Genomic DNA, 230686 nt, shown 5'->3' with positions numbered 1-230686 from the left:
CAGCGCCGCAACCTGCTGTCGCCACGCTTCTGGGGCATGCTGGCCGACCTGCGCCGCTTCTACCGCGACGCGCCGCTGCTGTTGGCGGAAGACCAGGGTCCGACGCTCGGTCAGTACCTGCGCGACCAGCGCTATGGCGAGGCTTTCATCGAAGAGCACCTGCTGCCTATGGCCTCGGCACTGTGGTCTTCGCCAACCGCTACCGTGATGGACTTCCCGGCCCGCTATCTGGCCCAGTTCATGGCCAATCACCAGATGCTGCAGATGACCGGGCGTTCGACGTGGCGGGTGGTCAAAGGCGGCTCAGCGCGCTATGTCGAAGCCTTGCGCGCCCGTTGGCAGGTGCGCGAACGACTGGAGTGCCCGGTGCATTCGGTCGAGCGCACGCCCTGGGGCGCGCGGGTGCACAGTGCGGCCGGCGTGGAAGGCTTCGACGAGGTGATCCTGGCCTGCCATAGCGACCAGGCACTGGCGCTGCTGGGTGACGCCGATGCCATCGAGCGCGAGGTGCTTGGTGCCATCCGCTACCAACCCAACGAAGCCGTGCTGCACACCGATGCATCGCTGCTGCCACGCGATCGCAAGGCCTGGGCCGCCTGGAACGCGCACGTGCCGCGCGACCCCGCGGCGCCGTGCACGGTCAGTTACTGCATGAACCTGCTGCAGGGCCTGCCCGGTGACACTCCGCTGGTAGTGACCCTCAACCGCAGCGAGGCGATCGAACCGGCCAAGGTGCTGCGTACGCTGCGTTACGCGCACCCGGTGCATGACCATGCCGCAGTACGCGCGCAGCAGCGCTGGGGCGAACTACAGGGCCGGCGCCATACATGGTTCGCCGGCGCCTATTGGGGCTGGGGCTTCCATGAGGACGGCATCCGCAGTGCCCACCGCGTGGTCGACGCACTGCGTGCCTGCGAGCCGCATCGATTGGCACCGGCGTTCGGCGAGGTCGCCGCGTGAGCGCCAGCGCACTCTATTTCGGGCAGGTGGTGCATCGGCGCCACCACCCGCATCCGCATGCCTTCCGCTATCCGGTCGCACAGCTGCTGCTGGATCTTGATGAGCTGGAGACCGTGTTCGCACGACGCTGGCTGTGGTCGGTCAACCGGCGCAACCTGGCCGAGTTCCGCCGCAGCGACTACTTCGGTGATCCCGCGCAACCACTCGCCGATGCCGTGCGCGACCACGCCGCCAACACCCTCGGCCACCGCCCCTGCGGGCCCGTGCGCCTGCTGACCCATCTGCGCTTTGCCGGCCACGTTTTCAACCCGGTCAGCTTCTACTACTGCTACCAGGCTGACGGCAGCACGCTGGACTGCATTGTCGCCGACATCACCAATACCCCGTGGAAGGAACGCCACGCATACGTGCTGCCGGCATCGACCGCGCTCCATGAGGGCGCGTCACTACGCTGGCAGTTCGACAAATGCTTCCACGTCTCGCCATTCATGGCGATGGATTGCCGCTATGACTGGCGGTTCAACGCGCCCGGCGAGGACCTGCGCGTGCACATGCAGGTGTGGCGTGACGGCGTGCGACAGTTCGATGCCACTCAGTCCATGCAGCGGCGCCCGCTGGACGGACGCGGCCTTGCGCGCGTCCTCGCCTGTTATCCGCTGATGACCACCCAGGTGGTGGCCGCCATCCATTGGCATGCGCTGCGCCTGTGGCTGAAGCGTAACCCGGTCCACGACCACCCCTCCCTTGCCGAGAAACCACGATGAACGAGATGAATCCCTCGGTAGCCCTGCCACAGCCGGGCACGCTCGACGTTTTCCTGCGTAGGCGCCTGCTGGCGCAGCTGGCGCCCCTGCGCGACGGCCGTCTGTGCGTGCGCGATGCGCTGGGTGAGGTCTGGCTGGGTGAAGCCCGCGGCGAGCTGCAGGTCACGGTCACCATCGACGATCCCGCGTTCTATCGAAAAGTGGCTGCACAGGGCAGCGTCGGCGCTGGCGAGAGCTACATCCACGGCGACTGGCACTGCGATGATCTGGTGGCCCTGGTGCGGCTACTGGTACGCAACCGCGATCTGCTTGACAGCATGGAGCACGGCCCCGCCCGCGTGGGCGGCTGGCTGCTGCGCGGCTGGAATCGCCTGCGCCGCAACAGCCGCGAAGGCAGTCGTCGCAACATCGCGGCGCACTACGACCTCGGCAACGATTTCTTCGCGTTGTTCCTGTCGCCGGACCTGATGTACTCCTCGGCACTCTTCGGCGATGACAGTGAATCGCTGGAGACGGCATCGCGACGCAAGCTGGACCGTATCTGCCAGCAGCTGCGGCTCAAGCCCGGCGACCACGTGGTCGAGATCGGCACCGGCTGGGGCGGTTTCGCCGTGCATGCAGCCCAGCACTATGGCTGTCACGTCACCACCACCACCATTTCCGCCGAGCAGCACGCACTGGCCACCGAGCGTGTAAAGGCCGACGGCCCCGCCCGCGTGGGCGGCTGGCTGCTGCGCGGCTGGAATCGCCTGCGCCGCAACAGCCGCGAAGGCAGTCGTCGCAACATCGCGGCGCACTACGACCTCGGCAACGATTTCTTCGCGTTGTTCCTGTCGCCGGACCTGATGTACTCCTCGGCACTCTTCGGCGATGACAGTGAATCGCTGGAGACGGCATCGCGACGCAAGCTGGACCGTATCTGCCAGCAGCTGCGGCTCAAGCCCGGCGACCACGTGGTCGAGATCGGCACCGGCTGGGGCGGTTTCGCCGTGCATGCAGCCCAGCACTATGGCTGTCACGTCACCACCACCACCATTTCCGCCGAGCAGCACGCACTGGCCACCGAGCGTGTAAAGGCCGCCGGCCTGCAGGGGCGCGTCACCCTGTTGATGCAGGACTACCGGGACCTGCAGGGCCGCTACGACAAGCTGGTGTCGATCGAGATGATCGAAGCCATTGGTGCCGAGTACCTGGACACCTACATGGCCACTCTGCAGCGCCTGCTGAAGCCGGACGGCGTGGCGCTGCTGCAGGCCATCACCATCGAGGACCAGCGCTACGAACAGGCGCGGCGCAGCGTTGATTACATCAAGCGCTACGTATTCCCGGGCAGCTTCATTCCCTCGATCAACGCGATCATGGCGGCCAAGACCCGGGTCAGCGACCTGCAGCTGATCGCACAGCAGGATTTCGGCCATTCCTACGCGCTGACCCTGCGTGCATGGCGTCATCGCTTCCTCGCCCAGCTGCCTGCGGTGCATGCGCAGGGCTTCGACGCGCGCTTCTGCCGTATGTGGGAGTTCTATCTGGCGTACTGCGAGGGGGGCTTCCTGGAGCGTTCGATCGGCGTGTCGCATCTGTTGCTGGCGCGTCCGGGCCATCGGCTTATTGCGGCGGCGAGCGATGGCCACTGAAATGCGCCGATTCTGGGCCAACCTCATCGGCAACCAGCTGGTCTGGCTGTGCGCGGTGACCGGTGCCGGGCGCGGCTGGCAGTGGCCAGCGCTGTTGGCGGCCAGCCTCTACGTGGCCAGCCAGTTGCTGACATCCCCCAGGCCGATCGTGGACCTTCGCCTGTTGCTGGTTGCGCTGGCCTGCGCCTGGCTGGTGGATGCCAGCGCAGCGGCCAGCGGCATGGTGCGCTATGCGGCGGCATCGCACGGCTGCGCACCGCCGCCGTGGATCATGGCGCTGTGGGCCGCGTTCGCGATGACGCTGACCACCTCGATGCGCTTCCTGCTGCGGCACCCCGCACTGCCGATCCTGTTCGGCCTGCTGCTCGCGCCACTGGCCTATCTCTCGGCCTCCCGGGGTTTCGAGGCGGTGCAGTTCCGGGCGCCCGCCTGGCAGGGGCTGCTGGTGCTCGGCATGGGCTGGAGCATTGCTCTGTCGCTCCTGTGTGCCGCGGCCCGGCGCTGGTCCCGGCCTTCAGATCATCCACCACTTGCCGGAGCATCGTCATGATCAATCCAGGGTGGGTGCTGCTGTACGCAGTAGTGGTGATGAGCTGGGGCTGGGCCTGGCAGCGTCGCCACACCAACATCGGCGTGGTTGATGTGCTCTGGGCCAAAGGCGTGGGTGCATCGGCGCTGCTGCTGGCACTGCTGGGCGATGGCGCGTTGATGCCCCGGCTCGCGCTGGGGCTGCTGGGTGGGCTGTGGGGCAGCCGCCTGGCCTTGCATCTCTGGCACCGGGTCCGTCACGAACAAGAGGACGGTCGCTACCGTTATCTGCGGGAACACTGGCACGGCCACCAGGGGAAGATCTTCGGCTTCTTCATGGCGCAGGCGCTGCTGATCGTTCTGTTCGCCCTGCCCTTCGTCGCGGTGGCGGCCAATCCACGGCCGGGGCTGTCGCTGTGGGTGGTTGCCGCCGCAGGCGTCTGGCTGATCAGCGTCGGCGGCGAGGCGCTGGCCGACCGGCAGCTGGCCCGGTTCCGGGCCGACCCGGCGAACAAGGGCTTGACCTGCCGCCAAGGACTCTGGCGTTACTCGCGCCACCCCAACTACTTCTTCGAATGGCTGCACTGGTTCAGCTACGTGCTGCTGGCGGCGGGCTCACCACTGTGGTGGCTGGCGTGGTCCGGCCCGCTGCTGATGTATGTATTCCTGCGCTATCTGAGCGGCATTCCGTTCACCGAGAAGCAGGCTCTGCGTAGCCGCGGCGAAGACTACCGCGAGTACCAGCGCAGCACGTCGATGTTCTTTCCCTGGTTCCCCCGTTCTTCCAAGGAGCATTCCGCATGAGCGCGATCCCGTCACTGAATCCGGCCGAAGATGCGGAAACCGGGCTGATCGCCTGGGCCGAACGCGGACTGGTGCCCGATGCGGCGCTGCGTGCGGGCATCCGCCGCTTGTGCGCGCAACGCCTGCATGAGGAAAGCGAGGGCGGCATCGAAGGCCAATCGGCACGCTTCAGCCGGCGCATCGCCGAGCTGGCCGACAGCCCACTCGCGCTGCATACCGAAGTGGCCAACCGTCAGCACTACGAAGTTCCCGCGGCCTTCTTCCAGGCCTGCCTGGGCAAGCGCCTGAAGTACAGCAGCTGCTACTACCCCACTGGCCGCGAAACGCTGGACCAGGCCGAAGACGCCATGCTGGCGCTGTACGGCCAACGCGCCGGCCTGGCCAACGGCCAGCAGATCCTTGAACTCGGCTGCGGCTGGGGCTCACTGACGCTGTGGATGGCCGAACGCTTTCCGCAGGCGCATATCACCGCCGTCTCCAACTCGCACAGCCAGCGCAGGCACATCATGGCGCAGTGCCAGGCACGCGGCCTGGGCAACGTCGAGGTGCTGACCTGCGACGTCAACGAGCTTGAACTGCCAACGGCACAGTTCGACCGCTGCGTGTCGGTGGAGATGTTCGAACACGTACGCAACTATGAGCGGTTGCTGGCAGGCATCGCACGGTGGCTGAAACCGGAGGGCGCGCTGTTCGTGCACATTTTCGCCCACCGCACGCTGATGTATCCGTTCGAGACCAGCGGCGGCGATAACTGGATGGGCCGCCACTTCTTCACGGGTGGGCTGATGCCCGCCGCCGACACCCTGCTGCATTTCCAGCGCGACCTGCAGCTGGAACAGCGCTGGCTGCTGGATGGCAGCCACTACCAGCGCACCGCTGATCATTGGCTGGCCAACCAGGACGCCGCCCGCGAAGAGGTCATGCCTGTACTGGTCGCCACTTACGGCCAGGCCGCAGCAAAGATCTGGTGGCAGCGCTGGCGGATGTTCTGGATGGCCTGTGCCGAGCTGTTCGGCTACGACAACGGCCAGCAGTGGCTGGTGGCCCATTACCTGTTCCGCCCACGCTGAGGTGTGACATGCGCATTTTCCCGCTGCTTCCTCTGCTCGCAGCCGGCCTGTTCAGTGCAGGCTGCAGCTCCAGCGACACCCGGCCCCTGCCGCGGCCACCATCGGTGGATGTGCCGCGATTCATGGGCGACTGGTATGTGATCGCACACATTCCATCGCGCCCGGAACGCGAGGTCTTCGATGCGGTGGAAAGTTACGCGCTACGGCCGGATGGACGCATCCAGACTACCTTCACCTATCGCAAGGGCAGCTTCGATGCCCCACAGAAGTCGATGCATCCGATCGGCCGGGTGGAGAAAGAAGGAAACGGTGCGATCTGGGGCATGCAGTTCATCTGGCCGATCCAGGCCGAATACATCATCGCCTGGCTCGATGATGGCTACCGCCAGACCATTGTGGCCCGCAGCAAGCGCGACTACGTCTGGTACATGGCGCGTACGCCACAGGTCTCGGAAAGCGACTACCGGCAGGCGGTGCAGCGCATTGCAGCGATGGGTTACGACACTGCCAGGTTGAGGCGGGTGCCGCAGTCGGTCCGCTGATCCGGTGTCGATGAGTTCCATCCACTACATCAATGACGTTCGCGGAACCGATGCGCGCAGCACATCGATTCTTAGGAATAATCGCAAAAATCCCGGAAATCCGATGCCCGGCGTGACAGTGACGCCAAAATGATGACCACGCCCATGGGGCGCTGATCACCTCCCTGCGCATGAATGGACATCCTGCACCGCGCCGGCTGCGCTTGGCGCTTCTGGACGACCATGAGGTCGTCCGTCGCGGCATCGCCCTGCACCTCAACCGCGACCGCCGCTTCAGCATCGTCGCCAGCCACTCCCTCAGCGAAGACCTCATCACCACCCTGCATATGCTGCACGTCGATGTGGCGATCATCGACCTGAGCCTGGCCCCCGGCGACCGCGCTAGCGCCGAGCTGATCCCCCTGCTGCGCGATACCTTCCCCAGCATTCCGCTGCTCGTTTTCGCCACGCTCTCACCCGCGACCAACCTCAGCCACCTGATCAACGCCGGCGTCAGCGGCATCGTCGGCAAGGCCGAACCACTGCCGATGCTGTCAGAGGCAATTGTGCGCGTGCATCAGGGGCTCGGCCGCCTGCCACCTGACTTCATCCTGCCTGCCGACTGCAGTGAACTCAGCCGCAATGAACGCGAGGTACTGGAACTGCTGCTCACCGGGCTCACCGTGTCCGAGATCGCGCTGCGCCGGCACCGGAGCGTCAAGACCGTCAGCACCCAGAAGGTTGCCGCGCTGCGCAAGCTTGGCCTGCGCAACGACGCCGAGATCTACGCCATGCGCCCACACGCGAGTCCGTCATGAGCAGGCCGGACCGCTCGCGCCTGCGCACCTCCTTGGCCCTGCTGCTGGTTCTTCTGCTGCTGCCGGCGGCATCTGCGGAAGATGTCCTATCACAACGCTGGGGGCCGGGCAGCGAGGTACGGGTTGCAACGGCCCCTTCCCTTCGCCCGGTACCCGCCCCACTTGCAGAAACAACGCCCTTGCCCACGCTCGCCCACGGCTATGCAGCCCTGGTGGCGCGGCATGCCCAACTGCGTTTCCGCGACCTGCCCCACCCCACCACTACAGAATCTGTGGCTGCCGTGTGTCGCCGCGATGCCGATCTGGTGCTGGTGGTGGGTGGCGCCGCACATCTGCAGCTGCCCTGCCCGGATCTGATTGCCTCCGCCCCCTTTCGTGGCGGCAGGACGGTGCTTGCCGGGCGTTCCGGCCAATGGCTGCCACGCAGCCTGGCGGAGCTGGATGGACGGACCCTGGCCGTGGTTGAGGGCGGCCCCTACGCCGGCTGGCTGGGCGCGCATCATCCACAGATTCGCCTGCATTCCCTTTCCAATCGGCACGCGACACTTGAAGCGGTCATTGCCGGCACAGCGGATGCGGCGATCGGCATGGATACGACGCTGCGGCCAATGATCCGCCGCTACTTCAGCGGCGATCTGCTGCTGCAGCCGATCAGCAGCGATTTCTCCACCGACCTGCACCTGCTCGCTCGTCGGGAGGACAGGCACCTGCTTGAGCGCATCGACCGGGGCCTGCGCGACATCACGCTGGAAGAACACGCTGGCCTGCTGCATCTCTGGGCGCAGCAGACGCTGCCAGCATCGGTGGAGCAAGCGCTGGACCGGGTGCGGTCGCCGCCGCCGGCCTGGCTGTTGGCATTGATCGCCGCGCTGGCCGGTCTCCCGCTTCTCTGGAATCCGCTACGGCACCGCTTCCGCCGCAGCGAACGCGACCGTGCACGCGCGTTCGGCATGATCAGCCATGAGGTACGCAATGCCGCGCAGACGCTGTTGAGCTCGATCACCCCGCTGCACCAGGCGCATTCTGCGGAGGGCCGCCGCGAACTACTCGCGGCGATGGCTGCAGCAGGACGCTCACTGCGCGGGCTACTGGATCGCTCGCTGGATTTTTCGCGTCTCGCCAGTGGTGGCTTCGCGCCGCAGCCAAAAGCCTGCGACGTCGCACTGCTGTGCAACCAGTCGCTGGATGCGATCCGCCCGCCCGCACGCAGGAAGGGCCTGGAGCTCAGGCTGGACTGCGATGCAGCGCCGGCGCCGCTGGTCCTGCTGGATCCCGATGCGCTGCGCCAGATTGTCGACAACCTGCTCTGCAATGCACTGAAGTTCACCGATGTCGGCGGCATCGACCTGCGCGTGCAGCTGCGACCACCAACGCGACCGCATGAGCTGCTGCTGGATGTAATCGACAGCGGCATTGGTATCTCTGCTGCGCAGGCAACATCCCTGTTCCACCCATTCCAGCAGGGCGAGAACGGGCTGCAGCGCGGCGGCAGCGGGCTGGGATTGGTGATCGCACGTGAACTGGCCCGCTCGATGGGCGGCGATCTGACTGTCCACAGCGTCCACGGACGCGGCAGCCGCTTCACCCTGCGCCTGCCGGTGCGGATCGCCAGGGACCGCCCGCCGACTACAAGCGTGGCCGCTAGTGAGCAGCCGCTCGCCGGCCTGGATCTGCTGCTGGTCGAAGACCATGGCCTCAACCGCCGCCTCATGGCCGCCCAGCTGCGGCGCCTGGGCGCGGATGTGCATGCGCTTGCCGATGCCAGCGGTGCAATGGAAGAACAGGCGCGACGGCCGCGCGGCACGGTGCTGCTCGACATCGAGCTCCACGACATGGATGGCTATGCGCTCGCGCGCCGGCTGCGTGCGCAGGCGCACACGCCCTTGCTGCTGATCGCGCTGTCGGCACGCACGGGCCATCGCCATGCAGCGCGTTGTCGCTCAGCAGGATTCGACGCGGCGCTGACCAAGCCGCTGCAGATCGCCAAGCTGCTGCAGGTACTGGCGTTGCCAGCGCTGGGGAGCCACGTTGCACCTGCCAGCACGGCTCACATCGACTCCGTCTATGTGGCCGACATCAGCATGGAACTGGCTGCCATCGAGCGCGCCGTTACCGGCGCCGCTCCGGATGCGCTGCGCCATCACGCGCATCGCCTGCAGGGTACGCTGCAGATCTGCGGCGCAACCATGCAAGCCGGCATCGCGGCCGACCTGTGGGAGCTGGGGCGTAAGGCCGCGCCTGACTGGGTCAAGGCGCGGCGACTGCTGCAGGGATTGCAGCAGTGGCACGGCTCCCGCAGGACGGAAGCCGCACCATCGGCCTGATCAGGCCGCCAGGCGCTCGACCTGGCGACGGGTCAGGTCGTTGAAGCGACCCAGCGACATCAGATGCTGGTGGATCAACGCCAGCCAGCCGCTGCGGTGCCATTCGACCACAGTGGCTTCCGGCAGTGCGACGAATTTCTCGACATCGACCACCTGGAAGCCGTTGAGGTTGAACTCGCGACCGTCCGGAGTACGCACGGTGGCGTTGCGTTCGACCAGCAGGCCGTTCTCGATCAGCGCCTTGGAGAAGGCCTGGGTCTGTTCGTGCTCGCGGGTGAACTGGCCGCAGAACTCCAGCGCCTGCTGCACCATCTCGGTGGCCTTGCCATCGACGAACAGCGGCTGGCCTTCGTCACCACCCTTGACCACGCGGGGGTTCTCTTCATCGATGCCCAGCAGGAAATCGTTGTCCGCGCCGGTGTCGATGAAGATGAAGGGATGGCGACGCAGGTAAGCCGGGATGTAGGCCTCGTCTTCCCACAGGCCGTCCTTGATGAACAGGTTCTCTTCCGACACGCCGACGGCCGCCATCGGCACCGCGGTCGGGCCGGCGAACAGGATCGGGAAGTGATGCAGGGCCAGCGAGAACTCGCCAAGCACCAGCGGAATGGCGTTGTTGCCAGCGGCAAACTCGAGCCTGCCCGGCAGGATGCGCAGGTCGGCGTGCACATCGGCCTGCAGCGGCACCGGACGGGTGTAGAACAGGGGGGTGCCGGCGGGCGCCGCTTCGGTGGTGGTGTCGCTGGTGGTGGTCATCTTGGGAACCGTTCGATCATGCGCGCCTGCCATCCCGGGCGCGCCAGCGGGAACAACCTGAATCCCGCATTATCAACAAGCTCGATGACAACGGCCACCCCACCGGCGGCCTATTTCAACTGCAGCGGGTAGCGTTGCCAGAGAACGTGGACCAGAAAGCCGGCCAGCTCGGTGTCGCGGGCGCTGACCGCAGCGCGGATCTTGTCCAGCAACACCATGTCGCTGCAGGCGCGCACATCGGCGTGGTTGGCCTGCCCTGCCCGGCGCGCCCGGTAGCGCGCGGCCCGCTGTGCGTCGCTCATTGCGTACCCGAACTTGGGCGGACGGCCGCGTTTGCGCGGCAGGGTCAGCTCCAGGGTTCCGGGGTCTTTGTCATCACGCATGAGAGGGGTGCGGGCGGCGGCGAGCAACGGGGGGTGCGCAATTTATCGTGAGGCATCACTTTAATCCAGCTTTTTCTGCAGTTTTGTTGCAATGCAGTGCAAATACTCGCGTGCTGATGCGGATTCATCCACGCCAGCGTGGTTACGGAACGCCATCAACCCCCACAAAAAAAGGGAGCCCGCTTACGGGCTCCCCTCACCTTTCCTCACGCAGCGCGTACCGGCTCGTAGCCGTGCAGGTGCGCCTCGCTGCTCGCCCGACCCTGGCTGAGCGAACGCAGCGAAGTGGTGTAGCCCACCAGCTGCGCCAGCGGCGCAAAGCCGCTGACTTCGGCGCGACCCTCCTGGTCTTCGATGCGGGCAATACGGCCATGGCGACGGTTGAGGTCGCCCACCACATCTCCCACCGACGCCGACGGCGAATGCACTGTCACTGCCATCACCGGCTCCAGCAGTTGCGTGCCACCTTCGGCCAGCGCCGCCTTGATCGCCTCGGCACCGGCGCGATGGAACGCCATTTCCGAAGAGTCCTTGGCGTGGGTCTGGCCATCGACAAGACTGACCTCGATACCGACCACCGGATGACCCTGAGGGCCTTCCGACAGCGCAGCACGCACGCCCTTCTCCACGGCGCTGATGAAGCTGCGGGGCACCACGCCACCAACGATGCGATCGTTGAACACCACCTGGCCGTCTTCGCGCGGCGACACATCCAGCACCACGTGCGCGAACTGGCCCTGACCGCCGGTCTGCTTGACCAGCCGGCCCACAACCCCGGCCATCGCACGCATCGGCGTCTCCTGGTAGGCCACACGCGGCGCACCTACGCCTACGTCTACCTTCCATTCGCTGCGCAGGCGCTCGACCATCACCTCCAGGTGCAGCTCGCCCATGCCCCAGACCAGGGTCTCCGCCGTGTCGCGATCGGTTTCGACACGGAACGACGGATCTTCCTGGGCCAGGCTGGCCAGGCCCTGCGCCATCCGGATCAGGTCGGCCGCGCGTGCCGGTTCCAGCCGCCAGGCCAGCACCGGTGCCTGTGCCTGAATGCTTTCCAGGCGCAGCGGCTGCGCGCGGTCGCTCAGCGTTTCGCCGCTGACCGCATCCTTCCAGCCCAGCACCGCGACGATGTCACCGGCCACGGCCTGTTCAATGTCGTGGGTCTGGTCGGCCTGCACCCGCACCAGGCGGGTGACACGCCGCCCCTGCGGATGCTGCGAACTGGCCACCGCATCGCCGACCTTCAAGGTGCCCGAGTACAGCCGCACGAAGCTCAGCGCGCCGTGCTGCTGGTGGGTGATCTTGAACAGCAGGCCGGCCAGTGGACCGTCCGGATCCGGCGGCAGCACCACGTCGCCGTCTTCGCTCTCGGCGGTCACGGCAGGACGATCCAGCGGCGACGGCAGGTAATCGACCACCGCATCCAGCAGGGTTTCGATGCCCTTGTCCTTGAACGCGGCACCGGCCAGCACCGGCACGCCTGCACCGGCCAGCGTCGCCCGTCGGATCGCCGCACGCAGCAGTTCCGCATCGATCGCGCGACCTTCCAGCCAGGCATCAGCCAGCAGTTCGTCGTGGTCGGCCACGGCCTCAACCAGCGCGTCGCGCTGCGGCTGCCACAGGGTGCGCGCCGCGTCGTCCCACGGGGTCACCGTGGTTACGGCACCATCCTGCCAGTGCAGCACGCGCTCATCGACCAGGTCGACCCAGCCGTTGAAATCGCTTTCGCTGCCCAGTGGCATACCGAGCGCCCACGGCCGCGCCTGCAGCTTGTCCTGCAGCTGCTCCAGCACACGCTCGAACGAAGCGCCTACGCGGTCCATCTTGTTGACGAACGCGATCAGCGGCACACGATGGCGACGCGCCTGGCGCCACACCGTCTCTGACTGCGGCTGCACGCCGTCCACGGCCGAGAACACGGCCACGGCACCGTCGAGCACGCGCAGCGAACGCTCGACTTCAATGGCGAAGTCGATGTGGCCGGGCGTGTCGATCAGGGTCAGCCGATGCGGCGGCAGGTCGCGCGGCGCCCACTGCGCCTGCACGGCGGCCGCGCCGATGGTGATGCCACGCTCGCGCTCGATCGCCGAGAAATCGGTGGTCGCATTGCCGTCGTGCACTTCGCCGACGCGATGGATTTCGCCGCTTTTCCACAGCAGGCGTTCGGTCAGCGTGGTCTTGCCGGCGTCGATGTGGGCAATGATGCCAAGGTTGCGACGGCGGGAAAGGACTTGGGTGTTCATGAGAAAGGTTCCTGCAAAGCCAACTTCGAGGGCCGCGCACCCCGGTTGGCGACAGGGCGCGCGGCTAGCGTTCGGTCTCGGCGATCTGGTGCATGGCACGTTCTCCTTGCGGTACAGCGGGTGATGGGTGAAACGAAAAGAGCGCCCCGGAGGGCGCTCTGTCGAAGGTCCAGCGATGGCCGTCTCAACGGCCTCGTGGGGCTCCAGGCAGATACGCCCGTTCCGCGCTTGCGCGGGTCAGGGTGAAAAACTTCAGGAGCGGCATCCGGTTCATGGGGCGCATTCTAGACCTGCCAATCTGGCGCGCAAGTGAATATTGAGCACATAAATGGAACGATGAGGCCGACAATGAAAGGGGTCAGATCCCTTTGCCACAGCAAAGGGCTCTGACCCCTACCCTGCCTTACTTGCACTCATGCAGCTTGCGGGCCTCAGCCACGGTCGCAGCCTGGTCGTCCCCCATCGAGATCCATCCCTTCAACGACATCGCCGGATCCACCTGCGCCTGGCGCGGGCCGCCATGGACCACCACCTCGGTCCAGCTGCCGACCGGCGCCAGCTCCGACAATCTTGCAGCCTGGTCGTCTTCGGTACTGAACATGTCGTCTGGCTCCGCAGGCTTGGCCTTGTTCACGGTCTCGGTCTTGCGCGCCCGGATCCGCAGCGCGCCATCGGCCATGCGCTGGGTAGTGACGTCATGGCGTTCCACCCCATAGGCCCAGCTGCTCTCACCTGCGCGACGGGTCTCGCTACCGTCGTCTGCCACCACTACGGAATCACCTGCCGCTTCGGCCACGGTCGCAAGCGAACCCATTCCCGACATCAGCGCCTGGTAGGCAATCATCTGCCGCTGTTCGGTGGCCAGCGCAACGTTACCTGCCTTGCCGGCAGGAATCTGCAGGTACACCGCCTCCCTGCACAACATCAGCACCTGCTGGTCATCCCAGCTGATGAGCACTTCATCATTGGCGAAATAGCGGGTCGTCACCGGAACCACCGGAGCGCTCCCGCCGGTGGAATACCGGCTCTCGATCCGCGAGGCCTGCTCGGCGGCCTTCATCAGGGAGACCGAGGATGCGGACGCGGTGCTGACGGCGCATACGGAGGCGACCATTGCCGAGAGCAGCACGCCATGTGAAACAGTACGGATCATTGCATCAGTCCTTTGAAGAGAACGAACCGCACATGATACGTCGCCTGGCAGAGCAGTTTGATGCTCAGGTCACCACGACCAACGGCACTCCGCGCCGCGGATGCTCCAACACCACCACATCCTGCTGGTAGACCCGCTGCAGGTTGTCTTCGGTCAGCACCTGCAACGGCGTGCCATCTGCCGCCACCCTGCCCTGCTCCAGCAGCACGATGCGGTCGGCATAACCGGCGGCCAGATTCAGGTCGTGCAGCACCACGATCACGCACGCACCGCCCTCGGCGCAGGCGCGCACGCTGCGCAGGGTGCGCTCCTGGTGGCGCAGGTCCAGCGCTGCGGTCGGCTCATCCAGCAGCAGCAGTGGCGTGTCCTGCGCCAGCACGCGTGCGAACGTGGTCCGTGCCGACTCACCGCCGGACAGCTGCTGCACTTCACGCAGGCGCAATGCCTGCAGTTCCGCGGCATCGATGGCGGCTTCCACCTGGGCGTCATCCACCACCGGATCCGGCGGATGCGGCAGCCGCCCCATCGCCACCACTTCTTCCACGCTGAAGGCGAAGCGCACGCCGTGCTCCTGTGGCATCACCGCACGCTCGCGCGCCAGTGGCCCGGCCTTGTAACCGGCCAACGGCTTGCCGAGCAGGCTTACTTCGCCAGCGTCGGCACGCAGGTCACCGGCGGCGACCGCCAACAACGTGGACTTGCCCGCGCCGTTCGGGCCCACCAGTGCGGTCACCGTACCCGGCTCGAACGCCAGTGAGATGCCGTGCAGGATCTCGCGCTGCTGGCGACGCACCACCACCTCGTGCAGTTTCAACAACACGCTCATGGCGCGGCCTTGCGGCGCTGCTGCAGCACCAGCCAGAGGAAGAACGGTGCACCCAGTGCAGCCGAGAACAGGCCCAGAGGAATCTCCGCCGGCGGATCCAGCGTGCGAGCCGCGGTGTCGGCCACCACGATCAGCAGCGCACCGAGCAGGCCGGACAACGGCAGCAACCAGCGATGACCAGGGCCGACCAGCAGGCGCGCCACGTGCGGCACCACCAGGCCAACGAAACTGATCGAACCGGCAAACGCCACCGCAGCCCCCACCAGCAGCGCACTGAACGCCACCAGGCGACGCCGCGTGCGGGTGACATCCAGCCCGAGGTGCTGCGCCTGGCGCTCACCCAGCGCCAGCATGTCCAGCGGCGTGGCCAATCGCTGCAGCGCGAACACACCGATGGCGAACAACGGCACCACGGCCGCCACATCGGCCCAGTTGGCGCGCGCCAGCGAGCCCATCTGCCAGAACACCAGCGACTGCAGCTCGCTTTCGCTGGCGATGTACGTGAGGAAACCGATCAGTGCCGAGCAGAACGCGGCCATCGCGATACCGACCAGCAGCAGCGTGGCGTTGCCCGTGCCCTTGCCGGGCCGGGCCAATGCGTAGGTCAGGCCGATTGCCAGTGCGCCGCCAGCGAACGCGGCCACCGGCACCAGCCAGCCGGCCGCACCGGCAGCGCCGAGTACGATGGCGGCCACCGCACCCAGCGCAGCGCCCTGGCTGACACCGACAATGCCAGGGTCGGCCAGCGGGTTGCCGAACAGGCCCTGCAGGCTGGCACCGGCCATCGCCAGCGACGCGCCGACCATTGCGCCCAACAGGGCACGCGGAATACGCAACTGCCAGACCACGGCGAGGTCGCGGCTGCTGACCGCCTGCGGATCGAGCAGGCCCAGCTTCACCGCCAGCGCCTGCATCACTTCCAGCGGCGGCAACCGCAGCGGGCCCACGGCGAACGAGGCCAGCACCGCTCCCAGCAGTGCCAGCAACGCCACCAGCAACATCGTCCGCCCGCGACGGCGGCGCCGATCCGCCGGACTCATGCCTTCGGCAACGCCGCCAGCGCCTTGGCCAGCGCCAGCGCGCCAGCACCGGAACCGACACTGGTGTACTTCAGCTGCACATCCGGCATCACCCAGACCCGATTGGCCTGCCCGGCCGGGGTCTGCTTCAGCGTCGGGTACGCCTTCCACAGGCCCTCGGCACCACCGAACAGCTGCAGGTCATGCTCGGTCACCAGGATCACCTCCGGTGCCGCCGCGACCACGCCTTCATTGCTCAGCTGCGAGTAGTTCTTCACCCCTGCCTCGGTGCCGATGTTGATGCCGCCAGCCAGTGCGATCAGCTGCGCCGATGCGCTGTCGGCACCCGCAACAGTCGGCGAGCCTCCGGCGCCGGTGGCCGATACATGGATCAGTCGTGGCGCATGGCCCAGGCCCTTGCCAATCGCTGCAGCCTCATCGAGCTGGCGCTGCACCTGCGTGGCAAGTGCCTGTCCTGCTTCGGCCAGCCCTAGTGCGGCGGCGACCTTGCGCACCTTGTCCGGCGCCGGCTGCAGATCGTCGATGACCACCGCCGGTTCGCCCACCTCACGCAGCTTCTTCGCCAGCTCGGTGTGCCGACGCAGGCTGTTGCCGAGGAACAGCGAGCCCTGCAGGCTCAGCACGCCCTCCACGCCAGTGGTGCGGTTGAACAGGAACTGGTGCGGGGCAGCCAGGCCAGCCTGGGTGGTGGTATTGGTCGGCGCGGCGAACACCTGCTTGTCCAGTCCCAGCGCCTCGATCACCGCGATCACGTCGTCACCACCGGCGATGATGCGGCTGGTATCGGCCACCTCGACGTCGGCGCCGTCATCGGAATGCACCTTGGCCGGCAGCACAGCCTTCTGGTCGCGCACGACCGGCATATCGGTGCCGGCCACGCGCTGCCAGCCAGCCGGCAACGCAACTTCGCCAGGCGCGGTTGCGGCGGCGGGCTCAACCGGCTTGCCGCTGTCCGAGGGCGTCGATGAACCGCCACAGGCAGCCAGTGCCAGCGAGACAGCCAACGGAAGCGCACAGAGGCGCAGGCGGGACGCGATGTTCATGCTCGTTCTCCTTGCTGGCAGGGCGACGCGCACGCCGCCCTGCCGTGTGACTTACTGCTTCGGGGTGATGCGGGTGATGCGGTCACCCTTCGGGTCTTCGGCGCCGCGCGACTTGTTCACCGCGAACACGTTGCCCTTTCCATCGGCACGGACGTGGTTCGGCAGCGTACCGCCGTCGAGGTTGGCGACCACCTTGCCGTCACCGTTCACCACGGTGACCGTGCCAGCGCCACGGTTGCTGACGTAGGCCAGGCCGGAGGCATCATCGAAGGCGACGTTCAGCGCACCGGCGCCCACCGGCACGTCATGCAGCACCTTGCCGGCGGCCACATCGACGATCAGCAGGTTGTCAGTGCCCTGCGAGGCCACGTACAGGCGGTTGCGCGCTGCGTCGAAGGCCACGCCCGAGGCGCTGATCGAATTGCCCAGGTCGATGACCTTCTCGACCTTGCCGCTGGCCACGTCGATCACTGCCGCTTCCGGGGTGCCGATGCTGACGGTGAACAGCTTGCCGCCCTTCTCGTCCAGCACCAGGCTCATCGGGGTGAACTTGCCGTCGTCCACGCCGGACTCCAGCGTCACCGCCGGCAGCTCCTTGAGGGTCTTGGCGTCGAACACCGACAGATGGTCCTCACCCGTGGCCGAGGCAAACACCTTGCCGTGGGTGCCATCAACCACCACGTCGCGCGCATGCGGCACGGCATCGACCGGGAACTGGTGGACCAGCGACAGGTCCTTCTGGCGGTAGACCGCGATGGAGTTCTGGCGGGTGTTGGTGACCCAGACATTGCCGTTGGTGTCATCCACGCCGACACCGTAGACCGCGTAGACCGCGCCATTGGTGCTGCCCGGCACCTGCGCCGGGGTGATCGCCTTGGTCACCTTCAGCGACTTCGGGTCCAGCTTCAGCAGCTGCGACTGGGTCACCGGCGGGCGGCCCACGGCCGAGGTCACAAACACCGCGTTGCTGGCGGCGCTGTAGGCGGACTGGTACAGGCCCGGCACCAGCTTGTTGGACTGGGTGGCGAACTGCGCCTGGCCGGACAGCGGCAACTGCGGCGAGACGCGCAGCTTCAGCACGGTGGCTGCAGCCGGCTGGCTGGCGCGCACCACCACAGGATGGGTGCCCGGCACCGCATCGGCCGGAATGCTCAGCTGGGTCTTGAAGTTGCCATCAGCATCGACCACCAGCGGCTGCGTGTTCAGCACGCTGTCGCCACGCAGCAGGCTGACTTTCTGGCCCGGCGCGAAACCGCGACCCACCACGTCGGCAGTGCTGCCGGGAACCACGTTCTCACCGCGCGAGACAACCTCGCCCTTGAAGGTGGCGTTGGCCGGCTGATCGAACACCGGCTGTGCGGTGGCGGTCACGGCCAGCAACAGGCCAGCGGCGAGAGAGGTAAGACGGAAAGACGGACGGAACGACATGGAAGGCTCCTTGCACACGTAGGCCGCGCCACGTGACGCGGGATTCATCGGTTGCCTGGGCCGCTGCACATCGGCAGCCTCGCCTGGGTAGTGGGGTCGCATGCCTTGGCATGCGAAGGGATTCATTCGGCGGCGTTGTCACCGCCGTTGGGCGCGCCGTCACCGGCACTGCGGTCGGACACGCCATACAGTTCATGGAGCGCAGCGTGGAACGACGCGGGCAGCATCGGACCATGGCCGAGGCCGGGGAACTCGCGGTACTGCACGCGCATGCCCGGCACCTTGCCCAAGCGCTCGGACAGCTGCATGGCAGCATCCGGGGTGGCCCCACCGATACGGCGCAGGTGCGCGACCACGCGCGGATTGTTCATGTCGCGCTTGCCACGATCACCGACGCGCTCGGCGCCACCCAGCATCAGCCAGAGCTTCGCCGGCTGGCCATGCGCGTTCTGCACGAACTGCTGTTCCGGATCACCCAGTGCCGCACCCTGGCTCCACCATAGCGACGGACTGGCCGCCAGGTAGGACTGGAAGGAGGCGGGACGGGTGTACAGCGCATTGAGCACGAACAACCCGCCAAGTGAGTGGCCCCACAGCGCTTGCTGCTGCGCGTCGATGCGTGCGCGACGCTCGACTTCGGGCTTGATGCGGCGCTCGATCACATCGAGGAACGCCGCAGCGCCACCGCCGACCGCCTGGGTGCTGCCGCTCTCGTCGTCTGCGCGATCGATCCACGCGGTGTAGTCGCGTGTGCGCGCCTTGGAATCGATGCGTAGGTCGTTGTCGTAGCCGATCAGTACCAGTACCGGTGGCGTCTTGCGCGCGGCCAGCTCGGCCAGCAGCGGCTGGTCCAGCACCATCGCCACCGCATTGCCGTCCAGCGCGTACAGCACCGGCAACGGCGTCCTGCCGGCCTTGGCCGGAATCGCCAGATTCACCCGCCAACGGCGCTGCTGGTCGGGGCTGTCCACCACGAAATGTTCGAAGCGATAGCTGGCCGCCGGCTCGTCGAGCACGGTGTGGCCGATCTTCTGCAGCGGAATGCGCTGCTGGGCGTGGGCGTACGGGGTGGCCAGGAGCAGACCCATCATCAAGGCGGCCAGTCCGCGGGCCAGCGGACCACGGCGCGAAGGCAGGACGAAATGCTTCATCAGCGGCGGCAGAAGCGGCCCAGGGCCGCCGGTTCACAAGGGACCGCAGTCTACCTTAAACGCGAATGATTATCACATCGATCGAACGTCACGCTGTGTATCACGCGCGCGATGACCCGGTTGCGCTGGGCACGGCTGTAAGCGGACAGTCCCTCTGCGAAATTGGGACACGGGGTTTGCAGAATCCCCAGCTCCGGGGCGGCAGGCCTGAATCGGCCCTGTAAACCCCCTTTCTCCGACCGTTCGACAGCCCCTCAAACGGGGTTAGAACCCCACCTCAAGCGGGGCTCAAATCGGGGGGAGCTCATCGGCGACCCACCCGCCGCTGCGGAACTGGTTGCCACCAGCATGCCCAGCGGACCCGGCCACCACCGTGCCATACAGCGCCGTCCGATGGAGCTCCTCAACGTCCAGGGCGCCATCCTTGCCCCAGCGCGGCACAAGCGATATCCGGGCTCCACCGGCAGCCGCCATCGCCAGTCGTTCCCAATCCATGCCGCCTCCCAGGCCGCCCTGGCGGGCAACCTGCAGACGGTCGGCCTGAGGGGTGAAGCGGAGGCGCCGGTAGGTGCGCCGAGCCACCACGTTGACGCCCGCGCCCAGGGTGCGTTCCACAATGCTCGGGTCGATCCGCTCCGCCTCTGAGCCGGGCTCAATGGGTAGATCCACTGCCTGATGGGCAAACAGCTCGCCCACGTCCAGGCCTGCCGCCCCAACCTCAACCTGGACGCCCACCAGGGCCACGGTGCCCGCTGGAAGCACCCACCACGCCGCCCGGCTTCCATCCACCAGCTCGACCACCTTTTGCGTGATCGAGGCCCCACCGAGGGCCTGGCCATAGGTGGCATCGCCAGCCTTGCGCCCCGTGAGCTTGAGGGATGTGCCAACCGGGCAGGACAAACCGAGCATGCCAACGACACGGACGCCAGCGGCCGCTGGCCAGGTCAACCGCAGTCGGACGGCCGACGCACCACCGCTGAGTCGAGTGATGCTGGTGGGCCGCCCATCGACCAGGGCGGCGATGTTTGCGGCAGTGGCGCCGTCAGCGGCAGCGGTGACACCCGCAGGGGAGAATCCGATAAGCATGTGGCAGTCCTTATGCGCCCCAAAATTTCAGGGTCTGTTCGCCAGTGATGGGGTTGCTGGTCACCGCCGTGACGATCACCTTTCGACCGGCGCCGAGCCCATAGCGCGGGTAGCGGATGCGCCCGACCTGGCCGGGCCGCAGCTGGAGGTCGGGCCGCGCCGTCATCCGGCCGGCATAGAAGTTGCGGGGCACTGCGTAGAGCTTCACGACGCGATCAATCTCCGCCTGAGCGTCAGCGCGGCTATCGAAACAAGACTCCACCGCTGGCGCGGCCCCCGCGTGCTGGTAGCAGGCAGGAAGATCCCCGGTGGCGTAGACCTGGCCACGGTGGCTGGCGGACAGTTCCTTGCGGATGCTGGGCGGCACCTGGTCCAGGCCCGTGGCCATATCGCCGTCAGCCAGGACTACCGCGTTGGGCCGATAGCCCATGCGTCGGGTAAGGCCTGGGGCAAGATCCGGCATCACAACCAGCGGAGCGGCGAGCTCGACCAGGTCGAGCTCGAATGCCAGGTTCGCATCGGCAACGCTCTCGGGGTCGATCAATCGCGCCAGGCGCAGCACGCCATCCCCGTCCTGCCACCAGTCGGCGCAGTAGCTGCCCAGGATCGCAGCCAAGGCCTCACGCGGCGTGCTGCTGCCGTCTGCAAAGTAGCCCACCCCTGCATAGCCCGTAGCCTGGTCGATGGCCAGCGCGTCGGCGCTCTGCCATGCAGCTTTCCCAATACGGCCAAACACGTCGGAAAGCGCCTGTTGAAGCGTTGCCGGTCGGTCGGCTCCGATGGTCGAAACGTCAGCCGTCAGCGGCCCGAGAGGCGGCGACTGCAGGGAGAGCTGCTGTCCACCAGCAACCAGGCTGTACGCGGTGCCGGCAACTAGTTCCACTGCGCGGTCACGGACACTCATCACTGATTGCAACCGCGAATCGCAGATCCATTGCAGCGAACCATCACTGTTTACCGCAGTGGCCGGCACGCTTCGCACCAGTCCGATCACCACGGGCTGCGACTGCCAGGCAATGCTGTCGCCGTGGGTCGGGAGAAATACGGCCCTGCTCAGCGGCTCATCCAGGTCACTGTGCGCGTCCTTGAACGTAAGGCGCTTGTAGCTGTCGTCTTCGACCTCGATTCGATCCAGAACATACCGGCCGACGGGCACTGCACCGGCCATCGACTGTCCCTGCTCGACCTGGCGCACCGTAACTGGCACGTCACGAATAGCGGACAGCGCAGCGGCATCCAGCATCCCTGCGGCGTCCTGCACGCGCACCTGGGCGCTGCCGGCACGCGACTCATTGCCCCACATCCAGAACGAAACTGCGCTGATCGTGCTCAGGCCCTCGGTGGCGATGACTCCAGCGAACGCAGTGTTCGCTGGCGAGTCGCTGGCACCGCTCATGTAGTCCTCACTTGCGACCCGGATTGTGGGGATCGGATCGGCAGCTTGGGCCCATCCCGCCAGTGCGGCCGGACTGAGCCCTTGCCACTGACCAGCGTTCACGACACAGCGCAGGCCGCGCGCTTTCGTAGCGGCGATGGACACGGCGAAGTAATACGGGCCACCCGCTGAGACATCAACGCTGGCTACTTGCTGGCCGTCACGATAGAACTGAGCCTGAGCGGGCGTGCCAGGCAGCACTCGCACGCCCAGGGCCTCTCCCTTGAGGGGGATTGGCAGGCCGCTGGCAATCACAGCGCCGTTGCGAAGCACCTGGCCGGTGTGCAGCTTCCAGCCTACTCCATTGGATGCGCCCAGCTCGGAAGATAGCGGGGCAGCGGCGTTGCAGAGACCGATGATCGCAGTGAGAGGATCATCGCCCCACAGCATGAACTCAGCGCCGGCCGGACCGGCAAGCGGAAACGTGCTCCTGGCTATGCGAGCAAGAACAACCGCCCCCGGTGAGGCCACGGTCAATCCGCCGTCCTCTACCAGTAGACCAGCACCGAGCGGAGACGCCGCCCAACGGCCAAAGGTGCGCACGACGGATCAACCCTCCTGGGGGATTTCAGTTGCCTCAAAGCGGTAGACAGCACCGACCTTGAGAGTGGCTGCATCGGCCGGATCGACCGTGAGATTGATCTGCGGCATGTTCGGCTGACTGACTGGACGGAACTGCAGAGTCACGCCGGGCTGGTCAGCAGACTCGGTGCGAAGGTACAGGCGAGCATCAAAGCGCATGGGTGTTTCCTCTTGATGGATGAGCGGCATTGCCCGGCCGTTCTAACGGGTCACTCTTCAATGGAAACCAGCGAAAGGCTGGCGGAGATGTCCTGGCCAGTGAAACTTCCGGACTCATGGCGCACCTCTTGTTCGCTGAAACCCACAATCTCCGCGCGGTATGTGCGGTCCTGCGTGCCTTCGCTGTCATTGAGGGTTACCGATCCCGACCAGCGGGAGGTGGCAGTGTCAGGCCCGTCAAACTCGTTCAAGATCATCACGCCGCCGCTCGCTTCAAAGCTGGTCCAGAACTGCTCAGCGTTGTTGCCGAGCTTGCGATAGACATTCACTGCGCAGGCGTTCCGACCACCGCCAGCAACGAATCCGGAGGAATCCATGCTTCTGTGTGTGCGCGTAACCGTCCGTTGATAGCTGACTACGACGTTCTTATTGCGTCCGCTGGTGCTGAATGGACCAACGACGATTGAAACTCCGATTGTCTGCGTTGTAGTGGATTGCATTGCGTTGCGACGGATGCCGGCAGCGATGGCACCGCCCCAGTACGCGCCGCCATACACGTCCATCCACACAGTTGCATTTCGCTTGGTGGCACCAGCAGCTCCCACGTTGGGACCAAAGTAGTCAATCAGCCCATCAGGCCCGAAGCCATTGCCGATGATGCGTTGCACGTTGCCGCGCCAGACCCGCAGGTAGCCGTCCTGGATCTCCATGCCGTCCGGCGTGCCTGGACTGATGAGGCGCAGGATCTTGGAGAGAATTTTCAGCTCGCTCTTTGCCCCAGTTGCTTCCATCTCCATACCGGAAACATTGCCATCCACGTCGAGCGCAAAGCCCCACTTGGCACTGCTCTCCGAGCCGCCAGCGTTCCACGGCGGCGCCTGCGTCGCATCTGGCTCAACCCGCGAGAACATTGGGCGAAACATCCAGAAATATGGCCACGCCTCACCGTTGGGTTTGACGATGACCCTGAACCGGGCGAGAGCAGCTCTAGGAGGTGCAACGGTCTTGATGCTTGGGCGCGGCATCTCGGAAAGCAGTGGCGAGCCATTGTTTCCCGTATGCCCTGTTTCCGGCGAGCCCCATTGCGCAAGCCAGTTCCCTGTCTTGTCCCAGTAGCTGGTCTCGATATAGCAAGAGCAGCGGTGAGTGTTGAACCAGGCGGACGCCATGTAGGTTTGGCCGGCTTCGACAGGGATGCCGTACTCAGTTCCCCACCAGACAATCTGCGTCGAAGTAGTGCCACCGGAGGTCGAGCCGACTCCATAGATGCCAGGCGGGTGGAAGCTGTCGTTACCGGGAGTCGGATCGCCAAGCTCTACCCATGCTGCACCAGGATTCGAGCCCCAACCCCAGCCGTTGCGCTGATAGTTCGGGAACGTGGAGTTGATGAGCAGGTTCCCGCCGCTGCCTTGGTTGCTAACCTTTGCCTCAAGCGTCTGAACGGCGGAGGAGCTGGCCTTTCCTTTTACCTCAGCCTGAACGCCGGTTACCGACTGGCCCAGCGACGTGATCTGCTGACCTTGCTGAGTCACCGTCGCAGTAAGGCCTGCCGTTGCCGCAGCGTTCGCCGCACCTACCGCCGCTGCCTCCGCACCGCTTGGGGCGTACTCCGTGGCCACCAGGCCCCGCTGGAACTGCACGTGGTCGATCTCCAGCCAGTAGGCGCCTGGGACGTCCGCGAACTGGCGGCCCACGTACACGCGAGCGCGGGCTGCCGTGGCGCTTGACCGTGCGGGCAGGATGATCCGCTGCCAATTACCAGTGGCCCCCACCACCGGAGACGTGATGGTGCCCAACCCCTGAGCCCCGGCCTCATCCATCCACACCACGTAAAGGTACAACTGCGTTCCCTGTGTCGCTCGGATCCAACTGGACAGCACGTAATCCGTGAGCGGCGCGACACGCGAGTAACCTGCACCAGGCCCCGCCCGGTTCAAGCCACACCAATCCCGAGAGTTGATTGCCTTCCAATCTAGGCGCACGGCCTTGCCGCCACCTGGTAGTGGGGAATCGACGTATGAGAACGTGCCTCCCACGTCGCTTCGGATGCGCTCCAGGTTCCAGCCAGTTGGCGCAGCGGTAGCCACCGGGGCGTCTTCCATGCTGCTGTTCCACAGCAGGTTGTCGCCACCGATCGCATCGATCTTGGCATTGACGCTGGTGAGCGACTGACCCAACGAGGTAACACTGCTCTCGTTGGCCAGGGTGCGTGCTTCAAGGCTGGAGTTTGCCGCAGCGTTGGCCTGCGTAGCCCGCTCCAGTGCGGATACGTCCAGGCTGCCCTGCGGGCGCCCGTTGACGAATTCCACGATGAGCTCAACCCACTGGTCGGCGCGGGCGGTTGACGGTCGGGGCGACAGACGCTGCAAGCCTGCCGCTTCGCCAGCACGCTTGCGCCCGATTAGGACGAACATGCGGATTCCGTCCAGGGCCTCCACATTGCGACGCGAGGCCCCAGCATCAACGAGGCGGTCCCTGGCCCCAGCGATGTCCGTGCCGACGCCATTGCTCAGCGGCCCAGTGTGATCGCTGGTGAACAGGATGAAATACTGATTGTCGGCCAGGGCGTTGTCGTACCAATCGTTGAAGCTGGCGCAGGCAGATGAACCATTACCGTAGGTGTCAAAGGTCTGCCGAGCTCCCAAAGTGCTATCGGCGTTCACCACCTGAACATTGAGGCCGCGTCCGGCGCCGCCCATGGCTCCACCCGCTGCATTTCGTGTTCCGGACGAGCGCGGGCCTCCAGTGGGCTGACTGGTGATGATTGCGTTGGCTGTGACTTCGTAGACCGTGGCGTTGCCAATGCCGGCACGAACGGCAGTTAGTGCCGTGCCCTGGGACAGCAGCTGTCCCTCCGCGTTGGTGACGCGCGTGTTGAGGGCGCTGTTCGCCTCCGCGTTTGCATTGGACTGCGCGGCTGTCTCCTCCAGGGAGGGCGCGTAGCCCGTGGCGGCGGCGCCGGTCTGCAGCTGCGCATTGTCGATCTCAACCCACTGGTCTGCCGATCCGTCGCCGTACACACGGAGGTAGAGCGCCGCGCCGACAGCGTTGGCGAGGATCTGCGACGCCGGGAACGTGTAGGTCTTACGCTCCCATGCTTCCGCGACGACCATGCCCGTGCCAGCAGCTGGTCCGCCAGGCCAGCCGACAGACACACCGGCCGCATCCTTCAGTCCGAGCTGGAAGAAGAACCGCGCCCCCGGCCTACCACGCACGTTGCAGGACACGGTGACGGGCTGTTGGGGGTCGATGCGGTAGACCGACGAGTAGCACTCTGCATAGGCGGTGGCAGGGATGCCCGCCATTTCCCAGCGCCAGGCCTTGCTGCTACCCGGCAGTACGGAGTCCACCAGCTTGCGAGTAGTCTTGTTCGTCGCGTCGGTGGATGACGATGAGGGCGCCCAATACTGAGGCACACCGTTGGGCAGCAGCACCTCAAAGCTGCTGTTACGCAGGCGATTGTCACCGCCCAGGTTGTTGATGGCGGCCTGGACGCTAGTCATCGCTCCACCCTGGCTGGTGATCGTGTTCCCCTGGAGCGTTACCTGGGACTGCAGAGCCTGGAGGGCGCTGTTGGTTGCCTTGCCGTCCACGTCGGTGCGCAAGGCGCTGATGAGGCCAGACTGTGCATTGATGAGGCCAGCCTGCTGGGTGACGGTTCCGCTCAGCGAGCTGAGGCCATCGGCGACAGCGAGGATCTCGGTCACCTCTTCAACTGCAACGTCGTCCACCCATAGCGTACCTGCGGTGTTATTGCATGCCACAGAGAGACGCAGGCCTAGAACGTTGGCCGCCGGGACGGTATAGACGAACTCCAGGTACGTCCAATCGGCCTTGTTCGCAAGGAACGGTCGGTCTGCAAGCCAGGCGGATGCCTGGTCAGCAAGCCTGAGCTTGGAGTCGCCTGGGGTGCCGTTGAACGTAGCGCTGGTCTTGTACCAGCAACTTATGCGGTGCTTCTTTGCAGGCGCGGTGGCCATGGTCATGCCTGCGTTCGCAAGCGCGACAGTTGTACGGGCGGAGCCCGTGCCATCGATGCGCAGCGCTGCGCTGCCGCTTCGGCCCTCTGCAGCCGGCCACGAGACACCGGCCAGCTGCGAGCCGCCCTGATACGTCCAACCCACGTCCTTGCCGGCGTTCCAGCCGCCGTTAAGGATCATGTTGGCGCCCTGGGAAATCATCGCGGGCAACATTGCATTGACCTGGTCAATACGTTGGCCGATGGCTTCGTCGCGAGTGAGGCTGGCCTGCTCGACGGAGTTGACCTTGGCCTCAGACGCGAGCGCACCTGTTCCTGCAGGCAGGCGAACCTCCACGGCCGACTGGCGCTGGCTGAGCGCTTCGTCCGCGCCGACACGCGCCCTCATTTCGTTGTAGGCCAGGCCGCCCGTCAGCTTCTCCGGATCGTTGCCGGGATAGTCGCCGCGCATCTGCACTGCCAGCGTGTTGCGCTGGCCGGCCTCGGCTGCCAGCGCAGTGGTGAGTGCCTCGCTCTCCTGTTGAACCATGGCAACGGATGCGCCAGGCGACGGACGGCCCACGGCAATCCAGTCGTACTCGATGTAGGCGGTGGCGGTCTGCGCACCCGTCAGCGCCAGGCGAATGGCGCGAAGTGGAGACGCGCCGTTCCAGGGCAGACGGTCAACATCCAGGACGGCGATGCCATTGGCGTCGAATGCCGGCACAGGGATGGACAGCGATTTTGCTTCGTTCCACTCCTGGTCGGCGGCGGTAATCCAGCGAATCAGCCCCATCCAGGCGGGGTTGCCCACCTTGCGCATGCGCAGCTTGATGAAGCGATAGGCGGCGCCGTCGATGTTGAGCGGCGCCGGGGACTGGATGCCGGAATTGTTGGTGGTGTTGATCGGCCGCAGCATTCCGTCCGCGATAGTCGGGGCGCCATACACACCCGTCCAGCCTTCCAGCCCGGCGTTGAAGTGCCAGATGCCGGCAGAGTCGAACTGGGTGCCGCTACCTGCGGCGACCTCGGCCAAAGAGCGCGCCATCGAATCCAGGCCGTTTTGGACTTTCGTGTTGACGGCACTGATGTCTGCGGTGCGCTCGGTCTTTTCGTTGAGCGCGCTCTGGATTCGGGCACGCTCCTCATTGGCCAGGTTGTTGGCCAGATCCTCGGCGCGCTTGGCCACTTCGCCCACGGCGGCCGCACTCTTCTGACTCTCTACCAGGATCTGCGCCTGTGCAGCCTGGAAGTCCGCCATACGCTGCTGTGCCTCGGCAGCATCTGCCAGCGCCAGGTCACGCAGGCCCTGGTCCACCTTGCCCTGCAGCTGGACCAGCTCCGCCGTGGTCGGCGGCACCACGGGGGCCTGAGCCTTGGGCGTGGAGTCTGCAGACGACACGCCGTTGACCTGGACAGTGACCTTCCACCAGCTCACAGCACCGCTGGCCTCGGTGTAGGTGTAGCGCGTGTCTGAGGTTTTGGTGACGTACTTCCATTCGCCCGGCTTACCGCCTGCGTCGGCCGCGCGCCAGAGGACATAGACAGCCCCAGCCAGCGGCGAAGCGTTCCAGGTAATGGTCACGCTATCTGCTGCCGGCTTTGTCTCCACACCTTCGGCCGGAGGAACCACGACAGCGGGCTTGGCCGACGCCACCCAGTTGGAGGGCTGCCAGGTCACAGGCGTGACTGCAGGCAGGCCCTGGCCACCGATTTCAACGAGCAGTACTTTCCGGTTCATAGCGTCATCAAAGCGTTGTGTTCACCCTGGCGAGCCAGGGACTGGATGCCGTCGCGGACCTGCAGCAGCACCTCATAGGAGGGATCGGCGTAGCCACGCCCTGGCGCGACCGGCGCTGCTGGCGCTGCCATCGAGCTGCCACCGCCCGGTGCTGCCGCTGCCGGGGTTGGAACGCGGTTGTCGGCCAGCACCGTGACCATCTCCTGGGCGATGCGCTTGGGCAGGTCGAACAGGATCTCAGCCAGGTCGGTGATGTCGGTCTGTTGGTTCTGCAGGTACTTGGCCAGCTCATCGGTGGTCAGGCCGAGATCCTTGGCCAGCGCCTCAGCGCTGATGCCAGTGACGTTACGCAGGATCTCCAACGGGTCACCGCCACGGGCGCCAGCCAAATCGGCCACGCCCTGGGCGATGCGCTGAGCGCGCTCCAGGCGGGCAGCGGCTTCCTGCTGCTGCTCCAGGGCAGCCTTTTGCGCGTACAGCTGCTGCAGCGAGGCGGCCGTTCCATCGCCGCCAAAGCGTTTGGCCAACTCCAGCACCTGGGCATAGTCCATCTGGTAGCCCTGGCCACTGGCGTTGAGCTTGCGGCTGACTTCCAGGAACTGCTGGGCGTACTGGGTGAAGCTCTCCAGGTTGCCGGCGGTGGCAGCGCTCTGCATCAGATCCGATGCCGTGGAGCGCTTCTGCGTATCAGTATCCGGCGACAGGGTGCTGCTCAGCTTGAGCGAGTTGATGAAGTCCTGAAGCTTGCTGCTGGTGCCGTCAATCGAACCGCCCAAGCGTTGGATTTCATCGTTAACGCGATTGAGCGCCAGGCCTACTAGCTCGGCTTCCAGCGACTTGGCCAGCGCGTCGGCCTTGATCTGCGCGGATTGACGAACAGCTGCCAGATCCTGCTCGCGTGCCGATAGGCCGCTCAGGGCCTTGGCCTGCTGCTGCAGTGTGCGGATGCGATCCTGCTCCTCTTGGCGAACGGCGAAAAGGGACTTGGCAAAGCTTGAGAAACCGGCCGTAGCCACTTCCTGGTATGCAACGGCCGCAGTCTGGCCATACGCGTTGGCCGCCGCGCTCAGGCGCTCATAGGACTGAACCATTGTTTCTTCACCCTGGCGCAGTGCTTGCACCAGGTCGGTTAGTCGAGAGAGCCCGCCCTGGGACAGCAAGCCTGCGCCCGTGTTCATATCCGCCGCTGCGGAAAGCAGGAACTGAGATCCATCAAGCAGGGTGGTCGCGCTGTGCCGCCAGCGCTCTGCGACAGCAGATGCGGTCGAATCCAGCTGACCGATCTGCGCGATGACGTTCTCTGCCGTCAGGCGCTTCTGGAAGTCCTCGGCCGATTCCGCAAACGTCCGCCCAAGCACAGTGGAAAGCTCGCTCTTGAGATTCCCCCTTGAGTCATAAACCTGTTTGAAGCTGCCGCTGATGATCTGGACCGTCGCCAGGCCGAGCGCTTCGCTCGCCTTCTTTGCAGAGCCGGTGATCTGCTTGTATATCTCGCTGGCGGCGTCTATCGATTCCTGGCTGGGATCAAGCTCAACCGTGCGCCGCTTGGTGCCACGGAAAAGAGACTTCTTCCGGCTTTGTTCCGCGTAGGCATTTACCTGTGCGCCATCGGGCCCAATCGAGATCGTCTGGCCAGTCTCATTGGTCTTGAACTTCGTGCCGAACAGGCCACCACCAGTGAGCTTGTCGGCCACGATGGCGGCCATGGCAACCCAGCCAGCTACAGGGATCGCTCCCAACGCGGCGGTACTTGCAGCGGCGGCACCGCTCGCGCCTGCTGCTGCTGCGCCTGCACCGATAGTTCCCAGGGCCGTGGCGCCGTAGTAGCCGGCGATGCCATAGGCGCCCGCGCCCAGTACCTTGCCTGCCGTATCACCACCCTTGTTCCAGCCATAGAGCGCGCCCAGGCCACCGGCTGCGTAGCTGGCGCCAGCGATCATGCCGCCGCTGATGCCCTTGGCTGGCATGAGCTTGTAGAGCATGCCTCCGACGTTGACCAGGTTCCCGAGGTTTGCGCCGCCGCTGCCATTTGCACCAGCAACCCCAGCAGCGCCGGTCATCAGATCCACCGTGTTGCCAAAGCCCATCATCGAGCTTGCGCCAGCGACGCCATTGATCCAGCTGCCGCTGGCAGCCATGCTGCCGGTCGCCGTAAGGCCACGTCCCCCGCCAATCAGTGAGGTCAAGTCGCTGAGCCAGTTGCCGCCAGCGCGCATGCCGGACAGAGCGCCACTGAGCAAACCGCTCAGAGCATTCTGGATCGGGCGCACCATATTCTGTTCCAGGAGCGTGCGCAGCACGTCGCGCCAGCCTCGGCGGAACAGATCCTTCATGCTTTTCCAGAAGCTCTCTGACTTGTCCAGGCCACCGCTGAACATATCGGCAAGCAAATCGGCTACGTCCGCCACGCCTCGCGTGCCAACGTTGACCCAGTCTTCAAGGTCAGCCGTTTGCTGCTCGATCTGAATTGAGGCATCTGCCCAAGCTCGCGATTGTGCGAGCAGGCCAGCGGTCATTTCCGCATTGATGCCCGCGCCGGCCTTGTTGGCCTCATTGATCGCCTGGAGCATGTCCTGCTCGTTGCGCAGCTGCCGGGTGCGGCGCTCGCGCTCGATGCCGATAACCCCCAGCAGCTGCATCTCGCCCCGCATGGTGTCCAGCAGCGCCGTCGGCGCTTGCTGCTGCTTGGTCAGCTCGGCGGTGCTTTTGGCCAGTTCTGCTGCCGACGACTTCACCAGGCCGTCATAGGCCTGCTGGGTGATGAGGTGCTTGGACAGCTCGCGGTCGAGCTCCGCGATCCGCTGTTTGTGCTGCTCCTGGGCGGCTGCCATCGGGCCGGAGAGCTCGGCAGCGGCCAGCGCTGCCTGGCGGGTGTACTTGGCCTGAGAGTCTGCCTGCTGCTCTGCCAGACGGGCTGCTTGCTCGCCTGTGCGCTTTGCCTCGGTCTGGGTACGGGTCAGGTCACGGGTGACGGCGTTCTGCTTTTCCAGCGTCAGGGTGAGCTGGATCAGCTGCTCGTTCTTGGACCGCGCCAGCTGATAATCGGCGCTGGTCGGGTCCAGACCCTTTTGCGCGCTTTCCGTGATGAACTGCGCGCGCATGCGCGCGGCCTTGCCCTGGGTCTTCTCGATCAGGTCCAGCTGGACACTCTGAATCTGCTTGTCCAGGCCTTCGTTGACCGACTGGAGGGCAGCCTTGATCGCGGCGCCAGAGCTGCGCGCAGCTGACGCCACGGAATCGAAGCTGGCAGCGGCGATGCGGTTGGCGCTTTCGACGCCGACCTGGCCCTTGGCCCACTGCTCCAGCAGTGGCCGGGTTTGCTCCAGTGTCTGACCCTGGTTGGCCTGGCGCTTGAGCAGCTCTTCCAGAGAGCGGCGCTGGGCGTCGGTAGCGTCTGTGACGTTGGCAGTGCGCAGCACAACGCCAGCCGAAACCGAGATGGCCCTGTCATAGCCCTTGGTCAGGTTGTCCAGGCGAAGGCGCGCCGACTCCATGGCCGCCGAGGCGCTTTCCAGTTCCTTGTCGAGTCCAAAAGGCAGGGCGCGGTCACGCGCCTGAAACGCGCGGCGCTTCGCTGCCAGACGTTCATATTCATCGCCAAAATTCTTGAGCTCTTGCCGTGCCGTATCAATGGTTTCAACGGTGTTTGCGAGCTCCGCGAATGACGTGTTCGCAGTCTCCTGATTGAACTCCTGCAGCACCCGCATGGCCGGCTGGAACCCAGCAGTGACTGCCTTCGACAGCTCCTGCGCCTTCTGGCTGCTGTTCATCGCCCAGGCGACGAACAGCGACAGTGCGGTGATAGCAAGCCCCGCAGGTCCACCAAACGCGCCCATTGCCATGTTGAGGCCTCGCATGGCGGCAGCCTTTGCGGTGAGCGCAACGGATGCGGCCTGGGCAGCAGCGGCGGTGCGCAGCTGTGCGGTGGCCACGGCCTGCTCAGCCGCGGCTACGCCACCAGCCACGCTCATGCCGGCGCGAGCGGCCGACAGACGGCCTGCCGCCTGCTGCTCGGCAGTACGGGCTGCAGCCAGCTCCTCGCGGGCCAGCGCTCGCGAGGCAGCGGCGGCCGTGATCTTCTCGGCGGTCGCTCTGGCCAGGCTGACCACCAGGCGGCTTCCCAGGGCGACAGCCAGGACGCCGGCAATCTGGTCCAGGTGCTGCATGTTGTTGGCCAGGAACGCGATGCCCTGGGCGATCCCGCCGCTGGCGCCCAGCTCCTGGGAGGACTCGCCGACAAACTTCGTGACGCTGTTGCGCAGCAGCTCCATGGCGCGCCCGACCGTGAGCGGGATCTGCTCAAACTCGGCGGCGATGACGGAGGACTGGTTCTCAAGCGCGGCCACCATCTGATCGACGGTCACCTTGCCGTCGTTGACGTGCTTGCGCAGCTCGCCCATCGACAGGCCCATACCGTCGGCCAGCGCTTTGGCCAGACGCGGCGAGTTTTCCACGACAGAGTTGAATTCCTCTGCGCGCAGCACGCCCCCAGCCAGGGCCTGGCTGAGCTGGACAATGGTGTTGGCGGTGGCGACGTTGCTGGCGCCTGAGATAGCGAACGTCTTGTTGATGGACTCGGTGAGCGCCAGCTGCCGTTGCTGGGTGATCCCATACTCGGCGGTGGACTGCGACAAGCGCGCGTAGAGGGTGGCGGTACTGTCGAGCGCGGTGGCGGTGCGCTGGGAGATGTTGAACACCTGGGCCGATGCGGTGGCATAGGCCTTGTGTCCATCTGTTGCCAGCTTGAGCCGCGCTGAAATGTTGGCGTAGTTGTCCGCAACGGAAATGAGGGCACCGGCCGTCTGCGCGCCAATGTAGGTGGCCACCGTCGCCCGCGCCGATGCCAGCGCGCTGGACACAGCAGAGACACGGCGAGCAGTGGAATCCGCCGCCGTGCCGATGCTGGAAATGCCGGCAGCACCACGCCGTGCCTGGTCGCCGGTTGTGCCCGCCGTCGCGCCCAGTCGCTTGAGCTCCGCATCCGATGCCCGAACGGCTGGCACCAGGCGGCTGTTGTCGGCATCGAGGCGGAGGGTGACGGTTGGGTTCACGGGCTATCCGAGGCTTCGCGATGGGCCATAGCCGTGGTGCCAATCAGCACGTCCAGCGATGGCATCAGGTCTGGCAATAGGTGCGGGGCAATGCCCTGGAGGCAGGCAGCGGCTTGGATCTCGCGGGCTTCAATGCCGTCGTAAACCGGTGCGTGCATGCCGGTGATCCAGCGGGCCTTGCAGCGCACGAACAGTTGGACGACTTCCCAGTTCTCATCCAGGACCGGGATAACGCTCGGCGGCTCCTCGCCGCCGCCCCCGTCGCGCAGAAAGTCCGCCGCGCTGACGGCGCCGTCAGGTTCATGGTTCCTGTCAGCGCCGTCAGTGCGTGGACCCTTCCCAATCAGCGCCCGCGCGACGGCTTCGAGTTTTTTACGTGCGCCCGGCCGAACTGGTCGAAGTAGGCGCCGATGATGGCCGGCTGCAGGAAGGCGAAGAACGAACCATTGAAGACTTCTTCCAGGGCGGCATCGCCCTCGATGGCCTTGCCGTCCGCGTCACCCAGGCCAGCGACGCTGACCAGGATCTTGCGCAGGTATTCCTCATCCTCAACGGGGTTGTCCTGGATGGCTTTGATTTCTTCGCGTGCCAGGATCTTGACCTGGCACTGGATGGTGCCGGTGGCGAAAACGTTGGGCTGGTCGGTGGGGATGCGCAGTTCCACCGGCAGGTGCACGGTGTTGGTTCGGGCGAGACGGAGCATGGGAAAGTCCTTGGGAAGTGGTTTAACAGCCCCTTGATCGGGGACAGGTCCACTTTGCCCAGGCACAGCCGCCGTTCGGGACTAAAGCGCTTCACTGAAAAAGAAAGGCCCCGCACAGAGGCGGGGCCATTGGGAGTGTAGCGCAGTGCTTGCTAGTTACGGCGGCGTGCTGTCGCCGAACTCGATATACAGCTCATCGCCGCCGGCATCGCTGGCCACGCAGGGGCCAGTGAGCTCCCAGCCGTAGTCGCCATCAATCTCGACTTCGTTGATGTTCTCGATCTGGCCACGAATGCCCAGCTCGCTATAGAGCTTGCTCTTTTCGGTCAGGCGCAGCGCAACCTCCAGGACGCCGGCCGAGTCGCGCACTGCCCACGGGTTGAAGTCAGCCAGGGCCGTCTTGGCCAGGCGCAGCGTCCAGGTCGGGGCGCGGTCGCTGATGCCGCTTTCCTTGTGGCTGGTGTACTCCTTCGACGTGATCGTGTTGCCCACGTCCACGGAAAGGGACTTGGCCCACACGACCAGGCCCGCTCCGCCATCGACCGTGATCGTGGTGCGGGTGTTGTCCGCGCGCGCGACGGTTGGCACCACAGTGGTGGTGGTGATGTTGGGCAGATTGTCCTCGGCAATGGTGTCGTAGTCGCCCTGGATACGGATGTTGCCCTTGAAGCGCTCGCCGACGGCCAGCGCCAGGTTGGTGAGGTTGTGGCGTGCAGCGCCGATCTGCTTGACCGTGCCTGCATGCCAGAACTTGGCATCGGAGATCGGGATATTGGCGCTGATCGGGTTGTAGCGCGTGGTTTTCGCAACAGCGTCCTTGACGGCGGTCATGCCGGCGGGCAGCAGCAGCGGTGCACAGACGGCATCCGAGTCGGCCGCTGCACCCGGCTTGGTCGGCGGGAACAGCTCAAACTCGCCCTCAATGAAGGCCCGCCGGGCGCCCACTGCGAAGGGCTGGCCGGTCAGGAACGGTCGATCCACCGGGCGTTCGATCTTGTCGAACTCGGTGCCGCTGCTGCCGTTGAACAGCAGCACGCCGTTGGCGGCGGCCGTGGGGACAATCGGCACCGAGGCCGATGCGCGCAGCGCCAGGGCCAGGCCGCGACGCTTGAAGGATTCCAGGTTGGGCTGGGCCATGGTCAGTTCTCGGGTGAGGTTGCGGAGGAGCGGCGCGAGCGGTTCTGGCTCGATGCCGGCGGTGGCGGCGTCTCGGGTGCTGGAGCGGGTTCGGCGGGCAGTACGGACTCATCCACGAGCTGGCCATCGATCACGCGCCAGGCACCACCGCTGGTAGGGGTGTGCTTGGTGGTCATGGGGTCGGTGTGTGTTGCATGCGGTAGTTGGTGACGAATACCTGCTGGCTGACCAGCCAACCGGCGCGGAACTTCTCATCACGGCCAGCCTGGAAGCTGAGCGCATCGAACGCATCGACAGGGGTCCACCCGGCCAGTGCTTTGCGGACGCCTGGAATGACTTGCTCATCCATCTGGCGGCGTGCGCCGCTGCCACTGGCCTGGCCGCTGAAGTTGCGCACCATGAGGACCACGCGCAACGTGACATCCACGTTCTGGATGTGCTGATCGCCCGTGTACCGAGGCCGGCCGCCCATCTCGGCGGCCGTCACGTAGGCGGCACAGTCCTTGGCTGGTTGCTGGTCCAGGGCCGTATCCAGGTCGGCGGCATCACCGACCAGGAGCAGTGCCTGCACGTGGTCCCGCAGACGCTCCAGGACGGGGGTGATCGGGAACGGCCCAACGGTCACGGCCGGCCCTCGCGCCCGAATACCTTGTTGCCGGCATGGAAGATGAATTCCCCTGCAGAGCCGGTGGACGTAGTCGGATCTTCGATGCCCAGGTGGAATTTTTCCTGTGCCGTCTCCTGTAGCAGGCGAATCGCGTCACGGTAGTCACGCACGATGGGATCGGTGCGCTCGTCCGTCTGGCGATCAGGGTGCAGCAGGTAGCGTGTGATGCTGCGCGACCAAACGGCCAGCAGCGGAACGGCCTTGCCCAGCGGCAATCTGTAGCGCCGTGCCAGGTAGCCGTCGATGATCGCATCTGCCTGACGGGTGGCCTCCTGGATGCGCTCCAGGGCCGCATCCGCCTTGGCCACCTCGCTTGGCGGAAAGGCGCTGCGATCACCCCCACGCAACGTGGCATCCATCAGCTCGGAGGCAACCGGGCGCTCATCGCGCCCACCCGCCACCTGGGACAGTTCCAGCGCCCCTGGGAGCTCGGCCAGTTGCGTGAGGGTGACGTAGGCCATTACGCGCCGACCTCCAGCGCTGCCTCGATCAAGCTCACGCGATCAGCTGCCGGCTGGTTCGCCCAGGCTTCCTCGGCCAGGCCAGAGGCGGTGCGTGCGCGGGCCTCGGCTTCTGCCCACTTGCGCTTGGCATTGCCGGACTTGGTTGCCTTGCGTTCGCGAGCCAGTGCCAGTTCGTTGGGATCGTCCGACGCTGGCAGCTCCGTCACGATCAGCTCGGGGTCGCTGTTGATCGCCTCCAGCTGTTTCTCCTTCAGGACATCGACAAGCACGATCCGGCCCTGCCGGGTGAAGTGCATGCCGGCACGCCAGCGGCCACGCTCCAGGCGGGCCTTTACCAGGATCTGTTCGGCCATGGGCCGCTCCTTCTGTGTTCGGGGAAGTTGCGACCGGCACCCTGCGGTGCCGGTCAGTGGTCGAGGGTCAGAGCAACCAGGCGCTGTCCATCGCCTCAACAACGCCCTTCATCACGTTGTCAGTGCCGGCGATCTGGTTGGCGGTGAGGATCTTGGCGGCCTTGAACTTGTCGTTCGGCACGCACACCAGCAGATCCGGTACCAGGCCCAGCGGACGGCCGTGGTCGCCCGTGCGCGAGGTGAAGGCGGTATAGGCTGCCTGCAGGTTCTCCTCGGTCAGCGGCTTGTTGCTGGCGAAGGCCATCTGCCAGAAACCGAAACCGACGTTGCGGCGGCAATCGGCGCCGTAGCGGAATTCCTTCTTGTTGAACACGCCCTCATCGGTATCGGTGTCCATGGAAACGAACTGCGGCGGCTTGCGGTTCTGGAAGATGATCGGCTTGAGGGCGCGCTTGGTGCACAGCAGATACCAGTAGGCACCATTGCCGCCCGAGTCCACGTTGCTCTGGACCGTCTCCTTGCCTTCCTTGTCCAGCACCGGATGATCGGTGTCGAAGAAGTTCTGCCCGTCGTAGCAGGCGGTGGAGATGCCGTTCTTCAACAGCTCGAACGTCAGCTGGTCCGGCTGCGCGCCGACCGACTCGCCCATGCTCTGCATGAGCGGGCTGTAGATGCCGAGGTTGTCATCCTCGATGTCATCCTTGTCCACGCCCACAGTCAGCTCATACGGCTTGTTCTTGATGGTGTAGCCGTGGTTCTGCAGGCCATGCACGACACGTTCGCCGATCCATTCGCGCACGTTGGGCAGCTTGCCCAGCCAGCCGTACTCGTTGGACTTGGTGGTGGACGGCACCACCGTGGCAATGCGCTGGAACTGGGATGGTGCCTGGCCGAGGCCGGCGTTGAATGCTGCGTTGAAGGCGACGTACAGCGTCGAAAGATTGCCGCGATTGACGATCATGGGATTGTCCTGGTGATAGGGGAACGGATGGGCCGGCTCAGCCGACCACGATCCACACGCCGGCTGCATCCACGTCCAGGACGACACCAGCGCGCTTGCGGGCGCCGCTGTTGTCGGTCTTGGCCACGGTCTGGTCATCGACGATGTAGGCAGTTGCGCCGATGTCGGCGCGGGCGATGGCATCAGCGCCGGCACTGTTGTCAAAACGGAAGCCAGTGCCGCGCTCGCATTCGACCGGCTCGCCTGCCGAGGTTCCGGCGACGGAGCGAAGTGCAACGCCGACGGCGTCACCGGAACCGGCAGTGCCTGCCGGCACCGCGTTGCCGTTGGTGGCCAGCAGCGCAATCAGCGTGCCCGCGTGCAGGGCGGTGCCGGGGTTGGAGGGATGGCCGACACGATGTGCGTCCCGGCGCGGGGTGTTGCGAGCCTGGGTGGCTGCGCTCATAGCAGACTCCGGTGAGAGGTGGGGGGGTAGTGCTCAGGCCTGCGCCTGGGCGGTGTCCTTCTTGGATTTCGCGAAGGCTTCGGGGGTGACGCCGGTAGCGCTGCAGACGGCCATTTCAGCCGCGTCCAGGCCATGCTCGTTGGTCGCGCCGGCCGGCTTCTGGCCGCCGGTCTGCGTACCGCCCAGGGCAGCGATCGGAGCGGCCTTGTCCAGGTAGGACGACAGCGCGGCCAGATTCTGCTTGCCCAGGTCGGTGGCCCAGTCCCTCATGCTCGGCAGGATGCGGCCATCAGCCAGGCCGGCCTCGACCAGCGCACTGACCTTGTCAGCGGTGCGCTCGGCGGACAGAGCGGCGACCTGGCCGCGCACTTCCTCCAGGGCGGCGATGGGGACGAACTTGGTCGGGTCCGGGGTGGCGGTGGCCTGGGTCTTGAGGGCACTGCAGGCTGCAACGGCCGGCTCGCCCTCGGCGCCCAGCTCGGCCTGCAGTCGGCGCAGCACGCCCAGGCTGGTGGTGAGGGAGCTGCAGGCGGCGATGGCATCTGCTTCGGTGGTGGTTTCGGGCAGGCCCAGGGCAGCCAGGAAGGCTTTGAGCAACGGGTTCATGGAGGTTTCCTTGTCAGGATCGATGTCGTGGGCAAAGCAAGCCGCTGCGCGCAGCTCCATGGCCTGCATGCCGTCGATGGCGGGGTCATTGGTGAAGGCGGCCATCTGCATGGCCAGCACCTCGCCGGTGGTCTTGTCGTAGAGGAACACCGGGGAGACGTAGCGATAGGCGCCGGTTCGGATCTGCTCCGCAGCCTGGGGAGTCAGCTCGGTGGTGGCCCAGAGGCCAGATCCCTCGCGCCATTGCAGCGCACGCATCCAGGCAGCGGCCGGCGCGGGCTGCCCGTTGGTTTCTTTGTGCAGGGTCTGGTGTTCGTAATCGACCACTGCCGGGTTGGCGCGAGCGTTGAAACGCTCGATCACGCGGGCCGCCACCGAGGCGTCGATGTACCAGGCGGGGACATCCATCTTTCGCCCGTCGCTGGGCTTGAAGTGACCGGCGGGGGTCAGCTGGATGGAAATGAGGCGGTCATCGCCCACGGCGTCGGCCTGCAGCAGGAAGCTGCAGGCAGCCAGGGCAACGGCGGTATGGAGGCGGCGGGCGGGCTGATTCATCCCCGCCAGATTCGCCGCCATCGATCAGGCGGCGGGACTAAAGCCCTTCACTGCTTTTCGGGCGTGGCCCGATGGGCGTGTTGTCGGCAGGGACTCTACACCGGCCGGGGTGATTTTTGTCCTTCGCCGGGGTGGTCACTTGAACTGGCGCCTTCAAGGGCGTTTGAAAGGCGTTTAAATCGACCGCCGCTGCCCGTTGGGGGTGGACCATGGACGGTGGCCGCGCCCAGGGGGCCTCCACGGGCCGTACAGGCCGTTTTAGGCGCGGCCCAATCCGGCGGGGTCTGCGTCCAGTTCCAGCCATGCGACGGCCAGGCGCTCGATGCTCTGCTCATCCTCGGCGCTTAGGCCCATGAAGGGGCGGGCCGGCAAGCCAGGATGATTCACCTTGGCCACAAACGCGGGCCCCTCCTGGCCATCCTTTCCTGGACGCGTCTGCATGCCGGGCCAGTAGAGCGCTTTTCCGTTCTTTGCGCGGATCTCGTAGGGCTTGGTGCCTTCCTGGTGCCAGCGCGCCTGCTTTGAGTCGGCGCGGATCTCCACCCAGTCAGGGCCCGACAACGGGTGGATACCGTCACGGGTGCGGCGGGTATCGTTGAGCGGCGTTCGGCCTGACCCATCGGCCAACGGCTGCCAGGCAACGCCATCCGGTCCAATGCCGGTATCGAATCGGGCCTGGGTGCTTTCGGTCAGATCCTCGCCAACTTGGGCCATCAGGCCCGACAGGTTGACGCTGCGCTCCAGGAGACGGGCGAACCACTGTTCGGCCTGGCGCGCATCGATAGTGAGGATCAGGGGTTCATTGGCCATGGTATTCTCCGTAAACGGGCCGGGGCAAAGCCGCCCCCGGCGTAGCGGCCAAGCCGCAATCCTTCCACAGGGTGGGCCAGCCCCCGAGGCCCTGCAGGAAGCGCCGCAGAGCGGTCTGGCGCGTCTGTAGGCAAAGGCTCATTCTTCCGGCCGTCCCCATACCAGCAGCCCCTGCCGCGAACGCGGCTGAGCCTTGCTGCCACGGAAGAAGTCGAACGATCCCCACACCCCGCCAGGCAGCACCTCGGCAATCACTGTCAGGGCGTAGCGCTTTTGCGCCCCGCCTTCGGACTCGGTGACTTCGATCCGCTTGACGTAGTAGCGGCGCAGGCCGAGCTGGCCAGCCTCGTTGCGGGCGAAGTTGGCCCACACCTCAAACGGGCTCTGGATCGTCTCAGCCAGCAGCGGCAGATACTTCTCCCGACCATCCAGGCGTGACGGCTTCTCCAGCCAGTGCTCAATCACCTGGTCGGTAAGCAGCACCTCGGCCCCGGATGGATCGGTGAGCGTGGCGGTGCGGCCGTACAGCTCCTGCCAGGCCTGGCGCACCTGTTGAGGATCACGAATACCCGTGGACAGAGGCCGCGCAGTCGCAGCGTCCAGCGGAACCTGGGCGGGACGCCCGTAGTCCTCGGCGCTTCGCCCTGGCACCTCCGACCACTTGGCCGCAGCATCCTTTGCCAGCGCGCTGTCGGCGATGTGTCGGCCGCTGGCGGCATGGCCGACGTGATACGCCCACTCCGGTGGCGGGTCACCCTGGATGGGCGCGGGCGGCTCGCTGACCTTCCAGCCCATGGCTTTCATCTTGGCGGCCGATACGCCCAGCACCGTGCAGCGACAGCCCCAGCCATTGGGCGTGTAGTGGGTATCCCACCAGGGATGGTCGGACGGCAGGATGACGCCATCCCAAGCCTTGTGCTGCTCGCGTGGGTTGCGCACGGTGTTGTGCTTGTAGCGCAGGAACGGGAAATTCTTGAGCGTCTCCCAGCGCCCGGCCTGGTAGGCCGTTCGCAGATTGGTGTGGTAGATGGTCGCCGTGCGCCAGGCCTGCCCGCCGGGGCTGCCTTCGCCGGTCCAGCCATGCCATCCATTGCGCTGGACGATGTCCTGGAAGCGAGCGCGGAAGTCCTCCAGCGTCTCGCCCTGAGTGATGGCTGCATCCACTGCTTCGCGCAGGTCGGTCAACAGCGCATCGCGCGTGGCGCCGGCAACCACAAACGCCCGCGCATGCTGCCCGTGCATCAGGTCATCCCACCGTCGCGTGGGAAGGTTCACCTTCCCGCGAAAGTAGCGCTCCGCCTCGGGCATGCTCCCGAAGTTGCCCCGGATCTCAGCCACGGCTTTCGTCCAGGGCATCGAGCATGCCCGCTGCGCCCGCAATAGCCAGGGCGTGCTGCATGGCCTGGCCGAACTGCGCCGCGCTCAGGGTTGGCAGGAGCGCCAGCAGGCCGTCGCGGATCTGCTCCAGATCCTGAGCGCCATCCACCAGCTCGCGGATCGCGTCCACCCATTCGGCCACAACCGGATCGAGCTCGGTGGCCACCAGTCGCGCCAATTGGTCCTCGCGATCCCGCGACGACACCGAGACCGGCTGTGCGGCAGCCGTCGCAGTCCGCACACTGCTCAATGCCACCTGATCCGTTACTGCGGGAACCTGCCCCAGCATCGGCTCATCCTCTCCGGCTTCGGGGATGCCCAGCTCGGTGTGTGCCCAGGCGCGGGGGATCTGCATGCCCATGGCGACCATCGCGGGCAGCGCTGTGGCATAGGTGCCGATGTCCTTGATCTCGGCCAGGTCGAACACCAGGCGCGGACAGCGACGATAGTCACCCGGTCGCACCAGCCCGTTGAGGACCGCCAACGGGTAAATCAGGTCACGGGACAGCGTGCTGGCCAACTGGCCAGCATCGGCGTCCTTGATTTCCTTGCGCACTTCGTTGTGCACGTTGCCCAGCGCATTGGTGCTGCTTTTGCCATCGGCCTGACTGGTCAGCGTGCCGCCCAGGATGGCCTTGCTCTGGCTGCGCTCGCACCAGTTCATCATCAGCTCAAAGGCCTTTGGATCACCCTCGGCGACAGCGGGGAAGTCCATGCTCATCCCCTCCGGGATGATGCCGGCAGCGTTGTGGCCGATCTCCATCAACGCACGTAGCAGCGACATTTTCTCGCGGTCGGATGCGCCTGGCGGGTATTTGCCGATCCGCATTGGAATGCCGTAAATCTCCAGGAACTCGGCCAGATCACCGACGCTGTAGTTCTTGAACAGGTACGGCCACACCAGTACCCGGAACAGCGCAGCGCGCTCCAGATAGCCGCTCTTGGCCTTGTGCGTGTGAGTGATCCAACCAAACGGGCGCAGGGTTTCCCCCTCGCCAGTACCGTTGCGCAGACGGATCTCCTGGCGATAGCCGCGGTGCAGCTGGAACCAGGACTGCGGCCGATGGGTGATGGACTTCGGCAGCCACTCTTGGGCGCTGCGATCCCATTCGATTTCCAGGTTGACGAAACCCTTGCCGATGGCGTCGGTGGTATCGAACACGATCCCATCGAAGTCATCGATAGCCAGCACCATCGCCTGCAGCTGCTCGGTCGCCTTCTTCTCCGCCGCACTGGGATTGGGCGGCGCACTGATCTTGAACGGCAACCCGGAGACAGCGCGGCGGCGCTTGGACATCTCCGAAAAAATGTGGGCGTCGCGCTCCTCGATGTCCTCAAACAGCTCGTATTGGCGGATCAAATCGCCTTGTTCGGCCGCCAGCAGGATCGAGGCCAAACGGCTGGGCGTGAGGCCGCGCGAGGGGTGTCCCTGGAACTCGCGCTGCAGTGAGTTGGCGTGCGCAGTCTGGGGCTGTGCCAGGTCGGTCACGGTGAAGGGCTGGCCATCGGGGCCGAGAATGCGGGTTTTGGTCACCATGCTTGCGGTTCCGGCAGATTGAAATCGTCGTCCTCGGGACGCTCGTGCCCGTGGCTGGCCACGGAATCAAAGCCGCGCACAGAGCGCGGCACGGGGGTCCAGTCCATCTCGGCACCTGGATGGCGACTGGCGTAGTACATAAGGGCAACCGCGATAGCCGAGTCGCCGTGGCGTTGGCCACCGTCGCGCCCGGTGGTGCGCTCGGGCACCCTGGCCACGCCCTTGATGACTCGCACCACGCGAAGGTCTGCCATCGTGTCCTTGTCGCGCGGCAGCGAAATGGTGTCGTCCTCAAATGCCTTCTTGACTGGCGGCATGTGCTCTCGATACCAGCCCTCGGTGGCCATGACCAACTCGACACGGCTATAGCCGAACTCCTGGGCGAGGAACTCTGCGAGTGCATGACCATTACCGCGCGCATCCACTGCAGCCTTCACGAACCGAGGCAAACGGTGGATAACGTACTTGGCTACCTGTTCCTGCTGGCGGTGCGGCATGTTCCGCAGTTCCAGGATGAACGGAACTTTGCGCTTGAGCGTCTGGGTGATCTGCGCTGGCACCATCACCGACAAGTCACCTGACCGGCCGAAGTCCTGGCCATAGACGCTCTGTAGATCAGGGTCCAGCTTGTCCAGGAGCGGTCCGACTTCGTCATCCAACCACGTCTGCACGGCCTCCCATCGGACGTGGTCGCTTTGCTGCTCAAAGCCCTTGGGACAGGTGTAGCGCAGCACCGGGGCATCGGTCATGCGCGCCTCGATCAACGCTGCACTGAGCCATGCGCCACTGCCTTGCGACGGAATGCAGTCCAGCTCCTCGGCGGCGGCATCGCCATAGGTGCCGTACACCTCGGCGATAAACTCCTCCTCTGCTTCCTGTGACCAGGTCTTGCCCAGGCGCATGCAGACACGGCGGTAAAGGCCTTCTTCGACCGCCTCACGGAAAGGCACGCGGTGGATCGATCCGCGACGACCACCCGCGCGGATCTCCTCGATCAGCTCATTGAATGCGTTGTCATGGCCATCATGGGTGGAGATGAGGCGAACTTTTCCGCCCCACACCAGGAACGCAACAGCTGCCTTGAGCAGCTCCTGCAGATCATCGACGAATGCGGCTTCGTCGCCCACCAGCACGCCCTGGCGACCACGCAACTTGCGCGGCCGGCTGGCCAGTGCCGTGATCTTGAATCCACTTTCCGGAAAGCGAATGGTGAAGGTCTTGATGTGCTTGTCATCCTCCTCCTCATCCCAAAAGCCTTCCTCCACCAGTCCGGCCGCGTAGTTGAAGGCCTTGGCCCACATGGCGCACGCCTGGATGTATTCCTCAGTCATTTCCTTGTCGGTGCCGAGGTAGTACACGTTCTGACCACCCGCGCTCTTTGCACTGGCAGCAATCAGCACGTTGTCGGAAGCCTCTGCCCAGGTGATGCCAGTACGGCGTCCCTTCTCCATGAGTTTGAGGTTGGCGGGATCGGCGATCCAGCGCTGCTGATACGGCATCAGTGCCGCAGGCACGTGGGCGGCGGCAGTGTTCGGCACAAGCTGGCGGGCGCGCTCATTCATTCGGTGCGGATTCCCAGGATCTGAGAGCGAATGTCGGCGGCGGCAGCGGCGGACAGCCCGCCGCTCTTGACGACCTTCTCCAGCTTGGCGGCTTGCTCGCGCACCATGGCATCGCGCGCTTCCTGCATGATGGCGCGCCGCACATTGACGCTCACGCGCTGGGTGTCCATCGCGTCCTTGGCAGCGCGGGCCAGTTTGCGGATCTCATCAATGCTCACGTCCTCCTTTTCGTGAGCCCGCAGCGCCGCATTGGTGGCCAGGGTGGTGATGGCTTGGCCGAGGAGCGCGCCGGCCTTCTCGCCCACACCTTCGCCCAGTTCGCCCACCACAGCCTGGGACACTGCCTCAATCTCCCGCATGCGAGCCGTCAGCTCAGCAAACCCCGCACCATAGCGATGCAGGGCGGAGCGCGAGATGTCGGCCGCAGGCTGTCCTGGGAATTGCTGTTGCAGTGCCTCGATCATCTCGGCCAGCGTGAGGCGATCTTCGCGCAACAGCTTCTCGATGAACGTGCGTTGTTCTGCGGGCAGGCGCTGAATGCTGGATTTGCCGCGACGGCGTGGTGTGGTGCTCATCGTCGTTACCGGGGGCTGGGGCGGCTGACACCGGGCACACTGGCCATGCCACGCGAAACGTCGTGACCGCGAGCGCTCAGCTCAGCAACCATCACGCCCGGCACGGGCTCATCAACGCGCACCAGCGATTGCTCGCTCAGCCAGGTCAGGTCGGTCAGCACGTCATCGCGGCTGGCGGCCACGGCCAGGACGTTGAGGCCGGCATGCAGTACCGAACTGTTGGCGCGGTAGCCGTTCTGTTCCGAGAGCAGCCGCAGCAACACCAGGCGGCGGTCCTCGCGGTGGCGCTCCGCAAAGGTCTTGTGGGACATCAGTCTTTCTCCATGAGGTGTTCTTGGACGGTTTCGAGCATGCGGTTGGTGGCGGCTGCCATGCCCTCCAACCGGGCAATTCGGTCAAACAGTTCGCCGGTTTCCTTGTGGGTCAGGTGGTGTGCGTGCTGAACCTCCAGTTTCGTGACTCGATCAGCCAGACCGGAGTGGCGCCACCAAAGCACCACGCCGACCAGGAGGTTGAGCGCGACCAGTCCAGCAACCAGGACCAACAGCCCAATGACGATGGACGCATCCCATGCGGCGGCGGCGATCATGGGCGGAACCCTGCGCCTGCGCAGGCGGTGCAGTGGCGGGTGCCTGGCACTGCCTGTAGGCGACCGACCGGGACGATTGCGCCGCACTCCTGGCATTCGGCATCGCGCATCGAGTTGGGCACTGGTTGAGGGTTGAACTGCGGGCGGCTGTGCCTGAATCGATCCCAGGCGCGTTCGGTTACTACGTCGGCCTGGTCAGCGTCGTCTGCCACTCGGGTGCCTCTTGCCTTGGATGATTTCTGTCAGGTCCACCGCAACGGCACGAAGCGTGGCCACGCGCCCCCGATTGATGAGCCCTGCATTGCCTGGTTGCCTGCTGCCGCTTTCGGCATCGCGAACCATCTGCTCGTACTCGTTCCGCAAGCGGGTCAGGTCAGCGACCTTGATCGTTGGTTCCGCCTTCATGGGCACAGGCCTCCACGGGCAGCTGCAGCTGGGTGACCGCTGTGCAGTACCAGCCCCAGGCGGTCGCCTCCCAATCCGACACTGCCTGCGTCAGCCTTCGCTGCTGGTTGCGGCAGTCGTGGTACAGCGCCGCGACCTGGTCGTGATTCCCCAGCAGGGTTTCCCAGAGATCGTCCTTGGCTGCCGGCAGCTCCGGGCATTCGGCCTTGAGCGTTGCCGGCATTGGGGGCGTGGGCGGCAGAGGGAGCGGCGCCTGCGTTACTGCGGTTCCAGTGCTGCAGGACATCAGCCCCAGCGTGGCCAGTGCGCAGATCAGGGCGATTACGCAGGAGCGCAGCGAGCGCCTCTTGCTGCTGCAGGTTGAATTTACGTTGGTTCTCACGGTCCAGCTCCTGGAGCTCGGCGATGTGGTTGAGGCGCTGGGTTGCGCGGTAGTAGTTGGCAGTTGCCTGGGCCGATTGGGTCTGTAGCGTCTTGGCTGTTTCCTGCAGCTGGCGCAGCTGCAGCTCCAGGCCCTCGCGCTGCTCGATGGCGACCGATCCAGTAGCCCAGCGATGGCCTACTGCAAACCCTGCGCCGAGCAAGGCGGCAACGGCCAGGCACAGTGCCAGCAGCACCGAGGCGAAACGATAGGGGCGGGTCGGGTCTGCGATCAGGGGCATGTGGCCACCCCGGTCCAACCCGCTGCGAGATAGGCCGGCTCCAACGTCAGCAGGATTCGCTTCGGATAGCCGGTGTTCTCCCTGTGCGCCCAATCTGCTCGGGCACGGAACCGCTCGACAGCCCGCCAGTCGTTCGCATCCACGCCGCTGGTGTAGGCCAGAGCTCGTTCGCGGTTGAGCGCCTTTTCACCGCCGTTGTAGGCGCGGAAAGTGAAGGCCCACCGGCTGCAGCTGCTCATACGCCCCTGGCTGTACTCGGCGACGCGGTCGAACAGCCAGCGGTCATACAGAGCTGCAGCCAGAATGGCCTGCTGCGGATTCCAGGGATCGAATCCTGCCAAGTCGGCCGGATAGATGGTGGCGATCCATCGAGCCGTGGACGGCATGAACTGGGCGATTCCTTGGGCGCCCACGGGTGAGCGCGCGTCAGCTCGAAAAGCAGACTCCTGGTGCAACTGCGCAGCCAGGCGCGCGGAGCTCGCGTTGACGCCCCACGCGCGGGATGCCGCCTGTTCCACGCGATGTCGGTACAAGGCAGATGCAGGGGCAACCTTGACGGCGGTGCGGGCCGGCGCCGCTTCTGCCTTGCCGCAGATGGCCCCGGTGATGATGGCCACAAGCACCAGGCAGACCGCGATTGCCAGGCGCAGGCCGGGATCGGGGCGGCCGTGCCGGGTCATCCGATCAGCCCTGCCGCGATCATGGCCGCAGCGATCAGGGTCACACGCCGGGTTTGCGCCATGGATTTCTCGATGCCATCGAGATACCTGGGATCAGCGCCACGGAACAGCGTCAGGTCAACGCCGTGACCAATCACTGCTGCCATCGTCAGCTTGGCAGCGGCCCAGGCATAGGACGCGACCAGGATGGGATTGAGGATGGCCACGCTGGCCAGCAGAAACAGGCTCAGTGCCAGCCACAGCCAGATGTAGCCGATGCGGTCAAACAGCGAACCGAGGAAAGCGACGGCTCGGGTAAGGCGATTGTTGGGGTCCATGTGCACTCCGCTGTATGGGTAAGCGGGGTGCGGCCGTGCTACGCACGTTGATCGTCCCCCGGTACACACAGCTTCCGCGCGCGCGAAACTGGACGGGGACTAAAGTGCTTCAATGAAAAAGCCCCGCTAAGGCGGGGCGTATGTAGGTGGAGCCGCTGCAGGTTTCCTACGGTTCGTAGAGCTTACCGCTGCAGAGCGTTTCTAGGCCCTTATACAGGATGCTTAGATCCGCCGTAGGGAATAGCGCCTTGGTGATTAGCTTGCCATCCGGGTGCCAAGCAAACGGCTCAAATCCAACGTAGCCACCAAGGCTGTTTCGCGCGTTGAACTCTCCGCAGACGATGGGGGCATCTCCTTCAGCGGTGGACAGCTGAATGACACTCACGTTCCGGAACTCCACCGATTCGGGATCTTTCAACATCTGCCTGACCGCATTCTCAGCCCCAGTGACGAGCGGGCTCTGCCTGTCCTTGCAGCCCGTGCTGAGCATCAGAACAACACTGAGGACTGCAACACCCATCCATTTCATCAAGCCACCCTCCCTAGAAGTCAAAATTCCGCTGCACCCTGGCGAGGTGCAGCTGGCGTTGCTGACGAATGATCTCGTAGACCCGAACCTCTGTAAGGCCGTACTCGGTCACCAGCTGCGCAATGTTACCTCGCTTGGCCCGGCGGTAGATTTCTGCATCCCGCAGGGCGTTTCTGAGGCGCATGCCCTGCGGGATGTAGATTTGGCGACCGCCGGCATACTCCGCTTGGGCCAACATGCCAGCGAGGGCCAGCCGAGTGGCCTGCTCCTCATCCAGGCCAGCCCGGCGAAACGCCGCCTCCATGACCGCCACCAGCGCGACCAGGGTGCCTTCCCACTGTTTCTCGGTCAGGTCCAAAGGTGCGCTCGCGATCAGCTCGGCGGCTGCATCGGCGTCCGGTGTTCCGACCCAATCGCGTTGCTCGATCATCAGCGTTCTCCGTACTTCTCGTGTGCCTCAGCGCGCTCGCGCTCGGCGTCGTCGTCTGACATCTGGCCCAGCGAAACCATCTGGCTGATCCATGCCAAGCGTTGGTCCAGCCTGGATTCGCCAGCACCGGGATTGACGCGTGCCGTGGTGCCCAGGTGCCGGCCCGCGCGGGCGTGTTCTTCTCGTTCACGCTCAGCGGCTGCATCGGCCTGGTCGGCCAAGCCGAACACGACCGCGCGCAGGTAGCCGTGCGACTCCAGCGGGAGGGTCAGGTTCGGCCGCGCCACCAGCATCTGATCGATGCCTGCCACCCAGTGACGAACCTGTGCCGGGCGGCGGATGCCGCCGCGTTCGTCCTTGCAGACCGTGCCAGAGGCGACCAGGTCGGCCACTTCCTGGGCGAGCTTCACCGCGCGCCCCATTCGCAGGCCCTGTTTGGCCGGTTTGAACAGGCCGAGGTAGGCAAGCACCGCTCGGCCGAGCTCGGGCGGCATCGCCGCTACGGTGACGGCCAGGCGCTTGCCTTCCTCCTCCAGGAGAAACGCGTTGATATGGCCTTGGCAACCACAATCGGGACAAGTCGCTTTCATCAGTGAACCCGCAGATCCTTCAACGTGATAGTGGGCGGGCTACTCAAGCTCCCCAGGGCTGCCTCCAAAAATCCCTTTACATACGCATCCTCACGGCCATTGGCGCGTAGCAGCTCAACTCCGATCTGCACCACGCTGCTCAGATATGGGATCACCTGCGGCGGTGGGAGTGTGGCGATGCGCTCCAAGGTCACGCGCAAGGCTTCCCCGGTCGCATCCGCCTGTGCCTGGACCCGTTCGGCGTCACTTACGGTATTGCTCATGCTTCCCTCCGGTTGCAGTCGATCTGTAGCGCAGCAATCAGGCTGTGCAGTTGGTCATGCTTGAGGAACTCCAGGCGGTCCACCTGGAACATCCGCGCCGACATTGCATGCGCGTAGCTCCAGGGACGTCTGGCGCTGGCCAGCAGTGCCTCAACCTTTCGCAGCATCGGCACCTGGTCGGTGTTCTTCGGGCGGTCAGGGTGTGGCTTGCCCGGCTTGGCCTTCCAGCCAAGGCGGGTCAGCTCAGCCAGCACCGCGTCGCGTTCCCTCGGCGACATCTGCGTGGATGATTGCTTGCCCGTCACACGCTGCAGGAGCGCGCGATAGTCTGCCTCATCCATGCCGAGCTCCTTCTGTGCAACTTTGATCTTGGCGATCTGTGCGCGGCGCATTGGGTCTACCTTGGCGTTCATTCCGTCGCCTCACCCTTCTCGGGCCGTCCAATACGCACCAGGTCGATTTCAGTGCAGGTTTTCGTCAGATGCCGGCGCAGCGCGGCCGGCGAGCTCCAACAAGGATCATTGACCACTACCGTCGCTTTCTTGACCGATGCCTTGGTCCAGCGCTTGCCCCAGTCTTTTTCCATCATTGCTCGCTCCTTCGGGCTATAGGCGCAGATAGAGCGTGGCCGGTAGAACTTGGCTCCAATGGCATTTCCCGGCTCAACGAACTCCTGGCGGATCTCGCCGTCCACGTAGACCACGACTGCGAACTTGAGTGGTTTGATCTGCTTGACCACGATCTGGAGTCGATGGCCATCGGCCAGGGCCTCGACACCACCGGCCCAGGGCGTCGCCAGGGCTTGATCGAACCGCAACCACTCCTCTCGGCTGGGATGCTTGGTTTCAGCCTTGGCCATGGGCTGACTCCTTGTCGCGGAAGCAAACGAGGTTCGGGGCGCTGATGTGACGCACCAACCGCCAGGGGAACACGTCGCCGCGTGCGTCGATGTAAGCCGCCGCACGCTGTATGTAGCCCATCGCCTCCGGGGAGCGCGGGTCATTGGCACAGGTCAGGTCATAGAACGTCAGCCCTTCGATGTCCTGCTGGCGGGCAAACAGCTCGATGTCGGCGCGCACGGTTGCATCGGCCACGGCCAGTGCCAGCTCGGCGAGGTCGGCAGGAACACGCGCGGTCACAGGGCCACCGCCGACAGGTCCAGGGTGATGGGCTGATAGGCGCCATCCTTGTCCCGCTGGTACACGCGGACGTAGGACTTACTGCCCATGACCTGGACGGCTTCGCCAATGGCGCGCATGGCTTCCTGCCAGCGGGGATCGTCTATCTCCAGGCGCCTCAGCTGCAGCACCTGCCCGGTGCGGATGTTGCCCTGCTGATCGACGCGGAACGCATCGTTGATGATGGTGCGGATCTCGGTGCGCGCGCCCTCGGTCCACTCTGCCAGGCACTGGTCGATGAGTGCCTTGGCAGCCAACAGGCGTTCGTCAAACTTGATCGTCTCCTGGAACTGGCGGATCACCTTGTACTGGCCATCGAAGGCCACCAGCGTGACGTTGCCTTTCTTGCCGCCGATGTGGACGCGGTACTGCTCCGCACTGAGGGACACGAAAGCGGCAATGCTGTTGAACGCATGGCGCTTGAAGTCGGCCATTCTCTGGTGCAGATCCTGAGCGCGCTCAGCGAGCTCCTGCACCAGCTCATCGCGCAACTTGTCGATTGCCTTGATGTGCTGCTCCGGGACCAGGTGCCCCTTGGCGTCCTGTCGGTAGCCTTCGGGAATCGCGTTTGCTTGCATGGGTGGGGTTTCCTTGTTCATCAGAGGGTGAGGTGGCTGCGGGCTTCGGTAATGGCGCCATCGCACTGCATCAGCAGGCGCACCAGGGGCGCTGGTAGTCCGGCGGCGCGGGCGTCCAGCGCGGTATCCAGGACATCCTTGGCGATGGCCTCCAGACGCCGCTCCACGGCCAGAGCTCTTGCGGCCTGCGCCCGCTGCTCGCAACTGGCGGGCTTGGGCTCCGGTGCGGCTGCGTACTGGCTGCCGGTGGAGCCACGGACCAGCCAGAGCATCTGCGGATCGCTGCCCTGGCGCTCCACCTGGTTGCGGTCGATCAGCTCCCCCAGGGTGTCGTCAATGTCCAACGGCCGCGCATCGTGCAGGGTGGTGGCCAGCTGGGCGCGCGTCATGCAGCCGCCTGCCTGGTCGATTGCCTCCAGGATTCGCTGCAGCAGCTGCTGCAGCGACTTGGGGAACGGAACATGCTTCGTCATGGCGTCTTACTCAGTGCAGCCCACTGGTGGGGATGGACTGGCACACGTCCCACTCCACCTGGCAGCCGTGGAATGGGGTCGCCATCTTCGTGCGGGTCACCAGCTGGCCCTTGCGCTCGCGGATGTGCTGGGCGCCCACCAGCGAATCGCCGCGCGGGCGGTCGATGACGATCACGGGCCGGGCGCCCGTGATCGAAACGGAACGCGCCGTGAGGCCCTTATCGGCCAGAGCATTGATGGCCTCCAATGCAGCGGTCAGCTGATGCTGGATGGCGGTGCGATTCTTGTCGGTGGTGTTCATGGGAGACGCTCCTGGTTGTCGGTTTTGGCCGTTTGAGCGGCGCTTGCGATGGCTTCATTGCTCCACTGCAGCAACTGGCCAATGGTCAGCGAATCGAATGGGGTGGCTAGCGCGTAGCAGCGCTGGACGATCAGGCAGCGCGCCGGCAGTGCATCCGGTGATGCCAGCCTGGCGATGCCGCCCACGGCCGACACCAGGTCGGCCGTGAGACGGGAAATGGACGTGGTCACACCATCACGCCCAGTTCTTTGGCCGCGTAGCGGATGGACTCGCAGCAGATCCGCTCGTTCTTGGCCTGGGAGTAGATCGAGGCAAGGCGAAGCACCTTATTCAGGACGCGGAGTGCGCCCGGAAGGTCTGCGATCTGCCGGATCTGATCGCGGCAACCGGCATCGGCGATGTTCCAGGCATCAATGATCGCGTCGGCGTCACCCTTGACCACCTTGTGAATGACCAGGCGCTTGCCAACCCGGCTATACAGGCGGTCGAGGAACGGAGCGCGATTGCCGCCCGTCATCTGCGTGATGACACGATCATTGCCGCACAGCACGAGGCCGATGCTGGTCTGATCGTTGATAGCGCGGACCATGTCCAGCGCCTGCACGGTCAGGTGCTGTGCTTCGTCCAGGATCAGCAGGCCGCTGGTGTTACGCACCTTCTGGAAGATGGCCCGCTGGATGTAAGCGGCGGAGTTGACCAGGTCGCGTAGGCCCATGACTGCGGCAATCTCCTGCAGGCAGGTAAGCACGCCGCCCGTGGCCGGGGTCAATTCGACGTGCCAGACGTTCGGGCTCACGGCTGCATAGCGCTTGTTCGTGACGGTCTTGCCAAGGCCCGCGCCACCAGCGATCACTGCAATATCGCCCGCCATGTGTGCGTACTGCAGGACGGCGCGCAGTTTCTCGCTGGTTGGCGTGGTGACGAACTCAGGGCCTTCGGGCAGCTTGCCGTTGCTGATGCGCTCATCGCGGACATTGAGCCAACCGGCCAGCTTGCGAGCCACGTTTTGCTGGTTGCCCGCATAGGTGCCGCCCAAGAACTGCGACAGCGTGGCGCTGCTGATGTCCGATTCCTTTGCCAAGCGGGCCTGGCTCAGGTTCTTGTCTTCTTCCAGGGTGATGCGCAGACGGTCGCGCAGATCGGCGAGCTGCTCCGGTGACAGTTCTTCGGGGGTGATCGGGGTGACGGCCAGATTCATCGTGTTGGGTTCCTTGGATTGGTGCGGGTGCAGCGGGGCAACGGGTGGAAGGGGCGGACGTTTGAGGGCGGCGAGCTTCGATCTGCGGCGGACGATGCCACCGCCTGCTGCTGTCGCTTTCGGATTGGTCCGGGTGTCTACGCCGGATCTGAAACGGGCTTGTGCCTGGTGGCGGAGTGGGTGCGAACCTTCATTGCGAATGCGCTGGAGGTAGGCCTGCCGACGCTGGTAGCCGGTGGCGGGGTTGCTTTGCATCAGGCCTCCCCGTCAGGCGTGGTCCACAGGTTGTTCCGGCGCTGCTGGGCCTGCATGCGATCCATCAGCGACACGAACGCGCTTTCGTTGTCGTCGGTCCCGGTGCGCAGCCGTTCGGCTGGCTCGGCCTCCTGCACGCGCGGCGACTGCCGACGACCGAACAGCGGCGCGATCACGCCTGCAGGCGGCAGAGATTCGGGCATTGGCGCCGGCAGCTGGTTGGCGACGCTGGCAGCTTCCATCCGGCGTTCCGCATCCAACTGTTTGCGGGTGGCCTGGCGATACTGCTTCTTGGCCCTGGCGTGTTCGCGGGCTGCGCCGGTATCAGCGAAGCCAACGGCGGCAATACAGTCCAGCTGGCCGATGTAGACGTTGGCCAGGGTGTAGGCGTGCACAGCCTGGTGCAGATGCTCAGGATCAAAGCGAAGCATCACCTTCTGACCAGCGAACGGGGCGATAGCGTCGCTCCAGTAGCGATTACCCGACAGCCGCACGCTGCTATCGCGGCGGTCACAGGTGACCACGTCCGTGGACAGCAGCATTTCCCGTAGCTGCTCAGGTGATGCCTTGCGGATCGTGGCCTGTGCATAGCTGGCCTCAAAGGCGGCATCAAAGCTGCGGCCTGCCGCCGTGCGCGTGCGCCGTCCTTCGCGGGCGTTGTGGGCTGCAATTTCCACATTGAGGACGCGCACGAACTCATCCAGCGCGATGGCCTTGCTGCCGTAGTTCTCCGGCTTCGCGTCAGGCTTGTTGCCGGTGTAGGCGCCGGCAAACGCCGGATGCTTGGCAACGCGGTCGCAGAGATCGCGCCAGGCACGCTCGATGGGCTTGGCCTGGCCGTGGTACGGAGTCGCCCAGTGGATCTCGCAGCCCATGGCCGTCAGCAGGCCAGTCGGATCGTCCTCTTTCACCTTGAACCGGAAGCGATTCGCGGTGCCGCCGGTCAGCATCTTGGATGCGAAGCCGCGACCGTTGTCCAGCCAGACCTTGCCGGGAATGCCATAGCGCTCGATCACGTCACGGAACGCGAAGCGCGCAAGGTCCGACGACTCGGTTTCGGCGATGCGGTAGCCCAGTAGCTTGCCGCTGTAAAGATCCTGGACGCCCACCATGATGGGGCGGGCAACCGTGCCGTCCGGCCACCGTGCGAACACGTCGAACTTGTGGCCGTCGCTGTTCACTGCCTCCAGCGCGTGGAACACGCTGCGGTCGCGCTCCTGGGCCGGGAACGTCTGATTGAATCGTTCCTGGCCTTCACGGGCCATCACCAGGACGGCGCGCGGCAGTTCTGCCTCAACACGGCGGGTAAACGTCTTTGCACACGGAAGCGCAGGCCAATCCTTGGTGGCGGCGATGCGTTGCAGGCGGTCATAGCAGCTTTGCGCGCTCGGAGCCTCGACCCGCAGATAGTCGGCCTTGAACAGATCCCAGGCCTCGGCGTGAATCTCGGCCTTGGCCTTGGTCGCGGCGTATGCCGGCACCAATAGCGCCAGGCGGTGCTGCTTCTCGGCTTTGGCCACCAGCGCGGCCCAGCGGCCCAGGCTGGCCACGCTCACGCCGCCGACCTGGTCGCGCTGCATCTGGCTGGCGACGATCTGACGCGCCGCCATCAGAGGATGGCCGGCAACCTGCAGCGCCTCAACGGCCTGCAGTGCGCGCAGGCGGCGTGCGGCTTCGTCCTTCAAATGCTGCGGGACGGCCTCGTAGCGCTTCCACGCGGACGCGATGGAATCGACGTTGGCCTGGCGAATCGCCACGGCCCGCTGCGGCGTCTCGCTGACCTGACCGGCGATGACAGCTGCGGCCTGTACGTCTGCCGGTAGCGCATCAACGGCATACAGTCGGCGACGACCACCGCGAGTGGACTTTTCCACAAACGCCCAGCCCTCGCGCTTGGCGCGGATCTCGACGGCTCGCTTGGTCTTGCCCAGGCTGCTGGCCAAGGTGGCCAGGTCCAGCATCGAACGGGGGGACATGTTGCCGTCCGCCATTAGGATGCCCTCACGCTCAGGCGGTGCAGCTGGCGCAGGCGCTGGCTTGCGACGACACGCTCACGGTGGGCGCGGCCGATTTCAACGTCCAAGGTTTCGGCGCCCAGCAGCAGCTGGCCACCGATGACCTGGGCCTGCCACTCAGCGAGCAGCGTCCCGCCGCAGATCACTTCCAGCACGGGGGCAATCCACAGCGGAATGTTGAACGTCTCGCGGCTGGGCGCGGTGTAGCCGTCGAGCATCGCCTTGGATACGTTCTGGCCAGTCAGGCGACTGGCGCGTGCGGCCACTTCGTGCCGGTCCAGGCCTGCAGCGTGCGCGGCCTCCAGCATCTGGCCGACCAGCATGCTGACGGACTTGCGGTAATCCATGGTGCCGTTGACCGGCGCCGAGGGGCGTGGGGTCAAGAAGAAGTCATAGGGCTGGCTGGGCTGACGATTCATCCTTGCGTCTCCTGCTCGGTGGGGGCGCCTGTGCGCCGTGGGGAAGCGGTAGATAGAGGCGCTGTTCATTGCGGGGCGCCAATTTGTGGATTGCGGCCTGTCCGCAGGCTGCTAGGCTTTGCATCAGGGGGCAGCAGCGGTTTGCGGCCTCCTGGGCCACGGTTCGGCTTACCGTCGGCGCCGTACCGGCTGGGCCAGATGGCCTGGGGTTCCATTCCGAGTGCCTCTGCAATCAGGGCCTCGGCTTGGGGGTACGGCCGACGGAGAGCCGGATTCAGGCTCGCCCCGTTGGTGTAGCCATTCAGTAGCGCGATCTGCCGCAGAGAGATTTCCTTGCGGTGCAGCGCCGCTACGATGTCGGCGGCATGCCAGTCCTTAGCGGGACTGGCTTTTCTCGGGGTATTCGTTGCTGACATTTCGTACCTGTCATTTGAGCGATGACTACGGGGCAGATGCTAAACCCATTTGGGTGCTTGTCAACACCCAAACGTGTTTCGCACTTGGTCGGCGACGACACAAATGGGTGTTTTCGGGAATCTGTCTTTATGAAACAAATACTTACGGGAAGTGCGAAACGATGAATCACGCAGAGAATCTGATTCGCACTTCCGGCGAGGAAAGAGCGAAACCCGAATGGGTGTCGATTGGCGCGCGACTGACCACCGTTCGGGGTTCGAGGACGCAAGGGGAGATGGCCACCCTGATCGGGGTGTCCAAAAACACCTATGGGCGCTTTGAACGCGGCCTAAGAGAGATTGGGGCGGAGTGCTTGGCTGCTCTGGTGCAGCAGGGCTGGAACGCCAATTGGCTGCTGACAGGCTCGGGCGATGAACGCCTGGATTCCGGCACGAATACGCGCCAAAACAATGACTTGCGGCAGTCTCAGGTGGTGAGCCAGTCGTCTGTGAAGATCGCCGCGCAACTGCTCCAGGAGGCGCTCGATGACGCGGATGCTGTTCTGGCCCCGGCCCAGTACGGCGAGGCGCTTGTTCTGCTGGCTCAGCTGCTGGAAAAGGGACTGCCGGAAGCGGACGTAAGGCCGTTTGCCCAGCAGACTGTCGGGATGATCGTTACAGGGGCAAAGGATGCAGGAGCAGCGGCAACTGGTAGGTAGATTGAGGGCGATTCTGCGGGACGCGATCCCACGGAGTCATTGGGAGACAAGGCTTTCGGACCCCGTGCCGGCAATGCCAGTGCATCTGCGGCGCGCACGCGCACGCTATGAAATCCAGGACCTCGCCGCCCGCTATGGTTGGCAGCGGGAAATTGAACGGGATCTGCTCCGCCTCGGCGTTCCTTCCCTCAAATATCTGAGCCAGGAGCAACTCGACCAGGTGCTGGTCAGGCTCAAGGGCCTGGAGGACTGTCTGCAGAACATCTGCGATCCACCCGATGGACCGCCAGCCCGTTGAAGCCCCTTTAAACACAAGTCAAACGGCCGCCATCACTGGCGGCCGTTTTGCATTTCTGGTGTCCAATCGGGTCAGATAGGGCCGGTTTCGCAAACCGAGCTCTATCTATCAATAGATGTCACTCGACGGGTGAAACGCTTGCCAGACGGGGCTTTCGTCCCATTTCATCCCGTTTCATCCCGTTTTTTCCCCGTTCTCAATCTCTAAGTCCCCCAACAACGGCATTTCCCCTATTTTGCTGGTCACCGGGGCATTGGATCGCCCCGCTTACAGCGCGGCCACGGAGGGCGGCTAGTCTGCCGTCGATCCGGTCGCGCTCATCCGCGCCATGACCGCCATGGGATTGGATCCCATGATCGTGAGACTCTCTTGAAGCACACCACCCTGATCGCACTCTCCCTCGGCCTGCTCGCACCGCTGGCCGCCCATGCCGCGCAGGATCTGCCGACGCTCTACCAGGCCTATGAAGAGGCCGGCTATTCGACGCTGAGCATGGAAGAACTCAACCAGACGGTGACCTTCACCGCCGTCGCGCTGGGCGTTTCCAGCAACCTGCAGGGCGAGCCGCTGATCGAGGCCGGCGATGACCAGGGTAATGTCCTGGCCCGGCTGACCACCGACGATGCGCAGCAGGCCGCCAAGCTCAGCGCACTGGAAGAAGGCGCCACCTTCACCGCCAGCTGCACGCTGCAGTTCAGCTCCGGCTCGGACTATCTGTCGTTCGGCGACTGCGCCGTCAAGTAAGGACGAAGCCGGCGAACGCCGGCTTCTTCTCTTTGTCTCTGTAGAGTCGAGCCGTGCTCGACTCATGCCATGTCAGGGGCCCGCAGGTACCGGACCATATGCATTCTCCTGCGGCGTACCCGGCAGCAGCGCGAACACGAAGATCACCAGGCCGCCGAACGGAATGAAGGCCAGCAGGTACATCCAGCCCGACTGGTTGCAGTCATGCAGGCGGCGCACGGTGACCGCGATGACCGGCAGCAGGGTAGCCAACCAGAACACGACAAACAGGATGATCGACGCGATACCCAGGCCATCCGACTGCATCACCAATCCGGCGATGAGCGGCACCATCAGCACGGCTGAGACGATCAACAGGAACAGCTGGAACATCCAGTACTCGCGACGGTTGGCCCGACCATCGAACTGGGCGTAACGCTTCAACGGCAGAATCATTTCCTGCACGGCATCAATCCTTGAAAAAGTGGCCGCGCAGTGTGCCAAATGCAGGCGCGCAGAACAATGTGGCGTCGAGCCGGCTCAGCGGCCCTTCGCGGCCCGCGCCGCTTCGCGCTCCGCACGCAGCCGGTCCAGCTTTTCCTTCAGCTTGATTTCCAGGCCACGCGGAACCGGGTTGTAGTACACCCGCTCGCCCATCGCATCCGGGAAGCCGGTCTGGTCCAGTGCGATGCCGCCTTCGGCATCGTGGTCATACTGGTACTCGGCGCCATAGCCCAGCTCCTTCATCAGCTTGGTCGGCGCGTTGCGCAGGTGCAGCGGCACTTCTTCGGTGCCGCTCTCGCGCACATCGGCCTTGGCCTGGTTGAAGGCGGCATAGCCAGCATTCGACTTGGCGGTGCTGGCCAGATAGAGCACCAGCTGGGCAAACGCCAGCTCGCCTTCCGGGCTGCCCAGGCGCTCGTAGATGTCCCAGGCTTCCAGCGCCATGCTCTGCGCGCGCGGATCAGCCAGACCGATATCCTCGATCGCCATGCGGGTCAGCCGGCGCGCCAGGTAAGACGGATCGCAGCCGCCATCAAGCATGCGGGTCAGCCAGTACAACGCGGCATCAGGGTTGGAGCTGCGCACGGACTTGTGCAGCGCCGATATCTGGTCGTAGAACTGCTCGCCACCCTTGTCGAAGCGGCGGGTGCGATCGGCCAGCACCTGGGTCAGCGTCTGCGGGGTAATGCGGCCACCCTCCCCACCCGCCAGTTCGGCGGCGATCTCCAGCAGGGTCAGCGCACGACGCACATCACCATCGGCGGCGGTCGCGATTTCCAGCAGAAGCTCGGGGGCGACTTCGATGCCCTCCTCGCCCAGGCCGCGTTCGCGATCACCCAGCGCACGTTCCAGCGCCTCGACAATGTCGGTGGGCGAAACCCCCTCCAGCACATGCACGCGGCAGCGCGACAGCAGCGCCGAGTTCAGCTCGAACGACGGATTTTCGGTGGTGGCACCGACGAACAGGATCGTGCCGCGCTCGATGTGCGGCAGGAACGCATCCTGCTGCGCCTTGTTGAAGCGATGCACCTCGTCCACGAACAGCACCGTGCGGCGACCTTCAGCGAAACGCTGCGCGGCCTCGGCCAGCACCTGGCGCACTTCCGGCAGGCCGGACAGCACGGCGGAGATGGCGCGGAATTCGGCGTCAGAATATTCGGCCAGCAGCAGTGCCAGCGTGGTCTTGCCGCAGCCCGGCGGCCCCCACAGGATCATCGAATGCACGCGACCGGATTCGACCGCGCGGCGCAGCGCGCTGTCCGGCGCCAGCAGGCGCTTCTGCCCGACCATCTCGTCGAGGGTGCGCGGGCGCATGCGCTCGGCCAGCGGGCGCAGATGATCCCGATCGATGCTCAGCAGATCGGGGCCGGGGAAGGAGGTTGAACGATGTCTTGCCACGCGGTCATTGTACCGCGAGAGCGTGCCAACCAAGGTTGGCACCCACCAGCGCCAGGCCACAGGAATCGGTAGTGCCGGCCGCTGGCCGGCAGATCAAAAACGTGTCAACCAAGGTTGACACCCACCAAGGCGGTGCCGGTTGACACCCACCAGGGCGTTGCCGGTTGACACTTCAAGGCGGTGCCGGTTGGCACCCCGGTAGCGCCGGGCCATGCCCGGCGCCCCCGATCAGTTGCCGATGACGTCGGTGCCCTTCGGCGGGGTGAAGCTGAAGGTGCCGGCAGCGAAGCCCGGGTTGCGCTTCCAGCCACTGAAGGTGATCACGGTGCGCTGGCCGACGGCGTCGGTGATTTCCATCCTGGCCAGACCCTGGGCGTTGAAGCCCAGCGCGGCGTACTGGAAGCTGGCTTCGGTATCGCGCTTCGGCGACAGCGACAACCACTGCAGGCCGTCACGCTGCGCGGCTTCCTCGCTGAGGTCGTACTGCTGCTCCAGCAGCGCCGGGTTGATCAGCGCGGTCAGCGGGCTGTTCTGCTCTTCCTTGCCCTGCTCGCGCACGGTGGCCTGCTCCAGGTCCGGCTCGTACATCCAGACCTTCCTGCCGTCGGCCACGATCAACTGTTCGTGCGGGCGCACATACTCCCAGCGGAACAGGCGCGGCGCCGACAGCGCCACGCGGCCGCTGGTCGACTCCTTCACGTTGCCGCGGCTGTCGAACACCTGCTGGCTGAACTGGCCATCCAGGCCCTTCAGGCCGCTGGTGAAGGTCTTCAGGTCATCGCGGGCGCCAGCCCAGGCGCTGCCGGCGGCGGCGCAGGCCACGGCCAGGGTGGTGGTGGCAAGGAAACGGCGGAAGCGGAAGTTCATGCGGGAATCCTGTGGGCGCGGGCGCCAGGAAAGGTGGTTGCCAGTGTGCCCGGGCAAAGATGAATGGGCGATCAGGGCGACATTATGCCGCCCTGAACGTCCCTCGGCGATTCAGCCGCCAGTCGTCGGCAGCTTGCCGTACAGCACCTGGCCCCGGAAGCCGCGCCGCACTTCGCGATACAGCGCGCGGAACGCCGGATAGTCCTGCGGCTGGCACAACGCCTCCGGGCCACGCACCGCGTTCTGCTGCAGGCGGTGGCGCACGATCACGTCCTGGCCCTCGCGGCTCCAGTCCACCCGGTACTCGCCGGCAGCGTTGGCAAAACGCTGGCTGGCCGGGATGGCGATGATCGGTGCAGTGGCCGGGAACTGCAGGCGATAGGTTTCCTCGCGCAGGCTGGCGTTGCAGTAGAACGGCGTCTCGTTGGCCGGCGCCGAGGCGGTGGCGTACAGCCCGCGCACCGACTCGCCACCCGGCGGATCCGGCACAGCCATGCCACCGGCCACGCTGAAGTCGGCGTAGTCCTCTGCCTGGAATGCCATGCGGTAGCCGAACGGCCGGGTCAGGTCGACCGGCACACCCTGGATCTGTAGCTGCCCTCGCCCGTCGAAACCGGACGCGGCCATGATCTGCTCTTCAGCGCGCGCACGGTTCTGCGCGTTGAGCTGGGAGAACTGGGCGCGCATTCCGATCTCGGCGTTCTCGCCGAGCTTGGGAATCGTCTCGCCGCGCAGGTTGCCGTTGGCGTCGAAGGTGAAACGCACTTCCATCGAAGTGGCATTACGCTGCGGCGTATTGGCCGGGGTACGCGCCAGGCTCGCATCGCGGGTACGCATCACCGGCGCCCCCAGGTCGCCTTCCGGCAACTGACCGAAGCGCGCCCAGGCGGTGGTCGAGTCCAGGTACAGATCGAACTCGGGGATGTAGGTGATGGCGTGGTTGAAGCGGCCCAGTACCGGGATCTTCGGCAGCGTCGGCCCACCACCGGCACCGATCAGCACCGGCGAACTGGCGATTCCCTTGGCGGCCAGCAGTGCCTCCAGGATCGTCACATGGTCCTTGCAGTCACCGTAGTGGTTGTCCAGGATGCTCTGCGCGCTGTTCGGCTCCAGGCCGCCGTTGCCCAGATACACCGCCACATAGCGGATGTTCTGCGCCACCCAACGGTAAAGCGCATCGGCTTGTTCGCGGCGATCGCTGATGCCGGCGGTGATCTGGTCGGCCAGCGCCTGCAGTTCCGGCGTGACCTGCGCCGCCGGACCCGCCTTGAGCTGGTAGGCGCGGCCCATCTGCGACCAGTCACGATAGGTGCTGGCCATGATGTTCGGGCCGAACTCCCAGCCCGCCGCCGACCAGTTCTGTGCCGGCATGGCTTCGCGGCGCTGGTAGCGCCAGCGCCACTGTGCCTGGCCGTTCTTCACCGTTGGGCGATCGCTGCCCTGCACGCCGCGGCTGTCGACGAACATCGGCAGGTTGGCCGGCGCACTGAGGGTGACCTCGGCGTCCTCGTACTCGGTGAAGACATTGAAGGTCTCCCACAGGCCGAAGTAACCCGGGAAGTATGGCGTGGCCTGGGTACGGCGCACCTGGTAGTACAACCGCGTACCGGGGGCCAGGTTCGGGAACACGATCACCCGCACCTTGCGGTCGGCGTACATCGCCGCCGAGGCACTGGAATAGCTTTCCTGGGTATAGATGCGGTCGGCGGGCACGTCGCGGCGCTGGCCGTCTGCGGTGATGGTGTAGGCGCCGAGCACGTCCAGCGTCTCCATCTTCTCGCTGTAGCTCAGCCGCACCTGGCTGAACTGCTCGACGGAGGCCTTGGTCTTGAGCAGGACCTCGTAGGTTTCGGTCTGCACATTGCCCGCATCCGGCCGCACCTGGTAGTCGGCGCGGTAACGGACAATGCTGAAATTATTGCTGGCTTCGGTATCGCCGCTGGTGGAAGGCGGCGCCGTGGCGGGCGCGGAGGTGGCGGTGTCTGCCAGTGCCGGGCCGGCAGCCATCAGGGCTGCCAGCGCCAGTGCCAGCGCGCTTGGTACGGGTTGAAGCATGCGTCGGTTCCTTGGACGTCGTGGGGATACGTCGGGTCTTACTTCGGCGGCGGCGGTGCCAGCACCGTGCGGTCGCCATTGTGCTCGGGCGAACTGACCACGCCGGCCGCTTCCATGGCCTCGATCAGCCTCGCTGCACGGTTGTAGCCGATCTTCAACCGGCGCTGCACACCGGAAATCGATGCTCGACGGGTCTCGGTGACCACGCGCAGCGCCTCGTCATACAACGGGTCGGACTCGTCGCCGGAAGAACTGTTCTCGGGCAGGCCGGTAGCGCCGACGACCACGCCGTCACCCATCGTCTGCACTTCGTCCAGCACGCCGTCGACATAGTCGGCCGGGCCCATCGCCTTGAGGTGTTCGACCACGCGATGTACTTCCTCGTCGGAGACGAAGGCGCCATGCACGCGCTCGGGCATGGCGGTACCCGGCGGCAGGTACAGCATGTCGCCGTGGCCCAGCAGGGTTTCCGCGCCGGACTGGTCGAGGATGGTGCGCGAGTCGATCTTGGAACTGACCTGGAACGCGATACGGGTCGGGATGTTGGCCTTGATCAGGCCGGTGATCACGTCCACCGACGGGCGCTGCGTGGCCAGGATCAGATGGATGCCGGCCGCACGCGCCTTCTGTGCCAGGCGCGCGATCAGCTCTTCCACCTTCTTGCCGACGATCATCATCATGTCGGCGAATTCGTCGATGAAGATGACGACGAACGGCAGCGTCTCCAACGGTCGCGGCGCCTCGCCCAGCTCCGGGTTCGGCTTGAACAGCGGGTCCATCAGCGGCTGGCCGGCGTCCTGGGCTTCCTTCACCTTCTTGTTGAAGCCGGCCAGGTTGCGCACGCCCACCGCGCTCATCAGCTTGTAGCGGCGCTCCATCTCGGCCACGCACCAGCGCAGGCCGTTGGCGGCCTCCTTCATGTCGGTGACCACCGGCGCCAGCAGATGCGGGATGCCCTGGTAGACGCTCAGTTCGAGCATCTTCGGGTCGATCATCAGCATCCGCAGGTCTTTCGGCGAGGCCTTGAACAGCAGGCTCAGCACCATCGCGTTGACCGCCACCGACTTGCCCGAACCGGTGGTACCGGCCACCAGCAGGTGCGGCATGCGCGCCAGATCGGCCACGGTCGAGCGGCCGGCGATGTCCTTGCCGAGCGCCAGGGTCAGCACGCTGGCCGACTTGTCGTATTCCTTCGAGCGCAGCAGCTCGGACAGGTAGATCATCTCGCGGGTGACGTTGGGAATTTCCAGGCCGATCACCGACTTGCCCGGAATCACGTCGACTACGCGCACCGACTTCACCGACAGGCCGCGCGCGATGTCCTTGTCCAGCGAACTGATCTGGCTGACCTTGATGCCCGGCGCGGGCTCGATCTCGAAGCGGGTGATGACCGGGCCGGGGTTGGCGCCAACCACCTGGGCGTCGATGCGGAAATCCTTCAGCTTGAACTCGATCTGCCGCGACAGCGCGTCCAGGGTTTCCTTGTCGTAGCCCACCGGCTGCGGTTTGGGGTCGTCCAGCAGGGCGAGCGGCGGCAGGTCCGAGCCGTCGCCGTTGACGCCACGGAACATCGGGATCTGCGTGTCGCGCTTGGCCCGGTCGCTCTTCTCGATCACTGGTTCCGGGCGTGGCTCGATCTTCACCGGCTCGCGTTTGGCACGCACTTCAGCGTCAGCCTTGCGCACTTCCTGGCGCTCCTCGCGCATCACCCGGGTCTGCTGCCATTCGGTGACTTCTTCCTTCTTGCGCTCCAGCAATGGCGCCAGCGACATCACGCCGCGGCCGATCTTCTCCATCACCACGAACCAGGACAGCCCGGTGGCCAGGGTGATCGAGGCCAGCAGCAGCACCAGCACGAACAGGTTCGCACCCAGTGCGCCGAAGCCCACCGTGAGCGAGTTGCCGACCAGTTTGCCGAGGATGCCGCCAGCATGGGCCACGTCGCCACTGAACAGGCGCACGTGCAGGAAGCCGGTGCCGGCAATCAGGAAGCCGACCAGCCCGACCAGGCGCAGTGCCGGATCCAGGTCGTTCTCGCCCTTGCTCTCGCGCTTGAGCCCGAACATGGCGATCCACGCCAGCGCGCCCAGCACCACCGGCAGCAGGAACGCGATGTAGCCGAACAGCTGCAGCAGCACGTCGGCGATCCATGCACCGGCGCGGCCGCCGAGGTTGTGTACCGGCGCGACCACGCTGCCGGTATGCGACCAGCCCGGATCAGTGGCTGAATACGTGAAAAGACTGGCCGCCAGGTACAGCAGCGCCGGCGCGATGGCGATCAGGCCAAGGTCGCGCCAGAGACGCTGGCGGCGTGGATTGTCGGTCGTCGCCGCCGCGGCCGTGCGACGTGACGCCTTGCTGTCGTCGGACTTGGAGCGTTCGGGGACCTGCTTCGCCACCTTAGACCATACCTTTGGAATGCGCTGTTAGTGATTGATAATAAATGAGACGGCGTCAGTTTTCAGTTATGCGACATCGGACAGGGCATTTGACCGCCAGAACCACCGCTGGATGACGGCGTTCTGTTCATCGGCTTGAATCGCCCTGCCCCAGCCGCCACTCTATGACCAGCCACGGATGCTGCGCAAATATCGCCAGCGCCTTGTCCCATCTACCTTTTCGCGAGTTTACATGAGCACCAGCCTGCCCTCCCGTCACCAGCGCCTCGTCATCCTCGGTTCCGGCCCGGCCGGCTGGACCGCCGCCGTCTACGCCGCCCGCGCCAACCTGAAGCCGGTCGTCATCACCGGCCTGCAGCAGGGCGGCCAGCTGATGACCACCACCGAGGTGGACAACTGGCCGGGTGACGCCCACGGCCTGATGGGCCCGGACCTGATGGCGCGCATGCAGGCCCATGCCGAGCGCTTCGAGACCGAGGTCATCTTCGACCACATCCACACCGCCGATGTGTCGCAGCGCCCGTTCAAGCTGATCGGCGACAGCCACGAGTACACCTGCGACGCCCTGATCATCGCTACCGGCGCCACCGCCAAGTACCTGGGCATCCCGACAGAAGACGAGTTCAAGGGACGCGGCGTCTCCGCCTGTGCCACCTGCGACGGCTTCTTCTACCGCGACCAGGACGTGGTCGTGGTCGGCGGCGGCAACACCGCCGTGGAAGAGGCGCTGTACCTGTCCAACATCGCCCGCAAGGTGTACCTGGTCCACCGCCGCGACACCCTGAAGGCGGAGAAGATCATGCAGGACAAGCTGTTCGCCAAGGTGGCCGCCGGCAAGATCGAGACCGTCTGGCACCACCAGGTGGAGGAAGTGCTGGGCAACGAGGCCGGCGTGACCGGCGTGCGCGTGAAGTCCACTCTGGACGGCACCACCCGCGACATCGACGCCCACGGCTTCTTCGTGGCCATCGGCCACCACCCGAACACCCAGCTGTTCGACGGCCAGCTGGCAATGAACAACGGCTATCTGGAAATCCGATCGGGCCTGGGCGGCAACGCTACCCAGACCTCGGTGGAGGGCGTGTTTGCCGCCGGTGACGTGGCCGACCAGCACTACCGCCAGGCGATCACCTCGGCCGGCTTCGGCTGCATGGCTGCACTGGACGCCGAGCGCTTCCTGGATGCCGAGGGCAAGGCCAGCTGAAACGCTGACCACGCTCTGTAGCGTCGAGCCATGCTCGACTCAAACAAAAGGCCGACGCGAAAGCGCCGGCCTTTTCGCTTTCAGTGACCAACCAACCCTGCCGCCGTAACGCTCCACCCACCCGGTCGCCGTATGCACTGCACCCTGTGCCTGACCGGCGGCGATTTCACCCCATCGGCATCGACCACCTGTGTGTTCCAGAACAAGGGGGCGCTGCCAGCGTTCTCGCACTTCATGATGATCTGACTGGGCTTCTCGTCCGGTGCAGCGATGTGGACCTTGCCGTCGGTACAGGTCCATCCGGGCGGACAGCCCACATTGGTGGTGACCAGATCAATCGGATATCGGGGGTGGCCCTCAAACACCACATCGACGCGCCGCGAACTGCCCGCGGACAGCTCGATGGACTGGATGGGCTCCACCTTCAACGGCACGCAACCCTCGCCTTCACGGAACAGCCGATAGCCCTTCTCGACACCCTTATTGAGGCGGTGCGAAATGCCGGGTCCAGCAAGGCTGCGGCATCGGTTGGGTTTGTGTGGAAGGCAACTTCGACAACCACGGATGGCATCTGCGCGAAACCGTTCTCACCGTGGCCGGCAGCTGCACCAGCCGCAGCCACAGGAAAGTCTGCATACTCCTCCCGTGCCGTAATGAGTTCGCGCATGTAGCAGAGCACCATGTCGGCAAGCCTTTGATCACCCGGCTTGCGTGACGCGCGTTCCCCGAGCCGCACCCGAGGCATCCGCATTCGTGTGAATGCTGAGCAACCCCGCTGCACCAAGATGATTCGCATAGTAGGGCCGGGCACGAATATCATCGGAAACCTCCCTGTCTGTCGCAGTGCTGTTGGCAAAGTGATTCCAGATATCCGGCCGATCCGGCAGCAGATCGCGGAGATGGTACCTGGATGACATTTCGCTCCAGGCCCTCCCGGACTCTGGATGCAGGTCGCCCTGATTGCGACGCGCCCGGTGGACCAACTGTCCTCCGCGCTCTTCCATCAACTGCTGCAGCTCTTCGGCATAACCAGGGGTGATCAGATCCTCCTGGACGCCATTCATGGCGGGGCGCTGGAACTCCCACTCCAACCCAGGATGTACACGAACCAGACCGTGACTTGCAGAGACCAGTACCGAGTTCACCATCGAAGCATCCGATGACTGAGATCGTGCCGAAGTCATGATTGGAAAGTGCTCCCAGTAGGGCTTTCCTTCGTACAGGACCTCCGACTGGACCTCGCCCACACCGGACTTCATTGCATAAGTCTCAAGCGAGCTCCGGATGTACTGCTCGATTTCCTCAAGCGAGTGATCATCCTCAGCAGGCAACATGCCGGGGCCGAAGCGAATGATCAGGCGCTGGCGCTCCAGATCTACGGAAGCATTTACGACCACATGAGGTGACCGCGACGTTCGGACCTGGTGTGCGTCAAGTATCCGCTGCGCCTCTCGAGTCAGCAGCAGATCCAGCGCCGGATCACTCACGATCATCGCCTGTGCTGGCCGGGCAATCGCTGCCGGCCCAGCGCCCAGGCCAGCAATGATCAGCGCAAATGCAGAACAACGGAGAGCATGCATGCATTCCATGTGTCGAATCCTTCGATGTGGGTATGCGCCAGATGGGCGCGAAGATGGAATGTCCCATCCAACTCCCAGCTACATCGTTGAACCGACTCGCGATTTCGACCAGTTCGGATAATCCTCAAGTCGAGAGCGGCAACACTTTTCGCACTCCACCTGCCCTATCCTTCCCCCATGCCCTCCCCCCGCTTCCTCGACTCCCTGCAGTCCATTGCCACCACCGACTGGGATGCCCTGCACGACGGCCGCAACCCCTTCGTCAGCCACGCCTTCCTGTCAGGCCTGGAACAGCACGGCTGCCTGCGCGAGGACTGGGGCTGGCAGCCCCGGCATTTCACGCTGTGGGAGGGCGACACTCTGGTCGGCGCCATTCCGGGCTACCTGAAGACCAACTCCCACGGCGAGTTCGTGTTCGACCACGCCTGGGCCAACGCCTATGCCCGCCACGGCCGCGACTACTACCCCAAGTGGCTGGGGGCGGTGCCTTACTCGCCGGTCACCGGCCCGCGGCTGCTGGCCCGTCACGATCCGGAGCGCGCCACGTTGCTGTCGGCATTGCGCGAGGCACTGCCGACGCTGGGCGTGTCCTCGGCCCACATCAACTTCCACACCGCAGTGGACGAGGCGCTGTTCGGCGATGACTGGCTGCTGCGCGAGGACGTGCAGTTCCAATGGCAGAACCCGGGTGACTGGGCGACGTTCGAGCAGTTCCTCGGTGCGATGGACCACAAGCACCGCAAGAACATCCGTCAGGAACGGGCCAAGGTCACGCGCCAGGGCATCACCTTCCGCGTGGTGCACGGCGATGAAGCGAGTCGCGCCGATCTGCAGGCGATGTACCGCTTCTATCTGCAGACCTTCCTCGAGTACGGCAATGCCCCCGCGCTGACCGAGGCCTTCCTGCGCCACCTGGCCATTTCTTTGGGTCAGGGGCTGGTGCTGTTCCTGGCAGAACAGGACGGCGAGCCGATTGCCGGTGCGCTATGCCTGCGGGGTGGAGACACGCTGTATGGCCGTTACTGGGGTGGCGCCACCCTGCCCGGCCTGCACTTCGAAGCCTGCTACTACCAGGGCATCGAATACTGCCTGCGCGAAGGGCTGAGCCGTTTCGAGCCGGGCGCACAGGGCGAGCACAAGCTGGCGCGGGGCTTCCTGCCGACGCTGGTGCGCAGCCGGCACTGGATGGCCGATCCGGATTTCGCAGAAGCACTGCAGGACTGGTGCCGGCAGGAGCGGCGCGATGTGCGGCGTTACCAGCAGGAGCTGCAAGGGCATGGGCCGTTCCGCGCAGGAACGTAGAGTCGCGCTTGCTCGACCAGGGCTCCGCCAAAAAGCGTGCCAACCAAGGTTGGCACCTACCAGGGCAATAGCGAGAGCTGCGCGCATCCATCTGGCACCTGCCAGAGCGGTGGCGAGGGCGCTGTACTCAGGTGCACTGCCAGAAGTGCCCACTCACCCGGCACTTCGCACACCAGAACGTATAGAGCATGCCGCCGCTGCCCCACAGCAGCGCGCCCTCACCCGTGGTTGGCAGCGTTGAATCCAGTTGCATGACGAACGGCATCTCTTCGCCGCAATCGATGCACGCCGGGTACCACGCACTCTGCACCCAGCTTGGCGCGCCGCCCACGCGCGACAGGTTCTGCCGATGGTTGGACTGGCCCCAGTCCTGCTGCCGCCAACGCTCGCTGCCCAGGGCCGCAAGGCCTACCTCCGCCTGCATCAGGTCGCCGCTGTCGGTGGGGGTGTTCGGCACCTCGCGGTACTGGCTGGGGTGGCAGCCGGGCTGGCCTGCGGCATCGTGGCGATAGAAGCGCACGGGCGGCTCCTCCCATCCACAACAATCCAGGCACAAGCCGAGCGTGACCTCACCGGACGCGCCTGGCTGCAGCGCGGCAGCATCGGTCTGCAGCAGCCGCTGCAGCGGCGCGTGACAACCACCGCACAGCGCTTCCAGCGGTCCTCCCATGCGCCCGGCGTGATGCACCTGGCCACCATTCCAGGTTGGATGCAGGCGCCAGATGCGTTTGCGCCAGCTCGGCTCGTCCGCCTGCTGCGCGCGATGCTGCTCGCGGCCGAAGCGGATGTGCAGCGGCCGCTCCCCATGCAGGCGCCGCGGCTGCGGTCCGTCGGCGACGCCGGCCCAGTGCGCCCAGGCCTCGGCATCCAACCGCCCCCAGTCGACCACGTAGCCGCGAGCAATGGCGTAGGTCTCGGGCTGGGCGGCGAGCAGCAGCGCCCGGGCCCGCGCCATTTCGCGATCGTCATCGGCTTCAGCCAGGATCTGCGCCCACTGCGCGGCAGTGGCAGAGGGCAGGCCCCGCCATACCTGCGAAGCCGGCTGCAGCTCATCCTCACTAACGATCGCCAGCAATGCCTCCCAGTCGTCCTGCAGCAGCTGTGGCGCCTGATAGCTGGCGAACTCCATCACGCTGGCCAGCAGCTCGCCGCGCTCGCCATCACGATAGCGACGCCATGCTTCGGCCACGACTGCGGGCACCGCATCATCCGGTAGCAGGTCCAGCGCCATGTCGAGGAAGGCTGAGCTCGGCGAGCGTCGCGCCAGTGCCTGCAGCATCAACGCACCGAGCTGGCGCGGCTGCTCAGCGGCCAGCATCAGCAGCATGCCCTGGCTGTCGTTGCGCGTGCGCGGGGTGTCGTGCACATCGAGGATGGCGGTGATCGCGTCGCTCATGCGTGGGCTCCTTGCCGTTGGACGCTGATGGTGCCAGACATCAGCGATCACCACGACGAATACAATGGCGGCATGACCCGCCAGCTGCCCTGGCGCCTGGCCGATGCGCCGGACGCCCCCTTCCCTCCGGCCGAGACCGCACTGCGCCAGCCCGACGGCCTGCTGGCGGTGGGCGGCGACCTGCACCCGATGCGCCTGCTCAATGCCTATGCCGGCGGCATCTTCCCGTGGTTCAGCGAGGGCGAGCCGATCCTGTGGTGGTCACCGGACCCACGCATGGTATTCCGTACCGATGGCGTGCATCTGTCCAGTCGCTTCCGCCGCCAGTTGCGCAGCAGCACGTGGGAGATCACCGCCGACACCGCCTTCAGCCGGGTGATGCACGCCTGCGCCGCAGCGCCACGCCCCGGCCAGGACGGCACATGGATCAGTCCGGCGATGGTCGAGGCTTACAGCCAACTGCACGACCTCGGCTTCGCCCATTCCTTCGAGGTCTGGGACCGGCAGACGCTGGTCGGCGGCATCTACGGCGTCGCGATCGGCGCCATGTTTTTTGGCGAGAGCATGTTCAGTGGCGCCAGTGGCGGCTCCAAGATCGCCCTGGCCGCATTGGCGACCACCCTGCGCGGCTGGGGCTGGCAACTGATTGATGCCCAGGTGGAAAATCCGCACCTGCTGCGGATGGGTGCCGAACACCTGCCGCGCGCAGAATTCCTCGATCACGTGCGCCAGGCCGTCCATCTGGATGGCCGTGAAGGCCCCTGGACCCAGGCGGTGGGACGTTTGCCGGCACGGCGTTTGGCCGGGGGTTAACACAAACTTTGCAAGCTGGGCCCATCACGCGTAAAATACCGCGCCTTAGGCCCAGCGTGGCCGTTTTCTGAACCGCACAGGACTACATGTCGAAAGACGATTCCATCGAGTTCGAGGGCACCGTCAGCGAGACGCTGCCGAACACCACTTTCCGCGTTCGTCTGGAAAATGGGCACGAAATCATCGCCCACATCTCCGGCCGCATGCGCAAGAACTACATCCGCATCCTCACCGGTGACCGGGTCAAGGTTGAAATGACCCCGTATGACCTGACCAAGGGTCGTATCACCTACCGCATGAAGTAAGCGGTCGGCGCTTGGCGCCACTCCGACGGGGCCGGCCTTGCTGCTGGCCCTTTGTCGTGCGCGTAACAAAGTGGCGATTCTCGAGATCACTCACTTTTCGGCCTTGTCTGAGATCCAGCGCTGCACAGGCGATCCAGGCTCAATGCGTTCTTCACAGATGGCGTTGCGTGCATGACCTGCCTGATCGCCCTGGATCCACAGTCCGTCACCAGCCGCTGCTATGCCAGCAAGGGCCCCGGCACCTGGTTCGGCCAGCCCTGCCTGGTCTGCACCAGCATGGATGCCTCGCATCCGCTGTACCTGGCCGTACAGCGCGAGATCCCGCACATGGGCAGCACCCTGAAGCAGCGCATGCACATCCCGCACGAGGCAGTCGCCTTCGTCATCGAGGACGGCGGCGACCAGGGTCGCCAGCAGGGGTTCCGCTCGATCGCCGCCTGAGTCGCCAAAGGTCATCGTGACCGACCACACCGTGGCGTAGGTCAGCCCTGCTTGCGGCAGATTCGCACGGGTGCCGGCGGCGGCATCGTGGGATCCGATCCAGTCCGGATCGCCACCCCATGCTCCCCCATGAACATTCGCTCGCTGCTCATCCCCCTGACCCTGTCCGCCGCCACCCTGCTGGCGTCGCCTGCACATGCAGCCGACACCCCGCCAGCCCAATGCACACCACTGTCTGGCGAACAGCAGATCGTTCGCGCCGGCGCAGACAAGAACATCCTGTTCCGCTCCGGCGCAGACCACTATGTCGTGCATTTCCGCAACAGCTGCACCTCGGCCGTGCTGGCCCGCCGCCTGAGCTTCAAGACCGACGGCAAGGAGGCTGGGGAACTGTGCAGCGATGGACGCAGCGAACTGGATACCGGCCGCGGCAGCTGCGAAGTGTCGCGCATCGAGCCGATCGACGCCGAGCAGTTCAAGCGCGAAGCACGCCACCGCAGCCGCTGACGCCGGACATGACAAGGGCGGCCGAAGCCGCCCTTGTCGCGATGCATGTCAACGCGCTGCGGCAACCAGCGGCAACACCGTCGGCTGCTCGCGCTGCCGCGCCAGCCAGAGATCGTAGTTGGATTGCAGCCCCATCCAGAAAGCCGCGGTACTCACCCCCGCCATCTCCAGGCGGATGGCCAGATCAGGACTGATGCCTGCTTTGCCATTAAGTACCCTCGAAAGTGCTACGCGCGACATTGCCAATCGTTCGGCCGCCTCGGTCACGGAGAGATCCATCGGATCAAAGACCATTGCCTTGATCGTCTGCCCTGGATGTGGATGGTGATGAATCATGCGCGGCCTCAGTGATAGTCCAGGTAATCCAGCAACTCCACGTCGCCACCGGCGAAACGGAAGGTAATCCGCCAGTTTCCATTGACCCAAACGGACCAATGCCCTTTCAGGCTGCCTCGCAGCTTGTGCAGGCGCAAACCAGGCATGGCGAGATCCCCAGGGCCCGATGCCACATCCAGGATCGACAGGATCATCAGCACCTTGCTGGTGTGGCTGTGCCGGATTCCACTGCTGCTACCTGAGCGGTAGAGCCGCTCGAGGCCCTTGTGGCGGAAATCGATGATCATTATCGTATCCTGTATCGTTTCGCGATACAAGAGGGGCGGCACTCCATCGCGATCACGAAACAGCATTGGCACTTCCATTCCCACCTGCAAGGCCGCAGACGACAAGCCCGCCGAAAACAACAAGGGCGGCCGAAGCCGCCCTTGTCATTTCAGGTCTATCGCGCCAAGCCTGGCGTCAGCTCACTCCACCGTCACCGGCAACAACCGCTCCGGCTCGGCCTGCGTCTCGACCACCAACTCGTCGTCGCGGACGTCGATGCTGACCCTGCCGCCATTGACCAGCTTGCCGAACAACAGCTCGTCGGCCAGCGGACGCTTGATCTTGTCCTGGATCACGCGGGCCATCGGGCGAGCACCCATCAGCGGGTCGAAACCGTGGTGGGCCAGCCAGTCGCGCGCGGTCGGGGTGGCCGACAGGCTGACGTGCTTGTCCTGCAACAGCATCTCCAGCTCGATCAGGAACTTGTCGACCACTCTCAGGATGTGCTCGAAGCCCAGCGCCTGGAACTGCACTACCGCATCGAGGCGGTTGCGGAATTCCGGGGTGAAGCTGCGGCGGATGGTTTCCATCGCGTCGGTGGCATGGTCCTGCTTGGTGAAGCCGATCGAGCGCCGCGAGGCCTGCGCCGCACCGGCATTGGTGGTCATCACCAGCACCACGTTCTTGAAGTTGGCCTCGCGACCGTTGGTATCGGTCAGCACGCCGCGGTCCATCACCTGCAACAGGATGTTGAAGATGTCCGGATGCGCCTTCTCGATCTCGTCCAGCAACAGCACGCAGTGCGGGGTCTTGACGATCTTCTCGGTCAGCAGGCCGCCCTGGTCGAAGCCGACGTAGCCCGGAGGCGCGCCGATCAGGCGGCTGATCGAGTGCGGCTCCATGTACTCGGACATGTCGAAACGGACCAGCTCGATGCCCAGCTGCAGCGCCAGCTGCTTGGTCACCTCGGTCTTGCCCACGCCGGTGGGGCCGGCGAACAGGAAGTTGCCGATCGGCTTTTCCGGATTGCCCAGCCCGGAACGGGCCAGTTTGATCGCCGAAGCCAGCGTATCGATGGCCGGATCCTGCCCGAAGATCACCATCTTCAGGTTGCGCTCCAGGTGCTGCAGCACATCCTTGTCGGTGGCGCTGACCTGCTTGGCCGGGATACGCGCCATCTTGGCGACGATGGCCTCCACTTCCTCGACGTCGATCAGCTCCTTGCGCTGGCCTTCCGGCAGCAGGCGCTGGCGGGCACCGGCCTCGTCGATCACGTCGATGGCCTTGTCCGGCAGCAGGCGGTCGCCGATGTGCTTGACCGACAGGTCGACGGCGGCCTGCAGCGCCTCATCGGAATAGGTCACGCCGTGGTGCAGTTCGTACTTGGACTTGAGGCCCTGCAGGATCTCGTAGGTCTCGCCGACGGTCGGCTCGACGATGTCGATCTTCTGGAAGCGGCGCGCCAGCGCCCGGTCCTTCTCGAAGATGCCTCGGTACTCCTGGAAGGTGGTCGAGCCGATGCAGCGCAGCTCACCTGAAGCCAGTGCCGGCTTGATCAGGTTGGAGGCATCCATGGTGCCGCCCGAGGCCGAACCGGCACCGATGATGGTGTGGATCTCGTCGATGAACAGCACCGCGTTGGGCACCTTCTTGAGCGCGGTCAGCACGCTCTTCAGGCGCTTCTCGAAATCACCGCGGTACTTGGTGCCGGCCACCAGCGCGCCGAGGTCGAGCGAATAGATCACCGCGTCGGACAGCACCTCCGGCACCGAACCTTCGATGATGCGGCGTGCCAGGCCCTCGGCGATGGCGGTCTTGCCCACGCCGGCCTCACCCACGTACAGCGGGTTGTTCTTGCGACGGCGGCACAGCACCTGGATGGTGCGTTCGATCTCATCGGCACGACCGACCAGCGGGTCGATGCGCCCGGCGCGGGCCTGTTCGTTGAGGTTGCTGGCGAACTCGGTCAGGGCATCGCCCTTCGGCTCGCCCTCCCCGCCTTCGATGCGGCTTTCGCCCTCCGAGGAAGAGGACGGCTGCTCGCCCTCCTCGCCCAGCTTGGCGATGCCGTGGGACAAATAATTGACCACATCCAGCCGGGTAACGTCCTGCTGGTTGAGGTAATAGACGGCGTGGGAGTCCTTTTCGCCGAAAATGGCGACCAGCACGTTCGCGCCGGTGACCTCCTTCTTGCCTGAAGACTGCACGTGGTACACGGCCCGCTGCAGCACGCGCTGGAAGCCCAGGGTCGGCTGGGTATCGCGGCCGTCATCTTCGGCCAGGCGGGACACGGAGGCCTCGATGGCCTGCTCCAGCTCCTGGCGCAGGCGTTCGGCGTCGGCACCACAGGCCTTCAGCACGGCCTGGGCGGACGGGTTGTCGAGCAGTGCCAACAGCAGGTGTTCGACCGTCATGAACTCATGCCGGGCCTCACGGGCGCGCTTGTAGCACTGGCCGATGGTGTGTTCGAGGTCTTTGCTGAACATGGATTACTCCGGCGGCAGATAGGGACAATATGCGGCCTGACTACGCGATTTCCATCACCCTAGCGGATTGCTGCGTTCAGATGGCGTTAGCAGTACGGATCGCTTGATCTTCATTCACTCCAGGACAGCCCACCCAGCATGAGCGAACCCTACCTGAGCCGCTGGCGATTGCGGCGTGATGGCGCGGCCATCCAGACGCCCCATGCCCAGCTCTGGCCGGTACTGACCACCGCCGGCGAGCCAGCGATGCTCAAGGTCAGCAGCGAAACCGAGGAGCGGAACAGCCATCGCCTGCTGCGCTGGTGGAACGGCGACGGCGCCGCCCGGCTGCTGGCCCACGAGGGCCCGGCAATCCTGATCGAGCGCGCCCGCGGCAACTCGTTGCGGCAACGCTCGATCGACGGCGACGATGACGCCTGCACCACGATCCTGTGCCAGGTCCTGCAACGGCTGCACCGGCCACGGAGCGCACCGCCAGCGGAACTGGTCTGCCTGCGTACATGGTTCGCGGACCTGCTGCAGCCAAGGGCGACGCTGCCACCACTGCTGGAACAGTGCAGATCATTGGCGGCGGCATTGTTGCAGGAGGAGCACGAGATCCGGCCACTGCACGGCGACCTGCACCACGACAACGTGCTCGATTTCGGTGCGCGCGGCTGGTTGGCGATCGATCCGAAGCGATTGATCGGCGACCGTGCGTTCGATTACACGACGTTGTTCAGCAATCCGGACCTGTGCGGGCCGGGCATCCACGTTGCGACACAGCCAGAGCGGTTTGCGGCGCGGCTGGAACAGGTCACCGCGCTGACAGGGATCGAGCGGCGCAGGCTGCTGCGCTGGATCGCATCCAGCGCAGGGCTGTCAGCGGTGTGGTTCCGCGATGACGGCGATCCCGCCGATATCGACGAAGCGGTGGCGCAGATGGCGTTGCAGGCGCTGGCGGAGGGGTGACCTCCGCGCCTGGTAGGTGCCCACCTTGGTGGGCACACTCCATCCGGGATCATTGCGCCGGGACGAACAGCAGCCGAGCATGGGCCCGGCTCTACAGGTTTCTGCTTTGGCAGGTGCCCGCCTTGGTGGGCATACCGGGTCCGGAATCGATGCGCCCGGACCAGAGACGGCAGCCGGTCAGGCCTTTTCCATCGTGCACAGCAGCGGGTGCTGGTTCATGCGCGAGTACTCGTTGACCTGGGCGACCTTGGTCTCGGCCACTTCGCGGGTGAACACCCCGCACACGCCGCGGCCGCGGGTATGGACGTGCAGCATCACCTGCGTGGCCTTGTCCAGGTCCATGGTGAAGAACTGCTGCAGCACGTCCACCACGAAATCCATCGGGGTGTAGTCGTCATTGAGCAGCATCACCTGGTAGAACGGCGGCGGCGCCACTTCCGGGCGCGCGGGTTCCACGGCAACGCCGTGCTCGTGATGGGAATCGGGGGAAGACTCGCGGGGCATCTGCTCATTATAGAGGCTCGAGCGGGCCTGCGTCGGCCCGCCGCAGATTGGACGGCACGCACGGCCGCCGTCACAATTGCATCCTCTCTCAATACTGCTTCACAGGATCTTCATGAAAAGGACCCTTCTCCCCGCCCTGCTGATCGCCCTGGCTGCCGCCGGCTCTGCCGCCGCCGCGCCGGAGGGCGACAAGGCCGTGGCCCGCAACCTGGACAAGCTGGGTTACACCTATGAGGTCGACGAAGACGGCGACTACCGCATGGTGTTCGACGTCGAAGGCGATCGTACCCAGATGGTCTACGTGCGTTCGTCGGTGGAGGACTTCGGCACCCACAACATCCGCGAGATCTGGTCGCCGGCCTACAGCGCCAAGACCAAGCAGTTCCCGGTGGCCGTGGCCAACCGTCTGCTGGAAGACTCGCAGGACGCCAAGATGGGTGGCTGGGTGAAGCAGGACACCACCGCCATGTTCGTGGTCAAGATCGACGCCGATGCCACTGCCGACCAGCTCAGCGACGCCATCGATGCGGCCATCCGCACCGCCGATGCGATGGAGCTGGAACTGACCAAGAAGGACGAGTTCTGAGTTGAACGCCACGCCGGACCCGCGCTGGGCACCGCACGCCACCGTCGCCACCGTGGTGGTCGACGGCGGCCGCGTGCTGCTGGTTGAAGAAACCATCGACGGCCGCGCGGTGCTGAACCAGCCGGCCGGCCACCTCGAGCCGGGCGAAAGCCTGGCCGAGGCGGCACTGCGCGAGACCCGCGAGGAAACCGGCTGGACCGTACAGCTGACCCACTTCATCGGCTGCTACCAGTGGACCGCAGGCGACGGCACCACCTTCCTGCGCTTCTGCTATGCGGCGCGCCCGGTCTCGCACGACCCGGCGCAGCCACTGGACACCGGCATCGACCGCGCGCTGTGGCTGAGCCCGGGCGAGCTGCAGGCCGCCGGCGAGCGCCTGCGCAGCCCGCTGGTCTGGCAGGTAGTGGCCGACTACCTGGGCGGCCAGCGCCATCCGCTTTCGTTGGTCAGGGAGGTCGCATGAGCACTCCGCGCGTAATGGTCGGCGTCTCCGGTGGCGTCGATTCCTCGGTGGCTGCCTGGCGGCTGGTGCAGCAGGGTGAGGCGGTGGCCGGCCTGTTCATGCAGAACTGGGCCGACGACGGCAGCGGCGATTGCCGCGCCGAGGACGACCGCCGTGATGCGGTGGCCGTCTGCGGCCTGCTCGGCATCCCATTTCACTTCCGCGATTTCTCCAACGAGTACTGGCAGGGCGTGTTCGAGCACTTCCTGGCCGAGTATGCCGCCGGTCGCACCCCGAACCCGGACGTGCTGTGCAACCGCGAGGTGAAATTCAAGCACTTCCTGGATGCCGCCCGCGAGCTGGGCGCCGAGCGCATCGCCACTGGCCACTACGCGCGGGTGACCCAGCGCGGCCACCAGTGGCTGCTGCTGCGTGGCGCCGACCGCTCCAAGGACCAGAGCTACTTCCTGCACCAGCTGGGCCAGCAGCAGCTGGCGGCCACCCTGTTCCCGATTGGCGACCTGGAAAAGACCGACCTGCGCCGGATCGCACGTGACGTCAGCCTGCCGACCCACGCCAAGAAGGACTCCACCGGCATCTGCTTCATCGGCGAGCGCGACTTCCGCGAGTTCCTCGGGCGCTACCTGCCGGCCAAGCCCGGGCAGATCCTGGACCCGGCCGACGGCAGTGTGATCGCCGAGCACCCAGGCGTCTTCTATTTCACCCTGGGCCAGCGCGAGGGCCTGAACATCGGCGGCGTGCGTGGCCGCCCTGCGGCGCCGTGGTACGTGGTTGGCAAGGATGTTGCCAGCAACGTGCTGTACGTCGACCAGGACCGCGACAGCAAGTGGATGCTGTCCAACCGCCTGCGCTCGGAGGCCGCGCACTGGATTGCCGGCGCACCGCCGGCACGGCGCTTCGAGTGCACCGCGCAGACCCGCTACCGCCAGCCCGACGAGCCGTGTACGGTCGAGGTGCTGGACGATGGCAGCGTGCTGGTCACCTTCGCCCGCCCGCAGCGCGCCGTCACCCCTGGCCAGTCGCTGGTGCTGTATGACGGCGACGTGTGCCTGGGTGGCGCAGTGATCGCCGCCACCGATGCGCCGCTTGAGCAGCGCCTGCGCACCACCCCTTCTCCTTTTGAGGTAATCGCTGCATGAGTTTCACTGTCGACGACCGCGTTCTGGCTTTGGCCGGCATTGCCCAGGCCCTGCAGCAGGTACGCCGTATCGCCGATACCGGCCATTCCGACGCCGCCGCTGTTCGCACCGCCGTGGAGAGCGTGTTCCGCGTCGATGCGTCCTCGCCGCAGGAGGTGTTCGGTGACCGTCATGCGCTGAAGGCCGGCCTGCGCCTGCTGCACAACTACTTCCGCAGCCAGGGCCAGGACCCGATCCTGCCCAAGCTGGCCTTGTCGGTGCTGCAGCTGGAGCGCCGCTTCGTGCAGGAAGGCGAGACCGTGAACAAGGTCGCTTCGGGGATCGAGCGCGCCCAGCGCCAGGCCGCCGAACTGGGCGACAGCGCGCATCCGGACGTGTTGGCCAACCTGGGCGGCCTGTACGCCGACACCATCAGCCACCTCAAGCCGCGGGTGATGGTCCAGGGCAATCCGCACTACCTGGGCCAGGCCGGCGTGGTCGCCGAGATCCGCGCCCTGCTGCTGGCCGCCGTGCGCTCTGCGGTGCTCTGGCGCCAGCTGGGCGGCAGCTACTGGGACTTCCTGTTCAGCCGCAAGGCGATGATCGAGGCTGTGGACCGACAGCTGGCATGAGGGTGTGGGGTCGGATCCCTTTCCGGCTCGGCAAGGGCCCTGACCCCGAACACCCCGGCAGCGCCGGAAAACCGGCGCATTCAGAATGCACTTCGAGGCATATCGACGTTAAAGAGAAAGGGGGTACGGCCGATACATCCTCCGTGCACCTCCCGAGAACGTCCATGTACTCACGCATTTTCATCCGTCTGGCCGCCCCCCTGGCTCTGACCCTGCTGCTCCCCTTCGCCATCGGTTTCGAATGGCCGGCCGCCCTGCGCTGGGCGATCCTGACCACGATGACGCTGAGCTGGCTCGGCTTTGCGTGGTGGACCACCCGCGCCCAGGCGCACCGTTCCCCGGAACACGCCCGTGTCCTGCGCGAGCAGGACCAGCTGTTGACCGAGCTGCGCAACTTCGTTGGCAACGAGATCGACGGTTCACGTGGCGAAGTGGAACGCGCCCGTGACCTGATCCGCCAGGCGGTTTCCAGCCTGGGCGGCAGCTTCGATGCGATGAACCGCAAGTCGCGCCAGCAGAGCCAGGCCCTGTCGCGCATCGTCGATCGCGCCGGTGATGAAGGCAATGCCGGCCTCGACGTTGCCCGTTTCGCCCAGCACGCCAGCCATCGCATGGAGCAGCTGGTGGAAGCACTGGAACAGGTGAGCGGCCAGAGCAGTACCACCGTGCAGCACATCGATCAGATGGCGCAGCACCTGGATGGCATCTTCGCGCTGCTGGAAGACGTCAAGTCGATTGCCGACCAGACCAACCTCCTTGCGCTCAACGCCGCCATCGAAGCCGCGCGTGCCGGTGAAGCCGGTCGTGGTTTCGCCGTGGTGGCCGACGAAGTACGCAACCTGTCCGAGCGCTCGACCACGTTCAACGAGCAGATCCGCAAGCTGGCGCACAGCTCCAAGGACGCCATCGCCAAGGTCCGCGAGACGGTCTCGCACATGGCCTCGCGTGACATGGACCGCTCCCGTGAAGCGCGCCAGGAAGCGGCGGCGATGCTCGATAACGTGGCGCAGATCAATGCGTCGCTGGGCGATGGCATGCGCGAAGTCTCCGACTGCGCCCGTTCGATCGATGGCAGCGTGGCCGAAGCCGTGCGCGCCCTGCAGTTCGAAGACATCGCCACCCAGGCGCTGGGCGGCGTACACACCCACCTGGACCGCCTGACCGCGATCAACCGCGAAGCAGTGGCCCTGCAGGAACTGCTGCACCGCAATGGCGGCGTGTTCGACGAAGAGATCGCCACCGCCCTGCAGCGCACCGGCAGCCGCCTGCGTGAACTGCGCAGCGAATGGGAACGCCCGCCGCACAAGCCGGTCGCCCAGCAGAGCATGGGCGCTGGCACCGTCGAGCTGTTCTGATCCTGATGTCCGCTGCCGCTGCCGGCAGCCCGCAAGGCCCCGGTTCCTCCGGGGCCTTTGCCTGTAATCCGCCGTTGGATGCATCCTGTACGCGCACCATGACCGCTATCCGCGCCCTGCCCTCCCTTGCCAACAACGACCGCCCGCGCAACGCGAGCGTGCGTGAGCAGCTGCAGCAGCTGGAAGAGGTGGCACGTGAGGAGATCCGCGAGCTGCAGCAGCTGGCCGATGCCCGCCCTGCCCCGTCTCGCGCGGACGACGCGCTGCTGGGTCTGGCGTGGGATCTGGGGTTGGATGGGGAGGCGCTGAAGTAGATCCACGCCCTGCGTGGATGCAACTGCACACGTGGCATGATGCGCCGTTCCCGTTCATGGAAGACAGATGGCCATCGCCCTGATCGCATTGATGCTGATGGAACTGCTGATGCTGCTCTTCTGGGCACCGGTCTTCTTCCGCACCGGCATTGTCCTGTTCAACCAGCGTATCGCCGCTTCCCCCGCCGACCTGGCCCAGCTGTCGTTGATCGGACTGGAATACGATCTTCCGACCGACAAGTGGCCGAGCCTCGTGTTCCGAGTGCTGCCCGACGGCACCGTTGCGTTCCGCGAGAGCTTCGCGCCGGGCTTTGGTGGCCGCTACTTTCCGCTGATGCACGGCCAGCTGGTGGTCGACAAACGACGCCGCGAAGTGCGTGTGATCGGGCGATGCAGCAGCTTTGCGCTGGCCCTGACCTTGCTGGTGCTACCGATCATTCTGGTGCGCCCGGTGGCGTGGCCGATGCTGGGCTCTCTGCTGGTGTTCCATATAGGCCATCGCATCCAGCTGCGACGCTATGCCGAGGTCGTCGAAGCGGTGCGCGCGCGGGTGCGGTTGGAGTTCCCGAGGCGGTTTGTTGACCCAGGACGCTAGATCCACGCCATGCGTGGATGATCGCTATGCGGTGCTCGATGGAGTATCTGTGGCACCCTTGCCATGCCGACTGAGAACACCTGAGACTATTCCCGCACCGATCGCACCGAAGCCGAAAGCGATGACATTTCTGACGGTCGATACGAGCAGCACGAAATTCAGTTGCCATGCAGTGGGAGGCAACCAATTGGAAATGTCTTGCAGCCGATCAGACAGAAGCTCGAAGCTCAGATAGTTCACGCTTGCACTGAGCACCAGGAGGCTTCCAAACACACATTTTGAATGATCGCCATGTACGTTTCTTCTGCAGAAGAGGTAGAAGACCAAGCAGAAGTTGATCACCAGTGACGCAATGGCGCTAGCGAAACTCCCATCGCCCGTGATGAAACGTGCCTCCGGCAGCCGCGTCTGAAGCTCACTGAGTCCACCCCAAGTGCCGAGTGCGATGACAACGAATATCTCGAACATGCGCATGTCGCTAGTTCAGGAAGGATCGTCGATCCATTCCCGGAGACGAACAGGGAACGTCTTCAGGCTGCAATCCTTGCTCGACCCGGTGCTGAAGTGATGCGCAATTGAGGAATCATCCGCTCAGCGCACCTGCGCCACTTCCCCACTGGCATCGGTACGCAAGGAAACCGGCAGTGGCTGCCGCAACCACTGCGCCAGGTCACGGGGGCTCAACGGGCGCGAGTACAGGTAGCCTTGGATCTCGTCGCAGCCCTGGCGGCGCAGCATGTCTTCTTCCTGGTGTGTTTCCACGCCTTCGGCCACTACCTTCATGCCCAACGCGTGGCCCAGGTGCACGATGGCCTGGGTCACTTCGGCCGTACCCGAATCATGCAGCATGCCCTGCACGAAACTGCGGTCGATCTTCAGGCGCCCCACCGGGAAACGGTTGAGGTAGTTCAGATTGGAGAAGCCGGTACCAAAGTCATCCACTGCCAGTGGCACGCCGTGCCGTTCCAGCACGTCGAAGCAGTGGCGCAGAATGTCGGTGTCACGGATCAACGCCGACTCGGTCAGCTCGAGCTCCAGCCGCTGCGGCGGCCAGCCGTGTGCGTGGCAGATCTCGATCACCCGCTCAGCAAAACCGCGATCACGCAGCTGCACTGCCGACACATTGACTGCGATGCGGTCAAAACACAGGCCAGCCCGGTCCCAGGCGATTGCCTGCCGGCAGGCTTCGTTCAGCACCCAGTCGCCGATGCGCACGATCTCGCCGCACTTCTCTGCAATCGGAATGAATTCGGCCGGGCTGCAGTAGCCGATGCCGGGCCGATGCCAGCGCAACAGTGCCTCGATCGCCGGCGGTTCGCCATGATGCGCATGCAGCAGCGGCTGGTAGGCCAGGCTGAACTCTTCGCGTTCGATCGCGCCATGCAGCGCGTGCTCAAGCTCGAGCCGACGCTGGATACGCGCCAGCGCGTCCTGGCTGTAGTACTGGTAGGTATTCCGCCCTGCTTCCTTGGCCGCATACATCGCAGCATCAGCCGCCCGCAGCAGCGAATCGAAATCGGTCTGTGCCTCACCGAGCATGGCGATACCGACGCTGGCACCCACTTTCAGCGTGGTCTCGCCACGGCGAAGCGGCTCGGCCAGCGAAGCGATCAACTTGCGTGCCACGTGTCCGGCGTCTTCCGGCTCGGCCAGGTCGCGCAGCACCACGATGAACTCGTCGCCACTGAAGCGGCCGAACAGATCGTTGTTGCGCAGATTCTGGTGAAGCCGCGTGGCCGCCGCCTTCAGCAGTGCATCGCCGGTAGCGTGGCCAAAGCTGTCGTTGATGGTCTTGAAGCCGTCCAGATCGATGAACAGCATCGCCAGCGAGGTGCCGCGGTCGCGCGCTTCCTCGATGGCTTCAGCGGTCTGCTCGCCCAGCAGCACGCGATTGGGCAGGCCGGTCAGCAGATCGTAGTGGGCCAGCAGCTCGATGCGCTCGTTGGCTTCGCGCTCGCGGGTGATGTCACGGAACAGGACCACGAAGCGCGGCGGCAGGCCATCGCGGCGATCCAGCTCGATCAGCACCTGCACCCACACGCGCAAACCGGACTGGCGGTAGAAGCACAGATCCAGCTGTTCGGGGAGACCGCCGCCGGCAATCCGGACCAGTGCAGTCTCGAAGGCGCTGCGCGAATCTTCGGTGTACAGCGCCAGTGCCTGGTCCAGCGTGATCGGTTCCTTGCGCAGTCCGTGGATGCGGTAGCACTCCTCGGTCCACTGCATGTGCCGGGTCTGCACCTCGATCTCGCAACCACCGATGCGGCCCAGTGCGGAGACACGGTTGAGCAGTTCGGTACGCCAGCGGATCAGCGCGTCGGTCTGGTGCTGCTCGGTGATGTTCTGCACCTGGCCCAGCAGGCGCTTGGGCTGGCCATCGGTGTCCAGCAGCGGCTGCATCCACAGCCGCAGGTGCTGCGAGGGCTCGTTGCCCCGGGTCAGTTCCAGCTCGATGTTGGCTGCGCGGCCATCGCGCCATACACGCCGCCAGGCAGCACGCAGCGCACCGCGCGAGCGTGGATGCAGCTGTTTCAACCAGCGCCGCTGGCCGGGCACGCCGCCCTGCTCCAGTGCCAGCAGTGAACGCAGCTCCGGCGACCACCAGAACGCGCCGCTGCTGGGGTCGAACGACCAGCTGCCCATGCTGGCGATGCGCTGGGCCTCGCTCAGGTGCAGCTGCTGCTCCTGCAGCAGGCCTTCCAGCTGCTTCTGCTGCTCGATATCGGTATGGGTGCCGACCATCCGCAGTGGCTGGCCGTCGGCGGTGCGCGCGACCACACGACCGCGATCAAGTACCCAGCGCCATTGGCCATCGGCCTGGCGGAACCGGAACTGGGCGCTGTACTGCTCGCTCAGGCCGCGCAGGTGCTGGTCCAGCGCGACACGTACCTGGCCGATGTCTTCGCTGTGTACGCGGGTCAGTATTTCAGTGGCGGTTTCATCACTCAGCGCCGGCGTGCGGACTACGCGGTCGCTGGGAATGTCCCAGTCCCACAAGCTGTGGCCGGCACTGTCCAAGGCCAGTTCCCAGCGCCCGCCACCATCGACCGGCACCGGCTCCGGAATGCTCAGCGTGAAGGCCAGCAGGTTGCCTGCGCCATCGTGCACGGCGCGCAGGTGGCCATCGTAGTGACCACGCGGGCCGCCAGGCAGCGTGCAGGCCACGATGCCGCCATCGGCCGCCAACAGGCGCAGATCTTCCAGCATCGGTGCGTACGCAGCCACGGTCGCCGGCAGGCCATGCTCGCGCGCAGCCGGATTGGCCGCCAGCGGGCGGCCCGTGCGGTCGACAATGACCAGCGCCGACGCAAGCGGGTGCTGCAGCAGGCTGGCGATGATCCCTTGGTCCACGCGATCTTGCTCCGGATGACACGCCCGTCAGCGGGGCACGCAGTGGTTAACGGCGCCTGCGCCGGATAATTGAGTGGCCAGGGCACACCTGCGCGGTAAGATGACCGGCGCCCCTTTTCACCCACCCCGTCCATGCCCGCAGAACCGACCGGCAACGCCCCTGTTCCCGACCCGCGGATGGCGCAGGCGTTGAGCCGCGACCGCCGGCGCGTGGTTCTGAGCTACCTTGCGATGGCGCTGGCATGGATGATCGCCACCGACAGCGCGGTACAGGCACTGGTGCCCGACCCGCACCAGGCAGCATTGTGGCAAGGGCTGAAGGGTTCGTTCTTCGCCCTGGCCAGCGCGGGCCTGCTGTACCTGCTGCTGCGCCCGCTGGCCGAGCACGTGCTGCATACCCATGCCCGCCAACAGGCTTCCGAACTGCGCCTGCGGCAGATGTTCGAAGGCAATCCCGGCCCGATCCTGGTCTACGACCTGGATACGCTGGCAATCCTCGATGCCAACCCGGCCGCCTGCAGCACCTTCGGCTGGGAACGTGATGAACTGCTGGAGCAGACCATCGATGCGCTGTGGCCACCGGGCCAGGACCAGGCGCTGCAGACCAAGCTGGATGCGATCCGCGAGGCGCCCGAGGAGCTGTGCATCCTGCGTACGCAGCTGCAGCTGCGCGACGGCAGCCTGCGGCAGATGGAACTGCGCTCGAACGCGATCAGCTACGACGGACACAATGCCCGCCTGTTGATCGCCATCGATCGCACCGCCGAGGACCTGGCGCAGCTGCGCCGCGACCAGGCGCTGGCACGGGTCGAGGAAGCGCATGAGCTGGCCCGCATCGGTGCCTGGGAGCTGGACCCGTCCAGCGGACAGGGCCGCTATTCCAACCAGGTCTATCGCCTGCTCGGCCGACGCCCGCCCGAAGCCCGTCGCTGGCACCGTTTCGATGAACTGCTGGTGCCGGCCGACCCGGCCACCGCGTCACAGACCGAGCAGCTGCTGGCCGAGCTGTGCTCAGGCGAGCCGGTACAGGTGGACGTGCTGCTGCCACTGCTGGCGATGGACGGTCATGCACTGATGGTGCACCTGCGCGCCGCCAGTGGCACCGATGAAGCCGGCCGCAACCGTGTGCTCGGCACCCTGCAGGACGTAACCGAGCGCGAACAGTCACGCCGCCTGCTGCGTGAGCGCGAAGAGCAGTTCCGCGAGCTGGTGCGGGTACTGCCCGATGGCGTGGTGATCCTTTCCGACGAGCATGTGCTGTATGCCAATGCCTGGGCAGCAGGCCTGTTCGGTTATGGCAGCCACACCCTGCTCGGCGAGCCGCTGTCGGCGCTGGTTGCCGCCACCGATCTGGTGCGCGTGCGCGCCCAGCTGCGCGCCGGCCAGCCTCACCTGGGCCCTGGCCACAGCAGCGTGGTGGCAATGCAGCGCGCGGACGGCCGCCGCTTCCATGCCGGATTGGCGGTGGGCGAAGTGCGCTATGGCGGCCGCGACTGCAAGCTGCTGATCGTGCGCGACCTGAGCGATTCGGAGCGCACCCGCGCCGCGCTGGAAACCAGCAACCGCGAGCTGCAGGCGATGGCCGGGCGCCTGTTCTCCCTGCAGGAGGATGAGCGCCGTGCGATCTCGCGCGACCTGCACGATGACATCGGCCAGGCCATCACCGCGATCAAGCTGTCCGCCCATGCTGCGCAGGACGAGCATGATCCGCAGCGCCGCGCCGAGGACCTGGCGCAGATCGTCAGCCTCGCCGACACCACCGTGTCCAAGCTGCGCGACATTTCCACCCTGCTGCGGCCGCCACAGCTGGACGCACTGGGCCTGGAGGCCGCGCTGAGCTGGCAGGCACGGGTGCTGTTCCGCTCCTCGCCGGTGGAATTGCTGGCCGAGATCGAGCCCCTGCCACAGCGTCCCGACAACAGCATCGAGCAGGCCTGCTTCCGCATCGCCCAGGAAAGCCTGACCAATGCCCTGCGCCATGCCCGCGCCAGCCAGGTGCTGCTGCAATTGCGCGACGTCGGCCAGCGTAGCCTGCACCTGCAGATCCGCGATGATGGCGAGGGTTTCGACCCGGACGGTCCGCGCGGGCTCGGCCTGATCGTGATGCGCGAACGCGCACAGAGCGTCGGCGGGCATGTGCGGATCGAGTCCGCGCACGGTGAAGGCACCCTGATCGACGTCCACCTCCCCTACCAGGCGGCCAGCACGGCCGCCATCGAGTCACCGGAATACTGAGCCTATGTGGAATCCCAACCAGCCGCCGGTCAGCATCGATGATGCCCCCGACCGCCTCGGCGCCGGCAACCCCGAACTGCAGGTGATGGTCGCCGAAGCGGCCTCCGGCGGTACCCCGCTGATGTTGATGCACGTGGACATCGACCACTTCGCATCGGTCAACGAGAACATGAGCGCCGAGGTGGGTGACCAGGCGCTGGTGCTGGTGGCACAACGGCTGCAGTCCTACCTGCGCGGTCGCGGCAAGCTGTGGCGCCACGGCAGCGACGAGTTCCTGATCGCCGTTCCGCGCACCGCCGAGGTGCCGCTGCCAGAGGACTTCGCCGAGGAAATCCGCCAGCAGATGGAGCTTCCGCTGTCGGTGCTGCCGTACACGCTGTTCATGACCGGCAAGCTGGGGGTGAGCCTGTGCCCGGAACATGCCAGCAGCACCTCGCGCCTGCTCGACCACGCCGAGGACGCCCTGTACCAGGCTGCCCGCGAAGGGGGCAACGCCGTGCGCATCCACGCCGTGGACACGCCGCCGAGCGCGCACAGTGAAAGCATCATCGCGCGGCAGATCGTCGATGCCATTCCCAACGGCGAGCTGAAGCTGCGCTACCAGCCACTGGTCAGTGCCCGCGACGGCCACGTGGTGGGCATGGAAGCGCTGCTGCGCTGGCAGTCGCCGACGCTGGGCATGCTGGTGCCGGAACGCTTCATGCGCACCGCTGAGCGGCTGGGCATCATCGTGCAGATCGGCACCTGGGTACTGGAGGGTGCGCTGAAGCAGGCGCGTCTGTGGCGCGACCAGGGCTTCGACGACTTCACCATCGCGGTGAACGTATCGACCCTGCAGCTGCTGCGGCCCAACTTCTTTGCCGAAGTGATGGGGGTGATCCAGGCCTCGGGCGTGCCGGCGCAGATGCTGACGCTGGAAATCAACGAAAGCGCACTGACCAACAACGTCAACTTCGTCCACGAGACGCTGGCCAACCTGCGCAACGAAGGCATCAGCCTGAGCCTGGACAACTTCGGCACCGGCGACTCCAGCCTGAGCGCACTGGTGCGCTACCCGGTGGACAAGCTGAAGATCGATCGCAGCTTCATCAAGAGCGCACCGGCCGGCAACCGCGAGGCCGCCATCGCCCGCGCGATCATCGCGATGGGCCACCAGCTGGGCATGACGGTGATTGCCAATGGCGTGGAGTCGCAGGCGCAGCTGGGCTTCCTGCGGCGCAACGATTGCGATGTGTTCCAGGGCTATCTGTTCGGCGAGCCGATGTCGGCCGATGCCGCCGGCATGACCCTGCGCCGTCGCTACCTGCGCCCGGAAGCGTTCGCCGAAACGCGGCCAGACCGCACGCTGTTGCTGCTGGACGACGAAGAAAACGTGCTGCGCTCGCTGGTGCGCCTGTTCCGCCGCGATGGCTACCGCATTCTGGCGGCCGGCAACGTGCGCGATGCCTTCGACCTGCTGGCGATCAACGACGTGCAGGTGATCCTGTCCGACCAGCGCATGAGCGACATGAGTGGAACCGAGTTCCTGGGCCGGGTGAAGATGCTGTACCCGGACACGATCCGCCTGGTGCTGTCCGGCTACACCGATCTGAACACCGTGACCGATGCGATCAACCGCGGCGCGATCTACCGGTTCCTGACCAAGCCGTGGAACGACGACGAGCTGCGCAAGCACATCCACCAGGCGTTCCGCACCTACGAGGAGCAGCGCCGCAGCAATGCCGGGCCGGTGCCGGCCGAACCGGCCGATGGTGGCGAGGATCGTCCGTTGCGGTAACGATCCCCTCTGGTAGAGCCGGCCGCTGGCCGGCTGCTCTGGATGTCGGGTTCAATGAGGTTGCCGGCCAGCGGCCGGCACTACCATAAGCGGTCAGCGCGGCTGCTTGATCGGCAGCACCACGCGGAAACGCGAACCCACGCCCGGGGTACTGTCCAGGTCGATGCGTCCGTGGTGCTTGTTGATGATGCTGTAGGAAATCGACAGGCCCAGGCCGGTACCGCTGCCCACGGGTTTGGTGGTGAAGAACGGATCGAAGATGCGCTGGCGCAGTTCCGGCGAGATGCCGCCACCAGTGTCCTCGAACTCGACCCACACGTGATCGCCATCGACGCCGGTGCGCACGGTGATGGTGCCGCGCTCGGCAATGGCATGGCCTGCGTTGAGCAGCAGGTTCATGTAGACCTGGTTCAACTCCGACGGCAGGCACTCCACCAGCGGCAGCTGGCCGAACTCGCGCACCAGGTGCACCTTGTACTTGAGTTCGTTCCAGATGATGTTGATGGTCGATTCCAGGCCGGAATGCAGGTCGACCAGCTTCCACGATTCATCGCGGCCGGAGTACGAGAAGTCCTTCAGGTCGCGCACGATGCGGGTGACCCGCTCGATGCCCTCGCGTGATTCGGCCATCAGCTGCGGCAGGTCGCGGCTGATGAAATCGATGTCCAGGCGGTCACGGATATCGTCGATTTCCGGGATCAGCGCCTTCGGGTCCGGCGCACGCAATGCGCGCTCATAGGCTTCGATGACGGTGAACAGGCTGCGCAGGTACTCCTGCAGGCTGCCCAGGTTGGAGTGCACGTAACCGATCGGGTTGTTGATCTCGTGTGCAACGCCGGCGGCGAGCTGGCCGATCGAGGCCATCTTCTCCGACTGAAGCAGTTTTTCCTGGGTGCCGTTCAGGCGCAGATAGGCCTGGCGCAGCTCGGCATGCCGCTGCTGCAGCTCGCGCTCGTAGTCTTCCTGCCCTTCAATGTGGCGGAACAGGGCCAGGAAATGCCCCTGGCCGACTGGGCCGTGATAGTAGAGGTGGGCAATGACCACGCCCTCGCCCAGCGGCAGGCTGCCATTCCAGTGGCCGTGCTGGCGCGCCTGCTCCAGCGCATCGGGCGGCAGCAGTTCGCGCAGGCGCTGCGGCGGCGGCAAGGCGCCATCCTCACCACTGGCGAGCAGGTTCTGGGCGGCCGGGTTGGCCAGGGCCACCTGCCCGTCTTCGGTGAACAGCAGCAGGCCTTCGCGCAGGCGCTCAAGCAATGCCTGCAGCACCGGCTGCGGCGGAAGGGGGGCGGTAACCAGGGCATTGGCAGCGGACACGGCGACTCGGGGCGTTCGAACAGGCGCCCAATATACGCGGTCATGCAGCGGGCTTCAGCCCGCCGGAATGGGTTGTGCGACCGCCGTCGCGTCAGGCGACGGCGAGTGGGCGGCGCGCAGTGACCGTATGCGACTGGCCCTTGGCATCGTAGGCCGAGGCGTCCTCGGTGCGGCCCAGCTGGCGCAGTGCCCAGTTGACCTCGCGGCGTCGCCGCGACAGCAGTACGCCGTTGGCGCGGTTGCGCTCGGCCAGTTCCTGCAGCTGTTCACCCTCGCCGACCGGCGGCGCGCCTTCCAGCGCACGCAGCGCTTCCAGCTTGGCACCGGTAGCCCGGATCAGGGCGTGCACGTCGTGCTCGACCAGAGCCTGGCGTTCAACGTCCAGGGCCTGGGCCAGGCGCTGCAGCGGCTCGCTCATCGCCGCGGTCATCCGTGCAGCTGCTGGTCCAGCTCGAGCATGCGCGAAGCAATCGCGTCCGGATTGATCTTGTAGGTGCCGTTCTGCAGCGATTCGCGCACGGCCGCCACGCGCTGGGCGTCGATCGCCGGTGCGGTGGTCAGCTCACGCTCGATGGCCTGCAGATTGGTGGCCTCGCCGGTCAGGCGCAGGCTGTCGGCCGCCTCGACCGGACGGGTCGGCGCATCGCTGCTGACGCCGGGCTTGTTGGCCGGGGTCGTCACGCTGCGCAGTGCCTGGGGGACCTGCAGGTTGCCGTCGATTTTCTGGCTCATGGGGTGTCCTGGAGTTGCCGTACACAAGGGATAACGGCCGCAGGGCCGTGATCTTTAGGGATATTCTGCAGTAATTCAACGCGCCACGATTACGTCACCTGCGGCATCGACCGTGCCCTGCACGATCCGCCGCGAGGACAGGTTCTCTACCGAAACCCGTTCGTTCTCACCGGCATCACCCATCGCGCGGCCGGCAATGCGGACCTCGACCGAGCCACGACGCGAAACCAGGGCCACATTGTCTCCACGCTTGATGAGACGCTGCACCACCAGATCGTTGTTCGACAGCAAGGCCCCGGCCTGCAACGGACGACGGGCAATGCGGCCGATCGCCGCATTGGGATCGGCCAGCACCGCACCGGCAATCCGGGCGGCATCACGCTGGGCAGTGGTGATATCGGCGGCAGTGAGGGTTTCTCCAGTGCCGATTCCACGGTTGAGCACCAGCACGGTCTGGTTGCGCCGCACCTTTACTGGCACGAACAGGCGCCAGCCACCGGCATCGGGGCAGCTGACCTCGACCGTGGTGTTGGCGGTCGGCTGCACCTGCAGCGCACTACCGCATTTGGGCAGGCGCAATGCATCGGCCACCTGGGCCTCACCCTCGCTGCCGGCCGCCAGCGTCGACAACGCTGCCGCGCGGATGCTGGCCACCGGCTGCCAGTCGGCAGCGGCCGCCAACGGCGGGGCCAGCGCCAGCGCGATGGCCAATAGAGATGTGAGCCGGCGCATGGCGCCTCCTTATCGGTAAGACCTGGCCCAGGCGCGTGCAAGGGGTGTGCCAGAGCGGGGGCGTATTGATCGGGACCGGGATGGGAATGGGGCCGGATGGGTAGAGTCGACTGTTGGTCGACTTTCGCGCGAAGCGCGGGGTTTCCCGCGATCGGATCAAAGAGCAGTCGACCAACAGTCGACTCTACAAAAACGGTGCGGAGCGCGCGGTCGGCAGAGCGCCCTCAAGTTCTGCAGCCACCACGCCGATACAGCAGCCATGTCCCATGACCTGCTCAACCGGATCGACCAGCGGACCCGACTGGCCGGCCACAATCGCCTGGCGCTGCTGCTGTTCCGCCTCGGCGGACGTCAGCTTTTTGGCGTCAATGTCTTCAAGGTGCAGGAAGTCCTGCGCCGTCCGGAATTGTTCCAGGTGCCCGGCCTGCCCGGCCAGTTCGCTGGCGTGGCCGACGTGCGCGGCCGCTCGGTGCCGGTGCTGGACCTGGGCCTGGCGATCGGCCACCCCGAGCGCGAGCCGGATGCCGATACCGCGCCCGGCTACCTGGTCGTCACCGAATTCAACCGCTCGATCCAGGGCTTTCTGGTCAGCGGCGTGGAGCGCATCGTCAACATCGCGGTGGAAGACATCCACCCGCCGCCGGAACTGGGCGCCGAATCCAGCTACCTGACCGCGGTGACCCGCTTCCAGGGCGAGCTGATCCAGGTGATCGACGTCGAAAGCGTGCTGGCCGACATCGCCCAGGTGCGTGGCGAAGCCGTGCTCGACCCGGCGATGGCGATGCCGTCCGATGGCCCACAGTTGCAGGTACTGGTGGTGGACGACTCGCGCGTGGCCCGCCAGCAGATCCGCAGCGTACTGGACCAGCTGGGGGTGGGCGCCACCCTGCTCTCCGATGGCAAGCAGGCGCTCGACCACCTGCTGCAGATCCACGCCTCGGGCGAGAACCCTGCCGAGCGCTACGCCATGGTCATCTCGGACATCGAGATGCCGGCCATGGACGGCTACACGCTCACGACGGAAATCCGGCGCCACCCGGGCCTGGCCGGCCTGTACGTGCTGCTGCACACCTCGCTGTCGGGCGTATTCAACAATGCGATGGTCGAGCGCGTCGGCGCCAATGCCTTCGTCGCCAAGTACTCGCCGCACGAGCTCGCCGACTTCGTGCTGGATCGCCTGCGCAAGGTGGCGATGGCGGCGTAGGGCCGCCTCGATACGGTAGTGCCGGCCGCTGGCCGGCAACCCGTTGTGCCTGAGGTTGCCGGCCAGCGGCCGGCACTACCCCTCAGGTTTTGGCACACCGCTTGCAGCTTCCCGGGCAACGTTCCCGTGGGAGTGCACCGTGCGCAACCTGATTACCGACTACCTGGGCGTCCACGCCCAGGCCATGCCGTTGCGCGAACAGCGGATGAAGCTGATCGCCAGCAACCTCGGCAATGCCGACACCCCCGGCTACAAGGCCCAGGACCTGGACTTCGATGCCGCCCTGCGCCATGCCCAGGGGCAGGATGCCAACGGCCTGATGACCACCACCAACGAGCAGCACTACGAGATCAGTAGTGGCCTGAACCCGTTCCAGATCGCGCGCGAAGGCGTGCAGCCCAGCCTGGACGGCAACACCGTCGATCCCGATGCCGAGCGTGCCGCCTATGGCCGTGCCGCACTCGAGTACCGCGCTTCGCTCAGCTTCGTCGAGAGCAAGGTGCGTTCCATGCTGACCGCGATCACGGGGCAATAAGCGATGAGCAACCTGCCGATCTTCGACATCGCCGGCTCCGCGCTGCAGGCGCAGTCGGTGCGCATGAGCACCATCGCCTCCAACCTCTCCAACGCCGACACCGTGGCCGGTTCCGCCGACGCCGTGTACAAGCCGCTGGAGCCGATCTTCCAGGCCGTGACCAGCAAGAACGATCCGAACATCACGTCGGTGAAGGTCAAGGAAATCACCCAGAGCGAGGCGGCGCCGATCAAGCGCTATGAGCCGGGCCATCCGCTGGCCGACGGCGATGGCTACATCTACCAGCCCGACGTCGATCCGGTGGCACAGATGGTCAACCTGATCTCGACCTCGCGCAATTACCAGGCCGGCGTGGAGATGTTGACCACCGCCAAGGAACTGGCCCTGGCCACCCTGACCATGGGCCGCTGAGGCCCGCAGCACCGGATACCGCCATGACCACCGCCGTCAACAACCAGACCAACCAGGACGTCTACTCCGCGCTCGGCCTGAATGCCCCCAACAGCAACGCCACGAAAAAGAAGAACACGCTGGACCAGGCCGATTTCCTGCGCCTGATGACCGAGCAGCTGCAGCACCAGGATCCGCTGAAGCCGATGGACAACACGCAGATGGTCGCGCAGATGGCGCAGATGTCGACCGTACAGGGCATCACCGATCTGAACAAGACGGTCAAGGGCTTCCAGGAATCGATGGCCAGCGACCAGGTGCTGCGTGGCGCCGCGCTGGTCGGCCACCAGGTGCTGGTGCCTTCGGAAAAACTGGTGCTGGAAAAGGAAGGCACGGTGGAAGGCACCGTTGCAGCACCGGCGGCCGGTATCGTCACCGTGGACATCACCGACGCCAATGGCGCCAAGGTCACTTCGCTGAGCGTGGAAGCCAAGGCCGCCGGCGAAACCGCCTTCAAGTGGGATGGCAAGGATGCCAACGGCAAGCGCATGGAGCCGGGCAAATATTCCATCGTCGCCAACCACGTCGACACCGCCGGCAAGAGCACCAAGCTGTCCACCTTCGTGCAGGCGCCGGTGGAGAGCGTGACCGTCGGTTCCGACGGCCTGTACCTGAACCTCAAGGGCCTGGGCACGGCCCCGATCGACTACGTGCTCCGCGTCAGCTGAGCCACACACCCCGCACTTACCAGGAGCATCCCATGGGCTTCAATGTCTCGCTGTCCGGCATCAATGCCGCCAACTCCGACCTGAGCGTCACCGCCAACAACGTCGCCAACGTCAACACCACCGGCTTCAAGGAATCGCGCGCGGAATTCGCCGACCTGTTCTCGGCCACCGGCTACGGCCTGTCGAAGAACGCGGTCGGCTCCGGTGTGCGCGTCTCCAACGTCGCCCAGCAGTTCAAGCAGGGCCACAACGAACAGACCGGGCGCAGCCTGGACATGGCCATTTCCGGTGAGGGCTTCTTCACCATGAACATGAACGGCACCCGCGTGTACTCGCGCGCCGGCAACTTCCAGACCGATCCGTCCGGCTATGTGATCAACCCGCAGGGCGCACGCCTGCAGGTGTTTGCGCCGAACGCCGATGGCACCAACTTCGACGCCGGCCGCATGGTCGATCTGCAGCTGCTGACCACCGACAGCGCGCCGAAGCAGACCAGCGAAGTCAAAGTCGGCTTCACCCTGCCGGCCAACGCCAAGCAGCCGACGGTCACCACCTTCGACCCGACCGATTCCAACAGCTACAACCACTCCAGCGGTGGCATCACCGTGTACGACTCGCTGGGCGTGAGCCACATCCAGGTGTCCTACTTCGTGAAGGGCGCCAACCCGAACGAATGGACGGTGCGCAACTACGTCGATGGCCAGCCGGCTGGCGCGCCGACCCCGGTCACCTTCGACAACAGCGGCAAGCTGACCGCACCGGCCAACGGCAAGGTCAGCCTGGGCACCTTCACCCCGACCACCGGTGCAGGCGTGCTGAACATGACGCTGGATGTGAGCGGCTCGACCCAGTACGGCGAGAAGTTCGCGCTGCGCAACACCCAGCAGGACGGCTACGCCGCCGGCAAGCTCAACGAAATCACCGTGTCGGAAACCGGCGTGGTCTACGCCCGTTACTCCAACGGTGCCGACAAGCCGCTGGGCCAGGTCGCGCTGACCACCTTCAACAATCCGCAGGGACTGGAATCGAAGGGCAACAACCTGTGGGTGGATACTTTCAGCTCGGGCACGCCGCGCACCGGCATGCCGGACACCTCCAACCTCGGCAAGATCCAGGCCGGCTCGCTGGAAGCGTCCACCGTCGACCTCACCGAGCAGCTGGTCAACATGATCACCGCGCAGCGCAACTTCCAGGCCAACGCGCAGATGATCACCACCCAGGACCAGATCACCCAGACCGTCATCAACATCCGTTGATGACGCGCTGACCCTGCCACGGAACTCCCCGCATGGATAAAGCCCTTTACGTGGCGATGACCGGTGCCCGCGCCTCCCTGCAGGCGCAGGGTACGCTCAGCCACAATCTCGCCAACTCGGATACCCCTGGCTTCAAGGAAGCGCTGGCCAATACCGAAGCCTTCCCGATCCGTGGCCCGGGCTTTGCCTCGCGGGTGGATGCGCTGCATGTCGACGCCGGGTTCAACCGTACGCCCGGCTCGCAGCACATCACCGGCAAGCCGCTGGATCTGTCCCTGCAGACCGGAACCTGGCTGGCCGTGCAGTCCAGCGATGGCAGCGAAGCGTACACGCGCGGCGCGGCGCTGTCGGTGACACCCAACGGGCAGCTGGTGACCTCCAGCGGCCGCCCGGTGCTGGACGACAACAACAATCCGATCGCCATACCGCCCTACCAGGCGATGGAGATCGGTGCCGACGGCACGATCTCGATCATTCCGCAGGGCGAAGGCCCGCAGACCATGGCGCAGATCGGTCGCATCAAAGTGGTGCAGGCACCGGATGAGCGCCTCGAGCGCGGCCTGGATGGCCTGTTCCGCAACACCGACCCGCTGCAGCCGTTCGCCCCGGCACAGGGCACGGCGGTGCACAGCGGCCAGCTGGAAGGCAGCAACGTCGATGCTGCCGGTGCACTGGTGCAGATGATCCAGCTGCAGCGCCAGTACGAAATGCAGGTGCAGGTGATCAAGCACGGCGACGAAAACGCACGCAGCGCCAACAGCCTGCTGCGCCTGGGCAGCTGACGGGATTCCGGCGCCGGTTGATGCCGGCGCTGGCACACCGCTTGCACACCCGATACCAAGGGCCGCACCACGCGGCCGGCTTCACCAGACAGGACAGCGAAGATGAACCAGGCATTGTGGATCGCAAAAACCGGACTGGATGCGCAGCAGATGCGCATGTCGGTGGTTTCCAACAACCTCGCCAACACCAACACCACCGGCTTCAAGCAGGACCGTGCCAGCTTCGAAGATCTGCTGTACCAGCAGGTGCGCCAGCCCGGCGGTTCCTCCTCGGCGCAGACCCAGCTGCCGACCGGCCTGCAGCTCGGCACCGGCGTGCGCGTGGTCGCCACCGCCAAGAACTTCGAGCAGGGTGGCCAACAGCAGACCGGCCGCGCCCTGGACGTGATGGTCAACGGCCGCGGCTTCTTCGAAGTACAGATGCCCGATGGCAGCTCGGCCTACACCCGTGATGGCTCGTTCAAGATCAACCAGGACAGCGAGCTGGTCACCAACAGCGGCTATCCGGTGCAGCCGGGCATCCAGATTCCCGAAGGCGCGCAGTCAGTCACCATCGGTACCGACGGCACCATCAGCGTGAAGATGGCCGACGGTGCCGCTTCGGTGGAAGTGGGCGCGCTGACCCTGACCGACTTCGTCAATCCGGCCGGCCTGCAGGCCCGCGGCGAGAACCTGTTCCTGGAGACCACCGCTTCTGGTCCGGCACAGAACGGCAATCCCGGCCTCAATGGCCTGGGCACCGTGGTGCAGGGTGCGCTGGAAGGCAGCAACGTCAATGTGGTGGAAGAGCTGGTGTCGATGATCGAAACCCAGCGCGCCTACGAAATGAACGCTAAGGCGATCTCCACCACCGATTCGATGCTCGGCTACCTCAACAACAAGCTCTGACCGGCCCAACCGGGAAACCGCCATGTCGCCCCTTTCCAACTTCGCCCGTACCGCCCTCGCCTGCGCCGTGGCTGCCCTGCTCGGTGGCTGCGTGATCGCGGGCGACGTGCGCCCCTACCCGACGATGGCGCCGATCCAGCCGATCATGCCGCCGCAGGCCCAGCCGACCGCTGGCGCGATCTACGCCGCTGGCCCGACCCTGCAGCTGTACTCGGACCGTCGCGCACGCGACGTAGGTGACCTGCTGACGATCAGCCTGCTGGAAAACACCACAGCGCAGACCAGTGCCAACACCGCCACCAACAAGGAATCGAACCTGAGCCTGGGCACACCGTCCATCTTCGGCGCACCGGTCACCCTGGGCGGCAAGGACATTCTGAGCGCCTCGGCCAAGGGTGCACGTGACTTCACCGGCAAGGGCAACAGCGCGCAGAGCAACCGCCTGCAGGGCAACGTCACGGTCACCGTGATCCAGCGCCTGCCCAACGGCAACCTGGTGGTGCAGGGACAGAAGAACCTGCGCCTGAACCAGGGCGATGAACTGGTGCAGGTGCAGGGCATCGTCCGTCCCGGCGACATCAGCCAGGACAACACCATTCCTTCCAGCCGCGTGGCCGAAGCCCGCATCGTCTACGGCGGTCGCGGCCCGGTTGCGCAGTCCAACGCGATGGGCTGGCTGAGCCGCTTCTTCAACTCCGGCCTGACGCCGTTCTGAGTATGGCCATGAATTCCTTCTTCTCTTCTTCCTGGCAGCGCCGCGCGGCGTCTATCGTCGCGCTGATGCTGCTGATCGTGGCAGCCCCCGCCAGTGCCGAGCGCATCAAGGACCTGGCCCAGGTCGGCGGCGTGCGCGGCAATGCGCTGGTCGGCTACGGCCTGGTGGTCGGCCTGGATGGCAGCGGCGACCGCACCAGCCAGGCGCCCTTCACCGTGCAGAGCCTGAAGAACCTGCTCGGCGAGCTGGGTGTCAACGTGCCGGCCAACGTCAACCCGCAGCTGAAGAACGTGGCCGCCGTGGCGATCCATGCCGAACTGCCGCCGTTCGCCAAGCCGGGCCAGCCGATCGACATCACCGTGTCCTCGATCGGCAACGCGGTGTCGCTGCGCGGCGGTTCGCTGCTGATGGCGCCGTTGCGCGGCGCCGATGGCCAGATCTACGCCATCGCCCAGGGCAACCTGATCGTCGGCGGCTTCGGCGCACAGGGCAAGGACGGCTCCCGCGTCTCGGTGAACGTGCCGAGCGTCGGCCGCATTCCCAATGGCGCCACCGTTGAACGCGCCCTGCCCGATCCGCTGGCCAATGGCGGCGACATCACCCTGAACCTGCACAACAACGATTTCACTACGGTCTCGCGCATGGTCGCCGCGCTCAACAACGCGTTCGGCGAAGGCGCGGCACGCGCAGTCGATGGCGTGACCGTCGCGGTCACCGCACCTACTGACCCGGGCGCGCGCATCGGCCTGCTGGCCCGCATCGAGAACCTGGAACTGACGCCGGGCAGCGCCCCCGCCAAGGTGGTGGTCAATTCGCGTACCGGCACCGTGGTCATCGGCCAGCAGGTGAAGGTCGGCCCGGCAGCGATCTCGCACGGTTCGCTGACGGTGACGATCCAGGAGAACACCAACGTCAGCCAGCCCAATGCGTTGTCCGGCGGCCGCACCGTGGCCACCCCGCAGTCGACCATCACCGCCACCAACGACGGCAGCCGCATGTTCAAGTTCAGCGGCGGCACCACCCTGGACGAGATCGTGCATGCGGTGAACGCGGTCGGTGCGGCACCGGGCGATCTCATCGCGATCCTGGAAGCCCTGAAGCAGGCCGGCGCATTGAGTGCCGAGCTCGAGGTGATCTGATATGCGCATCACTCCCGCATTCGATCTGCACCCGGCGCAACACAACGATCCGGCCAAGATCGACAAGGTCGCGCGCCAGCTGGAAGGCCAGTTCGCGCAGATGCTGGTCAAGAGCATGCGTGACGCCAGCTTTGGCGATTCGCTGTTCCCCGGCGAAAACAAGATGTTCCGCGACATGTATGACCAGAAGATCGCCGAGGCGATGACCCGCGGCAAGGGCCTGGGCCTGTCGGGCATGATCAGCCGGCAGCTGTCCGGGCAGGCCGCCGACGGCCCGGCACTGGATACTCGCGTGGATGCGGCCAAGGCCAGTCGTGCCTACCAGCTCAATGCACCGGCCAAGCCAGCACCGTCGCTGCCGCTGGAAGACGGCGGGCAGGCCGTACGCCTGCTGCAGCAGATGGCTGCCGGTGCCCAGCACGGCGCCCAGGCCGCGGTTGCGCCGATGGAACAGGCGCTGGACCTGATCGCTGGCCGTGAAAGCAGCAGCATGCACCGCTCGTTGGGCACCGATGATCCGTATATCGGCAGCCTGCAGGGCGATGACTGGGCGGCCAGCAACGACCAGTGGGCGGCCACCGCCAGCAACCGCGGCACCGCGATCAGCCCAGCCGATGCGATGGCCACACGTACCGCCGTGGCCCAGCTCGGCGAGCACACGCCGGAGGGCTTCGTCGCCAGCATCTGGCAGCACGCGCAGAGCGCGGCCAAGGAACTGGGCGTGGATGCCCGCGCCCTGGTGGCCCAGGCCGCACTGGAAACCGGCTGGGGCAAGCGCCACATCAAGCATGCCGACGGCAGCACCTCGCACAATCTGTTCGGCATCAAGGCCAACGGCTGGAACGGCCAGCGCGCCGTGGCCGGCACCCACGAATATGTCGATGGCGTGCGCCGCAACGAGACCGCCAGCTTCCGTGCCTACAGCTCGCCGGCCGAGAGCTTCGCCGACTATGTGCGCCTCCTGAAAACCAGCCCGCGCTACCAGCAGGCCCTGCAGGCCGGCACCGATGTGCAGGGCTTCGCCCGCGGGCTGCAGCGCGCCGGCTATGCCACCGATCCGCGTTACGCGGCCAAGATCGCCGCGATCGCCGGCGGCCCGACCATCGAGCGCGCGGTAAGCGCCGTGGCTGATGCCGGCACGCGCCTTGGCCAGACCTTCGCCAGCACCGCAACCGCGGCGCTGGGTATCACTCGTCGTTGAGGAACCCCATGTCCAGCGTACTTTCCACCGGTACCGGTGCCCTGCTCGCCTTCCAGCGTGCGTTGGCGACCACCAGCCACAACGTGGCCAACCTCAACACGCCCGGCTACAGCCGGCAGAAGGTCAACTTCGCCACCGCCGATCCGCAGAACTACGGTTACGGCACGGTCGGCAACGGCACCCGCATCACCGACATCCGCCGCACGGCCGACCAGCTGGCGATATCGCGCCTGCTCGACAGCAGTGGCGAACTGGCGCGCCTGAAGCAGCTCTCGGGCATGGCCGACCGGGTCAATGCGCTGTTCTCCGATCCGGCCACCAACGTCTCCGGTGTGTGGTCGAACTTCTTCGACTCGGTCAGCGGCCTGTCCTCCAATGCCGCCGGCACCGCCGACCGCCAGAACATGCTTGATGGCGGCAAGGCCCTGGCCAACCGTTTCGTGCAGCTCAACACGCACCTGAACAACCTCAACGGCGAGGTCAACAACGGCCTGCTGGCCGGTGCCACCGAGGTCAATCGCCTGGCGCAGGAGATCGCACAGATCAATGGTGCCATCGGCACCAACATCGCCAACGCCGCCCCCGACCTGCTCGACCGCCGCGACCAGCTGATCACCCAGCTGATTGGTTACACCGGCGGCACGGCGGTGATCCAGGACGGCGGCATCATGAATGTCTACACCGCCGGCGGCAACGCGCTGGTGGTGGGCACCACGGCGACCAAGGTCACTACCGTGGCCGACCCGTACCAGCCGGAGCGGCTGCAGCTGGCGCTGGAAACCCAGGGCAATACGATCCGGCTCGACCCGAAGGCGGTCGGTGGCCAGATCGGCGGCCTGCTGGAGTTCCGCGACACCGTGCTGACCCCGGCCCAGGCTGAACTGGGCAAGCTGGCCGTGGGCCTGGCCGAGAGCTTCAACCAGGCCCACCACCAGGGCGTGGACCTGTACGGCAAGCTCGGCGGTGATTTCTTCAACATCGGCAACCCGCGCGTCACCGCCAACAACGGCAACACCGGCACCGGCAGCCTCACCGCCACCTATGGCGACCTGGGCAAGCTGGACGCGCAGAACGTGGTGCTGCAGTTCGATGGCAGCAACTGGAAGGCCAGCCGTGCCGACACCGGCGCCAATGTTCCGCTGACCGGCACCGGCACCGCCGCCGATCCGCTGGTGATCAACGGCGTCGCGCTGGTCGTGGGCGGCACTCCGGCCGCCAATGACCGCTTCCTGCTGCAGCCGACCGCCGGCGTGGCCGGCAGCATGGAGATCGCGATCACCGATCCTTCGCGCATCGCTGCCGCTGCGGCAGTCAAGGGCGCAGCGGCCACCGCCAACAACGGCACCGGCAAGCTGAGCGGCGTCACCGTCACCGATTCGAGCAACGCCAACCTGCGCAATCCGGCGGCGATCGTGTTCACCTCGGCCACCACCTACACCATCGATGGCGGCCCGCCACAGACCTACACCCCAGGCCAGACCATCAGTGCCAACGGCTGGAGCTTCGTACTGGACGGCGCACCCAAGGTCGGCGACACCTTCAACATCACCCCGACCCCGGCCGGATCGTCGGACAACAGCAACGCCACCAAGCTGGCCAAGGTGGAGAGCGCCAAGGCGTTCAACGCCGGCACGGTGACGCTGAACGGCGCGCTGGGTGGCCTGACCACCCAGGTCGGCGCCGCGGCCCGTTCGGCCGAGTACTCGCTGGATGCCCAGCTGGTGATCAATGACAAGGCGCAGGAAGCGCGCGATGAAGTGTCCGGCGTCAATCTGGATGAAGAAGCGGCCGACATGTTGCGCCTGCAGCAGGCCTACCAGGCCGCCTCGCAGCTGATCTCCACCGCCGACAGCATGTTCCAGACCATCCTGGGAGCCGTCCGCCGATGAGCAGCCGCATCTCCACCAGCATGATGTTCAACCAGTCCGTGTCGTTGATGATGGCCAAGCAGGCCAAGCTCAGCCACCTGGAGCAGCAGATCGCCACCGGCAGCAAGATCGTCAGCGCCAAGGACGATCCGGTCGGCGCCGGCGCTGCGGTCGGCCTGGACCGCAGCCTGGCCGCACTGGACCGGATGAAGCTCAATGCCGGCAACGTGCAGAACCGCCTCGGCGTCCAGGAAAACACCCTGGCACAGGTCAACGATCTGATGGGCCGGGTCAACGACCTGACCATCCAGGCCAGCAACCCCGCCTTGAGCGCGGCCGACAAAAAGACGCTGATCACCGAACTGAACCAGATCCGCGACGGCCTGCTGTCGCTGGCCAACGCCGACGACGGTACCGGTCGCTACGTGTTCGGCGGCACCAATGACGGCGACCCGCCATTCGCCAAGATCAATGGCAAGGTGGTTTACCGTGGTGACCAGACCCAGCGCCAGGTCGAAGTCGGCCCGGATACCTATGTGCGTGATTCCCTGCCCGGCAGCGAGATCTTCATGCGCATCCCAACTGGTGATGGCTTCGTCGATGGCGGTGCAGCGGCGGGCAATACCGGCAACGGGGTATTGACCAACATCACCCGAGACGGCAGCGACAACTGGAACGGGCAGTCCTTCAGTGTCCGCTTCACCGCCGCCAACCAGTACGAAGTGCTGGATGGCGCCGGCAATGTGACCGGTACCGGCACCTACAAGGCCGGTGACAATCTCGAAGTGAACGGCGTGCGCCTGCAGATCACCGGCGCCCCCGCTGCCGGCGACAGCTTCAACGTGAATCCCGCGAGCAGCCGCGACTTCTTCGACACCATGGACAAGCTGATCGCCGCGCTGGATGCCGATACCGGTACCACTGCGAAGATGAGCGCACAGCAGAACGCGCTGCAGAATGCGCTGCGCGACGTGGCACGCGCGTCGGAACGGATGATCGACTCGCGTGCGGCCGGTGGTGCCCAGCTGAAGGCGCTGGACAATGCCGCCGACATGCGTGAAGCCAACAGTGTGACCCTGAAGACCACGCTGTCGCAGATGCGCGACCTGGACTATGCCGATGCGCTGAGCCAGTACCAGCTGCAGAGCACCGCCCTGCAGGCGGCACAGACGATCTTCTCGCAGATGCAGTCGATGTCGTTGTTCAACAAGATCGGCTGACAGCTCTCCCACCTCAGTCCTGAAAGGCCGCGATGCCCTGCATCGCGGCCTTTTTCGTTTCTGCGGCCATGGCCCGCTGCGCTCGCCGGGCGTGGCCCGGCGGATTTTCCGTGATTGCCCATCAAGCCCGCCGCTGCCCCGCCGATACCTTCATCAGCGCTGGCTGGGCTTGCCCAGCCGCCTCCTCCGGGGCTCGAAAAACCCGGGAAAACGGCCTCCGGCAACGAAATCCAGCCTCATCGGAATTCACGGCTAAAGGTTGTTGACAAAGCGCCGTTATTCATTTGGCAACAGCGAAGCACACAGCCACACAAAAAAACAGGCGGCGCTTCGTTTCATTCACCAACGGGTTCCATATAAGAGGAGACGACCCCATGGCACAGGTAATCAACACCAATACGATGTCGCTCAACGCTCAGCGCAACCTGAGCACCAGCGGCAGCTCGCTCGCTACCAGCATCCAGCGCCTCTCGTCCGGCCTGCGCATCAACAGCGCGAAGGACGACGCGGCCGGCCTGGCCATCAGCGAGCGCTTCACCACCCAGATCCGTGGTCTGGACGTGGCCATCCGTAACGCCAACGACGGCATCTCGCTCGCCCAGGTCGCCGAAGGCTCGCTGAACGAAGTCGGCAACAACCTGCAGCGCATCCGCGAACTGGGCGTGCAGGCCTCCAATGCCACCAACTCGGCCAGTGACCGCAAGGCCCTGCAGGCCGAAGTGACCCAGCTGGTCGGCGAGATCGACCGCGTCGCCAAGCAGGCCGACTTCAACGGCACCAAGCTGCTGGACGGCAGCTTCACCAGCCAGCTGTTCCAGGTGGGCGCCAATGCCGGCCAGGCCATCGCCATCAACAGCGTGGTCAACGCCAAGGCCGATTCGCTGGGCGCAGCCACCTTCGCCAACGGCTACGCCGGCACCAGCCTGGCAGCCGCCGACAAGGCCACCGCCGACACCACCTACTCGGGTCTGCAGATCTCGGTGATCCCGCCGGGTGGCACCGCCACCACGATCACCGTCAGCGACTTCACTGTGAAGGCGGGGGAATCGATCACCTCGGCCACCTCCGCTGCGATCAACAACAAGCTGGGCGAGACCGGCGTCATGGCTTCGGTCAATGCCGGTGTGATCAGCCTGGCTTCGGTCAAGGAAGGCCAGACCTTCAGCCTGGGTGTCAGCGCCGCAACCCCGCCGGCCGGCGCCACTGCGGCGACCATCGCCGGCCTGGGCCTGACCGAGACCAGCACCAATGGTGGCGCCCTGACCGGTGCGTCGGCCAGCTTCGTCAAGGACCTGAACGTCACCACGGCTGAGGGCGCGCAGAAGGCGCTGTCGATCGTCGACAAGGCCCTGGAATCAGTCAACAGCGTCCGCGCCGACCTCGGTGCGATCCAGAACCGCTTCACCTCGGTGGTGGCCAACCTGCAGACCTCCTCGGAGAATCTGTCGGCCTCGCGCAGCCGCATCCGCGATACCGACTTCGCCAAGGAAACCGCCGAACTGACCCGCACCCAGATCCTGCAGCAGGCCGGTACGGCCATGCTGGCCCAGGCAAACCAGGTACCGCAGAACGTGCTCAGCCTGTTGCAGCGCTGACATGAGTCGTCCCCGAAGCACGTCGGGGGCGTCTAACCCAACTCACGTGCAACCGCTCAAGGACCTCTCCTCATGGCACAAGTCATCAACACCAACACGATGTCGTTGAATGCTCAGCGTAACCTGAGCACCAGCGGCAGCTCGCTGGCCACCACCATCCAGCGCCTGTCCTCCGGTTCGCGCATCAACAGCGCCAAGGACGACGCCGCCGGCCTGGCGATCTCCGAGCGCTTCGGCACGCAGATCCGCGGCACCGACGTCGCCATCCGCAATGCCAACGACGGCATCTCGCTGGCCCAGGTCGCCGAAGGTTCGCTGACCGAAATCGGCAACAACCTGCAGCGTATCCGTGAACTGGCGGTGCAGTCGTCCAACGCCACCAACTCTGCCAGCGACCGCAAGGCGCTGCAGGCCGAAGTAACCCAGCTGGTGGGCGAAATCGACCGCGTTGCCAAGCAGTCGGACTTCAACGGCACCAAGCTGCTGGACGGCTCGTTCACCAGCCAGCTGTTCCAGGTCGGCGCAAACGCCGGTCAGGCGATTGCCATCGACAAGGTCATCGACGCCAAGTCCGGTTCGCTGGGCAACGTCAAGTTCACTGCCGATGTGGCTGCAACCGCCAGCGCCGCCGCCGCGACCAGCGATGGCAAGGTTTCGGGCATGAAGCTCAATGGCGTGACCATTGACGACATCAGCTGGAAGGCCGGCGCGACCGCTTCGGACGTCGCCACCGCCGTCGCCAATGGCATCAACAAGCAGATCGGTGAAACCGGCCTGAGCGCCAGCGTCGATGCCACCGGCAAGATCACCTTGGCATCGCTGAAGGCCGACAAGGACTTCACCCTGGATGCGGCAGGCACCATCACCGGCGGCGGCGGCACCCCGGGCACCCCGGCCAACGCCACCGAAATCGGCATGACCGGCATCGCCAGCACCACCGCTGCGGCAACTGCCAACGCCAGCTTCGCCAAGAACCTGGACGTCAGCAGCTTCAAGGGCGCCCAGCAGGCACTGGAAATCGTCGACAAGGCACTGGGCTCGATCAACAGCACCCGCGCCGACCTCGGTGCGATCCAGAACCGCTTCACCTCGGTCGTGGCCAACCTGCAGTCGTCCTCGGAGAACATGTCCGCGTCGCGTAGCCGCATCAAGGACACCGACTTCGCCAAGGAAACCGCCGAACTGACCCGCACCCAGATCCTGCAGCAGGCCGGTACGGCCATGCTGGCCCAGGCAAACCAGGTGCCGCAGGGCGTGCTCAGCCTGCTGCGCTGATCCGCCACCTGATCGACCACCGGGCGGCGGCTGAGCCGCCGCCCGGCTCCTGAAATACGTTCCACCTTCGCCAAAGGAAAGCATCATGGCACAAGTCATCAACACCAATACCATGTCCCTGAATGCTCAGCGCAACCTGAGCACCAGTGGCAACTCGCTGGCCACCACCATCCAGCGCCTGTCTTCCGGTTCGCGCATCAACAGCGCCAAGGACGACGCCGCCGGCCTGGCGATCTCCGAGCGCTTCGGCACCCAGATCCGCGGTACCGACGTCGCCATCCGCAATGCCAACGACGGCATCTCGCTGGCCCAGGTCGCCGAAGGTTCTCTGACCGAAATCGGCAACAACCTGCAGCGCATCCGTGAGCTGTCGGTGCAGTCGTCCAACGCCACCAACTCCTCCAGCGACCGCAAGGCGCTGCAGGCCGAAGTGACCCAGCTGGTCGGCGAAATCGACCGCGTTGCCAAGCAGTCGGACTTCAACGGCACCAAGCTGCTGGACGGCTCGTTCACCAGCCAGCTGTTCCAGGTCGGCGCCAATGCCGGTCAGGCGATTGCCATCGACAAGGTCATCGACGCCAAGTCCGGTTCGCTGGGCAACGTGAAGTTCGCTGCCGACGTTACCGGTGGTGCCATCGCAGATGCTACTGCTGCCGGTGCCATCGACGGCCTGACCATCAACGGCATCGCCATCGACAAGGTTTCCTACGAGGCTACCGCCAAGGGCAGTGACATCGCCCAGTCGCTGGTCACCGCGATCAACGCCAAGCTGGGCGAATCCGGGGTGACCGCCTCGGTCGACGCGACCGACAAGAGCAAGGTCGTGCTCAGCTCGGTCAAGGCCGAGAAGGACCTGGTCGTCGGTGGCACCGTGGCCGGCAGCGGCCTCACTGCTGCCACCACCAACGCGGCCGATGGTGCCACCAGCGTCGTCAAGGGCCTGGATGTCACCTCGTTCAAGGGTGCCCAGCAGGCACTGGAAATCGTCGACAAGGCACTGGGCTCGATCAACAGCACCCGCGCCGACCTCGGTGCGATCCAGAACCGCTTCACCTCGGTCGTGGCCAACCTGCAGTCGTCCTCGGAGAACATGTCCGCGTCGCGTAGCCGCATCAAGGACACCGACTTCGCCAAGGAAACCGCCGAACTGACCCGCACCCAGATCCTGCAGCAGGCCGGTACGGCCATGCTGGCCCAGGCAAACCAGGTGCCGCAGGGCGTGCTCAGCCTGCTGCGCTGATCCACGCCAAGAAGGCGCCGCTACCGTCGGGTCGAACCGACGGTAGCGGCAACCCGGAAGCCACGATGCACGAAGGCGCGGGCCATGCCCGGCCCGGGAACACTCCCGAACCGGCTTGGCATCGCCCGCTCCTGCGGACCTCTCTTTCAGCGCTGTACCCTTGACTGTACGTACCGGGCGGCTTCGTCTCCCCCCGATTGTCAGTAGCCTGACCCCTCCCCTGCATTGGGGGAGGGCTTTTTGCAGACTCCCGGCAGCCCGCGGTGAACTTCCCCGCACCCTGCCCCAACCCTCCTGCAACCGGCGTGCCAAAACCGCACCCTGCGCTCTGGCACAGCGCATGCATCAACGAAGTCCTCAAGACCCAGCGGCGCAGGCCGCTATTTTCGTTGACGACGGGCCACCGCAAAACGGGCAGGCCCGAATACCAGGAGAAACGACGTGGCAGACTTTGGATACGGTGGCATTGGCTCGGGACTGAACATCTCGGACATCGTCAACAAGCTGGTCGCGGCCGACCGCAAGCCCTCCGACAATGCGCTGAACCTGCAGCAGTCCAAGACCAAGATGCAGTTGTCGTCTATCGGCACCGTCACCTCGGCCTTCGACAAGCTGAAGACTGCCCTGACTGCACTGAAAGCCACCACGGCCTTCGACACCCGTACTGTGACCGCCACCGGCAAGGCACAGCCAGGCAACATCGACGATGTGTTGACGGCATCAGTGGCGCTGTACGACCTGGGCACGACCAAGGCAGCAGCTTCCAACGGCACACACCAGGTGGAGGTCAAATCCCTCGCCACGGCCCACAAGCTGATTGCCGACACCTCGGTACCCAAGACCGATACCTTTGGTGCCGGAACCTTGACGCTGACCGTTGGCGTCGGCGAGAAGGCCAAGACCATGAAGGTCGAAGTGGAGGCCGGTGACACCCTGACCACTGTCCGCAACAAGATCGACGCTGCCGGCCGCAAGGAAGGCGTGCAGGCCACGCTGATCAGCTCCGGCGACAACCAGTACCTGTCGATCGCACAGGAAAAGACCGGTGCGGCCAGCGCAATCAAACTGGAGTACGGCGGCAGCGACCCGAAACTGGGCGCGCTGGTCGGCAGCCTGAAGCAGAACACCGCAGCCGCCGACGCCGAACTCACCATCGATGGCGTGACGGTCGTCAGCGCCAGCAATACGGTGGCCGATGCGGTACCGGGCCTGACCCTGAACCTGAAGGTGACCGGAAAGAGTACTGTCGTGATCAGTACCGACACTACCGCCGCGACCAAGGTGATGCAGGAGTTCGTGACCGCCTACAACGCGGCGATCGCGGCGATCAACACGGAAACCAAGTACGACGCCAAGACCAAGGAAGCCGCCACGCTGACCGGCGACGCGCAGATGCGTGGTGCCACCAGCCAGCTGCGCTCCATGATGTCGGGTGTGCTGAAGGAGCTTTCCGCCGATGGATTGGACCCGAAAACGCTGGGCCTGCAGACCCGTGGTTATCCCAACGCCGACGGCAGCCTGGTGCTGGATGCAACGAAGTTCGCCGCGGCGCTTGCCAGCCAACCGGAGAAGATCCGCTCGGCGATCACTGGGGATACAGGCGGCGCCGGCAAGCTCTACACCATGGTTGACGGCTACGTCAGCACGACCACTGGCAAGGAAGGCGCTTTCGTTGCCCGCACCAAGGGCCTGAACAATACGCTGGACAACATCGACAAGCGCCGCAAGGACCTGGACACGCGGATGAAGAACGTCGAGGAACGTTACAAGAAGCAGTTCCTGGCACTCGATAGCCTTATGGGCAAATTGCAGCAGAGCAGCAGCGCCCTGTCGCAGCAGTTGTCACAGCTCAATCGCTGAGGCACTGCGCGCAACGCTCAAGTTTGGCGCGCAACGCACCGATAACGGACGCAACAGTCATCATCGCCGCACCGCCGGTACCGATCCCCACGATCACCCGGCGGCATCCCGCGCAAGGAGAATCACGAATGTACGGTTCCAGCCGTCAATATGCCGAACAGTACCGCCAGGTGGGAGTGACCAGTGCGGTTGCCGACGCCGATCCGCACAAACTCGTGGCGATGCTGCTGGCAGGTGCACTGGAGCGCGTGCGACGTGCCATCGCCAGTCTCGAGCGTGGCGACCAGGCCGGCAAGGGCAAGGCGATCGGCGAGGTCTGCGCGATCGTCGGCCACCTCAACGGCTCGCTGGACCATGAGGCCGGCGGCGAGATCGCCGGAAATCTGTCGGCGCTGTATGACTATGTGCTGCAGCGCCTGACCGAGGCCAATCTGCACAATGACCGTGCCGCACTGGACGAATCCCTGCAGCTGCTGGGCGAGATCGACAGCGCCTGGAATGCGATCCCGCAGGAACAGCGCCGCTCCGCGGCGGTGGCACCATGAGCCTGCACGAACTGCACGCCCAGCTGGACGCCTTCGAGAAGGCCCTGGGCGAAGAGTCTCTCGACCAGGCCGACAGCCTGCTCGACGGTCACGACAGCACGTTGCATGCGCTGCTCAGCCAGCCGCTGACCGCCGCCGACCACGCACCGCTGACCGCATTGTTCGAACGCCAGCAGAACCTGCTCGGCCTGCTGCGCCAACGCCGCGACGCAGTAGCCGCACTGATGAACGACGGCCAGCGCTCCCTTCGCGCCGCGCATGCCTACCTGCAGGCAGAATCGCTGGCATGACCCAATTGCCGACCACGTCGCTGCACCACCCGGCCGAGAGCGAGCTGTTCGACGAAACGCTCAGCTGCGAACTGGCACTGCCGGCCGAATTTCAAGCGGGCAGCGCCGCTGGCCGTACCAGCAGCGCCGAAGGACTGCTGCGCAGCCTGGCGCTGGTTGAGGACAGCCGGGTCGACGAACACGAAGAACGCAGTGAAGCCAGCCTGCAGCTGCAGCGGCTGGAGGCCAAGCTGGACCTGGCGATGGTGCTGCTTGGCCGCCTGGTACGCCAGCAGGGGCAGGAATTGACCCTGCGTCCGGTGCGCTGGTCACGCCGCGGCATCCGACTGCAACTGGGTCCGCGCAGCGGCGCCAGTCCCGGCCAGGCCGGGGTGGTACGCCTGCAGCCCAGCGACTGGCTGCCCGACCACATCGATCTGCCGGTGGAAGTGATTGCCGAAGCCGCCGATGGTGGCGGTGGTCACTACCTCTGGCTGCGCTTCCAGCGCCTCGGTGACGGCCTGGAAATGGCGATGGAACGGCATCTGTTCCGCCTGCATCGTCGCCAGGTGGCCGAAGCGCGTCGCGCACGCTGAAAGCTGTCACCATGAAGCAGTACGGGCGGCCCTTGGCGTGCCCGTTCAGCTAAGTTAAGGTGGACTCCCCTCACGGACCTCCAACGTGCCTGTGCGAGTTCTCATCGTCGACGATCACACCCTTGTCCGCGCCGGCCTGGCGCGGCTGTTGCAGGGGTTTGCCGACGTGCAGCTGGTTGCTGAGGCCAGCAATGCCGAGCAGGCGTTGCAGCTGGCCCTGCAGCACTCCCCTGACGTGGTCCTGATGGACCTTTCGCTACCCGGCCGCACCGGCTTGGAAGCCCTCAGTGACATCCGCCTGCGCGCCCCCGGCACCCGGGTGGTGATGATGACCATGCACGACGATGCGGCGCACGTACGCGATGCGCTCGATCGCGGCGCGGTCGGTTTCGTGGTCAAGGATGCGGCGCCACAGGAGCTCGAGTTGGCGCTGCGTGCCGCGCACGCCGGCCAGGTATTCCTGAGCCCGCAGATCTCGGCCAAGATGCTGGCGCCGATGCTCGGCCGCGAGAAGCCCACCGGCATTGCCGCATTGTCACCGCGCCAACGCGAGATCCTGCGCCGCATCGGCAAGGGCGAGAGCAACAAGGAAATCGCCGCTGACCTCGGCATCAGCGTCAAAACGGTGGAAACCCACCGCGCACGCATGATGGAGTCGCTGGGTTGCCGCCGCGCCAACGACCTGCTGCTGCTCGCCGCGCGCCATCAGCACGAGCTGGAATGATCGCCCGCGAATGGGGTCAGATTCCTTTCCGCGGGAAAGGGATTTGACTCCCGCCGGACCCCGCAGCAACGACGAATTCCCGTCACCCCGACACGCCCTGACAGGATTTCGTACACGCAGGTCAGCTGCCACTCTTCGTCACCCACGACGAATCAACAACTTGGCGGCATTCATCGTCAACATTCCGCGCCAATGTAGGAAATACCCCTACATCCTGTCAGGACATTCACGAAGGCCCTCAGGAACCCCCTGATTCCGCCCCCGCCGGATCAAAAGCAAGATGCGTTCCACAAGGCGCCGGGGAGCGGTGCCGGGGAACCACGATGAAGGCTGCACTCTCGACCCAGCTGGGCCAACAACTTCACCTCACCCCGCAGTTGCTGCAGTCGATCCGGCTGCTGCAGCTCGACGGCCTGCACCTGGAGCAGGAAATCCAGCGGCTTCTGGATTCCAACCCGCTGCTGGAAATCGAAGAAGCTGAAGCCCCCACTGCCGAATCCACCGATGCCGGCGCCACCACCCTGGAAACGGCTGCCTTCGACGAGCTGCCCGAATCCTCGATGTGGGATGTGGCCGGCAGCAGCTGGCAGGATGGCGACGATGACCGCATGGCACGCATCGCTGCAGGCGAATCCAGCGACCCGCAGCTGCGGGTGCTGCAGAGGCTGTCGCTGGACATGGACGACCGTGAGCTCGCGGTAGCTGCGTTCTGGTTGGACCATTGCGACGAGGCCGGCTACCTGCAGGCGCCGCTGGCCCAGCTGCAGCTGCTGGCCAGCGCCCAGTTCGACATCGCCGCCAACGGCGTGGAAACCATTCGCCAGCAGCTGCTGCACGGCGAGCCCGCCGGCATGGCCGCACAGGACCTGCGCGAAGGCCTGCAGGCACAGCTGCGCAGCCTGCACGGCGTGGTACCTGCACGCCACCTGGCAGCACGCATTCTCGAGGGCGCGCTTGATGCACTGGCTGCGCACGACTACCCCGCCCTCGCCCGCCAGCACGACGCAGAGATCGAAGACGTGCGCGAAGCGGTGCGCCTGATCCTGTCGCTGCAGCCGCGCCCAGGCGACAGCCTGCTGCCGGAGCGCAACGCCGTGGTGGTGCCGGACGTCGTCGCCTGGCACGCCGATGGCCAGTGGAAAGTCGCGCTGAACCCGGCCACCAGCCGCCGCGTCTCGATCAACAGCCAGTACGAGCAGGCCCTGGCCGAGACCAGCGATGCCGCCCCGGCGCTGCGCGAAATGCTGCAGGAGGCGCGCTGGTTCAGCCGCGGCCTGTCGATGCGCTATGACACCCTGCTGCGCACCGCACGGGTGATCGTCGAACGCCAGGCCGCATTCCTGGTGCGTGGCGAGGAAGCCATGGCACCGCTGACCCTGAAGGAAGTGGCCGAAGAGATCGGCATGCACGAGTCCACGGTCTCGCGCATCACCACCGGCAAGTTCCTGCAGACCCCGCGCGGTACCTTCGAACTGAAGCACTTCTTCGCCGTGCGCCTTGAGGGCGCCAGCGTCTCCGGCCAGGCCGTGAAGGCCATGGTCCGCCGTCTGATCGACGCCGAACCGGCCGGCCGGCCGCTGGCCGACGAGGCCATCGCCGGCCTGCTGTCACGCCAGGGGGTCAACATTGCCCGCCGAACCGTCGCAAAATACCGAGAACAACTGGATATCGCCCCGGCCCGTGAACGGCGCCGGCTCAGCGCCAGGCAACCGCAGCTGGCCCGGGTGGGCTGAAAAGGATGTTGGACATGAACAAGCTCACGGTCCTGCTGGTCGATGACCACGAGGGCTTCATCAACGCGGCGATGCGCCATTTCCGCAAGATCGACTGGCTGCAGATCGTCGGCAGTGCCGGCAACGGCCTGGAAGCGATCGAGCGTTCGGAAACACTGCGCCCGCAGGTGGTGTTGATGGATCTGGCAATGCCGGAGATGGGCGGCCTGCAGGCCACCCGCCTGATCAAGTCGCAGGACGATGCCCCGTACATCGTGATCGCCAGCCACTTCGACGACGTCGAGCACCGCGAACACGCGCTGCGCGCCGGCGCCGACAACTTCGTCAGCAAGCTGTCCTACATCCAGGAAGTCATGCCGATCCTGGAAGGCCTCAGGGAGGATCAGTCGTGAGCGAATCGCGCATCCTGGTGCTGGACAACGACGCCGTGCGCGCAGAGCGCCCCTTCCCCCCCCCAATTCATTGACTTCCCCCCCCCCCGGGTCTCCCCCCCGGCCCCCCCCGCCCCGGGCCGCCAGCGCCAGAACGACTGGATGGCAGTGATCGTCGGCAGCCTGGACGACAGCGCCGCCAGCACCGCGCTGTACAACTGGCTCGGCGGCAGCAGCCTGCCACCGCCGGTGCTGCTGGCCGATGGCGAAGCCACCGCGTTCGCGCAGCGGCACGGCTTGCATGAAGCCAACATCTGGCCGCTGGAAACCCCGCTGCGGCATACGCAGATGGAAGCCCTGCTGCGTCGCGCCAGCCTCAAGCGCCTGGATGCCGAGCACCAGGCCGGTGCCGTGCAGGAACAGGGCCCGACCGGCCATGGCCCGGCGGTTACCGAACTGCGCACCATGATCGAACAGGTAGCCGCCTTCGACACCACCGTGCTGGTGCTGGGCGAGTCGGGTACCGGCAAGGAAGTTGTATCGCGCTCGATCCACCAGCGCTCGCCGCGCCGCGATGGCCCGTTCGTGGCGATCAACTGCGGTGCCATTCCACCGGACCTGCTGGAAAGCGAGCTGTTCGGTCACGAAAAGGGCGCCTTCACCGGTGCACTGACCGCACGCAAGGGCCGTTTTGAAATGGCCGAGGGCGGCACCCTGCTGCTCGACGAAATCGGCGACATGAGCCTGCCGATGCAGGTCAAGCTGCTGCGCGTGCTGCAGGAGCGCAGCTTCGAGCGCGTGGGTGGCAACCAGACCATCCGCTGCAATGTGCGGGTGATCGCTGCGACCCACCGCGACCTGGAAACCCGTATCGCCGAAGGCAAGTTCCGCGAGGATCTGTTCTACCGCCTCAACGTGTTCCCGATCGATGTGCCAGCCCTGCGCGAACGCCGCGAAGACCTGCCGGCGCTGGTGGAGACCATCGCCACGCAGCTGGCCCGCACCGGTCGCGGCGAAGTGCGCTTTACCGCCGAAGCGCTGCAGGCACTGGCAGGCTACGAGTGGCCGGGCAACGTGCGTGAGCTGACCAATCTGGTCGAGCGCCTCGCCGTGCTGCATCCGGGTGGCTCGGTACGCGTGCAGGATCTGCCGGCGCGCTACCGTGGCGATGCCGTCCTGGCAGCAGCGGCCGCACCGACACCGGCGCAGCCCATCGCCAGCGAAGAACGCCTGGACCTGCGCAGCTTCTCGTTCCACACCCCGGGCAGTGGCAACCAACCGGCGCTGGAGCACGGCATCGCCGTCAATCGCCCGGCTGCACCGGTCGCACTGCCCGACGAGGGCATGGACCTGCGCAACCACATGGCCAACATCGAACTGGGCCTGATCAACGAAGCACTGGAACGCACCCAGGGCGTGGTCGCCCACGCCGCCCAGCTGCTCGGCCTGCGCCGCACCACCCTGGTGGAAAAGCTGCGCAAGTACGGCATCGAGCGCGAACAGGCCGAACTGGCCAGCTGAAGCGCGTCACCAGCATGAAGGGGCACGAACGCCTGGGCTTGCCCGGGCGTTCGTGTTTCCAGTACTCGGGGTCGGATCCCTTTCCACAGGAAAGGGATCCGACCCCACTGCATTTGCACGTTTTCCTAAAGACAGCAGGGCCGCAGTGCGGTGCATTGCAAGGACATCCCAAGGAGGTCCTGCCATGCATCGCCTCACCCTGCTCGCCGCCCTGCTCTGCCCGGCCTTGGCCACCGCCGCCAACTGCAGCCTGCCCACCACGCTGGACCAGCGCCAGTTCACCAACCTCAGCGACCCGCTTTACGCACCGGACAACCCCAATGCCGGACGCATGGTGCAGGTCAGCTTTGCCGGCAGCCAGTACGTGCTGGACATCCTCGGCACCGACCTCCGCATCGGCGGCAGCTACCACTACCAGCGCCTGACCCTGCACACCGCGGAAATACAGATGACCGAAGCCCACCCGGCCGGCCCCACCCACTACACCCTGCTGCTGACCTGCCTGAGCGACCACCAGGGCCGTTTCATCTACACCCAGCACGACGGCCCTATCGCACCGCGCCAGCGTCAGAATTCCGGCCGTTGGACCCTGCAGCCCTAGGCCAGAAAACCGACGCCGGTTAAATGGCGCCGCCATTGGGGTCAGAGCCCGTTGCGTCGCAACGGGATCCGACTCCGTGCCGAACGTGTCGACCAAGGTCGACACCCACCAAGGGCATCCATGCCCGTCTGACAGATCGCGGGAAACTGTCGAAGGCGGGGTGGGTCCGGTTGCGGGGGTGTCCGCGGCATGGATGCCGCGGCCAAGCCCCCAGGGACGGGTTTACGGCGTCCCCCGCAACCGGACCCACCCCGCCACCCCACGGATAGCCCGCCGTTGACGTTGCCGTTCACGTTGACGTTGACGTTGATTCGGCGGGTGCAGGGCGCAGCCCTGCCAGAACACCCACACCCTCACTTCACTGAATCGAAAACCGGTTTCGGCACGGCACTTGCACCTGCTCCAGCAGACAACCCCATCCCCTGTTTCTGGAACCGTTGCAGATGTCCCACTCCGTCACGTCGATCCTTTCGCAGATCCGCTCCTATCAGACCCAGATGGGACAGCCGGCGCTCAACCCGCTGGGCGAAACGCCGCGCAGCAACGCCCTGCCGGGCACGGTGCTGGATGCACCGCAGGCCCAGCCGGCCAGCTTCACCGAAACCCTGCGTGGTGCGATTGCCGGCGTCAACGACGCGCAACAGAAATCCGGCGCCCTGGCCAAAGCCTTCGAAATGGGCGACCCCAGCGCCGACCTCGCCAAGGTCATGGTCGCCTCGCAGCAGTCCCAGATCGCCTTCCGCGCCACCGTGGAAGTCCGCAACCGTCTCGTCCAGGCCTACCAGGACGTGATGAACATGCCGCTGTAAGGATAGAACCGCATGGCCCTGTCGCTCTCCAAGGAATCCCTGAACGCCGAAAAGGCGGGCCAGTGGTTCGATCGGCTGCAAAGCCTGCAGATCACCCGTCGGCTCGGACTGATGGCGATGATCGCCGTGGCCGTAGCCGCCGGGCTGTTCGTGTTCTTCTGGTCGCAGAAGCCCGGCATGGTCCCGCTGTATACCGGCCTGGACCAGAAGGCCACCGCTGAAGCGACCGACCTGCTGCGTGCCGCCCAGATTCCGTTCCAGCTGGACCCGGCCACCGGTGGCATCACCGTGCCGGAAAAGAACCTGCACGACGCCCGCCTGAAGCTGGCCGGGTCCGGCCTGACCGACAGCGGCAAACTCGGTTTCGAGCTGATGGAACGCGACCCGGGCTTCGGCGTCAGCCAGTTCGTGGAAAGCGCGCGCTACCAGCATGCGCTGGAGACCGAACTGTCGCGCACCATCAACACGCTGCGCCCAGTGCGCGATTCGCGCGTGCACCTGGCCATTCCCAAGCCCAGCGCCTTCACCCGCCAGCGCGACGTCGCCAGCGCCTCGGTGACGCTGGAACTGCGTGGCGGCCAGCAGCTGGAGCGCAGCCAGGTCGACGCCATCGTGCACATGGTCGCAGCCAGCATCCCGGACCTGGCACCGGAACGCGTGACCGTGGTCGACCAGAGCGGCCGCATGCTCAGCGTCAGCGACCCGAACAGCGAGGCCGCAGTCAACGCCGCCCAGTTCGAGCAGGTGCGCCGCCAGGAAACCTCGTTCAACCAGCGCATCCGCGAACTGCTGGAGCCGATGACCGGCCCTGGCCGGGTCAACCCGGAAGTCAGCGTGGACATGGACTTCTCGGTGACCGAGGAAGCGCGCGAACTGTACAACGGCGAGCCGCAGAAGCTGCGCAGCGAGCAGATGAGCGAGAACAGCACCACCACGCCGGGTCCGCAGGGCGTGCCGGGCGCCACCAGCAACAGCCCCCCGGGCCAGGCCGCTGCGCCGGCAACCGCACAGACCCCGACCGAAAGCAGCAAGAACGCGACCCGCAACTATGAGCTGGACCGCACCCTGCAGCACACCCGCCAGCCGGCCGGCCGCATCAAGCGCGTGTCGGTGGCGGTGCTGGTGGACAACGTGCCGCGCGCCGGTGCCAACGGCAAGGTCGCACCGCAGCCGCTGTCGGCGGCCGAGCTGACCCGCGTCGAAGCCCTGGTCAAGCAGGCGGTCGGCTTCAATGCCGAGCGCGGCGACACCGTGTCGGTGATGAACGCCCCGTTCGTGCGGGATACCACGCCGGTGGAAGGTCCCGCCTGGTGGGAGCTGCCGTGGGTGCACGATGCCGGCCGCATGCTGCTGGGTGCCGTCGTGGTGCTGGCGCTGCTGTTCGGCGTGCTGCGCCCGGCGCTGCGCGCGATCACCGGCCAAAAGAAGAACGACGAGCAGGCACTGGAGCCGCATACCGCGGACGTGCAGCTGGTGGATGACGATGGCATGCCGCTGCCGGCGCTGGGCGCCGACCGCGCGAGCCTGGGCGGGCCGGATGCGCTGGCCCTGCCGGTGGATTCATATGAGGAACGACTGCGGATGGCGCGTGAAGCCGTGAAGACCGACTCCAAGCGCGTGGCCCAGGTGGTCAAGGGCTGGGTGGCCAATGACTGAGGCACAATTGACCGGCGTACAGCGCGCGGCCGTGCTGCTTCTGTCCCTGGGTGAGCTGGATGCAGCCGAAGTGCTGCGCCACATGGAACCCAAGGAAGTGCAGAAGATCGGCATCGCCATGGCCACCATGACCGACATCACCCGCGAGCAGGTGGAACGGGTGATGGACCAGTTCGGCCAGGAGCTGGGCTCGAAGACCTCGCTGGGCGTGGGCTCGGACGACTACATCCGCAACATGCTGGTGCAGGCGCTGGGCAGCGAAAAGGCCGGCAACCTGATCGATCGCATCCTGCTCGGCCGCAACACCACCGGCCTGGACGCGCTGAAGTGGATGGACCCGCGCGCGGTGGCCGATCTGGTGCGCAACGAGCACCCGCAGATCATCGCCATCGTCATGGCCCATCTGGAAACCGACCAGGCTGCTGACGCGCTGAAGCTGCTGCCCGACCGCACCCGCGTGGACGTGCTGCTGCGCATCGCCACCCTCGACGGCATCCCGCCGAACGCACTCAATGAGCTCAACGAGATCATGGAGCGCCAGTTCGCCGGCAACCAGAACCTGAAGTCGTCCAACATCGGCGGCGTGCAGTGCGCGGCCAACATCCTCAACTTCATGGACAGCGGCCAGGACCAGGCCATCCTGGGCGAGATCGCCCGCATCGACGCGCCGCTGAGCAACCGCATCCAGGACCTGATGTTCGTGTTCGACGACCTGGTCGACCTGGACGACCGCGAAATGCAGCTGGTGCTGCGCGAAGTGAGCGGCGAGCGCCTGGGCCTGGCCCTGCGTGGCGCCGATATCAAGGTGCGCGACAAGATCACCCGCAACATGTCGCAGCGTGCGGCCGAGATCCTGCTGGAAGACATGGAAGCACGCGGTCCGGTGCGCCTGTCCGACGTGGAAGGCGCGCAGCGCGAGATCCTGGCCATCGTCAAGCGCATGGCCGATGAAGGCACGGTCACCATCGGCGGCAGTGCGGAGGCCATGCTGTGAGCAACGTCGTGCGCTGGCTTGCCCCGGACCTGCTGGCCCCGCCCGAACCGGCGCTGGACCAGGAGGACGCGTTCGAACTCACCGAGCCGGATCCGGAGCACGAGCCGGAACCGCCGCTGCACCTGCCCACCCTGGAAGAAATCCAGGCGATCCAGGACAGTGCCGAGAAGGAAGGCTTCCAGCACGGCCATGCCGATGGCTACGGCCAGGGCCAGGCCGAGGTGCGTCGCCTCGCAGCGCAGATCGAGGGCATCCTCGACAACTTCAGCCGCCCGTTGGTGCGACTGGAAAACGAAGTGGTCGGTGCGCTGGGCGAGCTGGCGGTACGCATCGCCGGCGCGCTGGTCGGCCGTGCCTACGAGACCGATCCGGCACTGTTGGCGCAACTGGTTGGTGAGGCCATCGACGCGGTCGGTGGCAGCACCCGCGAAGTGGAAGTGCGCCTGCACCCGGACGACATCGCCGCGCTCGCTCCCCTCCTGAACCTGTCGTCGCAGCAGCGCCTGGTACCCGATACCAGCCTCAGCCGTGGCGACCTGCGCGTGCATGCCGAAGCGGTGCGCATCGACGGCACCCTCGAAGCCCGCCTGCGCGGTGCGCTGGACGCTGTGATCCGCCAGACTGGAGCAGGTGCATGACGCCCGAAGCGCAACCGAACCCGCCGCCGGCCGATTGGGCCGTGGCCCGCAACCTGCGCCTGGCCCGTCGCCTGGACGGCCTGCGCGTGGACACCGGGCACGGGCGCGGCCTGATCCGCGAGGGCGTGCTGCGCCGCGCAGTCGGCCTGACCCTGGAAGCGGTCGGCTGCGAGGCCCCGCTCGGCGCCAGCTGCAAGGTGGAAGTGGTCGACGGTGGCTGGGTCGATGCCGAAGTGGTCGGCTTCGCCGGCGAGCGCACCTACCTGATGCCCAGCGCCGAACTGCATGGCCTGCTGCCCAACGCACGGGTGGTGCCGTCGGCTCGGCGTGGCGGCGTGGAAGTGGGCGAAGGCCTGCTCGGCCGCGTCATCGACAGCGATGGCGTGCCGCTGGACGGCAAGGGCCCGATCCGCGCCGAAGGCCATGTCGGCATGGCCGGCGTGTCGATCAATCCGCTGGCGCGCGAACCGATCACCCAACCGCTGGACGTGGGCGTGCGCGCGATCAACGCGCTGTTGCCAATCGGCCGAGGCCAGCGTGTCGGCCTGTTCGCCGGCTCCGGCGTCGGCAAGTCGACCCTGCTGGGCATGATGACCCGATACACCGCCGCCGACGTGATCGTGGTCGGCCTGATCGGTGAACGTGGCCGCGAAGTACGCGATTTCGTCGAAACCACCCTGGGCGAAGAAGGCCTGCGCCGCGCCGTGGTGGTCGCCAGCCCGGCTGACCGGCCGCCGTTGGCGCGCCTGCATGGTGCCTACCGCGCCACCGCCATCGCCGAGTGGTTCCGCGACCAGGGCCTGAATGTACTGCTGCTGATGGATTCGCTGACCCGCTTCGCGCAGGCGCAGCGCGAGATCGGCCTGTCGGTCGGTGAACCGCCGACCACCCGCGGCTATCCGCCGTCGGTGTTCGCCAAGCTGCCGGCGCTGGTCGAGCGCGCCGGCAACGGTGCCAAGGGCCGTGGCTCGATCACCGCGTTCTACACCGTGCTGACCGAAGGCGATGATCCGCAGGATCCAATCGCCGATGCGGCGCGCGCCATTCTTGACGGCCACATCCTGCTGTCCCGTCGCGTGGCAGACAGTGGCCTGTACCCGGCCATTGACGTCGAATCGTCGGTCAGCCGCGTGGTCACGGAAATCGCCGACGAGCCGTGGCGCCTGCGCATCCGGAAGTTGAAGCGACTGGTCTCGGCCTATTCGGCCAATCGTGACCTGATCGCCATCGGTGCCTACCAGCGCGGCAACGACGCGGCCACCGACGAAGCCCTGGAACGCTGGCCGGAAATCATGGAATTCCTCGGCCAGGACGTTGCCAAGGCCGCAGATCTCCCGCACAGCCAGGCGGCGCTGCAGCGCCTGGTGGAACAAGAGAGTTAAGCCATGAACCAGTCCAAGCGCATCGACCCCCTGCTCAAGCGGGCCCAGGAACACGAGGATGCCGTTGCTCGCGATCTGGCCGAACGCCAGACCGTGCTCGACACGCATCTGTCGCGACTGGATGAACTGCGCCGCTATGCCGAAGAGTATGCGAACGCGCAGATGGCGGCGACCAGCCCGGCACAGCTGCTGAATCGTCGCGCCTTCCTCGATCGCCTGGACAGCGCGGTCGAACAGCAGCAGGCAACGGTCAATGGCAACCGCGAGAAGGTGGAAGCCGAGCGCGCCCGGTTGATCCTGGCCAGCCGGGACAAGGCCGTGCTGGAACAGCTGGCGGCCAGCTACCGCGCGCAGGAGAAGGTGGTGACCGACCGCCGCGACCAGCGCGAGATGGACGACATCGGCGCACGCCGTGCACGCCTGGTGCAGGCCGAGGACCAGGAAGACGGTGAGCAGGGAGGTCGCACGTGATGCCCGCACCGCTCGCCAGCAGCGCCAACGCGCAGGCACAGAACACCGGCAATGGCAGCACGCGCGCGCCGCGCAATGACAGCGGCAAGGGCTTCGGCCAGCTGTTGCAGGATGGGACGTCGGGCCCGGACACGTCCACGGCCGCCCGTACCTCATCGCCATCGTCGACCACGCCCATGCCGTCTGCGACCTCTGATGGCAACGGGCGGACACCCGCTGAACACAAGCCGGGCAGCGACGCTGCAACCGAAGACGCCACGGCATCGGCACCCGCAGGGACAACCACTGCAGGCGCCGAAAAGGGCAAAGCAGCCGCGACCGAGGATGCGCCGTGGCCACCCCTTGGCCTGGCCGGGCTGGTGCTGGCGGTGCCGACGCTGGCCGATCCGGCTGCAGTGCCGGCAACAACGGCCACGCCTGTGCTCGCCGACGATGCTGTTGCCCTGCCCGCCGCTGCCGGCGCAGCGTTGCCGGCGGCTGCGGCGACGGCACCCACGGCCATCGCCACTGGATCGCCAGACGGCAAGCCTCTGGCGGCCAGCGCCGACGACGCCACCACTCTGCCGTTGCCGGAGATGATCCTGCCGGCGGGCAAGCGCGGCGACCGAGGCGAAGGCAGCGACGTGGCCGCCATCGGTGACCGTACCCCTGCCCCCCTGTTGCATGCACCGGCAACTGCAGCCGTGCAGGATCTGAAGGCCGCGCTGGCCACCGGCAACGCCATCTTCAACGGCGAACCGACGCCGAAGCCGGTGCTCGGTGACGATGGCTTCGACCAGGCCATCGGCGCCCGCCTGGGCTGGTTGGCCGACCAGAAGATCGGCCACGCCCACATCCGCCTGAGCCCGGATGACATGGGCCCGGTCGACGTGCGTCTGCAGTTGAACGGCGACAAGGTGCACGCCAGCTTCAGCAGCCCGCACGTGGATGTGCGCCAGGCGCTGGAAAGCAGCCTGCCGCGCCTGCGTGAACTGCTGGGTGAGCAGGGTTTCCAGCTGGCCCACGCCGATGTTGGTCATCAGGCCCCCGGCGGTGACGGCAATGCGTCGGGCCAGGCCGGAAGCGGTGGCATGGCGGGTGACGGAGAACCGTCGCCGGGCGACGCCAGCATGTCGTCCGCGCAGTTGATCCGCCAGCGCGGGTTGCTGGACGCGTACGCCTGAGAATGCGTGCCGACCAAGGTTGGCGCCCACCAGAGCGGGGCGGTCGGCACCCACCAGAACACCGAGGCAATAGAGCCGCACCTGCCAGTATCGCGTTGGTGGGTGCGGAGCTTGCTCCGCACGGCCCCACCGGCACCCCGACGGAATTCCGTCGCCCCCCTCTGCCCCAGCTACGGCACGCCCCTTGCATATCCCGGTGAAGCAACCCTCAGGAGCTTCACCCCGTGGCCGCAGCCGCTGACAAAACCAAGAAGACCGCCGAGAAGGACAAGGCCGCCAAGCCGCGTAGTCCGATCCTGATCACCGCACTGGTGGCCGTACTGGCCGCCGCTGCCGCCGGTGGCGGCGTGTGGTTCTTCACCCAGTCCAAGCACGAAGACAAGGCCGCACCGGCGCCGAAGAAGGCCGCTGCTCCGGCACCGGCGCAGTACTTCGCATTGGATCCGGCCTTCGTGGTCAATCTCAACGGCCCGGTCGACGGCCCGCGCTACCTGCAGCTGGAAGTGCAGCTGATGACCCGCGACCCGGCCGCGCTGGAAGCGATCAAGACCCACGCCCCCGCCATCCGCGCGCGCCTGCTGATGCTGTTCTCGCAGGTCAGCCCGGACCAGATCGCCGATATCGCCGGCAAGCAGAAGCTGCAGGCCGCCTCGCTGGCCGAAGTGCAGAAAGTGCTCAAGGCCGAGACCGGCAGCAACGGTGCCGACGATCTGCTGTTCACCAGCTTCGTGACCCAGTAAGGGCCCCCCGATGAATGATCTGCTGTCCCAGGACGAGATCGATGCCCTGCTCCACGGCGTGGACAGTGGCGCGGTCGAGACCGATGCGGAACCGCCTTCGGGCGAAGCACGTTCCTACGACTTCGCAAGCCAGGACCGGATCATCCGCGGTCGCATGCCGACCCTGGAAATGGTCCACGAGCGCTTCGCGCGCCTGTGGCGGATCGGCCTGTTCAACCTGATCCGCCGCTCGGCCGAACTGTCGGTGCGCGGCATCGAACTGATCAAGTTCAACGACTACATGCACTCGCTGTATGTGCCGACCAACCTGAACCTGATCCGATTCAAGCCGCTGCGTGGCACCGGCCTGATCGTGTTCGAGCCGACCCTGGTGTTCGCCATCGTCGATAACTTCTTCGGCGGCGACGGGCGCTACCCGACCCGTATCGAAGGCCGCGAGTTCACCGCCACCGAAATGCGGGTGATCCACCTGCTGCTGAAGCAGACCTTCGCCGACCTGCGCGAGGCCTGGGCACCGGTGATGGATGTCGAGTTCGAATACATCAACTCGGAGATCAACCCGCACTTCGCCAACATCGTGACGCCGCGAGAGTACGTGGTGGTGTGCCGCCTGCATGTCGAGCTCGACGGCGGTGGCGGCGACATCCACGTGACCCTGCCGTATTCGATGCTGGAGCCGATCCGCGAGCTCCTCGACGCCGGCATCCAGAGTGACCGCAACGACCGCGACGAGAGCTGGGGCCAGACCCTGCGCGAGCAGCTCAACATCGCCGAGGTGACCCTGTCCAGCGTACTGGCCAGCAAGCGCATGACCCTGCGCGACCTGACCCGCCTGAAGGTCGGCGACATCCTGCCGATCGAGCTGAGCCCGCAGGTGCCGTTGTGCGTGGAGAACATCCCCGTGTTCACCGGCGAGTTCGGCGTCGCCAACGGCATGAACGCCGTGAAGATCACCGCTACCCATCCGCCCGGCACCCGTCCGCGCGTACCCGTCATCCAGGAAGACCCGCAATGAACGATATCGACACCCTCGAACCGACCCCGGCCCAGTTCAGCAGCCTGCAGGCCGATGAAGCGAACGGTCCGGACCTGAACCTGGACGTGATCCTCGACGTGCCGGTGACCCTGTCGCTGGAAGTCGGTCGTGCCCGCCTGCCGATCCGCAATCTGCTGCAGCTCAACCAGGGCTCGGTGGTGGAACTTGAACGCGGTGCCGGCGAGTCACTGGACGTGTTCGTCAACGGCACCCTGATCGCCCACGGCGAGGTGGTGGTGATCAACGACCGCTTCGGCGTGCGCCTGACCGACGTGGTCAGCCCGAGCGAGCGGATCCGGAGACTGCGTTGAGCCTGCTGGCCTCCACCCTGTTGGCGGTCGGCAAGACCGCCGCACCGATCGGCCCGCAGGTCGGCCAGCACGCGGCCGCCGCACCGAGCCTGTTCGGTGCGGTGCTGGCGCTGCTGGCGGTACTGGCCCTGGTCATCGGCCTGGGCTGGCTGCTCAAGCGCCTGCCCGGCAGCGGCTTCCGCCCGGCCGAAGGCATGAAGCTGGTGGCCAGCCTCAGTGTCGGCGCCAAGGAGCGCGTGGTGGTGGTGGAGGTCAATGGCCAGCAGCTGCTGCTGGGCGTTACCGCGGGCGGCATCAACACCCTGCACACCCTGCCCGAACCGCTGCCACCGCCGGCACCGGTGCGCGTGCCGGACTTCAAGAACCTGCCGAATTTCGCCCAGCTGCTGCAGCAGCGGCTGCGCAAGGATCCCTGACATGCGTGTCACCCGTACCCGTCTTGCCACCCTGATGCCGTGGCTGCTGTTGCTCGCCCTGTGCCTGTTGCCGGCGCTGGCGTTCGCCGCACCCGGCGCGCCGACCACCCCGCTGCCAGACGTCAACGTCGGCAAGATCGGCGGTGCACCGGTCAGCCTGCCGCTGCAGACCCTGCTGCTGATGACCGCGATCACCCTGATCCCGTCGATGCTGCTGGTACTGACCTCGTTCACCCGCATCATCATCGTGCTGGGCCTGCTGCGCCAGGCACTGGGCACCGGACAGACGCCGTCCAACCAGGTGCTGCTGGGCCTGGCCCTGTTCCTCACCGCGATGATCATGCTGCCAACCTGGGACAAGGCCTGGAGCACCGGCATGGCGCCCTACCTCAATGGCGAGATCGACTTCCAGACCGCCTGGACGCTGACCACCTCGCCGCTGCGCGCCTTCATGCTGGCGCAGATCCGCGAGACCGACCTGATGACCTTCGCCGGCATCGCCGGGCATGGCACCTACGCCAGCCCCGATGCGATCCCGTTCCCGGTGCTGGTCGCATCGTTCGTTACCAGTGAACTGAAGACCGCCTTCGAGATCGGCTTCCTGATCTTCATCCCGTTCGTGATCATCGATCTGGTCGTGGCCAGCGTGCTGATGTCGATGGGCATGATGATGCTGTCGCCGATGCTGGTGTCGGCACCGTTCAAGATCCTGTTGTTCGTGCTGGTGGATGGCTGGGTGCTGACCGTGGGTACGCTGGCGGCGAGCTTCAATCCGGCCTGACCGGGAGGCAGTCGAGCATGGCTCGACTCTACATAAGCGTTGCCGGGCATGGCCCGGCGCTACCGATGGAAATACGATGTCTCCCGAACTTGCCTTGACCGAACTGCGTGGCGGCCTGATCACCGTGTTGTGGGTGGCCGGCCCGCTGCTGCTCACCGTGCTGGTGGTGGGCGTGGTGGTGGGCGTGGTGCAGGCTGCGACCCAGCTCAATGAACCGACCATCGCCTTCGTCGCCAAGGCAGCCGCGCTGACCGCAGTGCTGTTCGCACTGGGCAGCCTGCTGATCGGCCACCTGGTCGAATTCACCACGCTGCTGTTCCAGCGCATCCCGCACCTGATCGGCTAGGACACGCGCTTCGATGGACGCCGCCACCCAGATGGCCGCCGATGGGCTGAACGCCTTCGGCATGATCGGCACCGTGCTGTGGACCATGCTGCGCATCGGCGCGGTCGCCATGGCCATGCCGATGGTCGGCACCCGCGCCGTCCCGGCCCGGGTGCGCGTGGTGCTGGCCGGCACCCTGGCCATCGCATTGGCACCGTTGCTGCCGCCGGTACCGGACTGGACCGGTTTCGATGCCGCCACGGTACTGACCATCGCCCGCGAGCTGGCCATCGGCGTATCCATCGGCTTCCTGCTGCGGCTGGTGTTCGAGGCCGGCGCGATGGCCGGCGAACTGATTGCCCAGGGCACCGGCCTGGCCTTCGCACAGATGAGTGATCCGCTGCGTGGCGGCACCTCAGGCGTGATCGGGCAGTGGTTCTATCTGCTGTTCGGCCTGCTGTTCTTCACCGCCAATGGCCATCTGGCGCTGATCTCGCTGGTGGTGGACAGCTACCGGGCACTGCCGATCGGTGCGCCACTGCCCGATCCGCATGCCTTCTTCAGCATCGCGCCGACCTTCCTGCTGACCGTGCTGCGCGGTGCGCTGACTTTGGCGATCCCGCTGACCGTGGCAATGCTGGCGGTGAACCTGGCGTTCGGCGTGCTGGCGCGCGCCGCGCCGGCGCTGAACCCGATCCAGCTCGGCCTGCCGGTCTCACTGCTGCTGGGCCTGTTCCTGCTGGCCCTGCTGGCAGGCGAAATGGGCCCGCCGGTACAGCGCCTGTTCGACGCCGCCTTCCAGGCTGCGGACGCGGTCACACACTGACCCGATCATCACGTTTTACTGCTTGCCCTTCCCCCGGGTCTGCGCGTTAGAGTGAATGCGCGGCAACCGGGGGGATGCCGCACGTGGCCGGCGCCCTGCGTCGGCCGGCCTCATGCATGCCCCACCGTAGTTTCCGTCGACAGGCAGGTCCGGGAGACTGACGAATGCTGGTAGGCACGTACAACCCGTGGCTGGTAGTGATCTCGCTGCTGGTCGCCGTGATGGCCTCATACACCGCGCTGGCGATGGCCGGGCGCACGGTTACCGCACCCGGCAAGGGCGCGGCCTGGTGGTGGCGCATCGGTGGCGGCTTCGCCATGGGCCTGGGCATCTGGTCGATGCACTTCATCGGCATGCTTGCCTTCGACCTGCCCATTCCGCTCGGCTACGACCTGCCGATCACCCTGCTTTCCCTTGCACTGGCCATCGCCTCGTCGGTGTTCGCGCTGTGGCTGGTCTCGTTGCGCACCCTGCCGCACCCGCGGCTGGCCGGTGGCGCCCTGCTGATGGGCACCGGTATCGCCGGCATGCATTACGTTGGCATGGCCGCAATGCGCATGCAGCCGGGCATCGACTACGACCCGGGCTGGCTGCTGTTTTCGCTGATGGTGGCAGTCGCTGCTTCGTGGACGGCCCTGTATGTGGCGTTCCGCCTGCGTGCGCAGCGCACCCGTGTCGGCGACCGGCTGGCAGCGGCGGGCCTGCTCGGGCTGGCCATCGTCGGCATGCACTACACCGGCATGGCCGCCGCACGCTTTCCGGAAGGCAGCATCTGCGGCGCAGCCGTCGGCGATGGACTACAGAGCGAATGGCTGGCCATGCTGGTGGTGATGCTCACCGTGGCGATCCTGGCCGTGGTGCTGGTGGTGTCCTGGCTGGACCAGCGGGTGGAGGCGCAGCTGCTGCGCCTGCGCAATTCCCTGTTGAGCACCTCGCTGACCGACGCGCAGCAGGAACTGACCCAGGCCGCACTGCACGACCCGCTCACCCGCCTGCCCAACCGCCTGCTGCTGCAGCGTCGCATCGTCCAGGCACTGGCCGAGGCCGAACAGGGCGGCAGCCGTTTCGCTGTGATGTTCATGGACCTGGATGGCTTCAAGCAGGTCAACGATGCCTATGGCCACCAGGCCGGTGATGCACTGCTGGTGGCGGTGGCCGAACGTACGCGCCAACTGCTTCGGCCCAACGACATGCTGGCCCGTCTGGGCGGCGACGAGTTCGTATTGGTGGTGCGCATCGAGCACGACGAGGATCTTCCGACCCTGGCCCGGCGCATCCTGCAGGCGGTCGGCAGCGGGCCCCTGCTGCCGGACAACGAACTGCAGGTGACCGCCAGCATCGGCGTGGCGATCTGTCCCGACCACGCCGCCAGCGAGCGGCAGCTGATGGCCTTTGCCGATGCCGCGATGTACCAGGCCAAGGAATCCGGACGCAACGCCTTCGTGCTGTTCGCCGACTGGATGAATGACAGCGCCGAGCAACAGTTCAGATTGCTTGCCGACCTGCGCCGGGCAATCGGCAGCGAACAGCTGTTCCTCAATTACCAACCCAAGATCCGCGTGGCCACACAGAAAGTGGCCGGCGCCGAGGCACTGATCCGTTGGCGGCACTCGGAACATGGCCTGATCCCGCCGGATCGGTTCATCCGCCTGGCCGAGCGCAGCGGCGCGATCAATGAAATCGGCCGCTGGGCGCTGGACCAGGCCTGCCAGCAGTTGCGCCGCTGGCACGACGCCGGCCATGAAGGCTGGTCGATGTCGGTGAACCTGTCGCCGGTGCAGTTCAGCTCACCGCACCTGCTGCATGACGTGCGCGACGTCCTTGAGCGCTACAGCATCACCCCACGCTACCTGGTGCTGGAGATCACCGAGAGCACCGTGATGCGCGATACCGATACCAGCCTGCGCCTGCTGCAGGCGCTGTCGGCACTGGGCGTGGGCATCTCCATCGATGACTTCGGCACCGGCTATTCCAGCCTGCTGTACCTGAAGCGGCTGCCGGCCACCGAGATCAAGATCGACCACGCCTTCGTGCGCGATCTGGAGCACAGCGCCGAAGATGTGGTGATCGTCTCGGCGATCGTGGCGCTGGGCCATGCGCTGGACATGGACATCGTGGCCGAAGGCGTGGAAACCGCCGCCCAGCGCGCCTACCTGGAACGGCTGGGCTGCGATTACCTGCAGGGCTACCTGCTCGGTCGCCCGGTCGATGCCGCCCGCTTCATGCAACTGCACGACCTGCCCCGGCCTCGTGTGGAACTGGCACAGAGCCCGCCGCCCAGCGGCAACGCGCCCCTGTAGCCGAGCCCGCGCCCGGCTCCCCCCCGGGCATGACCCGGCGCTGCCGGTGCCTGCTCTGGTAGGTGCCAACCTTGGTTGGCGCATGAACCCGTCACGGCATGGTTCTTGCACGCACCCCGGCATCTCCTGCCGCAGTGCCCGTGATGTCCGAAGACGAATCCGCCGGCGAAAAGACCGAACAACCCACCGAAAAACGCCTGCGCGATGCCCGTGAACAGGGTAACCTGCCGCGCTCGCGCGAACTCGGCACCGCCGCCGTGTTCGGCGCCGGCGTACTGGCGGTGATGGCGATGAGCGGCTCGATCGGCCGTGGCGCCAGCGCCTGGATGAAGCATGCGCTCAGCCCCGAACAGAGCCTGCGGCAGAACCCGAAGGAACTGTTCGGCCACTTCGGCGACCTGCTGCTGCAGTTCATGCTGGTGATCGCGCCACTGGTGCTGGTCTGCCTGCTGGCCAGCTTCGTCGCGCCACTGGTGATGGGTGGCCTGCGCTGGTCGCAGAAGGCGATGCTGCCGGACATCAACCGCATGAACCCGATGAGCGGGCTCAAGCGCCTGTACGGCCCGGAGGCCATCGCCGAGTTCACCAAGTCGCTGTTGCGCGTGGCTTTTGTCGGGGTCGCCGCTGGGCTGGTGGTATGGACCGGCTTCGACACCCTGCGCGGTCTGATCCACCACCCGCTGGAGACCGCCATCACCGACGGCCTCGGCTTCACCCTGCGCCTGCTGCTGGCTACCGCCGGCGCCATGCTGGTGCTGGCGGCCATCGACGCCCCGTACCAGCGCTGGAACTGGATGCGCAAGCTGAAGATGACCCGCGAAGAGCTGCGCCGCGAAATGAAGGAAATCGAGGGCAGCCCGGAGGTGAAGGGCCGCATCCGCCAGCTGCAGCAGCAGATGGCCAACCGCCGGATGATGGAGGCGGTCCCCACTGCTGACGTGGTGGTGGTCAACCCCACCCACTATGCGGTGGCCCTGAAGTACGAGGGCGGCGCCATGAACGCCCCCAAAGTGGTCGCCCTGGGCGTGGACGAGACCGCCCTGCGCATCCGTGAAGTGGCCGATGGCAACAAGGTCGCCATCGTCTCGGCGCCGCCTTTGGCACGCGCCTTGTATCGGGAAGGCCAACTCGGAAAGGAAATCCCCGTGAGACTGTATTCGGCCGTGGCCCAGGTCCTGTCCTACGTCTACCAGCTGCGCGCCTGGCGCACTGGCCCGATGCCGGACAGCCCGCACATCCAGGTGGATGAATTCGGCAAGGGAGGCCGCCCGTGAGCGCCCAGCCCTCCCCCGGCTTCAACACCCGCCGCGCCCTGGAGATGATCCGCCAGGGCCTTGGCGCGCCACTGATCGTGCTGGCACTGCTGGCCATGGTCGTGGTGCCGCTGGCCGCACCGGTGCTCGATGCGCTGTTCACCTTCAACATCGCCATCTCGCTGATGGTGCTGCTGGCGGTGGTCTATGTGAAGCGCCCGCTGGACTTCACCATCTTCCCGATCGTGCTGCTGGTCACCACCATGCTGCGGCTGGCCCTGAACGTGGCCTCCACCCGCGTGATCCTGCTCAACGGCCAGAACGGCCACGACGCGGCCGGCAAGGTCATTGCCGCCTTCGGCGAGTTCGTGATCGGTGGCAACTACGCAGTCGGCATCGTGGTGTTCGCGATCCTGACCATCATCAACTTCGTGGTCATCACCAAGGGTGCCGGCCGCGTCTCGGAAGTTACCGCGCGCTTCATCCTCGACGCCATGCCCGGCAAGCAGATGGCGATCGACGCCGACCTCAACGCCGGTTTGCTGACGCGTGAAGAAGCCAAGCTGCGCCGCGAGGAAGTGCGCGAGGAAGCCGACTTCTACGGTGCGATGGACGGTGCCAGCAAGTTCATCCGTGGTGATGCCATCGCCGGCATCCTGATCCTGTTCATCAACATGCTGGGCGGCCTGGCCGTGGGCGTGCTGCAGCATGGCATGCCTTTCGGCGATGCCGCTGCCACCTATACCCTGCTGTCAATCGGCGACGGCCTGGTGGCGCAGCTGCCGGCCCTGCTGGTCTCCAGTGCGGTGGCGATGCTGGTCACCCGTGCTTCGCGCTCGCAGGACATGGCCCAGGCGATGAGCGGCCAGGTGTTCGGCCAGTACCGCGCGCTTGCGATCACCGCCGGCATCCTCGGTGTGGTCGGCCTGGTGCCGGGCATGCCCAACGTCGCTTTCCTGACGCTGGCCGCGATCCTGGGTTTCATCGCCTGGAAGCTGTACCGCAAGAGCAAGCTGCCGGCTACCGATGCCTCCGCCGGCAACAGTGACGCCGCCGCACTCACTGCGCTGGGCCGTCCGGCCGCACCCGCGCCCACCGCCGAACTGAGCTGGGACGAGCTGCGCCCGGTCGATCCGCTGGGCCTGGAGGTCGGCTACCGCCTGATCCCGCTGGTGGACAGCAACCAGGGCGGCGAACTGATGGCGCGGATCAAGGGCGTGCGCCGCAAGCTGACCCAGGATGTCGGCTTCCTGATTCCGTCGGTGCACATCCGCGACAACCTGGAACTGCCGGCCAATGGCTACCGCGTGCTGGTGCACGGCGTGCCGGTGGCCACCGCCGAGATCCATCCGGACCGCGAGCTGGCACTGGACCCGGGCAGCGCGCTCGGTGCGCTGGAAGGTATCGCCGGCAAGGACCCCGCCTTCGGCCTGGACGCGACCTGGATCCAGCCGCACCAGCGCGCCCAGGCCGAGACGCTCGGCTACACCGTGGTCGATCCGGCCACCGTGGTCGCTACCCACCTCTCGCACCTGATCCGCGAACACGCGCCGGAACTGCTCGGCCACGAAGAAGTGCAGCACCTGCTGGCCAACCTGGCCAAGAGTGCGCCCAAGCTCGTCGAAGATCTGACGCCGAAGGCACTGCCGCTGTCGGCGGTGGTACGGGTGCTGCAGAACCTGCTGGTCGAGCGCATTCCGATCCGCCAGCTGCGCAAGATCGCCGAAGCGCTGGTCGAACACGCGCCCAGCAGCCAGGACCCGGCCGTGCTGACTGCCGCCGTGCGCACCGCACTGGGCCGCTTCATCGTGCAGGAGATCGCCGGAATGTCGGCCGAGCTGCCGGTGTTCACGCTCAACCCACAATTGGAACGTGTCTTGCAGGAGTCCACGCAGGGCAACGGCGCCGCGCTGGAACCCGGACTCGCTGAGCGACTGCACCAGAGCCTGGCCGAATGTGTCAGCAAGCAGGAAGCCCGCAACGAGCCCGCGGTCGTGCTGGTACCCGGCCCGGTGCGCGCCGCGCTGGCCCGCCTGGTCCGCCACAGCGTTCCGTCGCTGTCGGTCCTGGCCTACAGCGAGGTGCCGGAGGACAAGCGCCTGAAGCTGGTCGGAACGATCAGCTGACGCCGCCCTCCGATGCGCCAGAAAACAGACACCACTTTCGAACCAACGCAACAGACAGATACCAAGGGGAACCCGCACCGTGCAGACCACCGACCACCCGAGTTCTCCGACCGCCACCCCGCCGTCTTCGTCCCGTGACCACAGCATGAAAATCAAACGATTCGTTGCCGCCGACATGCGCTCGGCCATGAACCTGGTGCGCAAGGAACATGGTCCTGACGCCGTGATCCTGTCCAACCGCCGGATCGAGGAAGGCATCGAGATCGTTGCCGCCGCCAACTACGACGAGAGCGCCGTGCAGCGTGCACTGGAAGCCTCGCGTCGTGACATCGCCCCGCCGCCGGCACCAAAGCCGCGCAATGCCGCCGACGCGGTGATCGCTGCAGTGACCCGTCGCCGCAGTGCCACCCCGGCACCGGAACCGGTGGCTGCGACCACCTCGGCCGTTGCCGCGCTGGCCCGCGCCGCCGTTGGTGCCACCGGCCGGACCCTGGACAGCGCCGACGAGATCGTGCCGACCCGCGGCAGCACCGGCTTCGCCGCCACCCTGGCGCGTGCTGCCGTCAACGAACCGGCGCGTGCGGAACAGGCCTTCGGCCCGTTCGCAGACGCCGTCGCCGGCGCTGTCGCTGCACCCGCCGTGATCATCCCGGCCAACCGTGCGCGCTTCCAGATCGATCCGCCGCATGCCGAGCATCAGCAAAGCCCGGCCCCGGCCGTGGCGGTGCAGCCGCCGCCGCTGCCGCTGCCGCTGCCGGCCAGCGTTGTGGCCGACGCGCAGTCGCAGACCTTCGCCGACGAACCGTCGATGGCGGACGCAACCATCGACACCGCCCCGGAACCGACCCTTGCACCAGCCCCGGTGCTGACCGTGGTCGCCCAGGACGATGCCGAGATCCGACAGCTGCGCCAGGAAGTGGCCGGCATGCGCCAGGTGATCGAGCGCGAGATGAACCGCTTCACCGACGAGCGCCTGCGTGGCTGCCCGGTGCGCGCCACTGCACTGGACCTGATGGACGAGTACGGCTTCGACGCCGGCCTGGCCCGCGACGTGGCCATGCAGATCCCGCTGGAGACCGATGCGCACCGCGGCCGCGGCCTGATGCTCGGGCTGATCTCGCGCAAGCTGCCGATCGCCCCGGTCGACCCGCTGGAGGAAGGCGGCGTGATCGCTCTCGTCGGCCCGACCGGCGCCGGCAAGACCACCACCATCGCCAAGCTGGCCTCGCGCTTCGCCGAGAAGCACGCCCCGCGTGACGTGGCCCTGGTCACCACCGACACCACCCGCATCGGTGCGCGTGAGCAGCTGTACGGCTACGGCCGCCAGCTCGGCATCGCGGTGCACGAGGCCAACAGCGGCACCGACCTGGACCAGCTGCTGGAACGCTTGAAGGACTACAAGCTGGTACTGATCGACACCGCCGGCCTGGGCCCGCGCGACCGCGCCCTGGCCGCCCAGCTGCAGTGGCTGCGTGCCGCCCGCCAGGTACGCACCCTGCTGGTGCTGCCGGCCAACACCAGCTTCGGCGACATGGACGAGGTGGTCCGCCGCTTCGGCGCGGCCAACCTGCAGGGCCTGGTGCTGAGCAAGCTGGACGAAACCGGCCGCTTCGGCAACGCCCTGTCGGTGGCCGTGGACCACGCCCTGCCGATCACCTGGGTGACCGACGGCCAGGACGTTCCGGAGGACCTGCACCGGGCCAGTGCAGCCAATCTCGTACTTCGCCTTGAAGATTTGCGCCGCGCGGCCGATATGCCCTGCAACCCGGAGTTGAACCATGCCGTCGCGTGAGTACGCCAAGCTGACCAAGACCTTCCCGCTGTCGGCCACCCGCAGCGAGCCGCTCGGCCCTGTGCGCACCATTGCGGTCACTGGCGGCAAGGGCGGCGTGGGCAAGACGAATGTGTCCGCCAACCTGGCCGTGGCGCTGGCCGGCATGGGCAAGCGCACGCTGCTGCTGGACGCCGACCTCGGCCTGGCCAACATCGACGTGATCCTGGGACTGAACCCCACCTTTACCCTGGCCGACTTGGTCGCCGGCCGCTGCTCGCTGGATGACGTCATCGTCGAAGGCCCGAACGGCGTGCTGGTGGTCCCGGCCGCGTCCGGCCGCCGCCACATGGCCGAGCTGGCCCCGGCCGAGCACGTCGGCCTGGTCAACGTGTTCTCCGAGCTGGAACGCGAGCTGGACATCATGGTGGTGGACACCGCCGCCGGCATCAACGATGGCGTACTGACCTTCTGCCAGGCCGCACAGGACACCGTGGTGGTGGTCTGTGACGAGCCGGCCTCGATCACCGACGCCTACGCACTGATCAAGGTGCTGTCGCGCGAGCGTGGCGTGGACCGCGTCCAGGTGGTGGCCAACATGGTGCGCGACCCCAACGAGGGCCGCGTGCTGTACGAAAAGCTGACCCGTGTCTGCGAGAAGTTCCTCGCCGATGTCTCGCTGAACTACCTCGGCTGCGTTCCGCAGGACGATTGGCTGCGCCTGTCGGTGCAGCGCCAGCAGCCAGTGGTGAAGGCCTATCCGTCCAGCCCGGCCGCGCTGGCGATCACCGAGATCGCGCGCCGTACCGCGCGCTGGCAGGCGCCGACCGAACCGCGTGGCGGCGTCGAATTCTTCCTCGAACGCATCCTCAAGCAGCGTGGGGTGACGGCATGAAAGGCGCAGCCCAGTACAGGGAAGTGCAGCGCTCGGCGGCGAACGAAGTCATCGCCCAGCATTCGGACTTGGTGCGGCGCATCGCCCACCACCTGGCCGCGCGCCTGCCAGCCAGCGTCGAGGTCGACGACCTGATCCAGGCCGGCATGATGGGCCTGATCGAAGCCTCGCGCAGCTACGACGCCGACCAGGGCGCCTCGTTCGAGACCTATGCGTCGATCCGCATCCGCGGCTCGATGATCGACGAGATCCGCCGTGGCGACTGGGTGCCCCGCTCAGTGCACCGCCGCGCTCGTGATGCCGCCGCCACCATCCGCCGCCTGGAGCAGAGCAGCGGCCGCGCCGCCAGCGCCACCGAAGTGGCCGCGGCGATGGAAATGCCGCTGCCCGAATACCTGCGGTTGATGGAAGACGCCGCACGTGGCCAGGTGCTGAGCCTGGAGTCGCGCATCGAAGACCAGGGCGAGCTGGACACCGTCACCCAGGGCGGCCCGACCCCGCAGCAGGTACTGGAACGCGGCGAGTTCGGCCGCGAGCTGGGCAAGGCGATCGGCCACCTGCCCGAGCGCGAGCAGCTGGTGCTGTCGCTCTACTACGAGCAGGAGCTGAACCTGAAGGAGATCGGCGCGGTGCTTGGCGTAAGTGAATCGCGGGTCTGCCAGATCCACGGCCAGGCAGTGCTGCGCCTGCGTGGTCGACTGAAGATTTTCGAGGCGGCGGACGCCGGCCTCGAAGAATGAACATGCCCGAGGCGGCTGCCCCCGGCCGCCCGGACTGAACAACAAAGGAACTCTGCTTTGAACAAGAACATGCGCATCCTGATCGTCGACGACTTCTCGACCATGCGTCGGATCGTCAAGAACCTGCTGGGCGATCTGGGCTTCACCAATACCGCCGAAGCCGAGGACGGGCATGCCGCGCTGTCGCTGCTGCAGAGCCAGCCGTTCGATTTCGTGGTCACCGACTGGAACATGCCGGTGATGACCGGCATCGAACTGCTCAAGGCGATCCGCGCCGATGCCAAGCTGAAGACACTGCCGGTGCTGATGGTGACGGCCGAAGCCAAGCGCGAGCAGATCATCGAAGCCGCCCAGAGCGGCGTGAACGGCTACATCATCAAGCCGTTCACCGCGCAGACCCTGGAAGAGAAGCTCGGCAAGATCTTCGAACGCCTGGCGGCCAGCGCCTGATGGATACCACGGTCGACAGGAACGCCCTCGCCCTGCGCCTTCAGGAAGCCCTGGACGCACTCGAGTCCGGTGACGAAGCCGCGTGGCGGCAGCGCATCGACGGGCTGGTCGCACTGCGCACGCAGCCGATGATGAGCGGCCTTTCGCGGCTGGCCCGCGAGCTGGGACAGGCGCTGGGTGAGCTGCCGACCGTGCCTGACGAAGCCGGCGAACTGGACGACGCCTGCGCGCGCCTGGACCACGTGGTGGCGATGACCGAACAGGCCACCCACCGCACCCTGGACCTGGCCGAGGAATGCCGCAGCCTGACCGAACAGCTGCGCGCCGAAGGCCTGCAGCCTGGCCAGGACGCGCAGCTCGAGCGCATCCGCCATAACCTGACCGAGATCGCTCTGACCCAGAGCTACCAGGACCTGACCGGGCAGATCATCCGTCGCGTGGTCGGCATCGTGCGCCGCGTGCACGAAGGCTTCGGCGCACTCGGCCTGCCGCCGGAACAGCATCGCTCCGACCCGGAACTGGCCGGGCCGGCACTGAAGGGGCTGGACCGCCACGCGGTCTCGCAGAACGACGCCGACGACCTGTTGTCGGATCTGGGGCTGTAAGCATGAGCGCGGTATCCGACGACATCACTGCCGATTTCATCATCGAGGCGCAGGAAATCCTGGATCGCCTGGGCGAACAGCTGGTGTCGCTGGAGCAGGCACCCCAGGACGGCGACCAGCTCAATGCGGTGTTCCGCGGCTACCACACGCTGAAGGGTGGCGCCGGCTTCCTTGGCGTGACGGCCATGGTTGAACTGTGCCACGCCGCCGAAGAAGCCCTCGGCGCCGCGCGCGCCGGCCAGGCGGTGCTGCAGGCCCACCATTTCGATGCCGCCCAGCAATCGCTGGATTACCTGCAGTCGATGCTGGATGCAGTGTCCTCGGGTACCGAACCGGGCTACGCGCCCCCCGAGCTGATCGCGCAGTTCGATGTACACGGTGGCGCCACCGCCCCGGCGGCCGCCGCTGCGCCCGCCACCGGTGGCAGTGACCTGATCACCGACGATGAGTTCGAGGCCCTGCTCGACCAGCTGCACGGCGGCAATGCCCCGACCGCGGTCGCACCGGCGAAGAAGGCCGACGACGGCCTGATCAGCGAAGACGAGTTCGAAGCCCTGCTCGACCAGCTGCACGGTGGCGCCGCACCCGGCACCAAACCGGTCGCCGCGGTGCCGGCGGCACCGCCCGCGCCACGCCCAGCCGCACCCGCACCCGCACCGGCGGCCAAGCCGCCCGCTAAGCCACTGGCCGAAGCCGAGCACACCGTGCGCGTGGATACCAAGCGCCTGGATGCGATCGTCAACCTGATCGGCGAACTGGTGCTGTCACGCAATCGCTTGAAGACCCTGCGTGCGCGCCTGCGCGACGAGGAGCTGGACCGTGCGGTATCCACGCTGGACATCGCCACCGCACGCCTGCAGTCGGCGGTGATGCGTACCCGCATGCAGCCGGTGGGCAAGGTGTTCTCGCGCTTCCCCAAGGTCGCCCGCGACGTTGCCCGCTCGCTGAAGAAGGAAGTGGACCTTGAGCTGATCGGCGCCGAGACCGAGCTCGACCGCAACCTGGTCGAAGCCCTGGCCGACCCGCTGGTGCATCTGGTCCGCAACGCCATCGACCATGGCGTGGAAACGCCCGAGCTGCGTGAAGCCCAGGGCAAGCCTCGGATGGGCCACGTGCGCCTGTCGGCCCAGCAGGAAGGCGACTACGTCAGCATCGAAGTACAGGACGATGGCGCCGGCATCGATCCGGAAAAGCTGCGCGCGAAGGCACGCGAGAAGGGCCTGATCGATCCGGAAGCCGCTGCCCGCCTGAGCAGCGAGGAATGCCTGCACCTGGTGTTCCTGCCCGGCTTCTCGACCAAGCAGCAGGTCACGGATATCTCCGGCCGTGGTGTCGGCATGGACGTGGTGCAGTCGCGCATCCGCGAACTGAGCGGCCAGATCCAGATCCAGTCGGAACTGGGCCGCGGCAGTCGCTTCCTGATCCGCGTGCCGCTGACCCTGGCGATCCTGCCGACCCTGCTGGTGCAGGCCGGCGAGGACGTCTACGCCTTGCCGCTGGCACGCGTGATGGAAGTGCTGCACGCCCCGCGCACCTCGCTGGGCTGGTTCGATGGACGTGCCGTGCTCGACCGCCGCTCGCATACCCTGGCGCTGGTCGATCTTCGCCAGTGGCTGGATGTGACGCCGGCCGCCTCGCCGCTGCTGACCATCGTCGTGCTGCAGGCCGGTGAAGCCCGGTTCGGCCTGGTCGTGGACCAGGTGCGAGGGCGCGAGGAAGTGGTCATCAAACCCTTGCCCAAGGCGCTGCGTGGCCTGGCTGGTTATGCGGGTGCAACCTTGATCGGCGATGGTCGCATGGCCCTGATCCTGGACGTGGACGGACTGCGCTGAAGCCCGCCGGGCCATGCCCGGCGACCCGAAAACTGTGACTACCGTCTGTACACGACCTCCCGGTGTCTCAAGTCCCATTCACACAAGCCGATACCGGACCCATGGATAGACTCAGCCTCATTGGACTCTTTCTCGCCCTGGCCTCGCTGGTCGGCGGCAGCATCCTCAAGGGCGCCGGCCTGGCGTCGCTGTGGTCGCCTGCCGCGTTCGTGATCGTCATCGTCGGTACCGTCGCCGCGATCCTGCTGCACACCTCGCCGGCCGTGTTCAAGCACGCCTTCAAGATCGTGCGCTGGGTCGTGCGACCGCCGCACAGCGACCGCCGCGAACTGATCCAGCAGATTGTCGAATGGAGCAACATCGCACGCCGCCAGGGCCTGCTTGGCCTGGAAGCACAGGTGGAAGCACAGCAGGACCCGTTCCTGCGCAAGGGACTGCAGCTGCTGGTGGACGGCGTCGAGCCCGAATCAATCCGGCACATGCTGGAAATCGAACTGGGAAGCCAGGAGCACCAGGACCAGGCCGGCGCCAAGGTCTTCGAGGCGATGGGCATCTATGCGCCCACGCTGGGCATCATCGGCGCCGTGCTCGGCCTGATCGCGGTGATGAAGAATCTCGCCGACCCGAGCAAGCTCGGCCATGGCATCGCCGCCGCGTTCACCGCCACCATCTACGGCATCGCCTCGGCCAACCTGCTGTTCCTGCCGATCGCCGCCAAGCTCAAGAGTGTGATCTCGCACAACACCCGTGATCGCGAAATGGTCATCGAAGGCCTGATTTCGATCGCCCAGGGCGAGAACCCGCGCAACATCGAAACCAACCTCTCCGGCTTCCTGCACTGACATGGCCCGCCGCAAGCACCACGAAGAGCACGCCGCCCATGAAGCATGGGCAATCCCCTATGCCGACCTGATGACGCTGCTGCTCGCCTTCTTCGTGGTCATGTACGCGATCTCCTCGGTCAACGAGGGCAAGTACCGGATCATGGCCGACGCGCTCACCGATGCCTTCGGTGGCGCGCCGCGCACCATCAATCCGGTGCAGGTCGGCAACAAGCAGGTGCAGGGCGGCGGCTGGGACAGTCCCTCAGTGATCAAGTCCGGCACCAAGATCGGGCCCTCGGCGCCTGCGCCGTCGCACGACCCGACGCTGCTGCCATCGATGGCCTCGCAGATGCGCATGCCCGTGTCGGTGCACAACCAGGAACAGATCGCGCGCGCCGAGCGCCAGCTCAGCAGCATCGCCGACCGTCTGACCGCCGCGCTGGCGCCGCTGATCGACCGCGGCATGATCAGCGTGCGTCGCACCGAGCTGTGGATCGAAGTCGAGATCAACAGCGACATCCTGTTCCCGACCGGCTCGGCCGCGCTGGACGTGCACGCGCGGCAGACCCTGGCCAGCCTGGCCGACGTACTGCGCGATGTACCCAACAGCGTGCGCGTGGAAGGCCATACCGACAACGTGCCGATCGCCACCGCCACCTTCCCGTCCAACTGGGAACTGTCCGCCGGTCGCGCTGCCAGCGTGGTGCACCTGTTCGCCGACCAGGGCGTGCAGCCCTCGCGACTGGCGATGGTCGGCTACGGCCAGTTCCGCCCGCGCGAAGAAAACGACAGCGCGCAGGGTCGCAACCGCAACCGCCGGGTGATGGTCATCATCCTGGCCGATACCACCCACGCAATCGATCCGCTGGGCCAGCGCCTGAACGCCGCAACCGGCGCTGCCAACAGCACCGACACCGAACAAGCCGCCGCAACTCCGGCTACCGCCCCCACCTCCCCCATCGCACCGGTGAAGTTGCCGCCGGTGCCGGCTGGCAGCCGTGTCGGCGCCGCCGTTCCCCCGGCAATGAAGGAGTAAACCGATGCGCATCTGGGCAATCGCCAACCAGAAGGGCGGAGTCGGCAAGACCACTACCACCCTCGCCCTCGGCCGTGGCCTGGCTGCAATGGGCCACCGCGTGCTGCTGATCGACCTCGATCCGCATGCCTCGCTCAGCCGTGCCTTCGGCGTACCGGTGGATCCACCGCCGGCCGGCGTGCTGGAACTGTTCGGTGCGCCGCCGGTCGATCTGTCCAGCCTGTGCCACGCCAGCAGCATCCACGGCCTGGACTACGTCTGTGCGCAGTCGGCGCTGGCCACGCTGGAGCGGCGCAGCGCCAACCAGCCCGGCCTCGGCCTGGCTCTGCAGAACGCGCTTGCCCGCCATCAGGGACAGCACGACTACATCCTGCTGGACTGCGCGCCGACCCTCGGCCTGCTGATGATCAATGCACTGGCTGCGGCCGACCGCCTGATCATCCCGACCCAGGCCGAACCGCTGGCGCTGCATGGACTGGACGGCATGGTCCGCACCGGCGAGATGGTCGAGCGCTCGCGGCGCCGCCCGCTGCCGATCTCGATCCTGCCGACCCTGTTCGATCGCCGCACCCGCGCTGGCAACGAGTCGCTGCGCACCATGCAGGATCGTCATGGCACACGCGTATGGGAAGACGCGATTCCGATCGACACTCGCATCAGCAATGCCGCCGGCCTGACCCTGCCGAGCGTCGGCGAGGACTACCCGGGCCGCGGCCTGGCTGCGTACCGTCGCGCCCTCAACTGGATCCTCGGCGAGGATGCCCGCGCCCTGGAGCAGGCCGCATGAACAGCACCGGCGTACTGGACGACTATCTGGACGAGCTGTTGGGCGAGGCGATCGCTGTGGCGCCACCCGTCGCGCCGCCGGGTAATGCCGGGGCACGCCCAGCGAGCACAGCGGCACCGGAACGCGAACCGACCTGGGATGACCTGCCAGCCGAAGTGATCTACGAAACTGAAGCCGTCACCGCTGCCCCTGCCGTGGACGACGCCGCGCTGGAAGCCGCCTTCGAGGCCGCCTCTGCACCGGGTAGCACCGGGCCACGCCCTGCGAGCGCAGCCGAACCGGAGCGCGAGCCCACCTGGGACGACCTGCCGGCCGAAGTGATCTACGAGACCGAAGCCGTCGCCGCTACCCCTGCAATGGACGACGCCGCACTGCAAGCCGCTTTCGAGGCTGCCGCTACACCGGCCTCCGCCACGCAACGCGAGCCGACCTGGGATGACCTGCCGGACGAAGTGATTCACGAGACCGCTCCTGCGCCGGCTGCGGCCACCGCAAAGGCCGGCCCGGAGCCGACCTGGGACGATCTGCCCGATGAAGTGATCTACGAGACCGATCCTGCCGACAGCCATCGCCTCGCCCACACCGACAGCCCCGGCCTGCAGGCCGCATTCGAGGCGGCCTCCGGTGGCGAGGACGTGGCCACGCCACCACCCGCCACGGTTGCAGCACTGGCGCCTGCACCACGCCCCACCCCTGCACCGGCTGCAGCAGCACCGCCACCGCGCGTGGCGGTAGACGCTCCCGCTGGCAATCGACCTGGCACCTGGCAGGAACTGCAGGCGCAGGCACACCGCCCGGCCAGCAGCCCGCATCCGCAGAACCGCCGCGCCGGCGAGCGCACCTCGCGCTGGCTGCGCCTGCGTTGTGGTGCCCAGGCCTATGCACTGGAACTGCTGAAGGTGCAGGAAGTGGTCCTGCCGGTACCGTTGCTGCCTTTGCGCGGTACCGCCCCGGCCATGCTGGGGATAATGAACCTGCGCGGCCAGGTGGTGCCGGTAATGGACCTGGGCCTGCACCTGGGTGCAACCGCTGCCGAGGACGACGCACAGACCCGCATCGTGGTGCTGGAGGAAAACGGCGAGACCATCGGCCTGCGCGTGTCGGCCGTGGAAGACGTCGCCAACCTCACCGATTCGCAGATCGAGCCGCCTGATACGGCGCGCATCTGCCAGATTTCCAATGATCTGTTCCGTGGCGTTGCCCGGGTCAGCCAGCGGCCGATGATCCTGCTCGATGCCACGCAGCTGTTGAGCTGAGTCGGCGTTCCGCGCCGATTCCTCTAAAGAACCCCGCCGGGGTGCCGTTATGGATCACGGAACCGTTTGTCCGGAGCAACCATGAGCATTGTCGAACTGGGTGAGGATCTCGGCATCGAGAGCAGCACCGAGCTCAAGAACCGCCTTTCGCCGTTGGTGGCAGAGGCAGGCGAGCTGACCCTGGATGCGAGCCAGGTCACCCGCATCCACACGGCCGCCGTGCAGGTGCTGTGTGCGTTCGTGCAGGCGCGCCGCGAGGCAGGCCTCGGCACCGGCTTCCACGGCTGCACCGCAACCTTCCGTGATGCCGCACGCCTGCTTGGCGTCACCCAGGCCCTGGGCCTGGACGCAACCCATGACAACCTGAAATCTGTGGAGAACGCTGCATGAGCGCACGTATCTTGGTGGTGGACGATTCGGCGTCGATGCGCCAGATGGTTTCCTTCGCCCTCACCTCGGCCGGTTTTGCCGTCGAAGAAGCCGAAGACGGCGCGGTCGCGCTCGGTCGCGCAAAGGGCCAGCGCTTCAATGCGGTGGTCACCGACGTCAACATGCCGAACATGGACGGCATCGCGCTGATCCGCGAACTGCGCCAGCTGCCGGACTACAAGTTCACCCCGCTGCTGATGCTCACCACCGAATCGGCCGCGGACAAGAAGTCCGAAGGCAAGGCCGCCGGTGCCACCGGCTGGCTGGTCAAGCCGTTCAATCCCGAGCAGCTCGTCGCCACCGTGCAGAAAGTGCTGGGCTGATCGCCCCGCACTGCTCCCCCTCTTCGCTTCCGGATCGCCACTGCCATGAGCATGGACCTGCAACGCTTCCACGCCACCTTCTTCGAGGAGAGCCGCGAAGGCCTCGACGCGATGGAGGCTGGCCTGCTGGCCCTGGAATCGGGGCAACAGGACGCGGAGATCATCAATTCGGTGTTCCGCGCTGCCCACTCGATCAAGGGCGGCGCCGGCACCTTCGGCTTCGATGCGATTGCCGGCCTGACCCACGTGCTGGAAACGCTGCTCGATGAGCTGCGTGCAGGCAAGCGGGCGCTGGAAGGCCACGCTGTCGACGCCATGCTGTCTTCGGTGGACGTGCTGCGCGCCCTGCTGCGCGAAGCCGAACACGGCCAGGCCGCCGATCCCGCCGCTGTCGCCGCGGTGAAGGCGCGCCTGGAAGCAGTTCTTTCCGGACAAGCCGCAGCTGCCGCCCCGGCCGCCCCGGCTGCCAAGGTGGACGACACGCCGGAAGCCTGGCAGATCGGCTTCACCCCGGCACCGTCGCTGTTCATGAGCGGCAACGATCCACTGCGCATCATCCGCGAACTGGAACACCTCGGTTCGCTGCAGGTGGCTGCGCGCATGGAACGCCTGCCCGGCTTCGCCCAGCTCGACCCGCTCGAGGCTCATCTGGCGTGGGATCTCGGACTGGTCTGCAAAGTGCCGCGCAGCAAGATTGAAGACACCTTCGCCTGGGTACTGGACGACTGCGAGCTGGACATCCGTCCGGCCGCACCGCCGAGCCTGGCCACGCAGGCCCCGACCGCATCCGCTGCTCCCCCTTCCACAGCTGTTGCTGCACCGGCCGTGGCCACCACTCCTGCCGCCAGCGGTGGTGGCGGCCAGGAAGCGGAAACCTCGATCCGCGTCAGCGTCGACAAGGTCGATGCGCTGATCAACCTGGTCGGCGAACTGGTCATCACCCAGGCCATGCTCAAGCAGGTCTCGCACGCACTGGACCCGGTCCACGCCGAGAGCCTGTTCGCCGGCCTGGACCAGCTTGAACGCAACACCCGCGACCTGCAGGAAGCGGTGATCGGCGTGCGCATGCTGCCGGTCGATGCAGTGTTCCGCCGCTTCCCGCGCCTGGTCCGCGACCTCTCCGGCCGCCTCGGCAAGCAGGTCCGCCTGCGCACCGTCGGCGAAGGCACCGAGCTGGACAAGGGCCTGATCGAGAAGATCGCCGATCCGCTGGTCCACCTGGTGCGCAACTCGATCGACCACGGCCTGGAAATGCCGGACGTGCGACGTGATGCGGGCAAGGACGAGACCGGCACGATCACCCTGGCGGCATCGCACCAGGGCGGCCACATCGTCATCGAAGTCAGCGACGACGGCCGCGGCCTGGACCGTGCCAAGATCCTCGCCAAGGCCAGCGAGCGCGGCCTGGCCGTACCGGACAACCCGACCGATTCGCAGGTCTGGGACCTTATCTTCCAGCCCGGCTTCTCAACTGCAGACGCGGTCACCGACCTGTCCGGCCGCGGCGTCGGCATGGATGTGGTCCGTCGCAACATCCAGGCACTGGGTGGCGAAGTGCAGATCGAAAGCGGCCTCGGTACCGGTACTCGCACACTGATCCGCCTGCCGCTGACACTGGCCATCCTTGATGGCATGACCGTGGCGGTGGCCGGCGAAACCCTGATCCTGCCGCTGGCGTACGTGCTGGAGGCACTGCAGCCGCAGCCCGAGGACATCCGCAGCATGGCCGGCGAAGGCCGTGTGCTGCGCGTGCGTGGCGAATACCTGCCGATCCTGTCGCTGAGCGAGTACTACGGCTACGGCAACCGCGCTCCCGGCAGCGAATCGTTGGTGGTGGTGGTCGAAGGCGATGGCCAGAAGATCGCACTGGAAGTCGACGAGCTGGTCGGCCAGCAGCAGGTGGTGGTGAAGAACATCGAGAACAACTATCGCCGCATCGGCGGGGTGTCCGGTGCCACCATCCTCGGCGATGGCCGCGTGGCCCTGATCGTCGACATCGGTGGCCTCGTGCGCTCGCTGCGGATGCCGCAGGCCGCCTGATCCACACCGCATGCGTGCACTGAACCGCCGCCCTTCGGGGCGGCGGTTTTTCTTTGCGCGTGCGCCGACCATGTGTGGCTGGGGGTCAGATCCCTCTTCTTTGAAAAGGGATCTGACCCCAATCCGCCCCCGAACCCATTCCGTGAACTCCGTCGCCGCACTGGTTTCGTTCGCAACCACGCCACCGAAGCGCAAGCCGCGCCGCCGCAGCACTTTCGCGCCGTCATCCCTACGCAACCGAATGTGATCTGCGTCCATAAAGTCCGCCCGCAGCACGCCGCTATCTCGCTTTGACGGCCGTCACCGAACCCCCACCGGGCACCACCGTTCGCTCTGCAACCACCCCCAGCCGACGCAACGACGCCGGCATCCTGCCCACCTGGAGCACCCTGCATGAAGTGGTTCCAAGATCTGCCCATCGCCCGCAAGCTGGCCGTGGGGTTCACCCTCACCACCTTGATGACCCTCGTCCTCGGTGCATTCGCGCTGCTGCGGCTCAACGAGGCCAACAAGCAACTGGGCGAGATGGCCAGCAACGATATTCCCTCGGTGCAGCACCTCGGCGAGGCACGCTCGCAACTGGGCGAATTCCGCACCTACGAGCTGGCGCTGCTCAGCATGCTCGACCAGCCGGACAAGGTGGCCGACTACTACAAGCGCATGGACGACACCGCCAAGGCCGTGCACGACGAACTGGCCGCCTACTCGGCACTGCCTGCACTGGCCAAGGAGCGCGAGCTGTATGGCGCGGCCAACGTGCAGCTGGACCGCTACTTCGCCGCCAACAAGGCCATGCGCGAAGCGGTCGCCGCTGGCGATGGCGCTTTGGCGCGGCAGATCTCCGACGAACAGTCGCGGCCGGCACGCCGTGACCTGTTCGCTGCGATGAAGACCCTCGGCACCCACATCGCCGGCCTGATGGATGCCAAGATCGCCGATGCCAATGCCACCCACCGCACCAGCATGATCGCCATCATCGGCTGCATCGTGCTGCTGTCGCTGGTGGCCGCCGCGCTGGCCATGGTCATCTCGCGCGCTGTCACAGGTCCGCTGGGCAAGGCCGTGCACGCGATCCAGGCCGTCGCCCGTGGTGATCTCAGTGTCAGCACCCAGGCCACCAGCAAGGACGAAGCCGGCAAGATGCTGGCCGCCACGGCCGAGATGACCTCGATGCTGCGCCGCTTCTCCGAGCAGACCCAGTTGATGGCGCAGATGCATGCCGGTCCGGATATCAGCCACCGCATCCCGGAGGACTTCCCGGGCGTGTATGGCCAGCTGGCCGGCGGCATCAACACGGTGATCTTCGAACACCTGGATGCGATCCGCGATGCCATCGACGTGCTCAACCAGTACGCGATCGGCAATCTTGCACCGGACGCACGCCGCCTGCCGGGCAGCCGCGCGATCCTGCACGAGTCGATGGATGCCGCCAAGGCCAGCCTGCTCGCGATCAACACCCAGATCCAGCAGCTGGCCGCCGCTGCAGCAGCCGGCGACTTCAGCCAGCGCGGCGATGCCCAGCGCTTCCAGCATGACTTCAAGGTCATGATCGAGCAGCTGAACACCATGATGCAGGTGGCCGACGGCAATCTGGGCCAGTTGTCGCAGCTGCTGCAATCGATCGCTGCCGGCGACCTGACCGCACGCATGGATGGGCAGTTCAATGGTGTGTTCGCACGCATGCGTGACGACGCCAACACCACCGTCGCGCAGCTGACCCAGATCGTCGGCCAGATCCAGGCCAGCGCCTCCAGCATCACCCTCGCCGCCGGCGAGATCGCCTCGGGCAACAGCGACCTGTCGCGCCGCACCGAACAGCAGGCAGCCAATCTGGAAGAAACCGCCGCCTCGATGGAGGAGCTGACCTCGACCGTTCGCCAGAACGCCGAGCATGCCCGCCAGGCCAACCAGCTGGCGATCGGTGCGCACGGCGTGGCCTCGCAGGGCGGCGACGTGGTCGGCCAGGTGGTGACCACCATGTCGGCCATTGAAGCCTCCTCGAAGAAGATCGCCGAGATCATCTCGGTCATCGACGGCATTTCGTTCCAGACCAACATCCTGGCGCTGAACGCCGCGGTGGAAGCCGCACGCGCTGGTGAACAGGGCCGTGGCTTCGCCGTGGTCGCCAGCGAGGTGCGCACCCTCGCCCAGCGCTCCGCCGCCGCCGCGAAGGAGATCAAGGGCCTGATCGATGACTCGGTCGGCAAGGTCGCCGAAGGCTCCAGCCTGGTCCACCAGGCCGGCAGCACCATGGGCGAGATCGTCGCCTCGGTGCAGCGCGTGACCGACATCATGGCCGAGATCTCCGCGGCCTCGCAGGAACAGAGCGCCGGCATCGAGCAGGTCAACCAGACCGTGGTGCAGATGGACGAGACCACCCAGCAGAACGCCGCACTGGTAGAGGAAGCCACCGCCGCCGCACGCGCGATGGAAGACCAGGCCGTGCAGCTGGGCGAAGCGGTTGCCCGCTTCCGCCTGGCCTCGCAAGGTACGACGGCCGCGCCGACGCGCCTGGCTGCGGCACCGGTTCCGCGCCAGGTGGCGACCGCTGCGCCGGCTGCCAAGCGCGCACTGCGTGCGTCGGCGGCACAGCCGGCACTGGCCGCCGAGGGCGACTGGCAGGAGTTCTGAGGTAACGGGGTCGGATCCCTTTCCTGAGGGAAAGGGATCCGACCCCTCGCACGTGGAAAGTGATGCAATTCTCACTTCATAATCCTGCACAGTGGCCGATATCCCCATCGAGCCACGCGCCAACGCGTGCTGGCGCCCACCCTTGACCGTAGATTCCATGTCCGACGGCAACGACACTGCAGTGCACGATGTCCACGCGGCCGACGCCGCTGACGAACGTTTCCTGGTCCGCAACCCGCGCCAGCTGCGGCAGTTGCTGCGATCGCTGATCGACCAGCGATCACTGATCAACGCGCATATCGACGGCCGCGACCGATCGTTCCCGACTGCGCTGCTTGAGCTCGATGAAGACGAGGACACCCTGCTGCTCGATGGCAGTCCGCAGGAAGCGTCCAACCGCGCCGCCGAGCAGGCCGACCACCTTCTGTGCTTCGCCCAGCTTGAACGCGTGCTGGTGCGCTTCCGGCTGCAGGCACTGCAGCGCGTGGACAATGACGGCCACGTGGCATTCCGCGCCCCGCTGCCGGACGAGCTGGTACACCTGCAACGGCGGGAACTGTACCGGCTGGAAACCCCGGTCACCGACTCGCCGCAGCTGCAGCTGCCCTGCGGAGAAGACCGCAGCGGTACGCTGTCAATGCGGGTGGTTGATATCAGTGGCGGCGGCCTGGCCGTGGTAGTGCCCACCGACTGCGCGGTATTCAGCCTGCAGAAGCGCTACCCGGCCCTGCTCTCACTGCCGGACGGCCCGGACCTGGAGATCGAACTGGTGGTCTGCAACCTGCTGCCACAACGCCAGCCCAACGGCATCGAGGTCAAGCGCGTGGGCATGCGTTTCGACGGCCTGCCGCGTGGCGGCGACAGCGCCATCCAGCGCTACATCTTCCGCATTGACCGCCAGCGCAAGGCGCGCCGCAACGGCGAACTGTAGGGCAACACCGGCGCGCATGCCGGGGTCAGATCCCTTTTCCCTGAAAAGGGATCTGTCTCCTTCCCCGGGAGTGCCGGATACCTAAAGTCCCCCACCCAGGGGCCGATATCGAGCCTGACACCGGGACTTCCGGCAGAACCAGGACCCCTCGATGAACGACAAGACCAGCACCACCGCCAGCGCCGGTGGCGAATTCCTCAGCTTCACCCTCGGTGCCGAGCACTACGGCGTGGACATCCTCAAGGTGCAGGAAATCCGCGGCTACGACGCGGTCACCCGCGTACCGGATGCACCGGACTACATCAAGGGCGTGATCAACCTGCGCGGCACCATCGTGCCGGTCATCGACCTGCGCCTGAAGCTGCGCCTGGACAATGCCCGCTACGACGCCTTCACCGTGATGATCGTGCTGAACGTCGAAGACCGTGTGGTCGGCATCGTCGTGGACAGCGTCTCCGACGTGATCCCGCTGTCTGCCGAGCAGATCCGCCCGACCCCGGAATTCGGCGCTGCCGTCGATACCCGCTTCATTTCCGGCATCGGCACCCAGGATGACCGCATGTTGATCCTGCTGGACATCGAGACCCTTCTCGACAGTGCCGACATGGGCCAGGCCAGCCTGGTCGAAGACGCCGCCGCCTGAACCAGCGGACCTGCTTCACGTTCTGGTCACAAAACCCTTCAGTTCCCCGCGGCAGTGCCGATAGGGGGACAGAAGCCGGCCGCGCAGGAGCGCGCAGGACCGGAACGACCATCACCATCCCCGGAGATACACCTCGATGAAGTCCCTGCTTGCGTTCGTTTCGGCCGCTGTCCTGGCCACCACTGCCGCCTCCGCTTTCGCCCAGTCGGCCGACATGATCCCGCCGGAAATGGCACCGCGTTCGGTCGGCAAGGACGGCATGGTCTGTGGCAAGGTCGAAAAGGCCCGCTACGCAGAAGGTTCCGAAGGCCAGCCGACCTTCCTGTACATGGGCGGCGCATTCCCGCGCCACACCTTCTCGGCGCGCATCGCCGGCGAGAACCGCGGCAAGTTCTCCTTCCCGCTGGAAACCCTGGAAGGCAAGACCGTGTGCGTGATCGGCAAGATCCAGCGCGATGCCTCGCGTGCTGAAATCGAAGTCAGCTCGCCGGCAAGCCTGAAGCTGGCCAACATCAAGTAATCCGCCGTTCGTCGAACCACGCCGGACCTGGTGCCGGCGTGGTTTCTGCTGCAACCGGGCCCGATGCCCGGACGCGTCTGCCTTAGGAGATCGCAACGCCCATGCCGTGGATCAACAACCTGAAACTGATGCCGAAGCTGATGCTGACCTTCGGCGTTCTCCTGCTGGTGATGCTGCTGCAGGGCATCGTCGCCTACCGTGGCCTGCACTCGCTGAACAACGTCACCACCGAGCTGGCCGGTTCGCGCATGGAGAGCATCCGCATGGCCGGCGAGATGCGAGGCATGCTCGGCGAGTACCGCAACGCCGCCTACCAGCAGCTGATCCGCGCAAGCGACGACGTCAAGGCAGATGCTCGCAAGCAGTCCACTGAACTGCGCGAAAGCATGGACAAGTCGATCAAGGGCTATCCGGCGCTGGTCGACAACCCGCAGCAGAAGAAGCTGTTCGATACCTTCGCCAAGGAATGGAAGGAGGCACTGACCTCCTATGACAGCGTCACCGAGATGCTGGAGCTGGACCTGCCCGACGATGCGATCGATACCTTCGTCGGCGAGACCCGCGCCAAGCACCGCAAGGCCGGCGCTGCACTGGAAGCATTGATTGCCGAAGACAACCGCCTCGCCCGCGCATCGCGCGATGAGGCCGAATCAACCTACGCCGCCTCGGCCGTGCTGACCGTGATCGCCCTGCTGGGCGGTGCTGCGCTTGGCCTGGTGCTGGTCTGGCTGTTCGCCCGCGCCCTGGTCGGCAGCGTGCGTGGCGCCGTCTCGGTTGCCAATGATGTGGCCGGTGGCAAGCTTGATGGCCATATCGATGTCAGCCGCAAGGACGAAGTCGGCGAGCTGATGCAGGCCATGCAGCGCATGCAGCGCGACCTGCGCGAGCGCACCGAAACCGACCAGGCCATCGCCCGCGAGAACCTGCGCATCCGCACCGCGCTGGACTACAGCTCGACCGGCGTGTACCTGACCGACACCAGCAACACCATCGTCTACAGCAATCGCGCCCTGCAGCAGACTCTGACCCAGTACCAGGACGAGGTCCGCCGCGACCTGCCGGACTTCGATGCGCAGGCCTCGCTGGTCGGCAAGCCGGTCACCGTGCTCGAGCACCGTGGCGAGATGGATCAGACTCTGCTGGGCAACCTGAAGGCGCACGGCGTTGCCCGTCGTCCGATGCAGTACGGCGACGCCCAGTTCGCCCAGGTGGTGTCGACCATCCGCAACGAAGGCGGCGATACCGTTGGCTACGTAGTGGAGTGGCGCGACCGCACCCAGGAAGCGCAGGTCGAAGCCGAAGTTGCGCGCGTGATTGCCCAGGCTGCGGCCGGCGACCTGTCCGGCCGCATCGACGCCAACGACAAGGAAGGCTTCTTCCTGCAGCTGGCCCAGCAGATCAACGGCCTGCTCGACGCCAATGCCGGCAGCATCGAACAGATCTCCGGCCTGCTTGCCGCGCTGTCGCAGGGTGATCTGACCGTGCGCATGCACGGCGATTACCAGGGCGTGTTCGCCCGCATGCGCGATGATGCCAACGCCACCGCTGCGCAGCTGAGCGAGATCGTCACCCGCATCAAGCAGTCCAGCCGTGCGATCAGCTCGGCCGCCGGCGAAATCGCCTCGGGCAACAGCGATCTGTCGCGCCGCACCGAGCAGCAGGCCGCCAACCTGGAAGAAACCGCTGCCTCGATGGAGGAGCTGACCTCGACCGTTCGCCAGAACGCCGAGCATGCACGCCAGGCCAACCAGCTGGCGATCGGTGCGCACGGCGTGGCCTCGCAGGGCGGCGATGTGGTCGGCCAGGTGGTCACCACGATGTCGGCCATCCAGGCCTCGTCGAAGAAGATTTCGGAGATCATCTCGGTCATCGACGGCATCGCCTTCCAGACCAACATCCTGGCACTGAATGCCGCTGTGGAAGCCGCACGTGCCGGCGAACAGGGTCGCGGCTTCGCCGTGGTCGCCAGCGAGGTGCGTACCCTCGCCCAGCGCTCGGCCGCTGCCGCAAAGGAGATCAAGGGCCTGATCGACGACTCTGTCGGCAAGGTCAACGACGGCTCGGCGCTGGTGCACAAGGCCGGCGCGACCATGGGCGAGATCGTCGCCTCGGTGCAGCGCGTGACCGACATCATGGCCGAGATCTCCGCCGCCTCGCAGGAGCAGTCGGCCGGCATCGAGCAGGTCAACCAGACCGTGGTGCAGATGGACGAGACCACCCAGCAGAACGCCGCGCTGGTGGAAGAAGCCACCGCCGCCGCACGTGCGATGGAAGAACAGGCTGGGCACCTCAGCGAGGCCGTGTCGATCTTCGTGGTCGACGAAGCCGAGGTCGTGGCCGCTCCGCGCAAGGCAGTTGCAGCGCCGGCACCACGTGCCGCCGCACCGGTCGCACCGGCTGCGGTCGCCCCACCGGCCCGACGCACTGCAGGCGGCCGCCCGATGGCCACCGAACTGGCTGATGGAGACTGGCAGGAATTCTGATGCCCGCCTGACCTGACGCACGAGAACGCCCTGGCCCTGTGCTGGGGCGTTTTCGTTTACGGGGTATCTGGATATCAGCCAACGGCGGAGCCCCTCGGGGTGGTCGCGGAGAGCGGCGGATTTCCTTCGTTTGGGCCGGGAGGATGGGTTGCGCAGGGGACGCTGCAAGTACGTCCATGTAAGCTCGGTCGCCGTATCCATGCGGCTCACGCCCCTGCGCAACTCACCCTCCCGGCCAGGGACACTTTCCGTGCGCGTCCACCCCGGATTGAAAAGAAAAGAGCAAAAAGCAAAAGCCAGGTCGCGTCCGGGGTCAGATCCGTTTTCCTGCGGAAAACGGATCTGACCCCTCTTTCCACTTGGAAACCCAACGCTCTTGCCGTCCGCCGAAGTGAAGCCCTGGCGGGCCGGGTCGGGGCGGGCAGGCAGGACCGTTGGCGCCATGGATGGCGCCATCGAGCCCCCATGGATGGGTTCACGGCATGTCCTGCCTGCCCACCCCGACCCGGCCAACCCGTAGCAACCCCTCGCCATGACCTGCCGTTGCCGTTGCTGTTGCTGTTGCTTCAAAACCAGCCTGCCGCAGGCAGCGCCGCAGCCGCCGCTGCAAGGAAACCTGAATACGTTCGGACACTGCACCTCAATCCCCCGCCCCCGCGGCCGATAACGGGGTTGTCACGGCGTATCACGTCGCGACCGGCTCGGCGCCGCCCGCCTGCTTCAACCTGGTCCTGCTCGATGAATCTCCTGCATCGCTGGCAACACTACTTCAGCAACCTCTCCGTCCGGCGCAAGCTCAACCTGCTGACGCTGCTCATCGCGCTCGGCGTGATCGCGCTGTCGGTGATCGCCGCCCGCATGCAGTACCTGGACCTGACCGAGACCCGCAAGACTGCGCTGAAGACCCAGGTCGAACTGAGCGACGGCATCCTCCAGCACTACCATCGCCTGGCCGGTACCGGCGAGCTCAGCGAGGAAGCTGCCAAGGCCGCCGCCCTGCAGGCGCTGGAAGTGATGCGCGCCGAGAACGACACCTATTACTACAACGTCTACGACACCGGCTATCGCCTGCTGATGCACCCGTTCCGCAAGGACCTGGTCGGCAAGGAAATGAAGGAGTTCCGCACCGACGACGGCGTGCGCATCTACTACGACCAGGTCGAGGCGGCCAAGGCCGGCGGCGGCTTCGTCAACTACCGCTGGGCCAAGCCGGGCAGCAAGGGTGACGTCGAGAAGGTGGCCTACGCCAGCCTGTTCGCACCCTGGAACTGGGTGATCAGCAGCGGCGTCTACATGGATGACGTTCAGAAGCAGGCGCTGGTGTTCACCGCCATCATGGCGCTCTCCGGCGGCGTGCTGGTGCTGATCGTACTGGCCCTGAGCTGGGTCATCGGCAACCGCATCGCCGTGCCGTTGAAGCAGGCCACCGCCGTCGCCGAAGGCATCGCCGCCGGCAAGCTCGACAGCCATATCGGCCCGCAGCCGCATGATGAAACCGGCCGCCTGCTGGAAGCGATGGCCGGCATGCAGCAGCAGCTGCACGCGGTGATCGGCGGCCAGCGCGAAATGGCCCGGCGCCACGATGGTGGCGAGCTGAGCTACCGCATCGATGCCAGCGCCTTCCCCGGCGAGTACGGGCTGATGGTGCAGGAAACCAACGCCCTGGTCGGCGGCCATGTGCAGACCCTGCACGATGTACTGGAGGTGGTGCAGCAGTACGCTGTGGGCGATCTGAGCCGCGACATCGCGCGCTACCCCGGCGAGAAGGCCGCGATGACCACCACCGTCGACACGGTCAAGGCCAACCTCGGCCGCATCAACGCCGAGATCAAGCAACTGGCCAGTGCCGCCGCCGCAGGCGACTTCAGCCGTCGTGGCGACGCGCAGCGCTTCGATCACGATTTCCGCCTGATGCTGGAAAACCTCAACGCGATGATGGCGGTCAGCGATGACAACCTCGGCAAGCTCTCGCAGCTGCTGTCGGCCATCGCCGAAGGCGACCTGACCGCGCGTATGCATGGTGATTACCAGGGCGTGTTCGCGCGCATGCGTGACGACGCCAACACCACCGTCACCCAGCTGACCCAGATCGTCGGCCAGATCCAGGCCAGCACGTCCAGCATCACCCTCGCCGCTGGTGAGATCGCGTCGGGCAACAGCGACCTGTCGCGCCGTACCGAGCAGCAGGCCGCCAACCTGGAAGAAACCGCGGCCTCGATGGAAGAGCTGACCTCCACCGTGCGCCAGAACGCCGAGCATGCCCGCCAGGCCAACCAGCTCGCCATCGGCGCGCAGGGTGTGGCCTCGCAGGGTGGCAGCGTGGTCGGCCAGGTGGTCAACACCATGTCGGCCATTGAAGCCTCCTCGAAGAAGATCGCCGAGATCATCAGCGTCATCGACGGCATCGCCTTCCAGACCAACATCCTGGCCTTGAACGCCGCGGTGGAGGCTGCGCGTGCCGGTGAACAGGGCCGCGGCTTCGCCGTGGTCGCCAGCGAAGTGCGCACCCTCGCCCAGCGCTCGGCCGCTGCCGCCAAGGAGATCAAGGGCCTGATCGATGATTCTGTCGGCAAGGTCGCCGAAGGCTCCAGCCTGGTGCACCAGGCCGGCAGCACCATGGGCGAGATCGTCGCTTCGGTGCAGCGCGTGACCGACATCATGGCCGAGATCTCCGCAGCGTCGCAGGAGCAGTCGGCCGGCATCGAGCAGGTCAACCAGACCGTGGTGCAGATGGACGAAACCACCCAGCAGAACGCTGCGCTGGTGGAAGAAGCCACCGCTGCCGCGCGCGCGATGGAAGACCAGGCCGCGCAGCTGGCCGATGCAGTTGCGATCTTCCGCCTCGACAACCAGGTCTCGGCCGCAGTGAAGGCCGTGGCCGCCCGCATCGAGCCAGCCACCACTGCAGCGGTCGCGCCGCGTCCGCAGCCCGCACCGGCACCATTGCGTCGCAGCAGCAACGCCAGCACCTTCGTCGCCAGCGACAGCGACTGGCAGGAATTCTGAGACCCACCCGCGGCGGCTTCGGCCGCCGCCTCTGCCGATGGACACGTCCCCCGTGCAAAGTCCTACTCCCATCGTCACCGGCCCGCGCGAATTCGGGTTCGCCGACCGTGATTTCCGCCGCGTCTGCGACCTGATCTACCAGCGTGTGGGCATCGCCCTCGCCCCGGCCAAGCGCGACATGGTCTATGGCCGCCTGTCGCGCCGCCTGCGCACGCTGGGCATGCGCAGCTTCCAGCAGTACCTGGACCACCTGGAACAGGAGGACGGCGATGAGTGGCAAGCGTTCACCAACGCCCTGACCACCAACCTAACTTCATTCTTCCGTGAGCCGCACCACTTCGACAAGCTGCGCGAAGAACTGCAGCAGCGCGCCAGCCGTGCGCCGCTGCTGCTGTGGTCCTGCGCGGCGTCCACCGGCGAAGAGCCCTACTCGATGGCGATCACCGCCTGCGAGGCCTTCGGCACCCTGAAGCCACCGGTACGCATCATCGCCACCGACGTCGATACCCAGGTGCTGGCCACCGCCGGCCGTGGCGTCTACAACATCGATCGCGTCACCAGCCTCGATCCGGACCTGCGCCGCCGCTACTTCCAGCGCGGCAGCGGCCCCAACGAGGGCCAGTGCCGCGTGCTGCCAGCGCTGCGCGAGCTGATCGAGTTCCGCCCATTGAATCTGCTCGCCCCGCGCTACGACGTCGGCGGCCCGTTCGATGCGCTGTTCTGCCGCAACGTGATGATCTACTTCGACAAGCCGACCCAGCGCGCGATCCTGGGCCGGCTGGTGCAGCACCTGTCCGACGATGGCCTGCTCTACACCGGCCACTCAGAGAACTACCTGCACGCCGCCGACCTGATCCAGCCCTGCGGACGCACCCTGTACCGCCGTGCGGCAAAGGCAGGCGCATGAACGCATCGCTGCGTACCGACGATGTGATGCGTTACCAGGACGCGCGCTTCAAGACCATTGCAGCCAAGCTGCTGCCGACCCAGTATCTGGTGGTCGACGACACCACCGCGCTGACCACTACGCTCGGCTCCTGCGTGGCGGCCTGCCTGCGCGACCCGGTGCTGAAGATCGGCGGCATGAACCACTTCCTGCTGCCCGAAGGCAACGCCGGCGACGGCGCACCCGCGCGCTACGGCAGCTATGCGATGGAACTGCTGATCAACGACATGCTCAAGCGCGGCGCACACCGCAAGCGCATCGAAGCCAAGGTGTTCGGCGGCGCCAACGTGCTCAAGGGTTTCACCAGCAATCCGGTCGGCACCCGCAACGCCGAGTTCGTGCGCCAGTACCTGCAGGCCGAGCACATTCCGATCATCGCCGAGGACCTGTGCGGCATCCATCCGCGCAAGATCTGGTTCTTCGCCGATACCGGCCGCGTGGTGGTGCAGCGCCTGCCACACGCACACGAAGCCGAAGTAGCCGCGACCGAATCGGCCGTGCGTGCACGCCTGTCCAAGACCCCGGTCACCGGTGGCGTGGAGCTGTTCGAATGACGCTCACCGGCAACGCCCCCTGCCGGGTCCTGATCGTCGACGACTCCGCCGTCGTACGGCAGATGCTGACCGAAATCCTGTCCAGCGATCCGGGCATCGACGTGGTCGGCACCGCCGCCGACCCGCTGCTCGCCCGCGAGAAGATCAAGCGCCTGGCCCCGGACGTGATCACCCTGGACGTGGAAATGCCGCGCATGGACGGCCTGGCGTTCCTGGAAAACCTGATGCGCCTGCATCCGCTGCCGGTGGTGATGATCTCCTCGCTGACCGAGCGCGGTGCCGACACCACGCTGCAGGCGCTCGCCCTGGGTGCGGTCGATTTCGTTTCCAAGCCCAAGCTCGATGTGTCGCGCGGCCTGCAGGCCTACGCCGATGAGATCATCGCCAAGGTCAAGATGGCCGCCCGCTCACGCGTGCGCCCGCTGGTGCGCACCGCCGCACCCAAGCTCATCCTGGATGCCGCGCCGTCCGTGCGCCCGGCCGCGCCGCACTTCCGCACGACCGACCGGCTGATTGCGATCGGCTCGTCGGCCGGCGGCACCGAAGCACTGCGTGTGGTGCTGGAAGGCCTGCCGGCGGATGCCCCGGCCGTGGTGATGACCCAGCACCTGCCGGCCAGCTTCAGCAGCGCCTTCGCCGAACGCCTGGACCGCCACTCGGCGATGGCCGTGCGCGAGGCAAGTGACGGCGAAGCCGTGCTGCCCGGCCATGCCTACCTGCCGCCCGGCGGCAAGCACCTGCGGATCATCCGTGACGGTGCGCGCTGGCGGTGCCGCGTGGACGACGGTCCTGCGGTGAACCGGCACAAACCGGCGGTGGACGTGCTGTTCCGCTCGGTGGCGCAGGCCGCCGCTGGCAATGCCATCGGCGCCATCCTCACCGGCATGGGCGACGACGGCGCACGCGGCCTGCTGGAAATGCGCCAGGCCGGCGCCCCGACCCTGGTGCAGGACGAAGCCACCAGCGTGGTCTGGGGCATGCCCGGTTCCGCGTTCAAGCTGGGTGCGGCCGAAGAGCAGGTGCCACTGGAGCGGATCGCCGAGCGGCTGCTCGCCCTCGCCCGCGGCTGATTGGCTTGGTGATCCGTTTTTGAGAAATTCCTGCTATCGGATGATGAGCAGAGACCCGCCCGCTTGTTTCAACTGAAAATCTTGAACAGAAAATGGATGAATTTCTGAAGGATCTGTACTTTCACGAGCTTTCGGCACGGGAGAGAATTGTTTCAAGACTTCAGCTCTACTTCGGCTTTCAGGCATCCATAGTTGCTGCGGCCGCCTACATGACCAGAATGCTGGACTATTCCTGCAATTGGTGGGTAGTGCTCATGTTCTGGATCTGCATCCTGGCAAGCGCAGCTCCATTGTCTGGATCAATCTATTTCGCGATTCGAGCACTTACGGGCCACACCTATGCCACTTTCCCCCTTGCCAAGGAGGCGATAGGGCACCGCGCGAGGCTCATTCAGTACCGACTAGATCACTTGAGTTCCGAAGCAGCTGCTCCGAAGTCTGGTTTTCCTGGAGTTGATGCATTTGCCATCCAAGCCATTGCGGAATGCATTGACTTCAACCACAACGTCAATGAGTCGAGAAATCGCATAATCAGGCGAACTTTTGCGAACATCTGCTATGCCGGAGGCCTCCTGAGTCTATCGGCCTTTGTTTTTGTGATATTTGATCTCGACACATCTTCGCCACGAAAGAACCACCTCGTAGAGGACGTAAACATTAAGCGCTCGCTTGATGCCTTGACCGAATTGATCGACAAGATCCAAACTGAGCAAAGGAGTTCAAATCGATGATTGACCAGAAAAGTTCCAATGAAGACGCTCCTTCAGGCCCGTCCTCTGGGCCCATCCCGCCCCCGCTTCCCCCGCCGCCGCCGCCACTCCCCCCCGGGCTCCAATACACGACAGAGCGTTTCCACGACCCGCTCCCTCCTGACCACGAAATATTGAAGGGTTAGTTGATTGAGGCGAAGGAATCGTCTTCGCCACGCAACTCAACTGCCGTCCAGATGACAGGCTTCAGCACAAAAAACCCCCGGCTTTCACCGGGGGTTTTTCATTTCAATAGTGCCGGCCAGCGGCCGGCACTACCCTCAGGCAGCGACCGTGTTGGCCACGTCCTGGTATTCCTCGATCTGGTCGAAGTTCATGTAGCGGTAGATCTCGCTGCCGCTGGCGGCGATCACACCGATATCGGCCATGTACTCTTCCTTGGTCGGGATGCGACCCAGACGCGAGCAGATCGCGGCCAGTTCGGCCGAACCCAGGTACACGTTGGTGTTGCGGCCCAGGCGGTTCGGGAAGTTGCGGGTCGAGGTCGACATCGCGGTGGAGCCTTCGCGGATCTGCGCCTGGTTGCCCATGCACAGCGAGCAGCCCGGCATTTCCATGCGTGCGCCGGTCGCGCCGAAGGTGCCGTACACGCCTTCCTTGGTCAGCTCGGACGCATCCATCTTGGTCGGCGGGGCCACCCACAGGCGGGTCGGCAGGTCACGCTTGCCTTCCAGCAGCTTCGCAGCCGCACGGAAGTGACCGATGTTGGTCATGCACGAACCGATGAACACTTCGTCGATCTTGGCGCCAGCGACTTCGGACAGGGTCTTCACGTCGTCCGGGTCGTTCGGGCAGGCCACGATCGGCTCGTGGATATCGGCCAGGTCGATCTCGATGACGGCGGCGTATTCGGCGTCCGCATCCGGCTCCAGCAGCTCCGGGTTGGCCAGCCACGCTTCCATCTTCTCGATACGGCGCTGCAGCGAGCGCGGATCCTGGTAACCCTCGGCAATCATCCACTTCAGCAGGGTGATGTTGCTGGTCAGGTACTCGATGATCGGTTCCTTGTTCAGGCGCACCGAGCAACCGGCAGCCGAACGCTCGGCCGAAGCGTCGGACAGCTCGAACGCCTGCTCGACCTTCAGTTCCGGCAGGCCTTCGATTTCCAGGATGCGGCCGGAGAAGATGTTCTTCTTGCCAGCCTTGGCCACAGTCAGCAGGCCCGACTTGATTGCGTACAGCGGGATCGCGTTGACCAAATCACGCAGGGTCACGCCCGGCTGCATCTTGCCCTTGAAGCGCACCAGCACCGATTCCGGCATGTCCAGCGGCATCACGCCGGTGGCAGCGGCGAAGGCCACCAGGCCCGAACCGGCCGGGAACGAAATGCCCACCGGGAAACGGGTGTGCGAGTCACCACCGGTACCGACGGTATCCGGCAGCAGCATGCGGTTGAGCCAGCTGTGGATCACGCCGTCGCCCGGACGCAGCGAGACGCCGCCACGGGTGGAGATGAACTCCGGCAGGGTGTGGTGGGTCTTCACGTCCACCGGCTTCGGGTACGCAGCGGTGTGGCAGAACGACTGCATCACCAGGTCGGCCGAGAAGCCCAGGCAGGCCAGGTCCTTCAGCTCGTCGCGGGTCATCGGGCCGGTGGTGTCCTGCGAACCGACCGAGGTCATCTTCGGTTCGCAGTAGGTGCCCGGGCGCATGCCCTGGCCTTCCGGCAGGCCACAGGCGCGGCCGACCATCTTCTGCGCCAGCGAGAAGCCCTTGCCGGTGTCGACCGGCTGCACCGGCAGACGGAACAGGTCGGTCGGGGCCAGGCCCAGCGCCTCGCGCGCCTTACCGGTCAGGCCGCGACCGATGATCAGCGGAATGCGGCCACCGGCACGCACTTCGTCGAACAGCACTTCGGACTTGACCTGGAACTCGGCGATCACTTCACCGTTCTTCAGCGCCTTGCCTTCGTACGGACGCAGCTCGACCACATCGCCGTGCTCCATCTTCGACACGTCCAGCTCGATCGGCAGTGCGCCGGCATCTTCCATGGTGTTGTAGAAGATCGGAGCGATCTTCGAACCCAGGCAGACGCCACCGGCGCGCTTGTTCGGGATGAACGGAATGTCATCGCCGGTCCACCACAGCACACTGTTGGTAGCCGACTTGCGCGAGGAACCGGTGCCGACCACGTCGCCGACGTAGGCAACCAGGTGGCCCTTGTCCTTCAGCGACAGGATCTGCTGGATCGGGCCGCGCTTGCCGTCTTCTTCCGGGGTGAACGGCGCGTCGTCGCGCTTGTTCTTCAGCATCGCCAGGGCGTGCATCGGAATGTCCGGGCGGGTGGTCGCGTCCGGTGCCGGCGACAGGTCGTCGGTGTTGGTCTCGCCCGGCACCTTGAACACGGTGACGGTCAGGCTCTGCGGCACTTCCGGGTTGCTGGTGAACCACTCGGCATCGGCCCAGCTCTGCAGCACGGACTGGGCGTTGGCATTGCCGGCCTTGGCCTTTTCCTGCACGTCATGGAACGCATCGAACACCAGCAGGGTCTTCTTCAGGCCGTTGGCGGCGATGGTGCCGACGCTGGCGTCGTCCAACAGCTGCACCAGCGGCGCGACGTTGTAGCCGCCGAGCATGGTGCCCAACAGTTCGGTGGCGCGCTCACGGCTGATCAGCGGGTTCTGCTCGCTGCCCAGGGCGATCGCCGCCAGGTACGAGGCCTTGACCTTGGCCGCGTCATCGACGCCGGCCGGCACGCGGTGGGTCAGCAGGTCGAGCAGGAACTCGGCCTCGCCCTGCGGCGGGTTCTTCAGCAGTTCGATGACATCGGCCGTCTGCTGCGCGCTCAGCGGCAGCGGCGGGATGCCAAGCGCAGCGCGCTCGGCGACGTGGTGGCGGTAGGCTTCCAACATGACAACTCCCGGGTAATGCGTAGGTTGAAAAAAAGTGGGCTCAGGCTTGCGGCACGATCAGCTTCAGGCCCTTGAAGTAGTCGCGGTAAAACGTATCGTTCCAGGTGATCAGGCCGTCGCACTGCAACAGTGCGTGGGCGCCGACCATGAATTCATCCAGGCTGCGGCGGCTGCCGCTGCGCTGGCGGTGGCGACGGTGCATCTCGCCGGCGCGCAGCGCCGACTTGGCTTCCATCGGGTTGAAGTGCACGCCCATTTCTTCCAGCGCTTCGAGCACCTCGGCGCCGCCACGCAGCGATGCGCAGACCTCGGCCAGGGTCGCGCCGCAGACCACCACACGGCCGCCGACCAGGCTCTGCCTGAGGATGGCTTCCACGGCATCGGCCTGCGGACCATTGCTGAGCAGCTCGACCAGCACCGGTGAATCGACGGCGATCATCACGACTTATTCCTCGTCACGCACCGCGCGTACGGCCGCGTCCGACGATTCGAAGCCGTCCAGCGCGAACTTGCCGCGCGCCCGTGAAATGGCATCGTCAACACTCTTGCGCAGAATGATGCGGCTGCCGTCCAGTTCGACCTTCAGCAGCGTGCCCTTGGTCAGGCCGAGGGCATCACGCACCGCCTTGGGAAGGGTGATCTGTCCGCGTTCTGCAACAGTGGCTTCCATCGGTAGGCCCTCCAGAGTATGCACAAATTATACATACTTCCCCGGGCATACTTCCACCCTGAACAGGACCGGCACCCCGCCAGCCCTTGCCTCGCAAAGGATCGGCCACAAACGTGACATACGCCATACACCTTCCCCTGTAGTCTGGAACCGATGCCGCAGGCCGGAACCCGGCCCGGATGAATCCATTCAGTCTGGGGTTCATACTGGGACCACCGGGGCCGTCAGGCCCACGGCGACCGCAAGCAGGTCCGCCCATGCGCGGGCCACTGCAAGCCATCCGCAAGAAGGAGTTACCCCGCATGAGCGATTCGTTCTCCACCCGCAGCCAGCTGAACGTCGGCGGCAAGACCTACGACTACTTCAGCCTGCCCACGCTGGGCCAGCGCTTCGATATCTCCCACCTGCCCTACTCGATGAAGATCCTGCTGGAGAACCTGCTCCGGCACGAGGACGGCGGCATCACCGTCGGCAAGGACCACATCGAAGCCGTGGCCCGCTGGAACCCGGCGGCCGAGCCAGACACCGAGATCGCCTTCATGCCGGCGCGCGTGGTCCTGCAGGACTTCACCGGCGTGCCCTGCGTGGTCGACCTGGCCGCGATGCGCGATGCGGTGGTCAAGCTCGGCGGCTCGCCTGAGCAGATCAATCCGCTGATTCCCTCCGAACTGGTCATCGACCACTCGGTGCAGGTCGATGTGTTCGGCAAGCCGGACGCGCTGGACCTCAACGGCAAGATCGAATTCCAGCGCAACCAGGAACGCTACGGCTTCCTGCGCTGGGGACAGAAGGCCTTCGACAACTTCAAGGTGGTGCCGCCCAACACTGGCATCGTCCACCAGGTGAACCTGGAGAACCTGGCCCGCGTGGTGATGACCGCGGACAAGGACGGCACGGCGGTCGCCTACCCCGATACCGTGTTCGGCACCGACAGCCACACCACCATGATCAATGGCATCGGCGTGCTCGGCTGGGGCGTGGGCGGCATCGAAGCCGAGGCCGCAATGCTCGGCCAGCCTTCGTCGATGCTGATCCCGCAGGTGGTCGGCTTCAAGCTGACCGGCAAGCTGCCCGAGGGCGCCACCGCCACCGACCTGGTGCTGACCGTCACCCAGATGCTGCGCAAGCTCGGCGTGGTCGGCAAGTTCGTCGAGTTCTACGGTGATGGCCTGCAGCATCTGCCACTGGCCGACCGCGCGACCATCGGCAACATGGCCCCCGAATACGGCGCCACCTGCGGCATCTTCCCGATCGACAACGAATCGCTGACCTACCTGCGCCTGTCCGGCCGCGGTGAAGAGCAGATCGCCCTGGTCGAAGCCTATGCCAAGGCGCAGGGCCTGTGGCACGACGCCAACAGCCCGCATGCGCAGTACAGCACCACGCTGGAACTGGACATGGGCACGGTGAAGCCGTCGCTGGCCGGTCCCAAGCGTCCGCAGGACCGCGTGCTGCTGGAAGACGTGCAGAAGAACTACCGCGACGCGCTGGTCGGCATGACCGCCAACCGCGACAAGCGCAGCGAGGATGTCTCCACCTTCGTCAATGAAGGCGGCGGCGCGGCAGTGGGCAACGAGCAGCTGGCCAAGGGCTACGCCGACATCGAGATGGATGGCAGGAAAGTGCGGCTGAAGGATGGCGCGGTGGTCATCGCCGCCATCACCTCGTGCACCAACACCTCCAACCCGGCGGTGATGATCGGTGCCGGCCTGCTGGCCCGCAACGCGGCCGCCAAGGGGCTGGACCGCAAGCCGTGGGTCAAGACCTCGCTCGGCCCAGGCTCGCGCGTGGTCACCGACTATCTTGAAAAGGCCGGCGTTCTCACCGAGCTGGAGAAGATCGGCTTCTACGTGGTGGGCTATGGCTGCACCACCTGCATCGGCAACTCCGGCCCGCTGCCGACCGAAGTCAGCGCCGGCATCGCCAGTGGTGATCTGGTGGTGACCTCGGTGCTGTCGGGCAACCGCAACTTCGAGGGCCGCGTGCACCCCGAAGTGAAGATGAACTACCTGGCCAGCCCGCCCCTGGTGGTGGCCTATGCCATCGCAGGCACCACCGACATCGACCTGACCACCGAACCGCTGGGCACCGGCAGCGATGGCCAGCCGGTGTACCTGCGCGACATCTGGCCGAGCAACAAGGAGATCGGCGACGTCATCGCCGCCACCGTCGGCCCGGAGATGTTCAAGCAGAACTACGCCGACGTGTTCAAGGGCGATACCCGCTGGAACACCATCGCCTCGCCGGACGGTGACCTGTACGAATGGAGCGATGCCTCCACCTACATCAAGAACCCGCCCTACTTCGACGGCATGACCATGCAGGTCGGCAGCATCGATGATGTGCACGGCGCGCGGGTGATGGGCCTGTTCGGCGATTCGATCACCACCGACCACATCTCCCCGGCCGGCAACATCAAGAAGGATTCCCCCGCCGGACGCTTCCTGCAGGAGCGTGGCGTGCAGCCGGCCGACTTCAACAGCTACGGCAGCCGCCGCGGCAACGATGATGTGATGGTGCGCGGCACCTTCGCCAACATCCGGATCAAGAACCTGATGTTCGGCGGCGAAGAAGGCGGCAACACCCTGTACTACCCCGCCGGCGGTGGCCAGCCGGAGAAGCTGGCGATCTACGATGCGGCCATGAAGTACAAGGCCGACAAGGTGCCACTGGTGGTGCTGGCCGGCAAGGAATACGGCACCGGCTCGTCGCGTGACTGGGCGGCCAAGGGCACCCTGCTGCTGGGAGTGAAGGCGGTCATCGCCGAGAGCTTCGAGCGCATCCACCGCTCCAACCTGGTCGGCATGGGCGTGCTGCCGCTGCAGTTCCGCAACGGTGAAAACGCACAGAGCCTGGGCCTGGACGGTTCGGAAGTGATAGACATCACCGGCCTGCAGGACGGTGCCAGCAAGCGTGCCACGGTCACCGCGACCAAGGCCGACGGCACCAAGAAGACCTTCGAAGTCTCGGTGATGCTGCTGACCCCGAAGGAAGTGGAGTACTTCCGCCACGGTGGCCTGCTGCAATACGTGCTGCGCCAGCTGGCAGGTCGCTGAACCCTTCCGTGGACCCAATGGGCGGAAGCCCGGCCCCCGCGCCAGCGCGGGGGCGCTGCGGAGGCGCGCGAACCCGTGGTTCGCAAGCGCGCCTCCTCGCCCACCACGGTGGCCTGCTGCAATACGTGCTGCGCCAGCTGGCTGCACGTTGATCGAGCGTACTGCGTAGGTAGAGCCAGGCCATGCCTGGCTGCGACAAGACAAAAGGGCCGGATCCTCACAGATCCGGCCCTTTGCTTTGGCGTTCGCCGGGCAGCGCCCGGCGCTACCTACCGCCGCGGTGCGTCCGGGTCGGTGCGCAGCGCCTTCAGCAGGCCCCACATGTAGAACGCCAGGATGAACGAGAACGGCAGACCACACAGCACCACCGCCGTCTGCATCGCGCTGAAGTTGCCGGCCAGCAGCAGGCCGACACTGGCCACGGTGATGCCCACCGCCCAGAACACCCGCAGCCAGATCGGCGCGTCGTGGCCGTCCTCCACGCCGTCATCGACACGGCGGGTGCACAGGTTGGCGATCATCAGCGTGCCCGAATCGACCGGGGTCAGGAACAGCACGAAGCCGATCACCACCGCGGCACCGGCCACGTATGGTGCACCAGGCAGGTACTCAAGCAGCTTGAACAGGGTCATTGCCGCATCGTGCTGGGCTACCTCGCCAATAACCGCCTGGCCGTGATTGAGCACCAGATCGATAGCCGTGTTGCCGAAGATCGACAGCCAGGCCAGGGTGAAACCGAGCGGGATCAACAGTACGCCCATGATCACTTCACGGATGGTGCGGCCACGCGAGATGCGCGCCACGAAAAGGCCCACGAACGGCGCCCAAGCGATCCACCAGGCCCAGTAGAACAGCGTCCACGAGCCCATCCACTCACGGCCCTTGGGGTCGTTGAGGTACATGTCGAAGCTCTTGCGCACGAACGCGCCGAGGTAATCGCCGGTGTTCTGGATCAGGCCGTCGAACAGGTGCAGGGTCGGGCCGGTGACCAGCACGAACAGCAGCAGGCCGCACAGCAGGCGCACGTTGAGGTTGGAGAGCCAGGCAATGCCCTTCTCCACGCCCGCTACCACGCCGATGGTGGCAACGGCCATCATCACCAGCACGATCGCCACCAGCACCTGCGGCGTATCCGGAATGTGGAACAGGTAGACCAGGCCGGACTGCACCACCAGCGCGCCGATGCCAAGATTGGTCACCATCGAGATCAGCGTGGCAAGGATGCCGAAGCCATCGACCATGTCGCCGATGCGGCCATGGATGCGCTCGCCGAAGATCGGGTACAGCGCCGAGCGCAGCGCCAGTGGCAGGTCGCGGCGGTAGGCGAAATAGCCCAGTGCCACGCCGACCAGCGCGTACAGCGCCCAGCCGTGCAGGCCCCAGTGCAGGAAGGTCAGCACCATCGCCTCGCGGCCCGCTGCCACCGTTCCGCCGGGCTGCCCGGGCGGATTGAGGAAATGGTCCAGCGGCTCGTAGGCGCCGTAGTACAGCAGCGCGATGCCGATGCCGGCCGAGAACAACATCGACACCCAGGCCACGTAGCCGAAGGCCGGCGATTCCTCGTTGTGGCCGAGGCGGATGCGGCCATACGGCGAGAACGCCAGCCACAGCACGAAGCCCAGGCACAGCACGATCAGCAGCATGTACCACCAGCCGAACGCCGCCGAGACCTCGGCCTGCGCCCATTGCAGCCAGTGCTCGCTGCCTTCGGGATAGAGAACGGTGAGCAGCCCGAGGATGCCGATCGACACCGAGGAACTGAAGAAGACAAAACGGTTCAAGCGCAGGGGCGAACGCTTGGGATGAGCCAGGGAAGACATGGGGTCGTCTCATCAAGTCCGAGGGAGCACATGGGCGGGGCCGGACCGGTAAACCGGGCCCATGGCGTGGGGCGCGAGCGCATCCTAGGGTTTATTGATTGAACGTTCAATCAATAAAAAGCATAATGGTCGGCAGCCCGATCCTTCGGGTCGCAATCCGTGGAGAGACAATGCCGAAGAAAGGCGTGGAACCGGTTCGGCGCGAGCAGCTGATCCGGGCCACTTTCCAGACCATCGACGAGATCGGCATGGCCGATGCGACCGTCGCCACCATCGCGAAGAAGGCCGGGCTGTCCAGCGGCATCGTCGCCCATTACTTCGGCGACAAGGACGGCCTGCTCAATGCTGCAATGCGGCAGATCCTGCGCGAACTGAAGGAGGCGGTCGCCCGCTACCGCGCCGACGTCGGCGACGACCCGCGCGACCAGCTGCGCGCCATCGTCGACGGCAACTTCGACGACAGCCAGATCAACGGCACCGCGATGCGCGTCTGGCTGACCTTCTGGGCCGCCAGCATGCACCAGCCGGAACTGGCCCGGCTGCAGCGCGCCAACGACCAGCGCCTGTTCTCCAACCTGTGCCACCAGTTCAACCGCCTGCTGCCCCACCCGCAGGCCCGCCTGGCCGCCCGTGGCCTGGCCGCGATGATCGACGGTCTGTGGCTGCGCGGCAGCCTGGTCGGCGGCCAGTTCAATGCCGAGAAGTCCCGGCGCATCGCTTACGGCTACATCGACTTCCAGTTGCAGGCTGCCGCGCTATAAGCGTTGCAGCACCCGCCCCCTTCCAAGGAGTACGCCCCATGACCACCCTGCCCGTCCAACAGCTCTACATCCACGGCCAGCGCGTCGATGCCACCAGCGGCAAGACCTTCAGGACCGTCAACCCGGCCACCGGTGAAGTGATCGCTGAAGTGCAGGTCGCCAGCCAGGCTGACGTCGAGCGCGCCGTGCAGAGCGCGGCCGAAGGCCAGAAGGTGTGGGCGGCGATGACCGCCATGGAGCGTTCGCGCATCCTGCGCCGCGCCGTCGAGATCCTGCGCGAGCGCAACGACGAGCTGGCCCATCTGGAAACCCTTGACACCGGCAAGGCGCTGGCCGAAACCACCACCGTGGACATCGTCACCGGTGCCGACGTGGTCGAGTACTACGCCGGCCTGGCCACCGCCATCGAAGGCATCCAGCTGCCGCTGCGCGAATCGAGCTTCTTCTACACCCGCCGCGAGCCGCTGGGCGTGGTCGCCGGCATCGGCGCCTGGAACTACCCGATCCAGATCGCCATGTGGAAGTCGGCACCGGCGCTGGCCGCCGGCAACGCGATGGTGTTCAAGCCGTCCGAAGTGACGCCGCTGACCGCGATCCGACTGGCCGAAATCTACACCGAAGCCGGCGTGCCGGCCGGCGTGTTCAACGTCGTGCAGGGCCCTGGCCGCGAGATCGGCCAGTGGCTGACCGAGCACCCGGTGATCGAGAAGATCTCCTTCACCGGCGGCGTCGCCACCGGCAAGAAGGTCATGGCCAGCGCCGCGTCCTCGTCGCTGAAGGAAGTGACCATGGAACTGGGCGGCAAGTCGCCGCTGGTGATCTGCGATGACGCCGACCTCGACCGCGCCGCCGACATCGCGGTGATGGCCAACTTCTTCAGCTCCGGCCAGGTCTGCACCAACGGCACCCGCGTGTTCGTGCCGCGCAGCATGCTGGCCGCGTTCGAAGCCGCCGTGGTCGAGCGCGTCAAGCGCATCCGCATCGGCGACCCGACGGCCGCCGAGACCAACTTCGGCCCGCTCACCAGCTTCCCGCACATGGAAAACGTGCTGCGCTACATCGAAAGCGGCAAGGCCGAAGGCGCCCGCCTGCTGACCGGCGGCGGCCGTGCTACCGAAGGGGCGCTGGCCAATGGCGCCTACGTGCTGCCGACCGTGTTCTCCGACTGCCGCGATGACATGACCATCGTCAAGGAAGAGATCTTCGGGCCGGTGATGAGCATCCTTGCCTACGACGACGAAGACGAAGTGGTGCGTCGTGCCAACGACACCACCTTCGGCCTCGCCGCCGGCGTGGTCAGCAAGGACGTCAGCCGCGCCCACCGCATCATCCACCGCCTGGAAGCCGGCATCTGCTGGATCAATACCTGGGGCGAATCGCCGGCCGAAATGCCGGTCGGTGGCTACAAGGAATCCGGCGTCGGCCGCGAGAACGGCCTCTCGACCCTCGGCCACTACACCCGCATCAAGTCGGTGCAGGTCGAGCTGGGCGACTACGCCAGCGTGTTCTGACCGGCGCGCCCCCGGGCGCGCCCCACGTCCGGCCATCGTGCCGATCCGACATTCCGCCGGGACGGCTGCATGCAGCGCCCCGGCCTGCAGGAGACACCCATGAGCACCCATAACGAGTACGACTACATCATCATCGGCGCCGGTTCGGCCGGCAACGTGCTGGCCACCCGCCTCACCGAAGATGCCGATGTCAGCGTGCTGCTGCTGGAAGCCGGTGGCCCGGACTACCGGCTCGACTTCCGTACCCAGATGCCGGCGGCGCTGGCCTTCCCGCTGCAGGGCAAGCGCTACAACTGGGCGTACAAGACCGATCCCGAGCCCTTCATGAACAACCGCCGCATGGACTGTGGCCGCGGCAAGGGCCTGGGCGGTTCGTCGCTGATCAACGGCATGTGCTACATCCGCGGCAACGCCATGGACTACGACAACTGGGCCAGCATGCCGGGTCTGGACGACTGGACCTACCTGGACTGCCTGCCGTACTTCCGCAAGGCCGAAACCCGCGACATCGGCCCCAATGATTACCACGGTGGCGACGGCCCGCTGCGCGTCACCACGCCCAAGGCCGGCAACAACGAACTGTTCGCGGCGATGGTCGAGGCCGGCGTGCAGGCCGGTTACCCGCGCACCGACGATCTCAACGGCTACCAGCAGGAAGGCTTCGGCCCGATGGACCGCACGGTGACCCCGAAGGGCCGTCGCTCCAGCACCGCCCGCGGCTACCTGGACCTGGCCAAGCCGCGCCCGAACCTGACCATCGTCACCCACGCGCTGACCGACCGCATCCTGTTCTCGGGCAAGCGTGCGGTGGGCGTGCAGTGGTTGCACAACGACCAGCCGCAGCGTGCCACCGCGCGCCGCGAAGTGCTGCTGTGTGGTGGTGCCATCGCCTCGCCGCAGATCCTGCAGCGCTCCGGCGTCGGCCCGGCCGACCTGCTGCGCAGCCTGGACATCGACCTGGTGCACCACCTGCCCGGCGTCGGCGCCAACCTGCAGGACCATCTTGAGATGTACCTGCAGTACGAGTGCAAGAAGCCGGTCTCGCTGGCCCCGGCACTGAAGCTCTACAACCAGCCGGCCATCGGCGCCGAGTGGCTGTTCCTTGGCACCGGCATCGGCGCCAGCAACCAGTTCGAGGCCGGTGGCTTCATCCGCAGCGACGCCGAGTTCGATTGGCCGAACCTGCAGTACCACTTCCTGCCGGTGGCGATCAATTACAACGGCTCCAACCCGATCAAGGCGCACAGCTTCCAGATGCACGTCGGCTCGATGCGTTCGCCCAGCCGCGGCCGCATCCACGTGCGCTCGAAGGATCCGCGCGAACATCCCAGCATCCTGTTCAACTACATGTCGCACGACCAGGACTGGCGCGAGTTCCGTGCCGCGATCCGGATCACCCGCGAGATCTTCGCGCAGCCGGCGCTGGCGCCGTACAGCGGCCGCGAGATCTCCCCGGGCAGTGCGCTGCAGACCGATGCGCAGATCGACGCGTTCGTGCGCGAACATGCCGAGACCGCCTACCACCCGTCGTGCTCGAACAAGATGGGCCACGCCGATGATCCGATGGCGGTGGTCGACGGCCAGGGCCGCGTGCACGGCCTGGAAGGCCTGCGCATTGTCGATGCTTCGATCATGCCGCAGGTGGTGACCGGCAACCTCAACGCACCGACCATCATGATCGCCGAGAAGCTGGCCGACGTGATCCGCGGCCGCACCCCGCTGGCCCGCAGCACCGCGCCGTACTACAAGGCCAATGGTGCACCGGTACGCAGCAAGGGCTGACGCGAATCGCCCGCAAACGGCGGACACCTATCTCCGGTAGATGCCCACCCTGGTGGGCGCTCATGCAGCCCCGGGGGCGCGTTCTTCGCGCCCCCTTCGCGTTTTCCCTACGGAACGGTATGCTGCGGTGAGCGGTTCTGGCGGATACTGTCCGCGCCGCACCCATCATCACGATTCCTGGAGGGGGAATATGAGTCTGGATCGTCCCTGGCTGCAGAGCTATCCGAAAGGCGTTCCCGCCGAAATCGACGTCAACGAATTCCATTCGGTAGCCTCGGTCTTCGACGCCTCCGTCGCGAAATTCCGCGACCGTCCCGCCTACTCCAGCTTCGGCAAGGTCATCACCTACGGCGAGACCGATACGCTGGTCAACCAGTTCGCGGCCTACCTGCTGGGTGAGCTCAAGCTCAAGAAGGGTGACCGCGTCGCCCTGATGATGCCCAACTGCCTGCAGTACCCGGTGGCCACCTTCGGCGTGCTGCGCGCCGGCCTGACCGTGGTCAACGTCAATCCGCTGTACACCGCGCGTGAACTCAGGCACCAGCTGGTGGACGCCGGCGTCAGCGCGCTGGTGGTGGTCGACAACTTCGGCGACACCGTCGAGCAGGTCATCGCCGACACACCGGTCAAGCACGTGATCACCACCGGCCTGGGCGACCTGCTCGGCGCCAAGGGCGCGATCGTCAACTTCGTGCTGAAGTACGTCAAGAAGATGGTGCCCAACTACCACATCAAGGGCGCGATCCGCTTCAGGCAGGCGCTCAAGCTGGGCAGCCGGCACACGCTTCCGGCGGTCGAGATCGACCACGACGATATCGCCTTCCTGCAGTACACCGGCGGCACCACCGGTGTTGCCAAGGGCGCGATGCTGACCAACCGCAACCTGATCGCCAACATGCAGCAGGCATCGGCGTGGCTGTCCACCTCGGGCATCGAGCCGGGCAAGGAAGTGATCATCACCGCCCTGCCGCTGTACCACATCTTTGCGTTGACCGCGAACGGCCTGGTCTTCATGAAGTTCGGTGGCTGCAACCACCTGATCACCAACCCGCGCGACATGAAGGGCTTCGTCAAGGAGCTCAAGGGCACCCGCTTCACCGCCATCACCGGCGTCAACACGTTGTTCAACGGCCTGCTCAACACCCCGGGCTTCGACGAGATCGACTTCTCCTCGGTCAAGTTCACGCTGGGTGGCGGCATGGCGGTGCAGCGCGCCGTGGCCGAACGCTGGAAGAAGACCACCGGGGTGACCCTGGTCGAGGCCTATGGCCTGACCGAAACCTCGCCGGCGGCCTGCATCAACCCGCTCACCCTGCCCGAATACAATGGCTCTATCGGCCTGCCGATCCCGTCCACCGATGCCTGCATCAAGGACGACAACGGCAACATCCTGCCGCTGGGTGAAGTGGGCGAACTGTGCATCAAGGGCCCGCAGGTGATGAAGGGTTACTGGCAGCGCCCGGAAGAAACCGCCACTGCCATCGATGCCGACGGCTGGCTGCACACCGGCGACATGGCCAGGATGGACGAACAGGGCTTCTTCTACATCGTCGACCGCAAGAAGGACATGATCCTGGTGTCCGGCTTCAACGTGTACCCGAACGAGGTCGAGGACGTCATCGCAATGATGCCGGGCGTGCTGGAAGTGGCCGCAGTCGGTGTCCCGGATGAAAAATCCGGCGAGGTGGTGAAGGTGGTGATCGTGAAGAAGGACCCGAACCTGACTGCGGAAATGGTCAAGGAACATGCGCGGGCAAACCTGACCGGTTACAAGCACCCCAGAATCGTAGAATTCCGAAAAGAGCTGCCGAAGACCAACGTCGGCAAGATTCTCCGTCGCGAGCTGCGTGATACGCCCGCCCCGTAAGGGTTTCCGGGCAAGCGAGCAGAACAGGGACCCCGCCGGCAACGGCGGGGTCTTTTTATTACCGGAACATGGCCGGCACAGCGCTTGCGGGCGGTTCACGACGGGTGCATAGAATCAGTCGCCGCCGCACGTTCAGCTCGCCTCCCCTCACTCCTCTCCGTCCGCTCTGCGGTTGGCCGGACGGTCACACGGAGAACTCCCATGTCCGCAGTACGCCCCATCATCACCCGCCCCTCGCTGCACCCTACCCTGCGCATTACCGAAGAGCCCGAGCGGGATGTCTACTGGATCCACATGCATGCCAACCTGGTCAACCAGCCGGGCCGGCCCTGCTTCGCCTCGCGCCTGGTCGATGACATCGTCGACTACCAGCGCGAACTGGGCGACCGCCTCAGCGCCTCGCACGTCCTGTCACCCCATGTCGTTCTGGCCTCAGACAGTGACGTGTTCAACCTGGGTGGCGACCTCGAGCTGTTCTGCCGGCTGATTCGCGAAGGCGACCGCGCCCGCCTGCTCGACTATGCCCAGCGCTGCGTACGCGGCGTGCACGCCTTCCATGCCGGGCTCGGTGCACGTGCGCACAGCATCGCCCTGGTCCAGGGCAATGCACTGGGCGGCGGCTTCGAAGCCGCGCTGAGCTGCCACACCATCGTCGCCGAGGAAGGCGTGCTGATGGGCCTGCCGGAGGTGCTGTTCGACCTGTTCCCCGGCATGGGCGCCTACTCCTTCCTGTGCCAGCGCATCAGCCCGCGCCTGGCCGAGAAGATCATGCTGGAGGGCAACCTCTACACCGCCAGCCAGCTCAAGGAAATGGGGCTGGTCGACATCGTGGTGCCGGTCGGCGAAGGCGTTGCCGCAGTTGAACAGGTGATCAAGGACAGCAAGCGGATTCCACATGCCTGGGCCGCGATGCGCGAGGTGAACGAAATCGCCAGCATGGTGCCACTGCACGAAATGATGCGGATCACCGAGATCTGGGTGGATACCGCCATGCAGCTCGGCGAGAAGTCCCTGCGTACCATGGACCGGCTGGTGCGGGCACAGGCCCGGCGCAATGGCGACCCGGCCTGACAGCGCGGCGGTTCAGGACGGGCTGCGCTCGCTGTCGTCACGGCGCGCGATGTCCGCGCTGCGGGCGGCCAGTGCATTCCTGCCGAGGCGTAGGGCGGTGGCAAGACTACCGAGGCGGGTCACCCACTCGCCCTTCAACTGCCAGTCCGCCATGCGCATGATCTCGCCACTGGAGGCGGCAACCTGGACCAGCCCCAGGTTGCTCGCCACCCCGCGCAGGGCGTGGGCGTGCTCGCGGAAGTCCTCCCAGGCCTGGCCTTCACCGCAGGCCTGCAGCTGGCCCATGCTCGCATCGACATCCACCAGGCACTGGTCGATGAATTTGCGCTCGAAGCCGTCGCCCATGCCCAGCGACGCCAGTTCATCCAGCACTGCCGTATCAAGCACGCCATCGCCCACCGGCAGCGCGGGAACCGACTGGATGCCGGATTCCGGGCGGGTGTTGGCAGCAACATCGGCCAATACTTCCAGCAACCGGGTTGCCACTACCGGCTTGGCCAGGAAGGCGCGTGCGCCGGCCTGTTCACAGCGCAGGATCGAATCGGGGGTGACATCGGCACTGAGGACCATCACCGGCACATAGGGCATGCCGCTGGCCTGCATCACCCGCAGCTGCTTGAGCAGGTCCAGTCCACTCATGCCGGGCATGTGCAGATCGACGATTGCTGCGTCGTAACTGGCCTGCTCCAGTGCATCGAGTACTTCGGCGCCGCCATTGACGCAGGTGACCTTGTGGCCGGCCTTCTCCAGCAACCGCTGCAGCACCATGCGGTTGGCTTCATGGTCGTCGGCCACCAGCACCCGCAGGCTGCGCACCCGTGCACGATGACGCAGGAAGGGATTGGAAAATGCGATGACATTGCCGGCTTCAGCCACCTCGGACGGAACCGCCGGGGCTGATGAGGTCTCTGCCACGTCCAGCGTGATCTCCACCCAGAACACGCTGCCACGCGGGCTGTTCGGCGCATAACCGACCTGCCCGCCCATCGATTCGACCAGGCCCTTGGCAATGGCGGTGCCCAGTCCGGTTCCCTCATGGCGACGGGCCAGGCCGACATCGCCCTGCTCGAAGGCATTGAACAGCCGGCCGCGCAGCGCCACCGGCACGCCGATGCCGCTGTCGACAATCTCGAAACGCAGGCGCGCCCGCTCGCTGCCCGCTGCGTCCAGGCTGGAAACACGCAGATGCACGTAGCCGCTGTCGGTGAACTTGACCGCATTGCCCATCAGATTGAGCAGGATCTGCTGCAGATGACCGGCATCGCCAAGCAGGCGCGGCGGCACGTTGTCGTCCACATGCACGCGGTAGTCCAGCGACTTGGAGCGGGTCTGCGGGGTCAGGATCAGGTTGATCGCCTGCAGCACATCGGCCAGCGCGAACTCGTGCCACTCCACCCGCACCTTGCCCGCCTCGATCGCGGAGATGTCCAGCACCTCCTCCACCAGCGCCAGCAGGCTGCGGGTGGAGGCCTGGATGGTGTTCAGGCACTCGCGCTGCTCATCGTCCAGGCGGGTGGTGGCCAGCACTTCGGTCATGCCGGCCAGCCCGTTCAACGGCGTGCGGAACTCATGGCTCATGTTGGCCAGGAAGCGGCTCTTGGCTTCGTTGGCCTGGCGCGCCTCGGCCACTGCACGGGTGAGCGCATGCAGCAGCGAATCGAAGTACAGCGGGATCGCGCCCAGGCCCAGCAGCAGGCCCCAGCCCAGATAGTCGTGCCCACGCCAGTAGGGCGACAGCATCACCGTACACAGGAACGCCAGGCAGCCCATGGCGGTGGCCACGCGCAGATAGGTGCTGCCGTAGCGCATGCCGTTGCCGATGGTCACCCACAGCATCACCGCATACAGCGGCGCGGCCGGCTCGCCCTGGATGGTCATGATCCAGGCCATGCAGGTGTAGTCGGTCAGCATGCCGATCACCCGGCGCACATGCGACACACCCGGATTGACCAGGATCGCGGTCAGCAGGCCGGCGGAGATGGTCAGCTCGAAGGCGAGGATCAACCAGGTCGCGGTCAGCGCCTCACCGCCGCCGCTCAGCGAGCGCCAGCCGAGGTAGCTGATGAACAGCGCCGTGATGATGATGCGGATCAGGTTCTGCGCGTGCTCGCTGTCCTCGCGCCCGGACAGGCGCTGCTTGAAGCGGGCCAGCAACGAACGGTTGGGAGAGGCAGCGGCGGGGGTCGTATCCATGATCGGATGTCGCATCCTTCTGCGCAGCAGGGAGGAGCAGCACAACGGTACTGCCAGCAACCCCAACCACAGGGAAATGGCCAGGCCCAGGTTGGCCTGCCAGTAAGGGGTCAACAGCACGGTGGTGCCGAAACTGACCATCGCCAGCACGATGGCAGCGGCCAGGTAACGCGGCCCGAAGCGCAGGCCGTTGCCCACCGTGACCCACATCACCACCGCGTACACCCAGGCCAGCGGTTCGCCCATCTGGATCATGCCGATGGCGATCAAGCCGTAATCGGCCAGCATCCCGGCAACCCGGCGCGGATCGGAGCGCTCAGGCTTCCACAGCAGCCAACCGAACAGCAGCAGCGAAAGCCCCAACCCGGTCAGTACCGTCGCCAGCACGCCCTGGTACTGCTCCAGACGGTGCAGGCGCGCACCGGACAGCAGCACATAGACCAGGATCAGCGAGATCAGCGCCACCCGCACGATCGCCTGGCCATGCTCCGAATCCGGACGCTGCGCCAACCGGCGCTTCACGCGTGCGAACAGGTCCTGCATGTCACCCACCCGGTCGCGTCGATGCCGTCGAGTGCTGGGCGCAGATATCCATCAACTGCTGGTGACCGCGCATCAGCGCATCCACGCAGCGCGGGTCGAACAGTCGGCCACGCTGGGCGTACAGATAGGCCAGTGTGGCTTCCATGGTCCATGCTTCCTTGTACGGACGGGGCGAAATCAGGGCATCAAAAACGTCGGCCACGGCGACGATGCGCGCTTCCAGCGGGATCGCCTCACCGACCAGGCCATCAGGATAGCCGCTGCCATCGTAACGCTCGTGGTGGCGCAGCGCGATCAATGCGCCAACCTGGATGAAGCGGTTCTGGCTGCCACTGAGCAGCTCGTGCCCGATGCGCGGGTGCCGGCGCATGATCGCCAGTTCTTCGTCGTTGAGCTTGCCCTGCTTGAGCAGCACCGCATCGGGAATAGCGATCTTGCCCATGTCATGCAGGGGCGCGGCCATCTCGATCAGGCGCACGTCGTCTTCGGGCAGGCCCAGCTGCTCGGCAATCAGCCCGGCCACGCGCGCCATGCGCTCCAGGTAGGCACTGGTGCCGGCATCACGGAACTCGATCGCGCGAGCCAATCGCGACAGGGTCTCGCGCTCACGCTCTTCGACCTCGTGCATGCTGGCCAGCAACCGCTGCTCCAGCGACAAGGCGCGTTGCTTCACGTTCTCGGTCTGCTGGCGCAGCTGCAGCAGGTTGTAGCAGCGCGCACGCAGTTCGCGCGGGCGGATCGGCTTGACCAGGAAGTCGATGACGCCCGCTTCCAGCGCGGCCTGCCGGATCGGCTCGTCGCCGACCACGGTAATCAGGATCACCGGAATGTCGCGGTGCTTGGGCAGGCGGCGGAAACGACGGGCGAATTCCAGCCCGTCCATCTCCGGCATGCGGTAATCGAGCAGCAGCAGGTCGACCGGATGCGCCTCGCACCAGGCCAATGCGGTCAACGGATCACCGAAGTCATACACGCTCAGTTCCGGCGCGATATCTTCGATGACGTGACGCAGCATCGTCCGCGCGGACGTCTGGTCGTCAACAATGACGATGTTCAACGCGTACTCTGCCTGGTTTCTCGACCATGCTGGATCATCAGCAGGCGAGGATACCCTGCCGCTGCGAACGCTCGCACCCTGCATCGGCCTGACTCCCGTGTCATGCGTCCCGGTTCATGATCGTCATCACATTGTGAAGCGGACTCTCCACAGTGCGCACTCCCCCTGGCGCCGATCAAGCCACAACAGACGTCAAGGTAGTGCATTAACGATACGCCGAGTGCGGGAGGCGTCAATCGCGCCGTCTCATTTCGCGACGGCGCGCACAAACAGGAGTCAAAAAGACGACTTACTGCTCCGGACGCATGTACGGGAACAGCAGCACGTCACGGATCGAGCTGCTGCCGGTCAGCAGCATCACCAGGCGATCGACACCGATGCCGAGGCCGCCGGTCGGGGCCATGCCGTACTCCAACGCACGGATGTAGTCGGCGTCGTAGTGCATGGCCTCGTCGTCGCCGCCTTCCTTCGCCGCCACCTGGGCCTGGAAGCGCTGGGCCTGGTCTTCCGGGTCGTTCAGCTCGGAGAAGCCGTTGGCCAGCTCCTTGCCGTTGACGAACAACTCGAAGCGGTCGGTGTAGCCCGGATCGTTGTCGTTGGCACGGGCGAGTGGCGAGACCTCCACCGGGTGGTCGGTGATGAAGGTCGGCTGGATCAGGGTGTGCTCGACAGTGGCTTCGAAGATCTCCAGCAGCAGCTTGCCCCAGCCGTAGGACGGCTTGACGCGGATCTTCAAACGCTCGCAATGGCGCAGCAGGGCATCGCGGTCGGTGCAATCGGCGGCCGAGATTTCCGGATTGTGGTGGCGCACCGCCTCGTCCATGCGCCAACGGCGGAACGCCGGGCCCAGGTCGATCTTCGCGCCGTCCCACTCAACCTCGGTGCCACCGTTGACGGCCTTGGCCACGTCGCGGATCACGCCTTCGGTCAGGTCCATGATCTCGTTGTACGTGGCGTAGGCCTCGTACAGTTCCATCATGGTGAATTCCGGGTTGTGGCGGGTGCTGACGCCTTCGTTGCGGAAGTTGCGGTTGATCTCGTAGACGCGCTCCAGGCCGCCCACGGTCAGGCGCTTGAGGTACAGCTCCGGCGCCACGCGCAGGTACAGGTCCAGGTCCAGCGCGTTGTGGTGGGTGGTGAACGGCTTGGCCGCCGCGCCGCCGGGGATGTAATGCATCATCGGCGTTTCGACTTCCAGGAAGTCGCGGTTGTCCAGCCACGCGCGCATGGCGCGGATGATCTTCGAGCGCTTGATGAACACCGCGCGCGACTCCGGGGTCACGATCAGGTCGACATAGCGCTGGCGGTAGCGCTGCTCGACGTCGGCCAGGCCATGCCACTTGTCCGGCAGCGGGCGCAGCGACTTGGTCAGCAGGCGGATCGATTCGGCCTTGACCGACAGCTCGCCGGTCTTGGTACGGGTCAGGCCGCCTTCGACAGCAATGATGTCGCCCACGTCCCAGCCCTTGAAGGCGGTATAGGCATCGCCCAGCACCGTGCCCTGCAGGAAAAGCTGGATGCGGCCGGACTCGTCCTGGATCTGCGCGAAACTGGCCTTGCCCATGATGCGCTTGGCCATCAGGCGGCCGGCCATCTTCACCTGGCGGCCGTTGCCTTCCAGGGCCTCGGCGGTCCACTGTTCGGCGTCGGCGAATTCTTCCTGCAGGCGGCCGGCGAAGTCCTCGCGACGGAAGTCGTTCGGGTACGCGATACCCTGCCCACGCAGCGTTTTGAGTTTCTCGCGGCGCTCGGCGATCAACTTGTTTTCGTCAACGGGGGGGGTATCGGTAGCTTCGCTCATGGATCTGCGGGAATCGTGTAGTGAGGAGGGATGTTGCGCCCGGCACAGCCGGTTGCCCAGCATACCAAAACCGCCCAGCCCCGGCCTCCGCACGCGCCCAGGCCCGGCCTTGGGCCGCCCCTGCTCCGGTAGCCGCCAACCTTGGTTGGCGCCCACCGTGTCGACCAAGGTCGACACCTACCGGGCCATGCCCCGGATTCACCCGTTCCCGGGGAATGCCTGCCGCAGCTCATCCACCAGCACCCGCTGGTTCTCCGAATAGTCCACCGGCACCGACACCAGGTGCACCCCACCCTCGCTGAACGCCGCCTCCAGCGTCGGGATGAACTGCTCGATGGCCGTCACTTCATGGCCCTTGCAGCCATAGGCTTCCGCATACTTCACGAAATCCGGGTTACTGAAGGTCATGCCGTAGTCGGTGAAGCCATCCACCGCCTGCTTCCAGCGGATCATCCCGTAGGCGCCATCGTTGAGGATCAGCACCACCAGGTTCAGGCCCAGCCGTCGCGCGGTCTCCAGCTCCTGGCTGTTCATCATGAAACCGCCATCGCCACACACCGCCAGCACCCGCCGCTGCGGGTACAGGATCGAGGCCATGATCGCCGACGGCAGGCCCGCGCCCATCGTCGCCAGCGCGTTGTCCAGCAGCAGCGTATTGGCCACCTGAGTGCGGTAGTTGCGCGCAAACCAGATCTTGTACATGCCGTTGTCCAGCGCCACGATGCCGTCCGGCGGCATCACCTGGCGCACGTCGTGCACCAGTCGCTGCGGGGTGAACCCGGCTTCTTCGGCACGGTCGGCCAGATGTTCGAGGATGGTTGCGCGCAGTGGCAGCAGCGCGTCGGCGTTCGGCACCGCGCCTTCGATGCGGTCGGCCAGCTGGGTCAGCGAGCGACCGATATCGCCGATCACTTCCACCTGCGGGAAGTACACCTGCTCCACCGCCGCCTGCGAGTAGCCGATATGGATCACAGTCGGTCCGCCCGGGCGCATCACGAACGGCGGCTTCTCGGTGACCTCATGACCGATGGTCACGATCACGTCAGCCTGGTCGATCGCCATGTGCACGTAGTCGCGCTCGGTCAGCGCGGCGGTGCCCATGTACAGCCCCGAACCACCGGCCACCGCCCCTTTACCCATCTGCGTGGTGAAGAACGGAATACCAGCGCGCAGCACGAAGGCCGACAACGCTTCGCTGGACTGCGGCCGCGACGCCGCCGAGGCGATCATCAGCAGCGGGCGCCTGGCGTTGCGGATGATGTCCGCCGCGCGGTCCAGTGCTTCCGGACTGGCAATCGGACGATCCACCGCGTGCGGCGGAATCAGCGCTACGTCCCCGACCTCATCGGCCGCGATGTCTTCGGGCAGCTCCAGCAGCACCGGGCCCGGGCGCTCTTCCAGCGCAGTACGGAATGCCTCGCGGACGATCGTCGGGATGGTGCGCGCGGAGACGATCTGCCGCGCCTGCTTGGTCAGCGGCTTCATGGTGCTGACGATGTCGACGATCTGAAAACGCGCCTGCTTGCTGGCGACGATGCCCTTCTGGCCGGTAATCATGATCACCGGCCACGCACCCAGCAGCGCGTAGGCGGCGCCGGTGGTGAAGTTGAGCGCGCCGGGGCCGAGCGTGGCCAGGCACACACCCGGTTTGCCGGTCAGGCGGCCATAGGTGGCTGCCATGAACACGGCTGCCTGTTCGTGGCGGGTGATGACCAGCTCGATGCTGGAATGGCGGAGTGATTCGACCACGTCGAGGTTCTCCTCGCCGGGGATGCCGAAAATACGCTCGACGCCTTCGTTCTCAAGCGCGGCGACAAGCAGATCTGAACCCTTGGACATTGGAATGCCGTCCTTTTCGCTGGACTGATGATGGATCGTTGCAGGAAGGATGGAAGCTGCGCGTCAACGCTTGTCGAACCACACCGTCTGCGCGTTGACGAATTCGCGGATGCCGAAGTGCGAGAGCTCACGGCCGAAGCCGCTCTTCTTCACGCCGCCGATCGGCACGCGCGGGTCCGAAGCGGAGAAGCCGTTGACGAACACACCGCCGGTCTGAAGCCGGCGCGCCAGCTGCATGGCCCGCGCGCGGTCGCCGCTCCACAGGTTGCCGCTGAGGCCGAACTCGCTCTGGTTGGCCAGCTCCACTGCATGGTCGGCATCACGGGCGCGGCTGATCGAGGCCACCGGACCGAAGGTCTCGGTATCGAAGGCCTGCATGCCCGGCTCCACGTCGGCCAGCACGGTGGGGGCGTAGAACGCGCCCGGGCGATCCAGCTGATGGCCGCCGACCAGCAGCTTCGCGCCCGCGTCCACCGAGGCACGGACTTGCGCGTCGAGCTGTTCCAGCAGGTCCTGCCGGGCCATCGGGCCGATGCGGTTGCCGGCCTCGCGGCCATCGCCGACGGTCAGCGCCTGCACCTTCTGGCAGAATTGCGCCACGAAACGGTCGTAGACCGCGTCTTCAACGATGATGCGCTTGCCGGCGATGCAGACCTGCCCGGTGTTCTGGAAGCGTGAAGCCACCGCCGCTTCGACGGCAGCGTCCAGATCGGCGTCGGCCAGCACGATGAACGGGTCCGATCCACCCAGTTCCAGCACCACCTTCTTCAGCGCCTGCCCGGCCTGGGCGGCGATGCTGCGGCCAGCGGCCACACTGCCAGTCAGGGTCACCGCCGCGATGCGGTCATCGGCAATCGCACGGCTGGTGCCGTCGCGGCTGATGTTGGCGGCGATGAAGGTGCCTTCCGGCAGCCCGGCATCACGCCACGCCGCGTCGAGCAGCTGCGCGGTACCGACGATGTTCTCGGCCGGCTTCAGCAGGAAGCCGTTGCCGCCCATCAGGATCGGCACCGCCGCACGCATCACCTGCCAGTACGGGAAGTTCCACGGCATGATGCCCAGCACCACGCCCAGCGGCAGGTAGGACACGTAAGCCTTGTCGTCGGGCACCTGGGTCGGTTCGTCGCGCAGGAACTGCGCACCGTTGTCGGCGTACCAGTCGCACAGCACGGCGCATTTCTCGATTTCGGCCAGGGATTCGGCCTGGACCTTGCCCATTTCGGCGGTGGCCAGTGCAGCCAGCTTCTCGCGGTCACGACGCAGTACGGCAGCCATCGCGCGCAGCACCTCGGCCCGCTGTTCGAGGCTCCTGGCGCTCCAGGCCGCGAAGCCGGTCTGACCGCGATCGAGGATGGTCTCCAGTTCGGCGTCGGTGGCGAAGGGATGGCTGGCGATCTGCTGGCCGGTGGCCGGATCGCGGGAAATGGCAGTGGTGGGGGCAGCGGACATGCAGGTCTCCTGGTGTCTCGACAACGGGCGACAGCCCGTCTCCTGCACAGGAATGTGGACCCGATGGACGGGCACAACAAGGCGTCTGCTTATCCTGTGACCTGCACTTACCTGCCTGAATGGGGAGCTCTTGGCGGGGCTGCGCCCTGCACCCGCCGAAGCAACAACAACAGCCGAAGCAACAGCACAAGCTGGTTTCCTGCGGGATGGCGGGGTGGGTCCGGTTGCGGGGGTCGCTGCAAGTACGTCCATGTAAGCTCGGTCGCCGCATCCATGCGGCTCACGCCCCCGCAACCGGACCCACCCCGCCTTCGACAGATTCCCGCGGTCTGTTGGAACGGCTCTTGGGGTCAGATCCGCTTTCCGAAGGAAACGGATCTGACCCCAGATGTATTTCGATATCTGACAGATTTCATCCACGCATGGCGTGGATCAACGTGTCGACCAAGGTCGACACCTACCAACAGCAGCGGAGATCTGTCAGAGGTGGGGCGGTGTCGGAGTGCGGGGTGTCCGCGGCATGGATGCCGCGGCCAAGCCTACACGGACGTACTTGCGGCGTCCCCGCACTCCGACACCGCCCCACCAACTCACGGAAAGCCCGCTGTTGCTGTTGCTGTTGCTGTTGCCGGCCAGCGGCCGGCACTACAGCAGGTGCAGGGCTGCAAGCCCTGCCGACCAACCTACCTTCGCGGCAGGTAGGTCACCAGTGACAGGTCATGCCGGCTCTCCGGCACCAGCGCCACGTACTGCAGGTCCAGCAGCCCGCGCGTGGGATGGTTCAATTTCTTCGCACCTTCATCGAACCGCCGCACATCGTGCTCCGGCCACCACTGGCGGAACTCCTCGCTGTGCGCGGCGATGTCCTCGGCCAGCGCCAGGAACGGGGCCTTGTCCGGCGCCTGCGCCATCGCCGCGCGGAAGCCCGCCAGCAGCCCGCGGGTCATTTCTTCCCAGTTGAGGATCAGCGTGCGGTACGGCGGATACAGGAACATCAGCCGCAGCGTGTTGCGCTCGTGCGGCGCCAGCTGGCTGTAATCCACGAACAGGTCGGCGATGGCCGGGTTCCAGGCCAGGATGTCGTAGCGGGTATTGCGCACGTAGGCCGGGATCGGCTGCATGGCTTCCACCAGCTGCCGCAGGCCATCGGTGACCGTCTCGTCCGGGGACTCCAGCGGCACGCCGTAGCCGGACAGCGCGAACGCATAGGCGCGCTCGTCGTCGCTCATGCGCAGCACCTGCGCCAAGCGTTCAAGCACCTCCGGCGAGGCGCGCACTTCGCGGCCCTGCTCGATCCAGGTGTACCAGCTGACACTGACCCCGATCGCCAGTGCCACTTCCTCGCGCTTCAGGCCCGGGGTACGCCGGCGCCCGGCCGGCAGGCCGAGCGTGGCGGGGTCGACACGGGCGCGGCAGGCTTTGAGGAAGCCGCCGAGTTCCTTGCGTTCACTTTCGCTGCGCATCATCTCCCTCCATCACGGAGGGCGATGATATCCGCGCAGGCGCGTCGATCAGGCATCGACGCGCTTGGAGCCCACGGCCAGGCCGGCCTTCAGGCTGGCCTCGACGAACTCGTCCAGGTCGCCGTCGAGCACCTTCTGCGTATCCGAACGCTCGATGCCGGTGCGCAGGTCCTTGATACGGCTCTGATCGAGCACGTAGTTGCGGATCTGGCTGCCCCAGCCGATGTCGGACTTGGTGGCTTCCACGGCGTCCTTCTCGGCGTTGCGCTTCTGGATCTCCAGCTCGTACAACTTGGCGGCCAGCATCTTCATCGCGTTGTCGCGGTTCTGGTGCTGGCTGCGGCCGGTCTGGCAGGCCACGACGATGTTGGTCGGGATGTGGGTGATACGCACCGCCGACTCGGTCTTGTTCACGTGCTGGCCACCGGCACCGGACGAACGATACACGTCGGTACGCAGGTCGGCCGGGTTGATGGTGATATCGATGTTGTCGTCGATTTCCGGCGACACGAACACCGAGGTGAAACTGGTGTGGCGGCGGTTGTCCGAATCGAACGGCGACTTGCGCACCAGGCGGTGCACGCCGGTCTCGGTCTTCAGCCAGCCGTAGGCGTAGTCGCCTTCCACGCGCAGCGTGGCCGACTTGATGCCGGCGACGTCGCCACCGGAGACTTCCATCAGCTCGGTCTTCCAGCCGCGCGATTCACACCAGCGCAGGTACATGCGCAGCAGGATCTCGGCCCAGTCCTGGGCCTCGGTGCCGCCGGCACCGGCCTGGATGTCGACGAATGCGGCAGCATTGTCCATCTCGCCGGAGAACATGCGCTGGAATTCCAGCTTCTCGACGTGCGACTGGTGCTTGTCCAGGTCGGCGACCACGGCCAGCGCGGTGTCCTCATCCTGCTCGGATTCGGCCAGCTCAAGCAGTTCGGTGGCATCAGCCAGGCCGTCGAGCACCGAGGCGATGCCGCCCACGGTCTTTTCCAGGCTGGAGCGCTCGCGGCCCAGGTTCTGGGCGTATTCGGCGTTGTTCCAGACGTCGGGGCTTTCCAGCTCCCGCGTTACTTCTTCAAGACGCTCTTTCTTGGCGTCGTAGTCAAAGATACCCCCGAAGCGACAGCACGCGATCGGTCAGATCGGTGATGCGCTGGCGGACAGGATTCAGTTCGATCATGTCGGCGGTTATGCATTCAAAAGATGACTGGCAATGATACCGCAGGCCGGGGGCGCCCGGAATGAGGGGTCAGGGCCTGCCCCAGGCTGCAAACCCGTCCGTTGGTAGAGTCGACTGTCAGTCGACTGCTTTTCATTCAGATTGCGGTGAAGCCCGCGCTGCGCGCGATAGTCGATTAACAGTCGACTCTACCCTCCCGCCCCACCCAGCGCCTGCCGAAGCAGCGGCAACTGGCGCCGGCTGCAGGGCACCTTGGCCCCGTCGGCCATATGCAACAAGGCCTCGCCGCCATCCAGCGGTTCGATCGAACGCAACTGGCTGCGGTGGATCAGCCAGCTGCGGTGCGGGCGCAGGAACTGGCCCGGGTCCAGCCGCTGCTCCAACACCGCCATGGTGATCCGCAGCGGGTAATCGTGGCCGCGCACCCGCAGATTCACGTAATTCCCCGCCGCTTGGGCGTATTCCACGTCTGCGGTGGCCACCAGGAACTCCTTGCCCAGCTTGCGTACCAGGAAATGCTGGGGACGCTCGACCGGCTCCACCGGCGGACCTACGTCGGGCTCGGCCAGCAGGCTCGCCTCGCCCTGCCTGCGCCGGCCGAACCAGCTGGCAAAGTGCTCCAGTGCCACGAACAGCGCAAAGGTGCGCACATCCTTCAGGTATTCGTACGCAAAGCGTTCCAGCCAGCCGGCATCGTCCTGGTAGCGATAGCCCAGCGATGCGTATGCCAGATGCCGCAGCAGCATCATTCCCCCCACATGCAGCAGTGACCAACCGATGCTGGCCAGCAGGTACAGCGGCAGCCGCCGCTTCCAGGTATCGGCATGCAGCGGCCAGCGCTCGCACGCCCGCCACAGCAGCGGCAGGGTCAGCAGGATCGGGACGAGGCTGCTGAATTCCCAGATCATCGGCTCCCACAGGCCCAGATCGGCGCCGCGGCGACTGGCGTCCATCACCTCGACCAACGCATTGGTCACTGCCGAGGCCGATAGGATCGCCGCCCATAGCAATAGACGGGTTGACGTACGCCAGCGCGGTGGGCGGCCTGGTGCCATTGGGTGATCCATGGTGTTGCGGTGCTCCAGCGTGCCTCAAGGAACCGAGGGTAGCGGCTCCATTGGTCCCACCACCCCCGCCATTGGTCACTGCACGGGTTCCGGCGACCCCTTGGCAGTCGCTGCACGGACGAGACGGCGTCACATTGGCTCGACTTCCCGGCACACCATGACCATGAACCGACGCCACGACATCGACGCCCTGCGGGTGTTCGCCTTCGCCCTGCTGATCCTCTACCACACCGCGATGGCCTATGTGGACGACTGGGGCTTTCACCTCAAGAGCGTGCACACCGCCGAATGGCTGCAGTGGCCCATGGTGTTCGTCAATCGCTGGCGGATGTCACTGCTGTTCCTGATCTCGGGCATCGCCATCGCACTGATGCGGCCCGAAAGCAGGCTGCTGCGCTTCGCTGGCGTACGTACGTGGAAGCTGCTGTTGCCCCTGCTGTTCGGCATGTTCGTGATCGTACCGATCCAGCCATACTGCGAAGGCGTGGCCAACGGCCATGTGGCACCGGGCTTCGGCCACTTCCTGCTGCGCTACTGGCAGGTGCGGCCGTGGCCGGAAGGCAGCTTCGCCGGCTGGCAGTACGGCATCACCTGGAACCACCTGTGGTACCTGGCCTATCTGTGGAACTACACGCTGGCACTGGCCCTGTTGATGCCGTTGCTGGGAACGGCAGTGGTGCGCCGCGCGATGGCCTTCTGCGCAGCATCACCGATACTGCTGGTCGGTCTTCCATCCGCCCTGCTGCTGGCATGGGTGATCTGGCTGGAGCCGATCTATCCGTCCACCAATGCCCTGCTTGGCGACTGGTACCAGCACGCGAAGTACGCGACGGTGTTCCTGGCAGGCTACCTGCTCGGCCGCGAGCCGGCGTTCTGGCAACGCGTAGTCGCCCTGCGCCGCACCACGCTATGGCTGGCGCTGGCCGCAGTCGGCTGGTATCTCGGGTTGCGCATCCTCGGCCAGGTACTGCCGGCTGATTCCTCGCTGCGGCATTGGCCCGAACCGTTCTGGGACCTGCAGGTCCGGACCAGCCAGTCGCTTTACGTATGGACCGCGCTGCTTACCACCCTCGGCTGGGGAAAGGTCTTCCTCGATCGCCCGTTCCGCTGGCTGTCGTACTGCACCGAAGCCATCTATCCCTGGTACATGCTGCACCAGAGCCTGATCATCGCCCTGCTGTTCTGGCTCAAGCCACTGCAGTTGGGCCCGTGGATGGAACCGGCCCTGCTGCTGGCCGGCACCGTCGGCGGCTGCCTGCTGATCCACGAACTGCTGATCCGACGCTCGCGTTGGCTGCGCCCCCTGTTCGGTCTGCGCGCCGAACGGCCAGCAACGGCGATTGCACACGCCGCGACGTTGTAGAGCCGAGCCCGCGCTCGGCTGCTTGTGCCTTGAGCCGAGCATAGGCTCGGCTCTACCCGTCCACCAACCGATAATCCGCTAATGTCAGCGCCTACGCGCATGGCAACAGCGCAATGAGGACAACGGATGTTCCAGACCTATTGGCACCTGTGGCTGCAGCAGACCTTCGACGCCGGCGGGATGCTGTCGCTGATGCACTTCATCAGCCTGCTCGGCTACGAAATGGCCTAAACGACGCTGATCCTGCTGTGCGCGTTCGGCGCACGGCTGCGCGCCGGATTGTGCGTAATGCTGGCGGTACTGCTGATGGCCTGCGCCACCCACGCGATCAAGCAGGGTGCCGCCCTGCCCCGCCCGTCGGATGTGGATGCGCGCGTGCTGGATGAAGGGGTGCCGTCGCCCCCCCTTCGTGGTCAACGGCGGCGGACAATCGTTCTGGTCGCTGCCGGATGCGCAGGCCACCGCCATGCTGCGCGCGCAGCCCGACGCCGACTATGGCTTCAACAGTGGCCATGTTGGCGTGGCCACCGCTGCCTGCGCCGGCCTGCTGCTGGCCTTCGGCATTCGCCCACGCTGGCTGCGCTGGGCGTTGGCGCTGGGCTGGCCGCTGCTGATGGCGCTGTCACGGATGTACCTGGGCCGGCATTTCCTGGCCGACGTGCTGGCCGGATGGCTGATCGGCATCGGCGTGGCTCTGTTGGCATGGCAGCTGATGCCAGGGATGCGCTCAAGCAGACAGTGGCAGCTGCCGGTCCTGTTGGGGCTTGGCGTGCTGCTGGCGTGGGCGGCAGCGACCACCCTCTACGTTCCAGTTGGTGAAGCCGGGCGACTGCTCGCGCTGGGCCTGCTGGTGGCGTGGCTGCAATGGCGCGGCTGGCCGGTGGATCCGAAGAGCATCGTGCAGCGGGGGTTGCGCGTGCTGGCTGTGGTGGTGATCTATCTACTGGCACGGCCGTTGATCGATCTGTTCGCCGCGGCCATTCCGCTGCCTGATGTACCGGCGACCGAAGTGCTGTGGCAGACCGTTGGCACGCTGTTGATCCTCGGTGGCGGCGTGGCACTGGCGCGGTGGATGCGGTGGATTCCGCATGGGGTCTCCAAGGTCTGAGACTAACCCTACCTGTTGGTTACCTTCACGGCATTTGCAACTATTCGCATTGGATGTTCCCAAGAACCTTGCGATTCTCCCCGGTCGCCTTCCAGACGGAAGTGGACCTTTGCCCTGGAGACCTGCAATGGATCAATCCGACATCAGTATGCTGGCCGCCTTCATTGAATCAGAGGAGGCTGCGCTTGCTGAAGAACGTCAGGGCGACTTCTATCCGAGTTATCACAATCAACTCGCGGCACTCGCACCAAGGGCTGGTAACGACCTGCCCCAGGATATGCTGCAACGCTTCTACTTCCATTGGCTGCGAGTGGGAGACTGGAAGGTCGCAGGACTCCCGCAGAGAGACTTTCCCATCCTTGTTGCTGCGTACCAGGAGCTCACGAAGCTCCCTGTGGGCTACGACACACGCCAGCCAGGCCTCAGCCTCCCGCATCTCTTCTGCTTCGGCTTCAATGAACATGGCGAGCTGCCAAGCGGTGTGGTTAACAATGCCGCGGATCTGAAACAGCGCACGCGTCTGGTGGAGCACTGCAGGAAGTACCAGTCGTTCCAGGCCCAGCGAGAGAAGGTCGATAAATTTCTGCCATATCGCCCATTTGCGCGAACCATTCTCGAGACAGCCCGGTTCCTGCAACAGGATATCAAGGGTATGGGTCGAATCCTCTATTGGGGCATGGTGCTCATTGCACTGCTCGATGAGGACACGCGCATCCAGATGACAAACGACCTGATAGCCAGGAACTGGCCCGAAGACAGGGAACGCGGCCATGTGCTCTCCCTGCTTCATCACACCGCCGAGGCGACCCGGCCCCACTGCGCAGCGGACGCCGAGTTCGACGTTCTCTGCGAACATCTGGCGCAGCTGCACGACACCCGGATCATGACAGGTGACGCAGTCCAGTTGGCGCAGCGGGAGGGCTGGCACGTTGACAACATCCGTGATTGGAGTGCCAGCATCACCCTCTATCACGGAGGTGAGTACAGCAGCGAGCCGGGGCATCCCCGGATCAGACTTGATCTCAACAGCTGGCCTGATACCCCTTGGTCAATCAATCTGAGCGTCGGCAATGGCTCCTACGTCGCCTACCGGGACGAACCCACCAGCAATGATTTCCAATTGCCGCCAATCATCGGCGCCACGCTTGATCATTTTCCTGAATGGGTCAAGCAGATAAACGCACGACTAGGAATCAATCTGGTTCCAGGCACGGGCTCAGTTGCATCTGCCTACAAGAATCGTACGTTGGCTAGACAACTCGACGCATGGATGCGCGGAAAATAGCGGCTGGATTGCATCGTATAGAGCCGAGCCTGGGCTCGGCTCTACCTTGAGGCAGTCGAGCAAGCTCGACTCTACAAAAGCCCGGAATCGATCATTTCACCTCGAACTCGCCCACCAGCACGGTCTCGGCACGATCCTTCAGCCGCATCGTGACCATCTGGTCTTTCTGCTTCGGCGTGCCCCAGCGCGTGGTCAGCCGCAGCATCAGCGTCGTCGCACCAGTCACCAGCTGCTGGCGGCTGCCGAAGTAATTGGCCTCCACCTTGTACTTGCCCGGCTTGGCGTCACGCAGCGAGAACTGCTCGGGGCCATAGCCGCCGGTGAAATCCTGCGACATCTGCCCGCCCTGGTAGGTCAGGCGGTTGCCGTAGTACGCGCGCTCGCCGTTCGGGTCGGTCACCCACAGGTCCATGTCGCTGTTGTCGGCATCCCACGACAGCACCACGCGCAGGTCCAGCGGCATCGCCTGCAGCAGGCGTGGGTCGATGCTGCGGGTATCCAGCCGTGGCGTGCTGCGTGCCACCAGGTTGGTCAGCTCGTCCAATGCGATCAGGGCGATGCCGTCGAAGCGGTTGTCCCACGGCCGCACCACCACCTGGTACAGCGGCGCCAACGCCTGCTGCGGCTTGCCCGCAGCCGCCAGTGCCAGGCCAAGATCGCGGAAGCTCTGCGGTTCTTCCTGGCCCATCGCCAGCACCTGCTCGAACACCGGCACCGCCAGCGCCGGGGCATCCGCCTGCATCAGGCGGTAGCCGAGCACGCGCAGCAGGTGCCTGTTGTCCAGGTCCATCTCGGCCAGGTTGGACAGCACACGCAGTGCCAGTTCGCGCTGGCCCTGCTCCAGCAGCAGATCGGCCACGTCGAGGAAGAACGCGCTGCTGTCGGCATGCGCATCGCGCTCGGCCAGGTAGCGGTCATACAATTGCGACGCCGGGCCCTGGCGCAGGCGTCTGGCGATGGCCGAGTCCGGCTGCCAGGCCGCCAGCTGGATGCCGAGCTCGCCCTCGTTGGCGGCAGCGGGCGCAGCGACACGGCCACCAGTGACCGTGATTGAATCCAGGGCCTTGTTCGATGCAGGCGCTGAGCGACGTGCACGCGCACTGCTGGCTTCCATGCGCTGCTCGACGGCGGCGGCCATCGGTGCCGGCGCGGGCGGTGCCGCGGGGGCCGGCGCAGCGAGCATCGCCACCGGCGCCGAGTCCATCGCGTAGTCCGCGGATGCAACTTCCAGCGCCCCGCCTTTCAACTGTGGAGGCGCTCCCTTCGGCCAGCTGCGGTTCCACCACTGCTGGCGCTCCTTCCAGCGTGCCGCCACTTCATCCAGACGCCGGCGATCAGCAGCGGCGCGATCACTTACCTGCACTGCAAACCTGGCGTCGTACTCGGCGCGCAGCTTGCCCGAAGGGCGGATCGCATAGCGCAGGTAGTCCTCCAGGGTCTCCAGCACGATCAGCGAGGTATCCGGCCCGACCAGGCCGAACTGCTGCGACAGCAGTTGCATTGCCTCGCGGTTGCCTCGGCGGTCGGCGCCGAGTTGCTGCAGACGGGCCTGCGCCCACAAGCCGGCCAGCAGTTCACCGTCGTCACTCTTCTGCGTTGCCGGCAGTGCCTGCCATTCACCGCCGCCGACGCGTACCCGCATCGGCACGCCGTCCGCCGCAAGGCGAGCATGCAGCCATAGCCAGCCTTCGGCCTCGCTGCGACGATCGATCACAACATCCTGTACGCCACGGCCCGCATCCACCTGTACGTCCAACGGTGACGACAGCAGTTCCCGCGCAGCCGCGTCAACATCCTTGCCCAGCGCGACGAAGCGTCCGCCATGGGCTTCGCTCCAGCCGCGCAGGCGCACTGCATCGGTTCGCGCACCAGCACTGCTGACCGCGAACAGGCGCTGCTGCGGTGCGAGTGCTGGCAATGCTTCCGGTCCATAGGTCAGCAGGCCATCGCTGACCAGCAGGTATTCCTTCACGCTCGGTTGCGGCTGCCACTGCGCCAGCGCGCTGGCACCGTCCGGGCGTACGGCCTGCAGCGCTGCGCGCAGCTCGTTCCAGTTGCCGGCTCGGATACGGAAGCGACGCACCGGTTCGGCACGGTCGCGCAGCACGGTCAATGCCACCGTACCGTCACCCATCGCGGCGAAGTAGCGATCCAACAGCGCGAACTCACGTGTGCGATCGCGCTGGCCCGCCGAACCGGAGCCGTCCCACAGCAGGCCGACTTCGCTGGGCAACGTGCGGGGCGTGCTGCTGGCCGCCACCGGCAGCTGCGCCAGCAGGTAATGGCCATCCTCCCAGGGCGCCACCTGCACCTGTGCCTGGCGGGCTGCCGGCAGGCTCCACTGCAGCTGCTTCGGCAACTGTGCGCCGTTGCCCTGCCACTGCAGTTGGCCCGCATTGATGCGGAACGGAGCCGTACCTGCGGTGGCCGCGCCCGGCGCCTCCAGCTTCAGCTCAACCGATGAAGCACCGGCAGCGAACTGTAGCGGTAGCGTCCATTGCCAGCCCTGTCCGACGAAGGCCAACGGCTCACGAATCACCAGCTGCACGCGCCGACTGCCACCGGCCGGCAGCGGGTAGACGCGCAGGCGGAACTGGTTGCCGGCGGTCTGTTCCAGCAGGCCCGGGTCCACACCACGGCGGGCGATCTCCTCGAATACCTGGCGGCCACGGTCCTTGGGCACCGGCACCGCGTCACGCAGTTCACCGTTGATATCCAGTGCGAAGCCCGTGATCTGCTGGCCATCGGCCAGCGGGAACTGCAGCTCGCCCTCCAGCACGCGCCGGTTCGGGTTGTGGAACTCCAGGGTGATCCGGGTCTGGGCGATGCCGGCCTGGACCTCGCCTTCGATGCGGGCACGCTGCAGTTGCACCGGCTGTTCGGCGGCGGGCGCAATCAACAGCGGGGTGGTGGCTTGCGGCCTGGCAATACGTGGCGACTGAGCGCCGACAGGCCCGGCCGCGAGGGCCAGCAACAACACAGCGCAGCAACGGACGAAGACCATGACAGGGCTCCAGTGGGATCGTGGACGTCTGAACGCACGGACAGCCGGAATGGGGTTGGACCGTGCGCGGCTTTTCTTTGGCCCCACCCACAGGCACCATGCCCCACTCTCCCACACGCGCAAGGATGCCGATGCGATTGCCCCTGCTGGCCACTCTGTTGGCCCTTCCCTGCCCCCTGACCGCCCTTGCGACAGCTCCGGCCAAGAGCCTGTATTTCCAGCACCACGACTGGGTCGTAGCCTGTGATAACACCTTGACCTGCCGCGCCGCCGGCTACGCCGCCGACGATGACAGCACCCTTAGCGTGCTGCTCACCCGCAAGGGCGGCCCCGGCCAGGTCATCCAGGGGCGCCTGTCGCTGCAGCCGGAAGAAGGCCAAACCCAGCCCAAGGGCGCGCTGCATCTGCGCATCCAGCAACAGGACCTGGGCGTGCTGACCCCGGCAAAGGGCGAAGGCACGCACAGCTTGAATGCCGCGCAGACCAGCGCGTTGTTATCCGCACTTGTACGCGATGGAGGGATCAGCGTGACCGATGGCGCTGGCCATCGCTGGCCGCTGTCGGACAAGGGTGCCGCAGCGGTACTGCTGAAGATCGATGAGTACCAGGGCCGCCTCGGCACGCCCGGCGCCGTGATGCGCAAGGGCAGCACGCCTGAATCCAGCGTCCCCGCCGCACTGCCGGTGCCGGTTGTGCACAAGGCCGCTACCCTGGACTCGACTCCGGATGATCCCGCGTTTGCTCGGCTGGCCGCCTCACCCGCCCTGCGCGCAGCACTGCGTGCCACGCTGGAGGACGACAGCTGCGAAGGCCTGCAGGAAACTGATGCCGACGTTCCGCTCAGCAACTCCCCGCTGCAGGTCCGGCGCCTGGACGCGCAGCATGTGCTGGTCACGGTCCCGTGTTGGCGCGGGGCCTACAACATCGGCGATGGCTATTGGGTCGCGCGCCCGCAGGCGCCGTTCCGGGCGCAATGGGTGACCAGCGATGCGATCGACTACGCCGACGGCCAGATCATTGCCGCGCAGAAGGGCCGCGGCCTCGCTGACTGCATGTCGCACGCAGCCTGGACGTGGGACGGGACGAACTTCATCGCGACGTCCGAGGTGGCACCTGGGCTATGCCGGGGCGTGCCCGGTGGCACCTGGGAACTGCCGATGCTGGTCAGCGAGGTCCGCTGACGCCACAGAAAAAGGGGACGGAGGGGATTAAGTCGCAAGTGGCAAACAAGGCACAAGCGACTTAATCCCCTCCGTCCCCTTTTTTCATGCAGGCAGGCAGTGCTCCACGATCAGCTGGATGGCGCTGCCGCCACGATAGTCATCGCAGGCCAGCCGATAGGCCAGATGCACATGACGGCCGGGTGCGTTCCCGTGCCAGCCGCCGAAGTGGATCGCGTTGATCGTGCCGGGTACGCCCGGCAGGCGGAGTTCCAGCTTCAGGTGGCGCTCCTTCAGTACGCGCCAGTTGGCCACTTCGAAGTGGCCGTCGAATAGCGGTTCGGGGAAGCCCTGGCCCCACGGCCCGGCCAGGCGCAGCGCATCGGCGTGACGATGGTCCAGTTCGTCCGCGGCCAGTTCGCCGTCGCTGAGGACCTGCTGCTGCAGTGCCGCCGGGTCGAGCATTTCCAGCACCACCGAAACAAAGGCGGTCTTGAATTCATCGACGTGATCCAGCCGCATGCTCAGGCCAGCCGCCATGGCATGCCCACCGAAGCGTTCGATCAGGCCCGGATGCCGCGCATCGACCAATGCCAGTGCGTCACGGATGTGCAGGCCGGGAATTGAGCGAGCTGAGCCACGCAGGGTGTCGGCGCCGGGTTCTGCAGGCGCGAAGGCGATCACCGGGCGATGCAGGCGATCCTTCATCTTCGACGCGACCAGGCCGACCACGCCCGGATGCCAATCGGCATCGAACAGGCAGGCGGCCACCGGACGCTGGCCGGCCATGTCCAGCACCACGCGGGTCAACGCCTGCTCGGCGTCGTCAGTCATCGACTGCTGCACGGCGCGCCGTTCCGAATTGATCTGCTCCAGCGTCTGCGCGATCTCGCGCGCCTGGCGCGGGTCTTCGGTCAGCAGCAGCGCGATGCCCAGCGCCATGTCTTCCAGCCGGCCCGCGGCGTTCAGGCGCGGGCCGAGCGCGAAGCCGATATCGGTGGCGGTCAGTCGCGCGGCGTCACGGCCGCTGGCTTCGATCAGCGCACGCAGGCCGACACAGCCCTGCCCTGCGCGCAGGCGGCGCAGGCCCGCGCTGACCAGCGCACGGTTGTTCGAATCCAGCGCCACCAGGTCGGCGACGGTACCGACTGCCACCAGGTCCAGCAGTGTGGTCAGGTCCGGGCCCTTGCCATCGGCGAAGACCCCGGCCTCGCGCATCTGCCGGCGCAGCGCCATCAGCACGTAGAAGATCACGCCGACGCCGGCCAGCGATTTGCTGGGGAACGCATCGCCATCCAGATTCGGATCAACGATCACGTCGGCCGGTGGCAGCTGCGGGCCGGGCAGATGGTGGTCGGTGACCAGCACCTGCCAACCACGCGCCTTGGCTGCAGTCACACCCGCGTGGCAGGCAATGCCGTGGTCAACCGTGACCAGCAGGTCCGGCTGCAGCTCGGCCAGCTCCTCCACCAGCGACGGCGACAGGCCGTAGCCGTGCACCATGCGGTTCGGCACCGCGTGCAAGACGTGCTGTGCGCCGAGCATGCGCAGGCCACGCACGCCGACCGCACAGGCGGTGGCGCCATCGCAGTCGAAATCGCCGACCACCAGGATGCGCTTGTCGTTGGCGATGGCCTCGACGAGCAGGCCCACCGCAGCCTCGATGCCGGTCAGCAGCTCGGGCGCATGCAGGCTGCCCAGCTTCGGCAGCGCCAGCTCCGGGGTACCGGCACCGCGACTGGCGTAGAGCCGCGCCAGCAGTGGCAGCGTGCCCTCCGGCCAGTTGGCGGGCGCGACCGCATCGCGGCGGCGGATCGTCGGCGTATCAGAGGAGGGCTGCACGGCATCGGCGGCAAGGGACATCGGCATCGCCGGGTTACGGAAGACCCGCGCATGATACCCCGCCCGGCTTGCCAGGCTCTTCCCGGGCTTGGCGCAGGCGCGGTGATCACCCATGCTTGTCCGCTTCTGAAATGGAATTCGCCATGTACCGCCTGCTGTCCGCACTGATTGTCGGCCTGTTGCTTCCGCTCGCCGGCCATGCCGGAAATACGCCACTGGAACCCGGCATCGAGTTCGTGCATCACGACTGGTTCCTGGCCTGCGACAACACCGGCACCTGCCGCGCCGCCGGTTATGGCCCGGAGAGCGCAGACAGCTCGCTGGGCCTGATGCTGGAACGAGCCGGCGGCCCCGGCACAACCGTGAAGGCGCGGCTGCGCGTGGGCGAGGATGGCGAAAGTGCAATGCCCGAAGGCGCGATGCGCCTGCAGGTGAACGGCCGTGATCTGGGGCCCGTGCAGGACACCGGTGCCGACGAATCCGTGACGCTGCGCCCGGCGCAGGTTGATGCGCTGCTCGCCGCCCTGCCCGGCAAGGCGCGCATCGAGGTGATCGACAGCAGGGCCACGCGCTGGCCGATTTCCGATCGTGGTGCCGCCGCCGTGCTGTTGAAGATGGACGAAGTACAAGGGCGCCTTGATACGCCCGGCGCCCTGGTACGGCGTGGCACGCGTGCTGAAGCGAGTGTGCCGGCTGCGCAGACCAGGCCCGTGATCATGCGCGCCGCGCTGGTGGCCACTCGCCCCGGAGACAGCAAACTGGGTAGCAGCGAAGCGCTGCGCGACGCGCTGATTGCCACGCTCGACGACGGTGACGACTGTCCGCGTCTGATCGAGTACAAGGGCACCCCGGAAATGGTGATCGAGCGGCTGGACGACAGCCATGTACTGGTGCAGGCGCTGTGCCAGATGGGTGCATACAACTACAGCAATGGTTTCTGGATCGCGCGTGATCGCCCTCCGTTCGCCCCGCAGACGGTCACGCTCGAAGCGGAGGGCTTTTCGCACTTCGAGCGCACGCTGTACGCACGCTCCAAAGGCAGAGGCATCGGCGACTGCGTCTCCGGCTCGGACTGGACATGGGATGGCCGCCGATTCCAGCCAAGCAGTGCTTTCAGCACCGGGCTGTGCCGTGGCATGCCGGGCGGACACTGGATGCTGCCGACCCTGGTCAGCGAGGTTCGTTGAATGCGCTGCCCAGCTCTGCCGCAATTGCCGATGTTCCTGCTGGGATTGCTGGCGATGTCTTCGCCTGCCTGGGCCACGGTTCCGGTTGGCGCATCTGGACGGAAAACGCGTGGGCAGCATCGGGGCACTTGAGTCAGCCTCGGAGCATGCAAAGCTCACCCCGGCTATGGCCCGGCGCTACCACAATCACCGGATTCCGCCAGGCATGGCCTGCGTGCGCAGATTGCCTCAGGCGTCGTGAAGCTGCCGCGGCTTCTTCCAGAACTGCCAGCGCTGTCCGCGGTCCAGCTGGAACTGCATGCCATCCTCGAAATCCAGCACCAGCCGCTGCAGCTCGCCACGCTTCAGCGCGGCCAGCAGTGGCCGGATCGCGTCGTTGCCCAGTTGCGGCAGTGATCGCAGCTGGCGCAGATCGACCAGCGCATCCACGGACTGATCGCCATCCACCGCCACACCCGCTGCCAGCGCAAGACCCTGCAGCAATGCATCGCGGCTGCGCACCTGCGCGTGCGGTGTGTTGACCGACACCGGCATCACGCCGCCGCCCCAGAACCACAGTGAATTGATCGGCTGTTGCCCCTGGGCCGCACGTTGCTGGTTCCAGGAATGGTTGTGCAGCAGCACCTGCGCCTCGGTCATCAATGCACGCCAGCGGCGGCCGACCTCGCCTTCGGGCAGGTGCGCGAACAGGTCATCGCCGAGCACCTCGTCCGGACTGTCGAAGTCCGGCAGCTCGCTGTCGATCGGAAGCCGCAGGTACCAGCGCGAAGGGTCCGGTGCATCCAGCGCGAACCCGGCGTCGGCGAACAATGGCTGCAGTACCGGCAGCAGTGCCAGGCAGTCTGCCAGCGTCGGCCGCAGCGTTTCGCCATATGCCATCATCCGCGCACCGTGCATGTCCGGCACCATGCAGGCCGGATCGGCACGCAGCCAGCTGGCGCCAGCGGCATCACCGACGTCACGCTGGCGGGTCAATGCGGCCACCGGCCAATGCGACGCGGCGACCATGAAATGGCGCGTCAGCTGCGCGCGCTCGCCCGCCTCATGCTGCGAGGCGTTGGCGCGACCCAGGGCACGGGCCACGTCATCGGGCAGCGCAGCCGCCGCAAAGCGGCTGCGCGCGGGCAACAGCAGGGTCGCCGTCGCCACCTGGTCAGTCCAGGTAGCTGACGCTGACGATCTCGTACTCGCGCTGGCCTGCCGGGGCGTCGATCACGATCGAATCGCCTTCCAGCTTGCCGATCATCGCGCGCGCCACCGGCGAGGAAATCGCGATCAGGCCCTGCTTGATGTCCGCCTCGAGGTCGCCAACGATCTGGTACTTCCGTTCTTCGTCGGTTTCCACGTCAGCCAGCGTCACGCTGGCGCCGAACACCACCTTGGAGCCGGCATTGAGCTTGCTCACGTCGATGATCTCGGCATGCGACAGCTCGCCTTCCAGCTGCTTGATGCGGCCTTCGATGAAGCCCTGTTCCTCGCGCGCGGCGTGGTACTCGGCGTTCTCCTTCAGGTCGCCATGCTCACGGGCTTCGGCGATCGCGGCGATCACCTTCGGGCGCTTGACCGACTTCAGGTGATCCAGTTCGTCGCGCAGCTTCTGCGCGCCCTTCATGGTGATGGGGGCTCTCATGCATTCAACTCCTTGTGCAGCTCCTGCAGCGACCAGACAGGGCCGGTGCCGCGGAATTCCAGTGAATCCACCAGCGCCTTGGCGCCGGCGATGGTGGTCGAGTAGGTGACGCGATGCTGCAGCGCCTCGCGACGGATCGAGAACGAATCGTTGATCGCCGAGCGACCTTCGGTCGTGTTGACGATGTAGACGATCTCGCCGTTCTTGATCGAGTCGACGATGTGCGGACGGCCTTCGACCACCTTGTTGATGATCTCGCAGTCCATGCCATGCTGCTGCAGCCACGCGGCGGTGCCACGGGTAGCGACCAGGCTGTAGCCACGCGCCAGCAGTGCCTTGGCCACCGGCAGCACGCGCTTCTTGTCCGGGTCGCGAACCGAAACGAAGGCCTTGCCGATCGGCGGGGCCTTGATGCCGCCCGCCTCCTGGGCACGCGCGAAGGCGGCGTTGAAGGTGCGGCCCACGCCCATCACCTCACCGGTGGAACGCATCTCCGGCCCGAGGATCGGGTCGACGCCCTGGAACTTGGCGAACGGGAAGATCGCTTCCTTCACCGAGTAGTAGTCCGGCACGATTTCCTTGGTTGCGCCCTGCTCTTCCAGGGTCTTGCCGGCCATGCAGCGGGCGGCGATCTTGGCCAGCGGCATGCCGGTGGCCTTGGACACGAACGGCACGGTGCGCGAGGCACGCGGATTCACTTCCAGCAGGTAGATGGTGTCATCACCCTCATCGCTGGTCTGGATCGCAAACTGGGTGTTCATCAGGCCGACCACGTTCAGGGCCTTGGCCAGCTCCACCACCTGGCGGCGCAGTTCAGCCTGGGTACCAGCCGACAGCGAGTACGGCGGCAGCGAGCACGAGGAATCGCCCGAATGCACGCCAGCCTCTTCGATGTGCTCCATCACGCCACCGATCAGGACGTTGCCATCCTTGTCAGCAATGATGTCCACGTCGCACTCGACGGCGTTGTCGAGGAAGCGGTCCAGCAGCACCGGCGAATCGTTGGACACCTTCACCGCGTCGCGCACGTAGCGGGCCAGGTCGGATTCGCCGTAGACGATTTCCATGGCGCGGCCGCCCAGCACGTAGCTCGGACGCACCACCAGCGGGTAGCCGATCTCGCGGGCCAGCAGCAGGGCTTCCTGGTCGTTGCGTGCGATGCGGTTCGGCGGCTGCTTCAGGCCCAGGGTGTCGACCAGCTGCTGGAAGCGCTCGCGGTCTTCGGCCAGGTCGATGGAGTCCGGGCTGGTGCCGATCACTGGCACGCCATTGGCTTCCAGCGCGCGCGCCAGCTTCAGCGGGGTCTGGCCGCCGTACTGCACGATCACGCCCTTGGGCTGTTCCAGTTCGACGATTTCCAGCACGTCTTCCAGGGTCAGCGGTTCGAAGTACAGGCGGTCGGAGGTGTCGTAGTCGGTCGACACGGTTTCCGGGTTGCAGTTGACCATGATGGTTTCATAACCATCCTCGCGCAGCGCCAGTGCCGCGTGCACGCAGCAGTAGTCGAACTCGATGCCCTGCCCGATGCGGTTCGGGCCACCGCCCAGGATCATGATCTTGTCGCGGTTGCTCGGCGCGGCCTCGCACTCGTCCTCGTAGGTCGAGTACAGGTAGGCGGTACCGGTGGAGAACTCACCGGCGCAGGAGTCAACGCGCTTGTAGACCGGGCGCACCTTGTGCGCACGGCGCAGCGCGCGGATGGCCGCTTCGTTGGTGCCGGTCAGCTGCGCCAGGCGCGCATCGGAGAAACCGGAACGCTTCAGCTTGCGCAGGCGCGCGGCATCCAGTGCGTCGATGCCATCGGCTGCGACCTGGGTCTCGGCGGCGATGATTTCTTCGATCTGGTCCAGGAACCACGGATCGATGTAGGACAGCTTGAAGATGTCCTCCACGCTCATGCCGGCACGGAATGCGTCGGCGACGAAGAACAGGCGCTCCGGGCCCGGTGCCTTCAGCTCGCGGCGCAGGGTCTGCAGATCGTCCTCATTGGTCAGGTCCAGGCCGGTCGGGTCGAAGCCGACCTTGCCGGTTTCCAGGCCGCGCAGTGCCTTCTGCATCGATTCCTGGAAGGTGCGGCCCATCGCCATCACCTCACCCACCGACTTCATCTGGGTGGTCAGGCGCGCATCGGCGGCGGGGAACTTCTCGAAGGCGAAGCGCGGGATCTTGGTGACGACGTAGTCGATGGACGGTTCGAAGGAGGCCGGGGTCAGGCCGCCGGTGATCTCGTTCTTCAGTTCGTCCAGGGTGTAGCCGACGGCCAGCTTGGCGGCGACCTTGGCAATCGGGAAGCCGGTGGCCTTCGAAGCCAGCGCCGAGGAACGCGACACGCGCGGGTTCATCTCGATCACCACGACGCGGCCGGTGTCCGGGTTGATGCCGAACTGCACGTTCGAGCCACCGGTATCCACGCCGATCTTGCGCAGCACGGCAATGGAGGCATCGCGCAGGCGCTGGTATTCCTTGTCGGTCAAGGTCTGCGCCGGGGCCACGGTGATCGAGTCACCGGTGTGCACGCCCATCGGGTCCAGGTTCTCGATCGAGCAGACGATGATGCAGTTGTCCGCCGTATCGCGGACCACTTCCATCTCGAATTCCTTCCAGCCCAGCACCGACTCTTCCACCAGCACTTCGGTGGTCGGCGACAGCTCCAGGCCACGGCTGACGATGTCGACCAGTTCTTCGCGGTTGTAGGCGATGCCGCCACCGCTGCCGCCCAGGGTGAAGCTGGGGCGGATGATGGTCGGGTAGCCGACGCGGGTCTGGATCTCCAGCGCTTCGTCCAGGGTGTGGGCGACAGCGGCGGTCGGGCATTCCAGGCCGATCTCACCCATGGCCACGCGGAACAGCTCGCGGTCTTCGGCCATGCGGATCGCTTCGCGCTTGGCGCCGATCAGTTCAACGTTGTACTTCTCCAGTACGCCGTTGTCGGCCAGGTCCAGCGCGCAGTTCAGCGCGGTCTGCCCACCCATGGTCGGCAGCAGCGCATCGGGCTTTTCCTTGGCGATGATCTTCTCGACCGTCTGCCAGTTGATCGGCTCGATGTAGACGGCGTCGGCCATCTCCGGGTCGGTCATGATCGTGGCCGGGTTGCTGTTGACCAGCACCACGCGGTAACCCTCGTCACGCAGGGCCTTGCAGGCCTGCGCGCCGGAGTAGTCGAACTCGCAGGCCTGGCCGATGACGATCGGGCCAGCACCGATGATGAGGATGGTCTTGAGGTCAGTGCGCTTGGGCATTTTCTTCTCTAAGTCAGTACAGCGTGACAAGGGGGGTGATCGCACGCTGTCGATCAGGAATCTTGATCCGCAGCGCCGCGCCAGGGGCAGCAGCGATGCGGGGGCTTACGGTCCATCGCGACGCCACCGGGGGGCCGGCGGCGTACTGATCACGCCTTGGCCTGCTCCATCAGCACCACGAAACGGTCGAACAACGGGCCGACATCGTGCGGGCCCGGCGACGCTTCCGGGTGGCCCTGGAACGAGAACGCCGGCACGTCGGTGCGGGCGATGCCCTGGTTGGTGCCATCGAACAGCGAACGGTGGGTCACGCGCAGGGTCGCCGGCAGGGTCGCTTCGTCGACCGCAAAGCCGTGGTTCTGCGAGGTGATCATCACCCGGCCGCTGTCCAGGTCCTGCACCGGGTGGTTGGCGCCATGGTGGCCGTGGCCCATCTTGATGGTCTTCGCGCCCGAGGCCAGGCCCAGCAGCTGATGGCCCAGGCAGATGCCGAAGGTCGGGATCTTCTGCTCGATGAAGGTCTTGATCGCTTCGATGGCGTAGTCGCACGGTTCCGGGTCACCCGGGCCGTTGGACAGGAACACGCCGTCCGGCTTCAGCGCCAGCACTTCGGCGGCCGGGGTCTGCGCCGGCACCACGGTGACCTCGCAGCCGCGCTCGGCCAGCATGCGCAGGATATTGGTCTTCACGCCGAAGTCGTAGGCCACCACCTTGTGCTTGGCCGGCACGCTGACAAAGGCGTTGGCATCCAGGTCCAGCTGGCCCTCGGTCCAGACGTAGGTCTTCTCGGTAGTGACGACCTTGGCCAGATCCATACCCTTCAGCCCCGGGAACTTGCGGGCGGCTTCCAGTGCCTTTTCCACGTCGATGTCACCGGCCATCAGCGCACCGTTCTGCGCGCCCTTCTCGCGCAGGATGCGGGTCAGCTTGCGGGTGTCGATGCCGGCGATGGCGACCACGCCACGCTGGATCAGCCAGTCCTGCAGCGACACCTGGCTGCGCCAGTTGCTGGGGCGGCGCGGTACATCGCGCACGATCAGGCCGGCCGACCACACCTTGGACGCTTCATCGTCCTGGTCGGTCATGCCGGTGTTACCGATGTGCGGATAGGTCAGCGTGACCATCTGCCGGGCGTAGGACGGGTCGGTCAACACTTCCTGGTAGCCGGTCATGGCGGTGTTGAACACCACCTCACCGACGGACAGGCCGGGCGCGCCTACGGATTCGCCCTCGAATACGGTGCCGTCTTCGAGGACGAGGATTGCGGCTTGGGTCACGGGAATCTCACTTTGGCTACCGAGGGGGCTGCCGAAGTCACGCCTGCGCTTCACGGAAATCCGGTTGCAAAAAAGCGCGGACGTACGGTCTGGGACCGGTCCGGCTTTCGTGATTCGGCGAGTGCGAATTGTAGCGGTGCCGGGGCCCGCGCGCCAGCGGTTATCGCGCTTCATGAACAGGCGATTGCGTATTCATTTCAATCCGGCGGCGTATGCGGGCCGGAGGCGGGGTCGGATCCTTTCCCGGATGGGAAAGGCTCTGACCCCAGGCGCCCTCGGGTTGGGTCAGAGCCCTTTCCACTGGAAAGGGATCCGACCCCCGGAATCAGCCCGCCTTACTGCAGCAGGTCCCGCACCCGATAGCTGCCCGGGGCCCGTCCCTGCAGCTGGCGGGCGGCGAACAGCGCGCCGCGGGCAAAGATGTCGCGGTTGGTGGCCCGGTGCACCAGCTCGATGCGCTCGCCCAGCCCGGTGAACTGCACCAGATGCTCGCCCACGATGTCGCCGGCACGCAGGCTGGCGTAATGCGGCTCCGCCCCACCCCGCTGCGCGGCCGCCCCCAGGGTCAGCGCGGTGCCCGACGGCGCGTCCTTCTTCTGGGTGTGGTGCGATTCGACCACATCGCAGTCCCAGCCAGCCAGCGCCTGCGCGGCGCGCTCGACCACCTCGTCCAGCACCGCCACGCCCAGGCTGAAGTTGGAGGCCCAGACCAGCGGGATGGTCGTTGCCGCGGCTTCCAGCGCCTGGCGCTGGCTGCTGGAGATGCCGGTGGTGCCTGAAACCAGGCCCGCACCCCGCTCCACGCACAGCGCCAGCAGCTGGTCGAAGCCCTCCGGCAGGCTGAAGTCGATCGCTACGTCGAACGCCGGCGCACCGGGCAGCTCGCTGGCAGCAAAGAACGGCACGCCGTCGACCACGCGCTGGGCCGGTGCACGGCCGGTCACCGCGGCCACGATCTGCAGGGTTTCGGGATGTTCGGCGGCCAGTCGCAGCAGGGCCTGGCCCATGCGCCCGGAGGCGCCGTGAATGAGCAATCGCAGGGGAGTCTGGTTCATGCCTGCAGGCTAGCGGCAGCACGCCTGCTCCGGCAAGCGCCATCGCTGCTACGCTGCATGCCCTTTCATGCAATGGATGGCAGTTCCACCATGCAGATCAGCGAACAGCTGGTGCTGGTCACCGGCGCCGGCCGCGGCCTTGGCCAGCACATCGCCCGCGCCTTCGCCGCACAGGGCGCCCGCGTCATCATCAACTATCACCGCAGCGAGGCCGTCGCACGTGCGCTGGCCAGCGAGCTGGGTGGCCAGGCGATCGCGCTGCCGGCCGATGTCACCGACCGCACCCAGGTCGATGCAATGCTGCAGCACGCGCTGGCACATTTCGGCCAGGGCGTCACCACCGTGGTCAACAACGCGCTGGCCGCCTTCTCGTTCAATGGCGACGCCCGCGACAGCGCTGCCGACATCGGCTGGCCGGCCTTCCAGGCACAGTTCGAAGGCAGTGTGCGCGGTGCGCTGAACACCGTGCAGGCCGCCCTGCCCGGGATGCAGGCGCGCCGTTTCGGTCGCGTCATCAACATCGGCACCAACCTGTTCCAGAATCCGGTGGTGCCCTATCACGACTACACTGCCGCCAAAGCCGCGCTGCTGTCGCTGACCCGCACCCTGGCAGGCGACCTCGGCCCGCACGGCATCACCGTCAACATGCTGTCCGGCGGCCTGCTGCGCACCACCGATGCCAGCGCCGCCACGCCCGAAGCGGTATTCGACTACATCGCCGCCAATACACCACTGCGCAGCGTCACGACCCCGGCCGAGTTCGCCGATGCGGCGCTGTTCTTCGCCAGCCCCTGGTCGCGCGCGGTGACCGGCCAGAACCTGGTGGTGGACGGCGGGCTGGTGCGGGACTGAGCCGATGCGCATCTCCGAGGTAAGCCGCCTGACCGGGGCCAGCGCCAAGGCCATCCGCCTGTACGAGGCACGCGGACTGCTGCCGCCGGTGCCACGACTGAACCGCTATCGCGACTACAGCGAACAGGACGTGGCCTGGGTGCAACTGATCCGCCAGGCGTTGGGGCTGGGCATCACCCTGGCCGCGATATCCGGCCTGCAGGGTCGCGATGGACGGCTCGACTGGCCTGCGGTACTGGTCTTGCTGGAACAGCAGCGCACCCGCATTGCCAGTGAGCGGGCGCGGCTGGAACAGGTCGACCTTGCCCTGCGGCAGGTCCGCGATGAACTGCAGCGATGGCTGCACTCCGGCGGCACTGATTGCGTCCTGCAACCCAGCGGCTGCCCCACCGGCGTTTGACTCTGCCCCTGGGGCAGACCGCACCCTCGCGCACTTTCCATTGCCCGAGGTTGCCGTGTCCCGCTCCATCCTGATCCTGCTGGGCCATCCCGACCGCGACAGCCTGTGCGGCGCCCTCGCCCAGCGCTACGCCACCGCCGCCGAGAACGCCGGCCATCGGGTGCGACTGATCGCACTGGGTGACCTTGAGTTCGATCCCGTGCTGCGCCATGGCTATCGCCAGATCCAGCCACTGGAAGCCGATCTGCAGGACGCCGCCGATGCGATCGAGGCCTGCGATCACCTGGTGCTGGTCTATCCCACCTGGTGGGGTGCGATGCCGGCGCTGCTGAAGGGCTTTTTCGATCGTGTGCTGTTGCCGGGGTACGCCTTCCGCTACCGGCGCGATTCGGTGTGGTGGGACCGATTGCTGGCCGGGCGCAGCGCGCGCGTGATCACCACGCTGGACACGCCGCCCTGGTACTACCGCTGGATCTACCGCGACCCGGGCATCACCCAGATCCGCGCCACCATCCTGGAGTTCTGCGGCATCCGCCCGGTGCGGGTCAGCCGGCTGGGGGCGGTGCGCAGCAGCAGCCCGGCGCAACGCAACAAATGGCTGGCACTGGCAGCGGAGCTGGGAGCGCGGGCCGGGTAGATCCGCAGCCATGGGTAAAGCGTGCGAACCAAGGTTCGCACCCACCTGGGGCGAGGATTTGCACCCACCTGGAAGGTTTGCACCTACCTGCGGCGCTCGTTGCGCGTGTCGCGTTTGCCAATTGACCCCAAGGCTCTGCACCTAAAGGCTGAGAGCCCTCTTCCGGCCCAGGCAAAGCCCATGAAATCCTCGACTGTCTTCAGCAAGTGCGCCAGGAAGACCGGCTTTGCCGGCACGTCGACGACCCGCTACCGCTTGCTGGATGACGCCCTGCTTGTCGTGAATCACCAACGCGCCAGTGAAAGCCGGGGCTTCTATGTGAATGCCGGGCTCTACTTTCCAGAGCTGCTCGCGTATCCCCTCGCGCCTGACGATCTTGAAACGGCTTTCAGGTACCGCTCCAGCATTCCTACGCCCCATGTCGACTGGCGGATCGAAGCGACGCCAGGCCTGCGCCGGGCCTTCATCCAGCAGGATCTTGATGATCTGCTGGAGGCCGGCAATCGCGATGCGATGAAATGCCTGCTGCTCGGCGCCCTTGCCGACGTGGCGAGCTTCGCGACAACCCATGGAGACCGGGAGTCGGTGCGGCGATTGAATCAGGATGGAAGCTTCCGGGCAATCATCCGCAGGGAGGTCTGAACCCCGGAAAGCGTGCGAACCAAGGTTCGCACCCACCGGGCGAAGTCCGCACCCACCGGGCGAAGTCCGCACCCACCGGGCGAAGTCAGCACCCACAGGGCGAAGGCCCGCACCTACCGGCCGAAGGCTCGCACCTACCAAGGCAGAGTCAGTGCTGTTTGGGCGGCGGCGGTCCGCAGCTGTCGCAACCGCCACAGGCACCACCGCCGCCGGTGGCCGGCGGCGCGATTCTCCGTCCCAGCGCCTGCATCCAGGCGGCGCGGCCCGGCTTCAGCAGGGCCAGCGCCAGCGCACCACGCAGCTTGCGCAGGGTGCCGGGGAACTGCTTCTTCAACACCACCCAGGCACTGACCAGCACGGCCACCGCAATGATCAGGTACTGCAGCAGCAGTCCGCCGTCCATCAGCCGCCCCCCAGCGCCTTGGTCACCTGGTAGGTGATCAGCGCCGCCACGTAGGCCGCAGCAAACAGGTAGAACGCCGAGAAGGCCATCGTCTTCCACGAATTGGTCTCGCGCTTGATGGTGGCCAGCGTCGAGATGCACATCGGGGCGTAGATGTACCAGACCAGCAGCGACAGCGCGGTGGCCAGCGACCAGCCGTCGCTGATCAGCGGGGTCAGTGCCTGGCTGGCGGCATCGTCATCGGCCGCCGACAGCGCGTACACGGTGGCCAGCGAGGACACCGCCACTTCGCGCGCGGCCAGGCCCGGAATCAGCGCGATGCAGATCTGCCAGTTGAAGCCCAGCGGCGCAAAGAACACCGCCATCGCATGGCCTATCTGGCCGGCGTAGCTGTAATCGATGGCCGGCATGGTGGCGCCGACCGGGGCCGCCGGGAACGACAGCAGCACCCACAGCAGGATGGTCAGCGCCAGGATGATGCCGCCGACGCGCTTGAGGAAGATCATGCCGCGCTCGTACAGGCCCACCGCCAGGTCGCGCACATGCGGCAGGCGGTACGACGGCAGCTCCAGCATCAGCGGGTGCTCGCTCTTGTCGCGGCGCCACTTCTTCATGATCCACGACATCGCCAGCGCACTGAGGATGCCGGCCGCATACAGGCCGAACAGCACCAGGCCCTGCTGGTTGAACACGCCCCACACCGTCTTCTGCGGAATGAACGCACCAATCAGCAGCGCATACACCGGCAGGCGCGCCGAGCAGGTCATCAGCGGCGCGACCAGGATCGTGGCCAGGCGGTCACGCGGGTCCTGGATGCTGCGCGTGGACATGATGCCCGGCACCGCGCAGGCGAAACTGGACAGCAGCGGGATGAACGAGCGACCGGACAGGCCTGCGGCCGCCATCATGCGGTCGAGCAGGAACGCCGCACGCGGCAGGTAGCCGGATTCCTCCAGCACCAGGATGAAGAAGAACAGGATCAGGATCTGCGGAAGGAACACCACCACGCCACCGACGCCGGCGATGATGCCATCGGTCAGCAGGCTGGCCAGCGGACCTTCGGGCAGCACGCTGCCGACAAAGGCACCAAGCCAGGCGAAACCGGCCTCGATACCGTCCATCAACGGTGTTGCCCAGGCGTACACCGCCTGGAAGATCAGGAACATCACCACCGCCAGGCTGATCAGGCCGAACACCGGGTGCAGCAGCCAGCGGTCCAGCGCGTCGTCGATCTTCGCAGTGCGCGCCGGCATGCGCACGGCCACCGACAGGATCTCGCGCACCTTGGCGTGGTAGTCGATGCCGCCCTCCGGGCCGGGCACCGGTGCGTCCAAGTGCGGCACCATCGCGTCGAGGCGCTCGACCAGGGCCTTGGCACCCTGCCTGCGTACCGCCACGGTCTCCACCACCGGCACGCCCAACTCGCGCTCCAGCGCGGCCACATCCACCTGGATGCCGCGGCGCTGGGCCGCATCGACCATGTTCAGCGCCACCACCATCGGCTTGCCCAGCTCGCGCAGTTCCAGCGCGAAACGCAGGTGCAGGCGAAGGTTGGTGGCATCGATCACGCACAGCAGCACGTCCGGTGCGGCTTCGCCCGGGTAGAAGCCCCGGCACAGATCACGGGTGATCGCCTCGTCCAGGCTGGCCGGATGCAGGCTGTAGGCGCCCGGCAGGTCAAGTACTGCGAATTCACGGCCAGACGGCGCGCGCAGGCGGCCTTCCTTGCGCTCGACGGTGACACCGGTGTAGTTGGCGACCTTCTGGCGGCTGCCGGTCAGCTGGTTGAACAGCGCGGTCTTGCCGCTGTTGGGGTTACCGACCAGCGCAATGCGCAGCGGTGCGGTAGAGGCTGCAGCGGTCATGCGCGACGCTCCTGGCGGTTGGCGTCGACCACGACGCGCTTGGCTTCACTGATCCGCAGCGCGAAGCGAGTGAACCCGACCTGCACCAGCAGCGGCTCGCCACCGACCGGGCCCTTGGCCACCAGGCGCACTTCCTCGCCCTTCACGAAACCCAGCTCGCGCAGGCGACGGGCGATGGCATCGTTGGCATGGAGGTCCTGCACGGACTCGACCACGGCCGAGGTGTGCAGCGGCAGTTCGGACAGCGTCATCTAGCGTATTCTCTGCTGGATGTAAATGGTTCTCGATTCTAACATTCCCGCGTCGCGTCATGGCCCATGACCAATGGCCCGCTATGATCCATACAGGTATGGAGTGACCCTGGAATCCCATGAACGATGCTTTGCAGATCGAGCGCAGTGGCGCCGTCCTCACCCTCTGGCTGAACCGGCCGGAGCTGCACAACGCCTTTGACGCCGGCCTGATAGCGCGGCTGACCGCCGCACTCGAAGCCGCCGGACGCGACAGCACGGTACGCGCGGTGGTGGTGGCCGGGCACGGTGCTTCATTCTCGGCCGGTGCCGACATGCAGTGGATGCGCGGTATGGCTGCCGCCAGCGAGGCCGACAACCGCGAGGACTCGCTGGCGCTGGCACGGCTGATGCGTACCCTGGACGAACTGCCCAAGCCGACCCTGGCCCGGGTCCACGGCGCGGCCTTTGGCGGTGGCGTCGGCCTGGTCGCCTGCTGCGACATCGCCATCGCCAGCAGCTCGGCCCGCTTCGGCCTGACTGAAAGCCGTCTCGGCCTGCTGCCGGCGGTGATTTCGCCCTATGTGATCGAGGCCATCGGCCCGCGCCAGGCCCGTCGCTGGTTCGCCACCGGCGAGCATTTCGACGCCGAGACCGCGCTGCGCATCGGCCTGGTCCACCAGCTGGTCGAGCCGGAACGCCTGGACGAGGCTGTGCAGCGCCAGCTGGCCCTGCTCGACAAGGCCGGCCCGATCGCCTCGTCGTCAGCGAAACAGCTGGTGCGGCAGGTCCGCGACAGCCATGACCGCGATGCCCTGGATCGCGATAATGCCGCCCTGATCGCGCGCCTGCGGGTGTCCGCCGAGGGCCAGGAGGGCCTGGGCGCCTTCCTCGACAAGCGCGCCCCCCATTGGGTCACGGAAGCCTGAACATGCTCGATCATCTTGGTTTGACCAGCGCCGACCTGGCGCGCAGCAAGACCTTCTTCCTGCAGGCACTGGCACCGCTGCAGATCGGCGTGGTGATGGAAGTCACCGCCGTACAGACCGGCGCCCACGACCACATCGGCTTCGGCAGCGACGGCAAGCCGTTCTTCTGGCTTGGCAATGGCGGCACCGCCAGCCACGGCGTGCACGTGGCCTTCGCCTGCGCCAGCCGCGCGCAGGTGGACGCCTTCCATGCCGCCGCGCTCGCCGCCGGTGGCCGCGATAACGGTGCCCCGGGCCTGCGCCCGTGGTACCACCCGGATTACTACGGCGCCTTCGTGCTCGACCCTGATGGCAACAACATCGAAGCGGTCTGCCATCGCCCCGTCAGCGAGGTGGCCGCATGAGCGACTACGTCCGCATCGTCGAGGTCGGCCCGCGTGACGGCCTGCAGAACGAAAAGCAGTCGGTCTCCACCGCCGACAAGATCGAACTGATCAACCGCCTGTCGGCCACTGGCCTGCGCAGCATCGAGGCGACCAGCTTCGTCAGCCCAAAGTGGGTCCCGCAGCTGGCCGACGCCGCCGAGGTCTATGCCGGCATCCAGCGCCGGCCGGGCATCCACTACCCGGTGCTGGTCCCGAACGAACAGGGTTACGACCGCGCCCGTGCGGTGGGCGTGGAGGAAGTGGCGGTGTTCACCGCCGCGTCCGAAGCCTTCAACCGCACCAACACCAATGCCGGCATCGACGAGTCGCTGGCCCGCTTCGAGCCGATCCTGCGCCGCGCCGCCGCCGATGGCGTGCGCGTACGTGGCTACGTCTCCACCGTGCTCGGCTGCCCTTATCAGGGCGAGGTACCGCTGGCCGACGTGGTGCGCGTGGCACGCGCCCTGCACCAGATGGGCTGTTACGAAATCTCGCTGGGCGACACCATCGGCGTCGGCACCCCGCGCAAGGCACGGGCGATGCTGCAGGCGGTCGCTGCCGAGATCCCGATGGAGGCGCTGGCCGTGCATTTCCACGACACCTACGGCCAGGCCATCGCCAACATCGCCACCTGCCTGGAAGAAGGCGTGCGCGTGGTCGACAGCGCCGTGTCCGGCGCCGGTGGCTGCCCGTATGCGAAGGGCGCCAGCGGCAATGTCGCCAGCGAAGACGTGGTCTACCTGCTGCAGGGCCTGGGCCTGGACAGCGGCGTGGACCTGCCGGCACTGGCCGAGACCGGCCGCTGGCTGGCCGACCTGCTCGGCCGCGCCACTGCCAGCCGCACCGGGCAGGCGCTGGCCGCGGCCGGTTGACCACCGCACTGCGCCGCCCCGCAAAGGCGGCGCAGTGCACAACAGCGGCGGTCGCGGCTTCCGTTAGAATCGGCGGTTCTCGAACCTGCAGGACCGTTCAATGCAGCTGTCTTCCGTACGTGCCGTGATCACTGGCGGCGTCTCCGGCCTCGGCCTGGCCGTGGCCCAGCACCTCGTCGCCCAGGGCGGCAAGGTGGCCCTGTTCGACCTCAACGACGGCAAGGGTGCTGCCGCCGTTGCCGGGCTGGGTGCCGACAAGGCCCGCTATTTCAACGTCAACGTCAGCGATGAGGCAGCCGTGGCTGCGGCCATCGACCAGGCCCACGACTTCCTGGGTGGCCTGAACGTCGCGATGAACTGCGCCGGCATCCTCGGTGCCGGCCGCGTACTCGGCAAGGAGGGCCCGATGCCGCTTGCCGGCTTCCAGGGCACAGTGATGGTGAACCTGGTCGGCAGCTTCAACATCGCCAAGGCTGCGGCCAACCGCATGCAGCACAACGAAGCCGGCGTGGACGGCGAGCGCGGCGTGATCATCAACACCGCCAGCATCGCTGCCTACGAAGGCCAGATCGGCCAGGCCGCGTATGCCGCCAGCAAGGGCGGCGTGGTCTCGATGACGCTGCCGATGGCGCGCGAACTGTCGCGCTTCGGCATCCGCGTCAATACCATCGCTCCGGGCGTGTTCTGGACGCCGATGGTCGACGGCATGCCCGAAGCCGTGCAGCAGTCGCTGGCCGCCTCGATCCCGTTCCCGTCGCGCCTGGGCAAGCCGGAAGACTTCGCCGGCCTGGTCGGCTTCATCCTCGGCAACACCTACCTCAACGGCGAGACCATCCGCCTGGACGGCGCTACCCGGCTCGCTCCGAAGTGATTCCCCCCGGGCGCCGGGACGGCGCCCTCCCCCAACGACCTAGATCACCATGAAAGCCAACGACATCAAGAAGGGCAACGTCGTCGAGTTCAACAACGGCGTGTACCAGATCCGCGACATCGAGCGCAGCTCGCCGCAGGGTCGCGGCGGCAACGTCCGCTTCCGCTTCATCATGTACAGCGTGCCGGGCGGCAACAAGCTCGACGCCAGCTTCGATGCCGACGACAACCTGGTCGAGGTCGAACTGCTGCGCCGCCAGTCCACCTATTCGTACAAGGACGGCGATGCGTTCGTGTTCCTCGATGACGAGGACTACACCCCCTACACCCTGGACGCGGACGTGATCGGCGACGACGCCGGCTACATCACCGACGGCCTGACCGGCATCTACGTGCAGGTGATCGACGAGCAGCCGGTGGCGATCCAGCTGCCGGCCTCGGTGGTGCTGGAAGTGATCGAGACGCCGCCGGAACTGAAGGGTGGCACCGCCACCAAGCGCCCGAAGCCGGCCAAGCTCAACACCGGCATCGAAATCATGGTGCCGGAGTACATCGTCAACGGCGAGCGCGTGCTGGTGAACACCGCCACCGGCGAATTCGCTGGCCGTGCCGACTAAGCGCCTTGCGCTGATCGGTTGCCTGTCCCTGCTTGCGGCGTGTTCGCCGCAGGCAACGGACAGCACGGCCGATGCTGCGCCGAACGCAGCGCCTGTCGAACCGGCCGTGACGGCAGCACCGGCGGTGGAGGCACCGGCCGCCGTGGAGGCCACCGCCGAAGCGGAGCCCACTGCCGAGCTGTCCTCGGGCGATGAGGAACTGGACAAGGCACGCGCAGCCGCAGGCTGCCCGATCCCGGAGGATGTGTATGACGTCGACGACGTGCGCATCTACTGCGCGATGCCGACCGACGTGCAGGCCTTCCTCGCGCGCGAAAACACCTGCCAGCACTTTGCGGGTGAGGAACCCTACGACGACGAGCGTCGCCGCGAACTGGAAGAGGCCAGCGCCAAGTACTGCGAGGGCCGCAGGAAGATTTTCACCGGCCTGGTCGCGCGTCATCGCGGTGACTGTGCGATCCGCAAAGCGCTGATCGGGATCAACAGCCGCTATGACCTGGACTTCGATCTCGACCTGAAGCCCTGCGGGGCTAACCCCTCGTGATGTAGAGCCGAGCGTGGGCTCGGCTCTACAGATGCCTTACAGCTGCTTCGCGCCGAAATTGCCGCAGCCGTGATACTGGCGGGTGCCGATGGTCAGGTTCACCTTGGCATCGAACGCCTCGCCACTCATGTCGTCCTGGCAGGTAGTACGCTGGAAGCTGAGCTTGACGTCGGTGCCATCGGACGCCTTGCCGCTCCAGCCGTCAGCACCTTCGGTGGGCTTGGCGACGTCGAAGCGACGCTCGCCATAGTCGACTTCCACTTGAAGACCGGGCGTGTCGCCGTCAACGATGGCCAGCCAGCCCGGCTCGTTGCCGGTGGCACGGAACGCGGCATTGCCGGCGCTGCCATCGCCCTCGGTGGCTTCCACCGCATGGCACTCGCGGTCGGCCTCACCCTTCAGGCTCAGCAGGCCGTCATCGCTGCCCTTGGTCCAGAAGGTGTTGCCCTGGCCATCACCGTACTTGGCGCCCGACGCCGCACGCTCGGAGGTCATGGCGAAGGTACGGTCGCCGATCACCACCGTGGCCGCATCCTCGCCATTGAAGGTCGCGCGCACGTCCAGATCGCCACAGCGATAGGTGGTCTCGCTACCGACACTGGCGCCGGTACTGGCGCCTGGCTGAGGGGCAGCCGGTTCGGGGTTGCTGCTGCCCGCGACGGGCGGCTGGGCCGGCTGGCACGCGGCCAACACCAACCCGAGGGAGGCTGCCAACAGACTGGGAACTACACGCATGGCTCGACTCCTTGTCGACACTACAAAGATGTTCGACCCTACCACCTGCCGGTGAGCGGGGCCTGAAAGCGGCCTGACCGCGTTCATGCGGCCAGCACCGCCATCGACAGCAACTGTGCGCCGCTGCCGCCGGAACTGCAGGTCCAGACCCGCAGCAGGCGCAGTTTCAGCTCGCGCTCCTGGCCCTGCTCGCGCACCGACAAGCGCACGTCGCTGGACAGCAGCGCCAAGCGACCACACAGCAGCGTTTCCGTCATGCAGGACTGCAGGCCATGCACCTGCAGGCGGCCGCCCAGCCACTCGCGCAACCACGGCAGGTCGAGCATGCACCCACCCTGCCCGTCCATCATGAACAAGGCCGGCGATACCAGCGCGGTCAGCGCATCGTGATCATCGCCCAACAGCGCTTCGCACAGGCGCTGCTCCAGCGCCCTCAATTGCAGTTCATGCAGATCGTCAACGATGTTCCGTTCCATCCACGGATCCTTCCGGCGTCGGCCGGCGTCTGTGCAGGCGCTGCGCGATCCACTGCCGCGCGCCCTGCACCACTACATAGAAGACCGGCACGAAGAACACCGCCAGCACGGTCGCGCTGACCATGCCGCCGAACACGCCGGTCCCGATCGCCTGCTGGGTTTCCTTCGATGCGCCCTGCGCCAGCATCAGCGGCACCACGCCCAACGCGAACGCCAGCGAGGTCATCACGATCGGCCGCAGGCGCAGCCGTGCCGCCTCCAGCGCCGCTTCCACCAGGCCCCGGCCCTGCTGCTGCAGCTGGCGTGCGAACTCGACGATGAGGATCGCGTTCTTCGCCGACAGCCCGATCACAGTGATCATGCCGACCTTGAAGAACACGTCGTTGGGCATGCCGCGCAGCAACACCGCCACGACCGCACCGAGCAGGCCCAGCGGTACCACCAGCATCACCGCCAGCGGAATCGACCAGCTCTCGTACAGCGCCGCCAGCACCAGGAACACCACCAGCATCGACAGCAGCAACAGCCACGGCGCCTGTGCGCCGGATTCGCGCTCCTGCAGCGACTGGCTGGTCCATTGCAGGGCGAAGCCGGACGGCAGCTGCGTGGCCAGGCGCTCCATTTCCGCCATCGCCTGGCCGGTGGAAACACCGGATGCCGGTGCACCGGACAGGTTCAGCGCCGGGAAACCGAGATAGCGCTGCAGCTGCAGCGGTGCCTCGGTCCAGTGCGGGGTCACCAGCTCGGACAACGCCACCATGCCGCCTTCGCTGTTGCGCACATAGAGCTTCAGCACGTCCTCCAGTTCCATCCGGTGCGAGGCGTCGGCCTGCAGGATCACCTGCTGCAGCCGTCCCTTGTTGGGGAAGTCGTTGACGTACTGCGAGCCCATCGCTGCCGACAGCGTGCTGCTGATATCGGCGAAACCCACGCCCATCGCCTCGGCCTTGGCCCGATCGATGTCCAGCCGCACGCTGGTGCCGGCCGGCAGGCCATCGGCATGCACCTCCGACAGCAGCGGGCTGGCCTCGGCCAGTTTCAGCAGCCGCTGCAGGGCCGCGCGCAGCTCTGCCTGGCCCTGCCCGGTGCGCGCCTGCAGCGCCAGCGAGAAGCCGGACGAACGCCCCAGGCTGTCGATGGCCGGCGGCATCACGCTCATCACCTCGCCCTCGGCAATCGTCGCCATCGCCTTCTGCGCGGCCTCCACTTCGCCGGCTGCGGTGGCCCCTGCACGCTCGCCCCAGTCCTTCAGCATGGTATAGGTCAGTGCCGCGCTCGGGCCGGAACCGGAGAAGCTGTAGCCGAGGATCGACTGGTTGGAGCCGATGCCCGGGCGTGACGCCACATGCTGTTCGTAGGCTTCGACCACGGCCAGCGTGCGCTCGGCGGTGGCTTCCGCCGGCAGCTGGATCGATGTCATGAAATAGCCCTGGTCTTCTTCTGGCAGGAACGCACCCGGCAACCAGTGCAGGCCCAGCAGCAGTGCCACCACCAGTGCGGCGAACACGCCCATCACCCGCCCACTGCGCTGCAGCACCGAAGCCACGCCACGCTGGTAGCGCCCGGTCATTCTCTCGAAGCCACGATTGAAGGCACCAAACAGCCCGCCACGACCATGGTGGCCATGGGTGTTCGGGCGCAGCAGCGTCGCGCACAACGCCGGCGTCAGGCTCAACGCGAGCAGCGCCGAGAACAGGATCGACACCGCCATCGCCACGGTGAACTGACGGTAGATCGCGCCCACCGAGCCACTGGCCAAGGCCATCGGGATGAACACGGCGGTCAGCACCAGGGTGATGCCGATCACCGCACCGGTCAGCTCGCGCATCGCCTTGATGGTCGCCTCGCGCGGCGGCAGGCCTTCCTCGGTCATGATCCGCTCCACGCCCTCGACCACCACGATCGCGTCGTCGACGATGATGCCGATCGCCAGCACCATGCCGAACATGGTCAGCACGTTGATCGAGAAGCCCAGCGCCAGCATCACCGCGAAGGTGCCGAGCAGCGCGATCGGCGCGACCAGCGCCGGGATCAGCGTGTAGCGCCAGTTCTGCAGGAACAGGTACATCACCGCGAACACCAGCAGCATCGCTTCCAGCAGCGTCTGCACCACCTTCTGGATCGAGATCTTGACGAACGGCGCGGTGTCGAACGGAATGCTCGACTGCACGCCACGCGGCAGCAGCGGCGCCAGCTCGGCCATGCGCTCGCGCACCGCCGAGGCGGTCCGTACTGCGTTGGCTCCGGGGCGCAGCTGCACGCCGGCCGCCGTCGCCGGATGGCCGTCCTCGCGGGTGCCCCAGGCGTAGCTCTGCGCACCCAGCTCGATGCGGGCGACGTCACCCAGCAGCACGCGCGAACCATCGGCGCCGGCACGCAGCACGATCGCCGCGAACTGTTCCGGCGTGGACAGCTGGCCGTCGGCGCTGAGCGGCACGGTGATGCGCTGGCCTGGCACGCCCGGCGAATCACCGATGCGCCCTGGCGAGATCTCCAGGTTCTGCTGCTCGATGGCGCTGGCCACATCACCCATGGTCAGCCCGTAGCCGGTCAACCGGGTCGGGTCCAGCCACACCCGCATCGCCTGCTCGGCACCGAACAGCTGCACACGGCCGACGCCATCGATGCGCCGCAGCTCTTCGATGATGTTGCGCGCCATGAAGTCACCCAGCGCCGCCTCACTCACGCTCGCATCCGGCGAACGCAGGCCGACCAGCATCAGGAAGCCGGAATCGGCAGCCTCCACGAACAGGCCGTTCTGGCGCACGCTGCGCGGCAGGCGCGGCTCGATCGCCTTGATCCGGTTCTGCACGTCCACCTGCGCCAGCTCCGGATTGGTGCCAGGCTTGAACGTGGCGGTGATCGAGGCCTCACCGGAGGTATCCACCGACGATTCGAAGTACAGCAGGTGCTTGACGCTGGACAGCTCGCGCTCGATCAGGCCGACCACCGCATCGTTCAATGTCTGTGGGCTGGCGCCCGGGTAGCTGGCGTAGATGCTGACGCTGGGCGGCGCAACCGCCGGATAGCGTTCCACCGCAAGGCGCGGAATCGCCAGCACGCCGGCCAGGATGATGAAGATCGCCAGCACCCAGGCGAACACCGGGCGATCGATGAAGAAACGTGCCATGTTGGATTTTTCCTGGAAGGCTGGCCCGGAGCGGGCTCAGCCCTTGCTGCCGGCCTGCACCGCACCGGCGCCAGCGACCGGCATCCGCCAGTCGCGCGCATCGACCACCACGCCTTCCTGCAGGCGCTCCTGGCCCTCGACCACCACCTTCTCGCCCGCTTTCAGGCCCGTGCGCACCAGCCACTGGCGATCAACGCTGCCGTCGACCTCCAGCGTGCGGATCACTGCCTTGCCATCGCCACCGATCACCCAGGCGTACGCCTGGCCGCCAGCACTGCGCAGCACCGCCTGCTGCGGCACGGTCAATGCACTGGCCGGCGCGCCACGCGGCACCCGGGCACGCACATACATCCCGGGCAGCAACTGACGATCCGGGTTGTCGACCAGGATGCGGAGGATCACGTCACCGGTGCGCGCGTCGACGTTTATGCCGGAGAACAGCAGCTGTCCGCGCTCAGGCATCGGCTTGCCGGCGGCGCCGATGATGGTTACCGGCAACTCGCCGCCACCGGCGGCGCTGCGCTGCAGCGACTCCAGCTGCGCGGCGGGCTGGCGCACGTCGACGTAGACCTGGTCGATCTGCTGCACCACCGCCATCGGCTCGGTATCGGCCACGCCGACCAGCGCACCTTCGGTCACCAGCGCCTGGTCGATGCGGCCGGCAATCGGCGCGCTGACCGTCGCATAGCGCAGGTCCAGCTGCCGGCGGGAGAGGATCGCGCGCGCTTCGTTGACGGCGGCACGGGCCTGTTCGTACTCGGCACTGGCATCGTCGCGGTGCTGCTGGCTGACCGCCTGTGCGGCGGCCAGTGCCTGCAGGCGCTGCGACTGCACGCGGCTGCGGCCCAGTGCCGCCTCGCTGCGCTGCAGCGCGGCCAATGCCGAATCGACGTCGGCCTTGAACGCGGCCGGATCGATCTGGAACAGCGCCTCGCCGGCGCTGACTTCCGCGCCCTGGTCGAACAGCCGGCGTTGCACGATGCCGCCCACCTGGGCGCGGATCTGCGCGGTACGTACCGCGGCCACGCGGCCGGGCAGCTCGTCGTCACGCTGCACCACCTGCGGGCCGACAGTGACCACGCTGACGCGCGGTGCGGCTTCGGGCGTGGCGTCGGGAGAGGAACAGGCCGTCATGGCCAGGGCGAGGGCCGCGATCAACGCGACCGGAGTCCTGAAGGTTCTCATTGTTGTGCACAATGCCGCGCAGGCGGCTGATAGGTTCTGAAGCGTGCAGTCTGCGTGGCGATGATGGGGTTTCGATGGAGGAACTGTGGAGATACGATGGAGGCAAGCACCTTAAGGCCCCGCCCCCCGCATGCAAGCCTCCCCTGCCCTCGCCGCCCTCGTCCTGATCGTTGAGGATGAGGGCGAGATCGCCGACATTCTCACCGCCTACCTCGAACGCGAAGGACTGCGCACGCTCCGTGCCGCCGATGGCCACAGTGCGCTGGACCTGCATCGCAGCGCCCGCCCCGACCTGGTCCTGCTCGATGTGCAGCTGCCGCGCCTGGATGGATGGAGCGTGTTGACCCAGCTGCGCCAGCGCGGCGAGACGCCAGTGATAATGCTGACTGCACTGGACCAGGACCTGGACAAGCTGACCGCGCTGCGCATGGGCGCCGACGACTATGTGGTCAAGCCGTTCAATCCCGCCGAAGTGGCGGCGCGCGTGCGTGCCGTGCTGCGGCGTACGCTGCGCACCTCGCGCGTGGACGCACCCACCGCATTGCGCGTGGGCCCGCTGTTGATCGACTCGGCCACCCACGCCGTGCACGTGGAGGGTGACGGCTACAGCCACGAAGTGCTGCTCACGCTCACCGAGTTCAAGCTGCTGCACTGCATGGCGCTGGCGCCGACCCGCATCTTCAGCCGCAGCGAACTGATGCACGAATGCCTGCCGGAAAGCGAGGCGCTGGAGCGCACGGTCGACAGCCATGTCAGCAAGCTGCGCCGCAAGCTGGATGAAGTTGGCATGGTCAACGTTCCTGCCAGCGTGCGCGGTGTCGGCTACCGGTTGATGGCCGACCGCTGATGGCCCGACTGCGCCGCTCCGGGCTCAGCCGCCACATCATCGTTTCGATGTCGCTGATGGTGATCGGCGTCATCGTGATGATGATCCTGTCGTCTTGGCTGCTGTATGCAGTGCTGGTCGAATTCTTCCCCGGCACTACCGATGAGCCGGAAAGCTGGCTGCCGACCGGCCCCGAACTGGCATGGATGGTCGGCGTGATCCTGACTGGCCTTGCACTGGCCATCGCCGCCTCGTTCCGTCTTGCCCACCGCATCCTGTCACCGTTGAATTCACTGGTCGACAGCGTGCGCGCGCTCGCGGGCGGCGACCTCGGCGCGCGCGCCAGCGTCGAGGAAAACTCGCCGGGCGAAGTGGCCACCCTGGTCGAGGATTTCAATGCGATGGCGCGCCGCCTGCAGCACATGGAGAGCGAACGTTCGATGTGGCATGCGGCCATCGCCCATGAGCTGCGGACACCGGTGACGATCCTGCGCGGCCGCCTGCAAGGGTTGGCCGAAGGAGTCTTCCAGCCAGACGAATCCCAGTTCCGCAGCCTGCTTGCCCAGGTCGAAGGCCTTTCGCGCCTGATCGAAGATCTGCGCGTGCTGAGCCTGTCCGACAATGCACGGCTGGATGTACGCCGCGCGCGCACCGACGTAGTGGCCGAGGTGCATTCGGTGATGACCCTGGTCGACCCCCAGTTCCGCGCCGCCGGCTTCGTGCTGGAACTGGAAACCAGCCGCGAGGAGCACACCGCCCATTGCGATCCGACCCGGCTGCGCCAGGCATTGCTGGCACTGCTGGAGAACGCGCGCCGCTACGCCAGCCCGGGCAAGGTGCGGATTGCCGTGCACGACACGCCCGGCCATGTGCAGGTGGCGATCGAGGACGAGGGCCCGGGCATCGACCCGGCCTTGCATGCCGATATCTTCACCCCGTTCATGCGCGCCGATGGCTCGCGCTCACGCCAGGGCGGCGGCAGCGGGCTGGGTCTGGCGGTGGTCAAGGCCATCGCAGACGCGCACGGCGGCCGCGTCTACTGCTCGCCGGGCAGTGCCGGCGGCAGCCGTTTCGTCATCGAACTGCCGCGCCAGTAGCCGGTGCAGCGGCCTGTTCGCGCAGATGCGCGCCGAGCCTGGCCAGGTTGGCATCGATCGCATCCATCTCATCGCGTTGCTTCACCGGCAGCTGCTGACGCAGCTGCACGCGCAGCGCCTGCCACGCCGGTACTGCCTGTGCGCTGGCGGTGGACACGGCCTCGGTCAGCACCGCCTGTTCGTCAGCCAACGGCAGCCCGTAGCCAGCGTCCCGCAGCAGGGTGCCCGGCCGCAGCCATTGCCCGCTCTGCTCAAGCAGCCCACGAAGGCTGCGGGTTTCTGCGCTGTCGGGCGCGGCCAGCAACCGGCGCTTGAGCACGTCACGTGCGCGCAGCTCGGCACGCCGCTGTGCGGCCTGTTCCAGCAGCAGCAGGCCGGCGCTGGCGCGCAGGTCGCCCTTCAGCAACCACGGTGCCCGTTGCTGTGCAGGCAGCTTCAACCAGCCGCGTACATCACGTGCGGGCAATGCCAGCCGGGCTGCCGCCACGCCGAACAACTGCTGGTAGTGGTCGCGTGCCGAGGCGAAGTAGTAACCCTGCGCCTGTGCTGAATCGCGATCAGCCAGCACCTGCTCATCCAGTACCTGCAGCCGCGACAGCCGCCGCTTCAACCCACGCGGGCTGAGCTGGGCCAGGCCTGCCTCGCCCAACCTCGGCACGCCGGCCTGCAACAGCTTTGCGGTTTCCACCGCGCAGTTGTTGCTGACGAAGTAGTAGCGCCCGTCGTAGCTCCAGTGCACCTGTGCTGTGCGCTCAAGCAGGCTGGCGATCTCGCTGCGCTCCAACTGCAACGGCAGCGATTGCAACCCGCGCAGCTCGACCTTGGTGTACTCGTCCACAACCTGCTGCAGCGGAAGCACGAACAGCCGCGAGGGATAACCGCCGGTCAGCCCACGCCAGTTGGAAATCTGCACGTCACCGACGAACGCACGGAACGACAGTACCCGGTGGTACTCCAGGTCCAGGCGACAGTCCGGCCCCGGCGCACGGTCAGGCCGGCAGATCACCAACCGAAGCATGCTGTGGCCCCAGCGGCTCATCGGCTGGGCACTGCCTTCGGCAAACAGGTAATCCACTGCGTAGACGCGCGCCGGGTCAAGTTGCAGCAGCGATGCAGCGCCCTCTTCCGGTTCGGCCTGCAGCAACGGCATTGTCGTAGAGCAGTGCGGCTGAGGCAGCGAAGGCGGCGCTCCAAAATGCGCTTGGTACCACTGCGCCAGCGCCGGTCGCCGGCAGGCGAACTCACTGTCGAGCACGAAATGCTCGGCGTTCACCGCCAGATACTCGGCCGGACTTTTCAGTTCATAGGCATCCGGACTACGGTCACGGAAGTCGTTGTCGCCACGGCCGAGGTGCCACGGCTTGCGCTGCCACCCCGCCAGGTCCCGCCAACGCGCACTGCGCGACCAGTTCGCGCCACTGCGGTCGGCAACATGGGTCAGCTCGTGTACCAGCGCACTGCGGCGCGCACGGCGGGCGCCGGGCATGCCGTCATCCAGCAACTCGCGGCGCAGCGCGATCTGACCGGCGAAGGTTCGGCCGTGCACGTCATCCGGCAGGTCATCGCGCCAGGCCACCCGTACCTGCGCAGGCAAGGCGTGCAGCAGGCCTTGCGGCAACAGCGACTGCACGTCGGCCAGGGTCTGGCGGGCGAGCTGCTGCTGCGCCGGGTCGAGACCGGCAGGGTCCAGCTGCAGGCGGTCAGCGGCATATGCCGCGGGAATGCCCAGCCACGCCAATGCGACAAGCCACCCGCGTTTCGGTGGCGCCGGGCGATGCCCGGCGGCATTCAACACGGGTGTCATGCGGCCCGGATCAACGCGCCAGCAGGGTGCGGGCCAGTTCCAGGTCGCTCTGCTGCTGTGCGGCGGTGCTCTGCTCGCGCAGGTGGACCAGCGCCGCCTGCAGGCGGGCGCCACGGATCTGGCCGTCGCTGGCGACGAACGCAGCCGCATCGTCGCGCGCAGCCAGTACCACCTTGTCATCGCCCGAGCTGCTGCCCGACGAACCGGAGGACGCACCGGTGGCCGAGCCGGCCGAAGTGCCAGCGAAGCTGGAAGCGAAGCCGGCCAGCGGCAGGGACAGCAGGGCAAGCAGCAGAAGCGGACGGGTCATCGGTTCGAAGCCGGTTGTGAGAATGCGTGGAGCGTAACGGGTACGTGAAGGATTTGCCCGACTCAGAGGTCGAACAGCTTGCCGGGATTCAGCCGCGCTTGGGGATCGAACGCGCGTTTGACCGCCTTCATCAGCGCGATCTCAGCCGGCCCGCGGGTGCTGTCCAGGTAGCCCTTCTTGACCAGACCGATACCGTGCTCGGCCGAGATGCTGCCATCGAAGCGGGCCAGCACCTGTGCCAGCAGCTTGGTTACGTGCTCGCATTGCGCCACGAAATCAGCGTCACTGGTGTCGTCGGGTTTGAGCACATTGATATGCAGATTGCCGTCACCGATATGGCCGAACCAGACCACGTCGAAATGCGGATAGGCCTGCCCGATCAGCGCCTGGGTCTCGGCCAGGAACGCCGGCATCGCCGAGATCCGCACTGAAACGTCGTTCTTGTAGGGTTTGTAGCGCGCCAGCGATTCGGTGATGCCCTCGCGCAGGCGCCACAGCTGCGCGGCCTGGGCGTCGCTGGCACTGATCACGCCGTCGCTGACCCAGCCATTGCCCATGCAGTCCTCGAAGGCCGCCATCGCCGCCGCTTCCTGAGCCTCGTCGCCGGCCGCGAACTCGGTCACCACGTAATACGGGTGCACTTCGTCGAACGGCGCCTGTGCGCCATGTGCCAGCACGTGCTCCAGTGCCCGGTCGGTGAAGAACTCGAAGGCCTGCAGCTGCAGGCGCGCGCGGAACGCGGCGAATACCTGCATCAGCACGTCGAAGCTGGGCAGTGCCAACAGCATCACGTTGCTGGCCGGCGGAGGGTCGGTCAGCTTCACCGTCGCCTCGACGATCACACCCAGCGTGCCCTCCGAGCCGATCAGCAGCTGGCGGAAGTCATAGCCGCTGGAGTTCTTGATCAGGCCCTTGTTGAGCTCCAGCAGATCGCCGCTGGCAGTGACCACCTTCAGCCCGGCGATCCACTCGCGGGTGTTGCCGTAGCGGATCACGCGGATGCCACCAGCGTTGGTAGCGATGTTGCCGCCGATCGAGCACGAGCCGCGCGCGGCAAAATCCACCGGGTAGATCAGGCCGTGGTCCAGCGCGGCGTTGTGCACGGCTTCCAGCGGCATGCCGGCCTGCACTACCAGGGTGCGATCGACCGCGTCGTAGGCCAGCGCCTTGTTCATCCGTTCCAGGCTGAGCACCAGCTCGCCGTTGGCGGCCACCGCGCCACCCGAGAGGCCGGTGCGGCCACCGGACGGCACCACGGCCACGCCCTCTTCCATACTCCAGCGCATCACCGCCTGCACTTCTTCGACCGTGGCCGGCAGTGCGATCGCCAGCGGCGCCGGCGTCCAGCGCCGGGTCCAGTCGCGCCCGTAATGCTCCAGGTCGGCCGGGTCGGTCTTCAGCTTCAGGGCGGGACAGGCCTGTTGCAGCGAGGCAATGCGGGAATCGGTCATGACGGTCCAGCGCGGTGCGTGAAGAACGGGCAAGCGTGCCAGCGGCGCGCGCCAGCGTCCAGCCCTGCAGCGGCCCAGATAGCTACGGATGCAACCAATTGCGCACTGCACCATGGGCGACACGATCTGGCATAGTGGTCAGCCCCTGTCCCACTGGCCGTGTCGCCCCATGTCGCCGAAGAAGACCTCGTTCCCGAAGCAGGATATCCGCGTGCTGTTGCTGGAGGGGGTCAGCCAGACCGCCGTGGAGGTGTTCAGCGCCGCCGGCTACAGCCAGATCGAAGCGCACACCAAGGCGCTGCCCGAAGACGAACTGAAGGCGCGCATCGCCGAGGCACACATCGTCGGCATCCGCTCGCGCACCCAGCTCAGCGCCGAAGTGCTGGCCGAGGCCAAGCGTCTGATCGCGGTGGGCTGCTTCTGCATCGGCACCAACCAGGTCGACCTGGACGCGGCCGAACTGGCCGGCATCCCGGTGTTCAACGCGCCCTACTCCAACACCCGCAGCGTGGCCGAACTGGTGATCGCCGAGGCGATCATGCTGACACGTGGCATTCCGCAGAAGAATGCCGAATGCCACCGCGGCGGCTGGTCGAAGTCGGCCAGCGGCAGCCACGAAGTGCGCGGCAAGACCCTGGGCATCATCGGCTATGGCCACATCGGCACCCAGGTGGGTGTGCTGGCCGAATCGCTGGGCATGCAGGTGATCTTCCACGATGTGGAAACCAAGCTGTCACTGGGCAATGCCCGGGCCGCGGCCAGCCTCGACGACCTGCTGGCGCGCGCCGACATCGTCACCCTGCACGTGCCGGAGACCCCGTCCACGCAGTGGATGATCGGCAGCACCGAGCTGGCGAAGATGCGCAAGGGCGCGCACCTGATCAACGCCGCGCGCGGCACCGTGGTCGACATCGATGCGCTGGATGCAGCCCTGGCCAGCGGCCACCTCGGCGGCGCAGCGCTGGACGTGTTCCCGGTCGAACCGAAGGGCAACGGCGATATCTTCGAATCGCCGCTGACCCGCCACGACAACGTGATCCTGACTCCGCACGTGGGTGGCAGCACGCTGGAAGCACAGGACAACATCGGCATTGAAGTAGCGGCCAAGCTGGTGCGCTACAGCGACAACGGCAGCACCCTGTCGGCGGTCAACTTCCCGGAAGTGACCCTGCCCGAGCACGCCGATAGCCTGCGCCTGCTGCACATCCACCAGAACGTGCCGGGCGTGCTGTCCAAGGTCAACGAGATCTTCTCGCGCCACAACGTCAACATCGACGGCCAGTTCCTGCGCACCGACCCGAAGGTGGGCTACGTGGTGATCGATATCACCGCCAGCGAGGAACAGGCTGCTGCGGTGCGCGACGAGCTGGCCGCGATTCCGGGTACGCTGCGCACGCGCATCCTGTATTGACGCGGATCCCGCCGTGCACTTGTAGAGCCGAGCCCATGCTCGGCTGCGGTTCCGGCCCGCATTGAGCCGAGCATCGGCTCGGCTCTACAGGTTGCTAGCGCGCCAACCAGCGGCGCGCCATGCGCTGCATGGATTCATCCGATTGCGGATCGACCGCGACCTCATCGACCGACCGCCAGGCCAGGTCGAGTGACTCCTCGCTGAGCACGAAGACCTCGCCACCCAGCGCCCGGATCACGAAACGCACGTCGTAGTGCCAGTGCCCCGGCACGTCCTTGCGCTCCGGAATCCAATGCTTGTCGATATCGAAGATGGCCGGGTCTTCCAGCACCAGGCCGCTCAGGCCCGACTCCTCCTCGGCTTCCTTCAGCGCCACCTGAGCCAGGTCGCGGTCGCCGTCGGCGTGGCCGCCCAACTGCAGCCAGCGCTGCAGCTTGCGGTGGTGGGTCAGCAGCAGGCGCTGGCCATCGGCACTGACCAGCCAGCAGCTGGCGGTGAAGTGGCCAGCCAGCCGTTCACGACGGAACGGATCTTCCGGATCGTCCAACAATGTGCCGAATTCGGCAGCCAGTGCGTCGTGGGCGGGCTCGCGGCGGGCATAGTCCCGCAGCAGGCCACGCAGGCGATCGTCAAGCACGGCAAGGGTTTCGGCGGTCTGGCTCATGAATGGGCGGCGTTTGGAAAAATACTGCTCATTATCGCCGTTCATTGTTGCGATTGCGCTTGTGCGTTGGCTTCAGCTTTGGCTAAGGTACAGCGGGCCGTTCGCGCGGCCTTCACCATTCCAGGGTTGCCGGCAACGTATCGGCGGCCCACCCAATCCGATCACTAGGAAGTACTGCATGCTGAAAGCTCTGTTGAGGGTCAAGCCGGTTGAACCGGCCGGGCACGTCGATGCTGGCGAACCCATCGAAGGCAGCCTGGACGGCGAAGCCACGTTGAAACGGACCCTCACGGCTAAACACCTCATCCTGCTTGGCGTGGGTGCGGTGATCGGCGCAGGCATCTTCGTGCTGACCGGCCAGGCTGCGGCCAACCACGCCGGCCCGGCAGTGATGCTGTCGTTCGTCATCGCCGGTTTCGCGTGCGCCCTGGCGGGCCTGTGCTACGCCGAGTTCGCAGCGATGATGCCGGTCTCCGGCAGTGCCTACTCCTATTCCTATGCCACCCTCGGCGAAGGCATGGCCTGGTTCATCGGCTGGTGCCTTGTGCTGGAGTACCTGTTCGCCTCGGCCTCGGTCGCGGTGGGCTGGTCGGCGTACCTGATCAGCTTCATCACCACCACGTTGCACATGCCGTTCCCGGATGCGCTCAGCGCAGCTCCCATTACCTGGACCGGCAGCGAGTTCATCGCCTCGGGCAAGCTGTTCAACCTGCCGGCGGTGCTGATCGTCGCGGCGGTGTCCGGCCTGCTGTACGTGGGCGTGACCCAGTCGGCCTTCGTCAACGCGATCATCGTGGCGATCAAGGTCACCGTCATCTGCCTGTTCATCGGCATCGGCGCGGCCCACATCGATCCGGCCAACTGGCAACCGTTCATCCCGGAAAACACCGGCGTGGCGGGTGAGTTCGGCTGGAGCGGCGTGTTCCGTGCGGCAACGATCGTGTTCTTCGCCTACATCGGCTTCGATGCGGTCTCCACCGCCGCCGGCGAAACCAAGGACCCGCAGCGCAACATGCCGATCGGCCTGCTCGGCTCGCTGGCGGTATGCACCATTGTCTACATCATCGTCTGCGCGGTACTGACCGGCATGATGCCGTACCACCTGCTGGGCACCGACAAGCCGGTAGCCACCGCGCTGGAGCCCTACCCGACCCTGGCCTGGCTGAAGACGCTGGTCGAGATCGGTGCCATCGCCGGCCTGTCCTCGGTGGTGCTGGTGATGATGATGGGCCAGACCCGCATCGCCTACACCATCTCCCGCGACGGCCTGCTGCCGAAGTTCTTCGGCAAGGTACATGCCCGCTTCCGCACCCCGTACGTCGCCACCATCGTGGTCGGCGTGATCGCCGCCGCACTGGCCGGCCTGGTGCCGCTGAACGTGCTGGGCGAACTGGTGTCGATGGGTACCCTGCTG

The 230686-nt window shown here is 66.1% G+C and carries 213 protein-coding genes and 1 pseudogene (2 of these 214 cut by a window edge); 117 read left to right on the top strand and 97 right to left on the bottom strand.

The genetic code is table 11. The features are described 5' to 3' along the window. From ACZK2G_RS10810 to ACZK2G_RS10770, 9 genes are all read left to right on the top strand, one after another. Positions 1–960: the 3' portion of an NAD(P)/FAD-dependent oxidoreductase gene (locus tag ACZK2G_RS10810; protein WP_136639013.1), read on the top strand. Its footprint begins 318 nt before the window's first position; the window shows 960 of its 1278 coding nt (coding positions 319–1278); its start codon lies off the left edge, out of view; it ends in the stop codon at positions 958–960. Continuing rightward, positions 957–1724 carry a DUF1365 domain-containing protein gene (locus ACZK2G_RS10805; protein WP_337302465.1) on the top strand — a complete coding sequence of 256 codons (768 nt, stop codon included), beginning with the start codon at positions 957–959 and terminating at the stop codon, positions 1722–1724. Before ACZK2G_RS10810 ends, ACZK2G_RS10805 begins: the two co-directional genes overlap by 4 nt. Then, positions 1721–3358, top strand: a complete 1638-nt coding sequence (locus ACZK2G_RS10800; RefSeq protein ID WP_478475535.1) for a class I SAM-dependent methyltransferase — start codon at positions 1721–1723, stop codon at positions 3356–3358. The genes ACZK2G_RS10805 and ACZK2G_RS10800 overlap by 4 nt, the downstream gene beginning before the upstream one ends. A gap of 1 nt (position 3359) precedes the next feature. After that, positions 3360–3908 carry a DUF2878 domain-containing protein gene (locus ACZK2G_RS10795; protein WP_136639010.1) on the top strand — a complete coding sequence of 183 codons (549 nt, stop codon included), beginning with the start codon at positions 3360–3362 and terminating at the stop codon, positions 3906–3908. Next, complete coding sequence (locus ACZK2G_RS10790) at positions 3905–4690, top strand: DUF1295 domain-containing protein (RefSeq protein ID WP_046982932.1); 786 nt, start codon at positions 3905–3907, stop codon at positions 4688–4690. The genes ACZK2G_RS10795 and ACZK2G_RS10790 overlap by 4 nt, the downstream gene beginning before the upstream one ends. After that, complete coding sequence (locus tag ACZK2G_RS10785) at positions 4687–5760, top strand: SAM-dependent methyltransferase (RefSeq protein ID WP_337302468.1); 1074 nt, start codon at positions 4687–4689, stop codon at positions 5758–5760. The genes ACZK2G_RS10790 and ACZK2G_RS10785 overlap by 4 nt, the downstream gene beginning before the upstream one ends. Before the next feature lie 8 nt (positions 5761–5768). Further along, a complete protein-coding gene (locus tag ACZK2G_RS10780; RefSeq protein WP_478475532.1) occupies positions 5769–6302 on the top strand; it encodes a lipocalin family protein in 534 nt (177 codons plus the stop codon). A 170-nt stretch (positions 6303–6472) separates the two neighbouring features. Further along, the gene (locus ACZK2G_RS10775) at positions 6473–7099 is read left to right on the top strand and encodes a LuxR C-terminal-related transcriptional regulator (RefSeq protein WP_430766522.1); all 627 of its coding nucleotides are present in this window, start codon (positions 6473–6475) and stop codon (positions 7097–7099) included. Next, a complete protein-coding gene (locus ACZK2G_RS10770) occupies positions 7096–9423 on the top strand; it encodes an ATP-binding protein (protein WP_478475530.1) in 2328 nt (775 codons plus the stop codon). Before ACZK2G_RS10775 ends, ACZK2G_RS10770 begins: the two co-directional genes overlap by 4 nt. On the opposite strand, the gene ACZK2G_RS10765 is transcribed toward ACZK2G_RS10770, so the two are convergent. From ACZK2G_RS10765 to ACZK2G_RS10525, 49 genes are all read right to left on the bottom strand, one after another. Next, positions 9424–10179, bottom strand: a complete 756-nt coding sequence (locus ACZK2G_RS10765) for a SapC family protein (RefSeq protein ID WP_046982972.1) — start codon at positions 10177–10179, stop codon at positions 9424–9426. Between the two features lie 110 nt (positions 10180–10289). Beyond that, complete coding sequence (locus ACZK2G_RS10760) at positions 10290–10562, bottom strand: hypothetical protein (protein ID WP_006366874.1); 273 nt, start codon at positions 10560–10562, stop codon at positions 10290–10292. A 206-nt stretch (positions 10563–10768) separates the two neighbouring features. Beyond that, positions 10769–12805 (bottom strand): elongation factor G, encoded by a 2037-nt coding sequence (gene fusA / locus ACZK2G_RS10755; RefSeq protein WP_136639006.1) that lies wholly within the window; start codon positions 12803–12805, stop codon positions 10769–10771. Between the two features lie 403 nt (positions 12806–13208). Next, entirely contained in the window at positions 13209–13958 is a 750-nt protein-coding gene (locus ACZK2G_RS10750) for a hypothetical protein (protein ID WP_136639005.1), read from the bottom strand. 64 nt (positions 13959–14022) lie between these two features. Next, complete coding sequence (locus ACZK2G_RS10745; RefSeq protein WP_136639004.1) at positions 14023–14784, bottom strand: heme ABC transporter ATP-binding protein; 762 nt, start codon at positions 14782–14784, stop codon at positions 14023–14025. Next, a complete protein-coding gene (locus tag ACZK2G_RS10740) occupies positions 14781–15824 on the bottom strand; it encodes a FecCD family ABC transporter permease (protein ID WP_014037165.1) in 1044 nt (347 codons plus the stop codon). The genes ACZK2G_RS10745 and ACZK2G_RS10740 overlap by 4 nt, the downstream gene beginning before the upstream one ends. After that, positions 15821–16867, bottom strand: coding sequence for a heme/hemin ABC transporter substrate-binding protein (locus ACZK2G_RS10735; RefSeq protein ID WP_046982924.1), 1047 nt, complete (start codon positions 16865–16867; stop codon positions 15821–15823). The genes ACZK2G_RS10740 and ACZK2G_RS10735 overlap by 4 nt, the downstream gene beginning before the upstream one ends. 51 nt (positions 16868–16918) lie before the next feature. Beyond that, positions 16919–18295 carry a YncE family protein gene (locus tag ACZK2G_RS10730; protein ID WP_478475526.1) on the bottom strand — a complete coding sequence of 459 codons (1377 nt, stop codon included), beginning with the start codon at positions 18293–18295 and terminating at the stop codon, positions 16919–16921. Between the two features lie 122 nt (positions 18296–18417). Further along, complete coding sequence (locus ACZK2G_RS10725; protein WP_478475524.1) at positions 18418–19446, bottom strand: alpha/beta hydrolase; 1029 nt, start codon at positions 19444–19446, stop codon at positions 18418–18420. Between the two features lie 288 nt (positions 19447–19734). Next, on the bottom strand, positions 19735–20532 hold the full coding sequence (locus ACZK2G_RS10720; RefSeq protein WP_478475522.1) for a hypothetical protein: 798 nt from the start codon (positions 20530–20532) through the stop codon (positions 19735–19737). 10 nt (positions 20533–20542) lie between these two features. Next, a complete protein-coding gene (locus ACZK2G_RS10715) occupies positions 20543–22510 on the bottom strand; it encodes a hypothetical protein (protein WP_478475520.1) in 1968 nt (655 codons plus the stop codon). Positions 22511–22516: 6 nt separating this feature from the next. Continuing rightward, positions 22517–22708 carry a hypothetical protein gene (locus ACZK2G_RS10710; protein ID WP_478475518.1) on the bottom strand — a complete coding sequence of 64 codons (192 nt, stop codon included), beginning with the start codon at positions 22706–22708 and terminating at the stop codon, positions 22517–22519. A 50-nt stretch (positions 22709–22758) separates the two neighbouring features. Further along, positions 22759–28407, bottom strand: coding sequence for a carbohydrate binding domain-containing protein (locus ACZK2G_RS10705; RefSeq protein ID WP_478475516.1), 5649 nt, complete (start codon positions 28405–28407; stop codon positions 22759–22761). Then, positions 28404–33458: a tape measure protein gene (locus ACZK2G_RS10700; protein ID WP_478475515.1), complete on the bottom strand. Its 5055-nt coding sequence runs from the start codon at positions 33456–33458 to the stop codon at positions 28404–28406. Before ACZK2G_RS10700 ends, ACZK2G_RS10705 begins: the two co-directional genes overlap by 4 nt. Then, positions 33455–33616: a hypothetical protein gene (locus ACZK2G_RS10695; protein WP_311069193.1), complete on the bottom strand. Its 162-nt coding sequence runs from the start codon at positions 33614–33616 to the stop codon at positions 33455–33457. The genes ACZK2G_RS10700 and ACZK2G_RS10695 overlap by 4 nt, the downstream gene beginning before the upstream one ends. A gap of 185 nt (positions 33617–33801) precedes the next feature. Then, on the bottom strand, positions 33802–34161 hold the full coding sequence (locus tag ACZK2G_RS10690; protein WP_478475513.1) for a hypothetical protein: 360 nt from the start codon (positions 34159–34161) through the stop codon (positions 33802–33804). A gap of 156 nt (positions 34162–34317) precedes the next feature. Next, positions 34318–35298: a hypothetical protein gene (locus ACZK2G_RS10685; protein WP_478475512.1), complete on the bottom strand. Its 981-nt coding sequence runs from the start codon at positions 35296–35298 to the stop codon at positions 34318–34320. Between the two features lie 172 nt (positions 35299–35470). Beyond that, on the bottom strand, positions 35471–35923 hold the full coding sequence (locus ACZK2G_RS10680) for a phage tail terminator protein (protein WP_100552834.1): 453 nt from the start codon (positions 35921–35923) through the stop codon (positions 35471–35473). Then, positions 35920–36426, bottom strand: coding sequence for a DUF1320 domain-containing protein (locus ACZK2G_RS10675; protein WP_100552833.1), 507 nt, complete (start codon positions 36424–36426; stop codon positions 35920–35922). Before ACZK2G_RS10675 ends, ACZK2G_RS10680 begins: the two co-directional genes overlap by 4 nt. Continuing rightward, entirely contained in the window at positions 36426–36782 is a 357-nt protein-coding gene (locus tag ACZK2G_RS10670) for an HI1506-related protein (RefSeq protein ID WP_100552832.1), read from the bottom strand. Before ACZK2G_RS10670 ends, ACZK2G_RS10675 begins: the two co-directional genes overlap by 1 nt. Before the next feature lie 67 nt (positions 36783–36849). After that, positions 36850–37743 carry a Mu-like prophage major head subunit gpT family protein gene (locus ACZK2G_RS10665; protein WP_248853920.1) on the bottom strand — a complete coding sequence of 298 codons (894 nt, stop codon included), beginning with the start codon at positions 37741–37743 and terminating at the stop codon, positions 36850–36852. Between the two features lie 37 nt (positions 37744–37780). Further along, positions 37781–38188 (bottom strand): hypothetical protein, encoded by a 408-nt coding sequence (locus tag ACZK2G_RS10660; RefSeq protein WP_100552830.1) that lies wholly within the window; start codon positions 38186–38188, stop codon positions 37781–37783. A 33-nt stretch (positions 38189–38221) separates the two neighbouring features. Further along, on the bottom strand, positions 38222–39349 hold the full coding sequence (locus ACZK2G_RS10655) for a phage protease (RefSeq protein ID WP_100552829.1): 1128 nt from the start codon (positions 39347–39349) through the stop codon (positions 38222–38224). A gap of 258 nt (positions 39350–39607) precedes the next feature. Continuing rightward, positions 39608–40159, bottom strand: coding sequence for a phage virion morphogenesis protein (locus ACZK2G_RS10650; RefSeq protein WP_100552828.1), 552 nt, complete (start codon positions 40157–40159; stop codon positions 39608–39610). Positions 40160–40297: 138 nt separating this feature from the next. Then, positions 40298–41401, bottom strand: a complete 1104-nt coding sequence (locus ACZK2G_RS10645) for a PBECR2 nuclease fold domain-containing protein (protein ID WP_478475508.1) — start codon at positions 41399–41401, stop codon at positions 40298–40300. Positions 41402–41489: 88 nt separating this feature from the next. Further along, positions 41490–43073 carry a DUF935 domain-containing protein gene (locus ACZK2G_RS10640; protein ID WP_478475506.1) on the bottom strand — a complete coding sequence of 528 codons (1584 nt, stop codon included), beginning with the start codon at positions 43071–43073 and terminating at the stop codon, positions 41490–41492. After that, positions 43067–44635 carry a hypothetical protein gene (locus tag ACZK2G_RS10635; protein ID WP_207764199.1) on the bottom strand — a complete coding sequence of 523 codons (1569 nt, stop codon included), beginning with the start codon at positions 44633–44635 and terminating at the stop codon, positions 43067–43069. Before ACZK2G_RS10635 ends, ACZK2G_RS10640 begins: the two co-directional genes overlap by 7 nt. Beyond that, a complete protein-coding gene (locus ACZK2G_RS10630) occupies positions 44632–45210 on the bottom strand; it encodes a phage protein Gp27 family protein (protein ID WP_100552825.1) in 579 nt (192 codons plus the stop codon). The genes ACZK2G_RS10635 and ACZK2G_RS10630 overlap by 4 nt, the downstream gene beginning before the upstream one ends. Before the next feature lie 5 nt (positions 45211–45215). Then, positions 45216–45521: a VpaChn25_0724 family phage protein gene (locus ACZK2G_RS10625; RefSeq protein ID WP_049436663.1), complete on the bottom strand. Its 306-nt coding sequence runs from the start codon at positions 45519–45521 to the stop codon at positions 45216–45218. After that, on the bottom strand, positions 45521–45799 hold the full coding sequence (locus ACZK2G_RS10620; protein ID WP_049436662.1) for a hypothetical protein: 279 nt from the start codon (positions 45797–45799) through the stop codon (positions 45521–45523). The genes ACZK2G_RS10625 and ACZK2G_RS10620 overlap by 1 nt, the downstream gene beginning before the upstream one ends. Further along, on the bottom strand, positions 45796–45909 hold the full coding sequence (locus ACZK2G_RS10615; RefSeq protein WP_478475578.1) for a TraR/DksA C4-type zinc finger protein: 114 nt from the start codon (positions 45907–45909) through the stop codon (positions 45796–45798). The genes ACZK2G_RS10620 and ACZK2G_RS10615 overlap by 4 nt, the downstream gene beginning before the upstream one ends. 263 nt (positions 45910–46172) lie before the next feature. Continuing rightward, positions 46173–46586 (bottom strand): hypothetical protein, encoded by a 414-nt coding sequence (locus tag ACZK2G_RS10610; RefSeq protein ID WP_478475504.1) that lies wholly within the window; start codon positions 46584–46586, stop codon positions 46173–46175. Positions 46587–46856: 270 nt separating this feature from the next. Next, entirely contained in the window at positions 46857–47546 is a 690-nt protein-coding gene (locus ACZK2G_RS10605) for a transglycosylase SLT domain-containing protein (protein WP_478475503.1), read from the bottom strand. Beyond that, on the bottom strand, positions 47543–47863 hold the full coding sequence (locus ACZK2G_RS10600; protein ID WP_478475501.1) for a hypothetical protein: 321 nt from the start codon (positions 47861–47863) through the stop codon (positions 47543–47545). Before ACZK2G_RS10600 ends, ACZK2G_RS10605 begins: the two co-directional genes overlap by 4 nt. 166 nt (positions 47864–48029) lie before the next feature. Continuing rightward, on the bottom strand, positions 48030–48392 hold the full coding sequence (locus ACZK2G_RS10595; protein ID WP_478475499.1) for a hypothetical protein: 363 nt from the start codon (positions 48390–48392) through the stop codon (positions 48030–48032). Between the two features lie 13 nt (positions 48393–48405). After that, positions 48406–48822, bottom strand: coding sequence for a Mor transcription activator family protein (locus ACZK2G_RS10590; protein WP_478475497.1), 417 nt, complete (start codon positions 48820–48822; stop codon positions 48406–48408). Next, complete coding sequence (locus ACZK2G_RS10585) at positions 48822–49412, bottom strand: hypothetical protein (protein WP_478475496.1); 591 nt, start codon at positions 49410–49412, stop codon at positions 48822–48824. Before ACZK2G_RS10585 ends, ACZK2G_RS10590 begins: the two co-directional genes overlap by 1 nt. Beyond that, positions 49412–49675 (bottom strand): hypothetical protein, encoded by a 264-nt coding sequence (locus ACZK2G_RS10580; protein ID WP_478475494.1) that lies wholly within the window; start codon positions 49673–49675, stop codon positions 49412–49414. The genes ACZK2G_RS10585 and ACZK2G_RS10580 overlap by 1 nt, the downstream gene beginning before the upstream one ends. Then, positions 49672–50088, bottom strand: coding sequence for a gp16 family protein (locus ACZK2G_RS10575; RefSeq protein ID WP_478475492.1), 417 nt, complete (start codon positions 50086–50088; stop codon positions 49672–49674). The genes ACZK2G_RS10580 and ACZK2G_RS10575 overlap by 4 nt, the downstream gene beginning before the upstream one ends. After that, positions 50085–50534 carry a hypothetical protein gene (locus tag ACZK2G_RS10570; RefSeq protein WP_478475491.1) on the bottom strand — a complete coding sequence of 150 codons (450 nt, stop codon included), beginning with the start codon at positions 50532–50534 and terminating at the stop codon, positions 50085–50087. The genes ACZK2G_RS10575 and ACZK2G_RS10570 overlap by 4 nt, the downstream gene beginning before the upstream one ends. Further along, positions 50521–50814 carry a hypothetical protein gene (locus ACZK2G_RS10565; RefSeq protein ID WP_478475490.1) on the bottom strand — a complete coding sequence of 98 codons (294 nt, stop codon included), beginning with the start codon at positions 50812–50814 and terminating at the stop codon, positions 50521–50523. Before ACZK2G_RS10565 ends, ACZK2G_RS10570 begins: the two co-directional genes overlap by 14 nt. Then, positions 50811–51452: a DUF3164 family protein gene (locus ACZK2G_RS10560; protein ID WP_478475489.1), complete on the bottom strand. Its 642-nt coding sequence runs from the start codon at positions 51450–51452 to the stop codon at positions 50811–50813. The genes ACZK2G_RS10565 and ACZK2G_RS10560 overlap by 4 nt, the downstream gene beginning before the upstream one ends. Beyond that, complete coding sequence (locus tag ACZK2G_RS10555) at positions 51452–51904, bottom strand: hypothetical protein (RefSeq protein ID WP_478475488.1); 453 nt, start codon at positions 51902–51904, stop codon at positions 51452–51454. Before ACZK2G_RS10555 ends, ACZK2G_RS10560 begins: the two co-directional genes overlap by 1 nt. A 10-nt stretch (positions 51905–51914) precedes the next feature. Next, positions 51915–52205: a hypothetical protein gene (locus ACZK2G_RS10550; RefSeq protein WP_478475486.1), complete on the bottom strand. Its 291-nt coding sequence runs from the start codon at positions 52203–52205 to the stop codon at positions 51915–51917. After that, a complete protein-coding gene (locus tag ACZK2G_RS10545) occupies positions 52202–52390 on the bottom strand; it encodes a hypothetical protein (RefSeq protein ID WP_478475484.1) in 189 nt (62 codons plus the stop codon). Before ACZK2G_RS10545 ends, ACZK2G_RS10550 begins: the two co-directional genes overlap by 4 nt. Positions 52391–52431: 41 nt before the next feature. Beyond that, positions 52432–53658, bottom strand: coding sequence for an AAA family ATPase (locus tag ACZK2G_RS10540; protein ID WP_478475483.1), 1227 nt, complete (start codon positions 53656–53658; stop codon positions 52432–52434). Continuing rightward, positions 53658–55634 carry a transposase domain-containing protein gene (locus ACZK2G_RS10535; RefSeq protein ID WP_478475481.1) on the bottom strand — a complete coding sequence of 659 codons (1977 nt, stop codon included), beginning with the start codon at positions 55632–55634 and terminating at the stop codon, positions 53658–53660. Before ACZK2G_RS10535 ends, ACZK2G_RS10540 begins: the two co-directional genes overlap by 1 nt. A gap of 14 nt (positions 55635–55648) precedes the next feature. Beyond that, a complete protein-coding gene (locus ACZK2G_RS10530; protein ID WP_478475479.1) occupies positions 55649–56092 on the bottom strand; it encodes a hypothetical protein in 444 nt (147 codons plus the stop codon). Positions 56093–56157: 65 nt separating this feature from the next. Further along, positions 56158–56508: a helix-turn-helix domain-containing protein gene (locus ACZK2G_RS10525; RefSeq protein ID WP_154263167.1), complete on the bottom strand. Its 351-nt coding sequence runs from the start codon at positions 56506–56508 to the stop codon at positions 56158–56160. Positions 56509–56783: 275 nt separating this feature from the next. Between ACZK2G_RS10525 and ACZK2G_RS10520 the strand changes: the two genes are divergently transcribed. From ACZK2G_RS10520 to ACZK2G_RS10510, 3 genes are all read left to right on the top strand, one after another. Continuing rightward, positions 56784–57206, top strand: coding sequence for a hypothetical protein (locus ACZK2G_RS10520; protein WP_478475477.1), 423 nt, complete (start codon positions 56784–56786; stop codon positions 57204–57206). 73 nt (positions 57207–57279) lie between these two features. After that, positions 57280–57504: a hypothetical protein gene (locus ACZK2G_RS10515; protein WP_478475475.1), complete on the top strand. Its 225-nt coding sequence runs from the start codon at positions 57280–57282 to the stop codon at positions 57502–57504. Positions 57505–57873: 369 nt separating this feature from the next. After that, positions 57874–58248, top strand: coding sequence for a hypothetical protein (locus ACZK2G_RS10510; protein WP_046982921.1), 375 nt, complete (start codon positions 57874–57876; stop codon positions 58246–58248). 72 nt (positions 58249–58320) lie between these two features. Here the strand turns inward: ACZK2G_RS10510 and ACZK2G_RS10505 are convergent, their stop codons facing one another. The 5 genes from ACZK2G_RS10505 to ACZK2G_RS10485 all read right to left on the bottom strand — a co-directional run bounded on the left by ACZK2G_RS10505 (position 58321) and on the right by ACZK2G_RS10485 (position 65450). Further along, the gene (locus ACZK2G_RS10505; protein ID WP_046982920.1) at positions 58321–58692 is read right to left on the bottom strand and encodes a DUF805 domain-containing protein; all 372 of its coding nucleotides are present in this window, start codon (positions 58690–58692) and stop codon (positions 58321–58323) included. Between the two features lie 75 nt (positions 58693–58767). Then, positions 58768–60045, bottom strand: coding sequence for a replication-associated recombination protein A (locus ACZK2G_RS10500; RefSeq protein WP_014037159.1), 1278 nt, complete (start codon positions 60043–60045; stop codon positions 58768–58770). Between the two features lie 312 nt (positions 60046–60357). Continuing rightward, complete coding sequence (gene lolA / locus ACZK2G_RS10495) at positions 60358–60996, bottom strand: outer membrane lipoprotein periplasmic chaperone LolA (RefSeq protein ID WP_478475473.1); 639 nt, start codon at positions 60994–60996, stop codon at positions 60358–60360. Positions 60997–61107: 111 nt separating this feature from the next. Then, complete coding sequence (locus tag ACZK2G_RS10490; RefSeq protein WP_478475472.1) at positions 61108–63051, bottom strand: DUF3857 domain-containing protein; 1944 nt, start codon at positions 63049–63051, stop codon at positions 61108–61110. A gap of 38 nt (positions 63052–63089) precedes the next feature. Then, a complete protein-coding gene (locus ACZK2G_RS10485) occupies positions 63090–65450 on the bottom strand; it encodes a DNA translocase FtsK (protein ID WP_046982916.1) in 2361 nt (786 codons plus the stop codon). Between the two features lie 232 nt (positions 65451–65682). On the opposite strand from ACZK2G_RS10485, the gene trxB reads away from it, so the two are divergent. Beyond that, positions 65683–66654, top strand: a complete 972-nt coding sequence (gene trxB, locus ACZK2G_RS10480) for a thioredoxin-disulfide reductase (protein WP_046982915.1) — start codon at positions 65683–65685, stop codon at positions 66652–66654. An 80-nt stretch (positions 66655–66734) separates the two neighbouring features. Here trxB and ACZK2G_RS10475 read toward each other — a convergent pair whose 3' ends face one another. Together ACZK2G_RS10475 and ACZK2G_RS10470 are read right to left on the bottom strand one after the other, a co-directional pair. Next, positions 66735–67088: a hypothetical protein gene (locus ACZK2G_RS10475; RefSeq protein WP_478475470.1), complete on the bottom strand. Its 354-nt coding sequence runs from the start codon at positions 67086–67088 to the stop codon at positions 66735–66737. A gap of 264 nt (positions 67089–67352) precedes the next feature. Beyond that, the gene (locus tag ACZK2G_RS10470) at positions 67353–68243 is read right to left on the bottom strand and encodes an N-acetylmuramoyl-L-alanine amidase CwlD (RefSeq protein WP_478475469.1); all 891 of its coding nucleotides are present in this window, start codon (positions 68241–68243) and stop codon (positions 67353–67355) included. Between the two features lie 168 nt (positions 68244–68411). Here ACZK2G_RS10470 and ACZK2G_RS10465 point away from each other — a divergent pair, with 168 nt between their 5' ends. Next, positions 68412–69536 carry a GNAT family N-acetyltransferase gene (locus ACZK2G_RS10465; RefSeq protein WP_253078850.1) on the top strand — a complete coding sequence of 375 codons (1125 nt, stop codon included), beginning with the start codon at positions 68412–68414 and terminating at the stop codon, positions 69534–69536. A gap of 127 nt (positions 69537–69663) precedes the next feature. Here the strand turns inward: ACZK2G_RS10465 and ACZK2G_RS10460 are convergent, their stop codons facing one another. Next, positions 69664–70932: a hypothetical protein gene (locus ACZK2G_RS10460; protein ID WP_478475467.1), complete on the bottom strand. Its 1269-nt coding sequence runs from the start codon at positions 70930–70932 to the stop codon at positions 69664–69666. A gap of 72 nt (positions 70933–71004) precedes the next feature. Between ACZK2G_RS10460 and aat the strand changes: the two genes are divergently transcribed. From aat to ACZK2G_RS10440, 4 genes are all read left to right on the top strand, one after another. Beyond that, positions 71005–71745, top strand: coding sequence for a leucyl/phenylalanyl-tRNA--protein transferase (aat, locus tag ACZK2G_RS10455; RefSeq protein ID WP_046982971.1), 741 nt, complete (start codon positions 71005–71007; stop codon positions 71743–71745). 86 nt (positions 71746–71831) lie between these two features. Next, the gene (gene infA / locus ACZK2G_RS10450; protein WP_005409596.1) at positions 71832–72050 is read left to right on the top strand and encodes a translation initiation factor IF-1; all 219 of its coding nucleotides are present in this window, start codon (positions 71832–71834) and stop codon (positions 72048–72050) included. A 171-nt stretch (positions 72051–72221) separates the two neighbouring features. Further along, positions 72222–72491: a hypothetical protein gene (locus tag ACZK2G_RS10445; RefSeq protein ID WP_478475465.1), complete on the top strand. Its 270-nt coding sequence runs from the start codon at positions 72222–72224 to the stop codon at positions 72489–72491. Positions 72492–72620: 129 nt separating this feature from the next. Further along, complete coding sequence (locus tag ACZK2G_RS10440) at positions 72621–72998, top strand: hypothetical protein (RefSeq protein ID WP_308518078.1); 378 nt, start codon at positions 72621–72623, stop codon at positions 72996–72998. A gap of 48 nt (positions 72999–73046) precedes the next feature. On the opposite strand, the gene ACZK2G_RS10435 is transcribed toward ACZK2G_RS10440, so the two are convergent. The 3 genes from ACZK2G_RS10435 to clpA all read right to left on the bottom strand — a co-directional run bounded on the left by ACZK2G_RS10435 (position 73047) and on the right by clpA (position 76087). Beyond that, complete coding sequence (locus ACZK2G_RS10435) at positions 73047–73334, bottom strand: HigA family addiction module antitoxin (RefSeq protein WP_046982912.1); 288 nt, start codon at positions 73332–73334, stop codon at positions 73047–73049. Positions 73335–73342: 8 nt separating this feature from the next. Continuing rightward, positions 73343–73621, bottom strand: coding sequence for a type II toxin-antitoxin system RelE/ParE family toxin (locus ACZK2G_RS10430; RefSeq protein WP_478475463.1), 279 nt, complete (start codon positions 73619–73621; stop codon positions 73343–73345). A gap of 180 nt (positions 73622–73801) precedes the next feature. Next, complete coding sequence (clpA, locus tag ACZK2G_RS10425) at positions 73802–76087, bottom strand: ATP-dependent Clp protease ATP-binding subunit ClpA (RefSeq protein WP_046982911.1); 2286 nt, start codon at positions 76085–76087, stop codon at positions 73802–73804. A 138-nt stretch (positions 76088–76225) separates the two neighbouring features. On the opposite strand from clpA, the gene ACZK2G_RS10420 reads away from it, so the two are divergent. Further along, the gene (locus ACZK2G_RS10420) at positions 76226–77038 is read left to right on the top strand and encodes an APH(6) family putative aminoglycoside O-phosphotransferase (protein ID WP_136638997.1); all 813 of its coding nucleotides are present in this window, start codon (positions 76226–76228) and stop codon (positions 77036–77038) included. Between the two features lie 177 nt (positions 77039–77215). On the opposite strand, the gene clpS is transcribed toward ACZK2G_RS10420, so the two are convergent. Continuing rightward, positions 77216–77542, bottom strand: a complete 327-nt coding sequence (clpS, locus tag ACZK2G_RS10415) for an ATP-dependent Clp protease adapter ClpS (protein ID WP_006366596.1) — start codon at positions 77540–77542, stop codon at positions 77216–77218. Between the two features lie 112 nt (positions 77543–77654). Here clpS and ACZK2G_RS10410 point away from each other — a divergent pair, with 112 nt between their 5' ends. The 7 genes from ACZK2G_RS10410 (at position 77655) to ACZK2G_RS10380 (ending at position 82605) form a co-directional block, all read left to right on the top strand. Then, entirely contained in the window at positions 77655–78128 is a 474-nt protein-coding gene (locus ACZK2G_RS10410; RefSeq protein ID WP_136638996.1) for a hypothetical protein, read from the top strand. Between the two features lies 1 nt (position 78129). Further along, positions 78130–78591, top strand: a complete 462-nt coding sequence (locus tag ACZK2G_RS10405) for an NUDIX hydrolase (protein ID WP_046982908.1) — start codon at positions 78130–78132, stop codon at positions 78589–78591. Next, complete coding sequence (gene mnmA / locus ACZK2G_RS10400) at positions 78588–79730, top strand: tRNA 2-thiouridine(34) synthase MnmA (protein ID WP_046982907.1); 1143 nt, start codon at positions 78588–78590, stop codon at positions 79728–79730. The genes ACZK2G_RS10405 and mnmA overlap by 4 nt, the downstream gene beginning before the upstream one ends. After that, positions 79727–80341: a high frequency lysogenization protein HflD gene (gene hflD / locus ACZK2G_RS10395; protein ID WP_046982906.1), complete on the top strand. Its 615-nt coding sequence runs from the start codon at positions 79727–79729 to the stop codon at positions 80339–80341. Before mnmA ends, hflD begins: the two co-directional genes overlap by 4 nt. Before the next feature lie 164 nt (positions 80342–80505). Beyond that, positions 80506–81696 carry a methyl-accepting chemotaxis protein gene (locus ACZK2G_RS10390; RefSeq protein WP_032127364.1) on the top strand — a complete coding sequence of 397 codons (1191 nt, stop codon included), beginning with the start codon at positions 80506–80508 and terminating at the stop codon, positions 81694–81696. A 98-nt stretch (positions 81697–81794) separates the two neighbouring features. Then, a complete protein-coding gene (locus ACZK2G_RS10385) occupies positions 81795–82010 on the top strand; it encodes a hypothetical protein (RefSeq protein ID WP_478475460.1) in 216 nt (71 codons plus the stop codon). 67 nt (positions 82011–82077) lie between these two features. After that, positions 82078–82605 carry a hypothetical protein gene (locus tag ACZK2G_RS10380; protein WP_046982904.1) on the top strand — a complete coding sequence of 176 codons (528 nt, stop codon included), beginning with the start codon at positions 82078–82080 and terminating at the stop codon, positions 82603–82605. 24 nt (positions 82606–82629) lie between these two features. Here the strand turns inward: ACZK2G_RS10380 and ACZK2G_RS10375 are convergent, their stop codons facing one another. Both ACZK2G_RS10375 and ACZK2G_RS10370 read right to left on the bottom strand, forming a co-directional pair. Beyond that, positions 82630–83079 carry a hypothetical protein gene (locus tag ACZK2G_RS10375; protein ID WP_046982903.1) on the bottom strand — a complete coding sequence of 150 codons (450 nt, stop codon included), beginning with the start codon at positions 83077–83079 and terminating at the stop codon, positions 82630–82632. Between the two features lie 117 nt (positions 83080–83196). After that, positions 83197–85956: a bifunctional diguanylate cyclase/phosphodiesterase gene (locus tag ACZK2G_RS10370; RefSeq protein ID WP_478475459.1), complete on the bottom strand. Its 2760-nt coding sequence runs from the start codon at positions 85954–85956 to the stop codon at positions 83197–83199. A 132-nt stretch (positions 85957–86088) separates the two neighbouring features. Between ACZK2G_RS10370 and ACZK2G_RS10365 the strand changes: the two genes are divergently transcribed. Then, positions 86089–88191: a sensor histidine kinase gene (locus ACZK2G_RS10365; RefSeq protein ID WP_478475458.1), complete on the top strand. Its 2103-nt coding sequence runs from the start codon at positions 86089–86091 to the stop codon at positions 88189–88191. 4 nt (positions 88192–88195) lie between these two features. Next, the gene (locus ACZK2G_RS10360) at positions 88196–89968 is read left to right on the top strand and encodes an EAL domain-containing protein (protein ID WP_136638993.1); all 1773 of its coding nucleotides are present in this window, start codon (positions 88196–88198) and stop codon (positions 89966–89968) included. Positions 89969–90061: 93 nt separating this feature from the next. Here the strand turns inward: ACZK2G_RS10360 and ACZK2G_RS10355 are convergent, their stop codons facing one another. The 4 genes from ACZK2G_RS10355 to flgA form a co-directional block, all read right to left on the bottom strand. Then, a complete protein-coding gene (locus ACZK2G_RS10355; protein WP_046982899.1) occupies positions 90062–91282 on the bottom strand; it encodes an ATP-binding protein in 1221 nt (406 codons plus the stop codon). Between the two features lie 91 nt (positions 91283–91373). Continuing rightward, positions 91374–91712 carry a flagellar protein FlgN gene (locus ACZK2G_RS10350; protein ID WP_006366325.1) on the bottom strand — a complete coding sequence of 113 codons (339 nt, stop codon included), beginning with the start codon at positions 91710–91712 and terminating at the stop codon, positions 91374–91376. Further along, positions 91709–92014 (bottom strand): flagellar biosynthesis anti-sigma factor FlgM, encoded by a 306-nt coding sequence (flgM, locus tag ACZK2G_RS10345; RefSeq protein ID WP_006366323.1) that lies wholly within the window; start codon positions 92012–92014, stop codon positions 91709–91711. Before flgM ends, ACZK2G_RS10350 begins: the two co-directional genes overlap by 4 nt. A gap of 75 nt (positions 92015–92089) precedes the next feature. After that, complete coding sequence (gene flgA, locus ACZK2G_RS10340; RefSeq protein ID WP_337302487.1) at positions 92090–92746, bottom strand: flagellar basal body P-ring formation chaperone FlgA; 657 nt, start codon at positions 92744–92746, stop codon at positions 92090–92092. 259 nt (positions 92747–93005) lie between these two features. Here flgA and ACZK2G_RS10335 point away from each other — a divergent pair, with 259 nt between their 5' ends. The 64 genes and pseudogenes from ACZK2G_RS10335 to ACZK2G_RS10020 all read left to right on the top strand — a co-directional run bounded on the left by ACZK2G_RS10335 (position 93006) and on the right by ACZK2G_RS10020 (position 160732). After that, on the top strand, positions 93006–93950 hold the full coding sequence (locus ACZK2G_RS10335) for a chemotaxis protein (protein WP_428709865.1): 945 nt from the start codon (positions 93006–93008) through the stop codon (positions 93948–93950). A 139-nt stretch (positions 93951–94089) separates the two neighbouring features. After that, positions 94090–94485, top strand: coding sequence for a flagellar basal body rod protein FlgB (flgB, locus tag ACZK2G_RS10330; protein ID WP_006366156.1), 396 nt, complete (start codon positions 94090–94092; stop codon positions 94483–94485). Between the two features lie 3 nt (positions 94486–94488). Beyond that, positions 94489–94896 carry a flagellar basal body rod protein FlgC gene (gene flgC / locus ACZK2G_RS10325; RefSeq protein ID WP_010485892.1) on the top strand — a complete coding sequence of 136 codons (408 nt, stop codon included), beginning with the start codon at positions 94489–94491 and terminating at the stop codon, positions 94894–94896. A gap of 23 nt (positions 94897–94919) precedes the next feature. Next, positions 94920–95603, top strand: a complete 684-nt coding sequence (locus ACZK2G_RS10320) for a flagellar hook assembly protein FlgD (RefSeq protein ID WP_006366154.1) — start codon at positions 94920–94922, stop codon at positions 95601–95603. Between the two features lie 32 nt (positions 95604–95635). Further along, positions 95636–96859, top strand: coding sequence for a flagellar hook protein FlgE (flgE, locus tag ACZK2G_RS10315; protein WP_006366152.1), 1224 nt, complete (start codon positions 95636–95638; stop codon positions 96857–96859). A 32-nt stretch (positions 96860–96891) separates the two neighbouring features. Next, the gene (locus ACZK2G_RS10310; protein WP_136638990.1) at positions 96892–97641 is read left to right on the top strand and encodes a flagellar basal body rod protein FlgF; all 750 of its coding nucleotides are present in this window, start codon (positions 96892–96894) and stop codon (positions 97639–97641) included. 102 nt (positions 97642–97743) lie between these two features. Beyond that, complete coding sequence (gene flgG / locus ACZK2G_RS10305) at positions 97744–98529, top strand: flagellar basal-body rod protein FlgG (protein ID WP_005409571.1); 786 nt, start codon at positions 97744–97746, stop codon at positions 98527–98529. A 22-nt stretch (positions 98530–98551) separates the two neighbouring features. Continuing rightward, entirely contained in the window at positions 98552–99244 is a 693-nt protein-coding gene (flgH, locus tag ACZK2G_RS10300; protein WP_012510987.1) for a flagellar basal body L-ring protein FlgH, read from the top strand. A 2-nt stretch (positions 99245–99246) separates the two neighbouring features. Continuing rightward, entirely contained in the window at positions 99247–100383 is a 1137-nt protein-coding gene (locus ACZK2G_RS10295) for a flagellar basal body P-ring protein FlgI (protein ID WP_478475454.1), read from the top strand. 1 nt (position 100384) lies between these two features. Then, positions 100385–101584, top strand: a complete 1200-nt coding sequence (flgJ, locus tag ACZK2G_RS10290; RefSeq protein ID WP_337302489.1) for a flagellar assembly peptidoglycan hydrolase FlgJ — start codon at positions 100385–100387, stop codon at positions 101582–101584. Positions 101585–101592: 8 nt separating this feature from the next. Then, a complete protein-coding gene (gene flgK / locus ACZK2G_RS10285) occupies positions 101593–103473 on the top strand; it encodes a flagellar hook-associated protein FlgK (RefSeq protein ID WP_478475453.1) in 1881 nt (626 codons plus the stop codon). After that, positions 103470–104672, top strand: coding sequence for a flagellar hook-associated protein FlgL (gene flgL, locus ACZK2G_RS10280; RefSeq protein ID WP_478475451.1), 1203 nt, complete (start codon positions 103470–103472; stop codon positions 104670–104672). The genes flgK and flgL overlap by 4 nt, the downstream gene beginning before the upstream one ends. Before the next feature lie 374 nt (positions 104673–105046). Further along, complete coding sequence (locus ACZK2G_RS10275; protein ID WP_478475449.1) at positions 105047–106267, top strand: flagellin; 1221 nt, start codon at positions 105047–105049, stop codon at positions 106265–106267. A gap of 72 nt (positions 106268–106339) precedes the next feature. After that, positions 106340–107542: a flagellin gene (locus ACZK2G_RS10270; RefSeq protein ID WP_107379561.1), complete on the top strand. Its 1203-nt coding sequence runs from the start codon at positions 106340–106342 to the stop codon at positions 107540–107542. Between the two features lie 85 nt (positions 107543–107627). Then, positions 107628–108782: a flagellin gene (locus ACZK2G_RS10265; RefSeq protein WP_478475447.1), complete on the top strand. Its 1155-nt coding sequence runs from the start codon at positions 107628–107630 to the stop codon at positions 108780–108782. A 441-nt stretch (positions 108783–109223) separates the two neighbouring features. Further along, on the top strand, positions 109224–110642 hold the full coding sequence (gene fliD / locus ACZK2G_RS10260; RefSeq protein WP_478475446.1) for a flagellar filament capping protein FliD: 1419 nt from the start codon (positions 109224–109226) through the stop codon (positions 110640–110642). Between the two features lie 128 nt (positions 110643–110770). Next, positions 110771–111187: a flagellar export chaperone FliS gene (fliS, locus tag ACZK2G_RS10255; protein ID WP_107379558.1), complete on the top strand. Its 417-nt coding sequence runs from the start codon at positions 110771–110773 to the stop codon at positions 111185–111187. Continuing rightward, complete coding sequence (locus ACZK2G_RS10250) at positions 111184–111477, top strand: hypothetical protein (RefSeq protein WP_010485909.1); 294 nt, start codon at positions 111184–111186, stop codon at positions 111475–111477. Before fliS ends, ACZK2G_RS10250 begins: the two co-directional genes overlap by 4 nt. After that, positions 111474–112052 (top strand): PilZ domain-containing protein, encoded by a 579-nt coding sequence (locus tag ACZK2G_RS10245; protein WP_006365893.1) that lies wholly within the window; start codon positions 111474–111476, stop codon positions 112050–112052. Before ACZK2G_RS10250 ends, ACZK2G_RS10245 begins: the two co-directional genes overlap by 4 nt. A 91-nt stretch (positions 112053–112143) precedes the next feature. Next, on the top strand, positions 112144–112776 hold the full coding sequence (locus tag ACZK2G_RS10240; RefSeq protein WP_107379556.1) for a response regulator: 633 nt from the start codon (positions 112144–112146) through the stop codon (positions 112774–112776). Positions 112777–113099: 323 nt separating this feature from the next. Beyond that, complete coding sequence (gene rpoN, locus ACZK2G_RS10235) at positions 113100–114509, top strand: RNA polymerase factor sigma-54 (RefSeq protein WP_337302494.1); 1410 nt, start codon at positions 113100–113102, stop codon at positions 114507–114509. Positions 114510–114523: 14 nt separating this feature from the next. Continuing rightward, positions 114524–114901, top strand: coding sequence for a response regulator (locus ACZK2G_RS10230; RefSeq protein ID WP_012510975.1), 378 nt, complete (start codon positions 114524–114526; stop codon positions 114899–114901). Continuing rightward, positions 114898–116401 (top strand): annotated as a pseudogene (locus tag ACZK2G_RS10225) (sigma-54 dependent transcriptional regulator). The gene ACZK2G_RS10230 and the pseudogene ACZK2G_RS10225 overlap by 4 nt, the downstream one beginning before the upstream one ends. A 184-nt stretch (positions 116402–116585) precedes the next feature. Then, positions 116586–117002, top strand: a complete 417-nt coding sequence (locus tag ACZK2G_RS10220) for a hypothetical protein (RefSeq protein ID WP_426353524.1) — start codon at positions 116586–116588, stop codon at positions 117000–117002. A gap of 443 nt (positions 117003–117445) precedes the next feature. Beyond that, positions 117446–117811, top strand: a complete 366-nt coding sequence (fliE, locus tag ACZK2G_RS10215) for a flagellar hook-basal body complex protein FliE (protein WP_005409552.1) — start codon at positions 117446–117448, stop codon at positions 117809–117811. 12 nt (positions 117812–117823) lie between these two features. Further along, positions 117824–119467 carry a flagellar basal-body MS-ring/collar protein FliF gene (fliF, locus tag ACZK2G_RS10210; RefSeq protein ID WP_046988606.1) on the top strand — a complete coding sequence of 548 codons (1644 nt, stop codon included), beginning with the start codon at positions 117824–117826 and terminating at the stop codon, positions 119465–119467. Between the two features lie 7 nt (positions 119468–119474). Next, on the top strand, positions 119475–120461 hold the full coding sequence (gene fliG, locus ACZK2G_RS10205) for a flagellar motor switch protein FliG (protein ID WP_024958226.1): 987 nt from the start codon (positions 119475–119477) through the stop codon (positions 120459–120461). Continuing rightward, positions 120458–121099: a FliH/SctL family protein gene (locus tag ACZK2G_RS10200; RefSeq protein ID WP_136639692.1), complete on the top strand. Its 642-nt coding sequence runs from the start codon at positions 120458–120460 to the stop codon at positions 121097–121099. The genes fliG and ACZK2G_RS10200 overlap by 4 nt, the downstream gene beginning before the upstream one ends. Next, positions 121096–122481, top strand: a complete 1386-nt coding sequence (locus ACZK2G_RS10195; RefSeq protein ID WP_046988604.1) for a FliI/YscN family ATPase — start codon at positions 121096–121098, stop codon at positions 122479–122481. Before ACZK2G_RS10200 ends, ACZK2G_RS10195 begins: the two co-directional genes overlap by 4 nt. A gap of 3 nt (positions 122482–122484) precedes the next feature. Continuing rightward, complete coding sequence (gene fliJ / locus ACZK2G_RS10190; protein ID WP_046988603.1) at positions 122485–122952, top strand: flagellar export protein FliJ; 468 nt, start codon at positions 122485–122487, stop codon at positions 122950–122952. Next, positions 122952–124115: a flagellar hook-length control protein FliK gene (locus ACZK2G_RS10185; RefSeq protein ID WP_478475441.1), complete on the top strand. Its 1164-nt coding sequence runs from the start codon at positions 122952–122954 to the stop codon at positions 124113–124115. Before fliJ ends, ACZK2G_RS10185 begins: the two co-directional genes overlap by 1 nt. 224 nt (positions 124116–124339) lie before the next feature. Next, positions 124340–124855, top strand: coding sequence for a flagellar basal body-associated FliL family protein (locus ACZK2G_RS10180; RefSeq protein ID WP_253079554.1), 516 nt, complete (start codon positions 124340–124342; stop codon positions 124853–124855). A gap of 10 nt (positions 124856–124865) precedes the next feature. Continuing rightward, positions 124866–125870: a flagellar motor switch protein FliM gene (gene fliM / locus ACZK2G_RS10175; RefSeq protein ID WP_046982598.1), complete on the top strand. Its 1005-nt coding sequence runs from the start codon at positions 124866–124868 to the stop codon at positions 125868–125870. Continuing rightward, positions 125867–126202, top strand: a complete 336-nt coding sequence (gene fliN, locus ACZK2G_RS10170; protein ID WP_478475440.1) for a flagellar motor switch protein FliN — start codon at positions 125867–125869, stop codon at positions 126200–126202. The genes fliM and fliN overlap by 4 nt, the downstream gene beginning before the upstream one ends. After that, on the top strand, positions 126199–126618 hold the full coding sequence (gene fliO / locus ACZK2G_RS10165; protein ID WP_008266130.1) for a flagellar biosynthetic protein FliO: 420 nt from the start codon (positions 126199–126201) through the stop codon (positions 126616–126618). Before fliN ends, fliO begins: the two co-directional genes overlap by 4 nt. A 1-nt stretch (position 126619) precedes the next feature. Then, positions 126620–127399: a flagellar type III secretion system pore protein FliP gene (gene fliP, locus ACZK2G_RS10160; RefSeq protein ID WP_295379941.1), complete on the top strand. Its 780-nt coding sequence runs from the start codon at positions 126620–126622 to the stop codon at positions 127397–127399. 76 nt (positions 127400–127475) lie between these two features. Beyond that, positions 127476–127745, top strand: coding sequence for a flagellar biosynthetic protein FliQ (locus ACZK2G_RS10155; RefSeq protein WP_005413254.1), 270 nt, complete (start codon positions 127476–127478; stop codon positions 127743–127745). A 13-nt stretch (positions 127746–127758) separates the two neighbouring features. After that, positions 127759–128550 carry a flagellar biosynthetic protein FliR gene (gene fliR, locus ACZK2G_RS10150; protein WP_046982596.1) on the top strand — a complete coding sequence of 264 codons (792 nt, stop codon included), beginning with the start codon at positions 127759–127761 and terminating at the stop codon, positions 128548–128550. A 164-nt stretch (positions 128551–128714) separates the two neighbouring features. Then, positions 128715–130850, top strand: coding sequence for a putative bifunctional diguanylate cyclase/phosphodiesterase (locus tag ACZK2G_RS10145; protein ID WP_136639686.1), 2136 nt, complete (start codon positions 128715–128717; stop codon positions 130848–130850). Between the two features lie 143 nt (positions 130851–130993). After that, positions 130994–132124, top strand: a complete 1131-nt coding sequence (gene flhB, locus ACZK2G_RS10140) for a flagellar biosynthesis protein FlhB (RefSeq protein ID WP_478475438.1) — start codon at positions 130994–130996, stop codon at positions 132122–132124. A 44-nt stretch (positions 132125–132168) separates the two neighbouring features. Then, positions 132169–134229 (top strand): flagellar biosynthesis protein FlhA, encoded by a 2061-nt coding sequence (flhA, locus tag ACZK2G_RS10135; RefSeq protein ID WP_426355755.1) that lies wholly within the window; start codon positions 132169–132171, stop codon positions 134227–134229. Positions 134230–134374: 145 nt separating this feature from the next. Beyond that, positions 134375–136021 carry a flagellar biosynthesis GTPase FlhF gene (gene flhF, locus ACZK2G_RS10130; RefSeq protein WP_478475436.1) on the top strand — a complete coding sequence of 549 codons (1647 nt, stop codon included), beginning with the start codon at positions 134375–134377 and terminating at the stop codon, positions 136019–136021. Next, positions 136008–136895, top strand: coding sequence for a MinD/ParA family ATP-binding protein (locus tag ACZK2G_RS10125; protein WP_006365470.1), 888 nt, complete (start codon positions 136008–136010; stop codon positions 136893–136895). The genes flhF and ACZK2G_RS10125 overlap by 14 nt, the downstream gene beginning before the upstream one ends. Then, positions 136892–137635: an RNA polymerase sigma factor FliA gene (locus ACZK2G_RS10120; RefSeq protein WP_006365468.1), complete on the top strand. Its 744-nt coding sequence runs from the start codon at positions 136892–136894 to the stop codon at positions 137633–137635. The genes ACZK2G_RS10125 and ACZK2G_RS10120 overlap by 4 nt, the downstream gene beginning before the upstream one ends. 57 nt (positions 137636–137692) lie before the next feature. Next, entirely contained in the window at positions 137693–138085 is a 393-nt protein-coding gene (cheY, locus tag ACZK2G_RS10115; protein WP_006365466.1) for a chemotaxis response regulator CheY, read from the top strand. Next, entirely contained in the window at positions 138085–138690 is a 606-nt protein-coding gene (locus tag ACZK2G_RS10110) for a protein phosphatase CheZ (protein ID WP_046984318.1), read from the top strand. Before cheY ends, ACZK2G_RS10110 begins: the two co-directional genes overlap by 1 nt. A 2-nt stretch (positions 138691–138692) precedes the next feature. Beyond that, positions 138693–140522: a chemotaxis protein CheA gene (locus tag ACZK2G_RS10105; protein ID WP_046984317.1), complete on the top strand. Its 1830-nt coding sequence runs from the start codon at positions 138693–138695 to the stop codon at positions 140520–140522. 101 nt (positions 140523–140623) lie between these two features. Further along, complete coding sequence (locus ACZK2G_RS10100; RefSeq protein ID WP_046984316.1) at positions 140624–141364, top strand: flagellar motor protein; 741 nt, start codon at positions 140624–140626, stop codon at positions 141362–141364. A 1-nt stretch (position 141365) separates the two neighbouring features. After that, a complete protein-coding gene (gene motD, locus ACZK2G_RS10095) occupies positions 141366–142382 on the top strand; it encodes a flagellar motor protein MotD (protein WP_478475432.1) in 1017 nt (338 codons plus the stop codon). Between the two features lie 4 nt (positions 142383–142386). Beyond that, complete coding sequence (locus ACZK2G_RS10090; protein ID WP_478475430.1) at positions 142387–143169, top strand: ParA family protein; 783 nt, start codon at positions 142387–142389, stop codon at positions 143167–143169. Then, positions 143166–144425: a chemotaxis protein CheW gene (locus tag ACZK2G_RS10085; RefSeq protein WP_478475428.1), complete on the top strand. Its 1260-nt coding sequence runs from the start codon at positions 143166–143168 to the stop codon at positions 144423–144425. The genes ACZK2G_RS10090 and ACZK2G_RS10085 overlap by 4 nt, the downstream gene beginning before the upstream one ends. Before the next feature lie 81 nt (positions 144426–144506). Further along, entirely contained in the window at positions 144507–144815 is a 309-nt protein-coding gene (locus tag ACZK2G_RS10080; protein WP_046984312.1) for an STAS domain-containing protein, read from the top strand. Next, positions 144812–145177, top strand: coding sequence for a response regulator (locus ACZK2G_RS10075; protein WP_005409521.1), 366 nt, complete (start codon positions 144812–144814; stop codon positions 145175–145177). The genes ACZK2G_RS10080 and ACZK2G_RS10075 overlap by 4 nt, the downstream gene beginning before the upstream one ends. A 45-nt stretch (positions 145178–145222) precedes the next feature. Next, positions 145223–147217: a chemotaxis protein CheA gene (locus tag ACZK2G_RS10070; RefSeq protein WP_478475426.1), complete on the top strand. Its 1995-nt coding sequence runs from the start codon at positions 145223–145225 to the stop codon at positions 147215–147217. A 393-nt stretch (positions 147218–147610) separates the two neighbouring features. Continuing rightward, positions 147611–149848 (top strand): methyl-accepting chemotaxis protein, encoded by a 2238-nt coding sequence (locus ACZK2G_RS10065; RefSeq protein ID WP_478475425.1) that lies wholly within the window; start codon positions 147611–147613, stop codon positions 149846–149848. A 157-nt stretch (positions 149849–150005) separates the two neighbouring features. Then, a complete protein-coding gene (locus tag ACZK2G_RS10060; RefSeq protein WP_295379979.1) occupies positions 150006–150779 on the top strand; it encodes a flagellar brake protein in 774 nt (257 codons plus the stop codon). Between the two features lie 151 nt (positions 150780–150930). Further along, positions 150931–151422, top strand: a complete 492-nt coding sequence (locus tag ACZK2G_RS10055; RefSeq protein ID WP_136639677.1) for a chemotaxis protein CheW — start codon at positions 150931–150933, stop codon at positions 151420–151422. Between the two features lie 136 nt (positions 151423–151558). Then, positions 151559–151942 (top strand): hypothetical protein, encoded by a 384-nt coding sequence (locus ACZK2G_RS10050; RefSeq protein WP_135273515.1) that lies wholly within the window; start codon positions 151559–151561, stop codon positions 151940–151942. A 101-nt stretch (positions 151943–152043) separates the two neighbouring features. Then, positions 152044–154425 carry a methyl-accepting chemotaxis protein gene (locus ACZK2G_RS10045; protein ID WP_136639676.1) on the top strand — a complete coding sequence of 794 codons (2382 nt, stop codon included), beginning with the start codon at positions 152044–152046 and terminating at the stop codon, positions 154423–154425. Positions 154426–155163: 738 nt separating this feature from the next. Continuing rightward, complete coding sequence (locus ACZK2G_RS10040) at positions 155164–157431, top strand: methyl-accepting chemotaxis protein (RefSeq protein WP_478475422.1); 2268 nt, start codon at positions 155164–155166, stop codon at positions 157429–157431. A gap of 37 nt (positions 157432–157468) precedes the next feature. Further along, on the top strand, positions 157469–158338 hold the full coding sequence (locus ACZK2G_RS10035; RefSeq protein WP_478475421.1) for a CheR family methyltransferase: 870 nt from the start codon (positions 157469–157471) through the stop codon (positions 158336–158338). Continuing rightward, on the top strand, positions 158335–158931 hold the full coding sequence (gene cheD, locus ACZK2G_RS10030) for a chemoreceptor glutamine deamidase CheD (protein ID WP_337302505.1): 597 nt from the start codon (positions 158335–158337) through the stop codon (positions 158929–158931). The genes ACZK2G_RS10035 and cheD overlap by 4 nt, the downstream gene beginning before the upstream one ends. Next, positions 158928–160001: a protein-glutamate methylesterase/protein-glutamine glutaminase gene (locus tag ACZK2G_RS10025; RefSeq protein WP_478475419.1), complete on the top strand. Its 1074-nt coding sequence runs from the start codon at positions 158928–158930 to the stop codon at positions 159999–160001. Before cheD ends, ACZK2G_RS10025 begins: the two co-directional genes overlap by 4 nt. A 92-nt stretch (positions 160002–160093) precedes the next feature. Then, entirely contained in the window at positions 160094–160732 is a 639-nt protein-coding gene (locus ACZK2G_RS10020) for a hypothetical protein (RefSeq protein ID WP_478475417.1), read from the top strand. Between the two features lie 299 nt (positions 160733–161031). Here the strand turns inward: ACZK2G_RS10020 and acnB are convergent, their stop codons facing one another. Genes acnB through ACZK2G_RS10005 form a run of 3 tightly spaced genes read right to left on the bottom strand, consistent with a single transcriptional unit; the run spans position 161032 to position 164293 of the window. Beyond that, positions 161032–163623: a bifunctional aconitate hydratase 2/2-methylisocitrate dehydratase gene (gene acnB / locus ACZK2G_RS10015; RefSeq protein WP_478475415.1), complete on the bottom strand. Its 2592-nt coding sequence runs from the start codon at positions 163621–163623 to the stop codon at positions 161032–161034. Positions 163624–163663: 40 nt separating this feature from the next. Then, positions 163664–164062 carry a type II toxin-antitoxin system VapC family toxin gene (locus ACZK2G_RS10010; RefSeq protein WP_008267153.1) on the bottom strand — a complete coding sequence of 133 codons (399 nt, stop codon included), beginning with the start codon at positions 164060–164062 and terminating at the stop codon, positions 163664–163666. 6 nt (positions 164063–164068) lie between these two features. Beyond that, a complete protein-coding gene (locus tag ACZK2G_RS10005; protein ID WP_005409505.1) occupies positions 164069–164293 on the bottom strand; it encodes an AbrB/MazE/SpoVT family DNA-binding domain-containing protein in 225 nt (74 codons plus the stop codon). 302 nt (positions 164294–164595) lie between these two features. Between ACZK2G_RS10005 and acnA the strand changes: the two genes are divergently transcribed. Next, entirely contained in the window at positions 164596–167349 is a 2754-nt protein-coding gene (gene acnA, locus ACZK2G_RS10000) for an aconitate hydratase AcnA (protein ID WP_478475413.1), read from the top strand. Positions 167350–167618: 269 nt separating this feature from the next. On the opposite strand, the gene ACZK2G_RS09995 is transcribed toward acnA, so the two are convergent. Then, complete coding sequence (locus ACZK2G_RS09995) at positions 167619–169169, bottom strand: BCCT family transporter (RefSeq protein ID WP_337302508.1); 1551 nt, start codon at positions 169167–169169, stop codon at positions 167619–167621. 170 nt (positions 169170–169339) lie between these two features. Between ACZK2G_RS09995 and betI the strand changes: the two genes are divergently transcribed. The 5 genes from betI to rpfF all read left to right on the top strand — a co-directional run bounded on the left by betI (position 169340) and on the right by rpfF (position 176161). Continuing rightward, complete coding sequence (betI, locus tag ACZK2G_RS09990; RefSeq protein WP_136639724.1) at positions 169340–169930, top strand: transcriptional regulator BetI; 591 nt, start codon at positions 169340–169342, stop codon at positions 169928–169930. A 38-nt stretch (positions 169931–169968) separates the two neighbouring features. Further along, positions 169969–171441, top strand: a complete 1473-nt coding sequence (gene betB, locus ACZK2G_RS09985) for a betaine-aldehyde dehydrogenase (protein WP_478475410.1) — start codon at positions 169969–169971, stop codon at positions 171439–171441. Between the two features lie 99 nt (positions 171442–171540). Further along, entirely contained in the window at positions 171541–173223 is a 1683-nt protein-coding gene (gene betA / locus ACZK2G_RS09980) for a choline dehydrogenase (RefSeq protein ID WP_295381901.1), read from the top strand. 190 nt (positions 173224–173413) lie between these two features. Further along, positions 173414–175090, top strand: a complete 1677-nt coding sequence (gene rpfB / locus ACZK2G_RS09975; RefSeq protein ID WP_253079622.1) for a fatty acyl-CoA ligase RpfB — start codon at positions 173414–173416, stop codon at positions 175088–175090. 201 nt (positions 175091–175291) lie between these two features. Beyond that, positions 175292–176161: a diffusible signal factor synthase RpfF gene (gene rpfF, locus ACZK2G_RS09970; RefSeq protein WP_106467930.1), complete on the top strand. Its 870-nt coding sequence runs from the start codon at positions 175292–175294 to the stop codon at positions 176159–176161. A 12-nt stretch (positions 176162–176173) separates the two neighbouring features. Here rpfF and ACZK2G_RS09965 read toward each other — a convergent pair whose 3' ends face one another. From ACZK2G_RS09965 to ACZK2G_RS09930, 8 genes are all read right to left on the bottom strand, one after another. Next, positions 176174–178897, bottom strand: a complete 2724-nt coding sequence (locus ACZK2G_RS09965; RefSeq protein ID WP_478475407.1) for a response regulator — start codon at positions 178895–178897, stop codon at positions 176174–176176. A gap of 1 nt (position 178898) precedes the next feature. Further along, positions 178899–180038 (bottom strand): cyclic di-GMP phosphodiesterase response regulator RpfG, encoded by a 1140-nt coding sequence (rpfG, locus tag ACZK2G_RS09960; protein WP_006364528.1) that lies wholly within the window; start codon positions 180036–180038, stop codon positions 178899–178901. Between the two features lie 205 nt (positions 180039–180243). Continuing rightward, a complete protein-coding gene (gene lysS, locus ACZK2G_RS09955; RefSeq protein ID WP_043398964.1) occupies positions 180244–181755 on the bottom strand; it encodes a lysine--tRNA ligase in 1512 nt (503 codons plus the stop codon). A 198-nt stretch (positions 181756–181953) separates the two neighbouring features. Continuing rightward, entirely contained in the window at positions 181954–183594 is a 1641-nt protein-coding gene (locus ACZK2G_RS09950) for an acetolactate synthase large subunit (protein ID WP_428709107.1), read from the bottom strand. Positions 183595–183657: 63 nt separating this feature from the next. After that, positions 183658–185043 carry an NAD-dependent succinate-semialdehyde dehydrogenase gene (locus tag ACZK2G_RS09945; protein WP_295381890.1) on the bottom strand — a complete coding sequence of 462 codons (1386 nt, stop codon included), beginning with the start codon at positions 185041–185043 and terminating at the stop codon, positions 183658–183660. Between the two features lie 683 nt (positions 185044–185726). Further along, complete coding sequence (locus ACZK2G_RS09940) at positions 185727–186509, bottom strand: helix-turn-helix transcriptional regulator (protein ID WP_046985666.1); 783 nt, start codon at positions 186507–186509, stop codon at positions 185727–185729. A 45-nt stretch (positions 186510–186554) separates the two neighbouring features. Beyond that, a protein-coding gene (gene prfB / locus ACZK2G_RS09935; protein ID WP_097048047.1) for a peptide chain release factor 2 occupies positions 186555–187680 on the bottom strand; the annotation gives its coding sequence in 2 pieces (ribosomal slippage) (positions 186555–187604 and positions 187606–187680; 1125 coding nt in all). Between the two features lie 188 nt (positions 187681–187868). Beyond that, positions 187869–188735 (bottom strand): LytTR family DNA-binding domain-containing protein, encoded by an 867-nt coding sequence (locus ACZK2G_RS09930; RefSeq protein WP_253079135.1) that lies wholly within the window; start codon positions 188733–188735, stop codon positions 187869–187871. A gap of 175 nt (positions 188736–188910) precedes the next feature. Here ACZK2G_RS09930 and ACZK2G_RS09925 point away from each other — a divergent pair, with 175 nt between their 5' ends. The 3 genes from ACZK2G_RS09925 (at position 188911) to ACZK2G_RS09915 (ending at position 192503) form a co-directional block, all read left to right on the top strand. Further along, on the top strand, positions 188911–190110 hold the full coding sequence (locus tag ACZK2G_RS09925; RefSeq protein ID WP_478475405.1) for an acyltransferase family protein: 1200 nt from the start codon (positions 188911–188913) through the stop codon (positions 190108–190110). A gap of 382 nt (positions 190111–190492) precedes the next feature. Further along, a complete protein-coding gene (locus tag ACZK2G_RS09920; protein WP_478475404.1) occupies positions 190493–191218 on the top strand; it encodes a phosphatase PAP2 family protein in 726 nt (241 codons plus the stop codon). A 127-nt stretch (positions 191219–191345) separates the two neighbouring features. After that, positions 191346–192503 (top strand): hypothetical protein, encoded by a 1158-nt coding sequence (locus ACZK2G_RS09915; RefSeq protein WP_478475403.1) that lies wholly within the window; start codon positions 191346–191348, stop codon positions 192501–192503. 91 nt (positions 192504–192594) lie between these two features. Here the strand turns inward: ACZK2G_RS09915 and ACZK2G_RS09910 are convergent, their stop codons facing one another. Further along, complete coding sequence (locus tag ACZK2G_RS09910) at positions 192595–195507, bottom strand: DUF2135 domain-containing protein (protein WP_478475402.1); 2913 nt, start codon at positions 195505–195507, stop codon at positions 192595–192597. A gap of 131 nt (positions 195508–195638) precedes the next feature. On the opposite strand from ACZK2G_RS09910, the gene ACZK2G_RS09905 reads away from it, so the two are divergent. Further along, positions 195639–196688, top strand: a complete 1050-nt coding sequence (locus ACZK2G_RS09905; RefSeq protein ID WP_426353566.1) for a DUF1176 domain-containing protein — start codon at positions 195639–195641, stop codon at positions 196686–196688. Positions 196689–196772: 84 nt separating this feature from the next. Here the strand turns inward: ACZK2G_RS09905 and recJ are convergent, their stop codons facing one another. After that, positions 196773–198530 carry a single-stranded-DNA-specific exonuclease RecJ gene (gene recJ, locus ACZK2G_RS09900; protein WP_136639657.1) on the bottom strand — a complete coding sequence of 586 codons (1758 nt, stop codon included), beginning with the start codon at positions 198528–198530 and terminating at the stop codon, positions 196773–196775. Positions 198531–198652: 122 nt separating this feature from the next. Here recJ and ACZK2G_RS09895 point away from each other — a divergent pair, with 122 nt between their 5' ends. Then, the gene (locus ACZK2G_RS09895; RefSeq protein WP_478475400.1) at positions 198653–199696 is read left to right on the top strand and encodes a DUF1176 domain-containing protein; all 1044 of its coding nucleotides are present in this window, start codon (positions 198653–198655) and stop codon (positions 199694–199696) included. 228 nt (positions 199697–199924) lie between these two features. Here the strand turns inward: ACZK2G_RS09895 and ACZK2G_RS09890 are convergent, their stop codons facing one another. The 5 genes from ACZK2G_RS09890 to dapB all read right to left on the bottom strand — a co-directional run bounded on the left by ACZK2G_RS09890 (position 199925) and on the right by dapB (position 206897). Then, entirely contained in the window at positions 199925–200845 is a 921-nt protein-coding gene (locus ACZK2G_RS09890; protein WP_295379830.1) for a phosphoglycerate mutase, read from the bottom strand. 4 nt (positions 200846–200849) lie between these two features. Next, complete coding sequence (greA, locus tag ACZK2G_RS09885; protein ID WP_174238326.1) at positions 200850–201314, bottom strand: transcription elongation factor GreA; 465 nt, start codon at positions 201312–201314, stop codon at positions 200850–200852. An 8-nt stretch (positions 201315–201322) separates the two neighbouring features. Continuing rightward, positions 201323–204565: a carbamoyl-phosphate synthase large subunit gene (carB, locus tag ACZK2G_RS09880; RefSeq protein ID WP_337303115.1), complete on the bottom strand. Its 3243-nt coding sequence runs from the start codon at positions 204563–204565 to the stop codon at positions 201323–201325. 149 nt (positions 204566–204714) lie between these two features. Continuing rightward, positions 204715–205842 carry a glutamine-hydrolyzing carbamoyl-phosphate synthase small subunit gene (gene carA, locus ACZK2G_RS09875; RefSeq protein ID WP_046985659.1) on the bottom strand — a complete coding sequence of 376 codons (1128 nt, stop codon included), beginning with the start codon at positions 205840–205842 and terminating at the stop codon, positions 204715–204717. A gap of 335 nt (positions 205843–206177) precedes the next feature. Further along, a complete protein-coding gene (gene dapB / locus ACZK2G_RS09870) occupies positions 206178–206897 on the bottom strand; it encodes a 4-hydroxy-tetrahydrodipicolinate reductase (RefSeq protein ID WP_478475399.1) in 720 nt (239 codons plus the stop codon). A gap of 90 nt (positions 206898–206987) precedes the next feature. Here dapB and ACZK2G_RS09865 point away from each other — a divergent pair, with 90 nt between their 5' ends. From ACZK2G_RS09865 to ACZK2G_RS09850, 4 genes are all read left to right on the top strand, one after another. Continuing rightward, a complete protein-coding gene (locus ACZK2G_RS09865; protein WP_426353574.1) occupies positions 206988–207749 on the top strand; it encodes a 3-oxoacyl-ACP reductase in 762 nt (253 codons plus the stop codon). Between the two features lie 4 nt (positions 207750–207753). Then, positions 207754–208149, top strand: a complete 396-nt coding sequence (locus ACZK2G_RS09860; protein ID WP_478475398.1) for a MerR family transcriptional regulator — start codon at positions 207754–207756, stop codon at positions 208147–208149. Positions 208150–208204: 55 nt separating this feature from the next. Further along, positions 208205–208786: an NAD(P)H-dependent oxidoreductase gene (locus ACZK2G_RS09855; RefSeq protein ID WP_295379820.1), complete on the top strand. Its 582-nt coding sequence runs from the start codon at positions 208205–208207 to the stop codon at positions 208784–208786. A 180-nt stretch (positions 208787–208966) separates the two neighbouring features. Then, positions 208967–209428: a DUF4304 domain-containing protein gene (locus ACZK2G_RS09850; protein ID WP_253079144.1), complete on the top strand. Its 462-nt coding sequence runs from the start codon at positions 208967–208969 to the stop codon at positions 209426–209428. A gap of 148 nt (positions 209429–209576) precedes the next feature. Here the strand turns inward: ACZK2G_RS09850 and ACZK2G_RS09845 are convergent, their stop codons facing one another. Genes ACZK2G_RS09845 through ACZK2G_RS09835 form a run of 3 tightly spaced genes read right to left on the bottom strand, consistent with a single transcriptional unit; the run spans position 209577 to position 211947 of the window. Beyond that, on the bottom strand, positions 209577–209831 hold the full coding sequence (locus ACZK2G_RS09845; RefSeq protein WP_253079145.1) for a DUF6587 family protein: 255 nt from the start codon (positions 209829–209831) through the stop codon (positions 209577–209579). Then, complete coding sequence (feoB, locus tag ACZK2G_RS09840; protein ID WP_136639664.1) at positions 209831–211696, bottom strand: ferrous iron transporter B; 1866 nt, start codon at positions 211694–211696, stop codon at positions 209831–209833. The genes ACZK2G_RS09845 and feoB overlap by 1 nt, the downstream gene beginning before the upstream one ends. Further along, on the bottom strand, positions 211693–211947 hold the full coding sequence (locus ACZK2G_RS09835) for a FeoA family protein (protein WP_046985653.1): 255 nt from the start codon (positions 211945–211947) through the stop codon (positions 211693–211695). Before ACZK2G_RS09835 ends, feoB begins: the two co-directional genes overlap by 4 nt. A 119-nt stretch (positions 211948–212066) precedes the next feature. Between ACZK2G_RS09835 and ACZK2G_RS09830 the strand changes: the two genes are divergently transcribed. The 6 genes from ACZK2G_RS09830 to ACZK2G_RS09805 all read left to right on the top strand — a co-directional run bounded on the left by ACZK2G_RS09830 (position 212067) and on the right by ACZK2G_RS09805 (position 216183). After that, a complete protein-coding gene (locus ACZK2G_RS09830) occupies positions 212067–212855 on the top strand; it encodes an enoyl-CoA hydratase/isomerase family protein (protein ID WP_046985652.1) in 789 nt (262 codons plus the stop codon). Positions 212856–212857: 2 nt separating this feature from the next. Next, on the top strand, positions 212858–213259 hold the full coding sequence (locus tag ACZK2G_RS09825; RefSeq protein ID WP_478475396.1) for a VOC family protein: 402 nt from the start codon (positions 212858–212860) through the stop codon (positions 213257–213259). Then, the gene (locus tag ACZK2G_RS09820; protein ID WP_295376265.1) at positions 213256–214152 is read left to right on the top strand and encodes a hydroxymethylglutaryl-CoA lyase; all 897 of its coding nucleotides are present in this window, start codon (positions 213256–213258) and stop codon (positions 214150–214152) included. The genes ACZK2G_RS09825 and ACZK2G_RS09820 overlap by 4 nt, the downstream gene beginning before the upstream one ends. A gap of 100 nt (positions 214153–214252) precedes the next feature. After that, positions 214253–215023 (top strand): SDR family oxidoreductase, encoded by a 771-nt coding sequence (locus ACZK2G_RS09815; RefSeq protein ID WP_337303119.1) that lies wholly within the window; start codon positions 214253–214255, stop codon positions 215021–215023. Between the two features lie 49 nt (positions 215024–215072). After that, complete coding sequence (gene yeiP, locus ACZK2G_RS09810) at positions 215073–215639, top strand: elongation factor P-like protein YeiP (RefSeq protein ID WP_006363947.1); 567 nt, start codon at positions 215073–215075, stop codon at positions 215637–215639. Beyond that, positions 215629–216183 carry a hypothetical protein gene (locus ACZK2G_RS09805; protein ID WP_478475393.1) on the top strand — a complete coding sequence of 185 codons (555 nt, stop codon included), beginning with the start codon at positions 215629–215631 and terminating at the stop codon, positions 216181–216183. The genes yeiP and ACZK2G_RS09805 overlap by 11 nt, the downstream gene beginning before the upstream one ends. 36 nt (positions 216184–216219) lie before the next feature. Here the strand turns inward: ACZK2G_RS09805 and ACZK2G_RS09800 are convergent, their stop codons facing one another. From ACZK2G_RS09800 to ACZK2G_RS09785, 4 genes are all read right to left on the bottom strand, one after another. After that, positions 216220–216918, bottom strand: a complete 699-nt coding sequence (locus ACZK2G_RS09800) for a COG3650 family protein (RefSeq protein ID WP_447781361.1) — start codon at positions 216916–216918, stop codon at positions 216220–216222. Between the two features lie 83 nt (positions 216919–217001). After that, positions 217002–217394 (bottom strand): nuclear transport factor 2 family protein, encoded by a 393-nt coding sequence (locus ACZK2G_RS09795; RefSeq protein ID WP_478475391.1) that lies wholly within the window; start codon positions 217392–217394, stop codon positions 217002–217004. Further along, positions 217375–220524 (bottom strand): multidrug efflux RND transporter permease subunit, encoded by a 3150-nt coding sequence (locus ACZK2G_RS09790; protein WP_046985645.1) that lies wholly within the window; start codon positions 220522–220524, stop codon positions 217375–217377. Before ACZK2G_RS09790 ends, ACZK2G_RS09795 begins: the two co-directional genes overlap by 20 nt. 36 nt (positions 220525–220560) lie before the next feature. Then, complete coding sequence (locus tag ACZK2G_RS09785; protein WP_136639670.1) at positions 220561–221709, bottom strand: efflux RND transporter periplasmic adaptor subunit; 1149 nt, start codon at positions 221707–221709, stop codon at positions 220561–220563. Positions 221710–221839: 130 nt separating this feature from the next. Between ACZK2G_RS09785 and ACZK2G_RS09780 the strand changes: the two genes are divergently transcribed. Next, a complete protein-coding gene (locus ACZK2G_RS09780; protein ID WP_430766576.1) occupies positions 221840–222556 on the top strand; it encodes a response regulator in 717 nt (238 codons plus the stop codon). Continuing rightward, a complete protein-coding gene (locus tag ACZK2G_RS09775) occupies positions 222556–223632 on the top strand; it encodes an ATP-binding protein (RefSeq protein ID WP_046983722.1) in 1077 nt (358 codons plus the stop codon). Before ACZK2G_RS09780 ends, ACZK2G_RS09775 begins: the two co-directional genes overlap by 1 nt. Here ACZK2G_RS09775 and ACZK2G_RS09770 read toward each other — a convergent pair. The 3 genes from ACZK2G_RS09770 to ACZK2G_RS09760 form a co-directional block, all read right to left on the bottom strand. Then, positions 223610–225436, bottom strand: coding sequence for a DUF7844 domain-containing protein (locus ACZK2G_RS09770; RefSeq protein ID WP_478475387.1), 1827 nt, complete (start codon positions 225434–225436; stop codon positions 223610–223612). The genes ACZK2G_RS09775 and ACZK2G_RS09770 overlap by 23 nt on opposite strands. A 10-nt stretch (positions 225437–225446) precedes the next feature. Further along, positions 225447–225746, bottom strand: coding sequence for a DUF2388 domain-containing protein (locus ACZK2G_RS09765; protein WP_046983720.1), 300 nt, complete (start codon positions 225744–225746; stop codon positions 225447–225449). A gap of 62 nt (positions 225747–225808) precedes the next feature. Further along, positions 225809–227197, bottom strand: a complete 1389-nt coding sequence (locus ACZK2G_RS09760; protein WP_478475386.1) for an FAD-binding oxidoreductase — start codon at positions 227195–227197, stop codon at positions 225809–225811. Positions 227198–227366: 169 nt separating this feature from the next. On the opposite strand from ACZK2G_RS09760, the gene serA reads away from it, so the two are divergent. After that, positions 227367–228608, top strand: a complete 1242-nt coding sequence (gene serA / locus ACZK2G_RS09755) for a phosphoglycerate dehydrogenase (RefSeq protein ID WP_046983718.1) — start codon at positions 227367–227369, stop codon at positions 228606–228608. A 94-nt stretch (positions 228609–228702) separates the two neighbouring features. Here the strand turns inward: serA and ACZK2G_RS09750 are convergent, their stop codons facing one another. Further along, entirely contained in the window at positions 228703–229317 is a 615-nt protein-coding gene (locus tag ACZK2G_RS09750; RefSeq protein WP_136639674.1) for an NUDIX hydrolase, read from the bottom strand. A 133-nt stretch (positions 229318–229450) separates the two neighbouring features. On the opposite strand from ACZK2G_RS09750, the gene ACZK2G_RS09745 reads away from it, so the two are divergent. Then, positions 229451–230686: the 5' portion of an amino acid permease gene (locus ACZK2G_RS09745; RefSeq protein ID WP_478475384.1), read on the top strand. 240 nt of this gene lie beyond the right edge of the window; the window shows 1236 of its 1476 coding nt (coding positions 1–1236); its start codon is at positions 229451–229453; the stop codon falls past the right edge of the window.

The organism is Stenotrophomonas sp. 107298_Sma, assembly GCF_056480345.1.
This window is presented reverse-complemented; position numbering and strand designations above follow the sequence as displayed.

Bases quoted from the DNA above. Each gene is read 5' to 3' on its own strand.
- ACZK2G_RS10800 (WP_478475535.1), top strand. From the start codon at position 1,721: ATGAACGAGATGAATCCCTCGGTAGCCCTGCCACAGCCGGGCACGCTC.
- ACZK2G_RS10795 (WP_136639010.1), top strand. From the start codon at position 3,360: ATGCGCCGATTCTGGGCCAACCTCATCGGCAACCAGCTGGTCTGGCTG.
- ACZK2G_RS10790 (WP_046982932.1), top strand. From the start codon at position 3,905: ATGATCAATCCAGGGTGGGTGCTGCTGTACGCAGTAGTGGTGATGAGC.
- ACZK2G_RS10785 (WP_337302468.1), top strand. From the start codon at position 4,687: ATGAGCGCGATCCCGTCACTGAATCCGGCCGAAGATGCGGAAACCGGG.
- ACZK2G_RS10780 (WP_478475532.1), top strand. From the start codon at position 5,769: ATGCGCATTTTCCCGCTGCTTCCTCTGCTCGCAGCCGGCCTGTTCAGT.
- ACZK2G_RS10775 (WP_430766522.1), top strand. From the start codon at position 6,473: ATGAATGGACATCCTGCACCGCGCCGGCTGCGCTTGGCGCTTCTGGAC.
- ACZK2G_RS10770 (WP_478475530.1), top strand. From the start codon at position 7,096: ATGAGCAGGCCGGACCGCTCGCGCCTGCGCACCTCCTTGGCCCTGCTG.
- ACZK2G_RS10765 (WP_046982972.1), bottom strand. From the start codon at position 10,179: ATGACCACCACCAGCGACACCACCACCGAAGCGGCGCCCGCCGGCACC.
- ACZK2G_RS10760 (WP_006366874.1), bottom strand. From the start codon at position 10,562: ATGCGTGATGACAAAGACCCCGGAACCCTGGAGCTGACCCTGCCGCGC.
- fusA (WP_136639006.1), bottom strand. From the start codon at position 12,805: ATGAACACCCAAGTCCTTTCCCGCCGTCGCAACCTTGGCATCATTGCC.
- ACZK2G_RS10750 (WP_136639005.1), bottom strand. From the start codon at position 13,958: ATGATCCGTACTGTTTCACATGGCGTGCTGCTCTCGGCAATGGTCGCC.
- ACZK2G_RS10745 (WP_136639004.1), bottom strand. From the start codon at position 14,784: ATGAGCGTGTTGTTGAAACTGCACGAGGTGGTGGTGCGTCGCCAGCAG.
- ACZK2G_RS10740 (WP_014037165.1), bottom strand. From the start codon at position 15,824: ATGAGTCCGGCGGATCGGCGCCGCCGTCGCGGGCGGACGATGTTGCTG.
- ACZK2G_RS10735 (WP_046982924.1), bottom strand. From the start codon at position 16,867: ATGAACATCGCGTCCCGCCTGCGCCTCTGTGCGCTTCCGTTGGCTGTC.
- ACZK2G_RS10730 (WP_478475526.1), bottom strand. From the start codon at position 18,295: ATGTCGTTCCGTCCGTCTTTCCGTCTTACCTCTCTCGCCGCTGGCCTG.
- ACZK2G_RS10725 (WP_478475524.1), bottom strand. From the start codon at position 19,446: ATGAAGCATTTCGTCCTGCCTTCGCGCCGTGGTCCGCTGGCCCGCGGA.
- ACZK2G_RS10720 (WP_478475522.1), bottom strand. From the start codon at position 20,532: ATGCTTATCGGATTCTCCCCTGCGGGTGTCACCGCTGCCGCTGACGGC.
- ACZK2G_RS10710 (WP_478475518.1), bottom strand. From the start codon at position 22,708: ATGCGCTTTGATGCTCGCCTGTACCTTCGCACCGAGTCTGCTGACCAG.
- ACZK2G_RS10705 (WP_478475516.1), bottom strand. From the start codon at position 28,407: ATGAACCGGAAAGTACTGCTCGTTGAAATCGGTGGCCAGGGCCTGCCT.
- ACZK2G_RS10695 (WP_311069193.1), bottom strand. From the start codon at position 33,616: ATGCACGCACCGGTTTACGACGGCATTGAAGCCCGCGAGATCCAAGCC.
- ACZK2G_RS10690 (WP_478475513.1), bottom strand. From the start codon at position 34,161: ATGCTCCGTCTCGCCCGAACCAACACCGTGCACCTGCCGGTGGAACTG.
- ACZK2G_RS10685 (WP_478475512.1), bottom strand. From the start codon at position 35,298: ATGGCCCAGCCCAACCTGGAATCCTTCAAGCGTCGCGGCCTGGCCCTG.
- ACZK2G_RS10675 (WP_100552833.1), bottom strand. From the start codon at position 36,426: ATGGCCTACGTCACCCTCACGCAACTGGCCGAGCTCCCAGGGGCGCTG.
- ACZK2G_RS10670 (WP_100552832.1), bottom strand. From the start codon at position 36,782: ATGGCCGAACAGATCCTGGTAAAGGCCCGCCTGGAGCGTGGCCGCTGG.
- ACZK2G_RS10665 (WP_248853920.1), bottom strand. From the start codon at position 37,743: ATGATCGTCAATCGCGGCAATCTTTCGACGCTGTACGTCGCCTTCAAC.
- ACZK2G_RS10660 (WP_100552830.1), bottom strand. From the start codon at position 38,188: ATGAGCGCAGCCACCCAGGCTCGCAACACCCCGCGCCGGGACGCACAT.
- ACZK2G_RS10655 (WP_100552829.1), bottom strand. From the start codon at position 39,349: ATGAATCAGCCCGCCCGCCGCCTCCATACCGCCGTTGCCCTGGCTGCC.
- ACZK2G_RS10650 (WP_100552828.1), bottom strand. From the start codon at position 40,159: ATGGCCAATGAACCCCTGATCCTCACTATCGATGCGCGCCAGGCCGAA.
- ACZK2G_RS10645 (WP_478475508.1), bottom strand. From the start codon at position 41,401: ATGCACGGGCAGCATGCGCGGGCGTTTGTGGTTGCCGGCGCCACGCGC.
- ACZK2G_RS10640 (WP_478475506.1), bottom strand. From the start codon at position 43,073: ATGGTGACCAAAACCCGCATTCTCGGCCCCGATGGCCAGCCCTTCACC.
- ACZK2G_RS10635 (WP_207764199.1), bottom strand. From the start codon at position 44,635: ATGAATGAGCGCGCCCGCCAGCTTGTGCCGAACACTGCCGCCGCCCAC.
- ACZK2G_RS10630 (WP_100552825.1), bottom strand. From the start codon at position 45,210: ATGAGCACCACACCACGCCGTCGCGGCAAATCCAGCATTCAGCGCCTG.
- ACZK2G_RS10625 (WP_049436663.1), bottom strand. From the start codon at position 45,521: ATGTCCCACAAGACCTTTGCGGAGCGCCACCGCGAGGACCGCCGCCTG.
- ACZK2G_RS10620 (WP_049436662.1), bottom strand. From the start codon at position 45,799: ATGATCGCCGCCGCCGCATGGGATGCGTCCATCGTCATTGGGCTGTTG.
- ACZK2G_RS10615 (WP_478475578.1), bottom strand. From the start codon at position 45,909: ATGCGCGATGCCGAATGCCAGGAGTGCGGCGCAATCGTCCCGGTCGGT.
- ACZK2G_RS10605 (WP_478475503.1), bottom strand. From the start codon at position 47,546: ATGACCCGGCACGGCCGCCCCGATCCCGGCCTGCGCCTGGCAATCGCG.
- ACZK2G_RS10600 (WP_478475501.1), bottom strand. From the start codon at position 47,863: ATGGACCCCAACAATCGCCTTACCCGAGCCGTCGCTTTCCTCGGTTCG.
- ACZK2G_RS10595 (WP_478475499.1), bottom strand. From the start codon at position 48,392: ATGAAATGGATGGGTGTTGCAGTCCTCAGTGTTGTTCTGATGCTCAGC.
- ACZK2G_RS10590 (WP_478475497.1), bottom strand. From the start codon at position 48,822: ATGATCGAGCAACGCGATTGGGTCGGAACACCGGACGCCGATGCAGCC.
- ACZK2G_RS10585 (WP_478475496.1), bottom strand. From the start codon at position 49,412: ATGAAAGCGACTTGTCCCGATTGTGGTTGCCAAGGCCATATCAACGCG.
- ACZK2G_RS10580 (WP_478475494.1), bottom strand. From the start codon at position 49,675: ATGAGCAATACCGTAAGTGACGCCGAACGGGTCCAGGCACAGGCGGAT.
- ACZK2G_RS10575 (WP_478475492.1), bottom strand. From the start codon at position 50,088: ATGAACGCCAAGGTAGACCCAATGCGCCGCGCACAGATCGCCAAGATC.
- ACZK2G_RS10570 (WP_478475491.1), bottom strand. From the start codon at position 50,534: ATGGCCAAGGCTGAAACCAAGCATCCCAGCCGAGAGGAGTGGTTGCGG.
- ACZK2G_RS10560 (WP_478475489.1), bottom strand. From the start codon at position 51,452: ATGAACAAGGAAACCCCACCCATGCAAGCAAACGCGATTCCCGAAGGC.
- ACZK2G_RS10555 (WP_478475488.1), bottom strand. From the start codon at position 51,904: ATGACGAAGCATGTTCCGTTCCCCAAGTCGCTGCAGCAGCTGCTGCAG.
- ACZK2G_RS10550 (WP_478475486.1), bottom strand. From the start codon at position 52,205: ATGAACACCACCGACAAGAATCGCACCGCCATCCAGCATCAGCTGACC.
- ACZK2G_RS10540 (WP_478475483.1), bottom strand. From the start codon at position 53,658: ATGCAAAGCAACCCCGCCACCGGCTACCAGCGTCGGCAGGCCTACCTC.
- ACZK2G_RS10535 (WP_478475481.1), bottom strand. From the start codon at position 55,634: ATGTCCCCCCGTTCGATGCTGGACCTGGCCACCTTGGCCAGCAGCCTG.
- ACZK2G_RS10530 (WP_478475479.1), bottom strand. From the start codon at position 56,092: ATGAATCGTCAGCCCAGCCAGCCCTATGACTTCTTCTTGACCCCACGC.
- ACZK2G_RS10525 (WP_154263167.1), bottom strand. From the start codon at position 56,508: ATGTCAGCAACGAATACCCCGAGAAAAGCCAGTCCCGCTAAGGACTGG.
- ACZK2G_RS10520 (WP_478475477.1), top strand. From the start codon at position 56,784: ATGGCCACCCTGATCGGGGTGTCCAAAAACACCTATGGGCGCTTTGAA.
- ACZK2G_RS10515 (WP_478475475.1), top strand. From the start codon at position 57,280: ATGCCAGTGCATCTGCGGCGCGCACGCGCACGCTATGAAATCCAGGAC.
- ACZK2G_RS10500 (WP_014037159.1), bottom strand. From the start codon at position 60,045: ATGCGCCCGCGCACCCTCGACGAGATGGTCGGGCAGAAGCGCCTGCTG.
- lolA (WP_478475473.1), bottom strand. From the start codon at position 60,996: ATGAACTTCCGCTTCCGCCGTTTCCTTGCCACCACCACCCTGGCCGTG.
- ACZK2G_RS10490 (WP_478475472.1), bottom strand. From the start codon at position 63,051: ATGCTTCAACCCGTACCAAGCGCGCTGGCACTGGCGCTGGCAGCCCTG.
- trxB (WP_046982915.1), top strand. From the start codon at position 65,683: ATGAGCACCAGCCTGCCCTCCCGTCACCAGCGCCTCGTCATCCTCGGT.
- ACZK2G_RS10470 (WP_478475469.1), bottom strand. From the start codon at position 68,243: ATGGAATGCATGCATGCTCTCCGTTGTTCTGCATTTGCGCTGATCATT.
- ACZK2G_RS10465 (WP_253078850.1), top strand. From the start codon at position 68,412: ATGCCCTCCCCCCGCTTCCTCGACTCCCTGCAGTCCATTGCCACCACC.
- ACZK2G_RS10460 (WP_478475467.1), bottom strand. From the start codon at position 70,932: ATGAGCGACGCGATCACCGCCATCCTCGATGTGCACGACACCCCGCGC.
- aat (WP_046982971.1), top strand. From the start codon at position 71,005: ATGACCCGCCAGCTGCCCTGGCGCCTGGCCGATGCGCCGGACGCCCCC.
- infA (WP_005409596.1), top strand. From the start codon at position 71,832: ATGTCGAAAGACGATTCCATCGAGTTCGAGGGCACCGTCAGCGAGACG.
- ACZK2G_RS10445 (WP_478475465.1), top strand. From the start codon at position 72,222: ATGACCTGCCTGATCGCCCTGGATCCACAGTCCGTCACCAGCCGCTGC.
- ACZK2G_RS10440 (WP_308518078.1), top strand. From the start codon at position 72,621: ATGAACATTCGCTCGCTGCTCATCCCCCTGACCCTGTCCGCCGCCACC.
- ACZK2G_RS10435 (WP_046982912.1), bottom strand. From the start codon at position 73,334: ATGATTCATCACCATCCACATCCAGGGCAGACGATCAAGGCAATGGTC.
- ACZK2G_RS10430 (WP_478475463.1), bottom strand. From the start codon at position 73,621: ATGATCATCGATTTCCGCCACAAGGGCCTCGAGCGGCTCTACCGCTCA.
- clpA (WP_046982911.1), bottom strand. From the start codon at position 76,087: ATGTTCAGCAAAGACCTCGAACACACCATCGGCCAGTGCTACAAGCGC.
- ACZK2G_RS10420 (WP_136638997.1), top strand. From the start codon at position 76,226: ATGAGCGAACCCTACCTGAGCCGCTGGCGATTGCGGCGTGATGGCGCG.
- clpS (WP_006366596.1), bottom strand. From the start codon at position 77,542: ATGCCCCGCGAGTCTTCCCCCGATTCCCATCACGAGCACGGCGTTGCC.
- ACZK2G_RS10410 (WP_136638996.1), top strand. From the start codon at position 77,655: ATGAAAAGGACCCTTCTCCCCGCCCTGCTGATCGCCCTGGCTGCCGCC.
- mnmA (WP_046982907.1), top strand. From the start codon at position 78,588: ATGAGCACTCCGCGCGTAATGGTCGGCGTCTCCGGTGGCGTCGATTCC.
- hflD (WP_046982906.1), top strand. From the start codon at position 79,727: ATGAGTTTCACTGTCGACGACCGCGTTCTGGCTTTGGCCGGCATTGCC.
- ACZK2G_RS10390 (WP_032127364.1), top strand. From the start codon at position 80,506: ATGTACTCACGCATTTTCATCCGTCTGGCCGCCCCCCTGGCTCTGACC.
- ACZK2G_RS10385 (WP_478475460.1), top strand. From the start codon at position 81,795: ATGACCGCTATCCGCGCCCTGCCCTCCCTTGCCAACAACGACCGCCCG.
- ACZK2G_RS10380 (WP_046982904.1), top strand. From the start codon at position 82,078: ATGGCCATCGCCCTGATCGCATTGATGCTGATGGAACTGCTGATGCTG.
- ACZK2G_RS10375 (WP_046982903.1), bottom strand. From the start codon at position 83,079: ATGCGCATGTTCGAGATATTCGTTGTCATCGCACTCGGCACTTGGGGT.
- ACZK2G_RS10365 (WP_478475458.1), top strand. From the start codon at position 86,089: ATGCCCGCAGAACCGACCGGCAACGCCCCTGTTCCCGACCCGCGGATG.
- ACZK2G_RS10360 (WP_136638993.1), top strand. From the start codon at position 88,196: ATGTGGAATCCCAACCAGCCGCCGGTCAGCATCGATGATGCCCCCGAC.
- ACZK2G_RS10350 (WP_006366325.1), bottom strand. From the start codon at position 91,712: ATGACCGCGGCGATGAGCGAGCCGCTGCAGCGCCTGGCCCAGGCCCTG.
- flgM (WP_006366323.1), bottom strand. From the start codon at position 92,014: ATGAGCCAGAAAATCGACGGCAACCTGCAGGTCCCCCAGGCACTGCGC.
- flgA (WP_337302487.1), bottom strand. From the start codon at position 92,746: ATGCGCCGGCTCACATCTCTATTGGCCATCGCGCTGGCGCTGGCCCCG.
- ACZK2G_RS10335 (WP_428709865.1), top strand. From the start codon at position 93,006: ATGTCCCATGACCTGCTCAACCGGATCGACCAGCGGACCCGACTGGCC.
- flgC (WP_010485892.1), top strand. From the start codon at position 94,489: ATGAGCAACCTGCCGATCTTCGACATCGCCGGCTCCGCGCTGCAGGCG.
- ACZK2G_RS10320 (WP_006366154.1), top strand. From the start codon at position 94,920: ATGACCACCGCCGTCAACAACCAGACCAACCAGGACGTCTACTCCGCG.
- flgE (WP_006366152.1), top strand. From the start codon at position 95,636: ATGGGCTTCAATGTCTCGCTGTCCGGCATCAATGCCGCCAACTCCGAC.
- ACZK2G_RS10310 (WP_136638990.1), top strand. From the start codon at position 96,892: ATGGATAAAGCCCTTTACGTGGCGATGACCGGTGCCCGCGCCTCCCTG.
- flgG (WP_005409571.1), top strand. From the start codon at position 97,744: ATGAACCAGGCATTGTGGATCGCAAAAACCGGACTGGATGCGCAGCAG.
- flgH (WP_012510987.1), top strand. From the start codon at position 98,552: ATGTCGCCCCTTTCCAACTTCGCCCGTACCGCCCTCGCCTGCGCCGTG.
- ACZK2G_RS10295 (WP_478475454.1), top strand. From the start codon at position 99,247: ATGGCCATGAATTCCTTCTTCTCTTCTTCCTGGCAGCGCCGCGCGGCG.
- flgJ (WP_337302489.1), top strand. From the start codon at position 100,385: ATGCGCATCACTCCCGCATTCGATCTGCACCCGGCGCAACACAACGAT.
- flgK (WP_478475453.1), top strand. From the start codon at position 101,593: ATGTCCAGCGTACTTTCCACCGGTACCGGTGCCCTGCTCGCCTTCCAG.
- flgL (WP_478475451.1), top strand. From the start codon at position 103,470: ATGAGCAGCCGCATCTCCACCAGCATGATGTTCAACCAGTCCGTGTCG.
- ACZK2G_RS10275 (WP_478475449.1), top strand. From the start codon at position 105,047: ATGGCACAGGTAATCAACACCAATACGATGTCGCTCAACGCTCAGCGC.
- ACZK2G_RS10270 (WP_107379561.1), top strand. From the start codon at position 106,340: ATGGCACAAGTCATCAACACCAACACGATGTCGTTGAATGCTCAGCGT.
- ACZK2G_RS10265 (WP_478475447.1), top strand. From the start codon at position 107,628: ATGGCACAAGTCATCAACACCAATACCATGTCCCTGAATGCTCAGCGC.
- fliS (WP_107379558.1), top strand. From the start codon at position 110,771: ATGTACGGTTCCAGCCGTCAATATGCCGAACAGTACCGCCAGGTGGGA.
- ACZK2G_RS10250 (WP_010485909.1), top strand. From the start codon at position 111,184: ATGAGCCTGCACGAACTGCACGCCCAGCTGGACGCCTTCGAGAAGGCC.
- ACZK2G_RS10245 (WP_006365893.1), top strand. From the start codon at position 111,474: ATGACCCAATTGCCGACCACGTCGCTGCACCACCCGGCCGAGAGCGAG.
- rpoN (WP_337302494.1), top strand. From the start codon at position 113,100: ATGAAGGCTGCACTCTCGACCCAGCTGGGCCAACAACTTCACCTCACC.
- ACZK2G_RS10230 (WP_012510975.1), top strand. From the start codon at position 114,524: ATGAACAAGCTCACGGTCCTGCTGGTCGATGACCACGAGGGCTTCATC.
- ACZK2G_RS10220 (WP_426353524.1), top strand. From the start codon at position 116,586: ATGCATCGCCTCACCCTGCTCGCCGCCCTGCTCTGCCCGGCCTTGGCC.
- fliE (WP_005409552.1), top strand. From the start codon at position 117,446: ATGTCCCACTCCGTCACGTCGATCCTTTCGCAGATCCGCTCCTATCAG.
- fliF (WP_046988606.1), top strand. From the start codon at position 117,824: ATGGCCCTGTCGCTCTCCAAGGAATCCCTGAACGCCGAAAAGGCGGGC.
- ACZK2G_RS10195 (WP_046988604.1), top strand. From the start codon at position 121,096: ATGACGCCCGAAGCGCAACCGAACCCGCCGCCGGCCGATTGGGCCGTG.
- fliJ (WP_046988603.1), top strand. From the start codon at position 122,485: ATGAACCAGTCCAAGCGCATCGACCCCCTGCTCAAGCGGGCCCAGGAA.
- ACZK2G_RS10185 (WP_478475441.1), top strand. From the start codon at position 122,952: ATGCCCGCACCGCTCGCCAGCAGCGCCAACGCGCAGGCACAGAACACC.
- fliM (WP_046982598.1), top strand. From the start codon at position 124,866: ATGAATGATCTGCTGTCCCAGGACGAGATCGATGCCCTGCTCCACGGC.
- fliN (WP_478475440.1), top strand. From the start codon at position 125,867: ATGAACGATATCGACACCCTCGAACCGACCCCGGCCCAGTTCAGCAGC.
- fliP (WP_295379941.1), top strand. From the start codon at position 126,620: ATGCGTGTCACCCGTACCCGTCTTGCCACCCTGATGCCGTGGCTGCTG.
- ACZK2G_RS10155 (WP_005413254.1), top strand. From the start codon at position 127,476: ATGTCTCCCGAACTTGCCTTGACCGAACTGCGTGGCGGCCTGATCACC.
- fliR (WP_046982596.1), top strand. From the start codon at position 127,759: ATGGACGCCGCCACCCAGATGGCCGCCGATGGGCTGAACGCCTTCGGC.
- ACZK2G_RS10145 (WP_136639686.1), top strand. From the start codon at position 128,715: ATGCTGGTAGGCACGTACAACCCGTGGCTGGTAGTGATCTCGCTGCTG.
- flhB (WP_478475438.1), top strand. From the start codon at position 130,994: ATGTCCGAAGACGAATCCGCCGGCGAAAAGACCGAACAACCCACCGAA.
- flhA (WP_426355755.1), top strand. From the start codon at position 132,169: ATGATCCGCCAGGGCCTTGGCGCGCCACTGATCGTGCTGGCACTGCTG.
- flhF (WP_478475436.1), top strand. From the start codon at position 134,375: ATGAAAATCAAACGATTCGTTGCCGCCGACATGCGCTCGGCCATGAAC.
- ACZK2G_RS10125 (WP_006365470.1), top strand. From the start codon at position 136,008: ATGCCGTCGCGTGAGTACGCCAAGCTGACCAAGACCTTCCCGCTGTCG.
- ACZK2G_RS10120 (WP_006365468.1), top strand. From the start codon at position 136,892: ATGAAAGGCGCAGCCCAGTACAGGGAAGTGCAGCGCTCGGCGGCGAAC.
- ACZK2G_RS10110 (WP_046984318.1), top strand. From the start codon at position 138,085: ATGGATACCACGGTCGACAGGAACGCCCTCGCCCTGCGCCTTCAGGAA.
- ACZK2G_RS10105 (WP_046984317.1), top strand. From the start codon at position 138,693: ATGAGCGCGGTATCCGACGACATCACTGCCGATTTCATCATCGAGGCG.
- ACZK2G_RS10100 (WP_046984316.1), top strand. From the start codon at position 140,624: ATGGATAGACTCAGCCTCATTGGACTCTTTCTCGCCCTGGCCTCGCTG.
- motD (WP_478475432.1), top strand. From the start codon at position 141,366: ATGGCCCGCCGCAAGCACCACGAAGAGCACGCCGCCCATGAAGCATGG.
- ACZK2G_RS10090 (WP_478475430.1), top strand. From the start codon at position 142,387: ATGCGCATCTGGGCAATCGCCAACCAGAAGGGCGGAGTCGGCAAGACC.
- ACZK2G_RS10085 (WP_478475428.1), top strand. From the start codon at position 143,166: ATGAACAGCACCGGCGTACTGGACGACTATCTGGACGAGCTGTTGGGC.
- ACZK2G_RS10080 (WP_046984312.1), top strand. From the start codon at position 144,507: ATGAGCATTGTCGAACTGGGTGAGGATCTCGGCATCGAGAGCAGCACC.
- ACZK2G_RS10075 (WP_005409521.1), top strand. From the start codon at position 144,812: ATGAGCGCACGTATCTTGGTGGTGGACGATTCGGCGTCGATGCGCCAG.
- ACZK2G_RS10070 (WP_478475426.1), top strand. From the start codon at position 145,223: ATGAGCATGGACCTGCAACGCTTCCACGCCACCTTCTTCGAGGAGAGC.
- ACZK2G_RS10065 (WP_478475425.1), top strand. From the start codon at position 147,611: ATGAAGTGGTTCCAAGATCTGCCCATCGCCCGCAAGCTGGCCGTGGGG.
- ACZK2G_RS10060 (WP_295379979.1), top strand. From the start codon at position 150,006: ATGTCCGACGGCAACGACACTGCAGTGCACGATGTCCACGCGGCCGAC.
- ACZK2G_RS10055 (WP_136639677.1), top strand. From the start codon at position 150,931: ATGAACGACAAGACCAGCACCACCGCCAGCGCCGGTGGCGAATTCCTC.
- ACZK2G_RS10050 (WP_135273515.1), top strand. From the start codon at position 151,559: ATGAAGTCCCTGCTTGCGTTCGTTTCGGCCGCTGTCCTGGCCACCACT.
- ACZK2G_RS10045 (WP_136639676.1), top strand. From the start codon at position 152,044: ATGCCGTGGATCAACAACCTGAAACTGATGCCGAAGCTGATGCTGACC.
- ACZK2G_RS10040 (WP_478475422.1), top strand. From the start codon at position 155,164: ATGAATCTCCTGCATCGCTGGCAACACTACTTCAGCAACCTCTCCGTC.
- ACZK2G_RS10035 (WP_478475421.1), top strand. From the start codon at position 157,469: ATGGACACGTCCCCCGTGCAAAGTCCTACTCCCATCGTCACCGGCCCG.
- cheD (WP_337302505.1), top strand. From the start codon at position 158,335: ATGAACGCATCGCTGCGTACCGACGATGTGATGCGTTACCAGGACGCG.
- ACZK2G_RS10025 (WP_478475419.1), top strand. From the start codon at position 158,928: ATGACGCTCACCGGCAACGCCCCCTGCCGGGTCCTGATCGTCGACGAC.
- ACZK2G_RS10020 (WP_478475417.1), top strand. From the start codon at position 160,094: ATGGATGAATTTCTGAAGGATCTGTACTTTCACGAGCTTTCGGCACGG.
- acnB (WP_478475415.1), bottom strand. From the start codon at position 163,623: ATGTTGGAAGCCTACCGCCACCACGTCGCCGAGCGCGCTGCGCTTGGC.
- ACZK2G_RS10010 (WP_008267153.1), bottom strand. From the start codon at position 164,062: ATGATCGCCGTCGATTCACCGGTGCTGGTCGAGCTGCTCAGCAATGGT.
- ACZK2G_RS10005 (WP_005409505.1), bottom strand. From the start codon at position 164,293: ATGGAAGCCACTGTTGCAGAACGCGGACAGATCACCCTTCCCAAGGCG.
- acnA (WP_478475413.1), top strand. From the start codon at position 164,596: ATGAGCGATTCGTTCTCCACCCGCAGCCAGCTGAACGTCGGCGGCAAG.
- ACZK2G_RS09995 (WP_337302508.1), bottom strand. From the start codon at position 169,169: ATGTCTTCCCTGGCTCATCCCAAGCGTTCGCCCCTGCGCTTGAACCGT.
- betI (WP_136639724.1), top strand. From the start codon at position 169,340: ATGCCGAAGAAAGGCGTGGAACCGGTTCGGCGCGAGCAGCTGATCCGG.
- betB (WP_478475410.1), top strand. From the start codon at position 169,969: ATGACCACCCTGCCCGTCCAACAGCTCTACATCCACGGCCAGCGCGTC.
- betA (WP_295381901.1), top strand. From the start codon at position 171,541: ATGAGCACCCATAACGAGTACGACTACATCATCATCGGCGCCGGTTCG.
- rpfB (WP_253079622.1), top strand. From the start codon at position 173,414: ATGAGTCTGGATCGTCCCTGGCTGCAGAGCTATCCGAAAGGCGTTCCC.
- rpfF (WP_106467930.1), top strand. From the start codon at position 175,292: ATGTCCGCAGTACGCCCCATCATCACCCGCCCCTCGCTGCACCCTACC.
- ACZK2G_RS09965 (WP_478475407.1), bottom strand. From the start codon at position 178,897: ATGCAGGACCTGTTCGCACGCGTGAAGCGCCGGTTGGCGCAGCGTCCG.
- rpfG (WP_006364528.1), bottom strand. From the start codon at position 180,038: ATGCAGGGTGCGAGCGTTCGCAGCGGCAGGGTATCCTCGCCTGCTGAT.
- lysS (WP_043398964.1), bottom strand. From the start codon at position 181,755: ATGAGCGAAGCTACCGATACCCCCCCCGTTGACGAAAACAAGTTGATC.
- ACZK2G_RS09950 (WP_428709107.1), bottom strand. From the start codon at position 183,594: ATGTCCAAGGGTTCAGATCTGCTTGTCGCCGCGCTTGAGAACGAAGGC.
- ACZK2G_RS09945 (WP_295381890.1), bottom strand. From the start codon at position 185,043: ATGTCCGCTGCCCCCACCACTGCCATTTCCCGCGATCCGGCCACCGGC.
- ACZK2G_RS09940 (WP_046985666.1), bottom strand. From the start codon at position 186,509: ATGATGCGCAGCGAAAGTGAACGCAAGGAACTCGGCGGCTTCCTCAAA.
- ACZK2G_RS09930 (WP_253079135.1), bottom strand. From the start codon at position 188,735: ATGGCACCAGGCCGCCCACCGCGCTGGCGTACGTCAACCCGTCTATTG.
- ACZK2G_RS09925 (WP_478475405.1), top strand. From the start codon at position 188,911: ATGAACCGACGCCACGACATCGACGCCCTGCGGGTGTTCGCCTTCGCC.
- ACZK2G_RS09920 (WP_478475404.1), top strand. From the start codon at position 190,493: ATGAAGGGGTGCCGTCGCCCCCCCTTCGTGGTCAACGGCGGCGGACAA.
- ACZK2G_RS09915 (WP_478475403.1), top strand. From the start codon at position 191,346: ATGGATCAATCCGACATCAGTATGCTGGCCGCCTTCATTGAATCAGAG.
- ACZK2G_RS09910 (WP_478475402.1), bottom strand. From the start codon at position 195,507: ATGGTCTTCGTCCGTTGCTGCGCTGTGTTGTTGCTGGCCCTCGCGGCC.
- ACZK2G_RS09905 (WP_426353566.1), top strand. From the start codon at position 195,639: ATGCGATTGCCCCTGCTGGCCACTCTGTTGGCCCTTCCCTGCCCCCTG.
- recJ (WP_136639657.1), bottom strand. From the start codon at position 198,530: ATGTCCCTTGCCGCCGATGCCGTGCAGCCCTCCTCTGATACGCCGACG.
- ACZK2G_RS09895 (WP_478475400.1), top strand. From the start codon at position 198,653: ATGTACCGCCTGCTGTCCGCACTGATTGTCGGCCTGTTGCTTCCGCTC.
- carB (WP_337303115.1), bottom strand. From the start codon at position 204,565: ATGCCCAAGCGCACTGACCTCAAGACCATCCTCATCATCGGTGCTGGC.
- dapB (WP_478475399.1), bottom strand. From the start codon at position 206,897: ATGAACCAGACTCCCCTGCGATTGCTCATTCACGGCGCCTCCGGGCGC.
- ACZK2G_RS09865 (WP_426353574.1), top strand. From the start codon at position 206,988: ATGCAGATCAGCGAACAGCTGGTGCTGGTCACCGGCGCCGGCCGCGGC.
- ACZK2G_RS09860 (WP_478475398.1), top strand. From the start codon at position 207,754: ATGCGCATCTCCGAGGTAAGCCGCCTGACCGGGGCCAGCGCCAAGGCC.
- ACZK2G_RS09850 (WP_253079144.1), top strand. From the start codon at position 208,967: ATGAAATCCTCGACTGTCTTCAGCAAGTGCGCCAGGAAGACCGGCTTT.
- ACZK2G_RS09845 (WP_253079145.1), bottom strand. From the start codon at position 209,831: ATGGACGGCGGACTGCTGCTGCAGTACCTGATCATTGCGGTGGCCGTG.
- feoB (WP_136639664.1), bottom strand. From the start codon at position 211,696: ATGACCGCTGCAGCCTCTACCGCACCGCTGCGCATTGCGCTGGTCGGT.
- ACZK2G_RS09835 (WP_046985653.1), bottom strand. From the start codon at position 211,947: ATGACGCTGTCCGAACTGCCGCTGCACACCTCGGCCGTGGTCGAGTCC.
- ACZK2G_RS09830 (WP_046985652.1), top strand. From the start codon at position 212,067: ATGAACGATGCTTTGCAGATCGAGCGCAGTGGCGCCGTCCTCACCCTC.
- ACZK2G_RS09825 (WP_478475396.1), top strand. From the start codon at position 212,858: ATGCTCGATCATCTTGGTTTGACCAGCGCCGACCTGGCGCGCAGCAAG.
- ACZK2G_RS09820 (WP_295376265.1), top strand. From the start codon at position 213,256: ATGAGCGACTACGTCCGCATCGTCGAGGTCGGCCCGCGTGACGGCCTG.
- ACZK2G_RS09815 (WP_337303119.1), top strand. From the start codon at position 214,253: ATGCAGCTGTCTTCCGTACGTGCCGTGATCACTGGCGGCGTCTCCGGC.
- yeiP (WP_006363947.1), top strand. From the start codon at position 215,073: ATGAAAGCCAACGACATCAAGAAGGGCAACGTCGTCGAGTTCAACAAC.
- ACZK2G_RS09800 (WP_447781361.1), bottom strand. From the start codon at position 216,918: ATGCGTGTAGTTCCCAGTCTGTTGGCAGCCTCCCTCGGGTTGGTGTTG.
- ACZK2G_RS09795 (WP_478475391.1), bottom strand. From the start codon at position 217,394: ATGGAACGGAACATCGTTGACGATCTGCATGAACTGCAATTGAGGGCG.
- ACZK2G_RS09790 (WP_046985645.1), bottom strand. From the start codon at position 220,524: ATGGCACGTTTCTTCATCGATCGCCCGGTGTTCGCCTGGGTGCTGGCG.
- ACZK2G_RS09785 (WP_136639670.1), bottom strand. From the start codon at position 221,709: ATGAGAACCTTCAGGACTCCGGTCGCGTTGATCGCGGCCCTCGCCCTG.
- ACZK2G_RS09780 (WP_430766576.1), top strand. From the start codon at position 221,840: ATGCAAGCCTCCCCTGCCCTCGCCGCCCTCGTCCTGATCGTTGAGGAT.
- ACZK2G_RS09775 (WP_046983722.1), top strand. From the start codon at position 222,556: ATGGCCCGACTGCGCCGCTCCGGGCTCAGCCGCCACATCATCGTTTCG.
- ACZK2G_RS09770 (WP_478475387.1), bottom strand. From the start codon at position 225,436: ATGACACCCGTGTTGAATGCCGCCGGGCATCGCCCGGCGCCACCGAAA.
- ACZK2G_RS09765 (WP_046983720.1), bottom strand. From the start codon at position 225,746: ATGACCCGTCCGCTTCTGCTGCTTGCCCTGCTGTCCCTGCCGCTGGCC.
- ACZK2G_RS09760 (WP_478475386.1), bottom strand. From the start codon at position 227,197: ATGACCGATTCCCGCATTGCCTCGCTGCAACAGGCCTGTCCCGCCCTG.
- serA (WP_046983718.1), top strand. From the start codon at position 227,367: ATGTCGCCGAAGAAGACCTCGTTCCCGAAGCAGGATATCCGCGTGCTG.
- ACZK2G_RS09750 (WP_136639674.1), bottom strand. From the start codon at position 229,317: ATGAACGGCGATAATGAGCAGTATTTTTCCAAACGCCGCCCATTCATG.